The 225,535-nt window shown below is 58.3% G+C and carries 216 protein-coding genes, 2 tRNA genes, 1 pseudogene and 1 riboswitch (1 of these 220 only partly in view); of the genes and pseudogenes, 102 read left to right on the top strand and 117 right to left on the bottom strand.

Annotated features, from left to right (window positions below; translation table 11 throughout):
• Positions 1–27 precede the first annotated feature (27 nt).
• The 4 genes from secDF (at position 28) to ACZ5A6_RS06130 (ending at position 4,472) form a co-directional block, all read left to right on the top strand.
• Positions 28–2,592, top strand: a complete 2,565-nt coding sequence (secDF, locus tag ACZ5A6_RS06145) for a protein translocase subunit SecDF (RefSeq protein WP_174061354.1) — start codon at positions 28–30, stop codon at positions 2,590–2,592.
• Complete coding sequence (locus ACZ5A6_RS06140; RefSeq protein WP_111790252.1) at positions 2,592–2,984, top strand: Mth938-like domain-containing protein; 393 nt, start codon at positions 2,592–2,594, stop codon at positions 2,982–2,984. The genes secDF and ACZ5A6_RS06140 overlap by 1 nt, the downstream gene beginning before the upstream one ends.
• Before the next feature lie 23 nt (positions 2,985–3,007).
• Positions 3,008–3,853: a phytoene/squalene synthase family protein gene (locus ACZ5A6_RS06135; protein WP_174061353.1), complete on the top strand. Its 846-nt coding sequence runs from the start codon at positions 3,008–3,010 to the stop codon at positions 3,851–3,853.
• 160 nt (positions 3,854–4,013) lie between these two features.
• On the top strand, positions 4,014–4,472 hold the full coding sequence (locus tag ACZ5A6_RS06130; protein WP_003515343.1) for a hypothetical protein: 459 nt from the start codon (positions 4,014–4,016) through the stop codon (positions 4,470–4,472).
• Between the two features lie 14 nt (positions 4,473–4,486).
• On the opposite strand, the gene ACZ5A6_RS06125 is transcribed toward ACZ5A6_RS06130, so the two are convergent.
• The 3 genes from ACZ5A6_RS06125 to lipB all read right to left on the bottom strand — a co-directional run bounded on the left by ACZ5A6_RS06125 (position 4,487) and on the right by lipB (position 7,366).
• Positions 4,487–5,422 carry a DMT family transporter gene (locus ACZ5A6_RS06125; protein ID WP_333704220.1) on the bottom strand — a complete coding sequence of 312 codons (936 nt, stop codon included), beginning with the start codon at positions 5,420–5,422 and terminating at the stop codon, positions 4,487–4,489.
• Between the two features lie 75 nt (positions 5,423–5,497).
• Positions 5,498–6,565, bottom strand: a complete 1,068-nt coding sequence (locus ACZ5A6_RS06120; protein WP_003515339.1) for an NAD(P)-dependent alcohol dehydrogenase — start codon at positions 6,563–6,565, stop codon at positions 5,498–5,500.
• Positions 6,566–6,634: 69 nt separating this feature from the next.
• Positions 6,635–7,366, bottom strand: a complete 732-nt coding sequence (lipB, locus tag ACZ5A6_RS06115) for a lipoyl(octanoyl) transferase LipB (RefSeq protein ID WP_038491058.1) — start codon at positions 7,364–7,366, stop codon at positions 6,635–6,637.
• A 189-nt stretch (positions 7,367–7,555) separates the two neighbouring features.
• On the opposite strand from lipB, the gene ACZ5A6_RS06110 reads away from it, so the two are divergent.
• A tRNA-Leu gene (locus ACZ5A6_RS06110) sits at positions 7,556–7,640 on the top strand.
• Between the two features lie 216 nt (positions 7,641–7,856).
• On the opposite strand, the gene ACZ5A6_RS06105 is transcribed toward ACZ5A6_RS06110, so the two are convergent.
• The gene (locus tag ACZ5A6_RS06105; protein ID WP_080580964.1) at positions 7,857–8,045 is read right to left on the bottom strand and encodes a hypothetical protein; all 189 of its coding nucleotides are present in this window, start codon (positions 8,043–8,045) and stop codon (positions 7,857–7,859) included.
• A 196-nt stretch (positions 8,046–8,241) separates the two neighbouring features.
• Here ACZ5A6_RS06105 and ACZ5A6_RS06100 point away from each other — a divergent pair, with 196 nt between their 5' ends.
• Positions 8,242–8,667, top strand: a complete 426-nt coding sequence (locus ACZ5A6_RS06100) for a PAS domain-containing protein (RefSeq protein ID WP_003515332.1) — start codon at positions 8,242–8,244, stop codon at positions 8,665–8,667.
• A 77-nt stretch (positions 8,668–8,744) separates the two neighbouring features.
• On the opposite strand, the gene ACZ5A6_RS06095 is transcribed toward ACZ5A6_RS06100, so the two are convergent.
• Positions 8,745–8,912 (bottom strand): Thivi_2564 family membrane protein, encoded by a 168-nt coding sequence (locus ACZ5A6_RS06095; protein ID WP_003502827.1) that lies wholly within the window; start codon positions 8,910–8,912, stop codon positions 8,745–8,747.
• Positions 8,913–9,033: 121 nt separating this feature from the next.
• Here ACZ5A6_RS06095 and ACZ5A6_RS06090 point away from each other — a divergent pair, with 121 nt between their 5' ends.
• Positions 9,034–9,462, top strand: coding sequence for an OsmC family protein (locus tag ACZ5A6_RS06090; RefSeq protein WP_003515329.1), 429 nt, complete (start codon positions 9,034–9,036; stop codon positions 9,460–9,462).
• Between the two features lie 3 nt (positions 9,463–9,465).
• On the opposite strand, the gene ACZ5A6_RS06085 is transcribed toward ACZ5A6_RS06090, so the two are convergent.
• Genes ACZ5A6_RS06085 through ACZ5A6_RS06075 form a run of 3 tightly spaced genes read right to left on the bottom strand, consistent with a single transcriptional unit; the run spans position 9,466 to position 12,597 of the window.
• Positions 9,466–9,960, bottom strand: coding sequence for a peptide deformylase (locus tag ACZ5A6_RS06085; RefSeq protein ID WP_173992635.1), 495 nt, complete (start codon positions 9,958–9,960; stop codon positions 9,466–9,468).
• Positions 9,961–9,977: 17 nt separating this feature from the next.
• Positions 9,978–10,280: a hypothetical protein gene (locus tag ACZ5A6_RS06080; RefSeq protein WP_174061351.1), complete on the bottom strand. Its 303-nt coding sequence runs from the start codon at positions 10,278–10,280 to the stop codon at positions 9,978–9,980.
• Between the two features lie 13 nt (positions 10,281–10,293).
• On the bottom strand, positions 10,294–12,597 hold the full coding sequence (locus tag ACZ5A6_RS06075) for an FdhF/YdeP family oxidoreductase (RefSeq protein ID WP_174061350.1): 2,304 nt from the start codon (positions 12,595–12,597) through the stop codon (positions 10,294–10,296).
• 370 nt (positions 12,598–12,967) lie between these two features.
• Between ACZ5A6_RS06075 and mgtE the strand changes: the two genes are divergently transcribed.
• Both mgtE and ACZ5A6_RS06065 read left to right on the top strand, forming a co-directional pair.
• The gene (gene mgtE, locus ACZ5A6_RS06070) at positions 12,968–14,395 is read left to right on the top strand and encodes a magnesium transporter (RefSeq protein ID WP_013636179.1); all 1,428 of its coding nucleotides are present in this window, start codon (positions 12,968–12,970) and stop codon (positions 14,393–14,395) included.
• 85 nt (positions 14,396–14,480) lie between these two features.
• Entirely contained in the window at positions 14,481–14,867 is a 387-nt protein-coding gene (locus ACZ5A6_RS06065) for a MerR family transcriptional regulator (RefSeq protein WP_003515319.1), read from the top strand.
• Positions 14,868–15,027: 160 nt separating this feature from the next.
• Here ACZ5A6_RS06065 and ACZ5A6_RS06060 read toward each other — a convergent pair whose 3' ends face one another.
• Together ACZ5A6_RS06060 and ACZ5A6_RS06055 are read right to left on the bottom strand one after the other, a co-directional pair.
• Entirely contained in the window at positions 15,028–15,993 is a 966-nt protein-coding gene (locus ACZ5A6_RS06060; protein ID WP_003515315.1) for a heparan-alpha-glucosaminide N-acetyltransferase, read from the bottom strand.
• Positions 15,994–16,062: 69 nt separating this feature from the next.
• On the bottom strand, positions 16,063–16,755 hold the full coding sequence (locus ACZ5A6_RS06055; protein WP_013636176.1) for a DUF599 domain-containing protein: 693 nt from the start codon (positions 16,753–16,755) through the stop codon (positions 16,063–16,065).
• Between the two features lie 506 nt (positions 16,756–17,261).
• On the opposite strand from ACZ5A6_RS06055, the gene cobU reads away from it, so the two are divergent.
• From cobU to ccoP, 5 genes are all read left to right on the top strand, one after another.
• Complete coding sequence (cobU, locus tag ACZ5A6_RS06050; RefSeq protein WP_065702497.1) at positions 17,262–17,783, top strand: bifunctional adenosylcobinamide kinase/adenosylcobinamide-phosphate guanylyltransferase; 522 nt, start codon at positions 17,262–17,264, stop codon at positions 17,781–17,783.
• A gap of 243 nt (positions 17,784–18,026) precedes the next feature.
• Positions 18,027–19,649 (top strand): cytochrome-c oxidase, cbb3-type subunit I, encoded by a 1,623-nt coding sequence (ccoN, locus tag ACZ5A6_RS06045; RefSeq protein WP_003515308.1) that lies wholly within the window; start codon positions 18,027–18,029, stop codon positions 19,647–19,649.
• A gap of 10 nt (positions 19,650–19,659) precedes the next feature.
• A complete protein-coding gene (gene ccoO / locus ACZ5A6_RS06040; RefSeq protein WP_003515307.1) occupies positions 19,660–20,391 on the top strand; it encodes a cytochrome-c oxidase, cbb3-type subunit II in 732 nt (243 codons plus the stop codon).
• Between the two features lie 12 nt (positions 20,392–20,403).
• Positions 20,404–20,556 carry a CcoQ/FixQ family Cbb3-type cytochrome c oxidase assembly chaperone gene (locus ACZ5A6_RS06035; protein ID WP_003502810.1) on the top strand — a complete coding sequence of 51 codons (153 nt, stop codon included), beginning with the start codon at positions 20,404–20,406 and terminating at the stop codon, positions 20,554–20,556.
• Between the two features lie 3 nt (positions 20,557–20,559).
• Positions 20,560–21,423 carry a cytochrome-c oxidase, cbb3-type subunit III gene (ccoP, locus tag ACZ5A6_RS06030; RefSeq protein ID WP_003515305.1) on the top strand — a complete coding sequence of 288 codons (864 nt, stop codon included), beginning with the start codon at positions 20,560–20,562 and terminating at the stop codon, positions 21,421–21,423.
• A 48-nt stretch (positions 21,424–21,471) separates the two neighbouring features.
• Here the strand turns inward: ccoP and ACZ5A6_RS06025 are convergent, their stop codons facing one another.
• Together ACZ5A6_RS06025 and ACZ5A6_RS06020 are read right to left on the bottom strand one after the other, a co-directional pair.
• Complete coding sequence (locus ACZ5A6_RS06025; protein ID WP_025593478.1) at positions 21,472–21,828, bottom strand: VOC family protein; 357 nt, start codon at positions 21,826–21,828, stop codon at positions 21,472–21,474.
• A gap of 11 nt (positions 21,829–21,839) precedes the next feature.
• Positions 21,840–22,244: an SRPBCC family protein gene (locus tag ACZ5A6_RS06020; RefSeq protein WP_065660931.1), complete on the bottom strand. Its 405-nt coding sequence runs from the start codon at positions 22,242–22,244 to the stop codon at positions 21,840–21,842.
• A 120-nt stretch (positions 22,245–22,364) separates the two neighbouring features.
• On the opposite strand from ACZ5A6_RS06020, the gene ccoG reads away from it, so the two are divergent.
• From ccoG to gndA, 5 genes are all read left to right on the top strand, one after another.
• Positions 22,365–23,948 (top strand): cytochrome c oxidase accessory protein CcoG, encoded by a 1,584-nt coding sequence (gene ccoG / locus ACZ5A6_RS06015; protein ID WP_174061349.1) that lies wholly within the window; start codon positions 22,365–22,367, stop codon positions 23,946–23,948.
• Positions 23,945–24,445: a FixH family protein gene (locus ACZ5A6_RS06010; RefSeq protein ID WP_174061348.1), complete on the top strand. Its 501-nt coding sequence runs from the start codon at positions 23,945–23,947 to the stop codon at positions 24,443–24,445. Before ccoG ends, ACZ5A6_RS06010 begins: the two co-directional genes overlap by 4 nt.
• Positions 24,442–26,733: a cation-translocating P-type ATPase gene (locus tag ACZ5A6_RS06005; RefSeq protein ID WP_111799654.1), complete on the top strand. Its 2,292-nt coding sequence runs from the start codon at positions 24,442–24,444 to the stop codon at positions 26,731–26,733. Before ACZ5A6_RS06010 ends, ACZ5A6_RS06005 begins: the two co-directional genes overlap by 4 nt.
• On the top strand, positions 26,730–26,888 hold the full coding sequence (ccoS, locus tag ACZ5A6_RS06000; protein WP_003515291.1) for a cbb3-type cytochrome oxidase assembly protein CcoS: 159 nt from the start codon (positions 26,730–26,732) through the stop codon (positions 26,886–26,888). The genes ACZ5A6_RS06005 and ccoS overlap by 4 nt, the downstream gene beginning before the upstream one ends.
• Positions 26,889–27,046: 158 nt before the next feature.
• Positions 27,047–28,477, top strand: coding sequence for an NADP-dependent phosphogluconate dehydrogenase (gndA, locus tag ACZ5A6_RS05995; RefSeq protein ID WP_003515289.1), 1,431 nt, complete (start codon positions 27,047–27,049; stop codon positions 28,475–28,477).
• A 68-nt stretch (positions 28,478–28,545) separates the two neighbouring features.
• Here gndA and ACZ5A6_RS05990 read toward each other — a convergent pair whose 3' ends face one another.
• The 3 genes from ACZ5A6_RS05990 to ACZ5A6_RS05980 all read right to left on the bottom strand — a co-directional run bounded on the left by ACZ5A6_RS05990 (position 28,546) and on the right by ACZ5A6_RS05980 (position 32,685).
• Positions 28,546–28,872, bottom strand: a complete 327-nt coding sequence (locus ACZ5A6_RS05990) for an RcnB family protein (RefSeq protein WP_003515287.1) — start codon at positions 28,870–28,872, stop codon at positions 28,546–28,548.
• A gap of 192 nt (positions 28,873–29,064) precedes the next feature.
• On the bottom strand, positions 29,065–30,096 hold the full coding sequence (gene mgrA / locus ACZ5A6_RS05985; protein WP_112959129.1) for an L-glyceraldehyde 3-phosphate reductase: 1,032 nt from the start codon (positions 30,094–30,096) through the stop codon (positions 29,065–29,067).
• Between the two features lie 123 nt (positions 30,097–30,219).
• Positions 30,220–32,685 carry a beta-mannosidase gene (locus ACZ5A6_RS05980; protein WP_121556585.1) on the bottom strand — a complete coding sequence of 822 codons (2,466 nt, stop codon included), beginning with the start codon at positions 32,683–32,685 and terminating at the stop codon, positions 30,220–30,222.
• Between the two features lie 499 nt (positions 32,686–33,184).
• Here ACZ5A6_RS05980 and ACZ5A6_RS05975 point away from each other — a divergent pair, with 499 nt between their 5' ends.
• A complete protein-coding gene (locus ACZ5A6_RS05975) occupies positions 33,185–34,237 on the top strand; it encodes a LacI family transcriptional regulator (protein WP_174061346.1) in 1,053 nt (350 codons plus the stop codon).
• A 21-nt stretch (positions 34,238–34,258) separates the two neighbouring features.
• On the opposite strand, the gene znuA is transcribed toward ACZ5A6_RS05975, so the two are convergent.
• A complete protein-coding gene (znuA, locus tag ACZ5A6_RS05970) occupies positions 34,259–35,245 on the bottom strand; it encodes a zinc ABC transporter substrate-binding protein ZnuA (protein WP_174061345.1) in 987 nt (328 codons plus the stop codon).
• A 104-nt stretch (positions 35,246–35,349) separates the two neighbouring features.
• Here znuA and znuC point away from each other — a divergent pair, with 104 nt between their 5' ends.
• Genes znuC through zur form a run of 3 tightly spaced genes read left to right on the top strand, consistent with a single transcriptional unit; the run spans position 35,350 to position 37,479 of the window.
• A complete protein-coding gene (gene znuC, locus ACZ5A6_RS05965) occupies positions 35,350–36,267 on the top strand; it encodes a zinc ABC transporter ATP-binding protein ZnuC (protein ID WP_174061344.1) in 918 nt (305 codons plus the stop codon).
• On the top strand, positions 36,260–37,078 hold the full coding sequence (gene znuB / locus ACZ5A6_RS05960) for a zinc ABC transporter permease subunit ZnuB (protein WP_013636161.1): 819 nt from the start codon (positions 36,260–36,262) through the stop codon (positions 37,076–37,078). The genes znuC and znuB overlap by 8 nt, the downstream gene beginning before the upstream one ends.
• On the top strand, positions 37,075–37,479 hold the full coding sequence (gene zur, locus ACZ5A6_RS05955) for a zinc uptake transcriptional repressor Zur (RefSeq protein WP_025593459.1): 405 nt from the start codon (positions 37,075–37,077) through the stop codon (positions 37,477–37,479). Before znuB ends, zur begins: the two co-directional genes overlap by 4 nt.
• Before the next feature lie 39 nt (positions 37,480–37,518).
• Here zur and ACZ5A6_RS05950 read toward each other — a convergent pair whose 3' ends face one another.
• The 4 genes from ACZ5A6_RS05950 to ACZ5A6_RS05935 all read right to left on the bottom strand — a co-directional run bounded on the left by ACZ5A6_RS05950 (position 37,519) and on the right by ACZ5A6_RS05935 (position 41,247).
• On the bottom strand, positions 37,519–38,052 hold the full coding sequence (locus ACZ5A6_RS05950; RefSeq protein ID WP_174061343.1) for a gamma carbonic anhydrase family protein: 534 nt from the start codon (positions 38,050–38,052) through the stop codon (positions 37,519–37,521).
• Positions 38,053–38,089: 37 nt separating this feature from the next.
• The gene (locus ACZ5A6_RS05945) at positions 38,090–38,779 is read right to left on the bottom strand and encodes a fumarylacetoacetate hydrolase family protein (protein ID WP_065687361.1); all 690 of its coding nucleotides are present in this window, start codon (positions 38,777–38,779) and stop codon (positions 38,090–38,092) included.
• Positions 38,780–39,125: 346 nt separating this feature from the next.
• Positions 39,126–39,620: a YciE/YciF ferroxidase family protein gene (locus ACZ5A6_RS05940; protein ID WP_003515270.1), complete on the bottom strand. Its 495-nt coding sequence runs from the start codon at positions 39,618–39,620 to the stop codon at positions 39,126–39,128.
• Positions 39,621–39,990: 370 nt separating this feature from the next.
• Positions 39,991–41,247 carry a TylF/MycF/NovP-related O-methyltransferase gene (locus tag ACZ5A6_RS05935; RefSeq protein ID WP_236776057.1) on the bottom strand — a complete coding sequence of 419 codons (1,257 nt, stop codon included), beginning with the start codon at positions 41,245–41,247 and terminating at the stop codon, positions 39,991–39,993.
• 765 nt (positions 41,248–42,012) lie between these two features.
• Here ACZ5A6_RS05935 and ACZ5A6_RS05930 point away from each other — a divergent pair.
• From ACZ5A6_RS05930 to dusA, 3 genes are all read left to right on the top strand, one after another.
• The gene (locus ACZ5A6_RS05930) at positions 42,013–42,531 is read left to right on the top strand and encodes an MltR family transcriptional regulator (RefSeq protein ID WP_003515267.1); all 519 of its coding nucleotides are present in this window, start codon (positions 42,013–42,015) and stop codon (positions 42,529–42,531) included.
• A 43-nt stretch (positions 42,532–42,574) separates the two neighbouring features.
• Positions 42,575–43,192, top strand: coding sequence for a hypothetical protein (locus tag ACZ5A6_RS05925; RefSeq protein WP_174061341.1), 618 nt, complete (start codon positions 42,575–42,577; stop codon positions 43,190–43,192).
• Between the two features lie 283 nt (positions 43,193–43,475).
• A complete protein-coding gene (dusA, locus tag ACZ5A6_RS05920) occupies positions 43,476–44,483 on the top strand; it encodes a tRNA dihydrouridine(20/20a) synthase DusA (RefSeq protein ID WP_174061340.1) in 1,008 nt (335 codons plus the stop codon).
• Positions 44,484–44,488: 5 nt separating this feature from the next.
• On the opposite strand, the gene ACZ5A6_RS05915 is transcribed toward dusA, so the two are convergent.
• Together ACZ5A6_RS05915 and uvrA are read right to left on the bottom strand one after the other, a co-directional pair.
• Complete coding sequence (locus tag ACZ5A6_RS05915; protein ID WP_013636107.1) at positions 44,489–45,289, bottom strand: DUF72 domain-containing protein; 801 nt, start codon at positions 45,287–45,289, stop codon at positions 44,489–44,491.
• Between the two features lie 56 nt (positions 45,290–45,345).
• Positions 45,346–48,267: an excinuclease ABC subunit UvrA gene (gene uvrA, locus ACZ5A6_RS05910; protein WP_174061339.1), complete on the bottom strand. Its 2,922-nt coding sequence runs from the start codon at positions 48,265–48,267 to the stop codon at positions 45,346–45,348.
• A 265-nt stretch (positions 48,268–48,532) separates the two neighbouring features.
• Here uvrA and ACZ5A6_RS05905 point away from each other — a divergent pair, with 265 nt between their 5' ends.
• Positions 48,533–49,108: a single-stranded DNA-binding protein gene (locus ACZ5A6_RS05905; protein WP_003515262.1), complete on the top strand. Its 576-nt coding sequence runs from the start codon at positions 48,533–48,535 to the stop codon at positions 49,106–49,108.
• Positions 49,109–49,174: 66 nt separating this feature from the next.
• Here ACZ5A6_RS05905 and ACZ5A6_RS05900 read toward each other — a convergent pair whose 3' ends face one another.
• Both ACZ5A6_RS05900 and ACZ5A6_RS05895 read right to left on the bottom strand, forming a co-directional pair.
• Positions 49,175–50,323: an HPP family protein gene (locus ACZ5A6_RS05900; RefSeq protein WP_038491010.1), complete on the bottom strand. Its 1,149-nt coding sequence runs from the start codon at positions 50,321–50,323 to the stop codon at positions 49,175–49,177.
• Positions 50,324–50,446: 123 nt separating this feature from the next.
• On the bottom strand, positions 50,447–51,076 hold the full coding sequence (locus tag ACZ5A6_RS05895) for a MarC family protein (RefSeq protein ID WP_003515260.1): 630 nt from the start codon (positions 51,074–51,076) through the stop codon (positions 50,447–50,449).
• A gap of 217 nt (positions 51,077–51,293) precedes the next feature.
• Here ACZ5A6_RS05895 and gyrA point away from each other — a divergent pair, with 217 nt between their 5' ends.
• Positions 51,294–54,086, top strand: coding sequence for a DNA gyrase subunit A (gene gyrA / locus ACZ5A6_RS05890; RefSeq protein WP_003515259.1), 2,793 nt, complete (start codon positions 51,294–51,296; stop codon positions 54,084–54,086).
• Positions 54,087–54,180: 94 nt separating this feature from the next.
• Here the strand turns inward: gyrA and ACZ5A6_RS05885 are convergent, their stop codons facing one another.
• The 3 genes from ACZ5A6_RS05885 to ACZ5A6_RS05875 all read right to left on the bottom strand — a co-directional run bounded on the left by ACZ5A6_RS05885 (position 54,181) and on the right by ACZ5A6_RS05875 (position 56,899).
• Positions 54,181–54,441, bottom strand: a complete 261-nt coding sequence (locus tag ACZ5A6_RS05885) for a hypothetical protein (RefSeq protein WP_003515258.1) — start codon at positions 54,439–54,441, stop codon at positions 54,181–54,183.
• Between the two features lie 84 nt (positions 54,442–54,525).
• Complete coding sequence (locus ACZ5A6_RS05880) at positions 54,526–56,040, bottom strand: SPOR domain-containing protein (protein WP_174061338.1); 1,515 nt, start codon at positions 56,038–56,040, stop codon at positions 54,526–54,528.
• A gap of 148 nt (positions 56,041–56,188) precedes the next feature.
• Entirely contained in the window at positions 56,189–56,899 is a 711-nt protein-coding gene (locus ACZ5A6_RS05875) for a hypothetical protein (RefSeq protein WP_174061337.1), read from the bottom strand.
• 137 nt (positions 56,900–57,036) lie between these two features.
• Between ACZ5A6_RS05875 and ACZ5A6_RS05870 the strand changes: the two genes are divergently transcribed.
• The 3 genes from ACZ5A6_RS05870 to ACZ5A6_RS05860 all read left to right on the top strand — a co-directional run bounded on the left by ACZ5A6_RS05870 (position 57,037) and on the right by ACZ5A6_RS05860 (position 58,217).
• The gene (locus tag ACZ5A6_RS05870; protein WP_003515255.1) at positions 57,037–57,300 is read left to right on the top strand and encodes a hypothetical protein; all 264 of its coding nucleotides are present in this window, start codon (positions 57,037–57,039) and stop codon (positions 57,298–57,300) included.
• A gap of 15 nt (positions 57,301–57,315) precedes the next feature.
• A complete protein-coding gene (locus ACZ5A6_RS05865; protein WP_174061336.1) occupies positions 57,316–57,543 on the top strand; it encodes a hypothetical protein in 228 nt (75 codons plus the stop codon).
• 584 nt (positions 57,544–58,127) lie between these two features.
• Positions 58,128–58,217: transfer RNA gene (locus tag ACZ5A6_RS05860), tRNA-Ser, on the top strand.
• A 211-nt stretch (positions 58,218–58,428) separates the two neighbouring features.
• Here ACZ5A6_RS05860 and ACZ5A6_RS05855 read toward each other — a convergent pair.
• Positions 58,429–59,484, bottom strand: a complete 1,056-nt coding sequence (locus tag ACZ5A6_RS05855) for an acyltransferase family protein (RefSeq protein ID WP_174061335.1) — start codon at positions 59,482–59,484, stop codon at positions 58,429–58,431.
• 284 nt (positions 59,485–59,768) lie between these two features.
• Positions 59,769–60,107: a hypothetical protein gene (locus ACZ5A6_RS05850; protein WP_003515252.1), complete on the bottom strand. Its 339-nt coding sequence runs from the start codon at positions 60,105–60,107 to the stop codon at positions 59,769–59,771.
• 319 nt (positions 60,108–60,426) lie between these two features.
• Between ACZ5A6_RS05850 and ACZ5A6_RS05845 the strand changes: the two genes are divergently transcribed.
• The 9 genes from ACZ5A6_RS05845 to ACZ5A6_RS05805 all read left to right on the top strand — a co-directional run bounded on the left by ACZ5A6_RS05845 (position 60,427) and on the right by ACZ5A6_RS05805 (position 70,630).
• The gene (locus ACZ5A6_RS05845) at positions 60,427–61,515 is read left to right on the top strand and encodes a septal ring lytic transglycosylase RlpA family protein (protein ID WP_025593441.1); all 1,089 of its coding nucleotides are present in this window, start codon (positions 60,427–60,429) and stop codon (positions 61,513–61,515) included.
• A 76-nt stretch (positions 61,516–61,591) separates the two neighbouring features.
• Positions 61,592–62,764 (top strand): D-alanyl-D-alanine carboxypeptidase family protein, encoded by a 1,173-nt coding sequence (locus ACZ5A6_RS05840; RefSeq protein ID WP_174061334.1) that lies wholly within the window; start codon positions 61,592–61,594, stop codon positions 62,762–62,764.
• A 137-nt stretch (positions 62,765–62,901) separates the two neighbouring features.
• Positions 62,902–63,576, top strand: coding sequence for a dTMP kinase (gene tmk, locus ACZ5A6_RS05835; RefSeq protein ID WP_174061333.1), 675 nt, complete (start codon positions 62,902–62,904; stop codon positions 63,574–63,576).
• Positions 63,569–64,594 carry a DNA polymerase III subunit delta' gene (locus ACZ5A6_RS05830; RefSeq protein WP_141193728.1) on the top strand — a complete coding sequence of 342 codons (1,026 nt, stop codon included), beginning with the start codon at positions 63,569–63,571 and terminating at the stop codon, positions 64,592–64,594. Before tmk ends, ACZ5A6_RS05830 begins: the two co-directional genes overlap by 8 nt.
• 104 nt (positions 64,595–64,698) lie before the next feature.
• A complete protein-coding gene (gene metG / locus ACZ5A6_RS05825; protein ID WP_003515246.1) occupies positions 64,699–66,249 on the top strand; it encodes a methionine--tRNA ligase in 1,551 nt (516 codons plus the stop codon).
• A gap of 11 nt (positions 66,250–66,260) precedes the next feature.
• Positions 66,261–67,043: a TatD family hydrolase gene (locus ACZ5A6_RS05820; RefSeq protein ID WP_174061332.1), complete on the top strand. Its 783-nt coding sequence runs from the start codon at positions 66,261–66,263 to the stop codon at positions 67,041–67,043.
• A gap of 2 nt (positions 67,044–67,045) precedes the next feature.
• The gene (locus ACZ5A6_RS05815) at positions 67,046–67,876 is read left to right on the top strand and encodes an MBL fold metallo-hydrolase (protein ID WP_035252107.1); all 831 of its coding nucleotides are present in this window, start codon (positions 67,046–67,048) and stop codon (positions 67,874–67,876) included.
• Positions 67,877–67,897: 21 nt separating this feature from the next.
• On the top strand, positions 67,898–69,679 hold the full coding sequence (locus ACZ5A6_RS05810; protein WP_464111061.1) for a chloride channel protein: 1,782 nt from the start codon (positions 67,898–67,900) through the stop codon (positions 69,677–69,679).
• 177 nt (positions 69,680–69,856) lie between these two features.
• On the top strand, positions 69,857–70,630 hold the full coding sequence (locus tag ACZ5A6_RS05805) for a class I SAM-dependent methyltransferase (protein WP_174061330.1): 774 nt from the start codon (positions 69,857–69,859) through the stop codon (positions 70,628–70,630).
• 64 nt (positions 70,631–70,694) lie between these two features.
• On the opposite strand, the gene ACZ5A6_RS05800 is transcribed toward ACZ5A6_RS05805, so the two are convergent.
• Positions 70,695–71,075, bottom strand: coding sequence for an RDD family protein (locus ACZ5A6_RS05800; RefSeq protein WP_013636091.1), 381 nt, complete (start codon positions 71,073–71,075; stop codon positions 70,695–70,697).
• Between the two features lie 118 nt (positions 71,076–71,193).
• On the opposite strand from ACZ5A6_RS05800, the gene ACZ5A6_RS05795 reads away from it, so the two are divergent.
• The 12 genes from ACZ5A6_RS05795 (at position 71,194) to ACZ5A6_RS05740 (ending at position 83,645) form a co-directional block, all read left to right on the top strand.
• Entirely contained in the window at positions 71,194–71,667 is a 474-nt protein-coding gene (locus ACZ5A6_RS05795) for a ribonuclease H family protein (protein ID WP_174061329.1), read from the top strand.
• Positions 71,668–71,966: 299 nt separating this feature from the next.
• Positions 71,967–72,989 (top strand): substrate-binding domain-containing protein, encoded by a 1,023-nt coding sequence (locus ACZ5A6_RS05790; protein WP_174061328.1) that lies wholly within the window; start codon positions 71,967–71,969, stop codon positions 72,987–72,989.
• Positions 72,990–73,108: 119 nt separating this feature from the next.
• Positions 73,109–74,602, top strand: a complete 1,494-nt coding sequence (locus ACZ5A6_RS05785; RefSeq protein WP_038490979.1) for a sugar ABC transporter ATP-binding protein — start codon at positions 73,109–73,111, stop codon at positions 74,600–74,602.
• Complete coding sequence (locus ACZ5A6_RS05780; protein ID WP_174061327.1) at positions 74,599–75,543, top strand: ABC transporter permease; 945 nt, start codon at positions 74,599–74,601, stop codon at positions 75,541–75,543. The genes ACZ5A6_RS05785 and ACZ5A6_RS05780 overlap by 4 nt, the downstream gene beginning before the upstream one ends.
• 1 nt (position 75,544) lies before the next feature.
• Positions 75,545–76,513 carry an ABC transporter permease gene (locus tag ACZ5A6_RS05775; protein ID WP_174061326.1) on the top strand — a complete coding sequence of 323 codons (969 nt, stop codon included), beginning with the start codon at positions 75,545–75,547 and terminating at the stop codon, positions 76,511–76,513.
• Positions 76,514–76,516: 3 nt separating this feature from the next.
• Positions 76,517–77,539, top strand: coding sequence for a LacI family DNA-binding transcriptional regulator (locus ACZ5A6_RS05770; RefSeq protein ID WP_174061325.1), 1,023 nt, complete (start codon positions 76,517–76,519; stop codon positions 77,537–77,539).
• A 33-nt stretch (positions 77,540–77,572) separates the two neighbouring features.
• Positions 77,573–78,622 carry a sugar phosphate isomerase/epimerase family protein gene (locus ACZ5A6_RS05765; RefSeq protein WP_174061324.1) on the top strand — a complete coding sequence of 350 codons (1,050 nt, stop codon included), beginning with the start codon at positions 77,573–77,575 and terminating at the stop codon, positions 78,620–78,622.
• Between the two features lie 11 nt (positions 78,623–78,633).
• Positions 78,634–79,803, top strand: a complete 1,170-nt coding sequence (locus tag ACZ5A6_RS05760) for a Gfo/Idh/MocA family protein (RefSeq protein ID WP_065702520.1) — start codon at positions 78,634–78,636, stop codon at positions 79,801–79,803.
• 124 nt (positions 79,804–79,927) lie between these two features.
• The gene (locus ACZ5A6_RS05755; RefSeq protein WP_003515232.1) at positions 79,928–80,782 is read left to right on the top strand and encodes a sugar phosphate isomerase/epimerase family protein; all 855 of its coding nucleotides are present in this window, start codon (positions 79,928–79,930) and stop codon (positions 80,780–80,782) included.
• Positions 80,783–80,935: 153 nt separating this feature from the next.
• A complete protein-coding gene (locus tag ACZ5A6_RS05750) occupies positions 80,936–82,621 on the top strand; it encodes a GMC oxidoreductase (RefSeq protein ID WP_003515231.1) in 1,686 nt (561 codons plus the stop codon).
• Entirely contained in the window at positions 82,621–83,181 is a 561-nt protein-coding gene (locus tag ACZ5A6_RS05745) for a gluconate 2-dehydrogenase subunit 3 family protein (RefSeq protein WP_080798554.1), read from the top strand. Before ACZ5A6_RS05750 ends, ACZ5A6_RS05745 begins: the two co-directional genes overlap by 1 nt.
• Positions 83,182–83,249: 68 nt before the next feature.
• Positions 83,250–83,645 carry a c-type cytochrome gene (locus ACZ5A6_RS05740; RefSeq protein ID WP_174061322.1) on the top strand — a complete coding sequence of 132 codons (396 nt, stop codon included), beginning with the start codon at positions 83,250–83,252 and terminating at the stop codon, positions 83,643–83,645.
• 160 nt (positions 83,646–83,805) lie between these two features.
• Here the strand turns inward: ACZ5A6_RS05740 and ACZ5A6_RS05735 are convergent, their stop codons facing one another.
• From ACZ5A6_RS05735 to ACZ5A6_RS05695, 9 genes are all read right to left on the bottom strand, one after another.
• Positions 83,806–84,966: a glucoamylase family protein gene (locus ACZ5A6_RS05735; RefSeq protein WP_174061406.1), complete on the bottom strand. Its 1,161-nt coding sequence runs from the start codon at positions 84,964–84,966 to the stop codon at positions 83,806–83,808.
• A 224-nt stretch (positions 84,967–85,190) separates the two neighbouring features.
• A complete protein-coding gene (locus ACZ5A6_RS05730; protein ID WP_013636078.1) occupies positions 85,191–85,574 on the bottom strand; it encodes a response regulator in 384 nt (127 codons plus the stop codon).
• Positions 85,571–87,889: a GAF domain-containing protein gene (locus tag ACZ5A6_RS05725; protein WP_421406686.1), complete on the bottom strand. Its 2,319-nt coding sequence runs from the start codon at positions 87,887–87,889 to the stop codon at positions 85,571–85,573. Before ACZ5A6_RS05725 ends, ACZ5A6_RS05730 begins: the two co-directional genes overlap by 4 nt.
• A gap of 27 nt (positions 87,890–87,916) precedes the next feature.
• Positions 87,917–88,342 (bottom strand): response regulator, encoded by a 426-nt coding sequence (locus tag ACZ5A6_RS05720; protein ID WP_003515224.1) that lies wholly within the window; start codon positions 88,340–88,342, stop codon positions 87,917–87,919.
• Positions 88,343–88,353: 11 nt separating this feature from the next.
• Complete coding sequence (locus ACZ5A6_RS05715) at positions 88,354–89,463, bottom strand: PAS domain-containing protein (protein WP_464111060.1); 1,110 nt, start codon at positions 89,461–89,463, stop codon at positions 88,354–88,356.
• A gap of 232 nt (positions 89,464–89,695) precedes the next feature.
• Entirely contained in the window at positions 89,696–90,472 is a 777-nt protein-coding gene (locus ACZ5A6_RS05710; RefSeq protein ID WP_003515221.1) for an ABC transporter permease, read from the bottom strand.
• Complete coding sequence (locus ACZ5A6_RS05705) at positions 90,459–91,226, bottom strand: ABC transporter ATP-binding protein (protein ID WP_416333316.1); 768 nt, start codon at positions 91,224–91,226, stop codon at positions 90,459–90,461. Before ACZ5A6_RS05705 ends, ACZ5A6_RS05710 begins: the two co-directional genes overlap by 14 nt.
• Positions 91,227–91,289: 63 nt before the next feature.
• Entirely contained in the window at positions 91,290–92,291 is a 1,002-nt protein-coding gene (locus tag ACZ5A6_RS05700; protein WP_003515219.1) for an ABC transporter substrate-binding protein, read from the bottom strand.
• Between the two features lie 48 nt (positions 92,292–92,339).
• Entirely contained in the window at positions 92,340–93,422 is a 1,083-nt protein-coding gene (locus tag ACZ5A6_RS05695) for a 4-oxalomesaconate tautomerase (RefSeq protein ID WP_019566291.1), read from the bottom strand.
• A gap of 105 nt (positions 93,423–93,527) precedes the next feature.
• Between ACZ5A6_RS05695 and ACZ5A6_RS05690 the strand changes: the two genes are divergently transcribed.
• The 8 genes from ACZ5A6_RS05690 (at position 93,528) to ACZ5A6_RS05655 (ending at position 100,382) form a co-directional block, all read left to right on the top strand.
• The gene (locus ACZ5A6_RS05690) at positions 93,528–94,424 is read left to right on the top strand and encodes a LysR family transcriptional regulator (protein ID WP_003515217.1); all 897 of its coding nucleotides are present in this window, start codon (positions 93,528–93,530) and stop codon (positions 94,422–94,424) included.
• 689 nt (positions 94,425–95,113) lie between these two features.
• On the top strand, positions 95,114–96,541 hold the full coding sequence (locus tag ACZ5A6_RS05685; RefSeq protein ID WP_174061224.1) for an ISNCY family transposase: 1,428 nt from the start codon (positions 95,114–95,116) through the stop codon (positions 96,539–96,541).
• A gap of 63 nt (positions 96,542–96,604) precedes the next feature.
• On the top strand, positions 96,605–96,892 hold the full coding sequence (locus tag ACZ5A6_RS05680; RefSeq protein ID WP_081307256.1) for a hypothetical protein: 288 nt from the start codon (positions 96,605–96,607) through the stop codon (positions 96,890–96,892).
• Between the two features lie 489 nt (positions 96,893–97,381).
• Positions 97,382–97,948, top strand: coding sequence for a YceI family protein (locus ACZ5A6_RS05675; RefSeq protein ID WP_013636071.1), 567 nt, complete (start codon positions 97,382–97,384; stop codon positions 97,946–97,948).
• A 111-nt stretch (positions 97,949–98,059) separates the two neighbouring features.
• A complete protein-coding gene (locus ACZ5A6_RS05670; protein WP_013636070.1) occupies positions 98,060–98,449 on the top strand; it encodes a COG4315 family predicted lipoprotein in 390 nt (129 codons plus the stop codon).
• 5 nt (positions 98,450–98,454) lie between these two features.
• Positions 98,455–98,961 (top strand): sigma-70 family RNA polymerase sigma factor, encoded by a 507-nt coding sequence (locus ACZ5A6_RS05665; protein ID WP_003512998.1) that lies wholly within the window; start codon positions 98,455–98,457, stop codon positions 98,959–98,961.
• Positions 98,958–99,737: an anti-sigma factor family protein gene (locus ACZ5A6_RS05660; protein ID WP_013636068.1), complete on the top strand. Its 780-nt coding sequence runs from the start codon at positions 98,958–98,960 to the stop codon at positions 99,735–99,737. The genes ACZ5A6_RS05665 and ACZ5A6_RS05660 overlap by 4 nt, the downstream gene beginning before the upstream one ends.
• Positions 99,738–99,740: 3 nt before the next feature.
• Complete coding sequence (locus ACZ5A6_RS05655) at positions 99,741–100,382, top strand: cytochrome b (protein ID WP_013636067.1); 642 nt, start codon at positions 99,741–99,743, stop codon at positions 100,380–100,382.
• Here the strand turns inward: ACZ5A6_RS05655 and ACZ5A6_RS05650 are convergent, their stop codons facing one another.
• Complete coding sequence (locus ACZ5A6_RS05650) at positions 100,383–101,033, bottom strand: pyridoxamine 5'-phosphate oxidase family protein (RefSeq protein ID WP_013636066.1); 651 nt, start codon at positions 101,031–101,033, stop codon at positions 100,383–100,385.
• A 298-nt stretch (positions 101,034–101,331) separates the two neighbouring features.
• On the bottom strand, positions 101,332–101,982 hold the full coding sequence (locus tag ACZ5A6_RS05645; RefSeq protein WP_065688284.1) for a glutathione S-transferase family protein: 651 nt from the start codon (positions 101,980–101,982) through the stop codon (positions 101,332–101,334).
• A 268-nt stretch (positions 101,983–102,250) separates the two neighbouring features.
• Between ACZ5A6_RS05645 and ACZ5A6_RS05640 the strand changes: the two genes are divergently transcribed.
• Entirely contained in the window at positions 102,251–102,907 is a 657-nt protein-coding gene (locus ACZ5A6_RS05640) for a peroxiredoxin (RefSeq protein WP_003512980.1), read from the top strand.
• Positions 102,908–102,971: 64 nt separating this feature from the next.
• Here the strand turns inward: ACZ5A6_RS05640 and ACZ5A6_RS05635 are convergent, their stop codons facing one another.
• The gene (locus ACZ5A6_RS05635; protein ID WP_003512978.1) at positions 102,972–103,424 is read right to left on the bottom strand and encodes a DUF5680 domain-containing protein; all 453 of its coding nucleotides are present in this window, start codon (positions 103,422–103,424) and stop codon (positions 102,972–102,974) included.
• A gap of 165 nt (positions 103,425–103,589) precedes the next feature.
• Here ACZ5A6_RS05635 and ACZ5A6_RS05630 point away from each other — a divergent pair, with 165 nt between their 5' ends.
• The 3 genes from ACZ5A6_RS05630 to fghA are packed head-to-tail and all read left to right on the top strand — an operon-like array spanning position 103,590 to position 105,597.
• On the top strand, positions 103,590–104,045 hold the full coding sequence (locus tag ACZ5A6_RS05630; protein ID WP_003512976.1) for a YaiI/YqxD family protein: 456 nt from the start codon (positions 103,590–103,592) through the stop codon (positions 104,043–104,045).
• A 25-nt stretch (positions 104,046–104,070) separates the two neighbouring features.
• Positions 104,071–104,730: a DUF1345 domain-containing protein gene (locus ACZ5A6_RS05625; RefSeq protein ID WP_003512974.1), complete on the top strand. Its 660-nt coding sequence runs from the start codon at positions 104,071–104,073 to the stop codon at positions 104,728–104,730.
• 33 nt (positions 104,731–104,763) lie between these two features.
• Positions 104,764–105,597 carry an S-formylglutathione hydrolase gene (fghA, locus tag ACZ5A6_RS05620; protein ID WP_065688283.1) on the top strand — a complete coding sequence of 278 codons (834 nt, stop codon included), beginning with the start codon at positions 104,764–104,766 and terminating at the stop codon, positions 105,595–105,597.
• A 108-nt stretch (positions 105,598–105,705) separates the two neighbouring features.
• Here the strand turns inward: fghA and ACZ5A6_RS05615 are convergent, their stop codons facing one another.
• Complete coding sequence (locus ACZ5A6_RS05615) at positions 105,706–106,104, bottom strand: RidA family protein (RefSeq protein ID WP_065688282.1); 399 nt, start codon at positions 106,102–106,104, stop codon at positions 105,706–105,708.
• Between the two features lie 165 nt (positions 106,105–106,269).
• Here ACZ5A6_RS05615 and ACZ5A6_RS05610 point away from each other — a divergent pair, with 165 nt between their 5' ends.
• Entirely contained in the window at positions 106,270–106,863 is a 594-nt protein-coding gene (locus tag ACZ5A6_RS05610) for a TetR/AcrR family transcriptional regulator (protein ID WP_112152860.1), read from the top strand.
• A 24-nt stretch (positions 106,864–106,887) separates the two neighbouring features.
• Here the strand turns inward: ACZ5A6_RS05610 and ACZ5A6_RS05605 are convergent, their stop codons facing one another.
• From ACZ5A6_RS05605 to crcB, 5 genes are all read right to left on the bottom strand, one after another.
• The gene (locus ACZ5A6_RS05605; RefSeq protein WP_013636057.1) at positions 106,888–107,376 is read right to left on the bottom strand and encodes a hypothetical protein; all 489 of its coding nucleotides are present in this window, start codon (positions 107,374–107,376) and stop codon (positions 106,888–106,890) included.
• A gap of 60 nt (positions 107,377–107,436) precedes the next feature.
• Positions 107,437–108,231 (bottom strand): ATP12 family chaperone protein, encoded by a 795-nt coding sequence (locus ACZ5A6_RS05600; protein WP_003512964.1) that lies wholly within the window; start codon positions 108,229–108,231, stop codon positions 107,437–107,439.
• A gap of 30 nt (positions 108,232–108,261) precedes the next feature.
• Entirely contained in the window at positions 108,262–108,930 is a 669-nt protein-coding gene (locus tag ACZ5A6_RS05595; RefSeq protein WP_065688280.1) for an HAD family hydrolase, read from the bottom strand.
• Between the two features lie 6 nt (positions 108,931–108,936).
• Complete coding sequence (locus ACZ5A6_RS05590) at positions 108,937–109,926, bottom strand: RluA family pseudouridine synthase (protein WP_003512960.1); 990 nt, start codon at positions 109,924–109,926, stop codon at positions 108,937–108,939.
• Positions 109,927–109,992: 66 nt separating this feature from the next.
• Positions 109,993–110,370, bottom strand: a complete 378-nt coding sequence (gene crcB / locus ACZ5A6_RS05585) for a fluoride efflux transporter CrcB (protein WP_013636055.1) — start codon at positions 110,368–110,370, stop codon at positions 109,993–109,995.
• Between the two features lie 202 nt (positions 110,371–110,572).
• Between crcB and ACZ5A6_RS05580 the strand changes: the two genes are divergently transcribed.
• Together ACZ5A6_RS05580 and ACZ5A6_RS05575 are read left to right on the top strand one after the other, a co-directional pair.
• A complete protein-coding gene (locus ACZ5A6_RS05580) occupies positions 110,573–110,863 on the top strand; it encodes a hypothetical protein (RefSeq protein WP_019565563.1) in 291 nt (96 codons plus the stop codon).
• 119 nt (positions 110,864–110,982) lie between these two features.
• The gene (locus ACZ5A6_RS05575; RefSeq protein ID WP_003512955.1) at positions 110,983–111,411 is read left to right on the top strand and encodes a plastocyanin/azurin family copper-binding protein; all 429 of its coding nucleotides are present in this window, start codon (positions 110,983–110,985) and stop codon (positions 111,409–111,411) included.
• A 62-nt stretch (positions 111,412–111,473) separates the two neighbouring features.
• Here the strand turns inward: ACZ5A6_RS05575 and ACZ5A6_RS05570 are convergent, their stop codons facing one another.
• Together ACZ5A6_RS05570 and ACZ5A6_RS05565 are read right to left on the bottom strand one after the other, a co-directional pair.
• Positions 111,474–112,457 carry a copper chaperone PCu(A)C domain-containing protein gene (locus tag ACZ5A6_RS05570; protein ID WP_333704199.1) on the bottom strand — a complete coding sequence of 328 codons (984 nt, stop codon included), beginning with the start codon at positions 112,455–112,457 and terminating at the stop codon, positions 111,474–111,476.
• Positions 112,458–112,545: 88 nt separating this feature from the next.
• Entirely contained in the window at positions 112,546–112,926 is a 381-nt protein-coding gene (locus ACZ5A6_RS05565; protein ID WP_236776148.1) for a hypothetical protein, read from the bottom strand.
• A 173-nt stretch (positions 112,927–113,099) separates the two neighbouring features.
• Here ACZ5A6_RS05565 and ACZ5A6_RS05560 point away from each other — a divergent pair, with 173 nt between their 5' ends.
• The 5 genes from ACZ5A6_RS05560 (at position 113,100) to ACZ5A6_RS05540 (ending at position 119,009) form a co-directional block, all read left to right on the top strand.
• On the top strand, positions 113,100–113,285 hold the full coding sequence (locus ACZ5A6_RS05560) for a DUF3008 family protein (protein WP_174061415.1): 186 nt from the start codon (positions 113,100–113,102) through the stop codon (positions 113,283–113,285).
• Between the two features lie 124 nt (positions 113,286–113,409).
• Positions 113,410–113,497: riboswitch (glycine riboswitch) on the top strand.
• A gap of 154 nt (positions 113,498–113,651) precedes the next feature.
• Positions 113,652–114,791 carry a glycine cleavage system aminomethyltransferase GcvT gene (gcvT, locus tag ACZ5A6_RS05555; RefSeq protein ID WP_174061416.1) on the top strand — a complete coding sequence of 380 codons (1,140 nt, stop codon included), beginning with the start codon at positions 113,652–113,654 and terminating at the stop codon, positions 114,789–114,791.
• A gap of 28 nt (positions 114,792–114,819) precedes the next feature.
• Positions 114,820–115,182 (top strand): glycine cleavage system protein GcvH, encoded by a 363-nt coding sequence (gene gcvH, locus ACZ5A6_RS05550; protein ID WP_003512948.1) that lies wholly within the window; start codon positions 114,820–114,822, stop codon positions 115,180–115,182.
• Entirely contained in the window at positions 115,182–118,046 is a 2,865-nt protein-coding gene (gene gcvP / locus ACZ5A6_RS05545; protein WP_003512945.1) for an aminomethyl-transferring glycine dehydrogenase, read from the top strand. The genes gcvH and gcvP overlap by 1 nt, the downstream gene beginning before the upstream one ends.
• 159 nt (positions 118,047–118,205) lie before the next feature.
• Entirely contained in the window at positions 118,206–119,009 is an 804-nt protein-coding gene (locus ACZ5A6_RS05540; protein WP_333704198.1) for an endonuclease/exonuclease/phosphatase family protein, read from the top strand.
• A 45-nt stretch (positions 119,010–119,054) separates the two neighbouring features.
• Here ACZ5A6_RS05540 and ACZ5A6_RS05535 read toward each other — a convergent pair whose 3' ends face one another.
• Positions 119,055–119,558, bottom strand: a complete 504-nt coding sequence (locus ACZ5A6_RS05535) for a hypothetical protein (protein ID WP_003512942.1) — start codon at positions 119,556–119,558, stop codon at positions 119,055–119,057.
• Positions 119,559–119,691: 133 nt separating this feature from the next.
• On the opposite strand from ACZ5A6_RS05535, the gene ACZ5A6_RS05530 reads away from it, so the two are divergent.
• Positions 119,692–121,032 (top strand): MFS transporter, encoded by a 1,341-nt coding sequence (locus tag ACZ5A6_RS05530; RefSeq protein WP_174061419.1) that lies wholly within the window; start codon positions 119,692–119,694, stop codon positions 121,030–121,032.
• Between the two features lie 59 nt (positions 121,033–121,091).
• Here the strand turns inward: ACZ5A6_RS05530 and ACZ5A6_RS05525 are convergent, their stop codons facing one another.
• The 5 genes from ACZ5A6_RS05525 to cysG form a co-directional block, all read right to left on the bottom strand.
• Positions 121,092–121,904: a ferredoxin--NADP reductase gene (locus ACZ5A6_RS05525; RefSeq protein WP_003512938.1), complete on the bottom strand. Its 813-nt coding sequence runs from the start codon at positions 121,902–121,904 to the stop codon at positions 121,092–121,094.
• A gap of 146 nt (positions 121,905–122,050) precedes the next feature.
• Positions 122,051–122,557 (bottom strand): DUF934 domain-containing protein, encoded by a 507-nt coding sequence (locus tag ACZ5A6_RS05520; protein ID WP_174061420.1) that lies wholly within the window; start codon positions 122,555–122,557, stop codon positions 122,051–122,053.
• 10 nt (positions 122,558–122,567) lie between these two features.
• On the bottom strand, positions 122,568–124,238 hold the full coding sequence (locus ACZ5A6_RS05515) for a nitrite/sulfite reductase (protein WP_003512935.1): 1,671 nt from the start codon (positions 124,236–124,238) through the stop codon (positions 122,568–122,570).
• Between the two features lie 8 nt (positions 124,239–124,246).
• Positions 124,247–124,561: a DUF2849 domain-containing protein gene (locus ACZ5A6_RS05510; RefSeq protein ID WP_003512933.1), complete on the bottom strand. Its 315-nt coding sequence runs from the start codon at positions 124,559–124,561 to the stop codon at positions 124,247–124,249.
• The gene (gene cysG / locus ACZ5A6_RS05505; RefSeq protein ID WP_174061421.1) at positions 124,554–126,017 is read right to left on the bottom strand and encodes a siroheme synthase CysG; all 1,464 of its coding nucleotides are present in this window, start codon (positions 126,015–126,017) and stop codon (positions 124,554–124,556) included. Before cysG ends, ACZ5A6_RS05510 begins: the two co-directional genes overlap by 8 nt.
• A gap of 261 nt (positions 126,018–126,278) precedes the next feature.
• Here cysG and ACZ5A6_RS05500 point away from each other — a divergent pair, with 261 nt between their 5' ends.
• Both ACZ5A6_RS05500 and mazG read left to right on the top strand, forming a co-directional pair.
• Entirely contained in the window at positions 126,279–126,866 is a 588-nt protein-coding gene (locus ACZ5A6_RS05500; protein WP_019565552.1) for a deaminase, read from the top strand.
• Positions 126,867–126,930: 64 nt separating this feature from the next.
• Positions 126,931–127,776 (top strand): nucleoside triphosphate pyrophosphohydrolase, encoded by an 846-nt coding sequence (gene mazG / locus ACZ5A6_RS05495; RefSeq protein ID WP_038490907.1) that lies wholly within the window; start codon positions 126,931–126,933, stop codon positions 127,774–127,776.
• Positions 127,777–127,977: 201 nt separating this feature from the next.
• Here the strand turns inward: mazG and hflX are convergent, their stop codons facing one another.
• The 8 genes from hflX to dusB form a co-directional block, all read right to left on the bottom strand.
• Positions 127,978–129,402: a GTPase HflX gene (gene hflX, locus ACZ5A6_RS05490; protein WP_019565550.1), complete on the bottom strand. Its 1,425-nt coding sequence runs from the start codon at positions 129,400–129,402 to the stop codon at positions 127,978–127,980.
• Between the two features lie 108 nt (positions 129,403–129,510).
• Positions 129,511–129,753 carry an RNA chaperone Hfq gene (gene hfq, locus ACZ5A6_RS05485; RefSeq protein WP_003496145.1) on the bottom strand — a complete coding sequence of 81 codons (243 nt, stop codon included), beginning with the start codon at positions 129,751–129,753 and terminating at the stop codon, positions 129,511–129,513.
• Positions 129,754–129,937: 184 nt separating this feature from the next.
• Complete coding sequence (gene trkA, locus ACZ5A6_RS05480) at positions 129,938–131,314, bottom strand: Trk system potassium transporter TrkA (RefSeq protein ID WP_003512920.1); 1,377 nt, start codon at positions 131,312–131,314, stop codon at positions 129,938–129,940.
• A gap of 50 nt (positions 131,315–131,364) precedes the next feature.
• Positions 131,365–132,729, bottom strand: a complete 1,365-nt coding sequence (ntrX, locus tag ACZ5A6_RS05475; RefSeq protein WP_003512918.1) for a nitrogen assimilation response regulator NtrX — start codon at positions 132,727–132,729, stop codon at positions 131,365–131,367.
• Complete coding sequence (locus ACZ5A6_RS05470; RefSeq protein WP_003512916.1) at positions 132,719–134,980, bottom strand: sensor histidine kinase NtrY-like; 2,262 nt, start codon at positions 134,978–134,980, stop codon at positions 132,719–132,721. The genes ntrX and ACZ5A6_RS05470 overlap by 11 nt, the downstream gene beginning before the upstream one ends.
• A gap of 149 nt (positions 134,981–135,129) precedes the next feature.
• Entirely contained in the window at positions 135,130–136,581 is a 1,452-nt protein-coding gene (ntrC, locus tag ACZ5A6_RS05465; protein WP_003512914.1) for a nitrogen regulation protein NR(I), read from the bottom strand.
• Positions 136,578–137,726 (bottom strand): two-component system sensor histidine kinase NtrB, encoded by a 1,149-nt coding sequence (locus ACZ5A6_RS05460; protein WP_003512904.1) that lies wholly within the window; start codon positions 137,724–137,726, stop codon positions 136,578–136,580. Before ACZ5A6_RS05460 ends, ntrC begins: the two co-directional genes overlap by 4 nt.
• On the bottom strand, positions 137,723–138,649 hold the full coding sequence (dusB, locus tag ACZ5A6_RS05455) for a tRNA dihydrouridine synthase DusB (protein WP_003512902.1): 927 nt from the start codon (positions 138,647–138,649) through the stop codon (positions 137,723–137,725). Before dusB ends, ACZ5A6_RS05460 begins: the two co-directional genes overlap by 4 nt.
• A 365-nt stretch (positions 138,650–139,014) precedes the next feature.
• Here dusB and ACZ5A6_RS05450 point away from each other — a divergent pair, with 365 nt between their 5' ends.
• On the top strand, positions 139,015–140,202 hold the full coding sequence (locus tag ACZ5A6_RS05450) for a bifunctional 2-C-methyl-D-erythritol 4-phosphate cytidylyltransferase/2-C-methyl-D-erythritol 2,4-cyclodiphosphate synthase (RefSeq protein ID WP_065688271.1): 1,188 nt from the start codon (positions 139,015–139,017) through the stop codon (positions 140,200–140,202).
• Positions 140,199–140,708, top strand: coding sequence for a CinA family protein (locus tag ACZ5A6_RS05445; RefSeq protein WP_019565546.1), 510 nt, complete (start codon positions 140,199–140,201; stop codon positions 140,706–140,708). The genes ACZ5A6_RS05450 and ACZ5A6_RS05445 overlap by 4 nt, the downstream gene beginning before the upstream one ends.
• Here ACZ5A6_RS05445 and ACZ5A6_RS05440 read toward each other — a convergent pair.
• On the bottom strand, positions 140,690–141,145 hold the full coding sequence (locus ACZ5A6_RS05440) for a type II toxin-antitoxin system RatA family toxin (protein WP_003512897.1): 456 nt from the start codon (positions 141,143–141,145) through the stop codon (positions 140,690–140,692). The genes ACZ5A6_RS05445 and ACZ5A6_RS05440 overlap by 19 nt on opposite strands.
• A gap of 9 nt (positions 141,146–141,154) precedes the next feature.
• Positions 141,155–141,724 carry a P-loop NTPase family protein gene (locus tag ACZ5A6_RS05435; protein ID WP_065657942.1) on the bottom strand — a complete coding sequence of 190 codons (570 nt, stop codon included), beginning with the start codon at positions 141,722–141,724 and terminating at the stop codon, positions 141,155–141,157.
• Between the two features lie 248 nt (positions 141,725–141,972).
• Between ACZ5A6_RS05435 and ACZ5A6_RS05430 the strand changes: the two genes are divergently transcribed.
• From ACZ5A6_RS05430 to ACZ5A6_RS05420, 3 genes are all read left to right on the top strand, one after another.
• A complete protein-coding gene (locus ACZ5A6_RS05430; RefSeq protein WP_003512893.1) occupies positions 141,973–142,149 on the top strand; it encodes a hypothetical protein in 177 nt (58 codons plus the stop codon).
• A gap of 114 nt (positions 142,150–142,263) precedes the next feature.
• On the top strand, positions 142,264–142,998 hold the full coding sequence (locus ACZ5A6_RS05425) for a helix-turn-helix transcriptional regulator (RefSeq protein ID WP_003512891.1): 735 nt from the start codon (positions 142,264–142,266) through the stop codon (positions 142,996–142,998).
• Between the two features lie 95 nt (positions 142,999–143,093).
• Entirely contained in the window at positions 143,094–144,023 is a 930-nt protein-coding gene (locus tag ACZ5A6_RS05420) for a DMT family transporter (protein ID WP_003512889.1), read from the top strand.
• A gap of 78 nt (positions 144,024–144,101) precedes the next feature.
• Here ACZ5A6_RS05420 and lipA read toward each other — a convergent pair whose 3' ends face one another.
• From lipA to ACZ5A6_RS05365, 11 genes and pseudogenes are all read right to left on the bottom strand, one after another.
• Complete coding sequence (gene lipA, locus ACZ5A6_RS05415) at positions 144,102–145,073, bottom strand: lipoyl synthase (RefSeq protein ID WP_003512887.1); 972 nt, start codon at positions 145,071–145,073, stop codon at positions 144,102–144,104.
• 104 nt (positions 145,074–145,177) lie between these two features.
• A complete protein-coding gene (locus tag ACZ5A6_RS05410; RefSeq protein WP_003512885.1) occupies positions 145,178–145,426 on the bottom strand; it encodes a GlsB/YeaQ/YmgE family stress response membrane protein in 249 nt (82 codons plus the stop codon).
• 81 nt (positions 145,427–145,507) lie between these two features.
• A complete protein-coding gene (gene lpdA, locus ACZ5A6_RS05405) occupies positions 145,508–146,953 on the bottom strand; it encodes a dihydrolipoyl dehydrogenase (protein WP_013636031.1) in 1,446 nt (481 codons plus the stop codon).
• Positions 146,954–147,011: 58 nt separating this feature from the next.
• Complete coding sequence (locus ACZ5A6_RS05400; protein WP_003512881.1) at positions 147,012–147,656, bottom strand: SGNH/GDSL hydrolase family protein; 645 nt, start codon at positions 147,654–147,656, stop codon at positions 147,012–147,014.
• A gap of 12 nt (positions 147,657–147,668) precedes the next feature.
• Positions 147,669–149,039: a pyruvate dehydrogenase complex dihydrolipoamide acetyltransferase gene (locus ACZ5A6_RS05395; protein WP_111799048.1), complete on the bottom strand. Its 1,371-nt coding sequence runs from the start codon at positions 149,037–149,039 to the stop codon at positions 147,669–147,671.
• A 14-nt stretch (positions 149,040–149,053) separates the two neighbouring features.
• Positions 149,054–150,475 carry a pyruvate dehydrogenase complex E1 component subunit beta gene (locus ACZ5A6_RS05390; protein WP_003512876.1) on the bottom strand — a complete coding sequence of 474 codons (1,422 nt, stop codon included), beginning with the start codon at positions 150,473–150,475 and terminating at the stop codon, positions 149,054–149,056.
• Between the two features lie 17 nt (positions 150,476–150,492).
• Positions 150,493–151,536: a pyruvate dehydrogenase (acetyl-transferring) E1 component subunit alpha gene (gene pdhA / locus ACZ5A6_RS05385; RefSeq protein ID WP_003512874.1), complete on the bottom strand. Its 1,044-nt coding sequence runs from the start codon at positions 151,534–151,536 to the stop codon at positions 150,493–150,495.
• A gap of 153 nt (positions 151,537–151,689) precedes the next feature.
• Entirely contained in the window at positions 151,690–152,007 is a 318-nt protein-coding gene (locus ACZ5A6_RS05380; protein WP_003512872.1) for an FtsB family cell division protein, read from the bottom strand.
• Between the two features lie 336 nt (positions 152,008–152,343).
• Positions 152,344–153,618 (bottom strand): phosphopyruvate hydratase, encoded by a 1,275-nt coding sequence (eno, locus tag ACZ5A6_RS05375; RefSeq protein WP_003512870.1) that lies wholly within the window; start codon positions 153,616–153,618, stop codon positions 152,344–152,346.
• Between the two features lie 147 nt (positions 153,619–153,765).
• Positions 153,766–154,611 carry a 3-deoxy-8-phosphooctulonate synthase gene (gene kdsA, locus ACZ5A6_RS05370; protein WP_113473216.1) on the bottom strand — a complete coding sequence of 282 codons (846 nt, stop codon included), beginning with the start codon at positions 154,609–154,611 and terminating at the stop codon, positions 153,766–153,768.
• Positions 154,611–155,492 (bottom strand): annotated as a pseudogene (locus tag ACZ5A6_RS05365) (VOC family protein). Before ACZ5A6_RS05365 ends, kdsA begins: the two are co-directional and overlap by 1 nt.
• 210 nt (positions 155,493–155,702) lie before the next feature.
• Between ACZ5A6_RS05365 and lexA the strand changes: the two are divergent.
• Together lexA and ACZ5A6_RS05355 are read left to right on the top strand one after the other, a co-directional pair.
• The gene (gene lexA, locus ACZ5A6_RS05360; RefSeq protein WP_003512859.1) at positions 155,703–156,425 is read left to right on the top strand and encodes a transcriptional repressor LexA; all 723 of its coding nucleotides are present in this window, start codon (positions 155,703–155,705) and stop codon (positions 156,423–156,425) included.
• A gap of 439 nt (positions 156,426–156,864) precedes the next feature.
• A complete protein-coding gene (locus tag ACZ5A6_RS05355; protein ID WP_174061423.1) occupies positions 156,865–157,548 on the top strand; it encodes a glutathione S-transferase family protein in 684 nt (227 codons plus the stop codon).
• 16 nt (positions 157,549–157,564) lie between these two features.
• Here the strand turns inward: ACZ5A6_RS05355 and ACZ5A6_RS05350 are convergent, their stop codons facing one another.
• On the bottom strand, positions 157,565–160,000 hold the full coding sequence (locus ACZ5A6_RS05350; RefSeq protein ID WP_174061424.1) for a ComEC/Rec2 family competence protein: 2,436 nt from the start codon (positions 159,998–160,000) through the stop codon (positions 157,565–157,567).
• A gap of 306 nt (positions 160,001–160,306) precedes the next feature.
• Here ACZ5A6_RS05350 and gltA point away from each other — a divergent pair, with 306 nt between their 5' ends.
• Positions 160,307–161,596 (top strand): citrate synthase, encoded by a 1,290-nt coding sequence (gene gltA, locus ACZ5A6_RS05345; protein ID WP_003496202.1) that lies wholly within the window; start codon positions 160,307–160,309, stop codon positions 161,594–161,596.
• A 130-nt stretch (positions 161,597–161,726) separates the two neighbouring features.
• Here the strand turns inward: gltA and lpxB are convergent, their stop codons facing one another.
• The 15 genes from lpxB to ACZ5A6_RS05270 form a co-directional block, all read right to left on the bottom strand.
• Positions 161,727–162,908, bottom strand: coding sequence for a lipid-A-disaccharide synthase (gene lpxB / locus ACZ5A6_RS05340; protein ID WP_174061425.1), 1,182 nt, complete (start codon positions 162,906–162,908; stop codon positions 161,727–161,729).
• A complete protein-coding gene (locus ACZ5A6_RS05335) occupies positions 162,905–163,786 on the bottom strand; it encodes an LpxI family protein (RefSeq protein ID WP_003512855.1) in 882 nt (293 codons plus the stop codon). Before ACZ5A6_RS05335 ends, lpxB begins: the two co-directional genes overlap by 4 nt.
• Positions 163,787–163,789: 3 nt before the next feature.
• On the bottom strand, positions 163,790–164,605 hold the full coding sequence (lpxA, locus tag ACZ5A6_RS05330; protein WP_174061426.1) for an acyl-ACP--UDP-N-acetylglucosamine O-acyltransferase: 816 nt from the start codon (positions 164,603–164,605) through the stop codon (positions 163,790–163,792).
• Positions 164,602–165,069 (bottom strand): 3-hydroxyacyl-ACP dehydratase FabZ, encoded by a 468-nt coding sequence (fabZ, locus tag ACZ5A6_RS05325; RefSeq protein WP_111803668.1) that lies wholly within the window; start codon positions 165,067–165,069, stop codon positions 164,602–164,604. Before fabZ ends, lpxA begins: the two co-directional genes overlap by 4 nt.
• Positions 165,062–166,129, bottom strand: coding sequence for a UDP-3-O-(3-hydroxymyristoyl)glucosamine N-acyltransferase (gene lpxD, locus ACZ5A6_RS05320; RefSeq protein ID WP_003512851.1), 1,068 nt, complete (start codon positions 166,127–166,129; stop codon positions 165,062–165,064). The genes fabZ and lpxD overlap by 8 nt, the downstream gene beginning before the upstream one ends.
• 49 nt (positions 166,130–166,178) lie before the next feature.
• Positions 166,179–168,503, bottom strand: coding sequence for an outer membrane protein assembly factor BamA (gene bamA, locus ACZ5A6_RS05315; RefSeq protein WP_174061427.1), 2,325 nt, complete (start codon positions 168,501–168,503; stop codon positions 166,179–166,181).
• A gap of 199 nt (positions 168,504–168,702) precedes the next feature.
• Positions 168,703–169,824, bottom strand: a complete 1,122-nt coding sequence (gene rseP / locus ACZ5A6_RS05310; protein WP_174061622.1) for an RIP metalloprotease RseP — start codon at positions 169,822–169,824, stop codon at positions 168,703–168,705.
• Between the two features lie 49 nt (positions 169,825–169,873).
• The gene (locus ACZ5A6_RS05305; protein WP_003512845.1) at positions 169,874–170,707 is read right to left on the bottom strand and encodes a phosphatidate cytidylyltransferase; all 834 of its coding nucleotides are present in this window, start codon (positions 170,705–170,707) and stop codon (positions 169,874–169,876) included.
• Complete coding sequence (locus ACZ5A6_RS05300) at positions 170,707–171,450, bottom strand: isoprenyl transferase (protein WP_174061428.1); 744 nt, start codon at positions 171,448–171,450, stop codon at positions 170,707–170,709. Before ACZ5A6_RS05300 ends, ACZ5A6_RS05305 begins: the two co-directional genes overlap by 1 nt.
• A gap of 64 nt (positions 171,451–171,514) precedes the next feature.
• Positions 171,515–172,072, bottom strand: coding sequence for a ribosome recycling factor (gene frr, locus ACZ5A6_RS05295; protein ID WP_003512840.1), 558 nt, complete (start codon positions 172,070–172,072; stop codon positions 171,515–171,517).
• Between the two features lie 66 nt (positions 172,073–172,138).
• A complete protein-coding gene (pyrH, locus tag ACZ5A6_RS05290; protein WP_035218853.1) occupies positions 172,139–172,861 on the bottom strand; it encodes a UMP kinase in 723 nt (240 codons plus the stop codon).
• A 97-nt stretch (positions 172,862–172,958) separates the two neighbouring features.
• Positions 172,959–173,885, bottom strand: a complete 927-nt coding sequence (gene tsf, locus ACZ5A6_RS05285) for a translation elongation factor Ts (RefSeq protein WP_003512838.1) — start codon at positions 173,883–173,885, stop codon at positions 172,959–172,961.
• A gap of 362 nt (positions 173,886–174,247) precedes the next feature.
• Complete coding sequence (gene rpsB, locus ACZ5A6_RS05280; protein ID WP_003512836.1) at positions 174,248–175,015, bottom strand: 30S ribosomal protein S2; 768 nt, start codon at positions 175,013–175,015, stop codon at positions 174,248–174,250.
• A gap of 6 nt (positions 175,016–175,021) precedes the next feature.
• Positions 175,022–175,147: a hypothetical protein gene (locus ACZ5A6_RS05275; protein WP_003512833.1), complete on the bottom strand. Its 126-nt coding sequence runs from the start codon at positions 175,145–175,147 to the stop codon at positions 175,022–175,024.
• 61 nt (positions 175,148–175,208) lie between these two features.
• Positions 175,209–176,051, bottom strand: a complete 843-nt coding sequence (locus ACZ5A6_RS05270) for a cell envelope integrity EipB family protein (protein WP_003512831.1) — start codon at positions 176,049–176,051, stop codon at positions 175,209–175,211.
• 116 nt (positions 176,052–176,167) lie between these two features.
• On the opposite strand from ACZ5A6_RS05270, the gene ACZ5A6_RS05265 reads away from it, so the two are divergent.
• The 4 genes from ACZ5A6_RS05265 to ACZ5A6_RS05250 all read left to right on the top strand — a co-directional run bounded on the left by ACZ5A6_RS05265 (position 176,168) and on the right by ACZ5A6_RS05250 (position 179,129).
• A complete protein-coding gene (locus tag ACZ5A6_RS05265) occupies positions 176,168–176,638 on the top strand; it encodes a RidA family protein (protein ID WP_003512829.1) in 471 nt (156 codons plus the stop codon).
• The gene (locus tag ACZ5A6_RS05260; RefSeq protein WP_097171864.1) at positions 176,635–177,375 is read left to right on the top strand and encodes a glycerophosphodiester phosphodiesterase; all 741 of its coding nucleotides are present in this window, start codon (positions 176,635–176,637) and stop codon (positions 177,373–177,375) included. Before ACZ5A6_RS05265 ends, ACZ5A6_RS05260 begins: the two co-directional genes overlap by 4 nt.
• The gene (locus ACZ5A6_RS05255) at positions 177,372–178,571 is read left to right on the top strand and encodes a GNAT family N-acetyltransferase (RefSeq protein ID WP_174061429.1); all 1,200 of its coding nucleotides are present in this window, start codon (positions 177,372–177,374) and stop codon (positions 178,569–178,571) included. The genes ACZ5A6_RS05260 and ACZ5A6_RS05255 overlap by 4 nt, the downstream gene beginning before the upstream one ends.
• Before the next feature lie 126 nt (positions 178,572–178,697).
• A complete protein-coding gene (locus tag ACZ5A6_RS05250) occupies positions 178,698–179,129 on the top strand; it encodes an HIT family protein (RefSeq protein ID WP_019565530.1) in 432 nt (143 codons plus the stop codon).
• Positions 179,130–179,305: 176 nt separating this feature from the next.
• Here ACZ5A6_RS05250 and ACZ5A6_RS05245 read toward each other — a convergent pair whose 3' ends face one another.
• Positions 179,306–180,157 carry an urea carboxylase-associated family protein gene (locus tag ACZ5A6_RS05245; protein WP_174061430.1) on the bottom strand — a complete coding sequence of 284 codons (852 nt, stop codon included), beginning with the start codon at positions 180,155–180,157 and terminating at the stop codon, positions 179,306–179,308.
• A gap of 110 nt (positions 180,158–180,267) precedes the next feature.
• On the opposite strand from ACZ5A6_RS05245, the gene ACZ5A6_RS05240 reads away from it, so the two are divergent.
• Positions 180,268–181,158 (top strand): LysR family transcriptional regulator, encoded by an 891-nt coding sequence (locus tag ACZ5A6_RS05240; protein WP_174061431.1) that lies wholly within the window; start codon positions 180,268–180,270, stop codon positions 181,156–181,158.
• Here the strand turns inward: ACZ5A6_RS05240 and ACZ5A6_RS05235 are convergent.
• The 8 genes from ACZ5A6_RS05235 to ACZ5A6_RS05200 all read right to left on the bottom strand — a co-directional run bounded on the left by ACZ5A6_RS05235 (position 181,137) and on the right by ACZ5A6_RS05200 (position 190,857).
• Positions 181,137–182,087: a phosphatase PAP2 family protein gene (locus tag ACZ5A6_RS05235; protein ID WP_174061432.1), complete on the bottom strand. Its 951-nt coding sequence runs from the start codon at positions 182,085–182,087 to the stop codon at positions 181,137–181,139. The two genes, ACZ5A6_RS05240 and ACZ5A6_RS05235, sit on opposite strands and share 22 nt — an antisense overlap.
• 277 nt (positions 182,088–182,364) lie before the next feature.
• A complete protein-coding gene (locus tag ACZ5A6_RS05230) occupies positions 182,365–183,315 on the bottom strand; it encodes a phosphatase PAP2 family protein (protein WP_013636012.1) in 951 nt (316 codons plus the stop codon).
• 68 nt (positions 183,316–183,383) lie between these two features.
• Positions 183,384–183,728 (bottom strand): AzlD domain-containing protein, encoded by a 345-nt coding sequence (locus ACZ5A6_RS05225; RefSeq protein ID WP_003512818.1) that lies wholly within the window; start codon positions 183,726–183,728, stop codon positions 183,384–183,386.
• Positions 183,725–184,483, bottom strand: coding sequence for an AzlC family ABC transporter permease (locus ACZ5A6_RS05220; protein WP_013636011.1), 759 nt, complete (start codon positions 184,481–184,483; stop codon positions 183,725–183,727). Before ACZ5A6_RS05220 ends, ACZ5A6_RS05225 begins: the two co-directional genes overlap by 4 nt.
• Positions 184,484–184,641: 158 nt before the next feature.
• Positions 184,642–187,158: an ATP-dependent Clp protease ATP-binding subunit ClpA gene (clpA, locus tag ACZ5A6_RS05215; RefSeq protein ID WP_013636010.1), complete on the bottom strand. Its 2,517-nt coding sequence runs from the start codon at positions 187,156–187,158 to the stop codon at positions 184,642–184,644.
• 10 nt (positions 187,159–187,168) lie between these two features.
• On the bottom strand, positions 187,169–187,522 hold the full coding sequence (clpS, locus tag ACZ5A6_RS05210) for an ATP-dependent Clp protease adapter ClpS (RefSeq protein WP_003512812.1): 354 nt from the start codon (positions 187,520–187,522) through the stop codon (positions 187,169–187,171).
• 293 nt (positions 187,523–187,815) lie between these two features.
• Positions 187,816–190,404 carry a cell cycle histidine kinase CckA gene (gene cckA, locus ACZ5A6_RS05205; RefSeq protein WP_019565521.1) on the bottom strand — a complete coding sequence of 863 codons (2,589 nt, stop codon included), beginning with the start codon at positions 190,402–190,404 and terminating at the stop codon, positions 187,816–187,818.
• Positions 190,405–190,569: 165 nt separating this feature from the next.
• Positions 190,570–190,857 carry a hypothetical protein gene (locus ACZ5A6_RS05200; protein WP_003512806.1) on the bottom strand — a complete coding sequence of 96 codons (288 nt, stop codon included), beginning with the start codon at positions 190,855–190,857 and terminating at the stop codon, positions 190,570–190,572.
• Positions 190,858–191,089: 232 nt separating this feature from the next.
• On the opposite strand from ACZ5A6_RS05200, the gene ACZ5A6_RS05195 reads away from it, so the two are divergent.
• Positions 191,090–192,328, top strand: a complete 1,239-nt coding sequence (locus ACZ5A6_RS05195) for a flagellar biosynthetic protein FliO (RefSeq protein WP_174061433.1) — start codon at positions 191,090–191,092, stop codon at positions 192,326–192,328.
• A 128-nt stretch (positions 192,329–192,456) separates the two neighbouring features.
• Here ACZ5A6_RS05195 and dksA read toward each other — a convergent pair whose 3' ends face one another.
• A complete protein-coding gene (dksA, locus tag ACZ5A6_RS05190) occupies positions 192,457–192,876 on the bottom strand; it encodes an RNA polymerase-binding protein DksA (RefSeq protein ID WP_003512796.1) in 420 nt (139 codons plus the stop codon).
• Positions 192,877–193,177: 301 nt separating this feature from the next.
• On the opposite strand from dksA, the gene ACZ5A6_RS05185 reads away from it, so the two are divergent.
• The 4 genes from ACZ5A6_RS05185 (at position 193,178) to ACZ5A6_RS05170 (ending at position 197,030) form a co-directional block, all read left to right on the top strand.
• Positions 193,178–193,654: a SixA phosphatase family protein gene (locus ACZ5A6_RS05185; protein WP_464111075.1), complete on the top strand. Its 477-nt coding sequence runs from the start codon at positions 193,178–193,180 to the stop codon at positions 193,652–193,654.
• 131 nt (positions 193,655–193,785) lie between these two features.
• Positions 193,786–195,264, top strand: coding sequence for a YcjX family GTP-binding protein (locus ACZ5A6_RS05180; RefSeq protein ID WP_421611354.1), 1,479 nt, complete (start codon positions 193,786–193,788; stop codon positions 195,262–195,264).
• Positions 195,261–196,340: a TIGR01620 family protein gene (locus tag ACZ5A6_RS05175; protein ID WP_464111059.1), complete on the top strand. Its 1,080-nt coding sequence runs from the start codon at positions 195,261–195,263 to the stop codon at positions 196,338–196,340. Before ACZ5A6_RS05180 ends, ACZ5A6_RS05175 begins: the two co-directional genes overlap by 4 nt.
• A gap of 129 nt (positions 196,341–196,469) precedes the next feature.
• The gene (locus tag ACZ5A6_RS05170) at positions 196,470–197,030 is read left to right on the top strand and encodes a hypothetical protein (protein ID WP_003512790.1); all 561 of its coding nucleotides are present in this window, start codon (positions 196,470–196,472) and stop codon (positions 197,028–197,030) included.
• 14 nt (positions 197,031–197,044) lie between these two features.
• Here the strand turns inward: ACZ5A6_RS05170 and folK are convergent, their stop codons facing one another.
• The 3 genes from folK to folP form a co-directional block, all read right to left on the bottom strand.
• Complete coding sequence (folK, locus tag ACZ5A6_RS05165; protein WP_174061623.1) at positions 197,045–197,560, bottom strand: 2-amino-4-hydroxy-6-hydroxymethyldihydropteridine diphosphokinase; 516 nt, start codon at positions 197,558–197,560, stop codon at positions 197,045–197,047.
• A 4-nt stretch (positions 197,561–197,564) separates the two neighbouring features.
• Positions 197,565–197,930, bottom strand: coding sequence for a dihydroneopterin aldolase (gene folB / locus ACZ5A6_RS05160; RefSeq protein WP_013636000.1), 366 nt, complete (start codon positions 197,928–197,930; stop codon positions 197,565–197,567).
• 77 nt (positions 197,931–198,007) lie between these two features.
• Positions 198,008–198,868 carry a dihydropteroate synthase gene (gene folP, locus ACZ5A6_RS05155; protein ID WP_065688251.1) on the bottom strand — a complete coding sequence of 287 codons (861 nt, stop codon included), beginning with the start codon at positions 198,866–198,868 and terminating at the stop codon, positions 198,008–198,010.
• A gap of 104 nt (positions 198,869–198,972) precedes the next feature.
• Between folP and ACZ5A6_RS05150 the strand changes: the two genes are divergently transcribed.
• Positions 198,973–199,599, top strand: a complete 627-nt coding sequence (locus ACZ5A6_RS05150; protein ID WP_003512784.1) for a DUF922 domain-containing Zn-dependent protease — start codon at positions 198,973–198,975, stop codon at positions 199,597–199,599.
• Between the two features lie 308 nt (positions 199,600–199,907).
• On the opposite strand, the gene ACZ5A6_RS05145 is transcribed toward ACZ5A6_RS05150, so the two are convergent.
• Together ACZ5A6_RS05145 and ACZ5A6_RS05140 are read right to left on the bottom strand one after the other, a co-directional pair.
• The gene (locus tag ACZ5A6_RS05145; protein WP_003512782.1) at positions 199,908–200,228 is read right to left on the bottom strand and encodes a 2Fe-2S iron-sulfur cluster-binding protein; all 321 of its coding nucleotides are present in this window, start codon (positions 200,226–200,228) and stop codon (positions 199,908–199,910) included.
• Between the two features lie 127 nt (positions 200,229–200,355).
• Positions 200,356–200,724 (bottom strand): Hpt domain-containing protein, encoded by a 369-nt coding sequence (locus tag ACZ5A6_RS05140; protein ID WP_003512780.1) that lies wholly within the window; start codon positions 200,722–200,724, stop codon positions 200,356–200,358.
• 479 nt (positions 200,725–201,203) lie between these two features.
• Between ACZ5A6_RS05140 and ACZ5A6_RS05135 the strand changes: the two genes are divergently transcribed.
• Complete coding sequence (locus tag ACZ5A6_RS05135; RefSeq protein WP_174061437.1) at positions 201,204–207,755, top strand: apolipoprotein A-IV repeat region-like domain-containing protein; 6,552 nt, start codon at positions 201,204–201,206, stop codon at positions 207,753–207,755.
• A 104-nt stretch (positions 207,756–207,859) separates the two neighbouring features.
• On the opposite strand, the gene ACZ5A6_RS05130 is transcribed toward ACZ5A6_RS05135, so the two are convergent.
• Positions 207,860–208,777 carry a PhzF family phenazine biosynthesis protein gene (locus tag ACZ5A6_RS05130; protein ID WP_035251764.1) on the bottom strand — a complete coding sequence of 306 codons (918 nt, stop codon included), beginning with the start codon at positions 208,775–208,777 and terminating at the stop codon, positions 207,860–207,862.
• A gap of 306 nt (positions 208,778–209,083) precedes the next feature.
• Here ACZ5A6_RS05130 and ACZ5A6_RS05125 point away from each other — a divergent pair, with 306 nt between their 5' ends.
• Both ACZ5A6_RS05125 and ACZ5A6_RS05120 read left to right on the top strand, forming a co-directional pair.
• On the top strand, positions 209,084–209,857 hold the full coding sequence (locus ACZ5A6_RS05125; protein WP_003512774.1) for an NAD kinase: 774 nt from the start codon (positions 209,084–209,086) through the stop codon (positions 209,855–209,857).
• Positions 209,858–209,878: 21 nt separating this feature from the next.
• Positions 209,879–210,379: a hypothetical protein gene (locus tag ACZ5A6_RS05120; RefSeq protein WP_038492797.1), complete on the top strand. Its 501-nt coding sequence runs from the start codon at positions 209,879–209,881 to the stop codon at positions 210,377–210,379.
• 80 nt (positions 210,380–210,459) lie between these two features.
• On the opposite strand, the gene ACZ5A6_RS05115 is transcribed toward ACZ5A6_RS05120, so the two are convergent.
• The 4 genes from ACZ5A6_RS05115 to ACZ5A6_RS05100 all read right to left on the bottom strand — a co-directional run bounded on the left by ACZ5A6_RS05115 (position 210,460) and on the right by ACZ5A6_RS05100 (position 216,276).
• Positions 210,460–210,930 carry a cysteine hydrolase family protein gene (locus ACZ5A6_RS05115; RefSeq protein WP_013635994.1) on the bottom strand — a complete coding sequence of 157 codons (471 nt, stop codon included), beginning with the start codon at positions 210,928–210,930 and terminating at the stop codon, positions 210,460–210,462.
• A gap of 73 nt (positions 210,931–211,003) precedes the next feature.
• Positions 211,004–212,135, bottom strand: a protein-coding gene (gene prfB / locus ACZ5A6_RS05110) for a peptide chain release factor 2 (RefSeq protein ID WP_097102382.1) whose coding sequence is annotated in 2 segments (ribosomal slippage) — positions 211,004–212,065 and positions 212,067–212,135 — 1,131 coding nt in all. Because the reading frame shifts where the segments join, the coding sequence is not laid out codon by codon here.
• 98 nt (positions 212,136–212,233) lie between these two features.
• The gene (locus tag ACZ5A6_RS05105) at positions 212,234–214,678 is read right to left on the bottom strand and encodes a penicillin-binding protein 1A (RefSeq protein WP_003512768.1); all 2,445 of its coding nucleotides are present in this window, start codon (positions 214,676–214,678) and stop codon (positions 212,234–212,236) included.
• A 326-nt stretch (positions 214,679–215,004) separates the two neighbouring features.
• Positions 215,005–216,276, bottom strand: a complete 1,272-nt coding sequence (locus ACZ5A6_RS05100; RefSeq protein ID WP_038490798.1) for an N-acetylmuramoyl-L-alanine amidase — start codon at positions 216,274–216,276, stop codon at positions 215,005–215,007.
• A 645-nt stretch (positions 216,277–216,921) separates the two neighbouring features.
• Here ACZ5A6_RS05100 and ACZ5A6_RS05095 point away from each other — a divergent pair.
• The gene (locus ACZ5A6_RS05095; protein ID WP_174061438.1) at positions 216,922–219,879 is read left to right on the top strand and encodes an Rne/Rng family ribonuclease; all 2,958 of its coding nucleotides are present in this window, start codon (positions 216,922–216,924) and stop codon (positions 219,877–219,879) included.
• Between the two features lie 206 nt (positions 219,880–220,085).
• Here ACZ5A6_RS05095 and ACZ5A6_RS05090 read toward each other — a convergent pair whose 3' ends face one another.
• The 3 genes from ACZ5A6_RS05090 to ACZ5A6_RS05080 form a co-directional block, all read right to left on the bottom strand.
• The gene (locus tag ACZ5A6_RS05090) at positions 220,086–220,790 is read right to left on the bottom strand and encodes an SDR family oxidoreductase (protein WP_065704664.1); all 705 of its coding nucleotides are present in this window, start codon (positions 220,788–220,790) and stop codon (positions 220,086–220,088) included.
• A 147-nt stretch (positions 220,791–220,937) separates the two neighbouring features.
• Entirely contained in the window at positions 220,938–221,303 is a 366-nt protein-coding gene (locus ACZ5A6_RS05085) for an antibiotic biosynthesis monooxygenase family protein (protein WP_174061439.1), read from the bottom strand.
• Entirely contained in the window at positions 221,300–221,626 is a 327-nt protein-coding gene (locus ACZ5A6_RS05080) for an NIPSNAP family protein (RefSeq protein WP_464111058.1), read from the bottom strand. Before ACZ5A6_RS05080 ends, ACZ5A6_RS05085 begins: the two co-directional genes overlap by 4 nt.
• Positions 221,627–221,700: 74 nt before the next feature.
• Here ACZ5A6_RS05080 and ACZ5A6_RS05075 point away from each other — a divergent pair, with 74 nt between their 5' ends.
• Positions 221,701–222,384, top strand: a complete 684-nt coding sequence (locus tag ACZ5A6_RS05075; RefSeq protein WP_174027544.1) for an ArsR/SmtB family transcription factor — start codon at positions 221,701–221,703, stop codon at positions 222,382–222,384.
• A gap of 29 nt (positions 222,385–222,413) precedes the next feature.
• Here the strand turns inward: ACZ5A6_RS05075 and ACZ5A6_RS05070 are convergent, their stop codons facing one another.
• Positions 222,414–223,571 (bottom strand): pyridoxal phosphate-dependent aminotransferase, encoded by a 1,158-nt coding sequence (locus ACZ5A6_RS05070; protein ID WP_025593298.1) that lies wholly within the window; start codon positions 223,569–223,571, stop codon positions 222,414–222,416.
• A 171-nt stretch (positions 223,572–223,742) separates the two neighbouring features.
• Here ACZ5A6_RS05070 and ACZ5A6_RS05065 point away from each other — a divergent pair, with 171 nt between their 5' ends.
• From ACZ5A6_RS05065 to accB, 3 genes are all read left to right on the top strand, one after another.
• The gene (locus ACZ5A6_RS05065) at positions 223,743–224,510 is read left to right on the top strand and encodes a DsbA family protein (RefSeq protein ID WP_174061440.1); all 768 of its coding nucleotides are present in this window, start codon (positions 223,743–223,745) and stop codon (positions 224,508–224,510) included.
• Positions 224,511–224,634: 124 nt separating this feature from the next.
• Positions 224,635–225,072 (top strand): type II 3-dehydroquinate dehydratase, encoded by a 438-nt coding sequence (aroQ, locus tag ACZ5A6_RS05060; RefSeq protein ID WP_019565501.1) that lies wholly within the window; start codon positions 224,635–224,637, stop codon positions 225,070–225,072.
• Positions 225,073–225,097: 25 nt separating this feature from the next.
• Positions 225,098–225,535, top strand: the 5' portion of a protein-coding gene (gene accB, locus ACZ5A6_RS05055) for an acetyl-CoA carboxylase biotin carboxyl carrier protein (RefSeq protein ID WP_003512759.1). The gene runs 48 nt beyond the window's last position; 438 of the gene's 486 nt are visible here — the first part of the coding sequence; it begins with the start codon at positions 225,098–225,100; the stop codon falls past the right edge of the window.

Here is a 225,535-nt window from a genome sequence, read left to right as displayed (position 1 = left end):
GCAACCCCAACCCTGACCGAGATCGAAATGCTTCATTTTTCCCGTTGGAAAACAGTCTTTATCTGGTTGCTTGTGCTGGCAAGCGTCTTCATCGCATCTCCCAACCTGTTTTCGGACAAGCAGCTGGAGGGCATGCCTGCCTGGTACAAGGACAACAAGGTAACGCTCGGTCTCGACCTTCAGGGCGGCTCGCACATCATGCTCAAGATCGAGCGTTCCGACATCGTCAAGGAACGGCTTGAAACGATCGTGGGTGACGTGCGCACGCAGCTTCGCGACGCCAACATCCGCTATTCGGGGCTTACGGGCAACGGCCAGCAGATCCAGGTTCGCATCAGCGATCCCGCTCAATATGAAGCGGCGAAAACCGCGCTTCGCGACCTGACGCAGCCGGTGTCCGCCGGAACGCTGGTCGGCGGTTCCATCACAGAAGTGACGATGACCGACGGCGGCGACAATCTGCTGCGGCTCAACCTGACCGATGAAGGCGTGGATTATCGCCTGTCCTCGGCCGTGTCGCAGTCCATCGAAGTCGTGCGCCGCCGTGTTGACGAAGTCGGCACCACCGAACCTCTCATCCAGCGTCAGGGTTCCGACCGCATTATCGTACAGGTGCCGGGCCTCCAGGATCCGCAGCGCCTGAAATCGCTTCTCAACCAGACGGCAAAGCTGTCCTTCCGCATGGTCGATACCACCATGCCGGTGCAGGAAGCGATGAATGGCCGTCCGCCCGCGACCTCAGAGGTTCTTTATTCGCAGGACGATCCGCCGGTTCCCTATCTGGTGGAACGCCGCGCGCTCGTTTCCGGCGACAACCTCGTCGATGCGCAGGCAAGCTTCAACCAGCAGACCAACGAACCCGTCGTCACCTTCCGTTTCGACAGCCGCGGTGCGCAGCGCTTTGCGCAGGCGACGCAGCAGAATGTCGGCAAGCCTTTCGCCATCGTGCTCGACAATCAGGTCATTTCTGCACCTGTAATCCGTGAGCCGATCATCGGCGGTTCGGGACAGATTTCCGGCAGTTTCTCGGTTCAGGGCGCCAACGACCTTGCAGTCCTGTTGCGTGCGGGCGCACTTCCGGCCACGTTGACCGTGGTTGAGGAACGCACCGTCGGTCCGAGCCTTGGTAACGACTCCATCACCGCCGGCCTCACGGCAAGCGCCATCGGCGCCGTCGGCGTTCTCATCTTCATGTTCGTCTTTTATGGCTTCTTCGGCCTGCTTGCGAACATCGCCCTCATCGTCAACGTGGTCATGCTGATCGCCGTCCTCAGTGTGATCGGATCTACGCTCACCTTGCCCGGTATTGCGGGTATCGTCTTGACGATCGGTATGGCGGTGGACTCCAACGTTCTGATCTACGAGCGAATACGCGAAGAGGTGAAGAGCGGAAAACCGCTGATCCAGTCACTGGATAATGGTTTCACACGCGCCTTTGCGACCATTATCGACGCCAACCTGACGACGCTGATCGTTGCAAGCGTGCTGTTCTACATGGGCACGGGTCCGGTCAAGGGCTTTGCCGTCACGCTTGCGGTCGGTATCATCACCACCGTCTTCACGGCCTATACGCTGACGGCCTGGATGTTTGGCTACTGGGTTCGCCGCAGCCGTCCGAAACATCTGCCGAAGGGTGTACGCACCGCCATGTTCGACGGTCGCGACATTCCGTTCATGCGTTATCGCCGTGTGGTTTTCATGATCACCGGTGTGATCATGCTCGCCTGCGTCGGCGGCTTCGTGGCCAAGGGCCTGAACCTCGGCATCGATTTCCAGGGCGGCTCGGTTATCGAAGTGCGCGCCAAGCAGGGTGAGGCCGATCTCGCAGATATTCGCGAGCGTCTGAACCAGCTGAACCTCGGTGAAATACAGGCACAGAATTTCGGCACGCCGCAGGACGTTCTCATCCGCATTCAGGCGCAGGACGGCGGCGAAAATGCCGAGCAGTCGGCAATCACCCTGGTGCGCGGCGAGTTGCAGGACAAGTATGATTTCCGTCGCGTGGAAGTCGTTGGTCCGGCCGTGTCCGGTGACCTGACCGTGACCTCCACGATCGGCGTTGTGCTCGCCATGGCGGCGATCATGATCTACATCTGGGTTCGCTTCGAGTGGCAGTTTGCACTGGGTGCGGTCATCTCGATGGTGCACGACGTGGTCTTCACCATCGGCCTGTTCGTCTTCCTGGGTATAGAGTTCAACCTGACCAGTATCGCGGCGATCCTGACGATCATCGGTTATTCGCTGAACGATACGGTGGTCATCTACGACCGTGTCCGTGAAAACCTCCGGCGATACAAGAAGATGCCACTTTCGATGATCATCGACGTATCGCTGAACCAGACCCTTTCGCGCACGATCCTTACCGGTCTGACCGTGCTTCTGGCACTGCTGGCACTGTATCTGTTCGGTGGCGAGGTCATCCGTTCCTTCACCTTCGCCATGTTGTTCGGCGTCGGTATCGGCGTTTTCTCCTCGGTCTATATCGCGGCTCCGGTGCTGATCGCCTTCAAGCTGCGTCCCGACAGCAAGGATGCGGAAGATGAGAAGGATGAGAAGTCCGGCAATGCCATCGGCGGCAAGCCTGCCGTCTGATGGCCGGCGGGATTGAAATACGCCCGGCCCATTTTCCCGGCCGGGCGCCCATCGATGCCTATGGCAATGGCGGTTTCCGTTTCGCCGACATGTCGCACCGCGGCTCTCTCCTGTTGTTGCCTTCCGGCATTCACGGCTGGAGCCCGGTTGATGCGAAAGAATTGACGCTTGAGCATTTCGACAAGGTTCTGGCTGATGCGCAGGATATCGAGGTGCTTTTGATCGGCACGGGTGATGGCATGCGGGTCTTGCCGAAGGAATTGCGCGAAGCCTTCAGGCAAGCGGGCATTTCGGTCGATCCGATGAGCACGGGTGCTGCCGTTCGCACCTATAATATCATGCTTTCGGAATCGCGCGCCGTGGCTGCGGCGCTGATTGCCGTCGAAGGCTGACAGGACGTTTCGCGCGGGGAAACATGGCACCCACAGAGAATCTAGACGTCTGCCTCGCGACGCTGCGCGACACCGATCGCGACCGCTATCTCGCGTGCCTTCTGTCTCCGGCCGACAAGCGCGCAGCGCTTGCCGCGCTTTACGCCTTCAATGCCGAAATTGCCCGAATCCGCGATTCCGTGCGCGAGGCGCTGCCTGGCGAAGTTCGTATGCAATGGTGGCGCGATCTCCTTGATGGCAATGCGCATGGGGACAGCCAGTCTCACCCCGTTGCTGCCGCTCTTTCGTTGGCGATCGAGCAACATCGCCTGCCGCGACCGGTTCTTGCCAATATGATCGAGGCGCGCATCTTCGATCTTTATGACGATCTGTTCGTGGATCGTAACGCGCTCGAAGGCTATGCGGGGGAGACCGCCTCGGCACTGATCCAGCTGGCGAGCCTTGTGCTTTCGCCGGAAGACACTCCAGCAAGTGCGGAAGCTGCGGGACATGCGGGGGTTGCGCAGGCCATGGCCGGCATTCTAATGCTGATGCCGCTGCACCGTCGTCGTGGGCAGGTCTACATCCCCGCGGATATGCTCGCGGCTGCCGGGCTTGATCGCGAGACGTTTCTGGAAGGCGACGACAAACAACGCATCGGCATCGCCATCGAGATTTTTGCAACGCACGCGCTTGATCACATCGAGAAGGCGAGACGCGCCAAGATGTCCCGGACTGTCTTTGCGGCCTATCTTCCCGTTGCCTTGTCCGGCCCGGTCATCGCCGCTGCCAGAAAGGCGGGAGCGGGCGTGTTTGAAGGCGAAGTGCAACTGTCGCAGCTTCGCCGGCAATGGCTGCTAGCAAAGGCGTCTTTCCTCAAGCGTTTCTGATCGCTCGAACTGCACATCGCGCAGACAGATCGGAGCAATTTTCGCGTCGAGGCCGAAGAGCCACACTTCACGCAAGCCTCGGTGTTTAAGAGCTTGAGCCGGGTTCGCATCGTTTCGATTCGCGAATCGCGATGTTTCGGTGCTGAGGGAGCCTTCCCGCATGAATATGGCGGTCTGGATAATCGTTTTCGTGCTGCTTGCGGTCTTCGCTGTTTATGCCTGGCGCATGACACGGGCAACGGATGAGGACAATAACCACGATGTGGGGCAGGCGATCATGGATTTTGCCCGCGCGTTTCCCACCGAGGCGATCAGAAGCCTGCATATGACGGTGGATGGCGGCGCAGCCTTCGTGCGGCTGCACGACAACAAGGCCGGCTTCATGCGCAATATGGGATCCCATTATGTGTGCCTGATGATCGATCCCGAGCGGATAAGGGTCGAGAGTCTGGAAAGCGGTGACGGTTTCGTCGTCACGTTTTTCGATACGCCGAAATATAGCGGCTCATACCGCTTCAAATCCGCCGGAGAGGCCGCCGAGGTTTCGCTGTGGCTGCTCGGTAGCCTTGTGGAGGCGCAGGACCATCACGACGAAGGACCGCAGCCCTCGGGCGCCTGAAAGCGTTCTGGGCGTCATTGTCCGTCGAGCGGCGGGTTCGCTTCCGTCTGCACACGCTCGCGCCAGATGATGAAAAGGCCGGATGCGACGATGATGAGGATGCCGAGCCATTTCGATGGCGTCGGAAAATCCGAAAACAGCGCATAACCGAGAACTGTCGCCGAGATGATTTCGAAATACTGGAATGGTGCCAGAAGCGACAGCGGTGCCAGCCTGAAGGCCCTGACGATCAGGAGATGCATATAGCCGGATATCGACCCTAACACGATGAGCAGGGTAAGGGTGAAGCCGGATTGCGGAAGCGAGATCGCGAAATCCTTGTCACCGTAGGCGTCGCCGGCCAGAAGGGCTGCCGCCATGAACACCGTGCCGGCAATGCTGGACATGGTCTGCATGACAAGCGGACTGTCAGCATCGCCGATAGCGCGGTTAAGGAACAGGTAGAGCGTGTAGAGAAATGCGCAGGCGACCGGCAGGAGCGATGTCCAGCCGAAGATCTCAAAACTCGGCTGAATGACGATCAGAGCGCCGCCGAAACCCACCGCAATCGCTGTCCAGCGTTTCCAGCCGACCCTGTCGCCGAGGAAGAGGGCCGACATCATCGTCAGCATAAATGGCTCGACGAAATAGATGGCAAAGACATCGGCGAGTGGCATGTATTTGACGGCGGCGAAGAACATCAGGCTGGCACTGGCATGCAGCACGCCGCGCAGGCAGTTCATCCACGGTCGTCTGGCGCTGAACAGCGCTTTGGGTGAGACCAGCAGCAGCAGGGGCAGGGTGCACAGAAGCTGGAAAAAGAAGCGGTAGAAAGTGACCTGCGCCGGTGACATTCCGCCGCTCACCGCCATGTATTTGGCGATGGCATCCATGACGGGCAGCACGAACATGCAGCCCGCCATGATCATCATGCCCTTGGCGACATCGTTCAAACCGGTCTGGCTGGTCATGGGTAGGGCTGCGCTTTCAACCAAAAGGTCCGACGAGGAAACGGGAGCGCCAGAGGGCGCTCCCCCTCGACGAGGTCAGGCGGCCTTCTGGCGTGGCAGGCTCTTCATATCAATGACGAAGCGATAACGCACATCGCTTTTTATCATGCGTTCATAAGCCTCATTGATCTGATCGATATTGATCATCTCGATTTCGGCGGCGATGCCTTTTTCGGCGCAGAAATCCAGCATTTCCTGGGTTTCGGGAATGCCGCCAATCATCGAGCCGGCGAAGGTCTTGCGGCCGGGGATGAGGCTGAATGCGTGCACCGATAGCGGCTTCTCAGGCGCTCCGACCTGCACCAGTGCGCCATCCCGCTTCAGCAACGCAAGATAGGCGTTGATGTCGTGGTCGGCGGCAACCGCGTCGATGATAAGATCGAGGCTGGAAGCCGCTTTCTTCATCTGGTCGGCATCGCGTGAAACGATCACCTCATGGGCACCGAGCTTTTTCGCGTCTTCTGCCTTGCCGGGGGAGGTGGTGATCATCACGACCGTAGCGCCCATGGCATTGGCGATCTTGACTGCCATATGGCCGAGGCCACCGAGACCGACGACGCCGATGCGCTTGCCGGGACCTGCATTCCAGTGCCGCAGCGGCGAATAGGTGGTTATGCCGGCGCAGAGCAGGGGTGCTGCGGCTGCTGGATCGAGCCCTTCGGGGATCCGCAGCACATAGCGATCATCGACGACCACATGGGCGGAATAGCCACCAAGCGTATGTGCGCCGCCGCCCATGGCCTTGTCAGGCGAGTTGTAGGTGCCGGTCATGCCGTTTTCGCAATATTGCTCCAGCCCTTCGGCGCAGCTTGCGCATTCACGGCAGCTGTCGACGATACAGCCGACGCCGACGCGGTCACCCGCCTTGAATTTCGTGACCTGCGCGCCCACCCGACCGACGCGGCCGATGATTTCGTGACCGGGGACGCAGGGGTAGAGAGAACCCGGCCATTCGCTGCGGGCCGTATGGATATCGGAGTGGCAGACGCCACAGAACTCGATTTCGATTTCGACATCGCGCGGGCCGGGATCGCGGCGCTTGATGGTCGCGAGCTTCATCGGCGAAGAACCGTCATCGCAGGCATAGGCTGACGTTGTGAACATGGTCGTTCCTCCTCTTGTGGTGATCGATATTGCATGCACTTGCAGGCGACAAAAAAGTTGCGGCGGGTTTCAGCCGCCGGAGCCGGCTTCGGGCACTGCCGGGCCAAAGACCTCCTCAAAGGCCTCTCGCAGCAGAACATCGACATCGCCGATCATAACCGGCAATCCAAGATCGACAAGGCTGGTGACGCCATAGGCGCTGATGCCGCAGGGAACGATGCCGGAAAAATGCGCGAGGTCGGGATCGACATTGATCGACAGCCCGTGAAAGCTTACCCATTTGCGCAACCGGATGCCGAGCGCGGCGATCTTGTCCTCGGCCATGCCGCCATCGGGAAGCAGAGGTTTTTCCGGACGCCTGACCCAGACACCGACCCGGTCTTCGCGCCGTTCGCCACGGACATTCATCTTGTCGAGCGTGCGGATGATGACATTCTCCAGCGCGGCAACATAGGCGCGGACATCCTGGCGCCGGCGTTTCAGGTCGAGCATGACGTAAACGACGCGCTGTCCCGGCCCGTGATAGGTATATTCGCCACCGCGACCGGTGGCGAAGACCGGAAAACGCTCCGGCTCGATGAGGTCGGCAACATCGGCGCTGGTGCCTGCCGTGTAGAGTGGCGGGTGCTCCAGAAGCCACACGAGTTCGTCGGCCTCGCCATTGGCTATGGCGGCAACTTCGCGTTCCATCTCTTCTATTGCCAGTTCGTAAGGCACGAGACCTTCCGAGATTCGCCAGCGAACAGGCGGCGAGCCGGGAACGGGCAGCATATTTGTCTCGATATCCGTGCGTGTGAGCATGAAAAAGTCCTTTCCACAGCCTTCTCGCAAAATGATGAGAAGGCTGCAACCCCAGCATTTCCGGGCTTCCTGCATATAGGGTGGGCCGGGCCGATTTTTAATTTCAAAAAACTGTCACGACGCTCTTGTGCACCCAAAATCCTTTTGCTACATGCACCCCCGTCGGCGCAAGTCGACGCCTACCACGATGCGGTCGTGGCGGAATTGGTAGACGCGCAGCGTTGAGGTCGCTGTGGGGCAACCCGTGGAAGTTCGAGTCTTCTCGACCGCACCAAAGAAACCCGCTTCGGCGGGTTTTTTCTTTTTCTGCCAATTGCTTGGCTTTGCATTCTCCCAAAAAATTTGAAATATTTGACGTCGATGAAATCCGTCAATTGCTTTAGATGAGCTGAAGCGCGTCCGGTTTAAACAAACCATTGGACGCGCTCGTGATCTCTGGTTCCACGTATTTTGGCACGTGAAACCGTTATGCAATTTTGCTGGAGCTGCTTCAGCGCCGAATGATATTCGAAGCCGTGCCGTTGTCCTGATGATTACCGTCACCGACCCGGTAAGGATCGCCATCCATGACTTGATCCATCCGCCATCCGCTTCCGCGATAAGGACTTTCCCATGTCTGGCACCCGGCGAGAAAAACAGTTACCGACAGCAATCCAAAAGTAAGAGCGGTTCGCAGCATATGAGCCTCCTTCGAAATTTCATTACTTGCTCATGTAGGTGCAAGCGGTTGGCTTTGCGACGGTTTCCCTGAAATTATCGTGCTTTCAAAACCGGCCCACTGATCATTCGTCAATAAATTTCGGTGGATATCGATACACGTTGTAGTAGCCGGTTAAATACCCCCTCAAAACAAGGGGTGGAATATTAGAGGTCTGATGTTAGCGTTTGTCAGAAAAAAAGGTCTGGAGGTTTTCGTGCAGGGGGACAAAGCGGATTCAGACAATGCGCTCGGCTATTATATGTGGAGCATTTCCGACAACAGGTTGATCATGGACACCGTCACCGCGGAGTGTCATGGCTTTTCCGAAGCGGTGGCATCGCGAGGTGTGTCGATTGAGGATATTCTCGAAAGAATAGATGTGGAAATGCGCGATCAGGTGGCGCGGGCAATTTTCGAAAGCATCACTACCGGCGTGTTTTTCGACCAGCGCTACAAGGTGCATCTGCCTGATGGTTCTATCCGCTGGATCGTGGCGAAGGGCAGGGCGATTTTCGATGCTGAAAATACGCCGTTTCTTGGTCTCGGCAGCGTTCGTGATATCACTCTCAAAAAAACCTACCAGTTCGAGCCGCGCCAATAGCTATCGAGTGTCATGAAAAATGGCGCAAAAAAGAGGCGGCTTTCGCCGCCTTTTTCTGTTCGCACGCTACCGTGATATCAGAAGACCGCGAGATATTTCAGCAGCGAAATAATGCCGATGATGATGACGATGACTTGCGCGATCTGTTTCGCGCCGCCGCCGACGGGCAGTCGTGCGATGAGCCACAAGACGAGCACGATCACCAGGAAGGTGATCAGAATGCTGACGAGCGTAGATGTAACCATAGGTCCCAGCTCCCTGTATAATAAAGGTTCAACGGTCGTTCACCGTTGTGTGAGTAAAAAGCGCCAGACAGGTTTTGGTTCCATGCGATTGGTTGCACGCGATTAAATTAGGAATATTTGAATGATAGATGGTGGAAAGGTGAAGTTGAGGCCGGTTGGCGCCACCGCCAAGGTCGGGCGGCTTGGTCGCCCACTGATTTCGACAGTGACCGGCGGCGCCCTGGAAATTGTTACGGGTGTCTCTGAACCGGGCTTCAATCCGATCGACCTCCTTTATTCGTCGCTTGCGGCATGCCTGGCGCTCAGCGCCCGGATTGCGGCGAGCCGCATGGGGTTGCTGGACGGCTTCGAGAGCGTGCTCGTTGACGTTTCCGGTGAGAAATCCGCGCAGGAGCCCTATCGCATCATTCGTTTCGATATCAGGATGGAGATTGCCGGGAGTTTCGATGAGGCGACGCGCGCCGCAATTGCCCATGCGGCCGAAGATATCTGCACCGTCAGCAACACTTTGAAGGGCGACGCGGACTTTGCTCTTTCGATCGCTAGCTGATCGTCACGGCTTTCGGGATTTTTCCCATTTCTTCACCAGCCGGTCGCGTTTCAGCTTCGACAGGCGCTTCAGCCAGAACACACCATCCAGCTGGTCGATCTCGTGCTGGATGCAGATGGCGTGAAATCCCTTGGCGCTCTCTCGATGTTCCACGCCCACTACGTCCTGAAACCTCACCTCGACCTCAGACGGACGTTCCACCTCTTCGGTGAAGCCCGGCATTGAGACGCTGCCTTCCACATGCCGCATGGTCTGCGCGGAGTGACTGACGATTTCGGGATTGATGTATGTCAGCACGGTTCCCGGCGTCAGCTCAAGCACGAAGACGCGCTGTTTTACACCGATGTGAGCCGCGGTGATGCCGACGCCGGGGGCGGCGCGCATGGTGTCGATCAGGTCCGTGACCAGATTTTGCAGGTGGTCGTCAAAAACAGTGACCGGTGCGCAAATCTCGGAAAGGCCGGCATGGGGGTAGGGTAGGATCGGCCTGATTGCCAAGGAATGCTCCGTTCGTTTCAGGTTTGAGAGGATAGCGCGGCGAGCGCCTGTCCCTCCGCTGTGACCTCCAGCCAACTGCGCTGGGTGCGGGCGTCGCGTTTCGTCACCCGCACAAAGCGCGGTGACAGGGCGGAGATTTCGCGCAGGACGAGGGCATGCGCAAGTCCCAGCCGATTGGCGATGCTGCGGCTGTCGGTGGCGATATCCATATTGATGGCCAGAAGCATCGCCGCGCCCGTGGCCGAAAGCGCCTGCGACGATCCTTGCACGATCTGCTCCACCGCTGCCATGAAAGCCGCTGCAGATTGTTCCTCACCCATCAAGCCATCCTGTTCAAGAAGCGGAACCGGCAAGCAGGCGGAAGGAGACGAGTACCGATTTCGACGTTGGCGTAAAGCTGCCTTCGCCATAGCTTGACAGCGGCACCAGCACGTTCAGTTCGGGATAATATCCGCCGACACTACCGCGCGGAATATTGTAGGGGACCAACCGGAAATTTTGGGCGATCCGCTCCACGCCATCGCCATATTCGCCGATGACATCGACGCGCTGGCGGGAGTGGGCGCCCAGCGCCTCCATATCCGCAGGATTCATGAAGATGACCTGACGTTCGCCATAAACACCGCGATAACGGTCGTCCATGCCGTAAATCGTGGTGTTGTATTGGTCGTGGCTGCGGAATGTCTGCAGCACGAAAAGATTGTCGCCCGTGAGCGCCTGTTGATGCTCGGTCTGTTCGGGAAGCGGGCCGCTATAAAAGACGGCCTTTTTCGTCGGCGTGTTCCATTCCCGTTCGGAGGCCGTGTTGCGCAGACGAAAACCGCGCGGTACGCGGACGCGTTCGTTGAAATTGTCGAAACCGGGGATGACCCGCTCGATCATGTCTCGGATGAGATCGTAATCCTCAGCAAGCGCTTTCCAGTCGACCTGCGCATTGCCAAGGGTCGCTTGCGCAATGCCGGCAACGATTGCGACTTCGGAGCGTAGTTCTTCCGAGGCTGGCGGATTGATGCCGCCGGAACCATGCACCATGCTCATGGAATCCTCGACCGTGACAATCTGCGGCTTGCCGGCAGAATTACGGTCGATTTCCGTTCGGCCAAGGCAGGGCAGCACGAAGGAGATTTCGCCCGGCACCAGATGCGAATGGTTGAGCTTGGTGGCGATATTGACCGTCAGTTTCTGATTTTCAAAAGCCTTGACGATCAGCGGACTGTCGGGCGTTGCCCGCATGAAGTTGCCGCCGAGCGCGATGAAGGTTTGCGCCTTGCCATCCAGCATGGCGGCTACTGCTTCGACGGTGTTGTGGCCGGGTTTGCGCGGCATGGCGACGCCGAGTTCTTTTTCCAGTGCGTCTAGCAGCGCCGGCGGCGCTTTTTCATCGATACCGACGGTGCGGTCACCCTGAACGTTGGAATGGCCGCGTACCGGGCAAAGACCGGCACCGGGGCGGCCGATATTGCCGCGCAGCAACATGAAATTGGTGATTTCGCGAACCATGATGACGGAGTGGCGATGCTGGGTGACGCCCATGGCCCAGGTGGCGATGACGGAGCCGGCATTCATGTAGATGCAGGCGGCTTCTTCGATTTCTGCGCGGGTGAGGCCGGACTGGTCGAGAATGCTTTCCCAGGTCGTCGCCTCGACGGCATCACGATAAGCCTCGAACTCGACCGCATGTTCGGCGATGAAGTCGTAATCGATGATGGCAGATTCTCCGGAAGTCCTTGCGGCGTCGTCGGCTGCAAAGATCGCCTTGCTCATGCCGCGCACCACCGCCATGTCGCCGCCTTGCCGGGGCTGGTAATAATTGGTGGCGATCTTGGTGTTGCCGCCGGTGATCATCTCGATCTTGTCCTGCGGATCGGCGAAGCGCTCCAGCCCCTTTTCCTTGATTGGATTGAGGACGACGATTTTCGCGCCGCGAAGCGCTGCCCGGCGCAGGTCACCCAGCATGCGCGGGTGGTTCGTGCCGGGATTTTGGCCGATTACGAAGATCGCGTCTGCCTGCTCGAAGTCTTCCAGGAGCACCGTGCCCTTGCCGACGCCGATCGAGGCTTTCAGGCCGACACCGCTTGCCTCGTGGCACATGTTGGAGCAGTCGGGAAAATTGTTCGTGCCATAAAGCCGCACCATCAATTGATAGATGAAGGCTGCCTCGTTGGAGGCGCGGCCGGAAGTATAGAATTCCGCTCGGTCCGGGCTGTCGAGGCTATTGAGAACGCCGCCGATTTCGGCAAAGGCGTCGTCCCAGGAGACCGGCAGATATTTGTCGCTCGCCCGGTCGTAACGCATCGGGTGGGTGAGGCGGCCCTGTTTTTCCAGATCGTAGTCAGACCAGCCGCGCAGTTCGGAGACGGTGCGGGTGGCGAAAAAATCCGGCGGCACCCGGGCTTCCGTCGCTTCCCATGCGACCGCCTTGACGCCGTTTTCGCAGAATTCGAAGGAAGAGCCATGCTCCGGATCGCCCCATGCGCAGCCCGGGCAATCGAATCCACCCGGCTGGTTTGCCTTCAGCAGCGCGCGTGCGCCGGAAATCGGCGCGCCGGATTCCATCAGCCGTTTGCCAACGCTTTTAAGCGCGCCCCAGCCACCTGCGGCGGCGGAAGCCTTGCCGATGAAATCTGTCTTGCTCATTGTCGTGATTTTCCTGAAATTTTCCTGGCCGCCCAGGGATACTTACCGTTTGGCAACGGCCAATCATATATAAAAAAGGCTCTTTCAGAATCGTCTATGGGCGACATATGTCAATCTCAATCTTACCGGTTCCGACGGAACGGCAAGGGCTTTCCGGACGTTGTGTGGATTGAGGTGCACTGCCTGCCGCTGCATCATCATGGAGTGCTGCGCTCTTCAATCATGGTCTTGCGAAAGGGCGGTCCATGACATTTTCGTCGCAGTTCCGAAGCCCGTTGTTTTTCACCTATCCGGTTGTTGACAATATACTTTTTAACGCCATTCTGCCTGCAAATTCGTGCACTGCGGCATTTAGAGAAGGGGACGCCAGATGACAGACCGTGACGACGATCTTCTCGCGCCCGAAGAGTTGAAACCGACAGAGGCACCCTCCGATATCTACGCCGAGGACGGCTCTGTCCGCTCCGACTTTCTGGCGATGGTGGGGGCGGCGATTGCCGACCGCGATCTGCTTTTCCTGCGCAAGAATGTCGCGCGGCTGCATGAGTCTGAACTCGGCGACGTGCTGGAGTCGATCATGCCGGAGCAGCGCCACGCGCTCGTGCGGTTGCTGGGTTCCGATTTTGACATGACGGCGCTGACCGAGGTGGATGAAGGCATCCGTCTCGATATCGTCGACCAGATGTCGAATGAGCAGATCGCTGCCGGTATCGGCGAACTGGATTCGGACGACGCCGTCTACATTCTCGAGGATCTCGACGACGAGGACCGCGAGGACATCCTCTCGCAACTTCCGTTCACCGAACGGGTGCGGCTGATGCGGGCGCTGGATTATCCGGAAAGCTCCGCCGGCCGTCGCATGCAGACGGAATTCGTTGCCGTGCCGCCGTTCTGGACCGTGGGACAGACCATTGATTATCTGCGTGAGGAGGAGGAGCTACCGGATTCCTTCACGCAGATCTTCGTCATCGACCCCACGTTCAAGCTTGTCGGCGCTCTCGATCTCGACAAGGTGCTGCGCGCCAAGCGTCAGGTGAAGATCGAAACGATCATGCACGAGACCAACCACTCCATTCCGGCCGAAATGGACCAGGAAGAAGCGGCGCAACTTTTCGAACAATACGACCTTCTATCCGCCGCCGTGGTGGACAATAACGGCCGTCTGGTTGGCGTGCTCACCATCGATGACGTGGTCGACGTCATTCAGGAAGAAGCCGAAGAGGATTTGCTGCGCCTTGGCGGTGTGGGCGACGAAGAACTGTCTGACAGCATCACCAGCACCTCGCGCTCGCGTGTGCCATGGCTTGCGGTTAACCTCCTTACCGCCTTTCTGTCTGCCTCCGTCATCAGCCTTTTCGATGCGACGATCCAGCAGATCATTGCGCTGGCGATTTTGATGCCGACGGTTGCCGGGATGGGCGGCAATGCCGGATCGCAGACCATGACCGTGTCCGTGCGGGCGCTGGCTACCAAAAGCCTAGATATTCACAACGCTGCCCGCATTATCAGGCGTGAAGCGGGCGTTGGCATCCTGAACGGGTTGTTGTTCGGCTGTGCCATCGGCATCGTTGCAGGCGTGTGGTTCCAGGATGTCCATATCGGTGGAATCATTGCTGCCGCCATGTGTCTCAACATGCTGGCGGCGGCGCTGGCAGGCATTCTCATTCCGCTGGTTCTCGACAGGTTCGGGGCAGATCCCGCCGTTTCCTCTGCTGTCTTCGTGACGGCGGTAACGGACATTGTCGGCTTTTTTTCGTTTCTGGGCATCGCTACCTGGTGGTACGGTATTTCGGGATAGGCCAGAACAGGCGAAAGCGGCAGGAAAAATTGACTTTTACGTGAAGGTCAAATAATAATTGTCCGGTTATGAATCGGATAGGCCCTTGGACAAGTATTATAGCATAACCGAACTGACGCGCGAATTCGGTGTTTCCACCCGCACCTTGCGATTTTACGAGGATGAGGGCCTCATTCACCCTGAGCGACGCGGGCGTACGAGGCTTTTCAGGTCTGCGGACCGGCGTCTCATTCAGGAAATCCTGCGCGGCCGCCGTATCGGTTTCACGATCGCAGAAATTCGCGAGATCATTCACGTCTACAAGGAGCCGCCGGGCGAATCAGGCCAGCTTGTGCTTCTGATGAAGAAGGTCGATGAGAAGCGCGCCGATCTCAGGCAAAAGCGCAAGGACATCGAAGAGACGCTGGCCGAGCTCGACAATGTCGAAGAGGCCTGCCTGACGCGCCTTGCCGAAATCGGCGTAGGGACCTGATGCAGGTTTCCCGCCGTCGCGCTTGACGTGATGGCCCTGGATTTCCCGCGGAGAGGAAAAACCTCTCACTTCGTCATGCTTTTGATTTTACGCGACGTGGATAGATCCTCGGGTCAAGCCCGAGAATGACGCCGAGCGTAGATTGGGCGTGTGTCGTCCTTTATTGCGCCTCAACTGTGCACTGTTGCGCCACGTCGCTGACTTTCGTCTGCTGCTCGGCGCTGAGCTTGCCTTCCATCATGATGTCAAACAGGCTTTCCGCTTGCAGCTTTTCAAGCGTGCAACCGCAGAAACGTTGGCACAATTCCTGGCCGTTAGCCTGCTGGACGCAGCTTTTTTCACAGCTCGATTTGTAAAGCTCCACCTGGTCGACAGGGGGAGGCGGTGCCACAAGTGATACCGCGTAGACGAGGCCAATCAGCGCCGGCTGATGAATGAGGTAAAAGGCAAGGCTGTGACGGCCCGCTGTTGCTATCAGATTGCGGGGGGAGCTTGGGTTGCGAAAACGGTCCAGCCAGCTGCGCGGTGTGACGAATTGCGAAACCGCAAGTCCGGCAAGAAAGGGCGCAAGCCACGGCAACAGCGGCACATAATCGTTCGAGCGCGGCGGCATGGTGGAGAAACCGACCCATGCCAGCCATTTGCTGTTGAAAAAATCCGACTGGACGTATTGCGGCAGCGCAAAGGCAAGAGCCGCGAAAAGCAGCGTCACCAGCGGGGGTGCCCGCAGGAACAGCAGCCCGACAAGGCTTGCAGCGGCTATGTTGTGCAGGATTCCGAAAAAGATGAAGCTATCCGGAAAGGCGACATAGGTAGCGATGGTGATGAGCAGCGCCGAGCCCGCCACCATTGCAAAACGCTTGCCGAAGGACGGCCAGTTTATGGCTTTGCCATGGGCGAGAAACAGGCTGAAACCGGCGAGGAACAGGAACGAGCTGGCAATGGCACGCGCATAAAGCTTCCACAGGCCGGTGGTTGCCGTACCCGGCTCCAGATAGCCGAAATACTCCAGATTCCATGTGAAGTGGTAAGACGCCATGGCGATGAGCGCCAGCCCGCGCAGTGTATCGAGACCGCCCATGCGGCCCTTGCGGCGGGTGTCGATTGCAGCTGTTTCTGTTTCCATAATTCCCGCTGTTTCAGCTGTCTGAAGCCGTTGTCTACTCAAGGGCTTGGCCCGTGAAGTAAGGCTATTTCAAGGCCCGGGCCTGTCCATGATGGCGCGGCGGGCCTCGGAGAAGAACTGGCGGCGCAACAGCGCCACTATGATGATGACCGTGCTTGCGATGAAGACATAGGGGCTGATGAACCAGCCGAGATAACCGATCGACAGGAAGATCGTCCGCAGCCCATCATTGAAGTTCTTAGCAGCGATGATGTTCATCTTTATGACGTTTTCAGCGGCACGCTCGGCAGCGTCGCGATCCGCGTTGACATCATGGACCATGGGTATGGCACCGAACAGGATCGTGCAATAATTGAACAGGCGGTAGGACCAGCCGAACTTGAAAAACGAGTAGCCGAAAAGGCAGGTTAGCCCCATGACCTTCAGTTCGAAGGCTGTGCGCCCGGCATATTGCACGAAGGGCAGGTCGCGAAACACGGTTTCGACCCGATCTGTCGCCCCCAGAAGAGCAAAGCAGCCGCCGATGGCAAAGATCGAGGTAGACGCGAAAAAAGCGGTACCATTCTGCAAACCCGCCATGATCTGAGTGTCGATCATTTTCAAGTCGCGTTTGAGAGAATTGTAAATCCAGTCGCGCCGGCGCTCCGCCATCGCCTGATTGAGGCTGGTTCGCGAAAACAGCGTCGTTCCCGTCGTGAGGTGGGTATAGGTGGCCCATAACACGATAAAAACGACGATCGAGATATAGTCCATGACGGTCATCACGGGCAGGTCACCTTGCTGTTTGCGAATCTTCGCGGCCATATTGATTTGAAGGCCATGGCAAGGCAATGGCAGCGGCCTCCATGGGCAAACATTCTCCCGCCGCGTTGCAGCTTCGTCATTTCGTTTTCTGCTAACGTTCCGGTAACCAAGTGGCTTTATCAATCCCGTCGCGGACGGAAAGGTCTGCCGGTTCCGGGTCAAGGTTTTGCGTACCGGTTCCGCTTGATTTTTCGTAGACACCGCTCGCCGATTGACAGAATGACCGTTCGCACCTAGCTTTTTGTCAGGACCGGTGTTTCCGGCATCCGGAGTTGCCAAGGCTGTCATATGTCCCGCATCGTGCGGACAGGTTTTGTCGTCTCCGACCCGGTATCATCGGCAGTCCGGCGTGAATAACCGGGGGACGCCTTTTTCTACGAATCGTTCCCTTCATGTACGGCTGTCTCTGGCTTGCGAAACCGCAATGATGCCGGTCCGTCTTATTCTTTTCTTCCAGGTTCTTCATGACAGATAAAAACCGCTCCGTTTTCATTCTAGGCGGCGCGCGCTCCGGCAAGTCCCGTTTTGCCGAGGACCTTGCGGGCAAAGCCAACGGGCGCCTGCATTATCTGGCCACCGGCCGGGCATGGGATGACGAGATGCGCGATCGCATCGACCATCATCAGGCCCGGCGCGGCGAGGAGTGGACGACACACGAGGCGCCCGTTGATATCGCTGCCGTGCTCGCATGGCTGGATGCGCCGGACAATGTCATCCTGATCGATTGCCTGACATTGTGGCTCACCAATCTGATGATGGAGAACGCCGATATCGAGACGGCGTTCGCCACGCTGGCAGCGGCAATCGCGTCCACCAAGGCGAAACTGATTCTCGTCTCTAACGAGGTCGGCCTTGGCATCGTGCCGGAAAACCGCATGGCGCGCGAATTCCGCGATCACGCCGGAAGGTTACACCAGCGCGTCGCGGCCATCGTCGATGAAGTCTATTTCGTCGCAGCCGGGCTGCCACTGAAAATGAAGGGCTGACGCAAGCCCTATAAAGCGGGTGTCGCGCGTCGGCGTCCGTTCTTTCAGTTTCTATGCACTTCTTATCGCCAAATCCCGGCTCGGTTTTGCCGGTGCTGCGACAGCTTCTCTTTCTTGATCTGGATCAAGGTGGCTTCCCCACGCCGGTGGCAATGCTCCAACCGACGCAAAGGCCCGTTTCCGCTTCGTAAAGCGCGCGCCAAGCCTTTCGTCGGTCTGCTTGCACGTTGGGGGAAACCAACAATGAATTACACGTTAGAAACCGCGATCGTGGCCCTTGGGGCTTTTCTCGCGCTGCTCGGGGCTGCTTTCGCTCACGACAGTCTTTTCGCCGCCCATATGTGGGTGCTGTTCTTTACGCTTCTGGTCAGCACGGTGCTTCTGCTGCGCCGTGTTTCTTTCGCGCCTGTCGATCAGGCCGCGCGCGCCCGGCTGAAATCCGAATATTTCGATGAGGTCGTGAAATACGGCGTCGTCGCTACCGTGTTCTGGGGCGTGGTCGGGTTTCTGGTCGGGGTCGTGGTGGCGCTTCAGCTCGCCTTTCCCGATCTCAACATCGCGCCCTATTTCAATTTCGGCCGGATGCGGCCGCTGCACACCTCCGCGGTGATCTTCGCTTTCGGGGGAAATGCGCTGATTGCCACGTCATTTTACGTGGTGCAGAGAACCTGTCGCGCACGCCTGTTCGGCGGCAATCTCGGCTGGTTCGTGTTCTGGGGCTACAACCTCTTCATCGTCATGGCTGCCACTGGCTATCTGCTTGGTATCACGCAGGGCCGCGAATATGCCGAGCCGGAATGGTATGTCGATATCTGGCTGACGATAGTCTGGGTCGCCTATCTCCTCGCATTTCTCGGCACGATCCTGACGCGCAAGGAGCCGCATATCTATGTGGCAAACTGGTTCTATCTGAGCTTCATCGTGACGATCGCCATGCTGCATATCGTCAACAACCTCGCCATTCCGGTGTCGTTCCTCGGCGTCAAGAGCTACTCCGCTTTCTCGGGCGTGCAGGATGCGCTGACGCAATGGTGGTACGGCCATAACGCCGTCGGCTTTTTCCTCACCGCCGGCTTCCTCGGCATGATGTATTATTTCATTCCCAAGCAGGTGAACCGCCCGGTCTATTCCTACCGTCTGTCGATCATCCACTTCTGGGCTTTGATCTTCATGTATATCTGGGCCGGTCCGCACCATCTGCACTATACGGCGTTGCCGGACTGGGCGCAGACGCTCGGCATGGTGTTCTCGATCATGCTGTGGATGCCGTCGTGGGGCGGCATGATCAACGGCCTGATGACGCTTTCGGGCGCATGGGACAAGATCCGCACCGATCCTATCGTGCGCATGATGGTGATGGCGGTGGCCTTCTACGGCATGGCGACCTTCGAGGGTCCGATGATGTCGATCAAGGCCGTTAACTCGCTCAGCCACTATACCGACTGGACCATCGGCCACGTGCATTCCGGCGCTCTCGGCTGGAACGGCATGATCACCTTCGGTGCCATCTATTATCTGACGCCGAAACTGTGGGGCAGGGACCGTCTCTACAGCCTGCAACTGGTCAACTGGCACTTCTGGCTCGCCACGATCGGCATCGTCATCTACGCCGCCGTGATGTGGGTGGCCGGCATCCAGCAGGCCTTGATGTGGCGCGAATACGATACGCAGGGCTTCCTCGTCTATTCCTTCGCGGAATCGGTCGCAGCGCTGTTCCCCTATTACGTGATGCGTGCGCTGGGTGGCCTGATGTTCCTCAGTGGCGCGCTGATCATGGCCTACAACGTCACCATGACCATCCTCGGTCGTCAACGCGAGGAGGGCGTCCGCAATGACGCCGCACCTTCGCTGCAGCCCGCTGAATAAGGAGAGGCCGATGTCCATACTCGACAAACACGGCGTCATCGAACGCAACGCCACTCTGCTTCTGGTCGGTTCGCTGCTCGTCGTCTCAATCGGCGGTATCGTGGAAATCGCGCCGCTTTTCTATCTCGAAAACACCATCGAGAAGGTGGAGGGCATGCGGCCCTACTCGCCGCTGGAACTGGCCGGGCGCAACATCTACATCCGCGAGGGATGTTATGTCTGCCACAGCCAGATGATCCGGCCGTTCCGCGACGAGGTGGAGCGTTACGGGCATTACAGCCTGGCGGCGGAATCCATGTACGACCACCCGTTCCAGTGGGGTTCCAAGCGCACGGGGCCGGACCTCGCACGCGTAGGCGACCGCTATTCGAATGAATGGCACGTGCAGCATCTGGCCGATCCGCGCTCCGTCGTGCCGGAATCGATCATGCCGTCCTACGCGTTCCTCAAAACCACGCCGTTGAAGATTACGGATATCTCGATGGAGCTGAAGGCTAACCGCGCCGTTGGCGTGCCCTATAGCGACGAGATGATCGAGAAATCAGCGGCTGATCTTCACGCGCAGGCCGATCCGAACGCCGATACGACCGAGCTTCTGGCGCGCTATCCGAAGGCGAAAGTCGGCGATTTCGATGGCGATCCAGCCAAGCTTACCGAAATGGATGCGCTGGTTGCCTATTTGCAGATGCTCGGCACGCTGGTCGATTTCTCGACCTATGACGATGCCGCCGGATATCGGTGAGGAGGCGATACGATGGAAACCTACACGGCCATGCGCCACTTCGCCGATAGCTGGGGCCTGCTTGCCATGACCCTGTTCTTCGCCGGCGTCGTCGTTTTCACCCTTCGTCCCGGATCGAAAAAAGCTGCGGACGACGCCGCCAGCATTCCGCTTAAGGAGGACTAGGATATGTCCGAAAAACACATTGATGACATCAGCGGCGTCGAAACCACCGGCCATGAATGGGACGGTATTCGCGAGCTTAACAATCCGATGCCGCGCTGGTGGGTCTGGACCTTCTACTTCACGATCCTCTGGGCCATCGGCTACACCATCGCCTATCCGGCATGGCCGCTGATCAATGGCGCAACGCAAGGGTTGCTCGGCTGGAGCAGCCGTTCCGAGATCGCCGCCGATATGGCGGACGCCAAACAGGCGCAGAGCGTCTATTCCGACAGAATCGCCAGTTCCTCGCTCGCCGAGATTGAGGCCGATCCGACGCTAAGGCAATTTGCGCTTTCCGGCGGTGCCGCCGCCTTCAAGGTCAATTGCATCCAGTGTCACGGTTCGGGTGCGGAAGGCGGGCAGGGATATCCCAACCTCAACGACGACGATTGGATGTGGGGAGGCAGCGTCGAGGATATCTATACGACGGTAAAGCACGGCATTCGTTTTGCCGACGATCCCGATACGCGCCTGTCGGAAATGCCGGCCTTCGGCGATATCCTCAAGTCCGAGGAAATCCGCGAGGTCGCCGCCTATGTCGTCAGCCTGACAGGAACGCCTTCCAACCCGGCACTCGTAGAACCCGGTAAACAGATTTTCGCCGACAATTGCGCCTCGTGCCACGGTGAGAACGCCAAGGGCAACCGCGAGTTCGGCGCGCCCAACCTGGCCGACGCGATCTGGCTGAAGGCCAGTGGCGAGCAGGGGATCGTTGCGCAGATACGGTCGCCAAAACACGGGGTCATGCCCGCCTGGGGTGAACGGCTTGGTGATACCACGGTCAAGCAGCTTGCGATCTTCGTGCACTCGCTTGGCGGTGGCGAGTGAACGTCACAGCCAACAAATGGAAAGGGCCGCTCGATGCGGCCCTTTTTCTTATCGATCAGACCAGACGGCCAGTTCGTATCCATCCGGGTCGGTGAAATGAAAACGGCGTCCGCCGGGAAAGGTGAATATGGCGACGCTGATCTGCCCACCGGCTGCCTCGACACGCCGGTGCGCATTCTCGATATCGGCGGCGTAAAGAATGACAAGCGGTCCACCCTTGGCTGACACAGGTGCCGTGGTGGTGAACCCGCCGGTCAGCCGGCCGTCGGAAAACTCGCAATATTGCGGGCCGTAATCCTTAAAGGACCAGCCGAAAGCGCCGCCGTAAAATTCCTTGCTGCGCTCGATATCGGCGACGTTGAATTCGACATAGTCGATGCGCAGGTCATTCGTATTCGTGGTCATCGTTTTATCCTTCAATCCGTTTCGAGCAGCGACTTCAGTGTTTCCAGATCGGCCCGGACCATCTCCGCATCCCGTTCGAAATCCTCTTCCGTCATGTCCGGCAGGCGAAGCAGGGTAAAGCTGACTTCGGCACCGCTGCCATTCGGTGTTACCCGCAGCGCGTTATACACCTTCATGCCATCCGGCAATGTTACGACGTGGTCTATCACGCCGAATTCGTTTAAGGGCGCGAAATTGACGCGGACCTCACCCAACGGGCCACCATCGGCGATCCAGTCCTCGCCGTCTGGTTTAAGACCGCCTGCTAGACCGGCGGCCCAGTGCGGCATGTTTTGGGGGTCGGAGGCGAAATCAAAGACATGGCTCCATGGTTTTTCCACCGACAGATGAATGATTTTTGACTGCATGACTGGCATCTCATCCTCCCTGTTTAATGCAGGCCGCAGGCTGCGCCACTTTGTCCGCGCTTGATGTAAGTCAAGGATGTTTCGGCGGTGAGATGGGAGAAAGCAAGGAGATAAAAACGGACTGCAATCATGAACATCTATCCCGTCGGACAGGACCGCCCGCAACAGCCCGTCGAAAGGCTGGAAGCGGAGGCTGTCAATTCCGCAAAAACGCGTAAACCCCTTTATGAAGCGCGCAAGAAAATTTTCCCGAAGCGCGCGGAGGGCCGGTTCCGGCGGTTCAAGTGGCTGGTCATGCTGGTCACGCTCGGCATTTATTATCTGACGCCGTTTCTGCGCTGGGATCGCGGTCCCTATGCGCCCGACCAGGCGGTGCTGATCGATATTGCCAACCGGCGCTTTTATTTCTTCTTCATCGAAATCTGGCCGCAGGAGTTCTTTTTCGTCGCGGGATTGCTGGTCATGGCGGGTCTGGGGTTGTTTCTCATAACCTCCGCCGTGGGACGCGCGTGGTGTGGTTATACCTGTCCGCAGACCGTCTGGGTGGACCTGTTTCTGGTCGTCGAGCGGGCGATCGAGGGCGACAGGAATGCCCGCATGAAGCTCGATGCAGCACCTTTCACGTTCGGCAAGCTGCGCAAGCGGGCGATAAAACATGCAATCTGGCTGGTGATCGGCGTTTTGACCGGCGGGGCATGGATCTTCTATTTTGCCGATGCACCGACGCTGGCGAGGGAGTTCATGACGGGGCAGGCACCGATGATCGCCTATACGACCGTCGCGATACTCACCGCCACGACCTATGTTTTCGGCGGGCTGATGCGGGAGCAGGTCTGTACCTATATGTGTCCCTGGCCGCGCATTCAGGCGGCGATGCTGGATGAGAACTCGCTGGTCGTGACCTATAATGACTGGCGCGGTGAACCTCGCACGAGGCACGCCAAAAAGGCTGCGGCCACAGGGGAGAGCGTCGGCGATTGCGTCGATTGCAATGCTTGTGTCGCAGTCTGTCCCATGGGCATCGACATCAGGGACGGGCAGCAGCTGGAATGTATCACCTGCGCGCTCTGCATCGATGCCTGCGATGGGGTGATGGACAAGATTGGTAAGCCACGCGGGCTGATCGCCTATGCGACGCTGTCCGAATACCAGTCCAACATGGCGCTTGCGACCGGCAACGGCCAGCACGCAATCCGGCCTGCGAATGTGCGCAACGAGGACGGCGGGTTCAAAAACAGCATTCGCCATTTCGACTGGCGCATCGTCTTTCGCCCGCGCACGCTTCTTTACACGGCAATATGGGCTGCAGTCGGCATCGGCTTGCTGTTTGCGCTGGTGACGCGCGAGCGGCTGGCTCTGAATGTGCTGCACGACCGCAACCCGCAATATGTGCTGGAATCGAATGGCTCGATCCGCAACGGCTATACCGTTCGCATCCTCAACATGGTGCCGCAACCGCGCCTAATGAGCCTGACGATAGAGGGCATTCCAAGTGCGGTGATGAAGATAAACGGCGTGCCGGATGCAGCCTCTCGCAGCTTCGAGGTGATGGTGGAACCGGACGAGGCGACAACGCTGAAGGTGTTCGTCACCCTGCCGGGCAGTCACGTCGCGCGTGCTGCTGAAAATTTCGAATTCATCGTCAGCGATACGGGCGGCCATGAGACGGCCCGTTACGACGCCGTCTTCAACGCTCCGGGAGTGAAAAAATGACAACGACCAATCGCCAGACGTCCGGTTTCATTTTCACCGGCTGGCATATGCTGGGTGTTATGGTGATGTTTTTCGGCATCGTCATCACCGTCAACATGGTGATGGCCTGGAACGCTGTCACCAGCTGGAGCGGGCTGGTGGTGGCCAATACCTATGTTGCCAGCCAGCAGTTCAACGCCAAGGCCGAGGCCGCCAAGGCAAGGGCCGCGACCGGCATCAAGGGCAGGCTGGTGGCGGATGAAAAGACCGTGCGCTACGAGGTGTTTCATCCAGATACCGGCCCTGTGGATACGGATACCGTAACGGCGCGTTTTCGCCGGCCGGTCGGCGAGCACCAGAATTTCGACATGGAGTTGACCCCGGTGTCTACCGGGGTCTTCACCGGCCCGCATGACATGCTGCCCGGCCAATGGATCGTCGAGGTCACTGCCGTAAAAGACGGCAGGATCATCGTGCATGAAGGCACGCGGATCGCGGTGATCAGGGGGCGTCAATGAGCTGCTGTGCACCGGGAACGGAAGGGTCGCTTCAACTCGGCGAACCGGTCAACCCACCATCATCAGAGGAGCTGATGCTGGCAAGCCGCGATCTGGGGCAGGGGCTGCGCCAGACAGATCTCAGCGTGCCCGGCGTTTATTGCGGCGCCTGCATCACCACCATCGAAACCGCGCTGCGCCGTCTCCGCCAGGTGGAGCAGGCGCGCGTGAACCTGTCCTCTAAACGGGTGGCGATTGTCTGGAAAGAGTATGTCGATGGCATCAGGACAGATCCCGCAGAACTTGCCCGCGCAATCCTTGCAACAGGATACCGGACGCATCTTTTCGCGAGCGGACAGGATGCTTCGGACGTGTTGCGCTCGCAACTGATCAGGGCGGTGGCGCTCTGCGGCTTTGCTTCCGCCAATATCATGCTTCTATCCGTGTCCGTCTGGTCCGGGGCCGATGCCGCGACGCGTGACATGTTCCACTGGATTTCGGCGATGATTGCCGCGCCGGCGCTGATCTATGGCGGCCGGTTCTTCTATCAGTCGGCCTGGAATGCGCTGAAGCATGGCCGCACCAATATGGATGTGCCGATTGCGCTCGCCATCACGCTATCCTACGCAATCTCGCTATGGGAGACGATTCATCATGGCGGACATGCGTGGTTTGACGCGACCGTGTCGCTGCTGTTCTTCCTGCTGATCGGCCGCACGCTTGACCATATCATGCGTGACAGGGCGCGCTCGGCCATTGCGGGCCTGGCCCGGCTTTCACCACGCGGCGCAACCGTTATCGGTGAGGACGGAACGCGGGAATATCGCCCGCTTGGCGATGTGCTACCCGGTATGACGATTGCGATTGCTGCCGGTGACCGCGTGGCGGTGGATGCGATGGTCATTAGCGGAAGCAGCGATCTCGACATGTCCATTGTCAACGGCGAAAGCGCGCCGCGTCGGGTGGAGGCGGGCGATCTGCTTCAGGCAGGCACGCTCAATCTCACCGGTTCGCTCGCCGCGCGGGTGACCGCATCGGCAAAGGATTCGTTTCTGTCGGAAGTGATCGGGCTGATGGAGGCGGCGGAAGGGGGGCGTGCGCGCTATCGGCGGATTGCCGACCGTGCCGCGAGCTATTATTCGCCCGTCGTACATCTCCTTGCTCTCATGACATTTCTCGGTTGGGGCGTTTTGGGCGGTGACTGGAAGCAGGCGATGCTGATCGCGATTGCGGTTCTCATCATCACCTGCCCCTGTGCGCTTGGCCTTGCTGTTCCGGTGGTGCAGGTTGTGGCGGCAGGCCGGCTCTTTCGTCATGGCATCATGGTCAAGGAAGGCTCGGCGATGGAGCGACTGGCCGAAATCGACACCGTTCTGTTCGACAAGACAGGCACCCTGACGGTCGGGAAGCCGCGACTGGTGGAAACCGGCGATGTGAACCCCGCCACGATGGCGATTGCGGCTGGCCTTGCCGCCCATTCACGCCATCCGCTGTCCAAAGCCCTGCATGCAGCCTATGGCGGAATTTTACCGGTCTACGAAGCGGTGCGTGAAATTCCCGGTTCCGGTGTTGAGGCTCTCACGCCGGCGGGAACCTACCGGCTTGGCAACCGCCGTTTTGCCTGCCCGGATGAATCGAAAATGGAAAACGGCGACGCGCGATCGGAAGTGGTGCTTTCGCTTGACGGCGGGTATCTGGCGAGTTTCGGTTTCGAGGACAATCCGCGTCCTGGCGCCGTACAGGCACTGCGCAGCCTTTCTACGCGAGGACTGGTGCTGGAAATCGTGTCCGGTGACCGGGTCCCGGCCGTGAAGGCCATGGCGCAGCGTCTGGGCATTGCGAAATGGAACGCGGACCTGTCGCCGAAAGACAAGGCGGGGCGCTGTGGGGCACTGGCAGGCGAGGGACGCAAGGTTCTGATGGTGGGCGACGGCATTAATGATGCGCCGGCGCTGGCCGCAGCACATGTTTCCATGGCACCGGCAACCGCCGCCGATATCGGCCGGCAGGCCGCCGACTTCGTGTTCATGCACGAGAATCTGGATGCCGTTCCTGTCGCCATTGAGACATCGCGGCGGGCCGGACGGCTTATCCGGCAGAATTTCGCGCTTGCCATCGGCTACAATGTCATTGCCGTGCCGATTGCGATTGCCGGTTATGCGACGCCGATGATCGCGGCCATCGCCATGTCGACATCGTCGCTCATCGTTGTTGCAAATGCGCTGCGTCTTGCCGGAACGGCTGAAGCCGTGTCTGCGCAACAGAGCGTGCCGACCGGATTTGCGGGCGAGGGGGCGCAACCGGCATGAACATGTTGATCTATCTCATCCCCGTCGCCCTGTTTCTCGGAGCGCTCGGGCTTTTCGCCTTCCTCTGGTCGGTGCGATCAGGGCAATATGAGGATATGGACGGCGCTGCCTGGCGAGCGCTGGACGATGGCGATGACCGGCCACGACCTTCCTAGGGGAGGCGCATTGGTTACGACCTTCCCCCGACCTGTCGCAAATATGCAAAGCTGATTTGCGTCATCAAAATTTAATCGTTTCAGTCGCCCCTAGCCTTGCCGTTTGTTCATTACAGTGCCACAACACGACCACCTAAAAGCAAGATGGAGGCACATCCGTGGAACAGGCAGAAATCGGTTTGATCGGTCTCGGCGTCATGGGCTCGAACCTGGCGTTGAACATCGCGGAAAAGGGCAACAAGATTGCCGTATTCAACCGAACCCCTGAAGCGACGAAAAAATTCTACGCCGAGGCTGGGGACTTGCAGGGGCAGTTGATCCCTTGCGAAACCATCGAGGAATTCGTCGCCGCCATTCGTCCTCCGCGCCCGATCATCATCATGATCAAGGCCGGCGATCCGGTTGACCAGCAGATGGAAATCCTGAAGCCGCATCTCTCGAACGGCGACATCATGATCGACGCCGGCAATGCGAATTTCCGCGATACGATCCGCCGTTTCGACAATCTGAAGGATAGCGGCCTAACCTTTATCGGTATGGGCGTTTCCGGCGGTGAAGAAGGTGCGCGTCACGGACCGTCGATCATGGTCGGCGGTACCGAAGATAGCTGGAAGCGCGTCGAGAAGGTTCTGACCTCCATTTCCGCCAAGTATAATGACGATCCGTGCGTGGCATGGCTCGGCAACGACGGTGCCGGTCATTTCGTCAAGACGATCCATAACGGCATCGAGTATGCCGACATGCAGATGATCGCCGAAATCTACGGCATCCTGCGTGACGGCCTGAAGATGAGTGCGTCTGAAATCGCCGATGTATTCGGTGAATGGAACAAGGGCCGTCTCAACTCCTACCTGATCGAAATCACCGAGAAGGTTTTGCGCGCTGCCGATCCGATCACCGGCAAGCCGATGGTCGATCTGATCCTCGACAAGGCCGGCCAGAAGGGCACAGGCAAGTGGTCGGTTATCGAGGCGCAGAACATGGGCGTCGCCGCAACTGCCATCGAGGCCGCCGTGGCTGCCCGTATCCTGTCGTCGCAGAAGGACGAGCGCGAAGCTGCCGAGAAGATCTTCGGCCTGCCGACCGTTGCAGCTGCACCGGCTGACAAAAAGGCCTTTATCGCCGATCTGGAAAGCGCGCTTCTGGCCGCCAAGGTCGGTGCTTACGCACAGGGCTTTGCCGTCATGTCGGCCGCATCGAAGGAGTTCAACTGGAACCTGCCGATGCCGACGATCGCCCGCATCTGGCGCGCCGGCTGCATCATCCGCTCAGAATTCCTCGATGAGATCACCTCGGCCTTCACCAAGGATCCGCATGTGGCCAACCTCATCGTGACGCCTGCCTTCTCCGGCATCGTCAAGGACACCGACGCCGCCCTGCGCCGTGTCGTTTCCTACGCGGTTCTCTCCGGTCTGCCGGTTTCGGCACTCGCTTCCGCGCTTGGTTATTTCGACGCCTATCGTCGCGCCCGCGGCAGCGCAAACCTTATTCAGGCGCAGCGCGATTTCTTCGGGGCGCATGGCTTCGAACGCACCGACGGTGTCGACAAGCCGCATGGCCCGTGGGGCAGCGGCGCCGACATTTTCTGATCGGCTATAACGATAAACGACAAAAGGCCCGCGCAAGCGGGCCTTTTTCATATCATCCGTCGATTTACTCAGCGTGCCGCAGAAAGGCCAACGATCAGGCCGGTGACGGCGTTGATGAGTAGGAACTGGTTGTCGACGCGTACCCAGCGCTGGTCGCGACGCGGCTCTGCCAGGCGGTAACGGCGATAGTCGCGACGGTCGACGAAATGACGACGCTCTGCTGGCGAGAGGCGCTGACCGCGATCCCAACGGTGCTTCTTGACGATGACCTTTTTGGTGGTCGTGTGACGCTCGACGGTTACACCGCGATGACGATCGTCGTGGCGGCTTTGTGCCTGGGCCATTGGAGCAGCAAGAACAGTTGCAGCCAGAAGAATGGTGACGAACTTTTTCATGAATGTTTCCTCTCGTGTTTCGATAAGGAGAACTTACGAATAAACGAATGAACGGAAACTGAATTTAAAATTACATTTATGTAATGGTTGTTAATGGTTAGACGGGGACGTTAATCTTTCTGTTGGAGATTTCAGTACAGTTTTTGCGTCGATCAGGCTGCCCGTTGGAAACCGGGCAGCCTGTTTCAAGTATTAAACGCGTTCAGCGGATTTTGCCCAGAGGTTGATATCCGCGTCCTTCGCGTAACCGTCGATTTCCGCAAGCTCCTCTGTGGAGAAATCGGCATTGTCGAGTGCCTTCACGCAATCCTCGACCTGTTCGACACGGCTCGCACCGATGAGCGCCGACGTGATGCGACCACCGCGCAGCACCCAGGCGATAGCCATCTGCGCGAGCGTTTGGCCACGCCGCTCGGCAATGCGATTGAGCGCGCGGATGTTTTCGACATTGCGCTCGTTGAGGAAGGCAGGGTTGAGTGACTTGCTCTGCGATGCACGGCTGCCTTCAGGAACGCCACCCAGATATTTCGTCGTCAGCATGCCCTGCGCCAGCGGCGAAAAGACGATGGAGCCAATGCCAAGATCTTCCAGCGTATCGACCAGACCGTCTTCCTCGATCCAGCGATTGATCATGGAGTAGCTCGGCTGGTGGATGATGCAGGGCGTGCCGAGATCTTTCAGGATCGCGGCGGCCTCACGGGTGCGTTTCGAGTTGTAGGACGAGATGCCGACATAGAGCGCCTTGCCCGAGCGCACGATCTGGTCCAGTGCGCCGCAGGTTTCCTCAAGCGGCGTGTTGGGATCGAAACGGTGGGAGTAGAAGATATCAACGTAGTCCAGCCCCATGCGCTTCAGGCTCTGGTCGCAGGACGATATCAGATATTTGCGGCTGCCCCACTCACCGTAGGGACCGGGCCACATGTTGTAGCCCGCCTTGGACGAGATGATCATTTCATCGCGGTAGCCTCTGAAATCCGTCTTCAGGATTTCGCCGAAGGCAGTTTCGGCGCTGCCGGGTGGTGGGCCGTAATTATTGGCCAGATCGAAATGGGTAATGCCGAGGTCGAAGGCGCGACGGCAAATGGCCTGTTTGGTCTGGTGCGGTGTGTCGTTGCCGAAATTGTGCCACAGCCCGAGCGAGATCGCCGGCAGCTTCAGGCCAGTCTTTCCGCAATGATTGTATTTCATGGATGTATATCGGTTTTCGGCCGGTTGCCAAACCATGGGTCTTCCTCCACTTGCTGATGAATGGTTGCCGGAGAAGCCGGCAAACCTTTGAAAGATGAGGGCAGGCGCAACGTTGCCTGCCGTTCCGCTAAGGATGGTTAAGCCTTTCGCCGCGTGGTTTCAATGCGAGGATTGGCAGGTATAAAGATCGAAGATACGGAACCGCGGCTGCCCGCTCCCCGCCTTCGGGGTGAAGATGATCCGGCGTGTTTCGCCCGCTGCGAGATCGAACAGATTGTCGGAATAACGCCCGGGCTGATCGGCCTCCAGCATGACGAAGAGGGCAAGACCTGCTGCGGTGACATCGATTTCGAGCTGGCCGTTTTTCAATGTGGCGGTGGAGAACGTCAGTCCAGCGGGCTGGAGCTCCAGAGACTTGTAGGTGTCGCGCACATGATGGCCTTCGCCTGTCATGCCGTTGGATGCTATGAAGTTCCAGGCAAGAATGGAACCATCAGGCAGGCTGTCCATGTCGATTTCGGTCAGCGTCGCCGCCTTGTCCGTACCGCACGTGCCGTTGGCAGATTTCAGCGGCACGCGGTTACCCTCCATGGTGAGGGCGACAATATTCATGTCGATCTCGACGTCTTCCGCCGTGTCGTTGACCATGGAGAAGCTCACTCGGCGTCCATCCTCGGAGGGAATGGCCGAGACGGTCACCGGTTGGAAGAAACGGCGGGCAGCATAATGCAGCGCCTTCCAGCCGCCGCCGTAATCCAGGCTCGACCATGAGGCAACCGGCCAGGTGTCGTTGAGCTGCCAGTAGAGCGTTCCCATGCAATGGGGTTTCAGCGAGCGCCAGTAGTCGACCGCGGTTCGGATGGCCAGCGCCTGCTGCACTTGGCTCAGATACACGAAATTTTCGAAATCCTTCGGAAAGCGGAAATAGCGGAACATGGTGCCAGCGATGCGCTCATTGCCGCCGACATTCTTTTGGTGCAGTTCGATCACCGGGGAGGCGATGTTCATGTCTTTCTCTTCCGCATAGGTGCGGATGACAGGCATGGAAGTGTAGGACTGAAAACCGAATTCGGAGCAGAAGCGCGGTTTGACCGAGCGGTAATTGTCGAACGATTTGTTTTCGTGCCAGACGGACCAGTAATGCATGTCGCCGGAACCATCCGCATGCCAGGCATCACCATAATCGAGGTAGCCTGAAGCCGGGCTGGAGGGCCACCAGAGTGCTTCGGGGACGGCTTTTTTCAGCGCCTTTTCGATGGTGCGGTTGAGGCGGTCGTAAGCCACGAGATAACGGTCGCGGTTGTTGCGGGGCTCCTCGAACCAGGTGAGGGCACCCACCAATTCGTTGTCGCCGCACCAGAGCGCGATGGACGGATGGGAGGAAAGGCGTTTTACCTGATAGTCGACCTCGTGTTCGACATTGTCGAGAAAGTCTTCGCTGCAGGGGTAAAGATTGCAGGCGAACATGAAATCCTGCCAGACCAGAAGACCGAGACGGTCACAGAGATCGTAGAACCAGTCTTCCTCGTAAAACCCGCCGCCCCAGACGCGGATCATGTTCATATTGGCCTCGACGGCCGAACACAGAAGGTCTTCGGTTTTTTCGCGGCTGGTCAGCGAATAAAGTGCATCGGATGGAATCCAGTTCGCGCCACGGCAGAAGATTTCCCGGCCGTTGATGCGGAAGGCAAATCGGCTACCTGCCTCATCCTTGTCCGTCAGAAGTTCAATGGTCCTGAAGCCGATCCTGCGGGTGACGGTTTCATCCGGTAACTCCACCGCCAACGTGTAGAGCGTCTGTTCGCCGCTGCCCGCCGGCCACCAGAGCGCGGGGTCTTCCACGAAGAAGACGTGGCGCACCACCGTCTCACCCGCACCCACGCCGCAATCAAGCCGCAGCCTTTCATCGTTGAGGGAAAGATAGAGCGGAAGGCTCGCCGGACCTTCGGCAAACAGCGTGATTGCCACATGCAGCTCGACGCCGCCCTCGACATGATGTTGTGAGGTGACGACGTGTTCGACCCGTGCCGTATCGAGGCGCTTCAGCAGGATTTTGCCGTAAAGGCCGAGCGGAGCAATCGCGATATTCCAGTCCCAGCCGAAATGGCACTGTGGCTTGCGCAACATGTTGCCGTTGGCAATCGGCGAGTTGCCCTCATGATAGGGAATGTAAAAAGGTTGCCGCGCCTGCCGTTCCGCCCCGGCTGCGATGTTGGAGTGGAAATGGATACGAATGGTGTTTTCACCGGGCCGCACGGCGCGAGACACATCGGGACGGTAACGTCGGAAGCAATTGTCCGAACTCAAGACCGGGACATCGTTGACGAAGACGATCGCGACGGTGTCGAGATAATCGATATCGAGATACCAGCTGGCATCGGCGTCATCGAGGATGAAGGTCCGCTCTATGATCCAGTCCCGATGCGCGACCCACTGCACCGCATTTTCATTTGCACCGTGATAGGGGTCTGGAATGATGCCCGCGTTTTTGAGTGCGCTGTGAACGTCTCCCGGCACGGTAAGGTCGGTCGTGTAGTCTCCTTCCACCGAGGTCAGGCGCCAGAGCCCGGCCAGATCGATGACGGTTTCGGGCGTGGAGGAAGAAATCATGATGGGACCCTGCATGGACGAATTCAAATAGGATAAGCTGGCCATTATGACGCAGGCTTGTGTCGGAATCTGGGGAAGATGCATGCCCGCCAGCCAGCCGTTATCCAGCTCGCTCAGCTCGGCAATCTCCTCCCTCCGGCAACGTTACCGTAAAACAATCGTTCCGTCATGTCTTCGGAGTGAAACTTCATGCGCGAAAAATGCCCGTTGGTACTATTGGAAAACCACGCGTACGGGTGCCTTGATATTTATTGAATTTTATTTATATATATCAAATAATTATTGTTACTATTTAATCTAGTTTCTTGGCATTGTTTCTCTCTTGAGCAGAGTTTTCGAGAGCGCGTAAGGTCGGTAATCAGGAATACGCCCGTTCGATATTTTCCACGACCTACATCGTTATAGCCAAAGGCCCGAAGACCGGATCGGGTGTGACGGCGACCGGCGACGTTTGCCTTTGCAAGAAACAAAAAGCTATCTATGATTATTGTTCTGCAAAGCGTGGCGAAATGACATGAACGATACTGGTAATTCCGGCAGGGACGAAGCGAAGGCGACAACGGGTGAGCGCCCGACCTTGAAGACCATCGCCTACATGACGGGTCTTGGCATCACCACCGTGTCACGCGCGCTGAAGGATGCGCCTGACATCGGCGCGGAAACCAAGGAGCGCGTGCGGCTGATTGCCCAGCAGATCGGTTACCAGCCGAACCGAGCTGGTGTGCGCCTTCGCACTGGCAAGACCAATGTGATCGCGCTGGTGCTGAGCGTTGACGAGGAATTGATGGGCTTCACCAGCCAGATGGTATTCGGCATCACCGAGGTTCTTGCGACGACGCAATATCACCTCGTCGTTACCCCTCACACCCACGCCAAGGATTCCATGGTGCCGATCCGCTACATTCTCGAAACCGGTTCGGCGGACGGGGTCATTATCTCCAAAATCGAGCCGAACGATCCGCGCGTCCGTTTCATGACGGAGCGCAAAATGCCCTTCGTTACCCATGGGCGGTCCGACATGGGCATTGAGCACGCCTATCACGATTTCGATAACGAGGCTTATGCCTATGAGGCCGTGGAGCGGCTGGCGCAATTTGGGCGAAAGAGGATCGCCATCATCGTGCCGCCATCGCGGTTTGCGTTCCACGACCACGCCCGCAAGGGGTTCACTCGCGGTATCAGGGATTTCGGCGTTTCCGAATTCCCGTTGGATGCCATCACCATCGAGACGCCGCTCGACAAGATCCGCGATTTCGGCAAGCGCCTGATGCAATCAGACGATCGCCCTGACGGCATTGTCTCCATCAGCGGCAGCAGCACGATTGCGCTTGTGGCGGGGTTTGAGGCAGCCGGTGTCAGGATCGGCAAGGATATCGATATCGTGTCGAAACAATCCGCCGAATTCCTGAACTGGATCCAGCCGCAAATCCACACAGTCAACGAGGACATCAAGCTTGCGGGCAGGGAGCTTGCCAAGGCTCTGCTGGCACGCATCAACGGTGCGCCGCCAGAAACGCTGCAAAGCATCAGCCGCCCGGTCTGGTCCTCAATGGCGCCGAAGCCTTGATAGAAGGAACGCCTGTCCGGATCAGGACAGGCAATCCTTCAGCGAGCCGGCGATGCCGCGCATCATCTTGAAGTAGAGATCGGGACCCGGTTCAAGCGTGGCCGCTTCGGGATCGAGCGTCGCAGACTTTGCCGCCGTGCCTTCGGTTATGACGGAGATCAGTTTCGGCTCGAATTGCGGTTCGGCAAAAACGCAGGTCGCGCCAAGTTCGCGAACCTTTTCCTGCATCTCCCTGACGCGATCGGCACCGGGCAGGGTTTCGGGGCTAACGGTGATCGATCCCGCCGTTTTTACGCCGTAGCGATGCTCGAAATATTGATAGGCATCGTGGAAGACGATGAAGGGCTTGTCCTTCACGGGTTTGACCGTTTCGGCAATTTCGCTGTCGAGCGCATCGAGATCGTCGATCAGTTTCTTCGTATTGGCCTGATAGGTTTCCGCATTGCCGGCATCGGCGGCAATCAGCGCGGTTTCTATCGTCTGGGCCATGGCCTTGGCATTGGCCGGATCGAGCCACAGATGAGTGTCGTACGCGCCGTGTTCATGGTCGCCGTCATCGTGCGCATGATCATGAACATGAGCGTCTTCGCTGTCCGAATGGCCGGCATGTTCTCCATGGGCCTCTTCGCCATCGTCATGCGCCTCGAAAGGGCCGCCTTCGCGGAAGGGAAGCTTTTCCAGCCCCTTGGCATCTTCCAGTTCAACCACTGTTGCCTTGCTGGTCAACGCCTCCAGCGGCTTCTGCAGAAATGCCTCCAGTCCAGGCCCGACCCAGAAGACCAGATCGGCCTTTTCCAGCGTGCGGGCATTGGAAGGCCGCAGATTATAGGTATGCGGTGAGGCTGCGCCGTCGACAATGAGTTGCGGTTCGCCCACGCCACGCATGATTGCCGCGACGAGGGAATGGACAGGCTTGATCGAGACCACGACATTTGGGGCGGCGGTGGCGCCGGAGGCGGCCGCCGCTATTGCTACCGATGCCATGAGCGGGATCACGAACGATCTCATGAAATGCACTCCACTTGAAGAAGTATAGTTATGTTATTACATTTATTGCGTAACTCTATAACGTATGCGATAGCGGTAAGCAACATCGCCGATCGGACAATCCTATGCTTCATTCCGCCCATGAGGGCAAAGAGATACTGGTGTCACTTTCCAATGCCGGCGTGCAGCGCAACGGTCGCTGGCTCGTGCGCGGCGTGGAGTTTTCCGTCAGCAAGGGTGAGATCGTCACGTTGATCGGGCCGAACGGTTCGGGCAAATCAACAAGCGCGAAAATGGCGATCGGGGTCTTGAAGCCGAGCGAGGGCGCGGTATCGCGCATTGCCGGTCTGAGGGTCGGGTATGTGCCGCAGAAGCTTTCGGTCGACTGGACCATGCCGCTTTCTGTGCGCCGGTTGATGACGCTGACCGGGCCGCTTCCCGCGCGCGAAATCGACGCCGCGCTGAACGCCACGGGTATCGCGCATCTGGCAAACGCGGAGGTGCAGCATCTTTCTGGCGGAGAGTTCCAGCGGGCACTTCTTGCCCGCGCCATTGCGCGCAAGCCCGATCTGCTGGTTCTCGACGAGCCCGTGCAGGGCGTTGATTTCTCCGGGGAGATCGCGCTTTATGATTTGATAAAAAATATCAGGAATTCAAACAATTGTGGAATTCTGTTAATCTCGCATGACCTGCATGTGGTCATGGCGGAAACCGATACCGTGATATGCCTTAACGGCCATGTCTGCTGCCGGGGAACGCCGCAGGCGGTGAGCCAGAGCCCGGAATATATGCGGCTTTTCGGTGGGTCGGCCGCCAAGGCGCTTGCCGTTTACAGCCACCATCACGACCACACCCATCTGCCCGATGGCCGGGTGCAGCACGCGGATGGTTCGGTGACCGAACATTGCCATCCCGATGATGGCCATCATCATGGGCATGAGCAGCATCACGACCATAATCATGACCACGGGGACTGCGGCTGCGGCCACGAGCATGACGAACACGCCACTTCAAGCCACCAGCAGGGAGAGCGGCATGTTTGACGATTTCTTCGTTCGCGCCATGATCGCCGGCATCGGTGTTGCGCTCACCGCCGGTCCCCTTGGCTGCTTCGTTGTGTGGCGGCGCATGGCCTATTTCGGCGATACGATGGCCCATTCGGCACTGCTTGGCGTTGCGCTGTCGCTGCTGTTGCAGATCAACCTCATCGTCAGCGTCTTTCTTGTAGCCTCGGCGGTTTCGATCCTGCTGATTTTCCTGCAACGACGGCAGGCGCTTTCCGCCGATGCGCTCCTCGGCATACTCTCTCATTCGGCGCTGGCGATCGGTCTCGTCATCGTTGCCTTCATGAGCTGGGTGCGCATCGATCTCGTCTCCTTCCTGTTCGGGGATATTCTGGCCGTTACCCGCAGCGATATCGCGCTGATCTGGGGCGGCGGGCTGGTGGTGCTGGTTTCCATGGTGTTCCTGTGGCGATCTCTGCTGGCCTCCACAGTCAATACCGAGTTGGCCGAGGCCGAGGGGTTGAACCCGGAACGCGCCAAGCTCATCTTCACGCTGTTGATGGCGCTAGTGATTGCCATCGCTATGAAGGTGGTCGGCATCATGTTGATCACATCGCTGCTCATCATACCGGCGGCGACAGCCAGACGTTTTTCTTCCACGCCTGAGGTTATGGCTGTGGTCGCGTCTCTGATCGGAGCGGTTGCCGTCGTTGGCGGCCTGTTCGGATCGCTGAGTTACGACACGCCATCGGGACCGTCCATCGTGGTTGCCGCCGTGATCCTGTTCGTTATAAGCCTGTTGCCGGCACCGGGTTTTTCCCGCTCCGCAGATGAAGGAGGCAAGTCATGAATGCGCAGAACCTTACCAAAAACCAGTCGCTGGTCATGAATGCCCTGTCGAATGCGCATGCGCCGCTCAGCGCCTATGTGATCCTCGACAAGCTGCGCGACGATGGTTTTCGCGCGCCGCTGCAAGTCTACCGGGCGTTGGAAAAGCTGGTGGAATATGGTCTCGTGCACCGGCTTGAAAGCCTCAACGCCTTTGTTGCCTGCACCCATACGCAAGCCGAATGCTGCTCGCATCACCATGGCACCGTCGCCTTTGCCATTTGCGAATCCTGCGGCCAGGTGAATGAGTTCCACGATCACGAGATTGACCATCGCCTCGAGCGCTGGGTCAAGGACAGCAAGTTCAAGGCGGAAAAGACCACTATCGAAATTCGTGGTCTGTGTGCCGCCTGCGCGGGGTAACACCGTTTGGCGACAGCGGGCGTTCTTGCCCGCCATCCGTCATTCTACGATGACTTCCAGATCCTTCGAAAAACGCTTCCAGTTTTCGATGTAATTTTCCGCCGAGCGGCGGATGCTGGCGACGGCCTCGTCATCCAGCGTTCGGACGGCACGCGCCGGCGATCCGACGATCAGGGAATTGTCGGGAAACTCCTTGCCCTCCGTCACCAGCGCATTGGCGCCGACCAGGCAGTTGCGGCCGATCTTTGCGCCGTTGAGGATCGTTGCGCCCATGCCGACGAGCGAATTGTCGCCGATGGTGCAGCCGTGGATGATGGCGTGGTGGCCGATGGTGCACATTTCGCCGATCGTGGCGGCAAAACCGAGATCGCTGTGCACCATCACGCCGTCCTGAATATTGGTGCCGCGACCGATGCTGATTGGATCATTATCGCCGCGCAGCGTCGCGCCGAACCAGATGCCGACATCCTCGGCAAGTATCACCGAGCCAATGACATTCGCATCGGGTGCAACCCAGTAGCGATCCGGGGCAGGGGTCTGCGGCACCCGATCTGCGAGGCGATAAAGCGGCATGGCGGTTCTCTCCCTTTGGATTATGCGCCGATAGCGATCAAGCGACCGTAACGGACAGGGTGCCGACACCGTCTACACCACACTCGATCCGATCGCCGCGCACGATAGGGCCGACGCCTGCGGGCGTGCCGGTCATGATGACATCGCCAGCGGCAAGCGTGAACAGCTTGGAAAGCTCGGCAATTACTTCCGGCACTTTCCAGATCATCTGCGCAAGATCGCCTGTCTGCTTGCGCTCACCATTGACATCGAGCCAGATTGTACCGGTCGACGGATGGCCGATCTTGTCTGCGGGAACGATGGCGGAGACCGGCGCGGAATATTCGAACGCTTTTGCGCCCTCCCACGAGCGTCCCATCTTCTTCAAACCATCCTGAAGGTCGCGGCGTGTCATATCGATGCCAACCGCGTAACCCCAGACGTGGCCCAGCGCATCGCTTGCCAGAATATCCACACCGCCGCTTTTCAACACCACGACGCATTCGACTTCGTAATGCACGTTCGACGACAGCGAAGGGTAGGGGAAATCCTGACCCGCAGGCAGAAGGTTGTCCGGATTTTTCTGGAAATAAAACGGCGGTTCCCTCGAAGGATCGTGGCCCATCTCGATGGCGTGATCGGCATAATTGCGGCCGACACAATAGACCCGCCGCACGGGGAACATCTCGTTTGTGCCCTCTACGGGCAGAAGAACGGGTTCTGGAACTGGAATGACGGTGGCGGCCATGGGATTTCCTGTCGTCTTTTTTAGAACTGCAAGTCTTGTCCCGCGATTCCTGGGTGATTTCCAGTTCAAAATGACCGCAGCCGTAAAGAGGTAGTTCCGGTACAGACAAGCGCTTGCAAACGGCGAAAAAATCTTAGCCTTGGCACCCGATGATCGAATTTGCTCAGTGAAAATAGCAGCTCTTACAGGTCTCTCGATTCGGCGGTTACGAGGTGTGAAATTTAGGCTCGCGTCGAGGCTGCAGTAAGGTGGGCTCAAGATGAGACTTGAAGGAGGGTAAGGCTCGCGTTTTAAGTGTTCAAAAAAGTAAGGTCTCCCAAATTGGGGAGACCTTCGCAAACGCGAGTTACGCAGCTTTCTTGGCGGCGGACGTCTTATTGATGGCCGTCACCGCAAGGTTAGTCAGCTTGTTGTTCGTTGCTTTCTCCTGGTCGAGGATTTCGCTCAGAATTTTGTGGGCTTCATCGTGGCCGAGATCCTTCGCCCATTCGCGGAGCGAACCGTAGCGAGCGATCTCGTAGTGCTCGACTGCCTGGCAGGCCGCCAAGAGGCCAGCGTCGAGCGCAGTTCCTTCTGCCTCCTCCATGAGACCTTCGGCCTCCTTGATCAAGCCCTCAATGGCGTCGCACTTTTCCCCGGAGGCTTTCTTTCCAATGGATTTAAAGACCTGGTCAAGCTTCTTGATCTGATCCCTGGTCTCTGCAAGGTGATCTTCGGCGGCCTTCTTTAGTTCGGCACTTTTGGCTGCCTTCGCGACTTTGGGCAACGCTTTCGTTATGGCGTTCTCCGCATAGTAGACGTCCTGCAATGTGTGCTCGAAAATGTCCGCAAGTGTTTTCATGGGATTCCTCCGGTTTGTTGATTACCATTTAGACAACGCGCAGTTGCGGGCTTAGTTCCCTTCCCGTCACCACCTGGTAGCCGAAACACAAAGACAATCACATATTCGCGCCCGACCTCCTTGTTAGACGAATTCCCGGCTGGCCGACCGAACTTAATCTTCTTTTGCGGCAGGAGCAGGTGGGTACCGCCAGCGACCAGACGATCGTTCAGAGGCCGAGTTCTCCGCCCTGATATATGTGCGAGTTTGCAAGACGATCGCTCGGAAAACTCAATCGTTGATCATTGCTTGCCGGTAGCGTACCCCGTCAGAAAAGCCAGCGGCAAAAAAGACCCGAGACCTTCTCGAAATGGGGCAATGGCCAGTTTCTCTACTCAACCTCTATCTTCAATTTGTGAATCGCAAGTCCAAGTGGACGCGTATCCTCACTTGATGGCTTCAGGGAATGTGGAGATGTAAAAAACTCGGGTCTAAATTCGAAGAAAATTGTCGGGGGAGATTCATCATTCTGGTCCCTTCGCAGCAAGTGTAAAGGAATGATCAATTCCCGATCGCCACGTTTATTTTTGGATGTAAATTTCCACTCGGCAACATTGGTACCATCGACCAGAACGGCAACAGTCTGCTCTATCTGTCTGCCAAGTAATAGAGCATCGACATCAAATATTAGTCTAATGGCCGTTTCCGGTACGAATGGAATTATCAAGGACATCGTATGGCGTTCGCCCAGGCCCCAGACGCCCCAGTCTTCAACTTCCGCCCATCCGTCTTTCAAATAAGTTTTTAAAACTCGGGGGGGAACCCAGGCTCCTACCGACAAATCATGAAGTCGCTTTATTCGCCAATTGTTGAATTTATCGGAAGATGCCCGTGCCTTTCGCACTATCGCACTGCCGCCGCTGTCCGCTAATGGTATCAAGCATTCAGGCTTGTCTGAAAAGAACTCGTCAGCTGCGTTCTCGGCGCCATCCCAGTGCAAGCTCGAATAATCATGGACAACGATAAACCCACCTTCGACCATTCTTGGGTAGAAATAGTTCAGCGCACTCATCATCGGATTGTAAAGGTCGCAATCAAGATGAACGACGGAAAACGTTAGGTTGTCCGGAATTTGCGTAGCCGACTCTGGAAAATACCCTTTTACGTAGACGACATTGTCCTCGCCTACAAATTCCCGCACCTTTTCAAGACTGGTATCGGAAAACTGCAAGGGGATCGATGAATCGATGCCCTGGATATCTTTCGGATCGAAGCCTTCGAAGGTATCAAACAGATACGCCGTACGCCCCAGCGCCCTTGCGAAATTCGCCAATATATAAGATGTGTTTCCCTTATATACTCCAAGTTCAGCGATATCACCCGATATATTTTCTTTTTTAATTTGATCATATATGAGGCAAAACGTGAAGAAGCGGTTCATGTCACGTTTATGATGCTCTTCATTGTGAGTAAAGCCGCTCGACAATGCTTTGGGATCGAGCTGATCCTCTATCTTTTTGTACCTGTGAAGATTTACGGAATAGCGATGTGGAACAGTTGAGTAAAAATCAGTCGGCCATGATTTTTCAAGCTCCGCCTCACGAGAACTTTGAAACAAACTTTTCAAAAATTTCGAACCAAAACTCATCCGCGCCCCACAAAAATTAATATTACGTCGATCCGAGAATACTGGTCAGGCGATTATATAATTTCTCATTTCGGAACCGAACTTCGGTCCGACTCTATGAGCCCGAAAAGTAATCTGCATTAAGAATTGGACGACGCCCGCGCTGCTTGGCGTATTGGTACGTGTTTAGTGCCGTCTCCGACCACTAATGCGCGACCTTGGGAATTGTTCCCAGAACGAGCTGAGGCTCGTCACGAGCGGCAGCATCGCCCACAATTTTTGACCTAGCGGTCGCTCGCATCGGATAGCGATAAGCGATCCGAATTCAACCGTTCAAGCCCACCAGCCTCATCGATTTCGCTCTAGAGAAACCGTGTATTCTTCAGCGTTAGGGTTGTGGTCGAATTTCTTCGCCTTGTTAAAAACTACACGCTCGCCTTTTTTTCAAAGGATCTGCGCGGTATAATCAATCGAGACGTCTATTATCTTCTCGCCGTGATAGTGACCGACAATCATGAACATTGGTGCTGCTCAATGAAAAACTATCACAGAATTTTACCCTAGTAAGCGAGCGTAAATAGTTGAATTTCTATAAAAAAGCGGTGACATCAGGGTCTCGCATCTTTGCCGTGGCCCCGATGATCGACTGGACGGGTGAGAAATAAGACGTTGAAATTGCTGGATTATTTATTTTTGTAATTGCGATGGTGCAGTTCTGGTGCAGCCAACGCAAAGCGGCTGGTGCAAATGCTACCGATGGTGGATCGAAGGAAAGGATGTTGTTGAGTGGCAGATAATCGCAGAACGTTCTCTGAAACCCACCCGCACCTGATCGGCTTCTCCGATTTTCTGGACGACTTCAACAAGGAAACCGAGCGTGGTGCAGCTCTCGCTGCGGCGGCAATGCTCGACGATCAGCTCGGCAAAGTCATCGAAGCGTTCCTCATCCCGAACAAGGGCAGCCAAGCGCTACTCAGCGGGTTCAACGCGCCACTCGGATCGTTCTCTGCCCGGATCGCGGCAGCCTTCGGGCTCGGGCTGATTTCGGAAGCCGAGTATCGGGAGTATGAACTGATCCGAAAGGTGCGTAACGAGTTCGCACACCAGATCAAAGTGTCGTTTGCGACAGAAAAGGTTGTCGGTCTGTGCGCGCAGCTTCAGATGGCGGTGAAGCCCTACGCGGACGTGAAGGTCAACACTCGCGGCCAGTTCACTACCGCAGCGGTTGCGCTGGTGATGAACCTAACAAACCGCCCTCACTATGTCGGGCAAAGGCGGCTTCAGGCTGTTGATTGGAAGATTTAGCCGTGAATAGATTCTTGCCATACGCTCCAATCAGGGATTGTGAATGAAAGACCTACAGGCAGCTACGGATCGCTTGTTTCGTGACTACGGCCGGCACTGCCAAGCGCCGAACGAGGACACGCTGTTCCACTTCCTGAACTCGCTGCATAGCTTTAGCGACAAACTCAAGCGTCACAGAAAAGGCGGTCTGCACGACTCTCCGAACTTCATCGGGCTGAAGGCGCTACGGAATCTTTTCCATCATGAGGCTGAACTGCTGAGCAAGATCAGTGTCGTCACCGATTTCGTGCAACCGGTCGTCGTTGAGTTGAGCCGTGTCTGCCTTGTTGACCGTTCACTTATTGAGCGGGCAGCCGCCGCTGAGGCGGCGCATGCGAAAAAGTATAAGCGCATCCCCGGAGACGTGGTGGGAGCATTCCGGTGGTACGCCCAGATCGTTGACATCGAGCCTGCCATCTTCAACGTTGCAGTCGATGCCTATGAGGCAATCAAAGAGATCGACATCGCACCGTGGTCCGACGCCTTTCAGATGTTCGAGGCGTGTTATGAGGATGAAGAAGAGAGTGGACGTGAGCATCGCGTAGCAGGCACCATCTCCTGTCACGCAGGAAACGTCAGCGAGCTTCTAAAGAAGATGCACGAAAATGCGGCGGCGGCGTGAGAAGTTAAATCCGGAGTCTCTTGGTTATCCCACTCTATGGTGCGGGCCTCTTACGAGGTGGACGGGCGCTTACACCGGTCAGCGTAACCTTTCCACGGATGATAGCATAACGTGACGGTGCATTTGCAAGCACAGATCGCCGCTGTCGTGGTGCAGTTCTTGGTGCAGCTAGGAAATTACGGCCCGTATGCTTTGAGTGGAGTCAAAGGGTTACGTGTGATAAAGAGTGGCCCAAAATGCCGCCGAGCACCTAGCCGGCAAAATGGTGAAGTTCTGGAATATCATGAAAAATCAATACCATAACGGAGAAAAAATCTTCGCAGTCGCCCCGATGATCGACTGGACCGATACGAGGTGCAGATTTCTGCACCGGCAATTGTCGAAGCGTGCGCTGCTTTATACGGAAATGATCGTTGCCGACGCCATCATCCATGGCCAGCGCGACAGGTTGCTCAACTATCACACTCAGGAACATCCAGTTGCATTGCAACTCGGTGGGTCGGATCCGGTAAAGCTTTCGGAGGCGGTGCGGATCGCCAGCGATTATGGCTATGACGAGATCAACCTCAATGTCGGCTGTCCTTCGGACCGGGTGCAATCCGGCACTTTCGGCGCATGTCTGATGCGCGAACCCGAGATTGTCGCGCAATGCGTGACGGCGATGAAGGCCGTTGCGAAGGTGCCGGTCACGGTCAAATGCCGCATTGGCGTGGACGATCAGGAGCCGGAAGCCGTGCTGCCGGATTTTCTTTCGCGGGTTGTGGCGGCGGGCGCGGATGCGGTCTGGATCCATGCGCGCAAGGCTTGGCTGCAAGGGCTTTCGCCGAAGGAAAACCGTGAGGTGCCGCCGCTCGATTATGATCTCGTCTATCGCATGAAGCGGGAAAATCCTGACATCTTCATCGGCATCAACGGCGGTATCTCCGATCTCGATCAGGCAAGCCTCCATCTGCAGCATATGGACGGCGTGATGCTGGGCCGTGCGGCCTATCACAATACGTCCATCCTTGCCGATGTCGACCATCGCATTTATGGCGAAGAGGCCCGGCAAGCTGACTGGATGGGGCTGCGTGATGCGATGATAGCCTACGCCGCCGACTACATCGCCGCCGGCGGGCGCCTCAATCACGTCACCCGCCACATGGTCGGCCTGTTTCAGGGCATGCCTGGCGCGCGCCGTTTCCGGCAGATCCTTTCCAGCGACGCCACACGGCCGGGCGCTGGAACCGAGGTAATCGAGGCGGCGTTCGCGGCAGTCGATTTCAACCCGGCGAAAGAAATGGCTGGCTGAGCCAGTCAGACCAATTTCTGCAATACCTGTGCGCCGTTTGGTGCATTGACCTTGCCGCCGGTGATGAAGAAAGCGAAGACATCGCGAGGGGTCTTCTCGACTTTTCTATCGGGAGCGATCAGCGGCAGGTCATCCGGAACACCGCCCGCCGCATAGGTCTTGACCCGTTTTGCCCAATGGTCAATCTCGGCCTTCGGATAACAGGTCTCGATATCATCTTCGCCCTTTTGCAGGCGGCAATAGACGAAATCGGCAGTTACGTCAGGCAGCATCGGATAATCGTGATGGTCGGCGCAGACGACCGCGACTTTGTGTTTGGCGAGAAGATCGATGAATTCCGGGACCTGAAATGTCGGGTTTCGCACTTCGACCACGTGGCGAAGGCTGATGCCGTCCTGTTTTTCGGGCAGCAATGCCAGAAACGCCCCGAAATCCTCGGCGTCGAATTTTTTAGTCGGCGCGAATTGCCACAGGATCGGACCGAGATGGTGGCCGAGTTCCGTCAATCCTTGCGTCAGGAACTTCGTCATGGATTCACCCGCCTCGGCCAGGACCTTGCGGTTGGTGACGAAGCGGCTTGCCTTCAGGGAGAAAACGAAATCCTCAGGCACGTCCGCCGCCCATTTGGCGAAGGTCTCGGGTTTCTGGCTGCTATAATAGGTGCCGTTCACCTCGATCGCCGTCAATTGCCGGCTGGCATGTTCCAGCTGGCGTTTCTTCGGCAGTTTTTCCGGATAAAACGTGCCTTCCCACGGCTCGAAAGTCCAGCCGCCGATACCGGTGCGGATCGTGCCTGATGTCGACATATACTGTTCCTCCTCGGGCTATCGGCCTTACGTACCCTTGCTGCGAAAGGTGCGGATTACTCCGCAGCCTCGCGTTTTCCGGCTGGCCGCCGTTCCAGAAGTTCCTTCAGGAAATGGCCGGTATAGGATCGCTCGTTCTTGACGATGTCTTCCGGCGTTCCGGTTGCCACCACTTCGCCGCCGCCCGTGCCACCTTCTGGGCCAATATCGATGATCCAGTCGGCCGTCTTGATGACTTCGAGATTGTGCTCGATTACCACGACGGAATTGCCCTGATCCACCAGCGCCTGCAGCATTTCCAGAAGCTTGTTGACGTCGTGGAAATGGAGACCCGTCGTCGGCTCATCGAGAATGTAGAGCGTGCGGCCGGTGGAGCGTTTCGACAGTTCCTTGGCGAGCTTGACGCGCTGCGCCTCGCCGCCGGAGAGCGTATTGGCCTGCTGGCCGACCTTGATGTAACCGAGGCCGACATCGAACAGCGCTTGCAGCTTGTCACGCACGGCCGGAACGGCGGCGAAGAACTCAACGCCTTCTTCCACCGTCATATCCAGCACGTCGGCAATGGACTTGCCCTTGAAGGTCACATCCAGTGTCTCGCGATTATAACGCTTGCCGTGGCAGACGTCGCAGGTGACATAGACATCAGGCAGGAAGTGCATCTCGATCTTGATGACGCCGTCGCCCTGGCAGGCTTCACAGCGGCCGCCCTTGACGTTGAAGGAGAAACGGCCAGGTGCATAACCGCGCGCCTTCGCCTCCGGCAGACCGGCGAACCAGTCACGGATCGGCGTGAATGCGCCGGTGTAGGTGGCGGGGTTTGATCGTGGCGTGCGGCCGATTGGCGACTGGTCGATATCGATCACCTTGTCGATGAATTCGAAACCATCGATGCGGTCATGCTCGGCCGGAATTTCGCGCGCGCCCATCACCCGGCGTGCTGCCGACTTATAGAGCGTCTCGATCAGGAAGGTGGATTTGCCACCACCCGACACGCCGGTAACGGCGGTGAAAACGCCAAGGGGAACGGCCGCAGTCACATTCTTCAGGTTGTTGCCGCGTGCGCCAAAAACCTTGATTTCGCGGCCCTTCTTCGGCTTGCGGCGTTCTGCCGGCACGGCGACGCCGAGTTCGCCGGATAGATATTTTCCGGTCAGCGATTTCGGATTGGCCATAACCTCCTGCGGCGTGCCTTCGGCGATGACCTGACCGCCGTGAATGCCGGCGGCAGGGCCGATATCGACAACGTAATCCGCCGTCAGAATGGCATCCTCGTCGTGTTCGACCACGATCACCGTATTGCCGATATCACGCAGATGTTTCAGCGTATCGAGCAGACGGGCATTGTCGCGCTGGTGCAGGCCGATGGAGGGCTCGTCCAGAACATAGAGAACGCCCGTGAGGCCGGAGCCGATTTGCGAAGCAAGCCGGATGCGCTGGCTTTCTCCGCCGGAAAGCGTGCCGGAGTTGCGTGACAGGCTGAGATAATCCAGCCCGACATCGTTGAGGAATCGCAGACGTTCGCGGATTTCCTTGAGGATGCGAACCGCGATCTCGTTCTGTTTGGCGTTCAGATTTTCCGGCAGCGTCTCGAACCAGTCGCGTGCCATACGGATCGACATCTGGGTGACTTCGCCGATGTGCATTCTGTTGATCTTGACGGCGAGCGCTTCCGGCTTCAGGCGATAGCCGGCGCAGGCCGGGCAGGGGGCCGCCGACATATAACGCTCGATTTCCTCGCGCGCCCAGGCGCTGTCGGTTTCTTTCCAGCGACGCTCCAGATTGGGAACGATGCCTTCGAAATTCTTCACCGTCTTGTAGGAGCGCGCACCGTCCTGATAGTTGAACTCGATCTTGTCGTCAGTGCCCTGGAGAATGGCGTGCTGCGCCTCTTTCGAAAGGTCCGTCCATTTGCTCGACAGCTTGAAACCGAAGGCCTTGCCCAGCGCCTCCAGCGTCTGGTTGTAATAGGGGGAAGACGACTTGGCCCAGGGGGCGATCGCGCCATCCCGCAGGGTGCGTGCAGGTTCTGGCACGATCAGGTTTTCGTCCACCTTCTGCTGCGAGCCGAGACCGTCACAGGTGGGGCAGGCGCCGAAGGGATTGTTGAAGGAGAAAAGCCGGGGCTCGATTTCCGGGATGGTGAAGCCGGAGACCGGGCAGGCGAATTTTTCCGAAAACAGCATACGCTCGTGGGTCTCATTGAGCGATTTGTTTGCGGAGCCGCCAGCCGAGGTTTCTTCCGGCGGCAGGGGCTTGTCGGCAAATTCGGCCACTGCCAACCCGTCGGCGAGCTTGAGGCAGGTCTCGAGACTGTCGGCAAGGCGTGCTGCCATGTCCGGGCGCACGACGGCGCGGTCCACCACCACATCGACATCGTGTTTGTACTTCTTGTCGAGGACGGGAACGTCAGCGATCTCGTAGAACTGGCCATCCACCTTGACGCGCTGGAAGCCCTTCTTCATCAGTTCGGCGAGTTCCTTTTTATATTCGCCTTTGCGGCCGCGCACGATCGGCGCGAGAATATAAAGGCGCGTGCCTTCCTCGAAGGCAAGGATACGGTCGACCATCTGGCTGACCGTCTGGCTCTCGATCGGCAGGCCCGTCGCCGGCGAGTAGGGCACACCGACACGCGCAAACAGCAGGCGCATATAGTCGTAGATTTCCGTGACCGTGCCGACCGTAGAGCGCGGGTTCTTCGAGGTGGTTTTCTGCTCGATGGAAATCGCCGGAGAAAGCCCCTCGATGCGGTCTACATCCGGCTTCTGCATCATTTCGAGGAACTGGCGCGCATAGGCCGAGAGGCTCTCGACATAACGGCGCTGGCCCTCGGCATAGATTGTGTCGAAGGCGAGCGACGACTTGCCCGAGCCGGAGAGCCCGGTCATGACGATCAGCTTGTTGCGCGGTAGATCCAGATCGATACCCTTGAGGTTATGCTCACGGGCACCACGGATGGAAATCGTCTTCAGTTCACTCATGATAAAGCTCGGACAAAATTAACAGGCCTGATGGCGGAGCGTCCTTATGTAGTGACGCAACCGGACGTGTCGAGGTTTATTCCCTATCGATCGATGGCTTTTCGGCTCACTTGACTCGAATTTCGTGATTTAATAGAACAAAAAAGGAACAAATTGCAAGTGCGAATATACTCTCTGAAAAAGTCAGGATTATTCGCTGTGGATTGTTCCCCGTTGCGGTGCCCTTTGCGGGCGGCGATGGTTATTGTGTGCGGGATTTTTTGAAATGCAATTGCCGGTCACGATGGCTGGCGGACAGGATGACGAGATGGCTGGTAGCGTAAACAAGGTAATTCTGATTGGGAACGTTGGCGCCGATCCCGAAATTCGCCGGACGCAGGACGGCCGTCCGATCGCCAATCTGCGTATCGCCACCTCGGAGACCTGGCGGGACCGCAACAGCGGCGAGCGCAAGGAAAAGACTGAATGGCACACGGTCGTCGTTTTCAACGAAGGCCTGTGCAAGGTTGTCGAACAATATGTGAAAAAGGGCGCCAAGCTCTATATTGAAGGCCAGCTGCAGACGCGCAAGTGGCAGGACCAGACCGGTAACGACCGTTACTCCACCGAAGTGGTACTGCAGGGCTTCAACTCCACGCTGACGATGCTCGACGGTCGCGGCGAAGGTGGCGGCGGCAGCCGCAGCGGTGGCGACATCGGCGGTGGAGATTATGGCAGCGGCGGCGGTAACTACGGTGGCGGTTACGACCAGCAGCCGGCGGCCCGCGGCGGTGCCTCTCGTGGCGGCAGCCAGCCTTCCGGCGGCTTCTCCAGTGACATGGACGACGATATCCCGTTCTGATCGGGACCCTGATTGACGGGGCGGGGGCCGGTCGAAAACGGTTGCCCGCTTCAAGGTCGCGACGACCTACGCCGCGGCTTTGTCCGCCAGCATCGCAACCATGACATCGGACTGCGAAAGAATACCCACCATCTTGCCGTTGGCGTCGATCACCGGCAGGTAATGCAGGCCTTCCTCCGCAAAGCGGATGATTGCTTCCTCGATCGCCGTTTCCGGCTGCACGGTTCTAACAGGCGATGTCATGATATCCTTGACGGTATCGTTAGGTGCGCTTTCGCCTGAGAGGATAAGGCGCAGGCGCTGCAGGAAACCGATGGAAGGGCGGCCGTTTCTCCAGCTAGCCTTTTCAAGAAAATCCGTCTGAGTGACGATGCCGACGATTTCGGCCCTGTCGTTGGTCACGGGCAGAGCCTTGAAATGGCGTTTGCGCATCAGTGAATGGGCGTGGCGCAGGCTATCATCCGGGGCGACGCCGACCACATCGCGCGACATGACGCTGGCGCAATCGAGGTGGAGGGCGCGGCGGCGCCAGGAGCGCAATTCCGTCTTGCGCAAAATCATCTCCAGCACATCGCGATCAATATCGAGAACCTCGTCATATTCCTTCAGCACCTCGTCCAGATCGGCTGAGGAAAAGCCGATTTTCTGTATCGGCGTCGGGTCTGCCGTGCCGTGGCTGGCCTTTCCCAACCTCAGGCCGTGCGGATAGGCGCGGCCGGTGGCATTGTTATAAACGAGCGCGAGGATGAGAAGGATGAGCGAGTTTCCGGCGACCGGCCAGAGAATAAAGCCATAGCCGAGACTATGCACGGCGGGACCGCCGAGAACGGCCGTCAGCGCCACCGCGCCGCTTGGCGGGTGCAGGCAGCGCAGCGCCATCATGGCAGCAATGGCAAGGCTTATGGCAAGCGCGCTGGCAAGGAAAATATCCGGAACGAGTAAAGCCACCGTCACACCCACGAAAGCCGACACGATGTTGCCGCAGAGGATCGACCAGGGCTGCGCAAGGGGGCTGGATGGCACGGCGAATAAAAGCACCGCCGAGGCGCCCATCGGCGCGATCATGGCGGGCAGGGCAGGGTCTAAGCGGAAAGCAAGGCTGCCCAGAAGTCCGGTCAGCGAAATGCCGACGAAGGCGCCCGCCGCAGCGCGCAGCCTTTCCCGGTTACTGACGGGAGCGGCATCCGGGATGAGGCGGCGCAGCGTGGATCGCATGGAGAGGGCTTTCTGGTGCGGAAAAAAGATGCGCGTCTTTTAACCGAGGCAGGAGCCGGATTCAAAGGGCGGATTTTTCGCAAATCCGGCCGGTTGCGGCATTTTGTTGCGAACCGATGGTCGTCAGAATGCGAAGGCCGATTTTATGCCGTCCACTACGAACTGCACGGAAAGCGCGGCAAGAAGGACGCCGAGCAGCCTTGTCAGGATCGCGCGGCCGGTATTGCCGAGAAAACGGTCCATGCGTTCCGAGACGATCAGGGTGGCGTAGACGAGGGCCATGGCGAAGGCGAGGATGAGAATAAGCACGACCATTTCGAGCGTCGTTTTCATCGTTCCCGCTAGGAGCACGGTCGCGGAAATGGCGCCAGGCCCGGCGATCAACGGCAAGGCGAGCGGAAAGACCGCCAGATTGTGCAGATGGTCCTTGGTTATGGCAATCTCCGAGGTCTTTTCCTTGCGCTCCTGGCGTTTCTCGAAAATCATCTCGAAGGAAATCCAGAACAGCAGCAGGCCACCGGCGATGCGGAAGGCACCCAGCGAAATGCCGAGAAGGTTGAGGATGGTGAGACCGAACAGGGCGAAGATGGCGAGAATGCCGAAGGCGATGATTGAGCCGCGCAGAGCCACCTGGGCGCGCTGGTCGCGCGTCATTCCAACCGTGAGTGCGAGAAATACGGGCGCGAGACCGGGCGGATCGAGCGTGACCAGAAGTGTTGTAAGCGCGTTGATGAGCGTTTCGCTGCTGGCCATTCTTTCCCCGCCTGTTCTGTTTTTAGGCCGGAGCGTACGCAAGTCGTACACGCTTTGAAAGGGAGCGGCGTCGCTTTTGCCAACCTAAATGGCGAAAAGCGGGGTATGTCTTGCAAATGACGCAAAAGACTGTTCAAAACTCGCGTGGAAATTGGCTTAACGTGGCTGTTTCCGCTATAAAAATCCATCCGATTCTTAACAGAGAATGTGATCCGTTTTGACTGACCAGAGCCCCCCCGGCGGCGGAAAACTTCCGCCAGGCATTGAACCGATTTCCATCATTGAGGAAATGCAGCGGTCCTATCTCGATTACGCCATGAGCGTTATCGTTTCCCGCGCGCTTCCCGATGTCCGTGACGGTCTGAAGCCGGTTCATCGCCGTATTCTTTACGGAATGTCCGAACTCGGCATCGACTGGAACAAGAAATACGTCAAATGCGCCCGCGTCACCGGTGACGTGATGGGTAAATTCCATCCGCACGGCAATGCGGCGATTTACGATGCGCTGGCGCGTATGGCGCAGGACTGGTCTCTTCGCCTGCCGCTGATCGACGGACAGGGCAACTTCGGCTCCATCGACGGCGATCCGCCGGCGGCCGAACGTTACACCGAGTGCCGTCTCGAAAAGGCAGCGCATTCGCTTCTCGACGATCTCGACAAGGAAACGGTGGATTTCCGCGACAACTATGACGGCACCTTGCATGAGCCGGTCGTCATTCCCGCGAAATTCCCGAACCTTCTGGTCAACGGGGCAGGTGGCATCGCCGTCGGCATGGCGACGAATATTCCGCCGCACAATCTTTCCGAAGTCATCGACGGCTGTATCGCCCTCATCGACAATCCGGCGATCGAGCTGCTGGAACTGATGCAGATCATTCCCGGCCCGGACTTTCCGACCGGCGCGCTCATCATGGGCCGTTCCGGCATTCGCTCTGCCTATGAGACGGGTCGCGGATCGGTCATCATGCGCGGCCGTGCGACCATCGAGCCGATGCGCGGCGACCGCGAGCAGATCATCATCACCGAGGTTCCCTATCAGGTGAACAAGGCGACGATGATCGAGAAGATGGCCGAACTGGTCAAGGAAAAGCGCATCGAGGGTATTTCCGATCTGCGCGACGAGTCCGACCGCCAGGGTTATCGCGTCGTCGTCGAGCTGAAGCGCGACGCCAATGCCGAAGTCATCCTGAACCAGATCTATCGCTACACGCCGCTGCAGACCTCCTTCGGCTGCAACATGGTGGCGCTGAACGGCGGCAAGCCTGAACAGATGACGCTGCTGGACATGCTGCGCGCCTTCGTGTCCTTCCGTGAGGATGTCGTCAGCCGCCGCACGAAGTATCTGCTGCGCAAGGCGCGCGACCGCGCGCATGTGTTGGTCGGTCTGGCGATCTCGGTTGCCAATATCGACGAAGTCATCCGCGTCATTCGTCATGCTCCCGATCCGGCTTCGGCCCGTGAGGAGCTGATGACGCGGCGCTGGCCGGCGCAGGATGTGGAAAGCTTGATCCGTCTCATCGACGATCCGCGCCACCGCATCAATGAAGACGGCACCTACAATCTCTCCGAAGAGCAGGCACGCGCCATTCTCGAATTGCGCCTTGCCCGCCTGACGGCGCTTGGCCGCGACGAAATCGGCGACGAGCTGAACAAGATCGGTGCGGAAATCAGCGAATATCTCGAAATCCTGTCTTCACGGCTGCGCATCATGCAGATCGTCAAGGATGAGCTTATTGCCATCCGCGATGAGTTCGGCACGCCACGCCGGTCCGAGATCGTCGAAGGCGGTCCTGACATGGATGATGAAGACCTCATCTCCCGCGAAGATATGGTCGTCACCGTTTCGCATCTCGGCTACATCAAGCGCGTGCCGCTGACCACCTACCGGGCACAGCGTCGCGGCGGCAAGGGCCGTTCCGGCATGGCGACGCGCGACGAAGATTTCGTCAACCGTCTCTTTGTCGCCAATACCCATACGCCGGTGCTGTTCTTCTCCTCGCGCGGCATCGTGTACAAGGAAAAAGTCTGGCGCCTTCCGATCGGTACGCCGCAGTCGAAGGGCAAGGCCCTCATCAACATGCTGCCGCTGGAACCAGGCGAGCGCATCACCACCATCATGCCGTTGCCCGAGGACGAAACGACCTGGGAAACGCTCGATGTGATGTTCTCGACGACGCGCGGCACGGTTCGCCGCAACAAGCTCGGCGATTTCGTGCAGGTCAACCGCAACGGCAAGATCGCCATGAAGCTGGACGAGGAGGGCGATGAAATCCTCTCCGTCGAAACCTGTACCGACCAGGATGACGTATTGCTGACGACGGCACTCGGCCAGTGCATCCGCTTCCCCGTCGACGATGTCCGCGTCTTCGCCGGCCGCAACTCGGTTGGCGTGCGCGGTATCAACATGGCGGATGGCGACCGCATTATCTCCATGACCATTGTGGGCCATGTGGAAGCTGAACCGTGGGAGCGTGCGGCCTACCTCAAGCGTTCGGCCACCGAGCGGCGTGCCGCCGGGGTCGATGAGGAAGATATCGCACTGGTTGGCGAGGAAGTCGCGGAAGAAGGCGAACTCAGCGAAGAGCGTTATCAGGAACTGAAGGCACGCGAAGAATTCGTGCTGACCGTCTCTGAAAAAGGCTACGGCAAGCGTTCTTCGTCTTACGACTTCCGCACATCGGGTCGTGGCGGCAAGGGCATCCGCGCCACCGATACCTCGAAGACGACGGAAATCGGCGAACTCGTTGCGGCCTTCCCGGTGGACGAAGGCGACCAGATCATGCTGGTTTCCGATGGCGGCCAGCTGATCCGTGTGCCGGTAAACGGCATCCGTATCGCAAGCCGCGCCACCAAGGGCGTGACGATCTTCTCCACCGCCAAGGATGAGAAGGTGGTTTCCGTGGAACGTATCAACGAGCCTGAAGGCGACGAAGAGGCGGAAAACGGCAATGGCGAAGATGTGGCAGACACTCTGCCGGATACGCCAGAGGCACCGGAGAGCGAGGCGTAAGCCGCCTCGTTTCTTCATTGTCAATCAACAAAAACCCCGCGGCGCACAGGCTCCGCGGGGTTTTTCTTTGTCTCGTCCGATTATGTTCGGTTTGTCAGCGGATCCGGATATGGACCGGTGCACGCCCGGAGCGGCGGCCGACATGAAGGTGGATATTTGCTTCCGGCTGATTGGCACGCCAGGCGCGGGCGCCGTGCGACAGAAGCAGGCTGACGAGATCACGCGTCTTTGCCTTGGAGCGGTTAAGACCGAGATCGGCAATGCGCATTGCCGCCTCGTGAATGGGATGCAGAACCGACAGACTGCCTTGCCCGTTGCCAGACGCAATGTCCGAATAGTTCTCGTTAACTGCCATCTTGGAAAGCCTCGCTACACATTACACAATTCGAGGAGACAGGCGATGTTTCAACAAATAAGCCACCGCCTGCGCGAACGTCGATTACTGGAGTGACGCCCAGCAGCTGACGCCTTTCTTTTTCAATGCATTGCATGCATTTACCGCGGCGGCCTGGCCGTCGAAGCCGCCGAAGCGGGCGCGGTATACCTGGGAGCCTTCTCTGCTGAAGGCCACCGTGAAGGGTTTTGCGGACCGAAGGGCGGCGCCGCCTTTTTCCTGCGCATTCTGCAACAGGCCACGTGCCGAGTTTTCATCCGGCGATGCGCCAATCTGGATCACCCAGCCGCCCTGCGGAGCTTCAGCCTTTGCCGAAACGGAAGGGGTGGAGGGTACAGATGCCGGCGTGGACGCGGTGACGATATTGTCCACCTTGGTCGAGTTGGTAATCAACTTGCGGTCAGGCGCGACGGCTACCTGAGAAATAGGATCCTTGCCCTTCTGCCAGGTGGCGGCTTCCATGGCCTTTACGGCCGCATTGGACGAGGAGCCTGCAAAGGCAGTAACCGGCGCGTCCTCGTAACGGGTCTGCGGTACGGGGCCGGCATGCGGCAGGCCGGAATCTGTCGCAGCGACAGCTGCGGACGGAGCCGCGACTGCCACAGGTGGAGCAGCAACAGCCACAGCGACTTGCTCTTCGACAGGTGCCGATCTCGTCTGCGCAATCAGGTTGCTGTTGCCGCTGCGGGAGGCCTGCGGCAGGTAGGTCGCAACAAGCTTGCGCATGGTGGCGTCACGGGCAGCGCTCGAGCGGCCGCCAAGAACGACGGCGACGATGGAGCGACCGTCTAGCTGTGCCGATGTTGCAAGATTGCTTCCGGCGGCACGGGTATAACCTGTCTTGATGCCGTCCACGCCGCGCACGGTTCCCACGAGACGATTGTGGTTGCCGATGACCTGCTTGCCGAAATTGAAGGTGCGCGTGGAGAAGTAGCCGTAATATTGCGGGAAATGCTGGCGAAGGGCGATGCCGAGGCGGGCCTGGTCACGCGCCGTCGTCATCTGCGCCGTGTTAGGCAGGCCGTTGGCGTTACGATAGGTCGTGCGCGTCATGCCGAGCGCACGGGCCTTGGCGGTCATCATTCTGGCAAAACGGTCTTCGGAGCCGCCGATATATTCACCGAGTGCGGTGGCCATGTCGTTGGCGGAACGGGTGACGAGCGCAAGGATTGCCTGCTCGACCGTGATGCTGCCACCGGCGCGCACGCCGAGCTTGGAAGGAGGCTCCTTGGCGGCGTTGGCCGAAACCGGCACCTTGGAATCGAGCGAAATGCGCCCGGAATTCAGCGCCTCGAACGTAAGATAAAGCGTCATCATCTTCGTCAGCGAGGCTGGATAGCGCAATCCATCCGGATCTTCGCCATAGAGAACCTTGCCGGTCTTGGCATCAATGACGATGCCCGCATATTTCGGGTCCGCCTGTGCGGTGCCAACGGATGTTGCGGTTATGAACGCCGCAGCAAGGGTCAACGCAACGAACCTCACCAAAGACGTCGCACCCGCTTTGCGCGAATCTGCCCCAAATAGACTTTTCAACACTGCTGAACTCTTCAATCGCATATTTCTGTTCCGCTCGGACGCGCCCCGCCCGAGTGCTCCGGGAAGAAACTTTATCGGGATGGCGTTACCAAGTGGTTTATGAAAGGTATCCACGCTCCATAAAATGCGACTTTTCGGGCGCAATCTGTCTCACGCCTTTTCACGGATTTCAGTCTTTTACGAGGCGCTGCTCGATGTAGCGTTTCACGCCTGCGTCGAGTTCTTTCCATTGTGGCAGCAAGGTTGCGGAGAATCGGTAGAACAGGCTGAGGTCCTGGCCGGCGTGGATGTCCCTCTGGCAGTCGCTGCCCGTCGACTCCTGCTGGGTTTGCGGCAGAAGGCAGCGCACGACATAGTCGCTTTCGCCCACTCGCTGCCCGGTCAATATGACTTCCTTGCCGTAACCTGCGTCGGCACGCAGGCGGTGCAGTGTAAGGCCGTGCTTCAGCGGCACAGGCTCTCCTTCCGTCAACCGGGCATAGATCGGCCCGAAACGGCCGGACATGTCCTCAGACATCGTGCTTTGCGATAGCTGGATGAAAATAAGCCCTGCTGCCTGCGCCGGATCATCGAAAACAGCGCGATTGGAGTCTTCATATCCCTTGAGATCCGGCCAGGTGAGATAAAGATCGGCCCGCTCTCGCTCTCCATCATGGCGGTCGGAAGGTACACGCAGCGTGTTTTTCGCAAGTTTCAGCCGGTCATTGCCGATTGTGATCTCCACCGCGTCGGTTGCTGTCGTGTGGCCCGCCTGAAGGATCCGCTCGCCGTACCATTTAACGCCGATATTAAGGGCAGCAACAAAGCATATAATAATGACGGCAATGATGACGGCGCGCCGTATCAGGGAGGATGAAAGCAGGGGGGCTTCGTTGTGCATGAGCTTCCGACTTGTTCTTACCACTGGACGCGTTTTCCACACTGAAAACAGACGGGCAAAGCTTTAACCTGCGGCGATCGCCATTGAAATGCTGTTTTGCCGCTGCTACCTGATAGGATGCAAGCAAAGGACGGCATATGGCAGCGCGCGACAGATATTCCCGGAAACTCGAATGTTCCAAATGCGGTCATCAGGGTTTTGCCGAGGTGTCGGAATCGGATGAGAAAGACCGCCGTAACCTTGATTTTCGCGTTGATGAAATGCCGCGTGGCTTCCGCACCGAGCGTGCCTCGGTCGATCCAACGGAATTCATGATCCGCTGCGGTCAGTGCGGTAACATATTCCGTTTCCTGCAAAAAACCGCCTATGCGCCGGGAGGCGAACCGCGCGTCAAGGCCTGAACGGAAGGTACCGGGATGACTGTACCGCAACAACCCAATGGGGCGCCGCCTAGGCGCAAGCCAATCTGGCCGTGGATCGTGCTGCTGGTGCTGACGCTTTGCACCATCTATTCCTACAATCGCGCCAACGAGATCATTATGGAGTTTTCCGACACGTTACCGCCGGCGCTGCTGAACCTTTTCGAGGATATTTTCCGGGGCGGTTTTCGGCACGTCGACGGCGGACCGAGCATCGGTGTCTGAACCATAAAGCAGGTAACGCACACCCAGCCTTTATCCGCCGGTCGCAGTTTTTCGGTAGTATAAAAGAAAAAAGCCCCGCAAACGGGCGGGGCAGGTTGATCGCTCGGGGAAAGTTGGGCAATGCCCGGGAGCGATGCGGCTATATAAATGACAATATTACTGACGCGATAGGCCACTTCCGTCCCAAACAGTACGCCGACGCATAAAATTTGCTCAAGCAGGAAGAATTTAGGAATATCAACTGGCCAAATCTGTCAGGCAACTTGACAGGAGGTCGTTTTATTCTTCGATTGCCTCGAATTGCACATATTCGCGCCTAACATAACGGCACATGAGCAGACGCATGGATAAATCCGGAATCTTCTTCGTGGCGCTTTTATTGGTGCTTGTGGCAATCGTGCTGAGTCTGGCGCTATTCCACTCGCCTCAGCAAAGTCCGGCACTTCCTTCGGGCGAGGGGTCTCTGCTGCCGCCTGCAACGACACAAGGACAATGAGGTGCTGACGGATACGAAGAGGCTGTGCGCGCGTGCGCCATCGGGATTGACGGCCTTTTTCAAAACGCTATAAAGCCTCACCACCGATGGATGGGTGTCCGAGTGGTTTAAGGAACCGGTCTTGAAAACCGGCGTGCGTGAGAGCGTACCGTGGGTTCGAATCCCACCCCATCTGCCACTTTTGTTTTTGCATATGTTCTCATTGGCCCTTGCGCGCCTTCCGTCGCAGCAGGTTCCAAACACTGCGACCACGATCCTCTTATCGTCCAGCGCGTGCTTATCACTGAGGGATTGCCGCCGAAGGGACTGCTTGCGGTCTGAGATGGCATGCTCATTTCGCGATATTGTCACAGTTCCACCCGTTGTCGATCGGTATCCCTACGTGTGACCTAAGCGGTGGCACTTATTGTCCGATGCTCCTGTGCCGCCGGCTTGAGACGCTTGGCCAAAGGTCGCTCGACAAATCTCTCAAAGACATAAGCTGCGGCAACGACTATCAGGGGGAAAGTCAGCCAAAGCGTTATGTACGCGCCATCCGTCCTATCTAGACCAGCAATTCTTCTGATGATTGGGAAATAGACGTAGATCATCGGAACGTGCAGCAAATAGATTGCGAAAGATAGACGCCCGAGGGCATGCATGAGCCTCCCACTGCGTAGATCAGAACATAGTAACACTAGCCCCGACGTCAGCAGCAAGATGATAGTGTCTGCTATGGCTCCTGACGATGAATGCGCGACGATTAACGCAAAGATTACCAAGAAAATGGCGCGCGTGCCCCGATTTTTTATGTGCAGCGATCCAATCGCCAGTGAAAAATGGCCTAATATCGCCCCGTAGAAAAAAAGCGGTATGGCGCGAACAAGAGCGAAGTGCTCATGTAAGTGCGCAATCGACTTTCCTAATAAAACAAAAACGACGATCGCCGCTGCAGACAACCAAAAAGTAGCTGCCACCAAGATATGGTGCGGACTGCCAACCTTTGGGAAATAGGGAATGGAAAAGGCATAGATCGCGTAGCAGACTAAGAGTGCAGACAGCGTCCACGTGGGTACGTTCCAAGCCTGATCCGTAAAAATAAAACTATTAGTCAGGAATAGTTGCGACACGAATGCGGAGGGCGCAAAAAATGAAGGGTCGTTAGTTGTAAATCCAGCCGCCTTTGTGAGCAGAAAGTAACATAGAAAAAGCATCATGATTATTGCGTGTGGTGGCCACAAGCGAAGTAATCGACCCCTCATGAAATCACCGGGAGAAAGTTTTTTCGATTGGAGTTTTTCTTTATATGCGATTGCTATGATGAAACCCGACAAGATTATAAAGAAGTCGGTTCCGATCCAGCCTTTGTGGAAAATTGGAGAGACCACCCGCAAATCCCACGGTGAAACCACCAGCATGTGATAGACAACAATATACAATGAAACCAAAAATCTAAGTGCTGACATAATAATTACCTCAAATATAAGTAATATATTAAATCAGCATTTTCTTACGGGTCAACATCTTTCACTAGGCGCTTGATCGCATCGCAATATTCTTCGCATGGACGATTTCAACGCGGTAGGTGCTTAAACGTGACAGACACCCCATCTGCCATAAAATTCCAAACAGACAGTTTGAAATCAACAGAACCGGCAGCGTTAGCGACGCGGTGTACTTTCGCTTGGAAATTTCTTGTATCACCGAAATGAAGAAACCCGCCTGTCGGCGGGTTCCGTTGATTAATGTATTAGAGTTCTGGACAGCCGCGTTCATTCGCGAATGTGATGCGCTCCGGTCCTCGGCGGGTGAAGCCCTGGACGACGACGCGACCGGGGGTGACGCGCACGATTTCGGGGTCGCGCAGGCCCGCCTCGCGGGCGGCGGCGCGGGCTTCGCGTTCGCCGCAGCCACGCATGCGCGGAGGTCCTCGGCGGTCCATGTCGCGGTCGCGATCACGGATAACCGGGCGAACGCCGTCGGGGCCGATCCGCAGCTCCATGTCCTGAGCACTTGCGTGAATAGGCGCGGCAATGGACACCAACGCGATGCCGAGTGCCAGGCCGGCGGTTTTTATTGACTTGATCATGTTCCCTCACTCAGCCGAAAACCGGCGGAAGCTCGTGTGTTTGCGAGGAGAAAACGCGGTCGGGCTTCGTTTGTTCCTTGAGCAGGAGACATCTCAAGACGGCGCGTTTACAGGCGCGTCGGGCTTCACGCTCTGCGGAAAAGACATAAATCATTAACCACGTTCATTACAATTTTATCGAATTTGCAGAAGTCGTTCGCATTTTTGCCACGTTATGCACAAGATTAAGCGACTGTTAGGTGCTTCGATGGCAGGGGCATGCATCGAGGCAAATGAGGGTGCGGTTCTTCGAGCCTGCAAGCAGCGTGGGGCAGACGATTTGAAATCTACGGTCAAGAAACTCGGCATCAACGCCAGATCGGGCGTGAAGTGGCTTGCAATTTCCGTGCTTTGCGCCGCGACAGCCTCGTGTTCCACCACCTCTGAGACCAAACCGAAGCAGAAGCGCAGCAAGGAATATTTCTCCGAATCGGAATATGGCGTCAAAGCCAGCCCGCGCGTGGCCGACGGCCAGAATATTCCCAAGGGCGGCGGGCGCGAGCTTCTCGGCAATGCCTATACCGTCAAGGGCCGACGTTATTTTCCGAAGGAAGAGCCGGGTTACAACAAGACCGGTCTTGCCTCCTGGTATGGTTCCGCCTTCCACGGCCGCCTGACGGCAAATGGCGAGGTGTATGACAAGGAACATCTTTCCGCTGCGCATCCGACATTTCCCCTACCGAGCTATGCGCGCATCACCAATATGGAAAACGGTGCATCGGTTCTGGTGCGCGTCAACGATCGCGGACCCTTCCATGAAGGTCGCCTGATCGACGTTTCCAGCAAGACCGCAGATCTTCTCGACATGAAGGGCACTGGAACGGCGAATGTGCGGGTGCAATATGCAGGCCGCGCGCCGCTTGATGGGCACGACATGCCTTATCTGATGGCGTCCTATGTTCCGAAGGGCTCTCGTTCTCCGGGTGTTGCGCCGGAAGGACAGATCGCGACTGGTGTCATGGTGGCTTCGGCTTCGCCGAATTTCGTGCCGGCCCCGACATCAAACCCGAATTACGGTGCTTCGACGCAGACAGCGCTGGTTGGCACCAAAAAGAATGCAGCGCTCCAGGCCATGCCGCTGGTCAACGGCCCCGCACCGGCCTTCGAACAATTTGCAATCCTGCCGGAAATCGGTCCGTTCCTGGCGGAACGCCCGGAAGGCAATTTCACGCGTGAGCCGGCAGCACCTGGCGGCAACTATCTGCGCGTGCCAACGCCGTCGTCCAAATATGCAGCGGCTTATTCCGAGGAATCCTCTGCGGTTTCGAGAACCTCACGTGCGTTCGACAGCGTGCTCGTTGATCGCGGAGCGCTCAACGAGGATTCCATACTTGCCCATGTGAAGCGTCAGCAGGCGAAGACGCGCTGACGGGTTGAAGAGTTTATGGCTGACTTGCGTTTTCGTCGCGAGCGGCGGGTTGCGGCAGGGAAAGCTGGGCGGTTTCATGCACAAGGCCATTCATCGTTCTTTTCTCCCGGTCGCGGCAGCGCTCGCATTTGCGTTTTTCGGTAACGGTCCGGCGCAAGCGCAAACGCAAACAGCACCTTTCATCGCCAAGGCCGAACAGGCCTATATGATCGATGCCGAAACCGGCACGGTGCTGCTTTCCCAGAATGAAAATCAATCCTTTCCGCCCGCTTCGCTTGCCAAGCTGATGACTGTGGAGGTGATGCTGGATGCGTTGGCCAAAGGGCAGGTAACGCCCGAGACAGCTTATCCGGTTTCTGAATATGCCTGGCGCACGGGTGGTGCGCCGTCGCGGACCTCGACCATGTTTGCAGCGCTGAAATCCTCCGTCAGCGTCAACGATCTTCTGACGGGAATTATTGTGCAGAACGCCAATGATGGCTGCATCATTGTCGCCGAAGGCATGGCAGGGTCCGACTCCGCTTTCGCCAAGCGCATGACGATGAGAGCCGGCGAACTCGGCATGAACCGCAGTGTCTTTGCCAATTCGACGGGTCTCCCCGATCCGGGCAACCAGACGACCGCGAAGGATATGGTGCTTCTCGCCCAGCATCTGCGCGATACCTATCCCGATCGCTATGGGCTTTTCACCAAGCCGGATTTCGAATGGAACCGGATTTTCCAGCGCAACAAGAACTCTCTGCTGGGTAACGGCATAGACGGTCTCGGGCTTGGTTTTGCGGAAGGCAGCGGTTTCGCGGCAGTCGTTTCGGCAGAGCGGGAAGGGCGCCGGGTCTATCTGGCGCTTGGCGGCATTGCGGACGACAAGACGCGGCAGGACGAAGCCCGCCGGGTGGTTGACTGGGGGCTGACGGCCTTCGAAAAACGCCATCTTTTTGCAAAGGACGAAGCCGTCGGTTCGGTCAGCGTCTACGGTGGCGACGTCTCGCATATAGACCTGTCGCCCCGGGAAGATGTCAGCGTGCTGGTACCGGTCAATAATCCCGAGCGTATTTCCGGGCGGATCGTCTATCGCTGGCCGCTCAATGCACCGCTCGACACTGGTGCGAATGTCGGAACACTCAAGGTTTTTTCGGGCGAAAGGCTGTTGCGGGAAGTGCCGCTTTATACGAGAACGGCAGTCGGCAAGGGCACGTTGACCCAGAATGCAGCCGGGGCGCTCAAGGAATTGCTGCTGTTCTGGCTCTGATGCCTATCCCGCAAGCCGCAACTTTCCCTATGCTTTTGTTCAGACACCGGATTTTCTGAAAAGCGCTTCACACTTTTCGGTTCGATGCTGTAAACAGGCATTTCGATATTTCTGAGAATTCCTCACAGGACGTGACATTGGCCGAAAAGACCGGATTGTTCATCAGCTTCGAGGGCGGCGAAGGCGCTGGCAAGTCGACGCAGATTCGCACGCTTGCCGAGGCGCTTCGCGACCGTGGTTTCGATGTGATCGTAACCCGTGAGCCGGGCGGTTCGCCGGGGGCAGAGGCTGTTCGCCATGTTCTGCTGTCGGGTGCTGCCGAATCCTTCGGCGTGCGCATGGAGGCAATCCTGTTTGCGGCAGCGCGCAACGACCATGTCGAGGAGGTCATTCGCCCGGCACTGGAACGTGGCGCAATCGTGCTTTGTGACCGGTTTCTTGATTCCTCCCGTGTCTATCAGGGTACGACCGGCAATCTGGAGCCGGATTTCATCGAGACGCTGCAACGCGTTGCTATTGATGGCGTCGTACCGGAACTGACGTTGATCTTCGATATCGCCGCCGAAAAGGGCATTGCCCGGGCCAGAAAGCGTGCGGATGAGGGTGCCGCACCGGACCGTTTCGAAAAAGAGGAAATCGAGACCCACGAGAAGCGGCGTGAAGCCTATCTGGATATTGCGCTTGCCGAGCCGCGTCGTTGTCGGATCGTCAATGCCGATCAGCCGGAAGAAAAAGTGACGGAAGACGTCATGTCATTTGTCGAGCCTTTGCTCGAGCGGCTGGAGACTGCGGCGGGCACGGCGCATGAGTGAGGTTCAGGGCGTTCTCGACGGCGCAATTGCGCCGCAGCAGAACACGAAGCTTTTCGGCCATGGCGAAGCGGAGGCGTTTCTTGCGCAGTCCTATCGCTCCGGCAAGGGCCACCATGCGATCCTGATCGAAGGCCCTGAAGGCATTGGTAAGGCAACACTCGCTTTCCGTTTCGCCAACCATGTACTTACCCATCCCGATCCAGCCACAGCACCGGATTTCCTGGCCGATCCCGATACGGAATCGCTTGTCAGCCGGCAGATCACCTCCGGTGCGTCGCATAATCTCCTGCATCTGAGCCGCCCGGCGGATGAAAAGACCGGCCGCGTGAAATCCGCCATCACGGTGGATGAGGTGCGGCGGGCAGGGCACTTCTTCTCGCAGACCTCGGGCACCGGCAATTGGCGTATCGTCATCATCGATCCGGCTGACGATCTAAACCGCAATGCTGCAAACGCCATTCTGAAAATACTCGAAGAGCCGCCAAAGCGGGCGATGTTCCTCGTTTTGTCACATGCGCCGGGCAAATTGCTGCCGACAATCCGCTCGCGCTGCATGCCGCTCCGTCTGCTGCCGCTTTCGGATGCGGATATGGTGCAGTCGCTCGATCATCTCGGTATCAGCCCGGCTGGCGAAAAGCGGGATGCGTTGCTTTCCGCCTCCAAGGGCAGCGTCGCGCAGGCGTTAAAACTGATGAATTACGGCGGCTCCGACATTGTGGAGGCGCTCGCCTCCGTCATGACGGCCGAAGGGCCCGGTGCACGCAAGCAGATGCACAAGCTTGCCGAAGTTCTGGCACAGAAGGACGGCGATATTGTTCTCGGCTTCTTCATGGAGCACGTGACGGAGGAGTTGATGGCGCGTGCAAGAGCGGCGGCGATGGCCGGTGATATCGCAGCGGCAGAGAAACATGCGCGCCTTTCGTCGACGCTTTCGGAACGAATTACCGTGGCGCAGGCCTATAATCTCGACAAGAAGCAGATGGTGCTTTCCATTCTGGAAGATGTTCGCGGCGTGTGAGACCCAAGAGATCGTACGGAACGTACGCTTTTGCTTTCGCTGTTGCGAACAATCGTTTAAGAGCGGTCTATCCAAAAAACAGCCTGTAAAGTCGATAGACCGTCATGACAGACAAGACACCCTTCTACATCACCACCGCGATCTCCTATCCTAACGGCAAGCCGCATATCGGCCATGCCTACGAGCTGATTGCGACGGATGCCATGGCACGCTTTCAGCGCCTGGACGGAATGGATGTTTTCTTCCTGACCGGCACCGACGAACACGGCCAGAAGATGCAGCAGACAGCGCGGGCGGAAGGCATTTCGCCGGAAGAGCTGGCGCAGCGCAATTCCGACCAGTTTCGCGAGATGGGCAAGCTCCTTAACGCCTCGAACGACGATTTCATCCGCACCACGGAAGAACGTCATCACGAGACCTCGCGCAATATCTGGAACCTGATGGCCGACAGCGGCGACATCTACAAGGACAGCTACGCCGGCTGGTATTCCGTGCGCGACGAGGCCTATTACGGCGAGGACGAGACGGAAGTGCGCGCCGACGGCGTTCGCTATGGGCCGCAGGGCACGCCCGTCGAATGGGTCGAGGAGGAAAGCTATTTCTTCAAGCTCTCGGAATATCAGGACAAGCTGCTGAAGCTCTACGAGGAGAACCCGGATTTCATCGGTCCCGCTGAGCGTCGAAACGAGATCATCTCCTTCGTCAAATCCGGCCTCAAGGACCTGTCGATTTCCCGCACGACATTCGACTGGGGCATCAAGGTTCCTGATGATCCGAAGCACGTCATGTATGTCTGGGTCGATGCGTTGACCAACTACATTACCGCTACGGGTTACATCGAAGACAAGAACGGTCCGCGCGCAAAATATTGGCCGGCCGACGTGCATATCATCGGCAAGGACATCATTCGCTTCCACGCGGTCTATTGGCCGGCTTTCCTGATGAGCGCCAAGCTGCCGCTGCCCAAGCGGGTTTATGCGCACGGCTTCCTGCTCAACAAGGGCGAGAAGATGTCTAAGTCGCTCGGTAACGTCGTCGATCCGGTCAATCTGGTCAACCATTTCGGTCTCGATCAGGTCCGCTATTTCTTCATGCGCGAAGTCTCCTTCGGCCAGGACGGCAGCTATAGCGAAGAGGGCATCGCCACCCGCATCAACGCAGATCTTGCCAATGGCATCGGCAATCTGGCCAGCCGTTCGCTGTCGATGATCGTCAAGAATTGTGACGGACAGATCCCGACGCCCGGGCCGTTGACCGATGAAGACAAGGCGATGCTCGCCTCCGCCGACGGGCTTCTGGCACTCTGCCGTGAGGAGATGGGCAAGCAGCTCATCCATCGCGCGCTTGCGGCCATCATCGCCGTTGTTTCGGAAACCGACCGCTATTTCGCGTCGCAGGAGCCGTGGGCTTTGAAGAAGACCGACCCAGAACGCATGGGCACCGTGCTTTACGTGACGGCGGAAGTCGTCCGCCAGATCGGCATTCTGTTGCAGCCCTTCATGCCGGGATCCTGCGAGAAGCTGCTCGATCTCGTTGCTGCCCCTGCCGACAAACGGGATTTTGCCGCACTCGGCGAAGCCGGACGTCTGGTTCCGGGAACGCCGCTTGAGGCACCGAAGCCGGTCTTCCCGCGTTACGTCGCACCGGAAGCGTGAAGGCGACGACCATGCTGATCGATACGCATTGCCATCTGGATTTTCCCGATTTCGAGGCTGAGCGCGACGATATCATCGCTCGCGCCCATGCTTCCGGCGTTGCCCAGATGGTGACGATCTCGACCCGGGTGCGCCGTCTGCCCGAGATTCTGAAGATTGCGGAAAAATATCCGTCGGTTTTCTGCTCGGTCGGCACGCACCCGAACAATGCCGACGAAGAACTCGACATTTCGGCCGACGAGCTTGTGCGGCTTGCCGAGAGCCACGACAAGATCGTGGCGATCGGCGAGGCGGGGCTGGATTATTTCTACGACACGCAAAAGCCGGAAGACCAGAAGACCGGCCTCGTTCGCCACATCGAGGCGGCGCGGAGAACCAAGCTTCCGCTCGTCATCCACAGCCGCAGCGCTGATGAGGACATGGCTGCGATTCTGCGTGAAGAAAGCGACAAGGGTGCTTTTCCCTTTATCCTGCACTGCTTTTCCGCAGGTCCCGATCTCGCTAAAACCGGCGTCGAACTTGGCGGTTACGTATCCTTTTCGGGCATTCTGACGTTCCCGAAATCGCAGGATATCCGCGATATTGCAGCCACCGTGCCGCTCAACCGTCTCTTGGTGGAAACGGATGCGCCTTATCTCGCGCCCAAGCGTTGGCGCGGCAAGCGCAATGAGCCTTCTTATGTAGTGAACACGGCGGAAGTGCTGGCCGAGGTACATGGCATCTCGTTCGAGCGCATGGCCGAAATCACCACCGAGAATGCTTTCCGCTGCTTTTCGAAGATGACAAGGGTGTAGGCGTGGCAATCTACCGTCGCCGCTTTACCGTTCTCGGATGTGCGTCGTCTCCCGGCGTACCGCGCATCAACGGCGACTGGGGCGCCTGCGATCCTGAAAACCCCAGAAATCGGCGTACTCGTGCGGCCTTCATGGTGGAGCAGATCGGACCCGATGGCGGTAAGACCACCGTCGTCATCGACACCGGGCCTGATTTTCGCGAGCAGATGATTGCCGCCAAAGTGGAGGCAGTCGATGCGGTTCTATACACTCATGCCCATGCCGACCATTTGCACGGTATTGACGATCTGCGCATCTATTTTGCCATTCAGCAGAGCCGCATTCCCATCTATGCCGATCCAGTCACCATGGCGCGCATCTGGGATGGTTTTGCCTATTGCCTGGAAACGCCTCCGGGCAGCAATTATCCGCCGATCGTCGAGCCGAGGATCATCGCCGACATCGACGCGACCCTGATCATCGACGGGCCAGGCGGGGCGATACCTTTCAACGTGCACATGCAGCAGCATGGTGACGTGCACTCGCTCGGCTTTCGGATTGGCGATGTTGCCTATTGCACCGATGTCAGCGATTTTCCGACCGAAAGCGTGCCCAAGCTTGCCGGTCTCGACGTCCTCGTCATCGATGCGCTGCAGCACCGTTATCACCCCAGCCATCTCTCGCTCGAACAGGCGCTCGGCTGGATCGATAGATTTGCACCAAAAAGGGCGATCTTGACCCATATGCACATTCCGCTCGATTATGACACGGTGATGCGCGAAACGCCTGATCATGTTGAACCGGCTTACGACCAGATGCGTTTCGAAGTCGAACTCGAGATTGAAGCGCCCTAATACCGCCTGAAAAGGAACAGCATGTCGACCCGGCCTTTCCGTGCACCCAGTATGGCGAGCTTCTTCGACAATCTGCGCTCCAGTCGCCTGCGGGCGATGTTCCGGCGCGGCGAGCTGGGGCTGGTGGCTCTCGCCGTCCTCATCGGCATTGCGGCCGGCCTTCTGGTGGCGCTGATCGGCGGATTGAGTACGGCCCTGCATGTGCTGGTCTTCGGTGTCGAGCGGCTGAGCAGCAGTGAACTCTCCGGCTGGATCGTGCTTACCGGGCCGGTCATTGGCGGCATCGTACTCGGCCTGATCCTCTTCATTCTTTCGAAAACCCGCAAAAAGCCGATGGTCGACCCTATCGAGGCGAATGCGCTGCATGGCGGACGCCTTTCTCTGACGGACAGCATCATCGTCTGCGTGCAGAACATCGTCTCAAACGGTTTCGGCGCATCTGTCGGGCTTGAGGCAGGCTATACGCAGATCGCCAGCGGTGTGGCCTCCAAGATCGGCATCAAGCTGAAGCTGAGACGAGGAGACATGCGCATCCTCGTCGGCTGTGGTGCTGCTGGTGCCATTGCCGCTGCCTTCAACGCGCCTCTGACCGGGGCATTCTATGCCATAGAACTCATCATCGGCACCTATACCGTCGTGACACTCGCGCCGCTCATTGTCTCGGCGCTGGTGGCCAGCATCGTGGCAGGGCTTATCGGCGGACATGGTCTGTCCATCGATATCTACGATGCCAGCCGTGTGACGCCTCCGGATTATGTACCGGCCATCTTTCTCGGCGTGGTATGTGCGTTTATCGGCATCGTGCTGATGCAGACGGTCTCCCTTATCGAGGAGACGGCCCGCAAAAGCGCCATTCCCGGCTGGCTGCGTCCAACAATCGGTGGCGTGGCGGTGGGCGCACTTGCGCTGATTTCACCGCAGGTCCTGTCGAGCGGCCACGGTGCGCTCCATCTCAACATCGATGCCGATCTGACGATATACGGGCTGGCCGGGCTTTTCCTGCTGAAGGCTGCGGCGAGCGCTATTTCCATCGGCTCGAATTTCCGCGGCGGTCTGTTTTTTGCCTCGCTGTTCATGGGGTCGCTGGTCGGCAAGATTTTCGCACTCTGCGCACCCTATATCGGCTATGGCTCGACAGCACCCGTGGTCTACGCCGTGGTCGGCATGAGTGCTTTTGCCGCCGCCATTATCGGCGGTCCTCTGACGATGACGTTTCTGGCGCTGGAACTGACCGGAGACTTCCAGATCACGGCTTTGGTGCTGGCGGCCGTCATCACGACATCGCTCGTGGTACGCACCACCTTCGGTTACTCCTTCGCCACCTGGCGTTTTCACCTGCGGGGCGAAAGTATTCGCAGCGCCCACGATATCGGCTGGATCCGCGACCTGACGGTGGGCAAGATGATGCGCGCCGATATTCGCAAGGCTAATGTCAGCATGGGACTTCCGGCCTTCAAGGAGAAGTTTCCGCTAGGCTCGACGCAGCGGGTTATCATGACACATGATGACGGGCGTTATGCCGGCATGGTCCTCGTGCCGGAAATCTACGCCGATCCGATGGATCGCGATCCCTCCAAGATCAGCCTCGAGACCTACCTCAATTACAGGAACGACGTGCTGCTGCCGGCGATGAACGCACGTCAGGCGGCGGCAGCCTTCGACGCTACGGAAAGCGAAGCTCTCGTTGTCGTCAACGACAAGATTGAAAACCGACCCGTTGGCCTGCTGACGGAAAGCCATACGCTGAGGCGGTATAGCGAAGAGCTCGAGCAAAGGCGCCGGGAGGCATCAGGAGAGTTATGAATCACATCAGGAAACTGCGCTTATATGTTGAAATAAATAGTTTTATCGCGGTTTACATCTTGGCAAACAGACTTGTGATTTTCCAGTGATGTCGCATGGGCTAACTTGGCATCACATTGTGAAGCAAGCTGTCATTCGCCGCAGCGGATGCGATTTGAGTAGTCAAAGGAATAGACCATGGATGGCGGCAACTTCGATCTCAAGGAGGAAATCCGCGATTATTGGTCGAAAAGATCAGAGACTTTCGATCTGGCCTTTGGACACAAGATAGCAGCCGGCGCCGAGGCCAATGCATGGCAGAAGCCGATCCGCGACCTGGTGGGACCTGAGCCGAAACATATCCTTGAACTGGCCTGTGGCACCGGCGAGGTGACGCGGCTTATTCATGATCTCGGCCACGAGGTCACGGCACTCGACTTTTCAGAAGCGATGTTATCCGTAGCGCGCGCCAAACATGCGGGAAAACCAAGGCTACGTTTCGTGATGGCGGATGCCGAAAACACCATGGAGCCGGATGCGTCCTATGATGCGATCATTTGCAGGCATCTGGTCTGGACACTGACGCAGCCTGAGGAGACCTTCCGCGAGTGGTTCAGGCTGCTTCGTCCGGGCGGTCGGCTCTTGTTTTTCGATGGTGACTGGGCAACGCAAAAACCGGCAGGGCGTCTCGCCAGCCTTTTGATCCGGCTCATCGATCTTTCGGTGGGGGCCGACAAGAATTACGATGGTGCCCAAAGCAGCCATCATGCCGCAATCATGAAGGCGCTTCCGTTCGGGAAGGGGTTGCGCCCGCAGATGCTGACGCCGCTCCTGATCGCCGCCGGCTTTACCGGCATCGAACTGCACTCACATGCCCCGATTGCGAGAGCGCAGCGGAAAAACACCAACCTGCGCAACAGGCTGCGAACTTTTGTCTACCGTCGTTTCATCCTGACCTGCCGCCGTCCTTGAAACGGGAATGGTAAAGGGAAACGGGAAAGGTGATGGCCGAGTGTGAAATCACACAACCAAGAACTCAGCGGTCTTTTACAATTGCACCACCCGAGAAATGGTCGCGGTACCAGGGCAGAAACCATATTGCGAGCGGGCCGAAGACCATGCGATAGAGCGCTTGCGTAAAGGTCAGTCTTTCGCCGGTGCGCCGGACGACCTTTAATCGCATTAGCAGTTTTCCGGGAGTTGCCATGAAGGCGCTGCTTTCGAAGGCCGGGAAATAGCAAAACAACACGGATGCCAGCCATAAAAGCGTTACGCCCATCAGAGGTGTCGGCGGTTGCCCCGCTGGAGCGTCCATATATTGCGGTAGCCACTCTGCGGCGATGAATGTCGGTGCAAACGCCACACTGATGAGCAAGATGAGATCGACTATTCCTGCGACGATGCGTTTGAAGATCATGTTTCATCCCTGGACGTGAATCTGACTCGAATAAGATGATTGTACAAGCTATCTACAGAAAACACCCGAAAGCGCTGTCATTCTTTCCAAGCGCCTCAGACGCAAGGAAGCGAGCTCCATGACTGCTCCACTCGTCATCTACGCGGATGGTTCATACGACCCTGTTGCATTATCGGGAAGCTGGGCGTTCATCGTGTTTGAAACCGAGCGGCAGATCCATGCTGCGCGAGGAATGGAAATCGGACTTACGAACAATTCGTTTGAAGTCATGGCGGTCATGAATGCACTTTTATGGCTCGATGCACAGGCTCCAGGCCGGCCAGCCAAGCTCTGGACAGACTCCGCTCACGTGATGGAAGGTTGCCATCGCTGGCGCGAAATCTGGCGGAGCAACGGGTGGAAGCGCATCAATCCAGATTCGCGAAAACGCAAACGACAGATACCAGATGGCGGTCTGTGGCAGAATGTGGATCGTTTGCTCCTTTGTAATCCGAACGTCGAGATAGCGTGGTGCAAGGGACATTCCGGTATAGCCGGGAACGATCTCGCGGATACATTGGCCCGTACCAAGATGGTGGATGGGGGCAATTAGTCTCACGCCAACCGGTCTATAGACGCAAGCCAGCAGCTTGTTCTTGTTGAAGTAGCGGAGCTTCAAGCTGTCCGCACACGAACAAAATTGGGGCGTTATCAGCCCTGCAATCCACGCCAATATGATGCCGCTGTTCCTCCTTAAATTGCCACCCAATCTCTCCGCCAAGGCTCGGCAATTCGCTGTGGCAACGGGTGCATAAAAAATCCCAGCTGGGTTGACTCGTTTATGAAAACGGTTACATTCACTGATGTAAACGGTTTCATCGGTTAAAAACCGTGCTTGGAGGAGCAAATTTCATGTTTAAACATTTGATGGCTGCTGCCGCTATGGTGCTGGCGGCGGGCACGTCCGTGCATGCTCAGGAACAGAGCTTAAAGATCGGTCTTTCCAATTCTTTCGTCGGCAGCGAGTGGCGCACGCAGATGATCGAGGAAGCCCAGGCCGCCGCAAAGGCGTGGGGCGAAAAGGGCGTGAAGGTCGAAGTCGTCGTTCAGAGCGGTAATGTCGATGTGCAGGGACAGATCGGCCATATCCGCAATTTCATGAACCAGGGCGTTGATGCGATCCTCATCAATCCCGGCAGCCCGACGGCCTTTGATCCGATCTTCGCTCAGGCGAAGGCGCGCAACATCCTCGTCATCGCAACCGACGCGGAAGTGTCCTCTAAGGACGCGATCTATGTCGGCATCGACCAGAAGGCCTGGGCGGCACAGTCCGCACAGTGGCTTGCGGATTCGCTGAAGGGCAAGGGAAGCGTCGTCGCGATCAACGGTATTGCCGGCAATCCCGCCAACGAAGCCCGCGTCGCCGGTTACCGCGAAGTGTTCAAGAAATATCCTGATATCAAGGTGCTGAACGAAGCCAATGCGAGCTGGGATCAGGCGCAGGGCCAGCAGGCGATGCAGAACCTTCTCGCTACCTATCCCGATATCAGCGGTGTGTGGGTGCAGGACGGCATGGCCGATGGCGCATGGCGCGCAATCGAAGCCGCTGGCAAGACCAAGGACATCGCTGCGACAGGTGAAATCCGCAAGGACTTCATGACGCGCTGGGAGAAGGAAAAGTTCAACTCCGGCGCCTCCGTCAATCCTCCGGGTGTCATGGCCAGCGCGCTCAACGTTGCGGTTCTGAAGCTGCAGGGCAAGGAATTCAAGGACGGCATTTTCGGCGGTACCTACGGCAACGCCATCTATATTCCGATCCCCTTCGTCAGCAACGACAACCTCGCGGACAACATCAAGTCCGCCGAAGGTAAGCCGGGCTATTGGTCCGTCACGGCAACCGTGACGCCGGAACAGGCTGGCGAGTTCTTCAAGTAAGATCAGTCTCGGGCTGGCCGCAAACGCCAGCCCGAAACCTGAAATTCGAATGTGGACCGCGTATTGCGCGCGTCCGCCAGTGACGAAGCACAATGACAAGTAAAATTCGGGGACATGCGATGGCGAACGCTCTGGAAGCGGCCGGCATACAGAAGAATTTTGGCGCCGTGCGTGCGCTTTCCGACGGCAGGCTGACCGTTGGTCGCGGTGAAATTCACGCGCTGCTGGGCGCCAATGGTTGCGGCAAGAGCACGCTCTGCAAGATCGTTGCAGGTGCGGTCGCGCCGACCAGCGGCACCATCCGGTTCAACGGCGAAAACGTGCGCTTCAAAAGCCCGCGTGACGCCGAAAATGCCGGCATTGCGCTGTTTTATCAGGAGCTAAGCCTCATTCCGCAGCTTTCCGTCGCCGACAATATTTTTCTCGGTCGCGAACCGAAGCGCGGCGTTTTTGTCGACAGTAAGGCCCTGAAAGCCGAGGCGCGCAGGCTGATCGCGCTGTTTGACGGGGTTGCCGGGACGGGGCTGGAGCCGGATGCGATCGTCGGCAATCTGCCGCCCGATCAGCGCCAGCTCGTCGAAATCCTGAAAGTTTTCGCCCAGAACGCCAGCCTCATGATCATGGATGAGGCGACGGCGGCACTTGATGGCCGCCAGTCCGAGCGTTTTTTTGAGATACTCAGAGCCAAGAAGGCGGACGGTATCTCCACCATCATGATTTCCCACCGGCTCGATGAGGTTTTTGCTGTCTGCGACCGCATAACCGTCATGCGTAACGGTGCGACCATTTCGGAACTCGACACCGCCGCTACCACCCGCGAGGCCGTGGTGCATGACATGGTCGGCGATGTCCGCGCCGCGCCTGCCCGCCAGCAGGGACGCGCAGGCGCAGCGCCCAGCCTGAAGGTGACGGACGTTGCGGGCGAGGGTGTTCGCGGTGTCAGTCTTGAAGCCTATCCGGGTGAAATCGTCGGTTTGGCGGGATTGCAGGGGCAGGGCCAGTCGGCCTTGCTGAAGGGCCTGTTCGGCGCAAGCCCCTTTGCCGCCGGGCAAATCCAGTTCGAGGGCCGTGATGTCGCCATCGGCAAGCCTTCGCAGGCGGTTCATAACGGTTTTGCCTATGTGTCGGGCGACCGCGGGCGTGATGCCTCGCTTCAGGGCCGGTCGATCTTCGAAAATCTCGTTGCAGCTCTGATGGTGCGCGAAAAGATGAGACTGGTCCGGCCCGCGACGCTGAAGCCGCGTGTGCAGAAGGTCGCGGACGACATGAAGACGAAGTTTGCCGGCATGGATATGCCTATCGGCACGCTTTCAGGCGGCAACCAGCAGAAAATCTTCATTTCCCGCTGGCTTGCCACCGCGCCGAAACTGCTGCTGCTCGATGATCCGACCAAGGGTATCGATCTTGGCGCCAAGGCCGATCTCTTCGCGCTTATGCGCCAGCAGGCTGACGCGGGCGCGACCATTCTTCTCTATTCCTCGGAAGATGCGGAAATCCTCGAATATGCCGACCGCATTCTCGTGTTCAACGGCGGACGCATTTCTGCGGAGCTGACCGGAGCCGACATGACATCCGTCAACATGACCCGCGCCGCCTATGGAGACGCCGCATGAATTCCCTCGGTTTTGTGCGCAAGCAACCCTGGATCATAACTCTTGTGGTTCTGGCCGTTCTCATCGGCGTCAACACGTTTCTGCAGCCGTCTTTCGTGCAGCCGGCCGTATTGCAGTCGAACCTGACGACATTTCTTCCCCTGATCCTGGTCGCCATCGGTCAGACCTATGTCATTCTGGCCGGGGATATAGATCTGTCGGTCGGAAGCATCGTAGCGCTCGCCAATGTCGTTACCGTCAGCGTCATCGCTGCACTTGGCGGAACGGCAGGTGCCGTCGTTGCAGGTATGGGAGCGGGAGTTGCGGTTGGACTGGTCTGTGGGCTGGTCAACGGCCTGTTCATATCCGGCCTGCGTTTCCAGCCCATCGTCACCACATTCGCGACGGGCATCATCTTTGCCGGTCTGGCGATCTGGGTTCTGCCGCAGGCCGGTCTTCCCGTTCCGGAAGCCTATTGGCAGACCTATTCCGGCAGCTTCATCGGTTTGCCTTTCGTGCTGTGGATGCTGTTGGCTGGTATTGCCTTTACGCTCGTTGTGTCGCGCATTCCGTTTCACGTGCATTTGTTGGCCGTGGGCGGCAATCGCACGGGCGCTTTCCAGACGGGCCTGCGCCTCTCCGGCATTCGCATTGGCGCCTACATGATTTCCGGTCTGTTTTCAGCGCTCGCAGCGCTGTGCCTGACGGGCGAGACCGCCTCCGGCGACCCCTTGCTCGGTGCAAGCCTGGCGCTCTCCTCCATTTCGGCGGTCGTTCTTGGCGGCACAGCACTTTCCGGCGGCTTCGGCAGCTCGACAGGATCGATCGCCGGCGCGCTGGTGCTGGGCATGATCGGCAATGTGATTTTCTTTGCGGGCTTGCCCTTCGAGTACCAGACATTGGTGCAGGGGTTGATCGTGCTGACGGCACTTGCCGGCGGCGTTCTGGTGACGAGGCGTTGAGATGACAAATCCCGGTTTGAAAATCAAATCCATCATCTCCGATCCCCTGACCATTGCGATTGGCGCGTCAGTCTTCCTGCTGCTTGTCGGCGAACTGTTGTCGCCCGGCTTCGCACAGGGGTCGCAGATCGTGCGGCTGCTGACGATCGCCGCTATTCTCGGTATCGTCGCGGCGGGCCAAAATCTTGTGATCCTCGGCGGACGCGAAGGCATCGATCTTTCCGTCGGCGCGATGATCTCGCTCGGCGCGGTCCTTGCCGGCAACATGATGAACGGACAGAATGTCGGAATACCGCTCGCCATACTGGTCGCAGGTGGCATTCCCTTCCTGATCGGCCTCATCAATGGCCTCGGCATCACCTTCGTGCGCATTCCGCCGCTGGTCATGACACTGGGCATGACAGCGGTGATCCAGGGCGGGCTTGTGGTCTATTCGCAGGGCGTTCCATCAGGTGCGGCGGCGCCCCTCCTGGCGGGTTTCATCAACCGGCCTCTCGTTTTCGGTATTCCCGGCGTCCTCTTCGTCTGGCTTGGCATTGCCGCGATCATGCTGTTCGTGCTGCGCCGCACGGCCTTCGGCTTCTCCATTTACGCGATCGGCTCCAACGAGCGGGCGGCGACGTTGGTCGGATTGCCCGTGTCTTTGATCCGCACGCTGCTTTACGGCCTGTCCGGCCTGTTTGCCGGTCTGACCGGGGTCTGCGTGATCGGTTATACCGGCACCTCCTTCATTTCTGTCGGCGACCAATATGTCCTCCCATCGATCATCGCTGTTGTCATCGGCGGCACTTCGCTTGCCGGTGGTGCGGGCGGATATATCGGAACCATGGCCGGGGCAGTTGCGCTCACCATTCTGCAAAGCGTACTGATAACGCTCAACCTCGATGTATGGGCCCGGCAGATCATATTCGGTGTCACGTTACTTGCGCTGATGCTGCTTTATGGCCGCCAAAAGCAGTTGCGTGTGTGACAGATGAGCAAAGACCAAGGTTCGAATATCAGGGAAGTTGCAGCTCTCGCGGGCGTTTCGATCGCGACCGTGTCACGGGCGCTGCAACAACCCGACAAAGTCCGCCCGGAAACGAGGAAGAAGGTTTTCGATGCCGTGAGGCAGGCGAACTTTGTTCCCAACGCCCAGGCCGCAAGCTTCAGGCGTCAATCCAACAACACCGTCATTCTTCTTGTTCGCGATATCGGCAACCCGTTTTATCTCGAGATCTACAAGGGCGTGGAGGAAGCGGCGGGGGAGGCGGGCTTCAAAGTGCTCATGGGAGACGCCCGTAACGACGAAAACCGCGTGGCGACACATATCGACATGGTCAGGCAGAAACATGCTGACGGCCTCATCCTGATGACCGGCCAGTTTCCTTCAGAGCTTCTCGGTCACGGTGACGCGCTGCCGCCGATCGTCATCGCTTCGGAAACCGTGCCAGGCATCGCGCTGCCCACCGTCAAGGTCGATAACCGCGCCGCGTCCAAAAACGCCGTGCATCATCTGATCGAAGCAGGGCACACGAAGATCGCGCATCTCGCCGGACCTTTTCCGGAAAGTCTGGCACAGGAGCGTTTCGAGGGCTACCGCGACGCGCTTGAGGAAGCGGGTATCGGTTACGCGGATGAACTCGTCGTGACAGGCGATTACAGCATCGAAGCCGGTAGACAGGCGATTGCCGGACTTCTCGAAAACGGCATTTCCTTCACCGCCATCTTCGCCTCGAGCGACCAGATGGCGATTGGCGCGATCAGCGAGCTGCGCGGGCGCGGGCTGTCCGTGCCGACCGATGTCTCGGTCATTGGCTTCGACGATATAATTTTCGCCAATGCCTTCGAACCACCGCTAACGACAGTTCGCCAGCCCCGGCAGGAAATGGGCCGCAAAGCCATGGCGCTGATGGTCGACCGGCTTAATGGCAAACGCACGGCCGAAACCATCGTGCTGGATACGGAACTGGTGGTGCGCGGCTCGGTCGCGCCCTGCCGTTCGCCGCACCGGTAGCGGCCAGACTGTGAATGCAAGGAGTGTAAGGACATGAAGACGATCAAAGGCCCGGCGATTTTCCTCGCGCAATTTGTCGGGGACAAGGCACCCTTCGACACGCTCGACAATCTCGGCCAATGGGCGGCTTCCCTTGGGTACAAGGGCATTCAGGTGCCGACCGATCCCAAGCTCTTCGATCTTGAGAAAGCTGCCGCTTCCAAGGCTTATTGCGATGATATCAAGGGACGTCTGGCCGAGACAGGCGTCGAGATCACCGAGCTTTCAACCCATATTCAGGGCCAGCTCGTCGCTGTTCATCCTGCCTATGACGAGATGTTCGACGGTTTTGCGCCCGCCGAACTGCGCGGCAAACCGCAGGCGCGTCAGGAATGGGCGGTCAACCAGCTGAAGTGCGCGGCGAAAGCCTCGCAGCATCTGGGCCTCAAGAGCCATGCGAGTTTTTCCGGCGCGCTGGCGTGGCCTTTCGTTTATCCGTGGCCGCAGCGCCCCGCAGGTCTTGTTGAAATGGCCTTTGCTGAACTCGGCAAGCGCTGGACGCCCATTCTCGATACATTCGAGGAGAATGGCGTCGATCTCTGCTACGAGCTGCATCCCGGCGAAGACCTGCATGACGGCATTACCTTCGAGCGTTTTCTCGAAGCCACCGGCAATCATTCGCGCGCCAACATCCTTTATGATCCCTCGCACTTCGTGCTTCAGGCGATGGATTATCTTGATTTCATCGATATCTACCACGAGCGCATCCGGGCCTTTCACGTCAAGGATGCCGAGTTCAATCCGACCGGCCGGTCCGGCGTCTATGGCGGTTATCAAGGCTGGGTCGACCGGCCGGGGCGCTTTCGCTCACTCGGCGACGGGCATGTCGATTTCGGCGCGGTGTTTTCCAAGCTCACCCAATACGACTTCGAAGGGTGGGCCGTGCTGGAATGGGAATGCGCGCTGAAACACCCGGAGGACGGGGCGCGTGAAGGTGCCGGCTTCATCGAAAATCACATCATCCGCGTGACTGAGCGGGCTTTCGACGATTTCGCCAAAAGCGGCGTCGATGATGCCGCCAACCGTCGCCTTCTCGGGCTTTGAAAGGGATAGACATGTCCTCCGCAACAGCAAGATTTAATAGCCGCCGCATTCGTCTCGGCATGGTGGGTGGCGGTCAGGGTGCCTTTATCGGCGCGGTGCATCGTATCGCCGCGCGGCTCGACGACCGTTACGAATTGGTCGCCGGTGCGCTTTCCTCCGACCCGGCACGCGCCAGCGCTTCGGCAACCCTGCTAGGCATTGCGCCCGAGCGGTCCTACGCTTCGTTTGAGGAGATGGCGTCGGCCGAGGCCGGTCGTGAAGACGGTATCGAGGCGGTCGCCATCGTCACCCCCAATCACCTGCATTTCGCCCCGTCCAAGGTCTTCCTCGAATCTGGCATCCACGTCATCTGCGACAAGCCCGTCACAGCGACGCTGGAGGAGGCCAAGGAGCTGGCGAATATCGTGAGGGCATCCGACAGGCTGTTCATCCTCACGCATAATTACACCGGCTATGCCATGTTGCGGCAGATGCGGGAGATGGTGGCCAACGGCGCCATCGGCAAGCTGCGCCATGTCCAGGCCGAATATGCGCAGGACTGGCTGACCGAAGCGGTCGAAAAGACCGGCGCAAAGGGAGCGGAATGGCGCACCGATCCGAGCCGCTCGGGCGCGGGCGGGGCAATCGGCGACATCGGCACCCACGCTTTCAACGCCGCCGCCTTCGTGACCGGTGAAATTCCCGCGAGCCTCTACGCAGATCTCACTTCCTTCGTTCCGGGCAGGCAGCTGGATGACAGCGCCAATATTCTGCTGCGTTACGAAAGCGGCGCGAAGGGCATGCTCTGGGCAAGCCAGATCGCTGTCGGCAATGAAAACGCCCTGTCGCTCAGGGTCTATGGCGATAAGGGCGGCCTTGAATGGCACCACCGCGTGCCGGACGAGCTGTGGTTCACACCTTACGGCGAGCCCAAGCGGCTGATTACGCGCAATGGCGCGGGCGCAGGCGCTGCCGCAAACCGCGTCAGCCGTGTGCCATCAGGGCACCCGGAGGGATATCTCGAGGGTTTTGCGACGATCTACCGTGAAGCCGCAGACGCAATCATCGCAAAAAGGGAGGGAAAAGCAGCCGCCGGGGATGTGATTTATCCCGGCATAGAGGACGGCCTTGCGGGTCTCGCATTCATCGATGCGGCCGTGCGGTCCAGCCTGACCTCGTCCTGGGTAGAGATCGACATATAGATCACTGGATATCGGGGACTGACGACGCAGGGCATCGGAGGTTGTGCCCAGCATTACCTAATTGTTCGGAAGAGCACGGGCAGGCGTGTCGTCATATTGATCAAACGGAAAGGGAGTCACGCGTTTGAAAACGTTCAAGTCAAAATTCGCAAAGATGGCATTCGTCGTCGGACTGGCAGCGGGTATCGCAAATCCGGTTTTTGCCGATGACAGCAAGACGCTGCCGATTGCCGCGCAGATGTACACACTGCGCAACGCCGGAACGCTTGAGGAGCAGCTTGCCATCCTCAACCGCGCGGGCGTTTCCGCCGTGGAAACGGTGGATATGCAGAAGGTCAGCGCCAGCGAGCTGAACGCGCTTCTGGAAAAGCACAAGATCAAGGTCATTTCCTCGCATGTACCGATCGACAAGCTTCGCGGCAATCTCGACGAGGTCATCACCGAGCAGAAGGCTGTCGGCAATCCGGTCGTGACCGTGCCGTTCCTCAAGCCCGAAGACCGCCCCAAGGACGCCGCAGGCTGGACAGCCTTCGGCAAGGAACTTGGCGGATATGCCGACAAGCTTTCCGCGGCTGGCCTCTCCATGGCCTATCACAACCATGATTTTGAAATGGTCAAGTTCGACGGCAAGACGGCGCTTGAACTGCTGCTCGATGCCGCAGGCCCGAAACTGCAGAGCGAACTCGACGTCGCCTGGGTGGCGCGCAGCGGCAATGATCCGGCTGAGTTCCTCGGCACTCTGAACGGTCGGGTTTTTGCAATCCACGCCAAGGACAATGCACCGGCCGGCACGGCCGAAAACGAGCGCGGCTTTGCAACGATTGGCACCGGCGTTCTCGACTGGAAGACGATCCTGCCCGCGGCCAAACATGCCGGCGCACAATGGTTCATTCTTGAACACGACCTTCCGCTCGATGCCGAGGCGGTCGTGACCAAGGGCAACGCGTTCCTGAGCGAACGCCTGCCGACCATTCAGTAAACACTGCCAGTAAAACCAGAACCGCACCTCGGCGGCCGGTTTCGCCGGGGTGCGTAAGGTTCGACAGACGCATGATGAAGTTTCCGCCGCGTTGCGACGGGGAGCGCATTGTCTCGTCGACTTTTTACCCAAGTACCAATCGGAGGAGTTATCATGGCGGACAATCATTATGATGCGATTGTTGTCGGTTCAGGCATAAGTGGAGGCTGGGCTGCAAAGGAACTCACGGAAAAAGGCCTGAAGGTTCTGCTGCTGGAGCGCGGCAGAAACATCGAGCACATTACCGACTATCAGAATGCCGACAAGGAAGCCTGGGACTATCCCCATCGCAACCGCGCCACGCAGGAGATGAAGGCGAAGTATCCGGTTCTCAGCCGCGACTATCTGCTGGAAGAGGCCACGCTTGGTATGTGGGCCGACGAGCAGGAAACGCCCTATGTCGAAGAAAAGCGTTTCGACTGGTTCCGTGGTTATCACGTCGGCGGCCGTTCGCTGCTGTGGGGACGCCAGACCTACCGCTGGTCGCAGACCGATTTCGAGGCCAATGCCAAAGAAGGGATCGCCGTTGACTGGCCGATCCGTTATCAGGACATTGCTCCCTGGTATGATTATGTCGAGCGTTTCGCCGGCATTTCCGGCAGCCGCGAGGGGCTGGACATTCTTCCTGATGGTGAATTCCTGCCGCCTATTCCGCTGAATTGCGTTGAAGAGGATGTGGCACGCCGGTTGAAAACTGCCTTTAAAGGCACGCGACACCTCATCAATTCGCGCTGCGCCAACATCACCCAGGAACTTCCCGATCAGGAGCGCACGCGCTGCCAGTTCCGCAACAAGTGCCGGTTGGGCTGTCCTTTCGGGGGCTATTTCAGCACGCAGTCATCGACCCTGCCGGCGGCAGTCGCCACCGGAAATCTTACGCTCCGGCCTTTCTCCATCGTCAAGGAAATCCTTTACGACAAGGACAAGAAGAAGGCGCGCGGTGTAGAGATCATCGATGCCGAAACGAACCTGACCTATGAATACACCGCCGATGTGATTTTCCTCAACGCTTCGACGCTCAACTCGACCTGGGTTCTGATGAACTCGGCCACAGACGTGTGGGAGGGAGGGCTCGGCAGCAGCTCGGGCGAGCTCGGCCACAATGTGATGGACCACCATTTCCGCATGGGCGCCACCGGCGAAGTGGAAGGTTTCGAAGAGTTTTATTTCAAGGGCCGCCGCCCGGCGGGATTCTATATTCCCCGTTTCCGCAACACCGGCGACGACAAGCGGAACTATCTGCGCGGTTTCGGTTATCAGGGATCCGCCAGCCGTTCGCGCTGGGAGCGGGAAATCGCCGAACTCAACATCGGAGCCGACTACAAGGAAGCGCTGACCCAGCCGGGCGCCTGGACTATCGGCATGACTGCCTTCGGTGAAATGCTGCCTTATCACGAGAACCGCGTGAAGCTGGACCACGACAAGAAGGACAAATGGGGCCTGCCGGTCCTGTCGATGAATGTCGAGATGAAGCAGAACGAACTCGATATGCGCGAAGACATGGTCAATGACGCAGTCGAGATGTTCGAAGCGGTCGGCATCAAGAACGTCAAACCGTCGAGGGGTAGCTATGCGCCGGGCATGGGCATCCATGAAATGGGTACGGCTCGCATGGGGCGCGACCCCAAAACTTCCGTGCTTAATGGCAACAACCAGGTCTGGGATGCGCCGAACGTCTTTGTCACTGACGGTGCCTGCATGACTTCGGCCTCCTGCGTCAACCCATCGCTCACCTACATGGCGCTGACGGCGCGTGCCGCCGAATTTGCCGTTTCCGAACGCAAGAAGGGTAACCTGTGATGAACAGACGTGAACTGCTGAAACTGATAGCCATTGCCTCCGGTCTTCCGTTGATCGGCGCTGACGTGGTCACTGCGGCGGAAAACGCCGCCAAGCCCGCCGGCGACGTCCACGTGTTCAGCCCGGAGGAAATCCGGCTTCTGGACGAGGTGGCTGAAACGATTATCCCTCGCACATCCACCCCGGGTGCGAAGGACGCTGCCGTTGGCGCATTCATGGCAGTTTATGCGGCCGATTGTTACACGGGCGAACAGCGGAAACTCTTCCTCTCCGCTATGGCTGACATCGAAAACCGCAGCCGGACGGAATACAAGAAGGCGTTTCTGGAGTTGACGTCGCAGGAGCGGCAGACGCTGATTTCTGCGCTGGACAAACAGGCCCGGGCGGAACAGACACCGACCGCACCGCATCCCTTCACACTCGTCAAGCAGCTGACGCTGCTCGGTTTCTTCACCTCGAAGATCGGCGCCACCGAGGTTCTCGTTTACGACGAAATCCCCGGCGGCTTTGAGACCTGCGTTCCCTACAAGAAGGGTACGCCCGCCTGGGGCACGACCTGAATTGAGAACAAGCCGCCCGCCTGCATTCGCAGGCGGGCGCGTTCATACGGCAGAACAAGGATGACACGATGCGCAAGAGAATGATCATCACGGCGGTAATGCTGGCAGCAAGCACCATTCCCGCTTTTTCAGAGGGCGATGTTGCCAAGGGGGAGGCGGCCTTCAAGCGCTGTTCCGCCTGTCACGCCATCGGCGAGGGCGCGAAAAACAAGGTCGGCCCGCAGCTGAACGGGATCATCGGCCGGACTGCGGGCGGCGATCCGGACTATAATTACTCGAATGCGATGAAAAAAGCAGGCGGGGAAGGGCTGGCGTGGACACCGGAGGAACTGCGAGACTTTCTCAGCGCTCCCAAGAAGAAAATCCCCGGAAACAAGATGGCCTTGGCGGGCATCAGCAAACCGGAAGAACTGGATAATCTTATCGCCTACATCGAGAGCGCGTCTTCGAAACCAGCCGAATGACGGCACGCCGTTTATCGAACATCAAAACTCCCGCAGTTTTGAGACGATGACCACGACTTTACCCCAGCATATCCTGCGCGCCGAAGGCCTTGCCAAGGAATTGCCAAGGCCTTCCGGCGTTGTCTTCAAGGATGCATTTGCGCTACTCAAACACCGGTTCTCAGGGGTCGGTCCGTCCTTCCTGCAGGCCCGACTTTTCGAAAGACCTGTCCTGATGGAAGCCCAGTTTGGCCAAGCCGTTTTTCACCTCCGGTGCGTTCATGAATAAATCCCAGATCAGGCCGCTGCGATAGTTTTCCATCATCGCAACAACAGGCCCTTGATTGATCGCAAGATGCGTTCCGGACACCCAGCCGGTTGAGGGCTGGAATGAATCCATGAGGCCAAAGCGGCCGATGAGTGCACCATTGTTCCATTGCAGAAAACGCAAAGCCGCCTCGCGTGAGCGATGAGAAAAGAAGGGCATGCTCGAGAGGGCTGCCGTTGTCGCAATGATGCCGTCATCGTCGGTCGGAGAGTTTACGACATAGCCCTTTGGCCCATCACACGCAGACAGACCCCACCCGGCATCACTTGGGTAGCGCGTGCGGCAGTAGCGGTAATTGATCATGCAATGCGCGTGAACCTGCTCCAGATAGTCGTGACAATAAACATCGCCGAGACCGCGCGGATCGAGTGTGCAGAAGGAATAGTGCGACAGGAAAAGCGGCCCTCCATACGGCTGGCCAAGTGGCAGCCGAACACCGAGATACATCGATCCGTTCCGGATTTCGCCATCGCTTGCCCATCCGGAATGATAAGACTCGGCGCTGATTGCATGCGTCGTTGAACCCGCCGCGAGCACATAACAGACGAGGGCCTCGTTCCAGCCCACAATCGGCAAGTTTTTCGCCCAGGCATACCGACGGCTCCAATGCCAGAACAGCGGCCCGGGCTTTCCCCTGGTAAACCAGCCCCACTCCACCGTCTCGACGATTTCATTTATGGACCGGCGTAAATCGATTTCGGAGGATGTCTGCGCGCCAAAAAACTGCCTGACGCAGATCAGCGCCTGAACCAGAAGAGCGGTTTCAACGAGATCTCCGCCGTCGTCGAATTTCGCGAAGGGTATCGTTCTTCCGCTGGACGCATCGATAAAGTGAGGGAAGGCGCCATGAAAACGCTTCACACTTGCCAGCGATCTCAACATCCGGCTCGCCCGCGCGATGGCTTCCTGTTCGGTTATCCAAGAACGGCGGACACCAACGATGAGCGAAAGAAAACCAAACCCGATACCGGAGACCGACGCGATCTCATGGATCGCAACACCATCGGATCGCATACGATCCCGCGGTAGGCCACTCTCCGGGTGGCTCCCGGACCAGAAATATTCAAAGGTATTGCGATGCAAACCATCAAGTTCAGCAGGTAATTTATCCGTCAATTCCAACCTCAGGGACCAGCGGCAATCAGTCGGCAGATCGACTGCCAAGCCTTATCCGACTCTGTCACCATCTCCAAATTTCAAGCGGAGCGGTGAATCCCGGTAGCCGCAAAAATTCTCGGCTACCGCAGCATCTGTCTTATCGTCTCCACGATCTGCTCTTCGCAGTAAGGTTTCGTAAAGAAAGCCGTATCAGCCGCGATCATATGACCGGGATCTTCGAGATGGCCGGAAACCAGGATAACTTTAATAGGGGGCCACCTGTCACGAATAATGGCTGCCAGTTGCAGGCCGTCGACGCCGCGTGGCATATCGATATCAGTGAAGACGATCCGAATGTCTGCGCGTGCCTCAAGGATATTGACCGCCTCCGTAGCATCTGCCGCAGCAAGCGCTGTGTATCCTGCGGTTTCAACCAGATCCACGGCGGCAAGGCGTAGCAACGGCTCATCCTCAACGACGAGTATGGTTGCCACATCGGCAGCATTCGAGGTCACGGTCATCATGACTGTCTCAAATGGGAAACCAGTCCCTGCATCGTTACCCGCAGGCCGTCAGGATCAAAATTGACCTCGACACCGCCTGTACCCATCAGACCAAGCTGGATGAGCTTCGATCCGAAACCTTTACCCGATGGAGCGGTCACCGGCGGGCCGTCCTGCTCCTTCCATTCCAGAACAAGCGCGTTCTCGCCGCCTGCATCTTCTATCGTCCATGAAATAACGACGGTTCCGGCATCAGAAGTCCAGGCTCCATATTTCAAAGCGTTTGTGCCAAGCTCGTGCATCAGGAGAGCCAGCGACAGTGCAGTTCTAGGCCCGATTTCCATGTCGGTGCCCGATATGCGGTATCGCTCGGGAAGAGAAAGTTGGCGAAGCACGGAATCGATCACTGCCACCATGCGCGCCGACGACCAGTCCTGGTTCAGGAGAACCTCATGCGCATTGGAAAGCGCGCGCAATCTGCTCGTGAAGGCTTCGACAGGGGCTCTGTCGGTAACAGGGCGAAGCGTCTGTGTCGCAATTGCCTGAACCATGGCCATCGTGTTCTTGAGCCGGTGGCTGATCTCGTGATTGAGAACCTGTTGTTCCTGCTCGGCCCGAATCCTGGAGATCGCCTCACGCGTGCGGTCCGCTATCGCACGCACAAAATCACGCTCCTCGGACGAGAATTCATGCGGCTTGTCGTAGTGTACGAACATGACCCCCGCGAATGCACCTCTTTCGATGATTGGCACATTCACGAGGACGGAGATGCCTAATGAGTGTAGAAGCTCGGCTGAAGCGGAGGTTCTCGGATCTGTCGCCACATCGGGTATGATGACCGTCTCGCCGCGCTTCAAGTCCTGGATGTAGGATCCGTAATTCCTGAAATGATGGAGCCCCGCGACGGTGAACATTCCCTCCGCACACCAGTCGGGAAGCATCTGCACCGTCTCGGCGATAGGGTCAACGATGCCGTAGCCCGCCCGCGTCGCGCCTCTCAGACTCCGTGCCAAAATCTCGGCGGCGGCAAATGCCACTTCCGCAACAGTATCCAGCTCGCGGATCTTTTCGCCAAGTTCCAGGAATGCAAGCTGCCTGTCCTCCGACAGTTTTTGAGCGGTGGCGTTGCGTGCGACCTTGATATATCCCGGGACCTTGGGCGACGAATGGTTGGACATCGGCCGGATCGTGCCGTCCAGAAAGATGCTGGAGCCATCGGCAGCGAGGTGCCACCGGCGGTCGGGTGCAACCCCTTCGGACGTGGCTCTGCTCACTTCAGCCGCAGGAACGCCGGCTGCCCGGTCCTCCTCAGTAAAAATCGACTCAAACGGCCGTCCGAGCATCTCGGCTTCCGACCAGCCAAATGTCTCCTGCGCTCCACCGAACCAGCTTGTAATACGCTGGTCTTCATCGATCGTCATGATGATGTAGTCTTTGGCGCCTTCGACGATCAGGCGAAGCTTCGTTTCGCTGTCGCGTAAAGCCTCCTGGGCTTGCATACGGTCAGTGACTTCAACGAACATTATGACGAACGTATCTTCACCAGTGGCTTGAACATAGCCGTCAAACCACCGGTCCATCGATCCGATTTTGCGGGTGAAACGCTTGCTTTGTTGGGTCTCGACGGCCTCCACCACATCGGAAACCCACTCATTCTCGAATTCTGGAAAGAGTTCGCGCATGGTTCGACCAGGCACATCATCGCCTGGTAATCCGAGAAGAGTGCTCCATGCGGGATTGACCGTCTCGTACCGCCAATCGACAATCGTTCCGTCTACGTCACGGATCACCGAGCCTACGACGATGCCTTCCTCCAATTGCTGGAAAAGCGCACCCCAGCGTCGCTCGGAAAGGAAGGTCGCAATCTGGTTCGAGGCGACCCTTCCGATCTGGTGCAGTAACTGCAGCTCGCTTTCCGTCCATGTGCGTGGTTCGCCATCGATTGCTGCGAGCGCGCCGATCACCATGCCATCAGGGAGGGTTACAGGCACTCCCATGTAGGAGATCACACCCAGATCGGTTATGGCCAGATTATTTCTAACGAGATCATGAACCGTCGCATCCCCGATGATCAAAGGCTGTCTGTCGCGAACCACATGCTGACAGAATGAATGCGTGAGTGGCGTTTCCGCTGCTTCAGCCCATTTGGGTGGCAACCCGACATGAGCGATGAAAACCTGCCGGTGCTCGTCCAGAATGGAGATCAAAGCCACTGGGCATTTCAGGCCGGTTTTGACGACCTCGATAATATCCTGGAATTCGGGTGGGCTCTGGACATCAAGCAGCCCAGAGTTTCGAACTGCGTCAATGCGTTCCGACGGTGAATTCAAGGTCAATCCTTATCCGCACAGGGGCGGCGTTGGTCAAGCCGACAAGGCGGCAAGCAGTTTGGGCGAAACAACAAGGCTGGGAGGAGGGGTAGCGGAGCGCTCTGCGCCAATAACGATGCCTTCAATGAACTGCAAGGCATTTTGCAAACCGTTCATCGTGTAGGGTTTCTCGATCGCTCCAAGTGCGCCTGCAAAGTCCTCAGGTATTCTCTTCAGGTTACCCGAAACAAAAACATAGGGGATGGAGCTCGAGGAAAGATATCGGCCGACTTCTATGCCCGTTGGACCATCCAGCAATTGAATGTCTACAAATGCGAATTGCGGCAGTGCCTTATTGGCAAGCTCGATAGCTTCCTTGCTGTCGGCAGCGATCCCCACAATCTCGTGTCCGGCATCTTCCACTTCGCTTTCAAGTTCCATCGCCAGCAGAGCTTCGTCCTCTACGATCAAGATTTTCACAGGAGATCCTTTCAGTCTTTTACAGAAAGCGTGACACGAACATCCGAGAGGCAACCTTCAACCGTCCGAACTATCGTAGCACGCAATTGTTTTACGCACGCTTCCAGCATCTTTTTGCTAAATTCTGCTTCTTCCTTTTCCACTTCGCCCGGCGTGACGGTATCGGCAACCCTTACAAGGAAGTGGCCGTTTAGGCGCTTGACCTCCAGGTGCAATTGCCCGCCACGGTCCTTCAATCCTCTGCGAATGGCGTCGCCGATGAGTTCGTTGATGATCAAGGCAAGGGGGGAGGCCTTGGTCGCCGGAACCACAACCTCGCGAAGATCGGTGGTGAGGATGATGTCGGTTCGCTTCAAGGCGCCGATCTTGTCGAGCATCAATGTATTGGCAAAATCTGCGACATCGAAATGCCCTACATCTTCATCGTTCAGAAGCTTGCGCTGGACGGTGCTGAGTGCTTCGACCCTGTTCAGCACAGACATCAATGTCCGCTCCACAACATCGTTATCAGTCATCCGCGCCTGAAGCTTCACGATTGAGGCGATTGTCAGGAGGTTGTTTTTTACGCGATGATCAACTTCGTGGACGAGGGTTGTTTTTGCCCGCAATGCCTCTGTCAAATCCGCCGTTCGCAGCGCCACCTCTCCCTCCGCGATGTGGCGGGCGCGAGCGAGTTCGGCTTCCTTGCTCTTGATATCGGTGAAGTCGAGTTGCGAGGCGAAAAAATAGATGACGGTTCCGGCAGCATCGCGAACAGGACTTACGAAGAGAGCATTCCAAAACTCTGATCCGTCCTTGCGATAATTAAGGATGTCGATCGCCAAATCCTGTTCGGCTGCGATTGCCTCACGCAGCTTCGTAACTGAGCCAGGATCCGTGTCTGGACCTTGGAGCAGACGACAATTTTGACCAACCAGCTCTTCGGCGGAATAGCCCGTCAATCTGCTGAAAGCAGCATTGCAGAAGATGATTGGATTGTCGTTGAGGAGTGGATTTGTGATGATCATGGGCATGCGGGTGGCCTTGAAGGCTGCCGCAAACGGATCTTCAGAAGCGTGGCCAGATACTAGACGCTCTCCAGCGTCTTGAGCATCCTGCCGGAGGAGATCATTATCTTTCATGCAAGGTCCTGAAGGTAACGGTCCCCTAAAATGTTTGAATGGGAATTTGGTTCCAACGACAAAGTGAATTATTCCTGTTTTACAGGGCAGGGGATCCACCATCTTTTTGCATATTGTCCGTGAGCAGGTCTGCCGGCGTCCGATAGCCGAGAAATCGGCCTGATGACGTCAGTAGAACAAAAACGGGGCGACCAACTGGCCGCCCCGCTTGATATGAGACTGGGTCGAAACCTCAGGCAGGCCGTTCTTCGCCCGCGTTCGGCCTCCAGGTGATCAGCTTTCTTTCGGCGACATCGAGAATGAGATCGATGACGAGAACAAAAATGGCGAGAATGATGATACCGGCGAAAACGCCGACCGCGTCGAAGTTACCTTCCGAACGGGCGATCAGGTAACCGAGGCCTGCGGAAGACCCGAGATATTCGCCGATGATCGCGCCAACCACCGCAAATCCGACGGATGTGCGCAGCGACGACAGGATCCAGCTGGCTGCCGCCGGAAAATAAACATGACGCAAGAGATCAGAGCGCTTTGCACCGAGAATGCGCGTGTTGGAAAGCACGACGGGGTTTACTTCGCGAACACCTTGCATGGCGTTGAAGAACGTCACGAAGAAGACGAGGGTGACCGCAAGAGCGACCTTTGACCAGAGGCCAAGCCCCAGCCAAAGGACGAAAATTGGCGCGAGGACCACACGCGGGATGGCATTCACTGCCTTGATGAACGGATCCAACACACGGGCCACAAAGGGACTGAGGCCTAGCCAGACACCGGCGCCGACGCCGAGACCTGTACCGATGAGGTAACCGAGAACCGTTTCACTCAAGGTGATACCGACATGTTTGTAAAAGCCGGCATCGGCAACCCAGGTGATGACCTGCTTGACGATGTCGATGGGTGCCGGGAAGAAGAAGCGGTCGATCGCCCCGGAGCTTACCCCGAGTTGCCACCCACCCAGGAGCACGACCAGAAGCACGATCTGGATGATGCGAACATTAACGGCTTGCATAGCTTTTCTCCACTTCGCCGCGCAAAGACGCCCATATATCGCGATATAGGGTCATGAATTTCGGATCGAGCTTGATTTCGGCCACGTTGCGGGGCCGTTCCAGATCAACCGGGAAGCTCTCGATAACCCGGCTCTTGGGGCCGGCAGCAAGGACGACAACCCGGTCCCCGAGTGCAATCGCCTCTTCGAGATCGTGCGTGATCATGACCACTGCACGGCGGTCCTCTTGCCACAATCTCAGGAGTTCATTCTGCATGAGGTGGCGCGTGTGAATGTCGAGTGCGGAGAAGGGCTCGTCCATCAGGATGACCTTCGGCTCGGCTATAAGCGCCTGCGCCATCTGGACACGTTTGCGCTGTCCGCCTGAAAGTTGATGCGGAAAGCGCTCTTCAAACCCCTTCAGGCCAACTTTTTCCAGCCAGGCCAGAACTTTGGTACGGCGCTCATGTTCGGATACGCCGCGGAACAGCAGGCCAAGCTCGACATTCTGATAGGCCGTTTTCCAGGGAAGCAGCGCATCCTGCTGGAAGAGATATCCAATGTTGTTCTGCACGCCCTGCACGGCTGAACCATCGATGGAGACCTTTCCCTGCGCCGGTTTCAGCAAACCCGCGATGGCATTGAGAATGGTGGACTTGCCGCATCCGGTTGGGCCGACAATCGAGAGAAACTCACCATCTCCAACTTTCAGGTTCACATCCTGGACCGCAACGAACGCGCCAAAGGCCATTGTTACGTTCTCGATTGCTACCATTGGCTGAAGATTGAGTTCTGCCACGGGTTCTAACTTTCTAATTGGCAAAGACATTGAAGACCCTCAGTTTACGCCCTTCGAAGCCGCAGCCTCGACGAACTTGTTGGTGTAGGTCGTGTTGAGATCGATCGTGGCCTTCGCGACTGCGTCGTTGAAGCTTTTCAAAACCGCCAACGGGGTTTCCAGATCGGCCTGGTTGAAGGTTCCATCTTCGGAGAAGATCGCCTTGGCGGCTTCGACCGCCTTGATGTAGGTCTGCTTGTCGCCGGACACGAAATCATCGGGAAGCTTTGCAACGATTTCCTCGGCCGAATGCTCCTTCATCCAATGCAGCGCCTTTACCGTGGCATTGGTAACCTTCTGGATCACCTCGGGATGTGCATCGATGTATTCCTGCGTCGCATACAAGACGGAGGTGGGGTAGATCCCGCCGTAGACGTCCTTGGCTCCCTGATCGCTGCGGGCATCGATCAAAATCTTGCCAAGACCACGCTCAACCACGATCGTCGCAGCCGGATCGTAATTGACCAACAGGTCAATCTTGCCTTGCTGCAGAGCGGCAACAGCAGCAGCGCCAGAGCCAACGCCGATGATGGCGATGTCATTGTCGCTCAGATTGTGCTGCTTCATGTAATAACGAATGAAGAAATCGGACGAAGACCCGGGCGAGGTGATCCCGACCTTTTTGCCCTTGATGGTTTCAGGTTTTGCCGGATCGAAGTCTGTATCGTTCTTTCCTGCGAGAACCAGCCCGGAATTGCGGGCGAGCTGAACGAAGCCAACCACGTGCTTGTTCTGGGACTGCATCTGGATCGTGTGATCGTAGAAACCGACGGCTACATCCGTGGACCCTGCGACGAGCGCCTGCAGGACTTTCGAACCGCCTTGGGCAAAGTTCTCGGTCGTCACCTCAAGGCCCTCGTCCTTGTAGAAGCCGAGGCTGGCCGCCACCGGAAAAGGCAGGTTGTTGAGGTTGTACGAACCAACACTCATTCTGACAGATTCTGCATTTGCCGACGCTGCCAGCGCACAGAGCGCCGCTGTTGCAAGCAAGTATTTACGCATGAGGGTCTCCTCCCAGTTTTGCTATGTTTTGAGCCAGTATGGCTTTGTCTAGGCTGCGTCTTCAATCGCAGCGTTTGGCTTGGCGAAGGCAAAGCCTTCGAAAAGTCTGCGGGCCGTTCTCACAAGCCCGGCTGTTATTGCTCCGTTCCGCATCTCAAGTTGCACGTCCAGCCGACCGGCGGGATGCTCGATGCAGATCTGGGTCGGAACAGATCGATTTCCCGCTTGTTCAAATGCCACGGAGCCTTCCGTGATCGCTGCGGTTGCTATGCCAACGGCGCCGGTCGTTGCCAGGGCAGGGTGGCACTCATTGGGCATGAAGTACCGGACAGACAGAGTGCCTCCCTTGCGGGCCGGCGCTACGATCACGGGTTTTGGTATGACCATATCCGTTACATTCCCCATCCCCATCAATTTGCCTGCCTGAATGCGTATGCGGGTCAATCGTTCGATGAGATCGCTATTGGAAGTCAGGGTCTGCGGATCTTCATATCCCGTGACGCCGAGGTCTCCCGCACGCATGAGGACCATCGGAATTGCGCAGTCTATCGCTGTCACATCTATTCCCTCAACCGTGTCGACAGGGTTTCCGGTGGGCAACAGTTTTCCGGTTTTCGCACCCGCCGCATCCACGAAAGTCAGGGCGATCGGTGCAGCCAGACCCGGAACGCCGTCGATGGATGCGTCTCCGAGATAAATTACTTCGCGACCACGCGTCGGCACCTTTGCCTCGATCAATTTTCCGGTGTTCACGTTGTGGATGCGAACCACGGTATCGCTTCCCCGAGCCTCGACAAGTCCAGCTTCGATCGCAAAGGGACCGACCGCGGCCAGCATATTTCCGCAATTGGGCGAATAGTCGACATACTGCCTGTCGGTACGAACCTGTGCGAACAGATAGTCGATGTCTGCGCCTTCGACGGTGGAAGGACCTATGATCGCCACTTTCGAGGTGACCGGATTGCCGCCTCCTATCCCGTCTATCTGCAGCGGATGACCGGAACCCATGATGGACAAAAGTGCCGCATCCCGTTCCGCTCGATTACGCGGAAGGTCAGACGCCAGGAAGAACGGTCCACGAGATGTTCCGCCGCGCATCAGCACACAGGGTATCTTAAGCAGGTCGTTCATTTATCGCCTCAATCTTGCATTTGGTGGATCAATCCGCCTTGTTGTTGCAATATGAGCAAAAGAATCTAATCTGTTAAATGCAATGTTCGGAGGTATTATTGCGATATGAGCATCAATTGCGAAATTCTGGATCTAAGAGCATTTCAAGCAGTAGTTGAGCTTGAAAGTTTTCATAGGGCTGCCGACGCGTTGCATATTTCGCAACCGGCGCTTACCCGGCGCATCCAGAAACTGGAACAGGCCATTGGCGCGCCACTCCTCGAAAGGACCACACGCCACGTTGCCCCGACAGCGATGGGTCAGGAGGTAATGCCGCTTGTCCGGCGCATGCTGGAAGAGTTCGACGGATCGCTTTTTGCGATGAAAGATGGTGCACATCGGCGCGGCCTCATCACGATGGCCTGCGTTCCAACCGCAGCGTTTTATTTTCTACCCACCGTGATCAAAACATTTAGCAAGCAATATCCGCATATTAGGCTGCGTATCAGAGACCTTACGGCAAACGAGGGGCTGCAGGCGGTTGCGCGGGGCGAGGTGGAGTTCGGGATAAACCTCATGGGTAATTCTGATCCAGACCTGGCATTCGAACCTCTTATCGATGACCCATTTGTGCTGGCGATGCGGAAAGACCACCCTCTGGCGGCTTTCGAAACGATCCAATGGAATCAACTGGAGCCTTACCCGCTGGTTGTCGTCGATCGCTCCAGCGGCAATAGAACGCTTCTGGATGGCGCACTCGCGCGGCACAATCTAAAGCTGAACTGGTTTTATGAGGTGACCCATCTCAATACCTCGCTTGGCCTGGTGGAGGCTGGGTTGGGGATTTCCGTGTTGCCGCGACTGGCTACCCCACAGGATGACCATCCTTTCCTCGTCACGCGGCCGATCGTTAATCCCGTGGTCTCCCGAACCATCGGTATCGTGCAAAGAAGAAGCAGCGCCTTATCTCCCGCCGCGGAGAAATTCGTGGAAATGCTGTTGAAGACCTGGAAAACGCCTTAGGGTTTGCAGCCGTTCATATCACCGTAAAGGGTTGGGTCTGACGCCACTCGGTGTAAGGTCGAGAAACGGGCGAGGGTGACGACGTCTTCTCAGAGATGGTTGCGTCGTCACGCCGCCTTACCGGCTCTTCTAATAGCGGACCGCCTTGGCGTTCTGGGTCATAGATATGGGTTTTACTGTTGCCATTTTCGCTGTTGAAGGAAACGGCGATGTGCACCGCGCCGATTGACGTCAGCAAGCTCAATACTGATCAACCGCACAATGTGGATGTGGTTGAAGATCATAGCCTGCTTATCGACTGACAAGGCATACTCGCAGCAAGAGCGACCTCCATCAGTATCGCTTGAGGCAATAATGTGAGGCGGAAATTGAGTGGTGTTTTGTCTAGAGCGAAAGGATTCGTTACGCTTCGACTCAGCGCGATAACGCGACAACCAGATAAGGTTCAAAACGAGTTCTGAAGGTTGCCTAAAGAGTCATTTGGACTGAAAACGCAAGACATTTAAACCAGAAAAAGTTCCATAATCTATCTTATGCGATTATCGTATGTAGCGGCTATTTAGTAATGCGACAGTTGGGCCAGTTAGAGATGCGACAGTCTCGCCTCTCGATGTTCTGGTCAATGCCAACGTTGGGAGCAAGGATGACGACCTTCAACCTGGTCGAGACCATGTGCGGTCGGAGTCGTCATGTCCTGTTTGATCACCATGTCGCAGAAAGAATTGCATCGCCTCGAAGTTATTCAGAAGATCCGTGATCAGCGCCTGTGCGTCGTCCAGGCCGCTGAACTGCTTGGCCTCAGCCGAAGTCAGGTGCACAGGCTGCTGCAGGCCTATGACCACTCTGGTGCGGCCGGTCTGGTTTCGAAGAAGCGAGCGCGGCCAAGCAATCGGCGCCACAGCGAGGAGTTTCGCAATGCGGCGCTGGATCTGATCCGCGAACGCTATCTGGATTTCGGCCCGACGCTGGCGCGGGAGAAGCTGATCGAATTGCACCGGATCTCTGTCGCCAAGGAGACGCTGCGGCAATGGATGACCGAGGCTGGCATCTGGGTCTCGCGTCGCGAACGCAAGAAACGGGTTTTCCAACCACGCGGCCGGCGCGATTGCTTTGGCGAACTGGTGCAGATCGATGGCTCGCATCACTGGTGGTTCGAGAACCGCGGCCCCAAATGCGCCCTGCTCGTCTACATCGATGACGCCACCGGCAAGCTCTTGCATCTTCGCTTTGCCGGATCGGAGAACACGTTCGACTATCTGCATGCGACGAAGGCTTATCTGCAGCAATGGGGCAAGCCGCTGGCTTTCTACAGCGACAAGCATGGCGTGTTTCGCTCTACGCACGCCTCGCAGAAAGATCGAACCGGTGGCCTGACACAGTTCGGACGCGCGCTTTATGAGCTGAACATCGATATCATCTGCGCCAATACCCCGCAGGCCAAGGGTCGAGTTGAACGTGCGAACCAGACCCTGCAGGATCGATTGGTCAAAGAATTAAGGCTTCGCGGTATCGACACGATAGAAGCTGCTAACCACTACGTTCCGGAATTCATTGCTGATTTCAACGCGCGTTTTGGCAAGCCACCACGAAATCAGAAAGACATGCATCGTCCCCTCGCCGCCCATGAGAACCTTGACGGCGCCATGTGCCGCAAGGAAGTGCGCACGCTGTCGCAGGCACTGACGTTGCGCTACGACAAGGTGTTATTTATCCTCGATCCAACAGAACAGGCCAATGCGCTGGCGGGAAAGAAGGTCGTCGTCTGCGACTATCCGGACGGTCGCCTCGAGATCATGCACGAGAGCTTCACCCTACCCTACAAAACCTTTGATAAGTTGCGATCAGTGCACCGATCCGAAGTGGTCGAGAACAAGCGGCTGGACGACATGCTGTTGATCGTGGCCGAGATGCAGGCCGGGCGGGAACAGCAGCGCAGCAAGAGCGGCCCTCGCCGCACCGGCCAGACGGATCATATGTTCGGCATTCGCGATGGCAGCCAGAGCAACGGTTATCAGAAGCGCGGCCGCAAGCCCGGCCGGCGGACGGACTTCATGAACGACCAGGAGGTGATTGCCAAAAGGCAGAAGGCGCTGGCGCGGATGGAAGCGGCGGAATGAACTGGCGACGTTGAATGCCAGCGGTCTATTGCAGACGTCAGCGGCGCATGCGAGTTTCGCGTTATGAAAGACGAACAACAAACTTCTTCCGATCATACACAAATCCACCTTGCTCCAGACGAAGCTCTGGTTCTTTTTGAGCTTCTTTCTCGTTGGTGCAAAGAGAGCAGCGCTCCCACGCCAAGCGCGTCCTGTTTCGAGAGCCCTGCCGAATGCGCTGTGCTGCACGGACTGCTTGCCGGTCTCGAAAAGCAGCTGGTTGCACCCTTCAGGGCAGACTACCTTGACCTTGTAAAAGAGGCCCGTCGCCGTTTGCAGCCATCGTGGGATTATCCTGCACTTAGGGTTTGATCTCATACCCGGAATGCCTGTTGATTGCCAAGGCAGATTATGCACCCTGCTGAGGAAGCTAAAGCCGAATAGGCATTCCCTCACCCGCCCCCGCTCCTCCCTTGCAACCCGGCCCAGCCGGTCGGATCGGGGGCTGACCGTCGGTGCCTGTGTCGCGTTTCTAAACAGCTGGCGAAGTCGCGCCTCTAACCAGCTTTGACATCGTATGTGGTAAGCTGATGAAGCTTTCTATGGTCCCGAGCGCCTCACCTTCATCAGCGCCGCCTAGACACTCTGTACCTCGCTCGAGCACAATAACGAGCAAAGGATTTAGAGAAAGCACCTAGCCTTGAGTGGGCTTTGAACCCATGAAAGACATTGCTGACGAAATGCCCATGCATTGGCTGATGCGGCAAAGATTTTGATGATCTGTCGGAACTGATAGGGATTAAATAGTAGCCAGCGGTGTTCTCACGGGTACGACCACGTACTCATGAAGGAGCCTGCGCCGTGAAGCACCTCTATTCCATCACACTCGTTATTGCCACATTGGCCTGCACGGCCGTATCTGCAAGCCCGTTTTCGTCGGCCGCCGGACGTTACCGTATCGATCCCGCCTCGCACATCGGATTTTCGATTGCACAGGTTGCCGGTCCGGGCATCAACGGCACTATTCCCGATATATCCGGCCGCTTCGATATCGATCCGGACCAACCGTCCAAGTCCTATGTGGAAATCAGTTTGAACCCTTCCAGCGTGAAGACAGGCCAGGAACGGGTGGAAAATTTCCTGCGGTCCAGCGCGGTTTTCAACATCGCCGCCTATCCGCAGATCGTGTTTCGCTCCAACCGCGTTACGCAGGACGGGCCGCGCAGCGCGGTGGTTGAAGGTGTGCTCACGGCCCGAGGCGTCTCCAGAGCCGAGACGTTTCACGCAACATTCGTTGAGCAGCAAAAGGGTTCCGTCACCTTCCATGTCACCGGAAATATCCCCCGACTGCCCTATGGCATGGGCGTTGGCGTGCCGCTCTATTCGAACACGGTTGCCTTCGACATAGATTTGAAGGGCGTCAGATAAAAACGACGGAACGTCAAAAAAATCGGCGGGACGGGATTAATTGCCGCTGGCCGGTGTTCTGTCTTGTATCGGACATGGTGTCCGCACCGTTACCTCTCAAAGGACGATCTCATGCGTGAACATCATTTCATTCTGGCAGGCGCTCTCGCGCTCGCCTCCACTGCCGCGCTTGCCGAACCATACGCCGGTGGCGCGGTGGTTGAAACGGCGACGGCAAAGGGCACGATCCTGACTGACGCCAAGGGCATGACCCTTTATACGTTCGACAATGATGGCGATGGCTCGTCAGCCTGCTATGACGCCTGCACGAAGAAATGGCCGCCGCTTGCGGCTGCCAAAACCGACAAGGCGGATGGCGACTACAGACCACTCGCCCGTAGGGATGGCACGATGCAGTGGTCGCATGATGGAAAGCCGCTATATCATTGGCAGATGGACAAGAAGCCCGGCGATGTCACAGGTGATGGTGTTGGTGGCATCTGGCACGTTGCCAAGGAATAGCACCGATGCCTGATTTTCTTGACGAGATCACAAGTTGCATACCGGCGCTTCGACGTTACGCGAATGCGCTCACGCACGACCGTGACACGGCTGACGATCTCGTTCAGGACTGCCTGGAAAGAGCCATCCGCAAAAAGGCGCTGTGGCGGCCGCAGGGGCCGTTACGTCCATGGTTGTACCGTGTGCTGGTCAACGTTTACCGCAACAATCTGCGCGGCAGAAACCGCCGGCCCTCGCAAATCCCGATTGATGATGTTGCCGAGCAGATGTTTGTACCGGCGCCGCAGACGGGCCGGATCGCGCTTGCCGAAATGGCCCGTGCCATCGAAAAACTGTCAGGCGAGCACCGTGAGGCCCTCCTCCTCGTCGTCGTCGAAGGCCTGAGCTATGCGGAAGCGGCAAAGGTTCTGGAAATTCCGTTGGGTACTTTGATGTCCCGTCTGGGGCGCGCCCGAACAGCCTTGGCCCGCATGACCCAGGAAGACCAGCCAAATCTCAAGGTGATAAAATGACTGGCAACGAGCCGCAGATAACCGAAGCCGATCTGATATCCTATGTCGACGGGCAGCTCGAAGACGAGCGACGTGATGCCGTTCGCTCCCACCTCGCCTCCAATCCGGCCGATGCGCGCAAGGTCGAGATATGGCAGCGGCAGAATGCGACACTTACGGCTCTCTATCGCCCTGCTGATGTCGATGTTTTACCCGAGCGCCTCGATGTTTATCGGATGGAGCGGCGCTTGCGATCGGAGCGTGCAAATTGGCGCAATCTGGCAGCGGCATCCGTTCTCGTTCTGGCAGTTGGACTGACAGGTGGCTGGTTCGGGCGCGGACTTGTGTCGGAGGTCGAGGCACCTGCCCATTCCATTGTGGCGGATGCGACGCAGGCGCACAAGTTGTTTGCAAGCGAGGTTCTGCACCCTGTCGAAGTTCGGGCTGATGCCGAGAACGGTTCCAGCCTGCCGAAATGGCTGTCAAAACGGCTCGACCGTAAACTCAACGTGCCGGACCTCACCCGCCATGGCTTGTCCCTTGTCGGCGGCCGGGTGCTGCCCAGCTCCGAAGGCGCCGCAGCTCAACTGATGTATGAAGACAAAAGTGGGCAGCGTATCACTCTTTACATCGTGGCTGCGGCTGAGACGAGCGATACCGCCATGCGGCGCTCCAATGTCGACGCGCTGGAAACAGTGTCCTGGGATGACGAAACAATCCGCTGCGCCCTGGTCGGCAGCCTGCCGTCCGACCGCATGGACGCTATTGCCAAAGACACCTATCAACAGCTGAGTTAGCCGATGCAATATCTCAAGGGTCATTCCGATAGAGCGACGAGCGGCGTAAGGAGATGGCGAAACACGCCCGCCTCCTTTGGTTTGGTGGCGATCGTTTTCCATTGGACGATCGCGCTCCTATTCCTCGCGCAGCTTGCGCTGGGATATCTCATGAGCCGCGACATCGATCCGGTGCTTCAGTTCAATCTTTTTCAGTATCACAAGTCGATTGGGTTTCTGGTTCTGGCCCTTGCCGCCCCCCGCTTCATCTGGTCGGTTTTCAGCAGAAAACCGCGGGCTCTGGATGGTGAAGGGATGGCTTCGAGGTTGGCCGCACGGTCGGCTCACGCCGCGCTGCTGTTCCTTACTCTCGCCGTTCCCCTTGCCGGTTGGGCCGTCGCGTCGACGTCTCCTCTGCAGATCCCCAGTTATGTCTTTGATCTTGTCGTCGTGCCGGGACTACCCATGGCGATCTCCGACCAAGCCGAGGCCTTTTGGACTGAGGTTCACGCCACTCTGGCCTATCTTGCCGCAGTTATCGTCGTTCTTCATGTGGCAGCAGCGCTGTGGCACCATTTCGTCCGCAAAGATCCAACGCTTCGGCGCATGATCGCTTTCAGGGCTGCTGCTGATAACATGGGCCGCACCGCCTCCCCTCGAAAATAGCTAATAAAGTGTTCTCTGGTAGTCCTTTTCCAGATCGTCATCCAATTTCCGCATCTCATCCTTGTTGCTGGGCGCCCCCGTCGTTTCGTCAAGGATGATTTTGATGAGCGACGGCATCTCGGAGCGATCCTGAAAATGATCCGGGCTCCACAAATGAGACCGCCGAAACGCCTTGGCGCAATGCATGAAAACCTCACTCACCCTGACGACAATCGCGAGTTTGGGCGCACGATCATTGATGCTCATGCTTCTCAGAAGTTCCGGGTCGGTTGCGAGCTTTGCCTGCCCGTTCACACGCAACGTGTCGTCAAATCCCGGTATGACAAACAGCAGCCCGACGCTTGGATTGGCAATGATATTGGTCAACGTATCCAGACGATTGTTACCCGGTCGATCCGGTATCGCGAGTGTGCGTTCATCAAGAATCTTGACGAACCCCGCAGGGTCGCCGCGAGGGCTTACGTCAGCACTTCCCGCCAAATTCTGCGTTCCTATGCACAGGAACGGAGAGCGTCTGATAAATTCCCGCGCATGCTCGCCAATGGTGTCCTGACACTTCAATATCGCCAGCGCGTGGGTGGCCTCGAACAATCCTCGAAGCGATGGCTCATCTGTTATTGCAAATTCCGGATCAAGTTCAAACGCCGTCATCATACCTCACCCTTGTGACGTTGCCCCGTTGTTCCCATCAGCTTCACCAGACGAAAACGCCTAGATATTGCTGACATATCGATTGTTCTTCTCTGTCCGCATTTGAGCTGCTTCTAAGTTTGAGGTACGTACCTCAATATTAGCACTATCGCAGATTTCAATTTCAATCAAGAAGTAGAACCGGCTGCGATAGAGGCACAACAATCACCGAAGCGGCTGCGGGAGCCTTTGAGGGCGGGCGATCCTGTACAGACAGTGTAGTGGGTTCTTACCTAAGGCCCTCGCTATTCACCGACGTTCAAGCGCTCGAGGCGGCCTTGAAGACGGCAAGCTGGTCGGCAAAGGCGCGTTGATAGGCCGGACGCGCCTCACCGCGAGCCACATAGGCTGAAAGGTTTGGATATTCGTCGAGGATGCCTGAGCTTTTTATCCTTTGCAGCACCGATATCATCAACAGATCTCCAGCGCTGAACGCACCGTCGAGCCAGTCGTCGTCACCGAGGCAGCGGGAGAGTTCGCCGAGCCGTTTGCGGATATTTTTATCGATCATCGCTAAGCGCTCTTCGTACCAGCTCTTGTCGCCCTCCAGAAATCGGGCAATCGAGCGGTCAACGATTGGCGGCTCCACTGTGTTGAGCGCGGCGAACATCCAGGTTATCGCCCGTGCCCGCGCATTCACATCCCGCGGCAACAGGCCGGCATTGCGCTCCGCGATGTGGAAAATGATCGCGCCGGATTCGAACAGTACGAGGTCGCCCTCCTCATAGGTCGGGATCTGTCCGAACGGCTGAAGTGCCAGATGCGCAGGTTCCCGCATCGCCTTGAAGGAGAGAAGGCGAACATCGTAGGACAGTCCCGCTTCCTCCAGCGCCCAGCGGACGCGCATGTCGCGGGCCAGACCCTTGCCGCCATCGGGCGAGCGTTCAAAAGCGGTAATCGTGATCGTCATTGCTGTTCCCCATCGCGTCTGTTTGGAGACTATTGGCTCATTGTGGTCGAGCATCAGCTTTTTGCGCCGGCCGGAAAAGGCAGCGCGTCAGAATAGGCGTTTGCCAGAACGAAAACAATCCTTGTACGTTTCCATGACAGGTCATTAGCGTGCCGTTTGCCGTGGAAAGGGCTGGCCATTTCACGCAAAAACTCTAAGCTCCTGCGCCGGACGCGGATTGCCAAAACCTTCAGGATTTCAATTTAAATCATTAGGGAGAAACCATCAGATGAGCCTGCGTATAAACGACATCGCACCCGATTTCACCGCCGAGACCACACACGGTCCGGTGAGCTTTCACGAATGGATCGGCGACGGCTGGGCGGTCCTGTTTTCACATCCGAAGAATTTCACGCCGGTCTGCACCACGGAACTCGGCGCGATGGGCGGCCTGCAGCCGGAATTCGAAAAGCGCGGCGTCAAGATCATCGGCATTTCGGTCGATCCGGTCGAAAGCCATGAGAAATGGAAAAACGACATCCGCACCGCGACCGGCTTTAATGTCGATTATCCGCTGATCGGCGACAAGGACCTGAAAGTCGCGAAGCTCTATGACATGCTGCCGGCGGGCGCTGGTGACAGTTCCGAAGGCCGCACGCCGGCTGACAACGCCACCGTGCGCTCCGTCTTCGTTGTCGGTCCCGACAAGAAGATCAAGCTGGTCCTCACCTACCCGATGACCACCGGGCGCAACTTCGACGAAATTCTTCGCGCGATCGATTCCATCCAGCTGACTTCTAAACATCAGGTGGCGACACCGGCAAACTGGAAACAGGGCGAAGACGTCATTATCACCGCCGCCGTCTCCAACGAGGATGCGATTGCCCGTTTCGGCTCCTATGACACTGTTCTTCCATACCTACGCAAGACGAAGCAGCCCGGCTGATTTGAAATCGATAAAGGGGGCGATGGATCTCCATCGTCCCTCTTTAATCTTACTCGCGGCGCAGCTACGGCTTTATCACGCCGCCGTGGTAGTCGAGCCGGTACACCTCAACGCTGTCCCGATATATGCGCTCCACGCCGGTAAAGGTCCGGAATTCGCCCTCATTGGTATCGACATAGATCATGTCTTCGACCTCGTGGGTGAAGCCGCCGAGGAAGCGCCCTTCCCTGTATAGCGTGGAAAGCGATCGCTGGATCACCCTGCCCGCCACCGTGCCGTCGATTAGCTCAGGGCGGATGATGCGGCCGTAATAATTCATGGCCCAAAGTGGAATTCCCTGATGCCAGACGACCTCCTGACCGATGAAGTCGGTTCCGCCGAAATAGCTATCGATATAGTTCCAGTCGCCGCTTTGAAAACCTAGGTCGTGTGAGCCGATGCGGGTGGGCGTCGAGGATTTGTTGCCGCCGCCCACATAAGTGGCGGACTTGGCCTGCACGATGAATTCTTCCAGCATCGGGAATACCTCACATCAGGAACATAAAGTGAACATACTGGACTTGTGTGAAGGTCGCAAGCGTATTCCTTACCCTGCCTGTCGCCATATTTTCACAGATGGCGGCTTGGTAATCGCAGCGTTTGCCCTTAAAAGCGATGCATAAATGATCCTCGAAGAGTGCCCATGTCGCAGACCCCGCAAATCTATGTCGATGCCGACGCCTGCCCCGTGAAACCCGAGATTCTCAAGGTGGCGGAACGGCATGGGCTGGAGGTGACATTCGTTGCCAATTCCGGTTTGCGCCCGTCGCGCGATCCGATGGTGAAAAACGTGATCGTATCGGCCGGTTTCGATGCGGCGGATGACTGGATTGCGGAGCGTGCGGGCGAAAACGATATCGTCATTACCGCCGATGTGCCGCTCGCCGGGCGTTGCGTTGCCAGGGGCGCGCTGGTGACAGGACCGACCGGCCGCGTTTTCGACCAAACCAACATCGGCATGGCAACTGCGATGCGCGACCTTGGCGCACACCTGCGCGAGACCGGTGAGAGCAAGGGATATAACGCGGCTTTTTCGCCGCGCGACCGGTCTGCTTTTCTGGAGACGCTTGACCGTTTCTGCCGCCGTGTCAAAAAATGACCGCGTAAACAGGAAGGCGCAGCCCATGACCCCGGCCAATCCGCATAGCAACACCTACAGCCGCCATAAGCCTTTCTTCGTCGCTCTTTTTGTTGGCGCCTTCGGCCTTGGCTTGGCGCTGGCATTCGCACGGCCGCTCGCCATCGAAATTGCAGCCATTCTGTTTTTCCTGACCTATCTCGGGCTGGTGGCCTTTCGGCTTCCGAAATTAACGGCCCAGCACCTGAAAGCGCATGCCGATAGTGATGACCTGCCGGCAATGGCCATCATCGCCATTACGCTGATCGCTGCCACCGTCGCCGTCGTTTCACTTTTCCAGGCACTCAACCATTCCGGCGAAACCGTCTGGACGCTGCTGCTCGCCTTCGGCTCCGTGATTTTCGGGTGGCTGACAATCCACACCATGACCGCCTTGCACTACGCCCATCTTTACTGGCGTCCGGAAACCGTTGATGGCAAGCGCAAGCATCGCGGCGGCATGGATTTCCCGGCAACGAAGGAACCCTGCGGTTACGACTTCCTCTATTTCGCTGTTGTCATCGGCATGACGGCTCAGACCTCGGATGTTGCTGTAACCACGACACCGATGCGCAAGGTCACGCTGTTGCACTCCATCGTCTCCTTCTTCTTCAACACGGTTCTGGTAGCAGCGGCGGTCAATGCTGCGGTCGCGCTTGCGGGCTGAACCGGAAAAAACTCTTCATAAAGGAATCGCTTCATGAATATCATCTCGCAAAATACGGCCTTTGGCGGCATGCAGGGCGTATTTTCGCACCCATCCGAAACCCTGAAATGCGAGATGACATTTGCAGTCTATGTGCCGCCGAAGGCGATCAGCGAGCCGTGCCCGGTTCTGTGGTATCTTTCCGGCCTCACTTGCACCCACGCCAATGTCATGGAAAAAGGCGAATATCGCCGCATGGCGTCCGAACTCGGGCTAATCATCGTTTGCCCGGATACCAGCCCGCGTGGCAACGATGTGCCTGATGAAGTGACCAACTGGCAGATGGGCAAGGGCGCGGGCTTTTATCTCGACGCCACGCAGGAGCCTTGGTCGGAGCACTACCATATGTACAGCTACGTGACGGAAGAGCTGCCAGCCTTCATTGGCCAGCATTTCCGCGCGGATTTGAGCCGTCAGGGCATTTTCGGCCATTCGATGGGCGGCCATGGCGCCATGACGATTGCGCTTAAGAACCCAGACCGCTTCAAGAGCTGCTCCGCCTTCGCCCCAATCGTCGCCCCCTCCTCTGCCGACTGGTCCGAACCGGCGCTGGAAAAATATCTCGGAACGGATCGTGCCGCATGGCGGCAATACGACGCCTGCTCGCTGGTCGAAGACGGCGCCCGTTTTCCGGAATTCCTGATCGACCAGGGCAAGGCCGACAGTTTCCTCGATAAAGGCCTGCGTCCCTGGCTGTTCGAAGAGGCGATCAAAGGAACCGATATCGGCCTGACGCTGCGCATGCACGAGCGTTACGACCACTCCTATTATTTCATCTCCAGCTTCATGGATGACCATCTGAAATGGCATGCCGAGCGACTTGGCTAAGGCTGCGAAAGGGGAAGCTTAACCTGCGCGGTTTGGATTCGTCCGACATCTTGAACAGCGACGTGACGGCGTTTTCAGTACGCCGTCTTCGCCATGGCTTTCGGAGATTTATGCATCCAAAGGAATGCGGGCGATGACCTTGATCTCGAAATCGAAGCCCGCGAGCCAGTTCACGCCTATTGCAGTCCAGTTCGGGTAAGGCTTCGTGCTGAAAATCTGCTCCTTGACGGCCATGATGGTTCCGAACTGTTTTTCGGGGTCCGTATGGAATGTCGTCACGTCGACAATATCATCAAATGTACAACCCGCTGCATGCAGCGTGGCTTTGAGATTTTCGAAAGCCAATTGTACCTGACGTTCAAAATCGGGTTCTGGCGTTCCATCGGAACGGCTGCCCACCTGCCCGGAAACGAACAAAAGGTCCCCGGATCGGATAGCCGCCGAATAGCCGTGCTCCTCGTAAAGAGCATGTCTGTTTGCGGGAAAGATTGCTTCGCGCTTCGCCATTTTTAAATCTCTCTTCTTTGTAATCAAGTGCACTCTCTGGGCGGAACGTTACGCTTCGAGCGCTTCACACAACGCCTTATTTGATATACGGTGCGTATTTGAATTTGGTGGCATACGTTCCGTATGTCAACCCGTATACGTCACGTATGTAAAATTGAGGAGAGTATGGCGAAACGACGCGCGGAAACGATGGAGGAAAATCGCGTAAAACTGATCGCGGCTGCACGAAAGATTTTCGCCGAAAAGGGATACTCTTCCGCATCAATGGACGAGTTGACTGCTCAGGTTGGTCTGACGCGTGGGGCGCTTTATCACAATTTCGGAGATAAGCGTGGGCTGCTGGCGGCGGTGGTCGATCAGATCGATTCTGAAATGGCGTCTCGCGCTCAAGAGATCGGGGCACTGGCCGAGGACGATTGGCAAGGTTTGCTCGCCGAGGGCGCCGCCTATATCGAAATGGCGCTTGATCCGGAAGTACAACGTATCGTTCTGCTCGACGGGCCTGCGGTGTTGGGTGATCCGTCGCAGTGGCCTAGCCAGAGCAGTTGTCTGCAGGCGACCAAGCAAACGGTTCAGAGCCTCATCGAACAGGGGGTCATCAAGTCAGTCGATGCGGAAGCTGCTGCCCGGCTTCTAAGCGGCGCTGCACTTAATGCTGCGCTATGGATCGCCGCCAGTGACGATCCCGTGAAGGTGCTGCCGAAGGCTGTCGAGGCTTTCCAGTCCATGGCCACCGGCCTTCTTGTGAAACCAGTTTAAACTCTATCTGGAAACCATACTTGTTCACGGAAACAACGCCGTCGCGAGCGTTGTCGGTCCGGGTCGGCTCAGCCGGAACTCGCGGATCACGCGCTCCGCGACGCCGTAAGCGAGATCCTGCTCGATCGACTGATTGTCGAAGCTGACGACGGTGGCGGTGAATTTGGCCTCGGCGATCACCTCGCCCGTCGCCACGGCGGCCGCACGAACGATGACACGGGCCGATGCCCGTTCTCCAAACAGGAAGGGGCCGCGGGTGACGGATGCGAGGCGAATGGTCAGCACAACGCGCGGTCTGATTTCGCCGCGTGCCGTCGTTTTGATGGCATTCTGTAGTTGCGCATGAATGGATTGCATCAATGCCGGCGCTACATCCGGCCGTGCCGCTACAAAGGCGCCGCGCACATCATAAAGCAGCCGGTCGGCATTGGTCGCCTCCGGTTCCAGCCTGAAAGACATGAGCGTGAAACACGCCAGCACAACAATGCCAAGGCGTTTCAATCGAGTGTTCATGATCTGCGGCTCCCCTAACGTGAGGTAACCGCATATTCGGTCATCAGGGTTAGAAAAGCGTTAAGGCGCGCTCTTCAACGCCTCCAGAACGTTGAGTGCTGCACGCATGTCGATGAGCCTGGTGGCGCGGCGCTCCAGCGCCTCCTCGTCCTCGCCCCAATGTTCGGCGGTCCAGTCCTCGTCAAGATGGGCCAGCGCCCAGGTTTCCTCCAGCGTCAGCTGCCCTTCCGCCAGTGCCAGCGCCAGAATGGCGGAGCCGGTCAGCGACGTCATGGTGTGCAGGGCGGCAAGCGCGATCGGCGTATCGTATTTTTTGAGCGTCACGGCAAAGGCTGCAACGGCTTCCCGAGGCTGATCGCGATGCATGACGCCTTCGACGAGAATGAAGCGTGCGCCGAGAACATTGGCCGCCCAGTCGATGACCGGATCCCAATGGTCCGCCTGCCGCGCCACAAGCGCTTCCGGTTGACCTGCGCGGTAGCACAGGAGATCGGAAGAGGAAAAGCGCAGTATGTCCTCGAAAACCGCCTGGGTGTCGCTGGCGATACCGTCGATGGCGGTGTTCACATGTCGCGAGACCGGCATGACGACCGGGTTCACCACTTCTTTCTGCGCATCCCATTCATCGCGAAGCAGATCCGCAAGCGCCTTCGATGGCAAGACAAGCGGCTTCTTGGCGGGCGTGCGCAAAGGTTTGCCATCGAGATGGATGGTGAAGCCGCCGTCTTCCACGTCAGCAACGGTAACGTCCTTATAGAAACGTTTCGGCAGGGGCCGCTGCATCTGGATTTGGGCGCGAAGGATCGGATCGGGGTGGCTGAGGCCTTCCGAAAGGTCGTTCAGGAGATCACGCATGGCACGTCCTCATCAGTCGAATAGAAAGGATCATTCAAGAATATCGGCGGGAACATGGGCCGGAATTTCGCTCGGATGGCTGACGACGGCGTCTGCGCCTGCCTTCCAGAGATCATCGACCGAGGCGTAGCCCCAGCCAACGCCGATGGCCTTTGCGCCGGCGGCCTTTGCCATCTGCATGTCATAGATAGCATCGCCGATGACGACAGTGTCGGCCGGAACCATGCCGGTTTCATGGCAACATTCCATCACCATGGCCGGATGCGGCTTGGAAGGGCAATCATCCGCCGTACGCGACACGATGAAATGCTCGGCAAAACCATGCGTTTCGAGAATATGGGTCAACCCGCGACGGCCCTTGCCGGTGACCGCGCCGATCAGCACCTCATCCCGCCTGGCGAGCGTGTCGATCAAGGGCGCGATACCGTCGAACAGCGGCTCGATCATGCCAGGTCGGGCGCGGATCGGGTGATATATTTCCCGATAGCGCTCAGTCATCGCGCGCGCCTCGTCATCCACATGCGCCTTACCGAGCATGCGGGCGATGGCGATGTCGAGCGTCAGGCCGATAATTGCCTTGGTCTGCGCAATATCAGGCCGTGGCTTTCCGAAATCGGCAAAGGTATCGACCATGACGGCATGGATAAGGCCGGCGCTGTCGACCAGCGTGCCGTCACAATCGAAAAGAACGAGTTTCATCTGATATCAGCCTTCCCTGTCGCCATCGGCCACGTCGAGGCCGAGCAGGTTCCAAGTCTGTACCATATGCGGTGGCAAAGGCGCGCTGACGCGAAGCCGGCCGCCATTCGGGTGCGGAATGTCGATATGGCGTGCATGCAGGTGCAGACGCTTTTGTACACCGCCCGGAAAATCCCAGTTCGGATCATCGATGTAATATTTCGGATCGCCGATGATCGGGTGCCCCATATGCAGTGCGTGAACGCGCAGCTGGTGGGTACGGCCGGTATAGGGCTCCATTTCCAGCCAGGCGAGGTTCTGCGCGGCGGTATCGATAACACGGTAATAGGAAATGGCGTGATCTGCCCCCTCCTCGCCGTGCTTGGCAATGCGCATGCGGTCGCCGTCGGGGGTCTGCTCCTTGACCAGCCAGGTGGAAATCTTGTCCTGATGCTTGCGCGGTACGCCGCGAACCAGCGCCCAATAGGTCTTCTTGGTATCGCGCTCGCGGAAAGCGGCCGTCAGCTTCTGTGCAGCACCTCGGGTGCGGGCCACCACCAGCACGCCCGACGTGTCACGGTCCAGACGGTGCACCAGACGCGGCTTTTCGCCCTTCGGGCTGGTCCATGCTTCCAGAAGCCCGTCGATGTGACGGTTGACGCCCGAGCCGCCCTGCACGGCAATGCCGGCCGGCTTATTGAACACCAGAACCTTGTCGTCCTCATGCAGCAGCATGCGCGCCAGAAGTTCGCCGTCTGCCGAATGTTTGAGGTCCCTGGATCCGATTGGTCCGCTTTTGACCTTGAGGTCGGAATCAACAGGCGGCACACGCACCATCTGCCCCGGCTGCACACGTGCGTCCGTCTTCACCCGGCCGCCGTCCACACGCACCTGTCCGGAGCGCAGAAGCTTTTGCAGCTGCCCGAACCCCAGACCCGGATAGTGAATCTTGAACCAGCGATCGAGGCGCATACCGGCCTCGTCGGCCTCGACCTTGATATGCTCGATACCTGCCATGAAATTTCCAGTCTCTCTGTCTTGATCGCGCGCCCTGTTATCCGGCGCACCGTTTGGAGCAAGCCTTTAGAACAAACTGCGGCCCAAGGCCAGCCCGGCGAAAACCGCCGCGATGGAAACCACCAGGCTTGCCGTGATGTAAACCGCTGAAAGGCCGAGCGCGCCGCGTTCGAAAAGCGCTACCGCATCCAGCGAGAAGGACGAAAAGGTGGTGAAGCCACCGAGAACGCCGGTGACCAGAAACAGGCGCATCTCCATGGACGCGTTCAGCCGCCTTGCAACAAGCTCAACCAGGAAACCGATGAGAAAGGATCCGACCACATTCACCGCCAGCGTTCCCCAAGGGAAAGTCATGCCGACAAGGCGCACACTCAACAGACCCACGAGATAGCGGAAAACCGAACCGATTGCGCCGCCTGCTGCGACAAGAGCGATATTCAGCATTTGGGGAATGTCTCCGGAGAAATACCCGACGGGTCTGTTGAAGACGTTTTCTAGAACATAGCCACGGGTGGTGAAACCCCCTCGTCCCGACCTTTTTTCGATTAAAACTCGATTAAATTGCACGTCCGCGATTTAGGCTTCCAACAAGACGCAGCTGCTAATCTGCGGTTTTACGGGTCGGCGAAGGATGGCCGGAGGTTGGATGACACAGGTTCTTTCCGTTTCTGCAAACACTGCGGCCTACGCACTGGAGGCCGTGAAGCCGTCGCAGCGTGTATCGCGCAGAAGCGAGGTTGAGGAAGCCATTCACGAATTGGCGCGCAAGGCCGAACAGGGAGACGATTTCCAGTTGAGAGCCTTGCTCACCGCCATCAAGCCGCCGGCCTTGACCCTCTATTTCCTGACAAGCGCCAGCCATCGGCACGCCCCCCAGACAACACTCGATCAGGCCGTGCAGGCCTACGAAGAAAATCAATCCAATAAAAACTTATAATATCAATTCTATATCCATATTTATTAAATCGATTTATGAGTTTTTTGGTGCGAATTTCGCCCGTTCAGGTTGTTGTCAGATTCAAATTTTAGTCCTTCGGTACCAACTGGAGGAAGATCATGATTTCTATTGCCCGTCACGTCACAGCCACCACGATCGCGCTCCTTGTTTCGGCGCCGGCTTTCGCGGCCACGACCATCAAGGTCACCGAAGGCGGTGAAGGTGGCGGACCAATGACACTCGTTATGGACCAGACGACGGTCAAAGCCGGTGAAGCCGTGTTTCATGTGCATAACGATGCCATGAGCGAGCAGCACGAAATGGTGCTCGTCAAGCTGAAGTCTGCAGACGAAAAAATACCGCTCAATACCGCGAAACACCGTGTCGATGAAAAACAGCTTAAAAGTCTTGGCGAAGTGGCCGACCTGAAGCCCGGCGGCGATGGTCAGCTCAAGGCAAAGCTTACGCCCGGCACATATCTCCTCTTATGCAACATAAAAGGTCACTACGAAGCGGGTATGCAGGCCAAGCTGACTGTTACAAAATAATATTGGTCGAACAAGCTGAGGCTGCCGGATGAGTATTGCGTTCCGGCAGCCTCTTTTTTGCGTCAGTTGTGCTGGTGAGCGTTCTTGTCGTCACCACCCTTGGCCGAGCCTGCGGAAAGCACAATCTCGACCTTGCCAGCCTTTTCAAAGATCAGCGTCACCGGCACCTTGTCGCCTTCGGCGAACGGCTTCTTCACGTTGAAGAACATCATGTGCAGGCCGCCGGGCTTCAGCTCCACTGTCTCGCCGGCGGGAATGACGATGCCGTCATCCAGCTTGCGCATCTTCATGACGTCGTTGACCATGGCCATTTCGTGAATTTCCGCACGGCCGGCGGCGGAGGATTCGACGCCGATCAGCTTGTCGTCGCTGGAACCGGTATTCTTGATCGTCACATAACCGCCGCCCACGGGCTGACCGGGCAGCATGGCCTTTGTCGCGCCAGCCGAAAGCTCGAGACTGCCAGCCTTCACCACGTCCATATCCATGGCCATAGCGGAATGGTCATGCCCGCCGGCATAGGCTTTTGCGGTAACGCGAATGGTCGGCGCCGGGCTTTTCAACGAATGCGGATCGACGCCTGCGGCCGCCACCTCGTCCCAGGAAACCTTGCCTTTGTCGCCGCAAAGCTGCGTTACCTTGAAGGGAAGGTCCTGCCCGGCCTCTATGCCGGAGATTTTTCCCTGAACGGCAAAAGTGTCATAGAATTCATCCGGCAGATTGCCGCCCTTCCAGCGGATTTCGACCGCACCGCTTTTGATGTCCTTCCCGTGGTTCTTGTAGGCTTTCTGATAGTCGCCCTTGATGACCTCAAGGTTCCAACCGGCCTTGGGCTGCGGCTTGGCAGTGATGAAGCCTTCCGGCAGCTTGATCTGCAATTCGGTGGTGGCAAGTCCGCCATCGCAGCCATGCGGCACCTGAAGTGCGGCAACGATTGTGCTTTCCTGTTCGGCCGAACCGTCAACGAAGGTCGTATGGGCGAAGGCCTGCGCCGTCGAGACGGAGGCGACGAACAGGGTGCAGGTGATGATCTTGGTGGTTTTCATTTGTTTGTCCTTGCGACTGCGGCGCCATTGGCCCGGGCAGCTGCTCCGTGCCGCCACCCGGCGGCGATGATCCTGTTAAACGAAGAGATCAGGCGGACAGGGTTGGCGGGCCGCGTGCGGACGGTTTGCGGATCGTCTGGACCGAGTGAAAGCCCCATTCCGCGGTCAGGCGATTGTCGAGCCAGGCGAATTCCGTCCTCAGCCAGCCGGCCGCATCGGGCACCGGCAAGAGAATGGACGAGGCCAGCAGGCAGGCCTCGCAAAACAGGATCGCATCGCTTGAATGGGCGGGGCCGTCATTGGGGTGCGAGGCATTTGCCCCGCCGCTGTGGCCTAGGCAGATTTCGGCAAAGGTGCCGTCCGGCAGCCGGTAACTCTCATCCAGAAGAACGGCAGGTGCCGCGGCGAGCGCGGGCTTGTGGGCAAAACCAAGCGACAACATCAAAAGCGCGCAGAAAATGCGAAGCATTTTCTCCACTCTTGTCAGCGGTCGTTTTCGATTTGCGTCCATCTTCTGGCGATACCCCTCTTTCCTTCCGATTTCAAAGGGGAAATTTGCCGCAGGCCCAACCGCTCAAAGGAACAATCGATACAGGGCGGCATTTCCTTTCCAATACGGATCGTTTCGGAAGGAGTACCGACATGCCAGCCAAATCGAAAGCCCAGCAGAAAGCCGCAGGTGCGGCGCTGGCCGCCAAACGCGGTGAAGTCAAGAAATCCAGTTTACAAGGTGCTTCAAAAAGCATGGAGAAGTCCATGACAGAAAATGAACTTGATGAACTGGCGTCGACAAAGCGCAAGGGTCTGCCGGAGAAAAAATCAGACTGAAGGCACGCTTCGTGCATGGAACTCGCCGTGTATCTAGCCAGCGATGGCGCAGATGGAGCAAAAATCTGTTCAGATGCGTCATTTCGTCCTTGCCAATGACCGGGCTTCGAAGATAATGAGCCTCGCATCATCGTTGGGAGAAACCGCTTCATTGCGGTGCCGAAGGAGCAACCGCCCCGGAAACTCTCAGGCAAAAGGACCACCGGTGACGACGGAACTCTGGAGAGAAGCCACCTTTGATAAGGACGGCTCGCCGAAGGGATAACAATCTCAGGCGACAAGGACAGAGGGGGCTCTTGAACCCGGCGCGTTTTTCGCGTCATGACCTGAGCCCGCGCGATCTTTCGCGCAACCCTGGAGGCGTCCTTGGACGATACCGCCGAGCTTAAAATCACGCCGCTCCATTCCCTGCATGTTTCCCTTGGCGCCCGCATGGTGCCTTTCGCCGGTTACGACATGCCGGTGCAATATCCGGCGGGCGTGCTGAAGGAACATCTTCAGACCCGTACCTCTGCTGGCCTGTTCGACGTGTCCCACATGGGCCAAGTTATCGTAAAGGCGAAGTCGGGCAACAATGCCGACGCTGCAATCGCGCTTGAAAAACTGGTGCCGGTTGACATTCTCGGCCTAAAGGAGGGCCGCCAGCGTTACGGTTTCTTCACCGATGAAAACGGCTGTATCCTCGATGATCTGATGATCACCAATCGCGGCGATCACCTTTTCGTCGTCGTCAACGCGGCGTGCAAGGACGCCGATGTCGCCCATATGAAGGCGCATCTTTCTGACACTTGCGACATTACCCTTCTCGATGATCGGGCGCTGATCGCACTTCAGGGACCACGCGCGGAAGCGGTTCTGGCCGAGCTTTGGGCCGGTGTTTCCGAAATGAAGTTCATGGACGTGCTGGAAGTTCCGCTGCACGACGTTCCCTGCATCGTTTCCCGTTCCGGTTATTCCGGCGAGGATGGTTTTGAAATCTCCGTGCCTGCCGAAAAGGCGGAAGAGATCGCCAAGGCCCTGCTTGAGCACCCTGATTGCGAGCCGATCGGGCTTGGAGCGCGCGACAGCCTGCGTCTTGAAGCTGGCCTTTGTCTCTACGGCAACGATATCGATACAACGACCTCCCCGATCGAAGCCTCGCTTGAATGGGCGATCCAGAAGGCGCGCCGCGCCGGCGGTGATCGCGAAGGCGGTTTCCCTGGGGCAGAGCGTATTCTCGGTGAACTCAAGGACGGCACATCGCGTCGTCGCCTCGGCCTGAAGCCAGAGGGCAAGGCACCGGTGCGCGGTCATTCCAAGCTTTTCGCGGATGCAGAAGGCAAGACGGAAATCGGCGAAGTGACTTCCGGCGGCTTCGGTCCGTCGGTCGAAGGTCCCGTTGCCATGGGTTACGTCCCTGCGGCCTATACTGCTTCCGGCACGGCGATCTTTGCGGAAGTGCGCGGCAAATATCTGCCCGTCACCGTCGCTGCCCTGCCCTTCATCAAGCCCACCTACAAACGATAATCTTCATCCCATCTCCGGAGAGAATACGATGCTGAAATTTACCGCAGAACACGAATGGCTGAAGTTCGAAGGCGATATCGCCACCGTTGGCATTACCAGCCACGCCGCTGAACAGCTTGGCGACCTCGTCTTCGTCGAATTGCCGGAAGTGGGCGCCACCTTCTCCAAGAATGGCGACGCGGCGACCGTTGAATCCGTCAAGGCGGCTTCCGATGTCTATTGTCCGCTGGATGGCGAAGTGGTGGAAATCAACCAGGCCATCGTCGACGATCCCTCGCTGGTCAATTCCGATCCGCAGGGTGCCGGCTGGTTCTTCAAGCTGAAGCTCTCCAACGCCGCGGATGCCGATACGCTGCTCGACGAGGCAGCCTACAAGGAGCTGATCGCGTAATGACGACGCCCACGGAATTCCATTTCACCGACTATCAGCCCTATGATTTCGCCAACCGGCGTCACATCGGGCCGTCGCCGTCGGAAATGGCGGAGATGCTGAAGGTCATCGGCTACAAGAGCCTCGATGCCCTGATCGACGCCACCGTTCCCTCGTCAATCCGCCAGAAGGTGCCGCTGACCTGGGGTGCAGCGCTGACCGAACGCGAGGCGCTCGACCGCCTGCGCGAAACGGCCAACAAGAACCAGGTGCTGACCTCGCTGATCGGCCAGGGCTATTACGGCACAATCACGCCGCCGGTGATCCAGCGCAACATTCTGGAAAACCCGGCTTGGTACACAGCCTATACGCCTTACCAGCCAGAAATCAGCCAGGGCCGTCTTGAGGCGCTGCTGAACTACCAGACGATGGTCTGCGATCTGACCGGCCTCGATGTCGCCAACGCATCGCTGCTCGATGAAGCGACTGCCGCTGCCGAAGCCATGGCGATGTGCCAGCGCGTCGCGAAGTCCAAGGCAACCGCCTTCTTCGTCGATGCCAATTGCCATCCGCAGACCATCGCGCTGATCGAGACACGTGCGGCGCCACTCGGCTGGAAGGTTATCGTTGGCAATCCCTTTACCGATCTCGATCCTGTCGACGTGTTCGGCGCGATCTTCCAGTATCCGGGCACCCACGGTCATGTCAGCGATTTCTCGGGCCTGATTTCCCGCCTGCACCAGACGGGTGCCATCGCTGCCGTTGCCGCCGATCTTCTGGCGCTGACGCTGTTGAAGTCCCCCGGTGAAATGGGTGCGGATATCGCCATCGGCACCTCGCAGCGTTTCGGCGTTCCGGTCGGCTATGGTGGTCCGCATGCGGCTTACATGTCCGTCAAGGATGCACATAAGCGCTCCATGCCTGGCCGTCTGGTTGGCGTCTCAGTCGATGCGCGCGGCAATCGCGCCTATCGTCTGTCGCTGCAGACCCGCGAGCAGCATATCCGCCGCGAGAAGGCTACCTCCAACATCTGCACCGCGCAGGTGCTGCTTGCAGTCATGGCGTCGATGTATGGCGTCTTCCATGGCCCGCAGGGCATCAAGGCGATTGCCCAGCAGACCCACCAGAAAGCCGTTTTGATGGCCAAGGGCCTGGAGAAACTAGGCTACGTCATCGAGCCGGAAACCTTCTTCGACACCATCACCGTCGAAGTCGGCCATATGCAGGGCGTCATCCTGCGCTCGGCCGTTGCGGAAGGTGTGAACCTGCGCAAGGTCGGCGCGACCAAGATCGGCATGAGCCTTGACGAGCGCACGCGTCCCGCGACGCTTGAGGCGGTTTGGCGCGCTTTCGGCGGCAATTTCTCGATCTCGGATTTCGAGTTGGAATATCGCCTGCCGAAGGAACTGCTGCGCACCAGCCAGTACATGACGCATCCGATCTTCCACATGAACCGTGCCGAAAGCGAGATGACCCGTTACATCCGCCGTCTTTCGGACCGTGATCTCGCGCTCGACCGCTCGATGATCCCGCTCGGTTCCTGCACCATGAAACTGAACGCAACTGCGGAAATGCTGCCCATCACGTGGCCGGAATTTTCCGACATCCATCCCTTCGTGCCAGCCAATCAGGCGCTCGGCTACAAGGAGATGATCGATGACCTCTCGGAAAAGCTGTGCTCGGTCACCGGTTACGACGCCTTCTCCATGCAGCCGAATTCCGGCGCGCAAGGGGAATATGCGGGGCTCCTGACCATCCGCAACTACCACATCGCCAATGGCGGCGCACATCGCGACGTTTGCCTCATTCCAACCTCGGCGCATGGCACCAATCCAGCCTCCGCGCAGATGGTCGGCATGAAAGTGGTGCCCGTGAAAGTGCGGGAAAATGGCGATATTGATATCGACGATTTCCGAGCAAAAGCAGAGCAGTATGCGGAAAACCTCTCGTGCTGCATGATCACCTATCCGTCCACCCATGGCGTGTTTGAGGAGACGGTTCGCGAGATTTGCGAGATCACCCATAAACACGGTGGTCAGGTCTATCTCGACGGCGCCAACATGAACGCCATGGTCGGTCTTGCCCGTCCCGGCGATATCGGTTCCGACGTCAGCCACCTCAACCTGCACAAGACCTTCTGCATCCCGCATGGCGGCGGCGGTCCGGGCATGGGGCCGATCGGCGTCAAGGCGCATCTTGCTCCCTATCTTCCCGGCCATCCGACGACGGACGGTCGTGAAGGTGCGGTTTCGGCTGCCCCCTTCGGCTCGCCGTCGATCCTGCCGATTTCCTGGAGCTACTGCCTGATGATGGGCGGCGAAGGGCTGACGCAGGCGACCAAGGTTGCGATCCTCAACGCCAACTACATCGCCGAACGGCTGAAGGGTGCTTACGACGTGCTCTACAAGTCCGAAACGGGACGTGTGGCGCATGAGTGCATCATCGACACCCGCCCGCTGGCAGACAGCTGCGGCGTGACGGTGGACGACGTTGCAAAGCGTCTCGTCGACTGCGGTTTCCATGCGCCGACCATGAGCTGGCCGGTTGCCGGCACGCTGATGATCGAGCCAACGGAATCCGAGACCAAGGCGGAAATAGACCGTTTCTGCGATGCCATGCTGGCGATCCGCGAGGAAGCCCGCGACATCGAGGAAGGCCGTGCAGACAAGACCAACAATCCGCTGAAGAACGCGCCGCACACGGTAGAAGATCTCGTCGGCGAGTGGGATCGTCCCTACAGCCGCGAACAGGGTTGCTTCCCGCCCGGCGCCTTCCGCATCGACAAATACTGGTCGCCGGTCAACCGCATTGACAATGTCTATGGCGACCGCAACCTCATCTGCACCTGCCCGCCGATGGAGGCTTATGCCGAGGCCGCCGAATAAAGGCATCGGTACGAACGAACTTATGAAGGCCCGGAGCGATCCGGGCCTTTTTCGTTCCGGACACAAGCCCCAAGACCGGGCGACCACGTCACATGCGATTGATCGTAACCCGTTCCATGCTAAACCGGATGCTGCAATTTAAGCGGTGATGGAGTTTGAATGCGTTTGATTTGCCTGAATGGTTGGGGCGGAAAGCTCCATGACGAGCTTGTTCCCTATATCTCCGCGTCCGATCCCGACATTCTATGTTTGCAGGAAGTGGTGCACACACCGGCAGCCGAAGAGGACTGGCTGAGCTATCGCGATGGCGGTAGGGATCTGCCGCAAAGGGCGAACTTCCTTCGCGATGTCGAAGAAGCCCTACCCGATCATCTTGCAATCTTTTGCCCGGCGGCACAGGGTGACCTCTGGCACGGGGAGACACGATATCCCTCACAATGGGGGCTGGCGACTTTCGTGCGTAAATCCATCGCGATTGTTGCGCAGGCTCAAGGTTTTGTGCACGGCTGCTTTTCTGCGAATGGATACGGAGATCACCCGCGTTCGCGCACGGGCCATGCTGTCAGGGTTTTCGACTTCACGACCGGCCAGCCAGCCGTCATCGCCCATATGCATGGGCTGCGTGACCCCAACGGTAAACACGATATTCCCGCCCGTCTGATGCAGGCAAAACGCCTCGTGAAACTCGTCAAAGACATCGCGGAGGATGGTGACCGGATCATCGTCTGCGGCGATTTTAACGTTCTGCCTGAGAGCGACACCTTCACGGTATTGAAGGAACTGGATCTCATCGAACTCGTCACAACACATGGTTTCACAGACACGCGCACCTCGCACTATGCCAAACAAAACCGTTTTGCAGATTACATGCTTGTCAACCCGGTTGTGCAGGTCGATCACTTTGATGTGGTGAGACAGCCAGAAGTCTCGGATCATTGCCCTTTGCTGATCGAATTCAGCTAGAGGCTTAAGCCGCATTACCGGTCATTGCCTCACGTCGCGGCTTGGTCAGCGCACGAGCCGGATATCGCTCGTCACCACCGTCTTGCCGGTCCTGCCGTCCTTGTCGGTGGTGCGAAGCCGCAGGCCGTTTTGCCCGACTTTTTCGATTGTCATGGCTGCGACGCGGTCACCGTTGATGTCGCGGTTCCAGCGAACCGTCAGATTGATTGCATTTCCCTGCCGCGTACCGGAAAGGGCAGACGGTCGGCCGGAGGGTCCGGTGTAAGCGCCGCTGTAACGTCCACCTTTCTCCGACAGGTCGGCCGCAATTGCGCGCCTGACCACCAGAAGCCCCCGGCATGTGCCGGACATATTGAGCGACGAGGTCCCCGTTTTGGAATTCAGCGTACAATTGACGTTGATCGGCGGCGTGCCAATGCGGGTGATCACGGTTCCCTTCCCCGCCCATGTGCCCTTCAGCGACGAGAGGAATTCGCGTTCGTCCGCTAATGCCGGCTGCACACCGAGCAGCCCTGCAAAAAATAAACTCGTGATAGCCGTCGTTTTCATGGCGCGTATCCAATTTTTCACGAAGATTAACTCGCTTGCACCGTCAAACGTTCCTCCGGTTTATTTAGCAACTGTCAAAAAATTCGAGAGGCTCATGTTTCTCTCGTGCCGATGCAACCAAATGCAGGCATAGATGTTTCTCGCCAGCGTCGATCAATTTCTGATCACCTACCGCGTATTTTTCGGAGCATATTTCATGACGACGATCGGCGTTTTGGCACCGCGCGGCAGCCTCCCCTCCGGCGGTCTGCCTCGCAGCGGTGGTATGTCAGACCGCACGCTTTTTGCCCTTGCGGCGCTTAATTTCTTTCTGGCCGATGCCCGCGACGGGCTAGGGCCTTTTCTGGATGCATTTTTGGCGACACAGGGCTGGTCTTCGCTTTCGCTGGGGATGATCGCCACGGTCGGCGGCCTCGTCGGTCTGCTTGCCACACCGCTCTGCGGCGCGTTGGTGGACGGCACGACGTGGAAAAGAACGTTGATTGCCATCCCCGTCGTTCTCGTGACCGTCGGAGCGCTGATTACGCTGATTTTTCCCGATGCGTGGATCGTCTGGACCGGCCAGATCATGACTGCGGTTGTCGGCGCCGTCGTGGGACCGGCTCTGGCCGGACTGACGCTTGGTCTGGTCGGTGAACGCCTGTTCTCCCGTCAGATATCGCGAAACGAATTCTGGAACCATGGCGGCAATTTCGCATCGCTCTTCGCCACTTACGTTGCTGTTTCCTTCTTCGGCCTGCATGGCGTCATCGGACTGATGCTTCTGACGGCTGCCGGCGCACTTGTTGCCGCCGCCGCCATCGACCCCGACAGGATCGACCACAAGGTGGCGCGAGGCCTTGGCGAAGACAAGGGCGAACCGGGGCCCTCAGGCATCAACGTGCTGCTTCACGAACGCGGTCTGATATTCCTCGCGATCATTCTTCTCATCTTCCACTTCGGCAACGCGCCGATGGGGCGGCTTATCGCGCAGAATTTTGCCATCGAACTGCAGACACCATTTCGCACGACAGCGATCATTACTGGCGTCGCGCAATTTGCCATGATCTTCGTTGCGGCCCTGGCGCCGTGGCTGATCCGTCGCTTCGGTCTTGCGACGGTGTTCCTGATCGCGCTTGCCGCCCTTCCGATCCGCGGTCTGCTGGCATCCGCCTTCACGGATTTCTGGGTAATCTTTCCGGTACAGCTGCTTGACGGTATCGGTGCCGGCCTTCTGGGCATCGTGACGCCTGTGGCCGCCGAACGCATTCTCAAGGGAACCGGCCGGTTCAATGTCGGCCTTGCAAGCGTCATGATGGTGCAGGGCATTGGTGCGTCCCTCAGCAACGTCGTTGCCGGCTGGCTGGTCACCAAAGGCGGTTACGCCCTTTCGCACTTGGTCGGCGGCGGCATATCGGCCATCGCCATCGCTCTCTTCTTCATCTACCGAAACGAGATCGCCCCGAAGCAGGCCGACGAAGCACTGCCTCAGTAAACCGTACAAATAAAAAGGAGGCCTAACGGCCTCCTTCATCCAACTTGCGCAAGTGTCGGTTATCCGACGAAAGCACGCTCGATGACGAACTCGGCAGGCTTGTTGTTCGCACCTTCGTTAAGGCCGGCCTTTTCAAGAAGCTCCTTCGTGTCCTTCAGCATGGCCGAAGAACCGCAGATCATGCCGCGATCGATAGCGGGATCGAGTGCGGGAACACCCAGATCCGCAAACAGCTTGCCGTTCTCAATCAGCGAGGTGATGCGGCCCTTGAAGGGATAATCCTCGCGCGTGACAGTCGCATAGTGCTTGAGCTTGTCGCCGACGATCTCGTTCAGGAATTCATGGTTCCTGATTTCCTCGACCAGATCGAAACCGTATTTCAGTTCGGCCACATCGCGGCAGGTATGGGTGAGGATGACCTCTTCAAACTTTTCATAGGTCTCGGGATCGCGGATCAGGCTTGCGAAGGGTGCGATGCCGGTGCCGGTCGAGAACATATAGAGCCGTCTGCCTGGTGTCAGCGCATCCAGAACCAGAGTGCCTGTCGGCTTCTTGCGCATAAGCACGGTATCGCCGGGCTTGATCGCCTGAAGATGCGAGGTCAACGGGCCATCCGGAACCTTGATCGAGAAGAATTCAAGTTCCTCGTCCCAGGCAGGGCTGGCGATGGAATAGGCGCGGTAGATCGGCTTTTCGCCGACCATCAGGCCGATCATGGCGAATTCGCCGGAACGGAAACGGAAGCCGGCCGGACGCGTCATGCGGAAACGGAACAGGTGATCCGTATAGTGCTCCACCGACAAAACTGTCTCGGCGTAAACACCATCAGGTATCTTGATCGCGAAATCTTCCGTCTTGGCTGGCGCGTTCATTTCAGGTTCCGTCCATTCATTCGATAAGCGACATTCTTCGACCGGGCAATTATACCATTTTTGCCGCGGTTTGAAGGCATGAGAATATCAATACTGCCATGCGCGCAGAAAATATGCATCTAAAACTCATATTTCCGCGCAACGCGTCATTGGGCCGCACGGCGGCGCCAGCTATAGGTCTCGCCACCGTTGGCCGAAAGGGCCGTCGGCTGGTAATAGACCGGGATTTCCGGCAGGCGATTTTCGGACAGGCGGCGGATCGCCGTCTCGTTCGTGACCGCAAAGCTGGTAAAGCCGGTGCGAAGCATCAGCGGCACCTGGTCGATCAAAACATCGCCAACCGCCCTCACCTCACCCGTAAAGTCAAGACGGCTGCGCAGCAACGAGGCATGGCTGAAACCACGCCCGTCATTGAAGGCCGGGAAGCTGACGGCGACAAGGTTGATGCGGTCGAGATAGGGCTCGAGCCGAGTGACATCGTCGGCAGGTGCAATCAGAACGCCGAGGCCGATATCATTGCTTTCAGCCGCACGGACAAGGAAATCAGCAAGCGACAGCACCGGTTTCTGCTCGGCAGTTGCCTTCACTTCTTCCGTTTCGATCACCCAGGGATCGTTTTCCACGAAGCCGTCGCGGTTCCAGATTTTCGTCATGGCAATCTCCTCAGGCGGCTTCAGCGGCGGAACCGTAGAGCGCATCCTTGAACGGCTGCGGTCCGACGCGGCGATATGCTTCGAGGAAGGTTTCTTCCTTCGAAAGACGCAAGCCCAGATAGGTGTCGACGATGGTTTCCACCGCGTCGGTCACTTTTTCCGGCTCGAAACCGCGGCCAATGATCTCACCAATCGAGGTGTTTTCATCACCCGATCCGCCAAGCGTGATCTGGTAGAGTTCCGCACCCTTCTTCTCAACACCCAGAAGGCCGATATGGCCGACATGGTGGTGGCCGCAGGCATTGATGCAGCCGGAAATCTTGATCTTAAGCTCGCCGATTTCCGCCTGACGTTCCGGCGCGCCAAAACGGGTGGAGATTTCCTGCGCCACCGGAATGGAGCGCGCATTGGCAAGCGCGCAATAGTCCAGCCCGGGACAGGCAATGATATCGGTGATCAACCCGGCATTGGCAGTCGCCAGTCCGGCTCCTACAAGTGCGCGATAGACCGGCTCGAGATCGGCCAGTGCCACATGCGGCAGGATGATGTTCTGCTCGTGGCTGATGCGGATTTCGTCAAACGCGTATTCGGCGGCGATATCGGCGACGAGTTCCATCTGCTCGTCGGTCGCATCGCCGGGAATGCCGCCAATCGGCTTCAGGGAAATCGTCACCATGCCGTAGTCCGGATGCTTATGCGGCTGGACGTTCTGCTCGACAAAACGGGCAAAACCCTCATCCGCCCGCTTCCAGCGCGCCAGGCTCTCCCAGCCTTCAGGACGGTCCTTCAATGCTGGCGGTGCGAAATAGGCGGTGATGGCCGCAATATCGGCATCCGGCAGCTTCAATTCCGTGTTTTTCAGCTCCGCGAATTCAACCTCGACCTGGCGGGCCAGTTCTTCTGCGCCGGTTTCATGCACGAGGATCTTGATACGCGCCTTGTATTTGTTGTCGCGGCGGCCGTGCAGGTTGTAAACGCGCATGACGGCCGTGGTATAGGACAGCAGGTCTTCTTCCGGAAGGAAGTCGCGGATCTTCTTGGCGATCATCGGCGTACGGCCCTGCCCGCCGCCGACATAGACTGCGAAACCGATCTCGCCCTTGTCGTTCTTTTTCAGATGCAGGCCGATATCGTGAACCTGAATCGCGGCGCGGTCGCGCTCGGCGCCCGTTACAGCGATCTTGAACTTGCGCGGCAGGAACGAGAACTCCGGATGCACGGAAGACCATTGACGCAGGATTTCCGCATAAGGACGCGGATCGGCGACCTCGTCTGCGGCAGCGCCCGCAAAATGGTCGGCGGTCACGTTGCGAATGCAGTTACCCGAGGTCTGCAGCGCATGCATTTCCACGCTTGCCAGTTCGGAGAGTATATCGGGCGTGTCGGACAGGCGCGGCCAGTTGTACTGAATGTTCTGGCGGGTGGTGAAGTGGCCGTAACCCCGGTCATATTTGCGGGCGATATGGGCCAGCATCCGCATCTGCTGCGAATTCAGCGTGCCGTAGGGAATGGCGACGCGCAGCATATAGGCATGGAGCTGGAGATAGACACCGTTCATAAGGCGCAGCGGCTTGAACGCGTCCTCGGCAAGCTCGCCGGACAACCGGCGCTCGACCTGATCGCGAAACTGTGCCACGCGGCCTTCAACAAATGCGTGATCGAACTCGTCGTAACGGTACATATTCTTCCTCAGACTGCGATGAATGCTGCATCGGCCGGCTTGAAGCCGTTGGCATAGTGCATGGTCGGGCCAGCGGCGCGAATGCGCTCACGAAGCCGCGTCGGCCAAAGCTTGCCATTCTCCTCCACCACGTCGATGACATTCACGTCAACGACCTTGTTGGCGGAAAAATCCCGCTTGCCGATTTCCTCGAACGAAGCGACGGCCTCCGCGTGGCGGGCGACGATTGCGTCCTGCAGGTTCTCCGTCCATTCGCCATTGGCATCGAGCCATACAGCGATCCCATCGCCCAGGCGGTTGGCGGTCAAAACCTTGTCAGCCATTTGCATACTCCCTTTTAAGGTTCGCTGGCCGCGCAACAAGCGCGAGCGCCTCGGACCTGTCAAAATTGGCGCCCGCCACCGCATCGCCGATGATGACCATGACCGGACCGGTCAGTTCGTCGCGATGTTCGAGGTCGGGCAGATCTTTCAAAGTGCCATGCAGCAGGCGGCGATCCGCGCGGCTGGCATTTTCGATGACGGCTACGGTCGTTTCCACGCCGAGACCCGCCTCTATCAGCCTCGTCGCGACCGACGCGGCAACGCTGCGGCCCATATAGACAGCAATGGTAGCGCCGGAGACGGCAAGCCGCGCCCAGTCCGGCAGGACATCGCCAGTCAGATCGTGGCCGGTGGTGAAAATCAGCGACGAAGCGACACCGCGCAGCGTCAAGGGCAATTCGAAATCCGCAGCAGCGGCGAAGGCGGAGGTAATGCCCGGAACGATCTCGTAACCGATACCGGCATCGCGCAGCGCAGCCATTTCCTCTCCCGCCCGGCCATAGACCAGCGGATCACCGGATTTGAGGCGCACGACGCGCTTGCCGTCTTTACCAAGACGCACCAGCAGGCGGTTGATCTCATCCTGCGACTTGCTGTGGCAGCCCTTGCGTTTGCCGACGGAAAGCCGCTCGGCGTCGCGGCGCCCCATGTCAACGATTGCCTGCGGCACTAGCGCATCGTAGACGATCACATCCGCTTCCATCAGCACGCGCTGCGCGCGCAGCGTCAACAAATCTTCAGCACCGGGACCAGCGCCCACAAGCCAGACGCGGCCTTCGCTGCGCTCGGGCGATTGCAGCAAACGGTCAGCGGCATGGCGGGCGGATGATGTATCGCCGAGAGCGACGGCATCTGCGACAGCACCGGAAAAGAACCGGCGCCAGAAATTGCGCCGCAACGCGCCCTTGGGAACATTCTGCTCGGCGGCGTCACGATATTGCACGGCGAGACGCGCAAGCTTGCCCAGCGACGGAGACAGCATCTGATCGATACGCGCGCGGATCATCTGGGCAAGAACCGGGCCGGCGCCTTCGGTGCCAATGGCTATGGCGACGGGTGCGCGGGTGACGAGTGCCGGCGTGAAGAAATCGCAAAACTCCGGCTGATCCACCGCATTGGCGGGGATTTTCTTGGCGCGCGCAGCCAAAACGATCTCACGGTCCAGTGCCTCGTCTCCAGTGGCGGCAAAAACCAGCGTCGCGCCTTCAATCAGCGGGCTTGCGAAACTCAAGGCCCGATGATCGATGCCGTTTTCGCTGATATAGCGCGCAAAATCCGCTTCCGGCTCGTCGGCATAAGCAATGATATGTGCATTGGTATTGGCAAGCAGCCTTACCTTCGCAAAGGCCTCGTCACCATTGCCGAAAACAGCGACCTGCCGTCCCTCAACCCGGAAGAACGCAGGGAAGGTCGAAAGGCGATCGCCAGAAGCGGAAAAATCATGTTCGTTGTGCATCGGGCATTTATCCCGCATTGCGGCGCAAGATTGAAGAAACAGAAATTCAAGCCTTTCCGACACCTGGATTTTTATTTCTCGAACACCCCTGTTTTTGAGGAAAACTAACCGGCGCACCTTTATCAACCCTGTCGAACGCCTCGAAATCCCATGAGAATCCCTTGACAAACCAGGCCCTCGCGCCGAACAAGAAGGGACTATTTTCGTCGATATCTCCATGCAAAACCGCTTCCCCCTGAGGCGGTACGAAGGATCAGACCCTTGACCAGCTCGACCATCGCCACCCGTCTTCTCGATGTTATCGAACACGATATCCTGCCCCTGACGACGCGCGGCGTCAGCCTCGGCAACAAGGTTTTCGGTGCGGCGATCCTGCGTAAATCCGACCTGTCGCTGGTGATCGCGGAGACGAATAACGAGCTGGAAAACCCGCTCTGGCATGGAGAAGTGCACGCGCTGAAGCGGTTTTACGAGCTGGGTGAGAAACCGAACACCAAGGAATTGATTTTCCTTTCCACCCATGAACCCTGCACCATGTGCATGTCAGCCATCACCTGGGCCGGCTTCGATAATTTCTACTCCTTTTTCAGCCACGAGGATTCGCGCGACGCTTTCGCCATTCCGCACGACCTGAAAATCCTCAAGGAAGTTTTCGGGCTGGAGCCGGGCGGGTATCGCCGCAGCAACGCCTTCTGGAACTCTTTCTTCATTGCGGATCTGGTGGAGAGCGAAGACGATCCGCTGAAGACCGAGCTGAAGGCGCAGACGGCCCGCATCAAGGCTGCCTATGACGAGCTTTCCACCAGCTATCAGTCATCGAAGAGCGGCAACGATATTCCGCTGAACTAGAGCATTTCTAGACGGTTTTCCGCCTGGATATGTATGAAAATAAAGAACGAAGGTTTGAAAGACTATGGAAGCCTCGAAGGATATTTCCCGCCTGATCGAGATCATGGAAGCCCTGCGCCAGCCGGAAACCGGCTGCCCCTGGGATGTCGTCCAGACCTTCGAGACGATCAAGCCTTACACCATCGAAGAGGCTTATGAGGTTGCCGACGCCATCGAGCGCAAGGATATGGACGATCTTTGCGAAGAACTTGGCGACCTGTTGCTGCAGGTGGTTTTCCATGCCCGCATCGCCGAGGAACGGGGCGAATTCGCCTTTGGCGACGTGGTTGAGGCCGTGACGTCAAAAATGATCCGCCGCCATCCGCACGTCTTTGCCGTTTCCGCTGCCAATACGCCTGACAGCGTCAAGCTGCAATGGGACCAGATCAAGGCCGAGGAAAAGCGGGAGCGTGCGGAACGCCGCGCCCGCCGCGGTATCACCGAGGATTTCAAGGCCGGCTTTTTAGGCGGTGTGCAGCGTAGCCAGCCGGCTCTGACCGAGGCTCTCAAGTTGCAGGAACAGGCTGCGCGCGTCGGTTTCGATTGGTCGGATCCAGCCCCCATTCTCGACAAGATCGAGGAGGAAATCGCCGAACTGCGTGAAGCGCTGGCGGAGGGAAAGCCGGAGAAGGTCTCTGATGAACTTGGCGATCTCATCTTCGCGCTGGTCAATATCGGCCGCCATGTAAAAGCCGATCCGGAAGACGCGCTGCGCGGCACCAATACGAAATTCCGCAGGCGTTTCAATCACATCGAGACGTCGCTCACCGAAAATGGCGAAACGCTTCAGGAAGCGAGCCTTGAGAGAATGGAAGACCTGTGGCAGGCGGCAAAACGCATAGAACGCTCGCTGAATATGGTTTCGTCCTGATCATCCGGATATGCCGAAAAATTCAGAGCGCCCGGTGCTTTCGACAGTGGTGACGAAAACCTAAAACCTCTCCTGCGTCATGCTCGGGCCTCTCCCGAGCATCTGCGACATCCTGATTGTATCTCTGTGTCTAGATCCTTGGGACAAGCCCAAGGATGACGTTGAGTATAAGGGAATATACCGCAATCGTTCTCGGAGCGTTTACTGCTCCCAGTCTTCCCGCTCGCGGATGGTTGCCTTTCCAAGCTTCCGTTCCAGCTCGGTGGCCTGCGCTTCCGACAGGCGCACATCAAGGGAAACCGAACCGTCCTCATTGTCTTCGCGGCTATCCACGATGGAGTTGCTGTAGACCCATGAGATCAGCGGCAATTGCTCGACGGAGAGGACGACAGTCGTTTCCGTCAGGACACCTGACAGACGGCCGGAAATCTCGTCCATCAGGGCATCTACGCCCTCGCCCGTGACCGCCGAAACGGCACGTATATCGGAGCGGCCCTCGGCACGTTCAATGATGGCGTCATGCGCTTCGGGTTCGAGACGATCGACCTTGTTCCAGACCTCGATGATGCGCTTTTCGGCTTCCTTCTCGTCAATACCGAGATCGCCAAGAATGCGCAGCACATCGGCCGACTGGGCGGCATTATCCGGATCGGACATGTCGCGCACGTGCAAAATAAGATCGGCTTCCAGCACCTCTTCCAGCGTTGCGCGGAAAGCGGCGACGAGATGCGTCGGCAGATCGGAGATGAAACCGACGGTATCGGACAGGATAACCGTGCGGCCATGCGGCAGCTTCATACGGCGCAAGGTCGGATCGAGCGTTGCGAACAGCATGTCTTCCGCCAGAACGCCAGCACCCGTAATGCGATTGAACAGGGTGGACTTGCCGGCATTGGTATAACCGACCAGCGCCACGATCGGGTGCGGCACCTTGCGGCGCTTGGCGCGGTGAAGCTGGCGGGTGCGCACGACCTGCTCCAGCTCGCGCTCGAGCTTGACGATGCGATCCTGCAGCAGCCGACGGTCGGCCTCGATCTGCGTTTCACCCGGACCGCCCATGAAGCCCGCGCCACCGCGCTGGCGTTCAAGGTGGGTCCAGCTTCTGACGAGGCGGCCCTTCTGATAGTTCAGATGCGCAAGATCGACCTGCAACGTGCCTTCCTTGGTGGAGGCACGGCGGCCGAAGATTTCGAGGATCAGGCCCGTCCTGTCGATGACCTTGGCATTCCACTGCTTTTCAAGATTGCGCTGCTGCACCGGGGTCAAAGGATGATCGACGATCACCAGACCGGAATTGGTTTCATCCAGAAGATGGCCGATTTCCTCGATCTTGCCGGTTCCAAACAAAGTTGCCGGACGCGGCTGGTTGACCGGCACGACAAGACCTTGCGTCACCTCAAGATCAATGGCGAGCGCCAGCCCCTTTGCTTCCTCTAGCTTGGCCTCAACAGACCGTACAGGAGAAACCGGACCCGCCACAGCATCACGGCTTTCGCGCTGCTGCTTGAGGACAGGCACGATGACCACCGCACGCATGTCGTCGCGGTGCTTTTCCTGTTCGGGAATGATCGATTCGTTCGAGGTGTCGCGCGTCGTAATGGGTTCAGCCTTATCAAGAAATGACATTGCAGCCGACCGCATCCGTGCGGACGACTATCTGGATTAACCTGATTGAACCGGAAATGTTCCCGGTTCAGGTCAGCTTATATCGAAGATACCGTTGAGGGAGCCTGATCAGGCTGCGCCTTCTTCGCTCTCGAACATCTGCATCGGCTGGCCGGGCATGATGGTGGAGATCGCATGCTTGTAAACAAGCTGCGAGTGACCGTCACGGCGCAGAAGCACGCAAAAATTATCGAAGGAAGTGACAACGCCCGTCAGCTTGACGCCGTTGATCAGGAAAATCGTGAGCGAAATCTTTTGCTTACGAACGGTATTGAGGAAAAGATCCTGAAGGTTTTGAGAACGTTCCGCCATGGCGCCGCTTCTTTCTTTTTTGCCGGCAGGGATACCGGAAAATAATCAATCAATAATAAGCCGGCCGAGTCTAGTCCCCCGCTTGGCCGACCTGCAACTCTGGTATCAAATCGTGTCCTGTTCCGCAACGGCGAAAACAGCCGAATGAGTACGAGTATTGACCTGCTTTTTCGATTCGAAACAGTCAGAAATATTGTATCGAAACCCGGAAAAGCTGTTCCACGTCGCGTACCGCGTCGGCAGATGCAAACAGCACGACGCGGTCCTTCGCCTTGATCTTCGTGCTGCCGTCCGGGCGGATCACCACACCGTCGCGATAGATCGCGCCGATGCGCACACCATCAGGCATATCGATGTCACGGAAGGACTGGCCGACCAGAGGCGAAGTCTCCAGCGCCTCTGCCTCGATTACCTCCGCCGAGCCGCGCTGAACGGCATAAACCGACCGGATACGGCCCTTGCGCACATGCTGGAGAACGCGCGAAATGGTAACGGCCCTGGGATTGATATAGGCGTCGAGACCGAGTGAATCCGCAACCTCGTGAAAGGACGAGCTGTTCAACAATGCAAGGTTGGATTTGCAGCCAAGCTGCTTGGCCATCACCGCCGCCAGTATATTGGTTTGATCGCTGTTGGTGAGCGTCACGATCAGATCCGCATCCTGAATATCGGCCTGCAGCAAAATCTTCTGGTCCAGCGCCGAACCATGCATGACAATGGTGTTGCTGAGCTGTTCCGATGCGGCAATAGCCCTGTCGCGATCCGCCTCGATGATCTTTACCCGCGTCTTAGGCTGCAATTCCTCGATCTTCTGCGCGACGAAGTGGCCAATATTGCCGGCGCCCGCAATCACGATGCGCTGCGCCTCCTGCTCCTCATGGCCGAAGAGGCCAAGGGTGCGGCGTGCGTGCTGGCGTTGACAGATGACATAAGCGAGGTCGCCGACGCGCAGCTGCTCGGAGGAGTGCGCGACCTTGAGGATGCCGTTCCGGTAGACACCCACCACGGTTGCGATAAGGTCCGGAAAGAGGTTGGAAAGCTGCTGCAGCGGCGTGTTGATGACCGGGCAGTCCTCCATGCACTCGATTGCCAGCATGAAGACCGTGTCGTCGGCGAAACGCACGACATCGGTGGCACCCGGAAAGGCGATGCGCCTGAGTACCATCTTGCCGACTTCGACTTCAGGCGAAATCGTCACGTCGATCGACATGTTTTCGCGGCTGAACAGATCGGCATATTCCGGCTTCAGATAGCTTTGGTCGCGGATGCGGGCGATCTTGGTCGGAACGCTGAACAGCGCATGCGCGACCTCGCAGGCGACGATATTGATCTCGTCATGCAGGGTCACGGCGATGATCATGTCGGCCTGGTCCGCACCCGCCTTCGCCAGCATGTCGGGATGGGCGCCATGGCCGACATAACCGCGCACATCCAGCGTCTCTGTAATGGCGGTAATGAGGGTCGCGGAGGTATCGATGACCGATACCTCATTATCCTCGCGCGACAGTTGTTCGGCGATGCCGTAACCCACCTGCCCTGCGCCGCAAATGATGACTTTCATGCTGTCTCTCTGACGGAATAATCGATTACGACGACTTGGGCCTTCGTCTCTTATACGCCGAGAGATTTCAGTTTGCGATGCAGTGCCGATCTTTCCATGCCGACAAATTCCGCCGTTCGCGAAATATTGCCGCCGAAGCGGTTGATCTGGGCAACAAGATAGTCCCGCTCGAACATTTCACGTGCTTCGCGCAGCGGCAGGGTCATGATGTGCTGATCGCCTTGCGCCGAAATCTTCGGCAGCATGTCGCCAATATCCGCCGGCAACATGTCTGCCGAGATTGGTGCCTCACCGCCTTCGGGGCGTGCCAGAATCATCAGCCGCTCGATATTGTTGCGGAGCTGGCGAATGTTACCCGGCCAGTCATGCGTCTGGAGAACGGCCATGGCGTCATCGCCGATCTTGCGCGGGCGGATGCCGGCCTGTTCGGAAATCTGCCGCATGAACATGTCGACGAGGAAAGGAATATCCTCACGCCGCTCGGACAGCGCCGGCACCTTCACTGGCACCACGGCGAGGCGATGGTATAGATCTTCGCGGAACTGGCCTTCGGCGATCAGGCTTTCGAGGTGATGGGCGGTTGAGGAGATGATGCGCACATCCACTTTTACCCGCTTGCCGCCACCGACACGCTCGAACTGCTGATCGACCAGCACGCGCAGGATCTTGTTCTGGGTTTCGCGCGGCATCTCGCCGACTTCATCGAGATAGAGAACACCGCGATGGGCTTCTTCCAGAGCGCCCACCTTGCGCGGCTGCCCGGGCAGACCTTCGGTACCGAACAAGGCGATTTCCATGCGGTCCGGCGTGATCGTCGCAGCGTTCAGCGCAACGAAAGGTCCTGTGGCACGCGAGGATTTCTTGTGCACCATGCGCGCCACCAGCTCCTTTCCGGAACCGGAGGGGCCGAGAATCATGATGCGGCTGTTGGTGGGCGCCACGCGGTCAATGGTCTGGCGAAGTTGGGAAACCGCAAGCGACGCGCCGACGAGTTCAACCGCGTCGCCAGTGCGCTTCTTGAGTTCCTGCACCTCCCGCTTCAGCTTGGAGTTCTCCAGCGCGCGTTCGGCAATCAGGATCAGGCGGTCTGCCTTGAACGGTTTCTCGATGAAATCGAACGCGCCGCGCTTGATGGCGTTGACGGCGGTTTCGATGTTGCCGTGACCGGAAATCATCACAACAGGGATATCGGGATGGCGGCTCTTGATCTCATCCAGCAGGGCCAGACCGTCGAGCTTCGACCCCTGCATCCAGATGTCGAGAAAGATGAGACGCGGCACGCGTTCGGAAATGGCGGCCAGCGCGCTGTCGCTGTCGAACGCCATACGCGTCTCGTGGCCTTCATCGGAAAGAATACCCGCTACGATTTCGCGAATGTCCGCCTCGTCATCCACGACCAGAATATCAGACGCCATATGCTGCTTCCTTGTTATTTTTGCCGCCGACCGCCTCGATATAGGGCAGCAGCACTCTGATCATGGCACCGTGGCCATGGTCGAACTCCGGCGGGGCATCGTGGAGTTCCAGATACCCGCCATGCTCTTCGATGATTTTCTTGACGATGGCGAGGCCGAGGCCCGTGCCCTTGTCCCGCATCGTCATATAGGGTTCGAGAATGCGGTGACGGTTTTCGACGGGCAGGCCTCTGCCATTGTCGATGATGTCGGCCACGAACCGCGAATTGGCCTCGTCGAAGGATGCGCGCACCAGGATTTTACCTGGCCGCTTTTCGCCTTCCACCGCCTCGATCGCTTCCGTTGCATTCTTGATGAGATTGCCGAACGCCTGTCCCAGCATGCGGGCATCGAACATGCCCTCCAGCGGGACATCGCCAAATTCCGTCGAGAATTTCGTGTCTGCGGCGCTTATTTCGCGCAGGAATGCCGCGTCCTTCAAGATCGAACGGAGGTCCGACTTTTCCTTCGTGGGCTTCGGCATGCGCGCAAAGGCCGAGAATTCATCCACCATCCGGCCGATGTCACCAACCTGCCGGACGATGGTGTCCGTACATTGGTCAAAGATGGCGCGATCGTTCTCGTCGATCTGCTTACCGAAGCGGCGTTTGATGCGCTCAGCGGAAAGCTGGATAGGTGTAAGAGGATTCTTGATCTCATGCGCAATACGCCGCGCGACGTCGGACCAGGCGGTCGAGCGCTGGGCAATGACGAGATCGGTGATATCGTCGAGCGTGATGACGTAGCTGTCGCGGCTGTCGCGTGCATCCTCACGGGTCACCTGCACATTGAGCGTCCGTTCGGTGCCGCGCCGCATGATGTTGATCTGCTTGCGGAAATTGCCGCGCGACCAGGTGTTGGCCTCGGTCACGACCTCTTCGATTTCAGGCGCGATATCAGATAGTTGCGCACCGATCAGCTGGTCGGAGGAAAGCGCCACGAATTCTTCAGCCGAAGGATTGACGATGGTGATCCTGCGATTTTCATCAATGCCGATAACGGCGGCGGTAACGCCCGACAATACGGCCTCGATGAAGCGGCGGCGATCATCGATGTCGTCTTTCGCTTCAATGATCTGTTCCTGTTGGCTGCGCAGTTCCGAGACCATCTTGTTGAAGGTGCGCGACAGGCGGCCAACGTCGCCATCGATGGCGCGAACGGGAACCAGCACATGCATGTTTCCGGTGGCGACACTGTCTGCGGCGCTGATGAGGAGACGGATAGGACGCACGATACGGTCGGCCACCGCAATCGCGGTCCAGATCGCCGCCAGAAGCACGATCAGCGCGAAACCGAGATAAAGGATTGCAAACGCAATCTGCAACGGCGCACGGCCGGCCTCCATCGCCTTGTATTCGGCGCGGTTCTCTTCCATCAGCCGCATCGCGCCCATCACCTTGGGATCGACGGCACGCACGGTATAAAGAAACGTACCGCTGATGCCCTCGAGCTTGATGATGGCGCCGACGAGATTGGTGATGCCAGGCGGAATAAGGGTTGGCTGACCAGCGGCGGCCTTTTCAAGCGCATCGTGCGGAATGGCCGGAAGCGGCTTTTCCGTCTTGATATCGGCTTGCGCAACGGCGTCGCCGTCTTCCTGCACCAGGAATGCGCCGAGAAGACCACGGCCCTTGGCCTGACGGGTCATGAGATCGACGAAGCCGGTGCGGTCGAGATAAAAGAGCGCGCGATTGCGGTCGAGGTCGGTAGCCATCGACAGGGTCTGTCCCTGAAGATAACCGGCATTCTCCATCATATAGGCCTGGGCGATATTGCTGGAGGAATCGACGATCGACTGGGTACGTAGCGCAAACCAGCGGTCGAGACCGACATTCAGCGTCAGACTGGCGAAGATGGCGACGAGAACAGCCGGTGTAATCGCAACGATGGAAAACAGTACGACGATGCGCACATGCAAGCGTGCCGCCGCCCTGCCCTTTTTTCGCGCTTTCAGCAGGCGGTTGATTTCCCGACCGATGAGAAAGATCAGTCCGATCACAAAGACCGAATTGATGACGACCGAGGCGATGACGACATTCGATGTCGGCGCAATCGGTGTTACGCCCAGAAGCACGAAAAGTGTCAGTATGGCGCAAACAAGGGCGACACCGGCAAGCACCAGCCCCGGCAGAGCGAAAGACATCCTGCGATCGGCTACCACCATTCCCGCTGCGTCTTCGGCAACGGCTTTTTCGGCGGCGGGTTTCCGCATGCATTTCTCCCAATCGCTGGCTAGCCAGCACCACATTCATGAAAATGGGCGAATCCGCCTCGTGCCGGCGAATCTCTCTCCATCCTAGTGTTTTCCAAGCAACACAATGTGGCGAAAATGCAACGACAACCGCGACCTTGTCAACATTCTCAGCTGGGGCGGGAGCTGCGATACACGGAAACGCCAAGCTCGCGAATCTTCTTGCGCAGCGTATTGCGGTTGAGGCCAAGAAGATCGGCAGCCTTGATCTGGTTACCGCGCGTCGCCGTCAGGGCGGCAAGAATGAGCGGATATTCCAGTTCGCGCAGAACACGGTCGTAGAGACCCGGCGGCGGCAGGCCTTCGCCGAAACTTGCGAAATAATCCCGCATGTTTTCCTCGACCGCCTGCGAAATGGTCAACGAGCCGGTGCGGACCGCCATCTTGTCGAGCGGGCTGTCTGGAACATCCGACTGCAATTCCTGCTCGATGATCTCGCGGGTGATGACTTCCTGCGGATAAAGCGCCATCAGGCGACGGATCAGGTTTTCGAGTTCGCGCACGTTGCCGGGCCAGGCATAGGCCTTCATGACTTCCAGCGCCTCGGTCTCGAAGCGCTTTCCTTCCAGCCCCTCCTTCTCACCCGTCTGGATGAAATGGCGCACCAGATCGGGAATATCCTCAGCGCGGTCGCGCAGCGGCGGCAGCCGCAGCGGCACGACGTTCAGGCGGTAATAGAGGTCTTCGCGGAAAAGGCCCTGATTGATCGACTGCTTCAGGTCCTTGTTGGTGGCGGCGACGATGCGAACATCGGTCCTGATCGGCGTGCGTCCGCCCACCGTCGTATATTCGCCCTGCTGCAATACGCGCAGCAGCCGCGTCTGGGCGTCCATTGGCATATCGCCGATTTCGTCGAGAAACAGCGTGCCGCCTTCGGCCTGTTCGAAACGGCCGGTCGAGCGGTTCTGCGCGCCGGTGAAGGCGCCCTTCTCATGGCCGAACAGTTCCGATTCGATCAGATCACGCGGAATTGCCGCCATGTTGATGGCGACGAAGGGGCCGTTGCGGCGCTTGCCGTAATCATGCAGCGCGCGCGCCACCAGTTCCTTGCCGGTGCCGGATTCGCCGGTAATCATCAGCGTCAGGTCGGTCTGCATCAGGCGGGCGAGAACCCGGTAGATTTCCTGCATGGCGGCCGAGCGGCCGACGAGCGGCATGCCGTCCTGCATATCGTCGTCCAGTTTGGCGGGCTTGCGCTTCGGCTCCGACAAGGCGCGGCCGATGATGGCAATCAGCTCCGTCAGGTCGAAGGGCTTGGGCAGGTAATCGTAAGCGCCCTTTTCCGAGGCCTTGATCGCGGTCATGAAAGTGTTTTGGGCACTCATCACCAGAACCGGCAGGTCCGGGCGGGCCTTCTTGATGCGCGGAAGCAGATCGAAGGCGTTTTCATCGGGCATCACGACATCGGTAACGACCAGATCGCCCTCGCCGGCAGAAACCCAGCGCCAGAGCGTTGCGGCATTGGACGTGATGCGCACATCGTAACCGGCACGGCTGAGCGCCTGATTAAGCACGGTGCGGATCGCGGCATCATCATCGGCGACGAGGATAGTAGCTGTCATCTGTCATTTCCTGTCGAGTTCGGCAAGATGCGGTCGTCCAGCGCCACTTCAGGCGAGACGGGCATCAATACGCGGAAAGTCGTGCGATGGTTCTGGCTGTCGCATTCGACGATGCCGCCATGGGCGCCGATCAGTTTGGCGACAAGCGCCAGACCCAGGCCCGAACCATTCGTCTTGGTGGTAATGAAAGGGTCGAAGAGATGCGGCAGGAGATCGGCCGGCACTCCCGGCCCATTGTCATGGACGCAAAACTCAAGCGGCAGCGAGATGCGTTCGCGGCTGCCTGCCACGGACATGCGCATGCCGGGACGATATGCCGTCGTCAGCACGATCTCGCCCTCCGACTGATTTCCGACGGCTTCCGCCGCGTTTTTCACCAGATTGAGAAAGACCTGCACCAGCTGGTCGCGGTTGGCATAGACCGCCGGCAGCGATGGATCATAATTCTCGGAAATCTTGATGTTGCGGGCAAAGCCAGCCTTGGCTATAGCCTTCACATGGTCGAGCACCGAATGGATGTTGACCGGCACGCGGTCCACCGGACGCTCGTCGGAAAACACTTCCATGCGGTCAACCAGCGAGACGATACGATCGGTCTCATCGCAGATCAACCGCGTCAGTGCACGGTCCTCATCGGCAACCGATGTCTCGAGAAGCTGCGCGGCACCACGAATGCCCGAAAGCGGGTTCTTGATCTCATGCGCCAGCATCGAGGCAAGGCCGGTGACAGAGCGTGCAGCAGCCCGATGGGTCAATTGCCGGTCGATCTTGTCAGCCATCGACCGTTCCTGGAAGACGACGACAACAGACCCCGGCTCGCTGACAACAGGCGCGACATAGAGATCGACGAGCTTGTCCTGTCCAAGCCGGGGGGAGCTCAGATCGACCCGATATTCATTTACCGGCGCGCGGCGTTCCCGCACCTGATCGATCAGCGCAAGCAGCGGACTGCCGAAGGGAATGAAGGTGGAGACGCGGTAGCGGGCGAGATGGGAGGCGCTGGCCCCGAAAAAAGCTTCTGCTTCCCAATTGGCAAAAGCGATGAAACCTTCGGCATCCACCAGAATAACGGGATTCTGCACCGCGTTCAGAACCGCCATGGCGAGCGGATTCGCATCTGCCGGGCTGTGTTTATCAGCGCTCATGCGGCCTTCCTTGCGGCTTCTTCGCCCGCATTGTCGCAAAGGGCGGAGCGCAGCAGATCAGCCACTTCCCCCGTATCACGCGATGTCATGATTTTAGCCTTGTCGGTGGTGGCGATCTCCGTCGCGAAACGGTCGAGATACCAGCCCAGATGTTTGCGGGCATGCCGAAGACCGGCTTCCCTTCCATAAAATTCGAGCATCATGTCGTAATGTTCGACGGCGATATCGGCAATATCGGCGCGTTGCGGCGCTGCATGTCCGGCCAGTACCGCCGGCAGCCAGGGTTGACCCTGTGCACCGCGACCGACCATAACGGCATCCGCGCCGGAACGGCTGAGGATTTCACGCGCATCTTCAGCGGTCTCGACATCGCCATTGGCGATCAGCGGCACGGAAATCACCTCGCGCACGGCGCGAATGGCATCCCAGTTCGCCCGTCCTTCGTAAAACTGCATGCGGGTGCGGCCGTGAATGGTAATGAGCTGGATGCCAGCGGCTTGAGCGCGGCGAGCAATTTCGGGTGCATTGATGGTGTTTTCATCCCAGCCGAGCCGCATCTTCAGCGTCACGGGCACATCGACCGCGCCGACGGTCGCCTCGATCAATGACAGCGCATGATCAGGATCCCGCATCAAGGCCGAACCGGAGTAACCGCCCGTCACCTTCTTGGCCGGACAACCCATATTTATGTCGATGATGCCAGCGCCATTGTCAGCCGCAATTTTTGCCGCTTCCGCCATAAAATGCGCTTCGCGTCCGGCGAGCTGCACCATATGCGGAACCATCCCGGCATTTTTCAGCCGCGCCCAGGATTCCCCACGATTGGCGACAAGTTCCCGGCTTGCGACCATTTCAGTCACCACAAGGCCCGCGCCGTAACGCCAGGCGAGCTGACGGAAAGGCAAATCTGTCACGCCCGACATAGGCGCCAGCACTGCGCGATTACGGATCGCGACTGAGCCGATGCTGAACGGGACTGACAACTCCGGAAGGGGCAAGTGATGATCTTTCGTGCAGAAGAGTTATATGCATTATTTTTAGACAGTGTTTGCGCAGTTGCCAAGCACTTTTACAGGGTTGCACCTTTTATTTGCGCGTGGCCTGCCTGCCTGTTTTGCTGGCGGCGGCAATTTGTGCAGGTTTGAACAAACGGGATGACCGATCCTGCGGCATGTGGGTGCGGGTGGGCGGCTTATCGGGCTGGCCATTCGGGTTTTGAAACGCTAGAGCAGGACTGTCAACCATTAAGGGTTGCGCACAAAGCATAAGACCAATGCAGGAAAGTACTATGAAACTCGGCATCGTCGTTGTCGCCGCAGGACGCGGAGAAAGAGCCGGCTCCCCCGAGGAAGGGCCGAAACAATATCGCCCGATCGGTGGCAAGGCCGTGATCGAGCATACATTGTCGACCTTTCTTGCCTGGGCAGACACATCCCCTATCGTGGTCGTTATCCATGCCGACGATGCGGCACTCCTGTCACCAATCCTTGAACGGCTGAATGCCGGAAAGCGGATCGTCACCGTCACGGGCGGCGCAACCCGGCAGCAATCGGTGCTCGCTGGTCTGGAAGCGCTGGCCGCGCAAGACCTCACACATGTGATGATCCACGATGCCGTGCGGCCTTTCATCGCCGTTGACATGCTGGAACGCATCGTGGCGCTGCACAAGGCGGGCGCTGTCGGCGTTCTGCCTGCCCTGCCCGTCACTGATACGCTGAAGCGTGGCGCAGGCGATTCTGTCGCGGAGACGGTTTCAAGGCAGGGTCTTTATGCGGCGCAGACACCGCAAAGCTTCAGCTATGACGAAATCCTCGCCGCGCATCGCGCTGCTGCCACATCTGGAAAAACCGACTTTACCGATGACGCCTCGATCGCCGAGTGGGCAAGTCTGCCTGTGACGCTGACCGAAGGCTCGGTCGACAATGTGAAACTCACTCTCAAGCGGGATATCGCCATGGCCGATGAAAAGCTCTCCTACGGACTGCCTGACGTGCGCACCGGCAATGGTTACGACGTGCACCAGCTGGAAGCAGGAGACGGTGTGACACTGTGCGGCGTCTTCATCGAACACGACCAGAAACTCAAAGGCCATTCGGATGCCGATGTGGCGCTGCATGCGCTGACGGATGCCCTGCTCGCCACCTGCGGCGCTGGCGACATAGGCGATCACTTCCCGCCTTCCGATCCGCAATGGAAGGGTGCCGCTTCGCGCATCTTCCTCGAACACGCGGCCAAGGTAGTCCGCGGCAATGGCGGCACGATCATGAATGCCGATGTCTCGCTGATTGCCGAAGCGCCGCGCATCGGACCGCATCGGCAGGCCATGCGTGAGGCGCTTTCCGACATTCTCGGCATCGCGTTGGAGCGCTGCTCGGTCAAGGCTACCACCAACGAGACGATCGGCTTCGTCGGCCGCCGCGAAGGTATTGCTGCGATTGCCACTGCCACTGTGGTCTACAAGGGCAGACCGCTATGAGCCTGTTTCCTGCGGATATAGAAGAACTGGCGCGGCGGATCATTTCTGACTTTACCGCCGGCGGCTTCATGGTCTCGACGGCGGAAAGCTGTACGGGCGGCCTGATTGCTGGTTCGCTGACGGAAATCGCCGGCTCTTCTGCCGTCGTCGATCGCGGCTTCGTCACCTACACGAACCAGGCCAAGATGGACATGCTTGGGGTTGGAACTGAGACGCTGGCGAATTTCGGCGCCGTATCCCGACAGACCGCGCTGCAAATGGCGCATGGCGCGCTATTTCGTTCCCGGGCGGATTTTGCCGTAGCCGTGACCGGCATTGCCGGTCCGGGCGGAGGTTCGGTTGAAAAACCGGTGGGGCTGGTGCATCTGGCCGCCAGGGCGCGCAGCGGTAAAATCCTGCACCATGAAATGCACTACGGAGAGATCGGGCGAACGGAAATCCGTCTTGCGACCGTCAGGACGGCGCTCGAGATGCTGATTACCCTCAATCAGGCCGGGTCCGCGTAGATTTTATCGGCGCGGGTCTCGAAGGCTTCGGCGAACATGCGGAAGGCCCTGTCGAACATCGATCCCATGACCGCACCGAGCAGCCGGTTCTTGAATTCATACTCGATGAAAAAATGAATGGCCGAGCCGCCCTCTGCGGAGGCTTCAAAACGCCAGCGATTGTCGAGATATTTGAACGGGCCGTCGATATATTTCACGTCGATAGCGCGCTCTGCCGGGTTCAGCAGCACCTGCGTGGTAAAGGTCTCGCGAATGGCCTTGTAGCCCACCGTCATATCAGCCACCAGCAGGGTCTTGCCGTCCCGCTCCTTGCGCGAGCGGATGACCAGCGCTTCGCAAAGCGGCAGAAACTGCGGATACTTCTCCACATCGGCGACGAGGTCGTACATGCGGTCGGGTGAATGTTTTACAAGGCGATGCGTTTCGAACTGTGGCATGAGCGGGAGTTAATCCTCGATAACAAGAAGATCAAGAAGGCGGCGAAGTTGTTTTCGGCTTTTAAGCTGGAATACCGGCACGTTGGGACCATAAAGCGCGAAATTCTGCTCGAAGATCGGAGCGTGTCGGCGTTCGAAATTCCAGATATAGCGCAGGAAATCGAGATCCAGTCTTTCGGGGCAGCCTTCAGCCATTTCAGGACGCGCCTTGCCATACCCCTTGGCAATCCGGGTGATGGCGCCCCAAAGGCAAAGCCAACGCGGCATGCGCACCCAAAGGACGATGTCGGATCTCGGCAGACGCATGTCGAAAGACGATGGATTGCTGCCGTCCATCAGCCACCGGTCTTTGGTGACGATGGCGGCGATCCTCTGCCGCTGTTCTTGGCGCGGGCGTGCCTGCCAGCCGGGCAACCAGAAAATATCGCGATCCATGGAAATGTATTCAAATCCAAAGCGTCTTACGAGCTTCCGGGAAAGCGTCGATTTTCCGCCTCCGGAGCAACCAACGACCGAAATACGCTGCGCAGATGCGATAATCGCAGCCGCGTCCTCCACGTTTTCAAGATAGTTCGGCATCGAATAAACCTCGTCTTCGCCACCATGCCATTTTTAAATAGCGCGGCTATTACTCTGCGGCGGCATGGCCGCGGCGTCCGATGTTACGGAAATTTAACTATTGCAACCCCCTCGCAGGGATTGCTATTTATTTGCGACTAATATTACACCCATGGGATGCAACGGCGCTGGAACCTCCCATTTTCACCGCGCTTATTCATCCCTGGGTTCACACCCACATAACCCGCTTTGAGCCACTGAGTGAGCCGATGGACGATTTTTCCAACATCATCAACCTTCTCGAATCCGCCAAGCAACTTGCATCGATGAACGAAATGCCGATGCTTGCCTATCTCATCGACGTTGCGAAATGCGAGGCGAGAGAGAACAAGCCGGTTTTGCGCAAGCGCAAACGCGGCGAATCGACCGCCAAGGAAGAATGTTAGACGCCGGCTCGATAAAGCCGGCTGGCCCAATCTTCAAGACGATGTCATAATCAGGACTGAAACCGGCCGCTTTTCGAGGCGGCCGTTTCTTTGCACGATGGAAATGACAATCTCATGATCGCCGCATCCGCCGATATCAGAACCTATACGCAGGAAAGACCGAAGGAACGGCACGGCTTCGTGCAGATCGTTCTTCCGGTCTCGGGATGTCTGCGGATCGATGTAGCAGGGCTACAGGACGAATTGTCCACCGGGCGCGCGGTCTTCATTCATCCCAACACATCGCACACACAGGAAGCGACGACGATCAACCGGTCGCTGGTGGTCGATATCGACGAAACTGCTGTTCCCGAACGGGTGCTGGAGAGATTTGTCCACAAGCCGTTTCTCGATATCGCACGGGATACACGGCAGCTGATCGCTTACATGCGCGGCGTCATCGGATCGGATGGGCCGCGTGAGGATATTGCCAACCTCTGGGCACCGCTCCTGATCGACAGCCTTGCGACTGAAAAGACCGATATCCGCCACCGCCTGCATGCGCTGGGCGAGATCGTCAGAGCGGAGCCATTTTTCCCCTGGACCATCGAGACGCTCGCATCCTGCGCCGCGATCAGCGATAGCCGCCTGCATGCGCTGTTTCTGGAAGAGTTTAGCCTCCCTCCTCACCGCTGGCTTGCAGAGCTGCGCATGGACAAGGTCTGCGCATTGCTGCGCCACTCCACATTGCCGATTGCGGAAATTGCCTTGCGGGCCGGCTTCTCCGACCAGACGGCACTGACGCGCGCCATGCGCAACGCGATGGGCAAAACGCCTGCCGCTTATCGCCGGGCCTTCGGAATTCACTGAAAGCATAGCACCTCTTCTCTCAGGAGTTTTTGTCAAGACAGCCGTACGTGGCTGTGGCACATCGCGGGCAATCGTGAATGCGGATGTGACATGACATGAACAAGACAAGCCTCGGTGTTATCTACGGCATGATGGCGGGCGCTCTCTGGGGTGCGATCTTTCTCGCCCCGAAACTCGTACCGGATTTTTCCGCCCTGCAACTGTCAACGGCCCGTTACCTGACATACGGGCTGATTTCGCTCATCATCATCGGACCGCGCCTGAAACGGGTATCGGCCCATTTCGGCGCGCGCGAATGGATCGCGCTCGGCTGGCTGAGCATGATCGGCAACATCGCCTATTATGTCTTCATATCAACGGCGGTGAAACTGAGCGGCGTTGCCTTCACGTCCATCATCATCGGATTCCTGCCGGTTGCCGTCACCATCATCGGCACGCGCGATCATGGCGCGGTATCGCTCAAGCGTCTGTGGCCGTCGCTCGCCTTTGGCGCAATCGGCATTATCGGCATATCCTGGCAGTCGCTGACGGAAAGCGATGCGGGGCTGGATGTATCCCGCCTGATCGGGCTGGCCTGTGCGCTTGGCGCGCTCGCCTCATGGACGGCCTTTGCGGTTGGCAATGCCCGCTGGCTGTCACGCCTTCACGATGTCAGCGCCGACGACTGGAACATGATGACGGGTGTGGTGACCGGAGGGCTGGCGCTGGCGCTCGCCATACCGGCCTTTGCTTTCGGCGGGGAAAGCCATAGCTCCGAGGACTGGCTGCATTTTGCGGCCATCGCCGCCGGTCTCGGTTTCACCGCATCCATTCTCGGAAATGCTCTCTGGAACCGCATGAGCCGCCTGCTGCCGCTCACCATGGTTGGACAGATGATCCTGTTCGAGACGCTCTTTGCCTTGCTCTATGGTTTCCTCTGGGAAGGTCGTGGGCCAACAATCGTGGAAGTCCTGGCGATTTGCTCAGTCGTGCTGAGCGTCATCCTGTGCATGCGCGCGCATCGGCCGGAGAAGGTTGTGGCATGACTTCAGGTGAAAGCAGCAACGTCATCCTCGGGACAAGCCCAAGGATGACGCGTGAGAAAAATTGCCCGCCCCGCCCACTTACTCCGCAGCGGCCAGAAGCTTCTTCTCGCGGGCTGCGCGCAGGCGTGCAAAATCGTCGCCCGCATGGTGGGAAGAACGCGTCAGCGGGCTGGAGGAGACCATCAGGAAGCCCTTGGTATAGGCGACCGTCTCATAGGACTTGAATTCCTCCGGCGTGACATACGCCTCAACCTTGTGGTGCTTGCGTGTCGGCTGCAGATACTGGCCAATCGTAAGGAAGTCTACGTCAGCACTGCGCAGATCGTCCATCAGCTGCAGCACTTCGTTGCGCTCTTCGCCAAGGCCGACCATGATGCCTGATTTGGTGAACATGGTGGGGTCCAGTTCCTTGACGCGCTGCAACAGGCGCACGGAATGGAAATAACGCGCACCGGGGCGAACCGTGAGGTAATTGCCGGGAACGGTTTCCATATTGTGGTTGAAAACATCGGGCTTCGCCGCGACGACACGCTCCAGCGCGCCGGGCTTTTTCAGGAAGTCCGGGGTCAGAATTTCGATGGTGGTGTTGGGAGACGCAGCGCGGATCGCCCAGATCACCTTTTCGAAGTGCTCCGCGCCGCCATCGGCAAGATCGTCGCGGTCGACCGAGGTAATGACGACGTGGCTGAGGCCCATCTGCTTGACGGCCTTGGCGACGTTTTCCGGCTCGTCCATGTCAAGCGCATTGGGCTTGCCGGTCGCGACGTTGCAGAAGGCGCAGGCGCGGGTGCAGATCTCACCCATGATCATGAAGGTCGCGTGTTTCTTGTCCCAGCATTCGCCGATATTTGGACAGCCGGCTTCCTCGCACACCGTCACCAGCTTGTGACTGCGCACCAGTTCGCGCGTTTCGTGGTAGCCCTTGGATGTCGGCGCCTTGACGCGGATCCATTCCGGCTTGCGCATGACTTCGGTATCGGGCCGATGGGCCTTCTCCGGGTGGCGGATACGCTTTTCTTCGGACGAAGTCCTGTCGAGAATAGTGACCATAAGAAACCTGTTTCTATCGCTTGCCGCGATCATCACATTTATTGACGCGATGCTTTAGAACAATTCCAGAAAAAGCGTAAGCCCCTTCCGGGCACGAAGCCTAGTCAGCGCCGTACCAGCTTAGCCATGAACAACAACAGGCTGGCGCCGATGAAGGACGTTACGAAATAACCGAGCCTGCTGTCCTGCACGAAAACGTCGAAGGTTCTCAGCACCGCAACGGCAACCACCGAACCGACGATGCCGAGAACGATATTCATGAAGATGCCGAAACGCATATCCATGAGTTTGCCGGCGAGCCAGCCGGCAAGACCGCCGATGATGATTGCCGCAATCCAGCCGATATTTTCCATTCCCGCGCTCCCTTATAGAACCAGCGTTGAGACATATGGGACACCCGGCACGGTTAGACAATGCCGGGCATCACGGGGCACTCATGCGTTCAGCACACGTCCGTAGGCGTCGAGCACGCTTTCCTTCATCGACTCGGAAATGGTCGGATGCGGGAAGATCGTGTGCATCAGTTCCTCTTCGGTGGTCTCGAGGTTCATGGCGACCACGAAGCCCTGAATGAGTTCGGTGACTTCCGCACCAACCATGTGCGCGCCGATCAACTCGCCTGTCTTCTTGTCGAAGATGGTCTTGACCATGCCCTGATCTTCACCGAGTGCCACGGCCTTGCCGTTGGCCGCAAAGGAGAAGCGGCCGACGCGAATATCGCGGCCCAGTTCCTTCGCCTTGGCTTCGGTGAGACCAACAGAGGCGACCTGTGGGTTGCAATAGGTGCAGCCGGGGATCTTGAGCTTGTCCATCGGGTGAACATTCGGCAGACCGGCGATCTTTTCAACGCAGATCACGGCCTCATGCTCGGCCTTGTGGGCGAGCAGCGGCGGGCCGGCGACATCGCCGATGGCGTAGACGCCAGGCACGTTGGTCTTGCCGTAACCGTCGATGACGATGAAGCCGCGATCGGTCTTCACACCGACGGCCTCAAGGCCGATGCCTTCGATGTTGGCGACGACGCCGACAGCCGAAATCATCCGGTCAGCGGTGATCTTCTCGGACGAACCGTCCTTCTTCTCGAGCGTCGCAGTAACCGAATTAGCAGCCTTCTCGACCTTGGCAACCTTGGTTTCCAGATGGAACTTGATGCCCTGCTTCTCCAGCTGCTTCTTGGCGAAGGCAGATATCTCCGCATCTTCGACCGGCATCACCTGGCTCATGATTTCAACGACGGTAACGTCGACACCCATGGTGCGGTAGAAGCTGGCGAATTCGATGCCGATGGCGCCGGAACCCATGACGAGCAGCGACTTCGGCAGTTCTTCCGGCTTCATTGCCTCGAAATAGGTCCAGATCAGCTTGCCATCCGGTTCGATGCCTGGAAGCGCGCGCGGGCGGGCGCCTGTGGCGACGATGATGTGCTTGGCGGTATAGGTGCCCTCGCCCAGCGTGTTCTTCGGAACCGGGCCCATCGGTTCGACGGGCTTCTTCTGGGTCTTGGAAACTACGATTTCACCGGGCTTGGTGATCTTGGCCTCGCCCCAGATGATATCGACCTTGTTCTTCTTGAACAGGAAGCCGACGCCGTTGTTCATGCGGTGCGCGATGCCGCGCGAACGATCAACGATCGCCTTGACATCAGGCTTGATCGAGCCTTCGAGCGTCAGGCCGTAATCCTTGGCGTGCTGAGCCGTATGCAAGACATCGGCAGTACGCAGCAGCGCCTTGGTGGGAATGCAGCCCCAGTTGGAGCAGATGCCTGCAAGGTGCTCGCGCTCGACCACGGCAACCTTCATGCCGAGCTGGGCTGCGCGAATCGCGGCAATATAACCGCCCGGTCCCGAACCGATGATGATGACGTCATAAGATTGAGCCATAGGTATCCTGCCTTGTCCTATCGGGTCACGGCATGCCGTTCCGAAACGAGAATTGTTGTCAAAGTCCGAGCATCATGCGAACGACGGGCTCCAGCCCGCGCCCGATAGCCCGCGTGTTTTCAGCATCGAGATGAACGCCGTCTACGGGCGTCGTGCGGGCAACTGATCCCGCATCGAAAAATCCGCAATCGAGATCGTCGGCCAAATCCCGGTAGACCGGGGCGAGCATCGCCGATTCATCGATCGCATCGCGAAAGATAGCGCCCATCACGGGGTTGGCCGTTTCGCACAGTTGCGGCGGCGCGACGATCAGAACATCCGGCGCTTCCCAGTCCGGCACCTGCCAGACATGGTTGCGCACCAGTTTGACCAGCCGCTCCACACCCTTCATCGCGACGATCGCCGAGCCATGAATCGACGGTTTCAAGTCGTTGGTGCCGAGCATGATGATGACCAGATCAAGCGGCGCGTGGCTGTGCAGAAGCGTCGGCAAGAGCCTTGCGCCGTTGCGATCGCAATCAGCGGTATGATCATCATAGGCGGTGGTTCGTCCACCCAGCCCTTCGTGAATCACCTTCACATCAGGCCCGAGCGCCTTTTGCAAGACGCTCGGCCAAAGATCGTCATGGCTGTGCCGGCCACCCGTTTCCGCATCTGATCCCCATGTCAGGGAATCGCCAAAGCAGAGGACCGACTTCACCATCTCACTCTCCGATCAAACCAGCATGCCCATCGGGTTTTCGATATAGCGCTTGAAGGCGCCGATCAGCTCGGCTCCGAGCGCGCCATCGACGCAACGGTGGTCGGTAGAGAGCGTAACCGTCATGACATTGGCGATCTTGATCTCGCCGTTCTTCACGACAGCACGCTGTTCGCCCGCGCCGACTGCCAGAATGGTGGCATGCGGCGGGTTGATGACGGCGGAGAAGCTCTTGACGCCCATCATGCCCATGTTGGACACGGCCGTCGTGCCGCCCTGATACTCCTCGGGCTTCAGCTTGCGCTCCTTGGCACGCTTGCCGTAGTCCTTCATCTCGTTGGAGATGGTGGAGAGCGACTTCTCTTCCGCCTTGCGGATGATAGGCGTGATCAGGCCACCCGGAATGGAAACGGCAACGCCGACATCCGAATGCTTGTGCTTGACCATGTTGCTTTCCGTCCAGGAGACGTTGGCATCAGGCACATCGCGCAGCGCGAGAGCCAGCGCCTTGATGACCATGTCGTTGACCGAAAGCTTGTAGGCGGGCTTGCCGTCCTTTTCGGGAGCGGCGGCGTTGAGCTGGGCGCGCAGCGCCAGAAGCGTATCCAGTTCGCAATCCACGGAAACGTAGAAATGCGGAACGGTCTGCTTGGATTCGACCAGACGCTTGGCGATGACCTTGCGCATGCCGTCATGCGGCACCAGTTCGTAAGAACCGGGTTCGAACAGCTTGAGAACAGCTTCTTCGGACGGGCCCTTGGCAAGTGCGGCAGCTGGTGCGCCTGCGGATGCTGCGGCGGCAGGAGCAGCCTTCGCACCACCAGAAGCGGCAGCCTTTTCCACGTCAGTCTTGACGATACGGCCATGCGGGCCGGAACCGGACACGGCCGTGAGGTCGAGACCGGCTTCCTTGGCGAGACGACGGGCAAGCGGCGAAGCGAAGATGCGCTCGCCGGATTTTGCAACCGGGGCCGGGGTGGAAGGTGCGGAGGACTGGTCGGCAACTGGCTTTTCAGCCTTGGCTGGCGCAGCTTCTTCCTTTGGCGCTTCGGCCTTCACAGCTTCTTGCTTCGGAGCCTCGGCTTTGGCCTGGGACGCGGCAGGAGCAGCATTGCCGCCCTTTGCTGCCTCAGCCACATCCTCGCCATCGGCGGCGAGGATAGCGATCAGGGCGTTGACCTTGACCGCTTCCGTGCCTGCGGGAACCACGAGCTTGGCGACCGTGCCCTCATCGACGGCTTCCACTTCCATGGTTGCCTTGTCGGTCTCGATCTCGGCGATCACGTCACCGGGTGCGACCTTGTCGCCTTCCTTGACCAGCCACTTGGCCAGATTGCCCTCTTCCATGGTGGGAGAAAGGGCAGGCATGGTGATGTTTATCGGCATCGAAACGCCTCCCCTTACTTGTAGCAGACGGTTTTGACAGCCTGAACGACTTCATCGACGTTCGGCAAAGCCAGCTTTTCGAGGTTTGCCGCGTAAGGCATCGGAACGTCTTTGCCGGCAATCGTCAGGATCGGCGCATCGAGATAGTCGAAAGCGGCACGCATGACCTGATTGGCGATGAAGTCACCAACCGATGACTGCGGGAAGCCTTCCTCGACGGTGACCAGACGACCGGTCTTCTTGACCGATTCGATGACCGTGGGCAGGTCCATCGGACGGATGGTGCGAAGGTCGATCAGTTCGACGTCGATGCCGAGCTTTTCGAGTTCCGCAACAGCCTTGATTGCGTAGGTCATGCCGATGCCGAAGGAAACGATCGTCGCATCCTTGCCCTTGCGGTGAATGCGCGCCTTGCCGATCGGCAGCACGAAATCGTCGAGCTTCGGCACTTCGAAGCTCTGGCCGTAGAGAATTTCGTTCTCAAGGAAGATGACCGGGTTCGGGTCACGGATGGCTGCCTTCAGGAGACCCTTGGCGTCCGCTGCCGTGTAGGGCATGACGACCTTGAGGCCCGGAATATGGCTGTACCATGCGGCGTAACATTGCGAATGCTGAGCGCCAACGCGGGCAGCAGCACCCGAGGGGCCACGGAACACCATCGGCGCACCCATCTGGCCGCCCGACATGTAAAGCGTCTTCGCAGCCGAGTTGACGATCTGGTCGATCGCCTGCATGGCGAAGTTGAAGGTCATGAATTCGACGATGGGCCGCAGGCCCGTCATTGCCGCACCGACGCCGATACCGGCAAAACCGTGCTCGGTGATCGGGGTGTCGATGACGCGGCGCTCGCCGAATTCCTGCAACAAGCCTTGGGTAATCTTGTAAGCGCCCTGATATTCGGCGACTTCCTCACCCATGACGAAGACTTTTTCGTCGGCGCGCATTTCTTCGGCCATGGCGTCGCGCAGCGCTTCACGCACCGTCGTCATCACCATTTCCGTGCCTTCAGGAATATCCGGATCGGCAGCGACTTCGATCTTAGGTGCTGCCGGAACCTTTGCGGCTTCCTTGGCAGCGCTCGGCTCCTCGGATGCTTCGCGGGTCTTGCCGCCTGCGGCATCCGAATCGGAATTTGCAGCTTCAGCCTTCGGCTCTTCCTTCTTGGCAGAAGAAGAAATGTCGGCAGCGCTTTCGCCTTCCTGGATGAGAACGGCGATCGGCGTGTTGACCTTGACGCCTTCGGTGCCGGCGTCGATCAGCAGCTTGCCGATAACACCTTCATCCACAGCTTCCACTTCCATGGTCGCCTTGTCGGTCTCGATCTCGGCAATCACGTCGCCGGATGTGACCTTGTCGCCTTCCTTTTTAAGCCATTTGGAAAGCGTGCCTTCCTCCATGGTCGGGGAAAGGGCGGGCATAAGAATTTCTACTGGCATGGGTTTCCCTTTCCCGATCAGAGCAGAATGTCGGTGTAGAGCTCGGATACATCCGGCTCTGGGTCGTTCTGGGCGAAGTCTGCGCTATCGGCGACAATATCACGGACATCCTTGTCGATGGCCTTCAACTCGTCTTCGCTTGCCCAGCCCTGCTCCAGAAGCCGTGCCTTGACCTGCTCAATCGGGTCATGTTCGGAGCGCATCTTCTGCACTTCGTCTTTCGAACGGTATTTCGCCGGGTCGGACATGGAGTGACCACGGTAACGGTAGGTCAGCATTTCCAGAATGATCGGACCCTTGCCGGAGCGGCAATGTTCCAGCGCCTGATCGGCGGCGGCCTTTACGGCGCGCACATCCATGCCATCCACCTGGATGCCGGGAATGCCGAAGGACTGGCCGCGCAGCGAATAGTTCGACTGGGCGGTGGCGCGGGCGGTCGAGGTGCCCATGGCGTAACGGTTGTTTTCAACGATATAGATGATCGGCAGTTTCCAGAGAGCGGCCATGTTGAAGCTCTCGTAGACCTGACCCTGGTTGGCGGCGCCGTCACCGAAATATGTCACGGAGACATTGTCATTGCCGCGATATTTATTGGCGAAGGCAAGACCGGTTCCGAGCGAAACCTGCGCACCGACGATGCCGTGACCGCCGTAGAAATGCTTCTCCTTGGAGAACATGTGCATCGAGCCGCCCTTGCCTTTCGACAGGCCGCCCTTGCGACCGGTCAATTCGGCCATGACGCCACGCGCGCTCATGCCCAGAGCCAACATATGGCCGTGGTCACGGTAAGCGGTGATGACCTGATCGCCTTCCTTCTGAGACATCTGCATGCCGACAACAACGGCTTCCTGACCGATGTAGAGGTGACAGAAACCACCGATGAAGCCCATGCCGTAAAGCTGGCCGGCCTTTTCCTCGAAGCGACGGATGAGAAGCATCTCACGATAGGCGTGAAGCTCTTCTTCCTTCGAAAAGTCCGGGCTGTTCTTACCGGTGAATTCGCCTGCAGCCTTTGCCGTTGTCTTTCGGCCGGATACGGACGCGGTTTTTCGCGGCGCCATTCATCCCTCCCTGAGTTGCCGTTTGAATGGATAGATTGGCGCGTACCATATGCAAGAAAATGCCATGCAGCAATGCTTTAAACGCATGGCACATATTCACGCTAAAGTGCTGTGAATAAATCACAAATCATTAATTAACTTGATTTCGGTTAATTAGAAGTAGGTATTCATGATGACAATTTCGTCCGTACGGGACATATTCAACTGATAACGGGAAATCTCGTCAATCATGTCACGTTCGAGAGAACCGTCGCTCAATAATTCGACCTGCCGCTCCAGCGCAACGCGCGCCTGCGTCAGCTTGGCAAGCTCTGCCGTTCTGGCAATACGCTGCCGCTCCAGCCGCTCCGTCGCCTGAAGGCCGAAGTCGCCGTGGATGGAATGATACCCGAAATAGGAAAGAAAAGCGATCGTAATGGCCGGAACGATCAAACGGCCGAATCGTCTCTTTTTATGATGTCTGGTCCACATGCCGGAGAGAAGCCTTAAAACGCATAATGTGAGTCTCGAGACTAATGCGGATTGTTTAACTATCCGTTGACCTTAAATTCCGCGTGGCTGATAGACGCAAAAAAGCCCGCCAGAGGCGGGCTAATAATGACGACGATATCAGAGAGAGTTCGTTATGCCGAGCGTGATCCGGCATCAAGCCACAGCGCGTCTTCGCCGTGAAAAGAGTCCTTTCAACCCAGGGACCTGGGCTGACTGAACCCCGGATCAACTCGGGAGTGAGCAGTGCGGATAAACCGCCCATCCCTGATACTGGCCCGCCAGGCGGCGGGCCATCTCGCGAAACCCGAACGCGGATTATCCGCGCAGGATCGAACGGCCGGCGTAAGCAGCCTGCGGGCCCAGCATCTCTTCAATGCGGATAAGCTGGTTGTACTTTGCGAGCCGGTCGGAACGGGCAAGCGAGCCGGTCTTGATCTGACCGCAGTTGGTTGCGACCGCGAGATCGGCGATGGTGGAATCTTCCGTTTCGCCCGAACGGTGCGACATGACGGCGGTGTAACCTGCCTTGTGCGCGGTTTCGACTGCGTCCAGCGTCTCGGAAAGCGAACCGATCTGGTTGACCTTGACGAGGATGGAGTTGGCGACACCCATCTTGATACCGTCGCGAAGGCGGGCGGAGTTGGTGACGAAAAGATCGTCGCCCACCAGCTGGCACTTGTTGCCAATGAGATCGGTCAGCGCCTTCCAGCCATCCCAGTCGTCTTCAGCCATGCCGTCTTCGACGGAGATGATCGGATATTTCGCCACGAGCTCGGCCAGGTATTCGGCCTGCTCGATCGGCGAACGGGTCTTGCCTTCGCCTTCATAAACGTAATTGCCGTTCTTGAAGAATTCGGTCGCCGCACAGTCGAGACCGATGAACATGTCGTCGCCCGGACGGTAGCCAGCCTTTTCGATCGACTTCATGATGAAATCGAGTGCTGCCGGCGCGCTTTCGAGACCCGGTGCAAAACCGCCCTCATCGCCGACATTGGTGTTGTGGCCCTGTGCGGACAGTTCTTTTTTCAGCGTATGGAAGACTTCGGAGCCCATGCGCACGGCTTCGCGAATATTTTCTGCGCCGACCGGCAGGATCATGAATTCCTGGAAGTCGATGGGGTTATCGGCATGCGCGCCGCCGTTGATGATGTTCATCATCGGAACCGGCAGCAGATGCGCGTTCGGGCCGCCGACATAACGGTAAAGCGGCAGGCCGGAGGCTTCAGCGGCAGCCTTCGCAACGGCGAGCGACACGCCGAGGATGGCGTTGGCGCCGATGCGCGACTTGTTCGGCGTGCCGTCGAGCGCGATCATCATCTGGTCGATCTGGATCTGGTTTTCAGCGTCGAAACCGCCAATCGCGTCGAAGATTTCCGTATTGACGGCTTCGACCGCCTTTTCCACGCCCTTGCCGAGATAACGCTTGCCGCCATCGCGCAGCTCAACCGCCTCATGCGCGCCGGTGGAGGCGCCGGAGGGAACGGCGGCACGGCCCATGGAGCCGTCTTCGAGATAAACGTCGACTTCAACGGTCGGATTGCCGCGGCTGTCGAGAATTTCGCGCGCGATGATATCGGTAATGGCAGTCATGGTCTCTCCCTTGGGAATGGAACAGATATTTTCCGTCGCCTGTCTTAGACGATGGCGAAGAAATTACAATGACGGCGGACGGCGGAAACAGCCCGCCCGCCATTAAAATCGATTGGCACAAAAGTGCCCGCTGTAACGGTCAGCCGATCAGGCTTTCGTAATCGCGTCGAAAGCCAGAAGCTTTTCGAGCAGTTTCGGCATGTCCTTCAGGTGGACCATGTTAGGGCCGTCTGACGGCGCATTGTCCGGATCCTCATGGGTCTCGATGAAGAGACCAGCCACGCCAACCGCAACGGCCGCACGCGCCAAAGTCTCGACGAATTCGCGCTGTCCGCCGGTGGAACCGCCCTGCCCGCCCGGTTGCTGCACCGAATGGGTGGCATCGAACACGACAGGTGCGCCGAGCGCTGCCATGATCGGCAACGAGCGCATGTCGGAAACCAGCGTGTTGTAACCGAAGGACGCGCCGCGCTCGCACAACATCACATTAGGATTGCCGCTCTCATTAAGCTTGGCAAGCACGTTCTTCATGTCCCAGGGCGCCAGAAACTGGCCTTTCTTGACGTTGATGACGCGGCCGGTCTTGGCGGCAGCAACGAGAAGATCGGTCTGGCGGCTGAGGAACGCCGGAATCTGCAGCACGTCCACCACCTCGGAAACGACGGCGCATTGCTCTTCCGTGTGGATGTCGGTCAGAACAGGAAAACCGAATTCCTTCTTGAGATCGGCAAAAACCTGCATCGCGTTATCCAGGCCGATGCCGCGTTTTCCGGAAAGCGAAGTGCGGTTCGCCTTGTCGAAAGAGGACTTGTAGACAAGCCCTATTCCCAGCTTGTCGCAAAGCTCCTTCAGGACGCCAGCGATCATGAAGGCATGTTCGCGGCTTTCCATCTGGCACGGACCGGCAATCAGCGAAAACCGCTCGGTATTCGAGAAGGAAACCTTGCTGGCGCCGTCGCCGGCAGTGACTTTAAGATTGTTCGTAACGCTCATCATTTTTCCTCGAAGGCGAAGGCAACGCCCTGACCGGGTGCCGCGGGCACCACCAGACGGCCGTCCGCTTTTGCGCAGGACACGCCATTAGCAGCAAGCACCGCCTCTGTCACGGCAAGATCGTGTGACGAAAAGACGATGCCCGCGCCGCGCAATCCTCCTTCGTTGCCGTCCTGAGCATTCAGGGCCTGCCCGCCGAAAGGCGGTTTTCCGGTCAATCTGATGCTGGCATTGCCGGTCGCAAAAACCATATCACCGCCCGGAGACCTTTTGTCTTCACAGGCAAACACTGTCTCGATCAGGCCCGCCACCTCCATATTGCCGCCGGAAAACAGGACGATTTCACTGAGGCCGGTGACACCATTGGCGTGGCGCTCCAGCATGGTGCGATCGCCCGGAAGGGCTTAAAGCCGTTGACAACTGAACAAAAAGAAATCCGCGGCCGCCCCGCTTGCCGCAAAAGCAAGCCGGAACGCCGCCTCGCCTTGCGAGCCATCCGGCATCCGAACAGGCCGCGAAAACTCGAAAACATCGCCCGCCGAAAGGCCGGCTGCCCGAAACCGCTCATGGTCAACCAAGGCGTCTTCAGTCCTGGCGACAAGAGCCGAAAAACCCTCCTGCCCGTCCCGTTGCCGGAAGGCCACATCCCTGCCGGTGAACACATCACCCCTCTCTATTGAGGCATTATATTTAGCCGGATCAGCAATTGCGAGCGGCTCCAGATAGGTGCCATCGGCGAAAAATACGCAGGCATTTTGGGTGCCGAAAGGATGCAGAGCCTCCGGCGCAACCGTAAAGCCAAGACTGACGAGGCGCTTCACGGAGACGCCTATGACTTCCACGGGCAAAACGAGATGGTCAACGCTATAGGGTTTCGTCATGACATGTATCCTGCTGGCCTTCCGCCCGGAGCATGCCGGGACGGTTTCGACCGCACAAAAGCACAATTGCGTGCTATGAGGCAAATCATCACAGCAACAGATGGCACCTTCACGAAATTTTAGGGGATTGCAGAACACATATGGAACATATAGTGTTCGTTCTGTATTTGTTTCGCGACTTCCACTACGATTCTAAAGGGTGTTTTCCTCATGCTCACGCGCAAACAGCAGGAATTGCTTCTCTTCATTCATGAACGAATGAAAGAGTCCGGCGTGCCGCCCTCCTTCGATGAAATGAAGGACGCACTCGATCTTGCTTCGAAATCCGGCATCCACCGCCTGATAACCGCTCTCGAAGAGCGCGGGTTCATTCGTCGGCTACCGAATAGAGCTCGGGCGCTGGAAGTCATCAAGCTGCCCGAGGCTTATACGCCGGGTGCAAGGCCGCAGCGCGGCTTTTCGCCAAGCGTTATCGAAGGCAGCCTTGGCAAGCCCAAGACGCCGGAACCGGCCCCTGCCCCCAAGACGCCGGCCAATGATCTGGGCGGGGCTGTCACCGTGCCGGTCATGGGCCGCATCGCTGCGGGCGTGCCGATTTCCGCCATACAGAACAACACCCATGATGTGGCAGTGCCAGTAGACATGCTTGGCACGGGCGAACATTACGCGCTTGAGGTCAAGGGTGATTCGATGATCGAGGCCGGCATTTTCGACGGCGACACAGTCATCATCCGCAACGGCAACACTGCCAATCCCGGGGATATCGTTGTGGCTCTGGTGGATGACGAAGAAGCCACGCTGAAGCGCTTCCGCCGCAAGGGAGCCTCCATTGCGCTCGAGGCGGCAAACCCAGCCTATGAGACCCGTATCTTCGGGCCCGACCGGGTGAAAATTCAGGGCAAGCTGGTTGGGCTGATCCGCCGCTACCATTGATCTTATCGAACCGAACGTATTCGCTTTACGATAGGCGTCATCGTGAAGATGGCGCCTATATCGGGTTTGGCTGTTTCCAAACGTGGCGTGCTTTTGCGGGTGCACGAACATATGCGCCATTCAGCCTATGCGCGTTGCCCTTTCTAAACTGAGTTCCTGCTCCATAAAGATGCTTCGGTTTCGCTACAGGCGTGGTAGCGAATGGGCTGCTCGCTGTAATTGTCGAAGCGATCACATCCGCTGTTTTTTAGCGACGTTGTTCTGTCGTGTTGCGCAGTCAGTTTTAGTCGTCACCAAAGGGTGACTTATCGCAAGGCGCGCTCTCGGCGACCCCACATCACCATTCATCAACGGCGTTTATGGGAGCCATGGATAATTTTCGATATTCCGTGAACGCTTGGCAGGTGTAGAAATACGCGTCATATCCGGGAGATACGCCATGTACGATCTTTATATAGCCAACAAGAACTATTCTTCATGGTCGCTACGGCCGTGGGTATTGATGCGCACGCTCGGTATCGCCTTTGATGAAAAGCTCATTCCGTTCGGCGAAGGCGTCTCCTTCTCCTCCTTTTCGCCGACGGGCAAGGTGCCCTGCCTGGTCGATGAGGGTATGACGGTTTGGGAAACGCTTTCGATCGTCGAATATCTTGCTGAAAGACACCAGGGTGTCTGGGCAAGCGACAAGCATGCCAGGGCCTGGTCGCGTTCGGCCGCAAGTGAGATGCATGCCGGCTTTTCCTCGCTGCGCAATCTCTATCCCATGTCGGTGGGCATTCGGGTCAAACCCAGGGGCGGCGATGCCGGGCTTAAAGCCGATATAAAGCGGATCGATGCGTTGTGGAGCGAGGGTCTCACAAAATTCGGCGGGCCATATCTTGCCGGTCAAAAGTTCACGGCGGTCGATGCTTTCTTCTGCCCGGTTGCATTCCGTTTCCAGACCTATGGCAGTGCGGATCTTTCGCCAGCAGCGAAAGCCTATTGCGACCGGCTGCTCACCCTGCCTGCCATGCAAGAATGGTACGAGGCCGGTTTGAAGGAGAGCTGGCGCGACGCTGGTCATGAAGAGGAAGTTGGCGAGATCGGCGAATTGACTGAAGATTTGCGCGCCAAGACCCGTTGATCCATGCTGGCGGCAGTCATTGCGACGCCGCCAGCAGCCGGATGATGGGCTGCGGCAGATCACGGTCGAAACGTCCGCTTTTCCAGTCGTAATAACGGTGCTGGCTCCAGGGCCTGTCCGTTCCGGCGATTGCGGCGCGCAGCCCGCTCGCCACACCCTCCTCCCTCTTGTCAGCAAAATCTATTTCCACAGAACCGAGACGCCGCAAGATGTCACGGCTGAGCAGGAGTGCACCCGAGCGGCACTGCGAAAAAGAGGTTCTGCGGGAAACAACGACGATATCGGCAATATCGCAGGCTTTTCCGGCGAAGCGGCCATCTTCCAGAACGACGATCCATTCTCCGCTCGCGGCGCTCGCTACGCACCATATGTCTTTCCTGCAGGTGAAGACGCCAGCTTTGGCGTCTTTGAGCGCCGCCGTCATCTCGCGTACCACCACAGCCATGTCTTTGGGCGACAGTTTCGATCTCGAGTCAGAACCAGCAGTATTTGCCGTGCTCTCGCCATTTATAAAACCCGGCGGCACGGTTTTTTCCGGCAGCAGCAGCGCCCTTTGCCACTGGCCGTAAACGAAGCTCTGCGGACGGGCTTTTGTGGTTGAGACCTTGCCGTCCTCCAGGAGTGCCACCAATTCGCCGTCCTCGTGAATCAATAGATCCGGCAGATCACGATAGGCCGTAACTGCCGACACGCCGAAGGCCAAGAGCAGAAACGGGATGCCAAGAAGCGCAAGCCGGCTGCGCAGCAATGTCAGCAGCAGGAAACCCACCGAAGCCAAACCGATAAACCAGCCATGCGGACGCCCAGTCGCTGCGCTGCCGCCCCAGGAGGCCACCTCGTTTGCAACCTCGATGACGAGTGCCATGCCATAACCCATGATCTTCAGGAACGGCGCGTCGAGCCCGAAGGGCATCAGCAGCATGGCGAGAAGAGCGAATGGCATGACGATCAGCGACATGAGCGGCATTGCAGCCAGATTGGCGAACAGTCCATAGGTGGTGACACGGTGAAAATGTTCGGCCGAATAGATCGCCGTAGAAAGGCCCCCGATCAGCGACGTCGTGATAACGCCGCCAATGACCGCGCCCATCATTTCCGCCACCTTCAGCCATGCGGGCTTGCGCCCGATGAACAGCCGTTCGCGGTCCGTGCGCCAACGGCTCCAGAAGGCATAGGCGGAAACAAGCGCTATGGTGGCCGCAAATGACATCTGAAAACTCGGACCCATGATTTCCGAGGGCGAGAAAGCCAGAATGATCAGGGCGGAAATGGCTACGTTTCTGAGGCTGAGTGATGGTTGATCGAAAAGGACCGCGATCAGCATCACAGACATCATCAGCCAGGCACGCTCGGCGGAAACGGCAAAACCGGAAATCAGATAATAGGCAAGCGTCATCAGCAGTGCCGCGAAAGCCGCGATCTTCTTGACCGGCCAGCGCTGCGCAAAGGCGGGAAACAGGCTGAAGGCCAGTCTCAGGCCAACAAAGAATATGCCGGAGGCCAGTGCCATGTTGAGCCCGGATATGGCAACGATATGGGCAAGGCCGGAGAGCCGCAACGCCTCCATCGTCTCCGCCGATATGGCCTGTCTCTCATCGGTGATGATGGAGGCGGCGAAGGCTCCGGCATCACCGCCGATGGTGGTGCGGATGCGTTCGGCAATTGCGCTGCGAAGGCCGTAAAGCCGCATATCGGCCCATTCCAACCAACCCTTTTCAGGCCTTGCGTCACCAACGGGTGATACAAGCGCATCCGGTGATTTATAAAAGAAACCGGTCGCGCCTATGCCTTTGAAATAGGACGTGAAGGCGAAGTCGTTCAGTCCCGGCAAGGCCGGGCCGGACGGCGGCGAGAGGCGGACCTTGCCGCGAAGGGTTGCGCCGAGTGCGATCGGCTCGCCTCCGCCACGCGAAAGCACTGATATCCTCTGCGGCGGACGCGACAATGTCGGGTCCGCTGTTGCGGTCAGATCGACGACATATCGCCAGTAGCCGCGTGCATCGACCTCCCGGCGCGCCACGGTGCCGGTGATGGTGGTGGTCACGGGGGTATCCAGCACCACGGTCCCTACCCGTCGGGTTTCGAAATCTGCCAGAAGCATGCCGAGCAATAGAAAAGCGAAGGGGCCGCAAACCGCCGCCGCAATGCCAGCCTTGTATCTCACAAAGAGCGCCAGAACGGCGACAAAAAGAAATGTGGCAATCAAAACGACCGGGGAAGGCGTGGCATCTAGAGAAAACCAGAGTACCGCGCCGCAGCCGATGGAAACGGGAATGAAAAGAAAATCGTGGCCGAATGCGCGCTCCTCGGCCAGGCACGTGGCGATTTTTTCGGCCAAGGTAGTGTTGCGGTTAATCTCGGGAATAATGGCGGGAGTGTCATATGTTGCCGCATCACTGCTTCGGCGGAGAGGAAACAGAATTTCCCGCGTGCCGGGCAAGTCTCCCTGCATCGTTTTAGCATATTCGAAATGCTGTTTTTCCCCTTGACCGAGCAATCCCCACCGCCCCTTGCCGCACCAAAAACAGGTTTGCAGACCAGCGCTGGGGATTGCAATCCTTTACTTTAACGATGCGTTGACCGAGATTGAATTGCTGCTGCCGGGAAAGCCTGAAGCAACGCGATTGCGTTTGCCGCAATGCACAATTTGACCTTTGGATAGCTTGGCATCCGCGCAAGGATCATATAGCTAATCGGTAGACGCTTAACCGCGGGGCGTATCTCAACGCCCCCACCCGCATGTTTTCGGAGGATCAGTATGACGGAAAAAAGCGCTACAGTGACACTTGGCGAAAAACAGGTCGAACTCCCGGTCAGGGAAGGCACGATTGGACCAAGCGTCGTCGATATCGCCACGCTGTACAAGCACACGGGCTCCTTCACCTACGACCCCGGCTTCACCTCGACAGCCTCCTGCGAATCCAAGATCACCTATATCGATGGTGACGAAGGCGTTCTTCTGCACCGCGGCTTCCCCATTGAGCAGCTTGCCGAACAGGGCGACTTCCTGGAAACCTGCTATCTGCTGCTTTACGGCGAATTGCCGACGGCTGCGCAGAAGAAGGACTTCGACACCCGCGTAACGCGCCACACCATGGTGCACGAGCAGATGAGCCGCTTCTTCACCGGCTACCGTCGCGACGCACATCCGATGGCTGTCATGTGCGGCACGGTCGGCGCGCTCTCGGCCTTCTATCACGACTCGACCGACATTACGGATCCGCACCAGCGCATGGTCGCTTCGCTGCGGATGATCGCGAAAATGCCGACGATCGCCGCCATGGCCTACAAGTACCATATCGGCCAGCCCTTCGTTTACCCGAAGAACGACCTCGATTACGCTTCCAACTTCCTGCACATGTGCTTTGCCGTGCCTTGCGAAGAGTACAAGGTCGATCCGGTTCTGGCCCGTGCCATGGACCGCATCTTCATCCTGCATGCGGATCACGAGCAGAACGCTTCCACCTCCACGGTGCGTCTTGCCGGTTCGTCGGGTGCAAACCCGTTCGCCTGTATTGCAGCGGGCATCGCCTGCCTCTGGGGTCCGGCACATGGCGGCGCCAACGAAGCGGCGCTCAACATGCTCAACGAAATCGGCACGGTTGACCGCATTCCGGAATATATTGCCCGCGCCAAGGACAAGAACGATCCGTTCCGCCTGATGGGCTTTGGCCACCGCGTGTACAAGAACTACGACCCGCGCGCCAAGATCATGCAGAAGACGATGTACGAAGTGCTGGAAGCCACCGGCAACTCCGACGATCCGATCATGCAGGTCGCGCTCGAACTCGAAAAGATCGCTCTTTCCGATCCTTATTTCGTCGAGAAGAAGCTGTACCCGAACGTCGACTTCTATTCGGGTATCACGCTGAAGGCGCTTGGCTTCCCCACGACCATGTTTACCGTGCTGTTCGCACTGGCCCGCACCGTCGGCTGGATCGCGCAGTGGAACGAAATGATCGAGGATCCGCAGCAGCGCATCGGCCGTCCGCGCCAGCTCTACACGGGCGCCGGCAAGCGTGACTACGTTCCGGTTTCCAAGCGTTAAGCCGGGAAACCAACCAACATAAAAAAGCCGGCGGGTTTTATCCGCCGGCTTTTTTGTTGGATATGATCATCGAGAAGAATAGCGAAACCTGCCCTGCCGACCCCAGGAAGCAGACAGGATCGCTACCGGTTCAGCCTTGCCGCTTGCGGCTGTTCAGCACATCGAGAAGTATAAGGGCGCCGGTTTCGCCAGGAGGCACTTCTGTGTGCAAACGCTCCTGCACAAGAGCATAGCCTTCCAGCATCGCCCGCCGTTCGGTGGTGTCGGATGAGAGCCGTTCGGCCCAGCGCAACATCGACCCTGCCCGTACCACCTCGTTGAAATATTCCGGCACCACGACATAGTCGGCAATCAGGTTCGGAAGCGCACCTGTCCAGGTTTTCACCCGCTTGCTCAGCATCGTGAAAATCCAGTCGGTCTTGTAGACCGATATGGTTGGTACGCCGACGAGCGCGAGTTCGAGAATAACGGTGCCGGACGCGGCAATCGCCGCATCGGCGCGCGCAAATGCATTCCACTTGAAGGCGGGATCGATGCCGATTTCAGGCCTGATATCCTGCGGCCATGTTGCTGCCAGTTCGCGGATGCGGTTTTCCTGGCGCGGCACTGTCGGCAGCAGAAACTTCGTCGGGCCGTTGCGCTCGACATATGCTTTTGCCGCTTCCTGAAACGGCTCCATCAACCGGGTCGTTTCGGTGGAACGTGACCCCGGCAGGAGCAGAATGGTTTTCGGTTCGCCGTTGGCAGGCAGGAGCCGCTCAGCCCGCCTCTGCCGCACGGAGAGCACGTCTTGATCGACGCTGAGGCGATGGCCGACAAAGGTTGTCGGCGGGCCGCCGAGACGCCGCATCGCCTCCGGCTCGAATGGAAGCAGGGCCAGAACGTGATCGACATAGGACAACATCGCGGTGGCGCGATATTCCTTCCACGCCCAGACGCTGGGGCAGACATAATTGACAACCGGCAGATGCGGCAATTGTTTGCGTACTTTTTTCGCAACACGATGGGTGAAATCCGGGCTGTCGATGATCAGCAGAATATCCGGCTTGGCGACAATGATTGCCTGCGCGGTCTGGTTGATCCGCGAAATCAGCTTCGGCAGCTTCTTCAGAACCTGCGTGAAGCCCATGATGGAGAGTTCGGAATAATCGAACAGCGAAACCAGCCCCTGCGCCTCCAGAGCCTCACCGCCGACGCCCATCAGCTCGACAGGACCCGAGTAATGGCCTTTCAGGGACCGGATGAGATCGGCGCCCAGAAGATCGCCGGATACCTCGCCGGCTATAACCGCCACCTTCAACGTTGCCGTCATCCCACCATGTCTCCGCCCATCATGTCTTCACCGAGTGACGTATCTATACCGCAGACGAATATGCCGGCCTGATCTGCTGCCTTCAACATCTCATCGCGATCAAGTACCAGCGCGCGCCCGGCTTCAACGGCGATCCCCGCCAGCCCGGCCTTATGCGCGTTCTCAACCGTTTCCACGCCGATGGTCGGCAAGTCAGCGCGGATATCCTGCTGCGGCTTGCAGAGCTTCACCAGAACACCCTTGCGACGGGTCGAGATGCGGCCCTCAGCGCGTAATGCCGCGACACGCGCCAGCATCGCGTCTGTGCCCTCGACGCCCTCCAGTGCAACGATACGGCCGCCAACGGCGACTGCACCCTGCCCGACATCAAGCGTGCCGAGTGCCAGTGCGGCTTGCGCGGCCTTGCGTATGTCGCGCAGATCGTCTTCAGCAGGTTTATGCGCACCGAAAGGGCCGGTCGTCGCAAGCAGACCGGGTGCGATCTCGTGGGCGCCAATGACTTTTGCCCCAAGCGTGCCGATGACCTTGATGACCATCTGTAAAACGGCGTCATCGCCGCTCGACAGCAGGGTGCGGACGATGGATGGCAGTTTCAGCAATATGCCGATCGTGGGGCGGATTTCCCGCCATTCAGGGCGCCGCGCCACGGCTCCGGAAAGCACGACGCGGTCCACCTGGTTTTCGCGCAGCAGACGACCAAGCCCGGCGACATCGCCGACGCTAATCACCGCATTGTCGAAACCGCTCCAGTCAAACTGGGAATCATCGCGTAGCTGTACAATGAAGGGGTTCTCCCCCATCTCGCGCGCAGCCGCCGCGACATGCAGCGGCAGCTGACCGCTGCCGGCCACGATGGCGAGACGCCCGCCGCCTGTCACGGCTCACTTGCCCCGGTTTGGCGAAGAAAGCGCGCGGTCGCTGTCCGCACCGATGAAATCGAGGATTTCGATGACCTGGGGGCAATCGAGATATTCTGCGCGGTCAATCGCAGCCGCATTGCTGCGGATGGCGCCTTCGCCTTCGAAGATCTGCTTGAAGACGCGCCTGACCTTGTGAATATCCGCGCGGTCGATACCGGAACGCGTCATGCCAACGACATTCAGCCCGCCGAGAATGCCGGGATTACCGTTCAGCATGCCATAGGGAATGACGTCATAATTGACCGCCGACAACCCGCCGATAAAGGCCTGACGACCGATTCGAGTGAACTGGTGCACGGCACAGCCGCCGCCCAGGATAGCGCGGTCCTCAATGGTGACATGTCCCGCCAGCATCACATTGTTCGACAGGATGATATGGCTGCCGAGGCGACAATCATGCGCCACATGCGAATTGGCGAGGAACAGGTTGTCATCGCCGACAATCGTCTTGCCGCTGCCGTCGGAGCTGCCCGCATTCATCGTTACGCCTTCGCGCATGATGCAGCGGGCACCGATCTCGAGCGTCGTTTCCGAGCCATCGTGGCGAATTGCCTGCGGTGTACCGCCAATAACTGCCATTGGATGGATGACCGAACCACGGCCAATGACGGTGAGACCGGAGACGACGGCATGATTGTGCAGCGTGACATCGTCTTGCAGCGTAACTTTCGCGCCGACATAGCTCAGGGCACCGATGACGACATTTTCACCGATAACCGCGCCGTCTTCGACAACGGCGGTCGGGTGAATTTTTGCCGAAGCCGCGATAGTGCTCATTGCTGGTCCTCGGGGATCATCATCGCACCGACGTCAGCTTCCGCCACCAGCGCGCCTTCGACCTTGGCCTCGCAATGAAATTTGAAGACATTGCCCCGCTGGCGCTGCTTGACCACGTGAATTTCCAGACGATCGCCGGGAACGACGGGTCTGCGGAAGCGCGCGTTGTCGATTGTCATGAAATAGACGAGATAACCGCCCTCACCCTGGCTGCGGGCGCAGATCGCACCTGCCGTCTGGGCCATGGCCTCGACGATCAAAACGCCCGGCATTATCGGGCGATCCGGGAAATGACCGGTGAAATGCGGTTCGTTGACCGTCACGTTCTTGATGCCAATCGCCGAATTATTACCATCGATCTCGATGATCTTGTCGATGAGCAAGAACGGGTAACGATGCGGCAAAAGCTTCATGACTTCCAGAATGTCAGCCGCGGCGAGCGTCGTCTTGGTTTCTTCAGCCATCGTTTTTTTCTCCTGTTTTTTTATCACGCCCTTCAGCGCGCGCCAGAATATCGGCCATGTCGCGCAGGAAATACTTCATCGGACGCGCTGGCGTCCCACCATAACGGGCGCCGGCCGGAACGTCGGCTACAACACCGCTCATCGCCGCAATCTGCACGCCGTCACCAATAGTGATATGGCCGTTGATACCCGCCGCGCCGCCGATCATCACACCATCGCCGATGCGGGTGCTGCCCGCAATGCCGACCTTGCTGACGATGCCGCAATGGCGGCCGATGCGGACGTTGTGGCCGATCTGAACCTGATTGTCGATCTTGGTACCTTCGCCGATGACCGTGTCGTCCATCGTGCCACGGTCGATCGTCGTATTAGCGCCGATCTCAACATTATCCTGAATGATAACCCGGCCGATCTGCACGATCTTCAGCATGCCGCGCGGACCGGGCGCATAACCGAACCCGTCCTGACCGATGCGCGCTCCGTTGTGAATAATCACATTGTTGCCGATGAGAGCGGCAAGAATGCTCGCGCCGCCGGCAATCGTGCAATCACGCCCCACCTGAACATCCGCGCCGATGATGACACCAGGCCCGATCCGCGTACCGGCGCCGATATGGGCACCAGCGCCAATCACGGCGAGCGGCTCGACAATCACGCCAGCTTCCAGCTTTGCAGACGGATCGACATGCGCGGTATGGGAAACTTCAGCTTCCATCACCACAATCGTACCGGGACGCATCGCGGCGGGATGCAACAAGGCACCTACCTGCGCAAAAAGCGTGTGCGGGTTTTTCGATATCAGCGCCGGGATGTGAGACGGCAGCATATCCGCAAGTGCGGCGTCACAAATGACGGCGCCAGCCTCACAGGTCGGCAACTCATCGCGGTTTTTGCGAGAAAGAATATAGCAGAGCTGGTCGGGTTTTGCCCGGTAGACCGGCGCAACGGACCTGATGATCCGTTCTCCCGCCGCCTCATCAGACAGTTCCGCCCCAAAACGGTCTGCGATGTCTTTCAATCGCAGTCCCTCGTGGGGCGGAAAAAACGCGTTGTATTCCATTAGCCGGACACTCCAGAACGTTCAAAGTTGCAGTTCTGGACTGCCGATATCAGAAAGTGTTGGACATGCCAAACCGGAAACGCTGTTCCTCGTCGTAGTCTTCCTTGGCGATCGGAACCGCATAGTCGACGCGGATCGGGCCGAAGGGCGATGCCCACATCACGCCGATACCGGCGGATGCGCGGATGGAGTTGTCATCCTTCACGCCTGCGCTGTTGGCAACCTTGTTGCCGTACAGCGTACCGGCATCGACGAAACCGGCGAGACGAAGGCCGAAATCTTCCGGAACACCTGGCATCGGAGCCGTGACTTCAGCAGAAGCCGCGAAGTAGGTCGTGCCGCCGATGGAGTCGGAACCGATACGCGGGCCAATACCATCGTTCTTGAAGCCGCGAACCTGACGACCACCGAACTTGAACTGATCGAACACCAGCAGATTGTCGCCCGTCGGAACCACGTGACCCGCCTGACCGGTGAGCGAGCCGATAACGTCGTACTCATCCGAAAGCGTGTAGTAGAAGCGCGCCTTGGCGTAGATCTTGTAATATTCGGAATCGCCGCCGAGGCCTGCAAATTCGTTCGTCAAGGCAGCCTGCCAGCCTTCGCGCGGCATGTTGCGGTCGTCGAGCGTATTGTAGTTCAGCGTGTTGGAGATGATGGACTGTGTCCAGTCACCGCCACGGATCAGAGCCTTATAGGGCTCGGCAAGATTGCTGCCGGTTTCCCAATCGCCCTCACCGTCGTAGTTGAGCTGCTTGTAGGTGTACTTGAACGTCGTCGAGAGGTTCTCGGTGATCGGAGCCGTCACGCGCAGTGCGAAGCCCTGCTCGTCGTAATCGTAATAGTCTTCGCTGCGGCTCTGGCTCTTGAACAGGTCGAAACCTGCGGCCAGACGGTAACCAAGGAAATACGGCTCGGTGAAGGACAGCGTGTAGCTGCGTGCATCGTCTTCACCCGCACCGGCGGCGAGACGAATGTACTGGCCACGACCGAGGAAGTTCTTCTCTTCGATCGATGCTTCAAGCAGCACACCGTCGTTCTGCGAGTAACCCGCACCGATACCGAACGAACCAGTCGACTGATCTTCCACGTCGACAACGATGACGACGCGATCAGGCGCGCTGCCGCCGGCAGTCGAGACATTGACCTTCGAGAAATAACCGAGCGCTTCAAGACGGCGCTTGGCAGCCGTGATGACCGTCTGGTTGAAAGCATCGCCTTCGGAAATATCGAACTCGCGGCGAATGACGTAGTCACGCGTACGCGTGTTGCCACGGATTTCGATACGCTCGACATAGGCGCGCTCGCCCTGATCGACGATATAGGTCACACCGATAGTGTTACCGGACATATCGCGGTCGCCGCGCGGCGTTACACGGGCGAAAGGATACCCCTCACCGGCAACGCGCTTGGAAATCGCTTCCATGCTCTGCTGGACTTCCTTGGCGCTGTAGCTAGCGCCCTGGCGGGTTTCCACGAGACCCTGAAGCTCGGAGCTGTCAATACCCGGAACAGTCGATTCGACTGCGACGTTGCCGAAGTCGTACTTCTTGCCTTCGTCGACCGTGATGGAGATGGTGTATTCGTTCTTGGACTCATCAAGCACCGCGTCGGACGACACGACCCGGAAGTCGGCATAACCACGGTTGTAGTAGAACTGGCGCAGCGCCTCTTCGTCGGCGCGCAGCTTGTCCTCGTTATAGACGTCCTTGCGTGTCAGGAACGACAGCATGTTGGACTTCTTGGTATTGATGACAGCGGCCAGACGACCGTCGCTATAGGAATTGTTGCCGACAAAATCGATGCGGCCGATCTTCGTGCGCTCGCCTTCGTTAATGACGAAAGCGATGTTCACACGGCCCTGACCAACGGAAACGGTCTGGGTGGTGATTTCGACGTCGCTGCGGCCGATCGCGGAATAGGCTTCCTTGATGCGCGCGATATCGGCAGTAACGATTGCCTGATTGAACGGGCCGAGCGGCTGGGTCTGCACGACGCCAGCGAGCTTGTCGTCCTTGATCTTGCGGTTACCGTTGAAAACCACCTGATTGACGAGCTGGTTTTCGTTGACCGTTACAACCAGCGTGCTGCCGGAAACGCGCATGGAGACATTCGAGAAGTAACCGGTGGCGTAAAGACGCTTCACCGATTCATCGATGTCCGAATTGGAAAAGTTCTTACCCGGCGCAATGGTAATGTTGGAGCGTACGGAGTCCGCACCGGATCTCTCAGCGCCACGAACATCAATCTTGCTGATGACGGCTGCATTCGCAACACCAGCAGAGGCAAGCACGCCGAGGCCCGCAACCGAAGAAACACCAGCAGACAGCGCAACCGCCGACACCGCGTTCAAAAATCTTGAACCAGCCTTCATTTCAATTCTTACCTTTTTACGTTGTCCCTCAGCGGGCGGAACCCGACTCCGGCCATGTGCGTCGTTTTACCTGCTTTTCCCCTACAAGCAAGTCAGAACGTTAAATTCTGTTTACTTCGTGATCCAGAGTGGCGCATTCGCCACTTCGGGATAAAAACAGGGTAAACAATCGACTAACAAAACCGTTAAAACACTATCCTCAGCCAATCAAGCTGCTGATATCATTCCATGTTGCAAAAACCATAAGACCCAAAATCATTGCCATGCCGATACGGAACGCAACCTCCTGCGCACCGGCACCAAGCGGTCTGCCGCGGATGGCCTCGATTGCATAAAACACCAGATGTCCGCCGTCCAGAACCGGCACAGGCATCAGGTTCAAAAGACCGATCGATACGGAAAGAACCGCTGCAAGCTGGATGACGGCCGAAATACCGAGCGTCGCCATCTGGCCCGAAGCCTGTGCGACGCGGACGGGACCGCCCAGTTGATCGGCGTTCATGCGCCCGGTCACGAGGTTACCGATGTAGTTGATAGTACCGGTGATGACGTGGCCCGTTTCACGCACGCCCTCAAGCAGCGCCTCAGACGGCGAATACTCGATGTGGCGGAAATTGCCGCTATTCTGGTCGGTGACAATGCCGATGATGCCCATTTCCAGCTTGTTGCCGAACTGGTCCGTGGTTTCGGTGCGGGTCGGAACCATCGGCAGCTTCAGCTCCTCGCCTGCCCTTTCGACGGTCACGGTGATCGGCGTACCCGGACGGATGCCCACATAACGGCGTACGTCCTCGAACGTCTTGACCTTTTCACCGTCGATCGCAACGAGGCGGTCACCGGGGTGCACGCCGGCGGCCGCAGCCGCGCTGTTTTCACGCACTTCCGCCACGACCGGATCGGCGATCATACGGCCATAGACACCGAACAGGACCGCGAAGATGAGAATGGCGAGAATGAAATTGGCAATAGGTCCGGCGGCAACCGTCGCCGCCCTTTTCCACAGCTTAGCGCCGGAAAGCGTCTGCGCCCTCTCCTCAAGCGACATGTGCGACAGGCCGGAACTATCCGGCTTGCTGGACGCATCCTCGTCGCCGAAGAATTTTACATAGCCGCCGAGCGGTATGGCGGAAATCTTCCAGCGCGTGCCGTGCCTGTCGGTAAAGCCGATCAGCTCCGGGCCAAAACCGATGGAAAAGGCGGTGGAGCGAATGCCGCTCCAGCGGCCGACAAGGTAGTGGCCCATTTCATGGACGAAAACGAGCAGGGAAAGTACGAGGACGAAGGGCACGATATAGCCGGTCAGAAAACCGGTCGCCGCCATTATTGTGTTCATGACAATCTGCCCTTTATTTCATGACCTTGCGCGCCGATTAAAAGCCCGGCAACAGGCCGCCGCCCGATCCGGGCACGTCGCCGGTTGCCGCCGCATGCACGAAAGCAATGAGGAATACCGTAAAGCAGGCGAAAACAAGACCGTCAACCCGGTCCATGAAGCCGCCATGGCCGGGAATGAGATGGCTCGAATCCTTGACCTGAAAACGCCGTTTCACGAAGGATTCGAAGAGATCGCCTATCTGGCTGAACACCGAAAGAATGAGAGCGAGCCCAAGCAGCAGCAGGCTGATCCTGCCGTGATAGGCAAGAGACACCGCGCCGCCGCCGATCAATGCGGCCACCGCTCCGCCGATAGCGCCTGACCAAGTCTTGCCCGGTGAGATCGACGGCGCAAGCTTTGGCCCGCCGATGGCGCGCCCGACGAAATAAGCGAGAATATCCGTTGACCAGACGACCGCGAAAATGAACAGGATGGCGACGAAACCGGTCAGCTCATCGCCGCGAATGGCGGCCAGCGATATGCCGCTCAGACCCGCATAAACGATGCCGCCCACCAGCCACCAGTTTCTGCCACGCAGCACGGGAAAAAGTGCCGCCGTCAGCGTGAAGCCAGAGAGCAGAGGCAGGTCGAGCGAAGGTTCGCCGAAAATCGTGTTGCCGGCGATGACGGCAACCGCAAACCAGCCCCAGGCATTGCCGGTGGAATTGGTTTCCGACATGCGGGTGATTGTCGCCCATTCATAATAGATGAGGATCGCCAGCAGACCGGCCACGATGCGGAACAGAATACCGCCATACCAGGTCGCAGCCAAAATGACCGCCGCCATGACGATTGCGGATATGATCCGCAGTCTGAGTTCACGGCTCATCAGGCGCCTGCCACGGCAACATGCTCGGCCAGAGCGCCAAAACGGCGATCACGCGTTGCATATTGCTCGATTGCGGAAAAAAACCGCTGCCGGTCGAAGTCGGGCCAATATTCGGGAACGAACAGGAACTCGGAATAGGCAGCCTGCCAGAGCAGGAAGTTCGACAGCCGTTCCTCGCCGCTGGTGCGGATGATCAGATCAGGATCCGGTATTCCTGATGTATCGAGTCTGGCCGAAATAATCTCCGGCGTGATCGATTCTGCATCCAGCCGGCCTTCGGCGACATCGCGGGCAATAGCCATTGTCGCGCGGGCAATCTCGTCGCGGCTGCCGTAATTGAAGGCAATCACCAGCGTCAGCCTGGTGTTGTCAGCCGTCATGTGTTCCGCTTCTTCGAGAAGACTGCGGATATCGTTTTTCAGCCCCTGCCTATCGCCGATGATGCGTACACGCACGTTTTCGCGGTGCAGTTCCGCAAGGTCGCGCCTAATGAAAGCCTTCAAGAGCCCCATCAGGTCGCTGACCTCGGATTCGGGCCTGCGCCAGTTTTCCGACGAGAACGCGAAAAGTGTGAGGTAGCGGACACCGCAGTCGCCGGCCGCACGCACCGTTTCGCGCACAGCCTCGACCCCGCGGCGATGCCCCATCACGCGCGGAAGACCGCGCTGTTTTGCCCATCGCCCATTTCCATCCATGATGATGGCGACGTGCTCGGGTATTGAGGAACGTGTCGTCGTCGGCATATCGATCCAGTAACAGGCAGCGCGGAATTAAAACGAATAAAATACAGGTCTATCGCAAGCGATACTAGACCTGCATGATTTCCTTTTCCTTCTCGCCAAGCAAGCGCTCAATTTCCGAAATCGTGTCGTCGGTGATTTTCTGCACTTTTTCCGACTGTCCGCGGCTTTCGTCCTGACCGATATCACCGTCTTTTTCGGCTTTTTTCAGACCATCCATGCCATCGCGACGCACGTGACGAATCGCCACCTTGGACTTCTCGGCGTAGTCATGAGCTACCTTGACGAGCGATTTGCGGCGCTCCTCGTTGAGTTCTGGCAGCGGGATACGCAGGTTCTGACCATCAACGATCGGGTTGAGGCCGAGATTGGATTCGCGGATGGCACGGTCGACGGCGTTCACCATCGACTTGTCCCAGATGTTGACGCCGAGCATGCGCGGCTCCGGAACCGTGATGTTTGCGACCTGGTTTAGCGGAACGCGCGAGCCATAGGCCTCGATGGTCACCGGATCGAGAATGTTGGCCGAAGCGCGGCCGGTGCGCAGCGATGCGATATCGCTTTTGAATGCATTGATGGCACCATCCATGCGGCGCTTGATATCGTTGAGGTCAATACCACTCATCTTGATACTCCATCTCTATCGGCCGTGGCGGCCGGAATACGCCACAGGGGCGACATCGTTTTTTGATTATTTGTCGTGCACGATGGTCTTGCGGCCGCCGCCGGTCAATATCTGCGCGAAACCGCCCTTCTCGTGGATCGAGAAAACAATGATCGGGATGTGATTCTCGCGGGCAAGCGCGACAGCTGCAATATCCATGACTGCCAGTCCCTTGCCTAGCACTTCGCTGTGGGTCAGCTCGTCGAAACGGGTGGCTGCCGGGTCCTTTTTCGGATCGGCGGAATAGATGCCGTCCACCTGGGTGCCCTTGAAGATTGCTTCCGCACCCATTTCCGCGGCGCGCAGCGCTGCAGCGGAATCGGTTGTAAAGAAGGGGTTGCCCGTGCCGCCGGCAAAAATCACCACGCGGCCCTGCGCCAGATGGTGGAGCGCTGCACGCTGCGAGAAGCTCTCACAGATTTCCGGCATCGCGATTGCGGACAGAACGACGGTGTCAATGCTGAGCTTGCGCAGGGAGGTTGCGAGCGCCAGCGCGTTGATGACGGTGGCCAGCATGCCCATATGGTCGCCGGTAACGCGATCACCGCCCTTGGACGCCACGGCAACGCCGCGGAAAATATTGCCACCGCCGACGACAACGCCGACTTCAACGCCCATCGCCCTCGCCTCGGCAATATCGGAGGCGATACGGTCTGCAACCGCCACATCGATACCGAAACCCTGATCGCCCATAAGGGCTTCGCCGGAAGCCTTGAGAAGAACACGTTTGTAGATCGGCTTGGAAGACATCATGACTCCTCGGAAAGGTAACCGAAACGCGGATACACGAAGGGCACCGCGTTGTCACGCGATGCCCTCCCGTTTTCCCAAGATTGGGTAAATATAATCAGCCCTTGGCGACTGCAGCGACTTCTGCTGCGAAATCGCTTTCTTCCTTTTCGACGCCTTCGCCGAGCAGCAGGCGAACCATGCCCGTCACTTCGATGGCAGCACCGGCTTCCTTTTCAGCTTCCTTGACGGCAGCGCCGACAGTGATGTCGGGGTTGATGACGAAAGCCTGCGACAGAAGAGCGACTTCTTCGAAGAACTTGCGCATACGGCCATCAACCATCTTTTCGATGATGGCTTCCGGCTTGCCGGATTCACGGGCCTGCTCGATGAAGACGTTGCGTTCGCGCTCGGCCACGGCTGCGTCAACTTCCTCGGCGCGGATGGCGAGCGGGTTGGTTGCAGCAATGTGCATGGCGACCTGGCGGCCGATGGAGCTCAGAACGGCCTTGTCGCCAACCGACTTCAGGGCAACGAGAACGCCAAGCTTGCCGATGCCTTCGCCGGCAGCATTGTGGATGTAGGTCGCGACAACGCCGTGCTCGACTTCGAGTGCTGCCGAACGGCGCAGCGTCATGTTCTCGCCGATGGTGGCGATCGCGTCCTTGATGCTGTCGGAAACGGACTTGCCGGTTGCCGGATAGGTGGCGGCGCTGACGGCTTCAACGGTGCCGTCGGTGGAGAGCGCTACCTGGGCAATGCCGCGAATGAGATCCTGGAACGCGTCGTTGCGGGCAACGAAGTCGGTTTCGGAGTTGAGTTCGACAACAACAGCCTTGTGACCCATGGTGGCGACGCCGATCAGACCTTCGGCAGCCGTACGGCCAGACTTCTTGTCGGCCTTTGCGATGCCCTTGGCGCGCAGCCAGTCGATCGCCGCTTCCATGTCGCCATTGGTTTCAGCAAGAGCCTTCTTGCAGTCCATCATGCCTGCGCCGGATTTCTCGCGCAGTTCCTTCACCATTGCGGCTGTGATTTCGGTCATTGTTTGCCTCTTATCGGTTCGATCGGTCAGCCGGCTGAATTCGCCGTGCCGAAGTTCTGGGTGATGAGTGTACCCGGCCGCACACCCTTTGAAACCGGGACGATTTCAGGAAAGGGGCATGCGCATTCCCAAGTGCTGCGGCGTCTCCATACATCGAAACGATGGGTGCCGCTCAAGTGTGACAGCGTTATGAAGGCTGCCACCGGATTTCATCCGCATCAAAACGCCAGAGACTTCACCGAAGCCCCGACGGAGCGGTTTGAAACGAACAAGGCCGTCAACCCATTTAAGGTCTTTGACGGCCTTGTCATATCCTGGTCGAGGAGACGGCGACACGAAATCGCCGCCAGACAGGGCCTATATCAGGCGCCAGCCTCGTCTTCGAGCGCGGGCTCGATCGGAGCTTCTTCCGAAGCGCCGATGTCGCGGCCGGACGAACCCTGCTGACGCAGGATGCCGTCGATGGCGGCGCGGGCGATCAGGTCGCAATAGAGCGAGATGGCGCGCGATGCGTCGTCGTTACCCGGGATCGGGTAGTCGATGTGATCCGGATCGCAGTTGGAGTCGATGATCGCAACGACCGGAATGCCAAGACGCTTGGCTTCTTCGATCGCGATCTTTTCCTTGTTGGTGTCGATGATGAACATCAGGTCCGGAACGCCGCCCATATCGCGGATACCGCCGAGAGCCTTTTCAAGCTTTTCGCGTTCGCGTTCGAGGGTCAGACGCTCTTTCTTGGAATAGCCGGTGCCTTCCGAGTTCAGAATCTCGTCAACCTTGCGCAGACGCTGGATCGAGTTGGAGATCGTCTTCCAGTTGGTCATCATGCCGCCGAGCCAGCGGGAGTTGACGTAATACTGGGCCGAACGCTTTGCGCTGTCGGCGATGATTTCAGACGCCTGACGCTTGGTGCCGACGAACAGAACGCGGCCGCCACGAGCAACGGTGTCGGACACGACCTGAAGGGCGCGCGACAGCATCGGAACGGTCTGAGCCAGGTCGATGATGTGGATGTTGTTACGGTCGCCGAAGATGTACGGCTTCATCTTCGGGTTCCAGCGATGCGTCTGGTGACCAAAGTGAACACCAGCTTCCAGAAGCTGACGCATAGAAAAATCGGGCAATGCCATGCCTAGTTACTCCTTTTCCGGTTTAACCCCCGCGAAGCGAACAGCGCCGATTTTCATCGACACCACCGGGCGGAACGGACCGGATTTCTCCCGGAACATCCCAAGCTTCGCGTGTGGAATGGTGAGGCGCATACAGTCGCCTCAGATAAAAAGCAAGCATTTCTGCGAAAAAACCACGCAAACGGTCCGTCTTTTAGCGAACCGGCTTGTTTTCGCAGGTTTCCGGCTTGAGGATATCAAGCTTCGCGAGCTTGCCGGTCAGAACGAAATCGCCGTAATCCATCGTCAGATCGCGGGTGATTCCGTTATCGTAAAGCTTGAACGACATGCGGTAGATCGGCAGGGCGTCGGTGCCGGTCTTGTCGTTGTAATAAGCGATCGTCACCGGCCAGAACGCGGCTTTGCCGAATTCGCCCGCCTTGCCAGCCTCGGCATCGCCGTCCTTCGGCATCTGCGCCTTGCCGACCAGCGTGGAAGTGATCAGGCTTTCATCGCCGTCATCCGAGCCGTCGAAAATACGGGATTCGAAGATGCGCTTTCCCTGCTTGGCGTTTTCAATGACCTGAAACATGTGCTCGGTCGGAAATTCGCTGGCCACGAGATCGATCTGACGGGGGTCCGGGCGGGTCAGATCAACCTTCACACCCTCTTTGTTGTCGATTGCAGCGCCCTGCACTTCCTTGTCCAGCTTGTCGTCGGTGTAGGACTTGGTCTCGAAGGTGAACTTCTTGGCCGCCAGGTCCTCGAAGGTCGTCGTCTGCTGGTCGGTCATGCGGACCGCGTCGCCGGTGTTGATCTGTGTCACGAAACGGAAATCCGTCTTGTAACCCTGACAGGCAGAGCCGGTGAATTCATAGACCATGCGGCCCGTCATGCCCTCGATACCGGAACGATCCGTCGCGTCCTTGAGTTCGAGATCGTAGACGGCGCGATGGGCGATGAGGTCCGGAACCGTGACGGGCAAGGCATTGGCACCGTTCGACAGGCCGGTCATGAGCCCTGTGGCGGCAACGAAACCAAGCGTCCTGACAAACATTCAATATCTCCTGTTGGACTCGCTGCTCATATTGTACAAGCAACCGCCCGGCTTTTGGATCAACATCTTCTGAATGCCGGATTCTTGAAGGATTTACAACAAAACCGGAGACGAAAATGTCTGATGTCATCGAAGGCCGCCTCAAGGAACTGGGCTTTACTCTTCCCGTGGCGGCAGCACCTGCCGCAAACTACGTTCCGTTCACCATCAGCGGCAATCTTCTTTATGTATCGGGTCAACTGCCGATGGAATCAGGCAAGATTGCGGTGACGGGCCTCGTTGGCCGCGATGTTGATGTTGCAACCGCCCAGCGCGCCGCCGAATTGTGCGCCGTCAACATTCTCGCACAGGTCAAGGCTGCCTTGAACGGCGACCTCTCGAAAATCCGTCGTATCCTCAAGCTGAACGGCTTCGTTGCCTCGGTTCCGGAGTTCGTTGAACAGCATCTCGTCATTAACGGCGCCTCCAATCTCCTCGCCAACGTTCTGGGTGATGCCGGCAAGCACGCCCGCGCCGCCGTCGGCATGGCCTGCCTGCCCTTCAATGCCGCCGTCGAGATCGACGCGATCGTGGAAATCGACGTATGACCCTTAAACTTTCCTGGCTTACCGCCCAGCCCGTCGCCCATCGCGGTTATCATGACCTGAACAAGGTGGTCTGGGAAAACACGCTATCCGCATTTTCGCGCGCCATCGACGCTGGTTTTGCCATCGAATGCGACGTGCAGCTGGCCGCCGATAGCGTGCCGGTGATTTTTCACGACGACGACATGGCCCGGCTGACGGGTATCAAGGGCGACGTGCGCGAACATACCGCCAGTGAATTATCTCTGCTTTCGGTCGGTCAGACCAAGGACCGCATACCGACGCTGAAACAGCTTCTGACGCTATGCGCCGGCAAGGTGCCGCTGGTGATCGAACTGAAAGGACGTCAGGGCGAAGGCGTCGATGACGGGTTTGCCGAAGCGGTGCTGGAAGATCTTGAGGGCTACAAGGGCCAGGTGGCTCTGATGAGCTTCGACCATCACCTCCTCAGAGACCTGAAGGCTGCAGGTTCGCCCTGGCCGCTCGGCCTTACCGCCGAAGGCGCCAAGCCGGAAGACTTCTTCAAACACGACGAGGCGATGCAGATCGGTGTTGATTTCATCTCCTATCATTGGGGTCATTTGCCCAATAGTTTCATCGAGGCGCAAAGAAAACTTGGGCTTCCCGTGATTACCTGGACTGTCAGGGATGAAAATGCGCGCGAGACTACCTATAAGTATGCGGACCAGATGACATTCGAAGGTTTCGACCCGAGAGAGAACCCCTCCGCCACGGCATGACAGAAGACTATTCCATACGCGTTGCGCAATCCCTGAGGGATATCGATCCGGACAGCTGGAAACGGCTTTCCGGAACATCACGCAATGTGTCAGGAAAACCGTACAATCCTTTCATTTCCCACGCATTTCTATCCTCGATGGAAGATTCCGGATCGGCCACTGCCAAGACCGGATGGCTTGGGCACCATCTGCTTCTCGAAAACGGGTCGGGCGAACTTGTCGGAGCCGTTCCGGCCTATCTGAAGAACCACAGCAAGGGCGAATATGTCTTCGACCATGGCTGGGCGGATGCCTTTGAGCGAGCCGGCGGCCATTATTATCCGAAGCTGCAATGTTCGGTGCCGTTTACGCCGGCGAGCGGGCCGCGGCTGCTGGTATCCGAAACCGAAGACGAGACGCGCTTCAAACCGCTTCTGGCATCCGGCCTTGTCCAGGTGACGGAAAAGATCGGCGTTTCTTCCGCTCATGTCACGTTTCTGGAAGACGCCGACCTATCCGCGCTTCTGCCCCGGGACTTCCTGCACAGGACCGATCAGCAGTTCCACTTCATCAATGACGGCTATCGCGATCACAACGATTTTCTTGATGCCCTTTCATCGCGCAAGCGCAAGGGGCTGAAAAAAGAACGTCGGGCAGCGCTGGAAAACGGCATCGAGATCGACTGGTTGACCGGAAGCGACCTGACAGAGGAGATCTGGGACCAGTTCTTCGCCTTCTACATGGATACCGGCAGCCGCAAATGGGGACGGCCCTATCTGACGCGGGAATTCTATTCGCTGATCGGCGAGCGCATGCCTGATGACGTTCTGCTGGTCATGGCCAGACGCGAGGGACGCTATATCGCCGGTGCAATCAATTTCATTGGCTCGGATGCGCTTTACGGCCGACACTGGGGCTGTATCGAGGACCATCCCTTCCTGCATTTCGAGGTCTGTTACCATCAGGCGATCGATTTCGCGCTGTCGAAGGGTTTGAAGCGGGTGGAGGCGGGTGCGCAGGGCGAGCACAAGCTGGCGCGCGGTTATGTGCCGGTCACCACCCATTCAGCGCATTTCATCGTCCATCCGGGTCTGCGCCGCGCGATTGCCGATTATCTTCAGCGCGAGCGTGAAGAGGTCGAACATATTGGCGACTATCTGGAAGACCACACGCCCTTCCGCAAGGGTGAGCGACAGGAACACGAGCCGGATGCATAAAGCTGTCGCGATCTTTCAGATTCGCTGCCTACGCTTTATGCCTTTGTTTCGTTGCATGTCGTTATCGCAAAACCGCTACACGCTTTTACGCGACATGCTTTAGTCCGTTACGAGGAGAGATCACCGATGACCGCCAGCGCCTATGATGACAACAATATCTTCGCGAAAATCCTGCGCGGCGAAATTCCGAGCCACAAGCTCTATGAAGACGAGCATACGCTGGCTTTCATGGATGTGATGCCGCAGGCACCCGGCCATCTTCTGGTCGTTCCGAAAACCGGCTCGCGCAATCTGCTCGATGCCGACCCGCAAGTACTGGCAAAGACCATTGCCGTAGTGCAGAAACTGGCAGTCGCAGCAAAGGAAGCCTTCGACGCTGATGGCGTCTTTATCGCCCAGTTCAACGAACCGGCAGCCGGCCAGACCGTGTTCCACCTGCATTTCCACGTTATTCCGCGCAAGGAGGGCGAACCGCTGAAGCCACATTCCGGCGCTATGGCCGATGGCGAAGTGCTGAAGGCCCATGCGGAAAAGATAAAGGCAGCGCTTGCCTCGTGATGTTTGCCAAGACGCCCACGCGTTTGGCAGAATGGCGGCATCCGCACACCGTCACCCCGGAGCTTATCCGGGGTGCGGCGCGATCCAGTCCTTGATCGCGCGATATTCCTCTCGGCGCAGACGCGCCTTGGCTGGTTGCCGGATCTGGTCCGGCATGACGACCGTGGTGTTTATCATCATTCCACGGGACGATAGGCATTCCTCTCCGGCCAGGGCCAGCCTTCAAGCACCGCCATATCAGGCCGGAATATCTCCACCTTCAGGGGATAGCACGGGACCGCGTCGCTCGAATGGCTGGCACCACAATCGCCGCCGGGGCAAGCGGAGAGCGCGCCGATGAGATCGATTTCCGCGAAGAGTTCCAGATAGTCGCCCGGCCGCACCGGGCTTGCCTTCATGAAATACTGATGCGTATCGCGGGTGAAACCCGTGCACATGAAGACGTTCAGAACATCGTGTACATGCGGTTCCGCCTCGCCGAATGACAGGCCTTTGGCCGTGGCGAGCGCATTGGTGAGGTTCGAATGGCAGCAATGGTGATAGTCGCCGCCGCTCAACAGCTTGTTGGTGTAGGGATCGCACCGGGTGCCGATCACATCATGCACGCCACCGCCATCTTCATCCCAGCCATACCATGACAGAGTATCATGGGTGATGGTCGCCATCGGCCGCAGGGACGGCAGATTGCTCCACAGGCGGTTGCCTACGGAAACATGGGTCGCATGCAGGGCGCGGGTTTTGCCGCTGAAAAAGCGCTCCGTCAGATCATGGGCATTCCAGAGGTTCAAATCCCCCACCTGTGGGCCTTCGGTGCTGACGATGCGGAAAAAGTGTCCCTTCGGAACATTGAAAGTGCCGCCCTCTCGCGGTGGCACGATGACTTCGTCTATCTTCACCATGGCTTTTTTAGCCTGTTCAAGACGCGCCAAATCCGGTGTCTGAAGTGTGCCGTTCGGATAAACGACGACGGGACGGACGGCGCGGCGCGCGGCGGCATCAATGGGTTCGGCGGCGGACACGGGGGTCATGAAATCCTCGGATGGATGAAAATGCGACGCGAAATTGCGGCATGAATGGCGTGATGACAAGACGGGTTTTTCTTGCGCTCAGACCAAGTCTGACTTAGCCTCGCAGCATCATGAAACTGCCACCGCTCGCCACCCTCCGCGCGTTTGAAGCTGCGGCCAGAAGGACAAGTTTTTCCCTGGCCGCGCAGGAACTCGGCATGACGGCGACGGCCGTAAGCCAGCATGTGCGCAATCTGGAAACATGGCTCGGCGCGCCGCTTTTCGAGCGCCATGCGAGAGGCGTGAGACTGACGCCAGCGGGTCAGGAATTCGGCATGACGGTTTCGTCCGGCTTGGGGCAGATCGCTTCCGGTGCGGAACGGATCAGCCGGGGCCGCGACCGCATCACCGTTCGTCTGGCCAGCCTGCCTTCGGTGGTGGCGCATTTTCTGACACCCCGCCTGCCCCGTTTCCGCGCGCTCTATCCAGACATACAGGTGTCAATCAGCTATTCCGGCAGGAATGAGACCACGCAGCCCGATCTCAGCATCACCCACGGCCCACGCCCTGCGCAAAAAGCTGTAGCACTTTTCAGCGCGGAAACACGCCCGACATGTGCGCCCGCTTACGCCAGCCAGTCCGGCCCCTTCGACGATGTCTCAAGCCTGCGGCGGGCTGAATTGCTGCATGACGCCACCGAGACGGCATGGCGGGACTGGCTGGCGACTGCTGGCCTATCCCTGTTCCAGGGCACTGGCCCAATCTTTGCCGACTTCAATCTGCTCGTGACCGCTCTCAAGGCGGGACACGGCATCGGCCTTTGCCCGACAGCGCTTCTTCGCGACGAAATCGCCGACGGTCAGTTGACCGTGCTTTTCGATCGGGCGGCCGATGCGGACAAATATTACTGGTTGATTGAAGCAGAAGAGATGACCGCGTCAGCCCGGCTCCTATCTGATTGGCTGGTTGCTGAGGCCCGCGAGAGCGGAAACCGAAGCAATTACTCTGCTGCGACAACTTGAGTCGAAGCGCGAGCCTTCTCTCCGTTTCTTTCCCTTACCGAAAGCCACTTGAGCAGCCAGGCTGAAGCTGCACAGACGATCGCAAACGCGACGAGACCGCCGAAAATATCAGACAGATGATGACCGCCTTGAACGAGAACAGCGGGCAACATCAAGATATTGATCGGCAAGATCACCGCCATCACCAACCAGTGACGTGGAACGAACCAGACGGACATCGCCGCCATTAAGATATGAAACGAAGGGAAACCGATTAGCCCCAGCACGTTTTTGGGCGAAAGGTGAACAACCCCTTCCGTTATCAGGCGGTTCAACTCCTGCCCGTACGCATTATCAACAGCCAAGGGGATGGTCTGAGAAACCCATTGCGGCAGTTGCACATAGGCGGATGGTCCAAATGACGGGAAAAATATCCAGAAGATTATACTTGCAAAAGCGCCCAGCACTCCCGTCACAAGGAAGTGGTGCAACATCCGCTCCTTGCCTGTAAAACCAAGCGTAATAACGATCACCAGAAGCTGCGGCAACGACGTCGCATAAACGAAAAACAGGATCGTTCCGATCCACGGATGTGTCGCCGCCCAAGTGACGATGCCCATCCAACTATAACCGAAGGCTGCATCCACACGGAAAAGCACATGATCGATTGCTGGGAACGCGACAGGCAGGAACATGTAGTTAAAGACGGACGCGACAAGCGTAAAAAGAATGAACAGTCCGCCTGCGATTAGCGCGGCAGCTATGCGAAGATCACGCCCGCTTTTGCGATAGAACTGACCGAGAATAAAAACGCCGGCGCCCATCGATCCGCATAATAAATATCCGGCGTAGTCAACCCCGATGCCTTTGACAGCGATCAGTACCGTATCGATAACGAATAAGATGGTGATAAAGCCAAGTACAAAACGCTCTGCCGCAAAGAGTCGCATGGAATAGCCGCCCCGGTTCCAATCGACGGGACAGTAGGGCATTTAGCTTAATATTCATATAAGGAAAGTATTATAAACAACCCACCGGCCGGGAGCCATATCGGCGCGGCCACGCCGGCGATAAAGCGATTGCCGGTCGCCAGGAATGCGATGAAACCGAATCTCGCCGCTCCGATGTGCAGCCACAGTAGCGATGCCTCCACGAGATGACCACATCGCCCCGGCTTCTGTCGGACCGGCTTGTTGCGGAGGCGCGCGAGTACGAAAACCGGGGCGATTATTCCGCCGCGAAGACTTGGGCAGGAACTGCTGCCGCCTTGCCGGCCCGTTCCTTTGCCGACAGCCAGTTGAGCAGACGGCTCGAGGCTGCGCAAACGATAACAAAAGCGAAGAGGCCGCCAAAAATATCCGAGAGATGATGTCCGCCCTGAACGAGAACGGCAGGCAGCATCAAAAGATTTAGCGGCAAAATCACCGCCATCACCAGCCAGTGACGCGGAACGAACCAGACGGACATCGCCGCCATGAAGATGTGAAACGACGGGAAACCGATCAATCCCAACACGTTTTTAGGGGTGAGATAGCTTACGCCTTCCTGCCCCAATCGCATCAGTTCCTGTCCATAGGCAGGATCGACCGCCATTGGAATTGTCTCGGTGACCCATTGCGGCAGATCCAGATAGGCTTTAGCGCCGTAAGTTGGAAAAAATATCCAAAAAACGATGCTGGCGAGAGCGCCAAGCACCCCCGTTACCAGAAAATGGTGCAGCATCCGATCCTTGCCGGTAAAACCCAGCATGATGACGATCAACAGCAGTTGCGGCAGCGACGTCGCATAGACAAAAAACAAGGTTTTGCCGATCCACGGTTGGGTAGCAGCCCAGATGACAACATCCCGCCAGTTATAGCCGAGCGCGGCATCCACGCTCAACAACAGGGGATCGATCGCCGGAAACTGAACCGGCAGGAACATGTAGTTAAACACAGAGCCCGCCAGCGAAAAAAGGATGAACAGCCCAGCGGAAACAAGTGCAGCCGCTATGCGAAGATCACGCTCGCTTATCCGGTAGAACTGGCCAAGAAGAAAAACCCCGGTACCCGCCACCAGGCACAGAGAATATCCGGTATAGTCAACCTCAATGCCCTTCGTCATAATCAATGCAACATCGACAATAAATAAGATAAAAATTACATTCAGTACAAAACGTTCTGCTATAAATAACTTCATAGAATTTACCCCAGACCCCTTCAGCAGAAAGCTAGGTCATTGGCCTTAATATTCGGATAAGACGAGTACTAAAAGCCAAGCACAAATAACCCGGCTGCCAAAAGTGCGATAGGCACGGCTACGCCGACAATGACGCGTTGGCCGGCGGCCAGGAACGCTGTGAAACCGAGTGCTGCCGCGCCGATGCGTAGCCATAGCGGTGAAGCTTCAAGCGTTCCGGTTGGAAAGACGATCAGCTTGGCGGTGACGGCCATCACGAGCGCGGTGGCGACTGCCCTCACCCAGTATAGCGCCTCGGAATCCTCCTTCAGCCGGTTGCCGGCGAGCACGCCGAGCCAGCGCCAGAGATCGGTCGCCAGCCAGCCGGCAATGGCGATGAAGAGGTAGGGCGCCCACCACTGTTCGGTCATCATGGTTCGCTCTCCGGTGAGACGGGAATGATCTTTCGACGAAAGACAAAACGGTCGATCAGATAAGCCACCGTGCCGCCACCGATCCCGGCATAGAGAATGTCGAATTCCGGCGCGATTACCGCAAAGACCGGCCCCGCGATCACACCGATAATGAAGGCGACCTTGACGACGGAATGGCGGGCGGTCGCCCAGATCGACGCTATGAAATAGACAGGCGTCAGAAAAAACAGCACGCCTGCGACAAGCGGTGGAAAAGCCGCGACGACGCCGTAACAAAGGCCGACAATGATAGCGTTGACGACGGTAAGGGTAATGCCGAAACCGGCAAACCACGCAGCCCGTGCTTCGCGCGGTATTTTGGAAAGGTTTTGCGTGGCGAAGACCCAGGCGGTGATCGCCACGAAGTGGGAGAGGAACAACAAAATCCATGTCGGCGTTTTTGCGCCACGCATCTCCGGAACGATGGAGGCAACCATGGGCATCATTCGCACCGATGACAGCGTCACCGCCAGAAAACACGCGGCAAGATTGGCGCCGCCGACCATCGAGCCGATCAGGATCATCTTGGCCGGCAAAGCCCAGATAACCAGCGTCATAAACACCGCTTCGCCACGTTGAACGCCCGACTCCAGCGCGAAGGCGCTGAAACCGACGAAGGATGTCATGAGAATAAGCGAGGGCAGCGAGAATATGCCCCGCATTCCCCTGAAAAACCAGCCGCGCAGGGGGATGGTATCGCTGTCTGCTGATTGCATTGCTGGTCCACTAATGCATGTCGTCCGAAAGTGCGCAGCGGTTTCGGAATGATGAGAAAAATAAAGCGCGCTTCACGAATCCGGTAAAATGCGACGCGCTTCAGGCATGAAAATGCCGGGCTTTCGCCCGGCACCGTTTGTCGGTCGGAAGACCGTTATCATTTCTTCTTCGGCACCTTCGGCACCGTATTCGCCTTGCGGCGCGGCTTGCTCTCCTCGTCGGGCTTGCTCGCCTCGGCAACCAGAACATCCGCTTCCTCATTGGCAATCGCTGCCTTCGAGGCGGGCTTCGCCTTGGCCTTAGACGCCTTGCCCGGAGACTTGGCAGCATTGAGCTCTGCTTCCGGCTTCGGCTTTACCGGCGCTGTTTCCGGCAGAACCTCGAGCTTGAGGCCGTCGGAACCATCGTCCTTCTTGCCGACGGTGACGCTGACGACACCGCCCTTCTTGAGCTTGCCAAAGAGGATTTCGTTGGCGAGCGGCTTCTTGATGTGTTCCTGGATCACGCGCGACAGCGGGCGAGCGCCCATCTTTTCGTCGTAACCCTTTTCTGCCAGCCAGGAGATCGCGTCTTCGTGCAGATCGAAGGTGACATTCCGCTCGGAGAGCTGGGTCTCGAGCTGCATGACGAACTTCTGTACCACCTTGTGGATAACGGCAGTCGGCAGCGGCGAGAACGGAATGATCGCATCCAGACGGTTGCGGAATTCCGGTGTGAACAGGCGGTTGATCGCCTCTTCATCCTCGCCCGTACGTCGCGAAGAACCGAAACCGATGGCCGATTTCGCCATTTCGGAAGCACCCGCATTGGTCGTCATGATGAGAATGACGTTGCGGAAGTCGATCTTCTTGCCGTTATGGTCGGTCAGCGAGCCATGGTCCATTACCTGCAACAGGATGTTGTAGATGTCCGGATGGGCCTTCTCGATCTCGTCCAGCAACACCACGGAATGCGGATGCTGATCGACGCCATCGGTCAAGAGACCGCCCTGATCGAAGCCGACATAACCGGGAGGTGCACCGAGCAGACGCGAAACGGTATGGCGCTCCATATATTCCGACATGTCGAACCGCAGCATCTCGACACCGAGTGAGGCGGCGAGCTGCTTGGCCACTTCGGTCTTGCCCACGCCGGTCGGGCCGGAGAAGACATATGAGCCGATCGGCTTGTTCGGTTCGCGCAAACCGGCGCGTGCCAGCTTGATGGCGGTGGCCAGCGCCTCGATGGCGATGTCCTGACCATAAACGACCGAGCGCAGTTCCTTTTCGAGGTTGGCGAGAACCATCTCGTCATCCTTGGAAACGGTCTTCGGGGGAATGCGGGCCATTGTCGCGATGGTTGCTTCGATTTCCCGTTCCGTGATCAGCTTGCGACGCTTGGACGCCGGCAGCAACATCTGCGCCGCACCGGTTTCGTCGATTACGTCGATCGCCTTGTCCGGCAGCTTGCGGTCGGAAATGTAGCGGGCCGACAATTCGACCGCAGCCTTGATCGCTTCGTTGGAATATCTGAGGTGATGATAATCCTCGAAGTAAGGCTTCAGGCCTTTCATGATCGCGATAGCATCATCGATCGACGGCTCGTTGACGTCGATCTTCTGGAAGCGACGCACCAGCGCGCGGTCCTTTTCGAAGAACTGGCGATATTCCTTGTAGGTGGTCGAACCGATGCAGCGGATCGCGCCTGACGAGAGCGCCGGCTTCAATAGGTTCGATGCATCCATTGCGCCGCCAGACGTTGCACCCGCACCGATGACGGTGTGGATTTCGTCGATAAACAGGACTGCGCCGGGATATTCCTCGAGCTCCTTGACGACCTGCTTCAGGCGTTCCTCAAAATCACCACGATAGCGGGTTCCGGCCAGAAGCGTGCCCATGTCGAGCGAGAAGATCGTATCATTAGCCAGCGCTTCAGGCACCTTGCCTTCAACGATACGCTTGGCCAAACCTTCGGCGATCGCCGTCTTGCCCACGCCCGGATCGCCCACATACAGCGGGTTGTTCTTGGAGCGGCGGCAGAGGATCTGGATGGTGCGGTTGACTTCCTCATGACGGCCGATCAACGGGTCGATCTTGCCGTTTTTCGCCTTTTCATTGAGGTTGACGCAATAGGCCTTCAGCGCATCCTGCTGTTTCTTGGCGGATGAGCCTTCTTCCTCGGGATTGCTGCGTGCAGCCTTGGGGTCGGCCTCCGGCTCGTCTGCGCCACGCGGAGCGCGGGTCTGCGACGTGCCCGGACGCTTGCCGATTCCGTGGGAGATATAATTGACCGCATCGTAACGGGTCATTTCCTGCTCCTGCAGGAAATAGGCAGCGTGGCTTTCGCGCTCGGCGAAAATGGCCACAAGCACGTTTGCTCCTGTCACTTCCTCGCGGCCGGACGACTGAACATGAATGACAGCCCGCTGGATAACCCGCTGGAAGCCAGATGTGGGCTTGGAATCCTCGTCATAACCGGTCACTAGGTTGGTCAGTTCGTTGTCGACATAATCGCTGACAGTCTTGCGCAGCGCATCGAGATCGACATTACAGGCGCCCATCACGGCAGCGGCATCCGCGTCGTCGATCAGCGCCAGAAGGAGATGTTCCAGCGTCGCATATTCGTGGTGACGCTCATTTGCAAAGGTCAGTGCCTGGTGCAGCGCCTTCTCGAGACTTGGGGAAAAAGTTGGCACGTTGCGATCCTCATTTCTTTTCCATGACGCATTGCAGCGGATGCTGGTGCTGTCGGGCGAAATCCATGACCTGGCTTACTTTCGTCTCTGCGACCTCATATGTAAACACCCCACATTCTCCTACGCCGTGCTGGTGCACGTGCAGCATGATGCGGGTCGCCGCTTCGCGATCCTTCTGGAAAAAACGCTCCAGAATATGAATGACGAACTCCATTGGAGTGTAATCGTCATTCAGTAAAAGAACACGGTACAAATTCGGTCTTTTCGTCTTTGGCTTGACGCGGGTTATAACGGACGTTCCGCGGTTCGTGCCGCCGTCTTCCCCGTCGCCCTCGCCCTGCATGTAGATCGGCTCAGCGATCATCTTTCATCATTCTCCAAACCGTTCTCAAACCGGCAGTCATCACCAGGAGGGAGAACTTCGCCTCTACATATCTAGGTCGTTAAGATCGGATTTTAAGCCCCCTGTGAAACGGTGCAATCACTATTGCGTTTGCGAAGAGGCAAACCTTGGGAAAAACAGGGGGCTTGCCATAGCACTGCGGGAAAGCGCGGTGCTATCCGCCTTTCCTGACCTGGTTTCAGCCTTGACGCCAAGCGCCTGCAAGGGAATCGCGAGCAACAGCGGACCTAATCTCACGCCCGCGCCATCCACCGTCATTCCTTGTTGTCGAGCATTTCGCGAACGGCGATCGCCAGCTGTTTCAGCGAGAAGGGTTTTGGCAGGAAGCCGAACTTGGCATCCGCCGGAAGGTTTTTCGCAAACGCGTCCTCGGCATAACCAGAAACGAAGATGAATTTCAGGTCGGGATAGGATTTGCGCAATTCCCTCAGGAGTGAAGGTCCGTCCATCTCCGGCATGACGACGTCCGACACGACGATATCGACCTTGCCTTCCAGCTCGTCCATCACTTCCAGCGCCTCGACACCCGAACCCGCCTCATGAACGGTGTAACCACGGGTTTCCAGCATGCGCTTGCCGCCGCGCCGCACTGCCTCCTCGTCCTCCACCAGAAGGACGACGGCGGAGTTGCCGGTCAGATCCAGCGGCTCTTCCTTCACCGGTTCGGGCAGAGCCACAGGGGCGAGTGCCGCTTCACCGGGCTGCTGGCCCGGAACGTGCACCACTTCCACCACGTGACGCGGCAAATAGATGCGGAACGCAGTGCCTTTGCCCACTTCCGATTCGGGATAGATGTAACCGCCGGACTGCTTCACGATGCCATAGACCATCGACAGGCCGAGACCGGTGCCCTTGCCGACATCCTTGGTGGTGAAGAACGGCTCGAAGATTTTGTCCATGATCTCCGGCGGAATGCCGGTTCCGTTATCGGCGACTTCCACCATGACCATGTCTTCCGCCGGGACTTCCGGCCGACCGAGCGCTGCGGCTTCATCCGCATCCACATTGCGCGTGCGGATGGTGATCTTGCCGCCATCGGGCATGGCATCGCGCGCGTTGACGCAAAGATTGATCAGCACCTGCTCAAATTGCGACAGGTCGGTCTTCACCGGCCAGAGATCGCGGCCGTAATCCACTTCCAACTTGACATTGGTGCCGGAAATCAACCGGTCTACCAGCATGCGCAGGTCGCCGATAACGTCGGTCAGGTTGAGGATCGCCGGGCGCATCGTCTGTTTGCGCGAGAAAGCGAGAAGCTGTCGCACCAGCACCGCCGCGCGGTTGGCGTTGCGCTTGATCTCCATCAGGTCGGCGAAGCTCGGGTCTGCGGGCCGGGCCTGCAACAGCAGATGGTCTGATGACAACAGGATCGCAGTTAGCACATTGTTGAAATCGTGGGCAATGCCGCCTGCCAGCGTGCCGACGGCGTTCATCTTCTGCGTCTGCGCCATCTGGGTTTCGAGCGCCTTCTGCTCCGTCACCTCGATCGCATAAACGATTGCCACCTCTTCGGGCGCCTCGTCGTCCTGATCGATGACGGCATTGACGTAGAAACGGAAATGGCGGCCCTCGTCGCTCGGATGGCGGGAATCGAACGGGGCGATATCGCCCTGCCGGTCCTTCGCCTCGGCCAGCGCCTGCTCAAGCCTGGGTTTCTCATTGTCGTGGATGATGGCTTCGAGGGCAACACCGCGATCAATATCGTCACGCCCGACGACGCCGGAGAATAGCTTGAGGAATGGCGCGTTGATACGAAGAATGCGGCCTTCGCCGTCGAGCGAGGCAATCGCCATCGGCGTGTTGTTGAAGAAACGCGTGAAGCGCATGGCGGACGAGGATTCCGTATCCTCCTGCCCTTTCGGACGCATCAGAACAATCGTCCGGCTTTCGCCGGGCGCGCCGTCCTTCGAGGTAACCTGATGCACGAGGCGGGCCGGCATGCTCTGGCCGTTGACCCGGCGCATGTCGAGATCGAGAATCTCGGTGCGCTTGGCTGAACCCTGGGGATGGACGGATTCGATCAGCGCCATACCCTCGCCGGCGACGATGTCCGACACAGTCATTGAACCGGGCGAAAATTGCGCAAGATCGATGCCGAGCCATTCGGACAGGGTGGCGTTCAGATAAACAATCTCACCCTTGCGACCTGCGGAAAAGAAACCGGCCGGCGCGTGGTCGAGATAATCGATGGCGTTCTGCAATTCGCGGAAGAAGCGTTCCTGATCTTCCCGCTCAGGCGTGATATCGGCAATCTGGAAGACGTGCAGCGCCTCGCCGCCCGCATCCTTCAGCACCCGACCTTTCAGTCGGTACCAGTGCGGCCCGCCGGAAGTGGCCTCCCCGAGCGGCTTGAGCAGACGGAACTCCTCGTAACCGTCACGCCCCTCCCGCAAAACATTGATGAGGCGATAGAGCGCCTCGGTCGATTCCCGGCTGCGCGAGAGCAGCGTCTCCAGGCTCTGGATATCGCTCGCCTTCGTGGTGCCGCTCATCCGGCAATAGGTGGCGTTGGCGTAGACCATATGCCCCTTGGCATCGGTAATCAGTGTGCCGTCCGGGTGTGCCGACAGGAAACGGCGGGCCAGCCCGTCCGATTGCGACTGCGGCATGACCTCGATGAAACCGATGATCGACGACACCAGAAAAAAGATACCCATCATCGCTAGCACGCCGAGAATGCCGAGCACGATTTCGTTTTCCAGCGAATCCTTGAAATAGACGAAAGCAGCAGCGGCAGCGATGAGCACCAGCGCCAGCAGCAGAATCCGCAAAACCGTGCCGGAACGGGCACGCCTGTCCACCAGCGGAAGGTCGTTGTCGCTTGTCTCGCGCACCCGTGTCATCTTGGCCTCGCAGTCCTGCAGGTCGTCATTCGGTCAGCCCTATTTCCTCGACGGAATCGGGCAGTAGAATTTCTTGTAGCAACTCGCTTGACCGTCAAAAAGCTCCGCTGCACCACAAAGGCTTAAAATCGCACAGAGAAACGGCCCTAAAGAGGCGCAAATGCCTCAGAAGCCTATTTTGCGGCTGCAGGTCAGCGCTTTAACCTGGCATTGAATGCGCGGCGCGGAGCATACGATATTGCCATCCGCTAGCGTGCAAACCGAGCATCCATCCGTGAAATCGATACAGGATGGATTGTCTCTTACGAACTCAATCATGTTCGCAGGATTTTCGGACGCCTTGTCATCCGCCGTCGCGGCCTGAGCGGGAAAAACAAATCCCGGCAATCCAAATAAAACAACAAAAATAAAAACTCTTACCGGAAACCCGTCAACGAGCAATTTCGCAAGCATTTACAATCGCTCCTTCGAAGAGAGAATTGCAACCTTCATTGCTCCCCGGCATTGAAGGGAAAGATATGACGCTTGGGTGGCGCCCGGCCGGCTGATGAGACGATCCTATGAAGTGATCCTGGGGACGAAATGAATAAACCTTGTATCACGCTTAAAAAAATCGTCTTTTCCTGCTTGGCGTTCACATTATAAGAACCACGGCAATATTAATTGCACGAAAAAATCTGAAGGGATGATCTCCATGATGGAAGATTTTATCGGCACCTATGGAAACAATCTCATCGTCGCCGTCGTCGGTGTCGGTCTCGCCCTGCTTGTTCTGGCAATTGTTCTCTGGATACTGCGCAGGCGCGGCGGGGCGGCCCCGTTTATCCGTGGCGGTCGCAACCGGCAGCCGCGCTTACAGGTTCTCGATGCGACGGCGGTTGACGCCCGGCGCCGTCTGGTGCTGGTGCGCCGCGACAATGTCGAGCATCTTGTCATGATTGGCGGTCCAACCGATATCGTCATCGAGAGTGGTATCGGCGCGATCCCAATCGTCAGGGAAGTACGCGAACCGCAGGAAGCGGAACTCAAGGCGCTGCCGCGTCAGGACAGCGAACCTAAAAGGGCTGAACCGCCGATCCCTCGCGAAAGCCGCCAAGCTTTGCCACAGCAGCCAATCGCAGCGGCATCTCCAGCCTCCTTGCCGGAAGAACCCGTAAAGCAGCCGCAGCGGCCGGAACCGCCCGCCCCGGCTGCTCGTGCAGCACTCACCCCTGCACCGGCCGCATCTCTGCCACCACGTCCGTCTACGCCGCCGCAACCGGTATCCACGCCCATGACGGCACGCGAGCCCGTTGCACCGATAAGACCTGCCGCCCCGGAAAGGGATGCTACCCGTCCTGCGCCACCACCGGCATCGGTCATTGCGGCACCGGCCGCCGCTGTTCTACCTCTCGCCGCCGCATCGCTCGACATGCCCGCCGAGCGACCGGAACAGCGTCGCCCTGATCCCTTCGCGCCGGCTCCTCTACCCTCGGCGCCGCCCGCACCGCCTGTCCAGGCAACGGTTCCTGAAGAACGGCCGACGGTTGTTGCCCCGCCGGTTTTTGCCGCGCGCGAACCGGTCATCGACCAAACGAATGCCGCAGATTTTCTGGATGCCGCGCGCGAGCGCGTTCTACCCGGCCTGAAACCGGGGCAAGATGCGCCAGCGCCCTTTGCGCCAAAGCCTGAAAATCCGCCCGTCGTCTCCGCTAACGCCGAGCCGAAATTCTCCGATGACCTTGCCAGCGATTTCGAAAGCTTTCTTGAGGCGGAGATCGCCAAGAGCAAGGATGCGGATAGCGAACAGGCAGTCTCCGCTGCTGCGGAAAAGCCAAAAACCGAACCCGTCTCGCCGCCTGTTACCGGTGCAACGCCGGATGGCGACATGCAGAAGGAAATGGCGCGTATTTTCGGCGAACTTTCCGTTACCCGCGACCGCTGACAGGTTCACATCTGTCGGCGGACAGACATTCAAAACAAAAAAAGGGCGCGGAAACAAATCCGTGCCCTTTGTCATTTTGGTTCTGTTCATTGGCCGGCTCGCCGAAGCGCCCGGAGCAACGCTGCGCCTTATTCGTCGCGGTAGACTTTTTCACGACGCTCGTGACGTTCCTGCGCCTCGATGGACAGGGTCGCTATCGGTCGTGCGTCGAGGCGCTTGAGGCCAATAGGCTCACCCGTTTCTTCACAGTAACCGTAAGTGCCGTCATCAATCCGCTGAAGGGCAGAGTCGATCTTGGAGATCAACTTGCGCTGGCGGTCACGGGCGCGAAGTTCGATCGCCCGGTCAGTTTCCGAAGATGCCCGATCGGCTAGGTCGGGATGGTTGGCGCTTTCTTCGGCGAGATGTCCGAGGGTCTCGCGCGCTTCTCTCAGGATGTCGTTTCTCCAGGCCACCAGCTTCGCGCGGAAGTAGGCACGCTGGTTTGCATTCATGAACTCGTCGTCTTCCGAGAGCACATATTTGCTAAGATCGATCTTCTCACTCAACGCGATTCTCCTCGAAGAACATCTCAATGCGGCGGTGTATACTCCAATGATATAGGCTGATTCAAGTCTACAGATCAGTTTTCAGGCATTTTTAAAACTGACACAAAAATCATCTAAATGACTAATTTTTATCCTTTATTCGTATTCAAGCGATCTCTTCTTAAATCACTTAAACGCGACTTACCAACAGGAAAGAGGACTTGCGGTCATGCAACCCTATCCTGTAGCATTCCTCCATTGCCTCCCAATCGAACGTCGGTCCCCGCCCTTGACAGCATCTTCTCCGAGCCGAGTGTATCTTTTGCGCCACGCCAAGGCCGCCTGGGCGGCACCGGGAGAACGCGATTTCGACCGGGGATTGAACGAGGCCGGTTTTGCCGAGGCGGAGATCATCGCCGACCTTGCCGCAGACCGGCGCTACCGCCCGGACGTGCTCTTGTCTTCCACGGCCACGCGCTGCCGGCAGACCACGCAGGCCTGGCAGCGGGCCTTCAACGAGGGCATCGACATCGTCTATATCGACGAAATGTACAATGCGCGCAGCGAAACCTATCTTTCTCTCATCGCCGCGCAAACGGACGCACAGTCCGTGATGCTGGTCGGGCACAACCCCACAATGGAGGCGACGCTGGAGGCGATGATTGGCGAGGACCTGCTGCATGCCGCCCTGCCCTCCGGTTTTCCGACATCCGGTCTTGCGGTTCTCGATCACGACGACAGTGCCGGGAATGGTAAAAATCGCTGGCGGCTGATCGATTTTCTCTCGCCCGGCAAATAGCCGCAGCAGCGTGCGACCAATGCGTTGCCGAAGCCGGACCCGTTGAAAATCCATTGGCGCGCTTCTTTTTTGGGCAACCGCCCCTTCCTATATTGCAGCTGTAACCGTGAAAAATAGCTGGGAAACTGCCATTGCCGCCTTCTCTTACGTCCCTGACAGACAGTGCGCTCATCGCATTCGACAATCTGGCCGACCGTGCGAGCACCCTTACAAATCCGACATTGCGGCTTGGCGTCACCGGTCTTTCGCGGGCGGGCAAGACGGTTTTCATCTCCTCGCTCGTCCACAATCTTCTGAATGGCGGTCGTCTGCCGCTGTTTGAGGCCATGCGTTCCGGGCGCGTCTCGAATGTGCGTCTGGAGCCGCAACCGGACGATGCCATTCCCCGGTTTCAGTATGAGGACCATATTCAGGCTCTGGTACGCGACAGGCTCTGGCCGGATTCGACACGGGCAATCTCTGAACTGCGGATCACGCTCGACTACCAGAGCGCCAGCGGTTGGGGCCGTTGGTTTTCCGCAGGTAAGCTCTCCATCGATATCGTCGATTATCCCGGCGAATGGCTGCTCGACCTGCCGCTGCTTTCGCGGGACTACAAGAGCTTCAGCGACAGCACCGTCGCGCTGGCGCAAAATGGCATCCGCGCCGAACTCGCGCAGGAATGGTTGGCAATAGCCTCCTCGCTCGACATCAATGCGCCCGCCGACGAGATGACGGCGCGACGCCTCGCGGAAAGCTTCGCCGCCTATCTGAAGGCCTGCAAATCCGACGAGCGGTCGCTCTCCACCTTGCCGCCGGGCCGTCTGCTGATGCCGGGGGATCTCGAAGGATCACCGGCGCTGACCTTTGCGCCCCTGCCGGGCCTGACAGACGACAAGGCACCTAAGGGGTCGCTGCGCGCCATGATGGAGCGGCGCTACGACGCCTACAAGGCAATCGTGGTGAAACCCTTCTTCCGCGAACATTTCGCCCGCCTCGACCGGCAGATCGTGCTGATCGACACTCTTCAGGCGGTCAATCGCGGCCCGGAGGCGGTGCAGGATCTGGAACGGGCGCTGGGCGATGTTCTCGCCTGTTTCCGCCCTGGCACCAACAGTCTTTTGTCATCACTGCTGGGCCGGCGTATCGACAAGGTGTTGATTGCCGCTACAAAGGCCGACCACCTGCATCATGAAAGCCACGACCGGCTGGAACGGCTAACCCGCCGTCTGGTGGACCGCGCCATCACCACCATCGGTATGAATGGTGCCGGCATCGAGGTCATGGCACTGGCTTCCGTGCGCGCTACGCGGGAAGCAAGCGTGAGACAGGACGGTCACGAGCTTCCGGTCATCGTCGGCACGCCGATGGCGGGTGAAACCATCAACGGCGAGATATTTGACGGCAACCGTAAGACGGCGATCTTTCCCGGCGACCTGCCCGAAGATCCGGAGCCGCTTTTCCGCAGCATCGACAGGGATGGCGACAAGGCGACGTTGCCGGACGTCAATGTCGTGCGGTTCCGCCCGCCCAATATCGATGAACCGGGCAGCGGCGGCATCCGGCTTTCCGTTCCCCACATAAGGCTCGACCGCGCCATGCAGTTCCTGTTTGGAGACAAGCTCGCATGAAGGCTCCCACACCAAACGATCCGCAGGCACGCCGCCCGGCGGCGTTCACGCTCGAAACCGAAGAAAAGGCAAGCGCAACCGTCGCGCAAAAACGCGCACCGCGCAGCTTCGACACCGAGATTTCCCTGACGCCCGATGAGGATGATCCATTTTTAGCACCTGAAGAGACGAATGCCGCCGCATTGCCGGTGGCCGTGCCGAAGAAAAGCCGCTTCTCCTTCGGCAAGCTCGCGCTTGGTGCACTCGGCGTGCTGTTCTCGCTGGCCTTCGGGCTCTGGGCGGATCAGCTTATCCGCAATCTCTTTTCCCGCTCCGACTGGCTGGGTTACACGGCGAGCATTGCGCTCCTTGTTGCGCTTTTTGCCGTCCTCGTTCTGGTCGGGCGAGAAGTGTTCGGCATCATGAGGCTCAACGCCGTTCAATCGCTGAAAGCCGATGCGGAGACGGCCAGCCTCGACAAGAGCCCGAAACCCGCCCGCGCCATCGTTACCCGCCTCAATGCAGTTCTCTCCCACCGCGCCGAAACGGCCAAGGGGCGCGCCGCACTCAAGGACACCGAAGACGACGTGATCGACGGGCCGCATCTGATTGAGCTTGCCGAACGCGAATTGCTGGTGCCGCTCGACCGGCAGGCCCGCGCGCTGATCCTCAACTCCTCCAAACGCGTCTCCGTCGTTACCGCCGTCAGCCCACGCGCCGTGGTCGATCTCGCTTATGTGCTGTTCGAGGTGACAAGGCTGGTGCGCGCCATGGCGGAACTTTACGGCGGCCGACCGGGCACGCTCGGCATGCTCAGGCTTTTGCGTGACGTCGTCGCCCATCTCGCGGTCACAGGTTCGATCGCCGTCGGTGATGGGCTTGCCCAGCAGGTTCTCGGTCACGGGCTTGCCTCAAAACTCTCCGCACGCCTGGGTGAAGGTGTCATCAACGGTCTGATGACGGCGCGAATCGGCATTGCGGCGATGGATCTGTGCCGCCCGCTACCCTTCAAGGCGGTAAAGCGACCCGGCATAGGTGATTTCATGTCTGACCTCACGCCCGATCTTGGTGGCGGAAAAACCGGTCAAAAAGCCTGATCAGCCGGACTTGTACGGCTCAAAAGGTTACGGACGAAGCTGTAAATAAAGCCGAAATAAACCAAGCATTAACCATTCCGCCGGTAGATTGCCGCTTATCGAACAGGCTTCTTCGCCGGGGAAAGTATCATGTATTCGCGCTTCTTTTCGCTTGTGGGCGGACTTGCCGCCATATTGTCCGTCAGCGGCAGCTTCGGCCTGTCTGACGTCCATGCCGCATCGCGCGATCGCGACGACGTGTTTTTCCGTTCCGTTGCCGGAAGCTGGAAAGGTCCGGGCGAAATCGTCGCCGGCAAGTACAAGGGCACCAAGTTCACCTGCGACCTGACGGGCGAGCCACTCGACGACAAGCAGACGGGCATCAAGCTCGCCGGCACCTGCCGCGTCGGCGTCTTCAGCCAGCCCATGTCCGCGGTCATCAGCCAAAAGGGCGGCTCTTACGAGGGCAAGTTCCTCGACGGCGCCGAAGGCAAGGGACTGGACATCATTTCCGGGCAGGTCAGCGGCGACAAGGTCGTTGTGGGCATCAATCGCGCCAAGCTCAACGGTGCCATGGTCGCCCGCGTCTCGAACGACAATTCGATGAACATCACCATTTCCGTCAAGGTCGCCGACCAGATGATCCCGGTTATCGGCGTCACACTCGCGCGCGACATCGACCAGATCGCAGTCGGTTCGATCAAGCCGTAAAACCCGCGACCTTTTCAGCCATCGCCAAGCGGGAGTGTCCACCACTCCCGTTTTTCGTTTGCGCTGATGATGCCGGTTGTATCCGCCTGCCGCAGCCATTCCCGCACGGGCTTGCCCCGGACTTCGAGATCGGGTGCGATATCGGCTAGCGGCATCAGCACGAAGGCACGCTCCGTCATGCGCGGATGCGGCACTTCAATGCTTTCCGTAACGACAACATCATTACCATAGGTCAGCACGTCGATATCGATGGTGCGTGGCCCCCAGCGCTCCGTTCTGACCCGTTTCATGCCCTTTTCGATATCGAGGCACAATTGCAGCAGTGCGGGTGCTGAAAGCGAGGTTTCGACCAGCGCACAGCAATTGAAAAAATCCGCCTGGTCCGTCTTACCCCAGGGCGGCGTGCGATAAAGCCCGGAGACAGACAGCACCCGGCAATCGCCGTGTGCATCCAGTTCGCGCAAGGCTCTGGCCATTGCAGCGGCGGGGTCACCGATATTCCCGCCAAGGCCTAGTGCGGCAACTGTCATCCTGTCAGGCACGGTGTTCAACACTCACCTGCGCATAGTCGAGAATGCCGGGAACCGGCGCAGAGGGCTTGCGAACCGTGATACGCAGCCAGACAATCTGCGGATAACGCGCGCGCAGGGCCTTGGCGATATCGTTCGCGAGGGCCTCGATCAGGTAACGGCGCTGGCCGACGACGATCTTTTCGATAACGGCGAAGGCGACGCCATAATCGACGGTATTTTCGATATCGTCGGTCTCGAGCGCGTTACCCGCTTCAACCTCCATCTCGGCATCGACGAAAAAGCGCTGGCCCAGCACCTCCTCCTGCTCGAGAAGGCCATGACGGGCGAAAAAGGAACAGTTTTTCAGAATAATGGTGTAGCGGCTCATCGCATCGCCTCCATGGCGGGGTTATACCGGAATAGCCGGCCTCTTTTAAGGCATGCGGCACTCCGGCATCTATTGATCTATGCATCGGGCCTTGCCGACGCTTTGGCAAGAACCGCGTCGGCAATTGCCAGCGCATCGCGTGTTACGGCGACATTGTGCACGCGAAAAATCGCGGCACCCGCCAGCCTGAGGATCACTGTCGTCGCTGCTGTTCCGATATCGCGTTCGTGGGCCGCATCCCTGCCCGTCAGCGACCCGATGAACCGCTTGCGCGACGTCCCGGCCAGAACAGGCAGGTCAAACGCGGCAAGTTCGCCAAAGCGCGCCATCAGCTCGACATTTTCACGCTCGTCCTTGGCAAAACCGAAACCGGGATCGAGCACGATGGCGTCGCGGGCGATTCCCGCAGCTTCCGCCATCTCAAGCGAACGATTGAGGAATTCGAACTGATCCTCGATAACATCGGCGCGCTTCTGCCTGTCGCGCCCGGTATGCATGATGCAGACGCCCGCGCGCGCGGCGGCAACCACGCCCGCCATGTTCCCGTCCTTCTGCAGGCCGAAAACATCGTTGACGATATGGGCACCCGCCTCGATCGCCAGCCTTGCAGTGGATGCGCGGTAGGTGTCGACGGAAATCAGAACATCCGTCTCGCGACGGAGCCGTTCGATAACCGGCAGCACGCGATCCTGTTCCTCACCCTCGGTCACCTCGGCCGCGCCCGGGCGGGTGGATTCGCCGCCGATATCAATGATATCCGCCCCCTCCTCAACACAGGTCAGGGCATGGGAAAAAGCCGCATCAACGGCAAGATAACGGCCGCCATCCGAAAAGGAATCGGGCGTCGCATTGACGATGGCCATAATACGGCCACGTCCATCAAGTTTCAGGGAGCGACCATGGGCCGCTTGCCACACATTGCTGCCGGCTGTTATCACGTAACACGCGCCTTTCGGGAATAACGGAGTGTTATGCCAATTCTTATAAGTTCCGCTCCGCCTATGCAGCAAACGTTTTTCAAGTTCAACCGGAAGGCCGGGTTATGACCATATCTTCACGTGCTCTTTGCGCCGTTTTCGCTGGCGCATTAGCCCTTTCCATGCCCGGATCGGCCTTTTCCGAAACCATCGTCAGCAAGACCTATTCCTATTTTTCGATCAGCGGTAAAACCGCCGCTGACCTCGACAAGCAGCTTTCCAAGCATGGCCCGCTGACGCGCAACACCGGCGCACGCCATCCCGGTGCCACCGAGATCAAATTCGGCGGCGAACTCACCTATGTCGAGAAAAACGGCATGTGCAGCGTTGGAAGCACCAAGGTGTTGCTGAACACCCGTATTCTCCTGCCGCAATGGAAAAACCGCCGCCGCACCACGGCGGAACTGGCCTTCATCTGGGATACGTTGCTTGCAGATATCAAGCGCCACGAGGAACGGCACGCGGAAATCGCCCGCACCCATGCCCGCTCGCTCGAAAGGCAACTGACGGCGCTTCGTCCGCAAAAAGACTGTGAAACGCTACAGGCAATGGTCGGCAAGATCACCCAGACCGTCATGGACGAGCACGACAAGGATCAGTTGCGGTTCGATATCGTGGAATCCAAAAACTTCGACGCGCGCATGACCCGGCTTTTGAAGAACCGGATCGAACAGGGCCAGAACCGGCGCTGAGCCGCCTTTCCGCCCATACTCCCCTGGACGCGAAACGCAACGCTAACATGACGTTACGTCATGTTCGATATCACCCGTGACTTCTCGTCATGGTGCGGTCAACGAGACTCATTGTAGCTTGTTCACATGGTTTTTAACGGTGGTGATCCGCAGGGGTCCGGCGTTCGAAACCACCTCCGGTTCTCCCGGTGCGCACTTGAGGCTCGCAGGTGTTTCCTCCCTCGCTTGCATGCTGCGTACCCGCCTCGCCCCGCTCCCCGCTAACAGGTGAGCGGGGCTTTTTCTGTGGCGTATAATGCGGCTTGCCGTCAGCCCTGACGTTCGGGAACGTGAACGACAAGGCCGTCAAGCTCGTCCTTCATCTTGATCTGACAGGAAAGACGCGAGGTCGGGCGTACTTCGAATGCGAAGTCCAGCATGTCCTCTTCCATCGGCTCGGGTCCGCCGACACGTTCCGCCCATGCGTCATCCACATAGACATGACAGGTCGCACAGGCACAGGCGCCGCCGCATTCCGCATCGATGCCGGGTATGGAGTTGCGCACGGCATTCTCCATGACGGTGGAACCGTTGCTTACGTCGAGTTCATGGGGCGTGCCGTCAAAGGCAACAATGGTCAGTTTTGTCATGCCGGAGATCCAAAATGGTGTCTAAGAACTGTTCTAAACAAACACATAGAAAGGCCGGTTCGCCTTGGCAACCCGCTTCTCGCAGGCGCCAAGCGCAACCGGCCCTGTAAAACAGACTGGATTCGCCTTAGCGGCAGAGCTTGAGGATGAAATTTTCCGCTTCGACAATCGCTGCCGCAAGTCTGGCTACGGCCGCGCTATCGTTGCCCTTGTCCTCCACTGCCGCCGCCGCCGTGGAAACGGTGGAGGCACCAACCGCCTGCGCGGCCCCCTTCAGACGATGAGCAGTTGCCTTGACGGTCTTGTCGTCAGCGCCGGCCATTTCATGCAGAGCAGCACGGGCGTTACGGCTGAAGAGTTGCAGCACCTCGATTTCAAGTTCCTTGTCGCCCATCGTCTGGCGGGCGAGATGTTCGAAATCGATTGGTCTTGTCGCGGCGGCCGGCGCACCACCAAAATTATCCGGAGCTTCGAAAGCAATACTGACGGCTGCCATATCTGAAATTCCTTTGTCTCGCCGTTTCCTGTTTCGTGTCACATCTGTGTCGTATTTACGCATTGAAGCCGGTGCTATCAGCTTAAATTACGGCGTGACGCGGGCGAAAATCTTCTGCTATGGTTAATTTATGTTAAACTTATGCGAAACAAGGCGTTCAGCGTGAAACTCAGGTTTAAAAACTGTTAAAAAGCCGACACTTCGCTGCTGCGGCAAACCCGCATTAATTGTTTCGAACACCTAAATGTGTCACTACGGTACTGCCGTTCCGACGAGGCTTATGCTCAAGCTTTGTTATTCCGGCACAGTGATGTAATTTCGCCCGAAAGCTGGACCACCAGCAATTCGGGATTGGTAATGGCGGAATTGTTCTCTTTAACGGGATAATGTTCCGCTGGCATGATGGCGGCAGTCCATTTGCGGGTCGCAGATGGTCAAACGGCATGAAGCCGGGCGTATGTGTAACGAGGCGTAACCGCATGGCGAATAACAAGATCAGCGACTCTGTCGACGAGACTGCATTTCAGGCGTTGGAAGACGCCCTGCAGCTTGGTGCTTTCGAAGACAAGCCGGAATCGCGGAAGACGACAGCGCCAAAGCAGCCGGAGGCCAGATTGAAGGAAGCAAGCAGACAGACCCCTGCTCCCGAGGCCGCGCGCGCGCCTGCCGAACAGGCGCCCAGATCCCCCAATCTGGAAGCTGCCAACGACGGCTCCAAGCGCAGCCCGGCCATGATCCTGAAATCGCTCGAAGGCGGCTCCATCGGCGGCGCGCTCAGAAACGCGACGATCATGTCGGTGATCTGGGCGCTCGGCGGCCTCGGCATCGCGCATCTTATCTACGGCAGTGCACTCTGGAACATCGGCTCGGTTGCCGATCTCGCCGCAATACCTGGGCTGATGGCGATCGTCGTCGGCATCGTCGTTCCGATCATGCTGTTCTTTGCCTTCGCGATCATGATGGCGCGTGCCCGCGATCTGCGCAACGCTGCCCGGTCGATGGCAGAAGTCGCCCTTCGTCTTGCTGAACCCGAAACTGTCGCCTCCGACCGGATCATGTCCGTCGGCCAGGCGGTTCGCCGAGAAGTCTCGGCCATGAACGACGGCATCGAGCGCACCATTGCCCGCGCGACGGAACTCGAAACGCTCGTCCATTCTGAAGTCAACGCGCTTGAGCGCAGCTATGCAGACAATGAACTGCGCGTGCGCAGCCTCGTGCAGGAACTGAGCGCCGAGCGTGACGCCATCGTCAACCATGCGGAGCGCATCCGCTCCTCCATTGTCGGCGCGCAGGAACAGATCAAGGAAGAGCTTTCAATCGTCGGCGAAGAGCTTTCGATGCGGCTTTCCACCACCGGCGAGGCCTTCGCCTCGATGATCGACACACGCTCGGCCGCGCTGCTCGAAAAATCGCGCGCCTCGACCGAGGCGATGGGCAGCCTGATTGCCGCCAAGACCGAAAACCTGCTTCAGGCACTGAATTCCTCGGGCGCAACGCTATCGAGCGAATTCGACATGCGTCTGCACAACCTCACCTCGACGCTGGACGAGCGCGGCGAAGTGCTGCTGGAACGCTTCGCGATCCACGCCTCGACGCTGGACAGCGGCGCGGAGAGCCTCAACAGCGCACTCGAGGAACGCACCCGCCAGCTTAACGAGACCCTTTCCACCCGCACGCTCGAACTCAACCGCAATATCGATCGCGGCCAGCAGATCATCGGCGGTTCGCTGGATAACGTGCTCGACAAGCTGTCCACGACGCTTGAAGAAAAAGGCCTGTCCTTCCGCCAGAGCCTGCAAAGCACGGCTGATGACGCGATCATGGATCTCGATCTTCGCTCCGGCCTCTATGAAGAACGCCTGCAGGCGACGGTCGGCCAGGTCAACTCCGCCTTCGACGAACATGTGGCGGATTTCGCCAGTGCCTTCGACCAGCGCGCCGGCAGCCTGGACAGCAAGCTGATGGAGAGCCTCGCCCGGATCAACGAAACCGTTGCCGGCGGCTCCGAAGCCCTCGACACCATGCTGACCAGCGGACTTGAGCGCATCGGCAACACCATGACCGATCAGTCGCTTGCACTTGCAACCGCACTGGGCACCGGCCAGGAAATGCTCGAAAGCGCGCTTGAGACCCGTACCCGCGCGTTCAGCGACGCAATCGGCCAGCGCACCGCTGAAATCACCGATGCCTTCACCAATTCGCACGAGAAGATCGACGGCGTGCTGGCGGAGCGCAGCAATGCCCTGTTTGGCGCGCTTTCGGCAAGCCAGGACCGTTTCGACGAGGCGCTTGCAAGCCGTTCGCTGGCAATTACCGGCTCGGTCTCCGGCACGGCGGAACGTCTAGCCGCGATGCTTGAGGAGCGTGCAGCCGCAATCAACAGCGTCGTTGCCGATGTCGAGCGCCGTCTTTCGGAAACGCTCGAAACCCGCGCCGCCGCCATCACCGGCGCCGTTTCCGGCATAGAGGACCGCATTTCCGATACGCTGGAAAGCCGCACGGCTGCCCTGCACGACGTCGTATCCGGTGCGGAAAACCGTATTTCCGAGACGCTGGATGGCCGCACGGCCGCTCTTTCCAGCGCCATTTCCGGCGTCGAGGAACGCATCGCCGACACGATGGACAGCCGCACGCTGTCGCTCGACATGACCTTCGCCAATGTCGAGGAGAGGCTGTCGGAAACGCTCGACAACCGTACCTCCGCTCTGTCCGGCATTGTGGCAAGTGCCGAAGAGAGGATTGCGGGCGCACTCGACAGCCGCACGTCCACCTTCGGCGACGTGGTTGCCGGTGCCGAGAGCCGTATCGCGGAAACGCTTGATGGTCGCACGGCAGCACTCAACGCCGTCGTTTCGGGGGCTGAAGAACGCATTGCGGATGCACTCGACAGCCGCACCATGGCGCTCGACATGGCGTTTTCCGGCGCCGAGGAAAAAATTACCGAAGCACTCGATACCCGCACCGCCGTCCTTGGCGAATTGGTGGCCGGTGCCGAGACCCGTATCGCGGAAACGCTCGATGGCCGCACGGCAGCGCTTAACGCCGTCGTCTCCGGCGTTGAAGAACGCATTGCGGATGCACTCGACAGCCGCACCATGGCATTTGACATGGCGTTTTCCGGCGCAGAGGAAAAAATTACCGAAGCGCTCGATACCCGCACCGCCGTTCTTGGCGAATTGGTGGCCGGTGCCGAGACCCGCATTGCCAGCGCACTTGACAGCCGCACGGCTTCGCTCAAAAATGTCGTATCCGGCGCGGAAGAGCGGATCACGGACGTGCTCGACAGCCGCACCATGGCGCTCGACCTGAGCTTCTCCGGTGTCGAGGAAAAGATCGCCGACATCCTCGACGGACGCACTGCTGCGCTTCACTCGGCGGTTTCCGGGGTCGAAGATCGTATTGCCGATGCCCTGGACAGCCGCACTGCCGCCCTTTCCGGCATTGTCTCCAGTGCGGAAGAACGCATCGCGGACGCGATCGACAGCCGCACCATGGCGCTCGACATGACGATTTCCGGCGTTGAGGAGCGTATCTCCGAGGCGATGGATGCCAGAACCGCATCACTGTCGCTCGCGGCCGCAGGCGTCGGCCAGCGACTGGAATCGACGGCTTTCACGCTTGAAAACGCACTCGCCAGCGGCCACGAGCGGCTGGAGACCATGCTCGGTTCGCAGGCCGAACGCATTGCCGGCTCGCTTGAGCGCAATAGCGGCCTGATCGAGCAGAGCGTCTCCGGCGCGGCCAGCCGCATCGAAAGCGTCGTGGAAGACGGCAGCAGCCGTTTTGCGCAGACGGTGGAAGAAGGCGTCTCCCGCCTCGAAAACAACCTCTCGCAATCGCATGAAGACATCCGTACCGCGCTCGAGCAGCGCCAGGCGGATATCGCCGCGACGTTGAGCTCAGCCACGACCCAGATGGGCGACATGCTCTCCGACCAGGCGATGATGATCGGCACCACCGTTGCATCCAGCGCCAGCATGCTCGAACTCTCGCTCGAAACCCAGCAGGAGACGTTGCAGAAGGCCATAGACGGCAGTGCAGCCACGCTGGAACAGCGTCTTCGCAACAGCGCCGGCGATATTGCCGTCAAGATCGGTGAGGCCGCCCGCGAAATTGGCGGTGCGACCGATGCTCTCTCCTCGCGGATCGAAACCTCGATCGGAAGCGTCACGGGCAGGCTCGACGAGACCGGCACCCGCATCGAGACTTCGCTCGGAGCGCTGCAGGAGCGTGTGTCGAGCGATCTCGGCAACGTCAACACGTCGATCGAGGATGCCGGACGTCGCTTTGCCGACGCGCTGGAAGACAAGACAGCCGCCTTCGCCCGCACCAGCGACGATGCTGCTCAACGTATCACCGGCATTCTGGACGAGCAGACGATACGGGTTGCCGACACCTTCGAAAGCCGCACCAGCCGTCTGGCAGAAACCTTCGATGCCGGTTCGGCCCGCATCGATGAACGCCTCGGCACCATGGACCGCGCGCTGACGATCGGCCTCGAAAACGTCAACCGCACCATCGAAGGCAAGGCGAGCGAACTCGCGGTCGGCCTGCGTGGGGCGGTCATTTCCGCCACCCAGAGCATCGACGAAGAAGCCGTTCGTTCCACTGCCCTGCTTGCGAAAACCGGCTCGGAATTCGCCGAACAGGTGCAGGCGCAGAATGACGCCTTCACCAAGGCGATCGAAGAACGCTCCGGCGAGATCGTCAACCGCATCTCGGATGCACAGACGCGCCTGTCCGGCCAGGCGGCAGCCGTCGCCCAGACCTTCTCCGAGGCGGGCAACATCATCGTCAACAAGGTTGCCGAGGCCGAAGCGGTCGTGCGCTCGCAGGTGGGCGTCATTTCCGAGACCCTGACCGGTGTCGAATCCGCTCTCGATGCGCGCGGCGAATCCATCCGCTCGGCGCTGGACAACCGCACTCGCGAACTCAACTCGATGCTGGCCAGCCGTTCTGCTGAACTGTCGCGCCTGATCGAAGAGAAGGCAAAGCCTGTCGTCGACGAATACGCCACCATCGGTCGCGAAGCCGCAGAAAAGATCGTCTCCGCCGCCCAGCAGAGCGCCGAACTTCTGTCGCAGAGCAACAGCGGCATGGTCGGCATGGTTGAACAGGCGATCAGCGATTATGCCAATGCCGGAAGCGAGGCAGCAAGCAAGCTTGTCGCGGCAACCCGCCAGAGCACGGACATGCTGTCGCAGACGCATACGGCCATGGCCGACGCCGTCGAAGAAGGTATCGACAAATACACCCGCACGGGAAGCGATGTGGCAAACAAGCTTGTCGCCGCCACGCGCCAGAGCACGGATATGCTGTCGCAGACCCATAACAGCATGGCCGAAATCGTCGAAAAGTCGGCAAACAACTTCAACTCTGCGGTTGAGCGCGCCGCGCAGGAATTCGGCACGGCCGACGAAGCGTTGAACGCATCGGCCACCCGCTTCTCCGAATCCGCCTCGCAGGCCGCCGACATGGTGTCCAGCTCCAGCCGTCTGCTCGAAGGAAAGATCGATCGTCTGTCGAATATTTCCGGCCAGACACTGGCGCAGGTTGCCGGCATCGTCGGACGTTTCGAGGAACATTCGAAGGTTCTGAGCCAGGCGTCCGAACTGCTCAATGCCGCGCAGTCGAGCCTTGTCGGTACGCTGGAAGAGCGTCAGGATGCACTTCGCAGCCTGTCTGTCGGACTAGTCAAGCGTTCCGAGGAAATCGAAACCGCCATGCGCGGCGTCGTCAGCGTGGTGGAAACCACGCTCAACGAGGCCGAGGAGCGTTCGCAGAACGTCGCCGGCAACCTGCGTGACAATCTGCAGGCATCCTTCTCCGATATCGGCCGTTCGCTCGACGAGACGGAACAGCGCGCCCGCTCGGCAGCACAGACCATGCGGGGCGCCCTGCTCGCCGCTGGTCAGGATGCCAGCCGTTCGATCGAGAGCACGCTTTCCGACGCGCAGAAATATTCCGACGAGCTGGTCAACCGCCTGCGTGGCGGTGTCGAATCCTCGCTTTCGGAAGTCGACAACCTGCTCGGCAGTGCCTCGGAAAAATCCAATGCCGCCGCCGCCAACCTCAAGGAAACGCTGCGTCAGGCAGTTGAGGAAGCTGTCAGCCGTTTTGCCGGCGCGACGGACGAAATCCGCCGCTCCAGCCACGATATCCGCCGCGAGCTGGATGCTACCCGTGCCGAACTGAAGCGCGGCGCGTTCGACCTGCCGGAAGAGGCCAAGGAAAGCGCCGCAGCGATGCGCCGCGCCGTTTCCGAGCAGATCAAGGCCCTGCAGGATATTTCCCAGCTTGTCGGTCGCTCGACCCAACAAATGGAAGTTTCCGAACCCGTCGCCCGCGCCATTGCAGCGACCCAGCCTGCCGCTGAACGCCGTGTCGAAGCGCGTCCGCAGCCGGCAGCAGCCACGCCGGCACAGCCACCACGCCCGGCTCAGCCGCAGCCGGCAGCCGCACCCGCCTTGCGTGGCACCCTGCCGCTTGAGAACCGCCAGGTCGAAAACCGTCAGGCGCCTGCCCCGTCCCAGGCGGCTGCGGCGCCTGCCGCACGCCGCGAAGAAGGCGGTGGCTGGATCAGCGATCTTCTGCGCGGTGCCTCGCAGGAATCGGCCGCCGCTTCCGCACCCCGCGCAAGCGGCGATCAGCAGCCGACCCGTGCTGCCGATACCCGCAATCCGCGTCACATGGTGGAATCGCTGAACTCGCTGTCCGTCGACATCGCCCGCGCGATCGACCACGATGCGTCGGTGGAACTGTGGCGCCGGTACCAGCGCGGCGAACGTGACGTCTTCACCCGTCGCCTCTATACGCTTAAGGGCCAGACGACGTTTGACGAGATCAAGCGCAAATACGAGCGGGAGGCCGAATTCCGCACCGCCGTGGACCGCTACATCACCGATTTCGAAAAGCTGCTCGCTGATGTCGCCCGCACGGACCGTGACCGGACAGTCACCCAGTCCTACCTCACCTCCGATACCGGCAAGGTCTACACGATGCTTGCCCATGCGGCGGGTCGGTTCAACTGATCTCTGGTTAAGACCAGAAACAATAAAACCCCGGTCATGGCCGGGGTTTTTCGTTTTGGTCGGCAGGTAGCTTTTCGACTGTAGTTCAGTCGCTCACGTTGAAATCAGATCTCGAACGTACCCGATGCTACACGGACCGCGTGGCCACCGATGCGGGCGCGGGCGATTTCGTTGTCCTTGATGTCCATGCGCAGATGGATGTGGGAAGGACGTTCCATCTCCACGCCCTGCTCTATCAAGAGCGGATAGTGACCGTCTGTCAGGCCGTCGAAATGATGGATTGCGCCAGAAAGGGCGGCGGCGGCGGAACCGGTGGCGGGGTCTTCCGAAATCCCCATTTCCGGGGAAAACATGCGGGCATGGAACTTTGCTGCGTGATTGACGCCGCCGCGACAGTAGATATAGGCCGCCGTCAGGCGCCCCTCCACCAGCGGTGCGGTGCGCAGCCAGAGATTGGCGTCGAAATCCATTTCGCTGATAGCGGCAATATTGTGCAGCGGCACGAGCAGGAACGGCACACCGGCCGTCCAGATCGACGGTACGTGGTTCTCAAAGCCTAGATGGCCTTCGCTCACGCCCAGCGCATCGGCAAGTGCGGTATGATCGAGCGGCAGGGTGACGCGGGACGATTTGCGCGGGAGGTCGAATTCGGCGAAGCTGACCGCACCGGCGCGCATTTTCACCGCACAGCGGACCGGCCCCACCTTTTCCTCCAGCACACAGACCATATCGATATCGTCGTCACCTTCATTGCGATTGCGCTCGGCTATCGCGATCGCCGCGCCAACAGTCGGGTGGCCCGCGAAAGGCAACTCGCCCGAAGGCGTGAAGATACGCAGCGAAGCCGCGTGGGCCGGATTGCCCGAGCGGTTGACGAAAACGGTCTCGGAGAGGTTCATTTCTCTGGCTATCGCCTGCATCGTCACTTGGTCGAGGCCATCCGCGTCATACATGACCGCCAGCGGATTTCCCGCCATTTTGGTCTCGGTAAAGACATCGTAGATATTGTAATTCAGCACCACGCCCGTCTCCTGCCACTCGCCGTTCCGCTTGTTTCGCGCAAGTTGCCTCACGTCGCGCCGCATCGCAACCCTTGTCGAAGGCCGGAAACCAAGAAGCTGTGGACCGCACGCGGGCAAACCCGCCTGCTGCGAACGCCTGTCCGCCGGAAAGGCCTTGTCGCCTGCTGCCGTCTTCATGTACCAAGGATGCGTCTTGTGGCTTGCGATCGACCGTTTTATCGACGTTTGGAGATTGTGAGCTGCTTCAACAGGTTACAGCATCGTCCGCATATCGATTCCGGTATGCGTCGTTGCCGAGGGAAGCGAATGTCGCATTCTAACTGTTCACTATCCTTCGTGGCCTCCGCAACCGAGGAGGCGCAGAGGGCGCTGGAGGAGCTGAAAGGCGCTTACGGCAACACGCCCTTCGACGAGGCGGAAGTGATCGTGGCGCTCGGCGGCGATGGCTTCATGCTGCAAATTCTCAACGAAACGATGAATTCCGGCAAGCGGGTCTATGGCATGAACCGGGGATCGGTTGGCTTTCTGATGAACGACTACCGGGTAGACGGCCTGGTCGAGCGTATTGCGGTTGCGACCGGCAATGATTTTCATCCGCTGCGCATGACGACGACGGATTCCGACGGCGATGAATTTACGGCACTTGCCATGAACGAGGTCAGCCTGTTCCGGCAATCGCATCAGGCCGCCAAGCTACGTGTCGAGGTGGACGGCAAGACGCGGCTTGAAGAGTTGATTTGCGACGGCATGATGGTTGCGACACCGGCAGGATCGACAGCTTATAACTTCTCAGCCCATGGACCGATCCTGCCGTTGGAATCACCGCTGCTGGCGCTCACACCCGTCAGCGCCTTCCGGCCAAGGCGTTGGCGCGGCGCACTTTTGCCCAACAAAGTGACGGTCGATATTCACGTTCTGGAGCGCGACAAGCGTCCGGTGAACGCGGTCGCCGACCATACGGAGGTGAAATCCGTACGGCATGTGCGGATTGCGCAATCGCAGGACAGGACGGCCAGAATTCTCTCGGACCCGGACCGTTCATGGTCAGACCGCGTACTCGCCGAACAATTCAACAATTGACGCCAACCACTGATGATGGCCATGCCCCTGAAAAAACCTCTTCTCGCCGCCCTGATTTTCGCCGCCACAGCGCTTCCCGTGCGGGCGCAAACGGAGGCCATAGACAACTTGCCGGTATCGGCGATCTTCGTTGTCAGCAGCGGCATGTGGGAAGAGCATAATCTTGAGCCGGTGAAAGGTCCTGACGGCCAATTGCGTCCGCCGCCAGCGACACCCACACGCGGTTATTACAAGGTGGTTGCAATCCGCCAGGGCGATGGCACCGCTAAAGTCTATCTGCAGCGCATCGCCACTACCGCAAACGGACCGAACCTTCTCGAAAACATCGAGCTGGAAGAGTTCAGCCAGATGAAGTCCTACGTCACGGATATTCGGCCCGAAAGCTCAAACGGTGCGTCGGCCTCGCCCGGCCTGTTCGTGACCGTCTATCTGAAAACCGATCCGCAGATCAGGGAAGCGGAAAGCTGGACGATCCTGATCGACGAACTCGGCGAGATGAAGATCGAAAAGGCCTCGAACTGAGGGCAAGAGAACGTCGGTTTGAACGGAACCGTTGGAGGTTCTCTACCTCCTGGATTATACGCAGTTTTACTGGAAACTCTCTACGCGTTAAGCTCATGCGGCCCGGCCAGAACCGCACCGAAATGATGTTTCCATAGTCTTGCGCCGAGTTCGCCGCTGCGATCGAGGCTGGAGCCCACCGTCAGCCATGGCAGAAGCGTGGGATGAAGCCCCGCATCGAACAGGGCAAAACCCGCAGCCAGCACGCAGGTATCGGCCTGAATGCCGCAGACCAGCACCCTGTCGAGCTTTAGAGACAGGAGGTGGTCGATAGCCGCCCTTGGCGGAGCGTAGCCATGCTTTATGAAAATCCAGTCCGCCGCAACCAGCGAGCAGTCGTCCCTGCCCGGCTTCCAGCCGAGTTGCCGCTCGAAAGGCGTGACGCTTTCATCATGGCGCTCGACGCTGGCAACGCTTGGCATGGTGGCGGCCAGGGCGGATATTTCCGCCACAAGCGCAGCCGGCGGATTGAAGCTCGGCTGAACGTCGACGATGTAAAGCGCCTGTTTCATGCATCTCCTCCAACGAAAAACCCCTCGCAATGGGTTTGCGAGGGGTGATTTTTTCAAGCGACGCTGTGGCGCGTCAGTCGATATCAGCCACTTCCACGTCTGCGCCACCGCTGATGCGGTGCGCGAGGGCCGCTTCCATGAACTGGTTCAGATCGCCATCCAGCACGTTGCCGGGTGCGGTGCTTTCCACGCCGGTGCGCAGGTCCTTGATCAACTGGTAGGGCTGCAGAACGTAGGAACGGATCTGATGGCCCCAGCCGATATCCGTCTTGGATGCGGCCTGAGCGTTTGCCGCATCTTCCCGCTTTTGCAGTTCCACCTCGTAAAGGCGGGCGCGCAGCATGTCCCACGCCTTGGCGCGGTTCTTGTGCTGGGAACGCTCCTGCTGGCAGGCCACGGCAATACCGGTCGGTATGTGGGTAATACGCACGGCCGAATCGGTGGTGTTGACGTGCTGGCCGCCTGCACCGGACGAACGATAGGTATCGATGCGGCAATCGCTCTCGTTGATGTCGATCTGGATCGAATCATCGACCACTGGGTAAACCCAAACGGAGGAGAACGATGTGTGGCGACGCGCATTGCTGTCATAGGGCGAGATGCGGACGAGGCGGTGTACGCCCGATTCCGTCTTCAGCCAGCCGAAGGCATTGTGGCCCTTGACGAGGATCGTCGCGGACTTGATGCCGGCCTCTTCGCCGTCATGAACTTCCAGCACTTCAACCTTGAAGCCTTCGCGGTCGGCCCAGCGGGTATACATGCGCAGCAGCATGTTGGCCCAGTCCTGGCTTTCCGTACCGCCAGCGCCGGAATGAACTTCGAGATATGTATCGTTGCTATCAGCTTCACCGGAAAGCATGGCTTCCACCTGACGGCGGTTCGCCTCGCTCCTCAGCGCCTTCAGCGCATCTTCGGCGTCCTTGACGATCTCGTCGTCGCCTTCCATCTCGCCGAGTTCGATCAGCTCGACATTGTCCTTGAGCTGCTGCTCAAGCGCCTTCACGCCATTGATGCTGTCATCCAGCTGCTGGCGCTCGCGCATCAATTTCTGCGCTTCGGTGGCATCGTTCCAGAGGGTCGGGTCCTCTGCCTTGTTATTCAACCAGTCCAGTCGTCTTATCGCCTGGTCCCAGTCAAAGATGCCTCCTCAGCAGGCTTATGGCCTGCTTGATTTCGTCGACTACGTTCACAATTTCATTGCGCATTTCGCTGGTTCTTCGCCTTCATTTAAACTGGTAGCTCAAATAAATGCGGGGGGCGCGGATGTAAAGACCCGCGCCCCCCGCCAAACATAAGACTGGTATCAATAAAGACCGCCGCCACCGCCGGTGATGGCCTGCTGGGCCTGTGGCGAGGTCTTCAGAATATCCTCCTGCGACATGCCTTCCGCGCCGATCACCGAGAAGGTATCGGCCGGGCCGGTGCCCGGCTTGAAGGCTTCCATGATCGTATCAGGTTCGCCTTCCGAAGCGGCCATGCCGGTCTTGCGGTTGACGGCGATGAACTTCATCCCTTCAGGCACGATGAACTTGCTCGGTTCCAGGTGCTTGGCCGCATCGGCGATGAACTCGCCGAAGATCGGTGCCGACAGCGAACCACCGGTGCCGCCGCGCCCAAGCGGTGCGGGCGAATCGAAGCCGATATAAAGACCGGCAACCATGTCCGGCGTGTAACCGACGAACCAGGCGTCCTTTTCATCGTTGGTGGTGCCCGTCTTGCCAGCAACCGGCAGATCGACCTTGATCTTGCCCGCCGCCGTGCCGCGTTGGACGACACCTTCAAGCATGGAGGTCGTCTGGTAAGCGGTCATCGGGTCGAGAACCTGCTCGCGGTTATCAACGATGACCGGCTCATCCTGATTTTGCCAGCTGGTGGCGTTGCAGCCCTCGCAGGCACGCTCCTCATGCCGGAAGATCGTCTTGCCGTAACGGTCCTGGATGCGGTCTATCAGCGTCGGCTTGATCTGCTTGCCGCCATTGGCGATCACAGAATAGGCCGAGACCATGCGCATGATGGTTGTTTCGCCCGAACCGAGCGACATTGCCAGAAGCGGCGGCATCTTGTCGTAGATGCCGAAGCGTTCGGCATATTCAGCGACCAGATTCATGCCCATGTCCTGCGCCAGACGCACTGTCATGAGGTTACGGGATTTTTCGATGCCTAGACGCAGGGTCGAAGGACCGGCGGAACCCCCGCCGTAATTCTGCGGCTTCCAGACCTGGCCGCCCGAAACAACCTCGATTGGCGCGTCGAGAATGACCGAGGCCGGGGTATAGCCGTTGTCGAGTGCAGCCGCATAGATGAACGGCTTGAAGGAGGAGCCGGGCTGGCGCATCGCCTGCGTGGCGCGGTTGAATTCCGATTGCGCATAGGAGAAGCCGCCAACCATGGCCAGAACGCGGCCAGTGTGTGGATCCATCACCATCATGCCGCCCTGCACCTTCGGGGGCTGGCGCAGACGATATTCGTTGCCGGAACCGGACAGCGGCTGTGCGTAAACGACGTCACCAACAGCCAGAACGCCAACCGGCGACTTAGCCGTCGGTTTCTTGCCTGTGGCATCGCGATAGGCCCAACGCATGTTTTCAGCGGAGATATGGCCGCGTGTGCGCTTGTCGCCATCCTCGGCATCGGGGTCGACCTGCACGCCAATATCGATGCCATCTGCAGCAACGGCGAGGACAACTGCGATCTTCCATTCGGGAACGTCGCGAAGGCCCTTTACCTTGGCGAGCGCCGCAGTCCAGTCACCGGTTGTCTCGATCTTTTCGACGGGTCCGCGGAAACCGCGACGCTCGTCATATTGCACCAGACCGTCCTGAAGCGCCTTGCGCGCCTCCATCTGGATCTGCGGATCGAAAGAGGTGCGAACCGAAAGGCCGCCTTCAAGAAGCGCCTGCTCGCCGTATTTCTCGACGATCTGGCGGCGGACTTCCTCGGCGAAATAGTCAGACGCGAAGATATGCGCGCCGCCACGGCGCAGATTGACGCCAAGCGGCTGCTTCTTTGCGTCCTCGGCATCGCCGACCGTGATGTAGCCGTTCTCGGCCATGCGGTCGATCACCCAGTTGCGGCGTTCCAGCGCCGCCTTCTCGCGGCGGATCGGATGGTAGTTGGCCGGGCCCTTCGGCAGCGATGCAAGATAGGCGGTTTCCGCGATCGTCAGTTCCGTGACCGATTTGTTGAAATAGGTGAGTGCCGCACCGGCGATACCGTAGGAATTCAGGCCGAAAAAGATCTCGTTGAGATAAAGCTCGAGGATCTTGTCCTTGGAATAGGTCTGCTCGATGCGGAAGGACAGAAGCGCTTCCTTGAGCTTGCGGTCGAAGGTCTGGTCGTTGGTGAGCAGGAAGTTCTTCGCCACCTGCTGAGTGATTGTGGACGCGCCGACCGGACGACGGCCGGAGCCGATATTCTGGAGGTTGACGAGAACGGCACGGCCGAGACCCCAGATGTCCACACCCGGATGGTTGTAGAAATTCTTGTCTTCCGCCGAAAGGAAAGCTGCCTTCACACGGTCCGGGATAGCCTGGATCGGCAGGAACAGGCGCTTTTCATGGGCGTATTCCGCCATGAGCGCGCCGTTGCCGGCGTGCACGCGGGTCGTCACCGGCGGCTCATAAGTGCTCAGAACTGCGTAATCCGGCAGGTCCTTCGTCACGCCGTGCAAATAAATTGCACCGGCGGCGGCGGCGCACAGGAAGAGCACGCTGGCCAAGCCGAAAAAATATCCAATCAGTCTGATCATACCAAGCTACCGATAATTCGAATCGTAACCATCAACGCCCGATGATACGGGCGCATCCTTGCATATCGCGTGCCGTTTTGCACACCATACCTTCGATGACAAGCCGGAACGACAGCATTCGCTGATATGTTACCGGGCCGACTGCCGCAATTGCGGTTCCAGCCGCAATGGCGGATCACCACAGAATCCGCTTCCGCAATAACGCGGCGAATGTGAGTAAAATAGGGCTTCGCCAACGTAATCGTCCGCAAGGCCCAAGAATTGAACAGCTTTTCGGCAGCAAGGGGCACGGCGACAACGGGGGCGCCGCTCGCTCGCCCGGCCCTTCAGCCGCCGTTCGCCATGGCCTTGGTGCGGTATCGTCCGACCGCAGTTGCAAGCGTATCGGCGACCTTCTTGCGCCATTCCGCATCAAGAAGGAGTTTTTCATCTTCCGGATTGGAGAGAAAGCCGAGTTCCAGCAACACCGATGGCACGTCATGGGCGCGCAGCACCATGAAACCGGCATAACGATGCGGATTGTTGATGAGGCCGACCTGTCCCTCGAAGGACGATACGATATTTTCTGCCAGCGTCACCGAAAAGGCCTGCGTTTCGCGCCGGGTGAAATCGAGAAGGATATCGGCCACCTCAGGCGGCTCGCTGGAGGCTGCCACACCGGCAATCTGGTCGGACTTGTTTTCGCGCTCGGCCAGTTCCTGCGCCCTGCGGTCTGAGGCGCGGTCTGACAATGTATAGACGGTCGCGCCCCGGATGCCCTTCTGCTTCAGTGTATCGGCGTGCAATGAAATGAACAGGTTGGCATTATTCTGCCGGGCGATCGTCACCCGTTCCGACAGAGCGAGAAACGTGTCGGAATCACGCGTCAGGAACGCCTTGATGCCGGGCTCCCGGTTCATCCGCTCCACAAGTTCCTTGGCAAAGGTCAGCGTGATGACCTTTTCCTCCGTGCCGGTTACGCCGCCGGAAGCGCCGGCATCGATGCCGCCATGGCCGGCATCAACAGCGATGACGAAATCCGTCTGCCGCGATGTCTTGTCGTCAGGCGTGATCGCCGCTGTCGAGACCGGCGCCGGCGCGCGCCATTGCTGCTCTTTCACCAGTTCGGCGAATTTGGCCTTGGTGGTGATCTCCGCATCCAGGACGAAACGGAACGATGTGCCGTCCTCGCCCTTCTTGGTTTCGGCAACCGCCACCTGAACCGGTTTTTTTGCCGTCAGCACGATGCGGGCGCTGTCTTGCCCCATGCTACCGAAGCGAATGTCCGAGAAAAGGCCGGTTGGCGCCAGAGCCGATGCGGGGAACGCAAAATTCACCGCCGGAAAGTCCACGACGATGCGGGCGGGCGAATCGAGATAGTGAATGTCGAATTCCGGCTCCTCGGCAAAATCGAGAACGATGCGCGTGCGCGCCTCGTCGCCGATGATGCGTGCCTGATTGGCGATGAGCGGCTCCACGGCCAAGGCCTGTGGAACGCAGGAGACGAATGCGGCGACCGAAAAGACAACCGGCAAAACAAGGGCACCCGCAAGCCGCGCGATTCGCGCGCCAAGCGGCCCTGCCCCATCGAATATCGCTGCGCTGCGCGTGAAATTCATGGTCTTCAAGAAATTCCGTATTTCAGTCATTTTTCATAAATGGTGCGGCAAAGTGCCGGGAACGTCGTAATTTCGGCCACGCCGGACACGTGTTTGTGCGTTTGCGCCCCACAATCGCAGGCGTTGGTGAACCAATTGTTAACCCGGAAATTCCACCAACAATATGGCATATTTAGCCAGCCTATTGCTATTATGACAGAGAAAACATACAACAAGGATGAGGGTTAAAAGTGTTGACGGGATAGATGCCCGCCGGCTGCCAATCGAAAAAGACGCTGGCGCTGCAAAACGGGCAATCATCTGCCGTCGTTACATTTATCCTGAAACTGGATCAATTCCGGCCGTGGCCGGAGACCTACCCGGTGGCAATGCCACCGCTGCTCTGAGGAGAGCAAATTCATCGGACCCCAAGGGGTCTATATATTATTGTCGTTCCGCCTGGCCAATGATGTCGCAGCAGTTTTCATATGAACCGGATACCAGGAGCAGGCCAAGCGCCTCGCCGTCGGTCCGGATGCTGCCAGTTTACAGAGGCCCGGCTGGAGACTTCATTTCCGGCACATCCTTGCACTCATATGAAAGGCTCGTCCGTGTGGCGGGCCTGTTCTCGTATAAAACAAGGCTGCGCCGAGGAGCACAGCTTACATGGCAGACAAAATGCTTATCGACGCCTCCCACGAAGAGGAGACACGCGTAGTCGTTGTCCGTGGGAACCGGATCGAGGAATTCGACTTCGAATCGGAGCACAAGAAACAGATCCGCGGCAATATCTACCTTGCCAAGGTCACGAGGGTTGAGCCCTCCCTTCAGGCGGCATTCGTCGACTACGGTGGAAATCGCCACGGGTTTCTCGCTTTCGCGGAAATCCACCCTGACTATTACCAGATCCCGCTCGCCGACCGTCAGGCGCTCCTCAAGGCGGAAGCCGAGGATCATCGCCGCAGCGATGACTTCGAATCGGCTGACGCCCCCGAGCCCGGCGCACCGGCTGTCGATCTGTCGCAGGCGGACCAGCCGGATGTCGGCATCGTTGCCGTCAGCGAAACGACGGACGCCGTGGTCGTGGACGAAACCGTTGCCGCTGCCGCTGCCGAAGAGGTATCCGAAGATGTGACTGCTGTGGCCGTCGAGGCCGTTGCGGAAGAAGCACCGAAGAAGCGTACCCGCCGCCCCCGCGCCAAGAAGAAGGTAGCGGAAGAAGAAGCCGTTTCCGACACCACTGTTGAGGCCTCTTCCGAAGAAGACGGCAGCGCGGGCGGCGAAATGGCTGCCATGGTCGATACAGATACGATTTCCGAGGAAGTCGAGGGTCTTCGCCGTGGCAATGACGATGATGACGACGACGATGATGACGATCATCACGAAAAGGAAGTGATCGAATCCGTCGGCGCCGAAGACGCCATGGAAGAGGTTCCCGATCGCGTTGCCCGCAAGCCGCGCAAGCAGTACCGCATTCAGGAAGTCATCAAGCGCCGCCAGATCCTTCTCGTGCAGGTTGCCAAGGAAGAACGCGGCAACAAGGGTGCCGCACTCACCACCTATCTGTCGCTTGCCGGCCGTTATTCCGTGCTGATGCCGAATACCGCACGTGGCGGTGGCATTTCCCGCAAGATCACCCAGCCGACCGACCGCAAGCGCCTGAAGGAAATCGCGCGCGATCTGGAAGTTCCGCAGGGCATGGGCGTCATTCTGCGTACCGCAGGCGCCAACCGCACCCGCGTCGAGATCAAGCGCGACTTCGAATATCTGATGCGCCTGTGGGAAAACGTCCGCACGCTGACGCTGAACTCCACGGCCCCCTGCCTCGTTTACGAGGAAGGCTCGCTCATCAAGCGTTCGATCCGCGATCTCTATAACAAGGATATCAGCGAGATCATCGTTTCGGGCGAAGAAGGCTACCGTGAAGCAAAAGACTTCATGAAGATGCTGATGCCGAGCCATGCCAAGGTGGTTCAGCCTTACCGCGACATCCACCCGATCTTCTCGCGCTCGGGCATCGAAGCCCAGCTCGACCGCATGCTGCAGCCGCAGGTTACGCTGAAATCGGGCGGTTACCTCATCATCAACCAGACGGAAGCTCTGGTTGCCATCGACGTGAACTCCGGTCGTTCGACCCGCGAGCATTCCATCGAAGAAACGGCGCTGACGACCAATCTGGAAGCGGCGGAAGAAGTGGCTCGCCAGCTGCGTCTTCGCGACCTTGCCGGTCTTGTTGTCATCGACTTCATCGACATGGAAGAAAAGCGCAACAACCGCTCCGTCGAGAAGAAGCTCAAGGACTGCCTGAAAAACGACCGGGCGCGCATCCAGGTCGGCCGTATCTCGCATTTCGGTCTTCTGGAAATGTCGCGCCAGCGCATCCGCGCTTCGGTGCTGGAATCGACCACGCAGGTCTGCCAGCATTGCGGCGGCACGGGTCACGTTCGCTCGGAATCCTCCATCGCTCTGCACGTGCTGCGCGGCGTTGAGGAATATCTGCTGCGCAACACGACCCACAATATCACCGTGCGCTGCACGCCGGAAACGGCTCTCTATCTGCTCAACCACAAGCGCGGCACGATTGTCGATTATGAAGGCCGCTTCGGTGTGGCGATCATCATTGCGGCCGATGCCGGCGTCGGCGCGCAGCATTTTGCCATCGATCGCGGTGAGGCCGTTGAAAATCCGGTGAAGATCGAAAGCCTTATCCAGATGCTCCCGAGCTTCGTGGAAGAGGAAGACGATTTCGTTGTTGAGGTGGAAGAGGACGAAGAAGAGGAAGAAATCGTCAAGGCGCAGGCCAGCGAGCCGCGCCAGCAACAGCAGCAGGGCGACAATGGTGAAGACGGCAAGCGCAAGCGCAAGCGTCGTCGTCGCCGTCGTGGCAAGGGCGGACAGAACGACCAGAACGGTGCAGTTGATGCGCAGGCTGGCGATGACACCGGCGCTGATGATGCGGACGACGAAGATGGCGTCGAAACCGATGAAGCCGCAGACGACGCTGATGAAAACGGTGTGAACGAAGCTGCAAGCTCTGATGAAGAGGGCAAGCGCAAGCGTCGTCGTCGTGGCAAGCGTGGCGGCCGTCGCAACCGTGCTGAAGACGAGGCTCTCGATGCCGCAGGCACTGAGTCCGACGAAGAAGGCGAAACGGAAGGCGAAAGCGAAGAGGTTTCCGCCGCAGCATCCGTAACCGAAGAGCCTACCGCTGCCGAAGTGGTGGAAGGTGTGGTTGCCGACGTTGTGGAAGCGGAAGCCCCGAAGAAACCGCGCCGCACCCGCAAGGCGAAGGCGAAGACCGAAGACGTACCGCCGGCTGAAGCGGCACCGCAGGCTGAAGTCACAGCCAAAACCGTTGAAACGGTCGAGCCGGTGATCGTCGAGCCCGCAGTCGTTGTGGAAACCGTCGTCGATGTCGCCCTCGACGAAGTGGGTGAAGCCTCGGCCGATCTGGGTTCGGAAGCCGTAGCACCGGCGGCGGAAGAAAAGGTTCGCGCGAACCGGGGCAGCAATGTCTCGAATTCGGAGCCGGTCGTGACCTCGTCGGGCACGCCCGCCAACCCTGATGGCGACGAGCCGAAGCCGCGCAAGGGCGGCTGGTGGCAGCGCAAAGGCTTCTTTTGATAGAAGACACTGAAACGAAAAACGCCCGCAACCATGTTGCGGGCGTTTTGCTTTGTTAGCGGATGTTAGGTTTATCTCACGCCGTAATCGATCCGGCATCCAGCCACGGCGCGTCTGCGCCGTGAAAGAAATCTCTCCCGATCAACGACTTGACCGCGTTGGCAAAGGACCAAGTCCGGGGTGACGGAAGCCCGATATGCCAATCGTCAAACAGACCGTGTCAGACCACCATCGACGCGGATGTTCTGGCCGGTGATGTAACCCGCACCTTCCGAGGCGAGGAAGGCAACGGTTGCGGCTATCTCCTCGCTCGTTCCGTAACGCTGCATCGGCACACCCTGGCGGCGCTCTTCCGTGGCTGGCAGGCTATCGATCCAACCGGGCAGAACATTGTTCATGCGCACATTGTCGGCCGCATAGGTATCGGAAAAAATCTTGGTGTAGGAAGCAAGGCCGGCGCGGAACACTGCAGAAGTCGGGAACATGCTGCTCGGCTCGAAAGCCCAGGCAGTCGAGATGTTGATGATCGACCCGGCTTTCTGTTTCACCATGAATGGAGCCACAATCCGTGTCGGGCGGATGACGTTCATCAGGTAGACATCGAGACCCGTGTGCCATTGCTCATCGGTGATATCGAGGATGGAGGCGCGCGGGCCATGGCCTGCACTGTTCACGAGAACGTCGATACGGCCGAATTTTTCGAGCGTCAGCTCCACCAGTCGATTGAGATCGTCGTTGGACTGGTTGGAGCCGGTAACGCCGATGCCGCCCAGTTCCTTCGCCAGCGCCTCTCCCTTGCCGGAGGACGACAGGATCGCGAGCTTGTAACCATCAGCGCTTAGACGTTTCGCCACGGCCGCGCCCATGCCGCTGCCGCCTGCCGTCACAATCGCCACTTTTTCTGCCGACATCGTTCTTTTCTCCATGTCCAATCGGGCGGACCGCCGCGTGGCAGCCCTTCTCCATCCATAACCCGCTCCATCTATAGCGGGTTTTGGCAGCGAGTTCGAACCAGAAAGCCTTGGACCGGCTTGAAGAAAAACTGATCTGAAGGCCCGTCAACGCCGCACTTGATCATCCGCCGCATGGACCTGCCTGCTGTCCGTCGGGGCCTCCTCCCTCTCCTTCAAACCATAGTCCCGCATCACGGTGGCGATACGCAGGCGGTAATTGCAAAAGACGCCGGACCGTCCCAGCGACTGTGCTGCGCGATGCGACGCGGTGTTGCGCCATGCCTTCACCGCCTCCTCATCCCTGAAGAATGACAGCGAAAGCATCTTGTCGGGATTGCTGATGCTCTGAAAGCGTTCGACGGACAGGAATCCGTCGATGGTTTCGAGCTCGGCGCGCAGGCTGGCGGCAATATCGAGATAATGCTGTTTTTCGCCCTCAGCCGGCCAAACCTCGAAGATGACGGCGATCATCGTCCGCCCCCGCCATGCGGCGCAGATGCCAGCCTCAGGAACAGCCTGTCCTCACGGCGGATGAATTGCTCGCGCCGGGCGAATTCATAGTTTTCCCGCCCTGCCGGGTCGGCGGCAAGTCGCGCCCGGTAGGCTTCGTACGCGGCAAGGCTTTCGATGTTATAGACGCCGTAGGCAATAGTGCTCGATCCCTCTTTCGGTGCGTAATAGCCGATCAGATCGGCGCCGCAGCGCGGTATCGCTTCACGCCAGTTGCGGGCATATTGATCGAAAGCATCGACCTTGAAGGGGTTGATCTCGTAACGGATGAAACAGGTCAGCATCGTCGGTCTCCTCGTGTTCTGCCTTCCCTGTCTACGCCATTGCCTCACATCAATGCTTCGGCTATCATCGAATTATGAAAGACGGACCCTTGATCGCAAATGTCGCCGCCCTGATCGGCGACCCCGCCCGCGCCAACATATTGACGGCGCTGATGGACGGACGCGCGCTGACGGCAAGCGAGCTTGCCGAAGCCGCCGGCGTGACACTGCAGACCGCTAGCGGGCATCTGTCAAAACTCTCCGACGCCCAATTGCTCAAAGCGGAAAAACAGGGGCGACATCGCTATTTCCGGCTTTCCGACGCGGATGTGGCGCAGGTTCTTGAAGCGCTGATGGGACTTGCGCAGCGCACAGGGGCCGTGCGCGTGCGTACCGGACCAAAGGACACCGCGCTTCGCGAGGCGCGCATCTGTTACGATCATCTGGCCGGAGAAAGCGGCGTGGCACTGCTTTCGACCATCACCGCAAAAGGTCTCGTGACATCAGGCGACGATCCCGCACTTACGGATAGCGGGCGGGGTTTCTTCTCGAGCTTCGGCATTGATATTTCGCCGCTGGAAAAGGCAAGGCGCCCGGTTTGCCTGCATTGCCTGGACTGGAGCGAACGTCGTCACCACCTCGGCGGCGGGCTCGGCGCATCGCTTCTGAAAGCCATGCAGCAGCGCGACTGGCTGCGGCAAGGAAACGGGCGCGTGCTGACCTTCACCACAAAGGGTGAAAAGGCCTTTGCCAGCACCTTCGGTTATTCGCCCGCCTGATCCCCGCCAAGGGGAGAAGAACCGAGGGCTTATTTCAGCCAACCAGCAATGCGCCCAACGGCCTCGGCAATATCCGACACCGAACCCGCATAGGAAATGCGCAGCGCCCTGTGGCCCTCCTCTGGATCGAAATCCATGCCGGGCGTCGCCGCCACGTCGATTTCCGCCAGCATGCGTTTGGCGAAATCCATGCTGTCATTGGAAAAGCGGCTGGTATCGACATAGGCGTAAAATGCGCCATCCATGGGAGACGCCAGCGGCAGGCCGATTTCCGGAAGGCGCGTCATCAGGAAATCGCGGTTGGTGCGGTAGCTTTCCCGGTAGACGTCCAGTTCCTCCGCCGCCGAAAAGGCTGCGGTTGCCGCCAGCTGGGATAGTTCCGGCGGTGAAATATACAGGCTCTGAGCAAGACATTCGACCGGACGGACGAGATTTTCCGGCAGGACCATCCAGCCGATGCGCCAGCCGGTCATGCAATAATATTTCGAGAAGGAATTGATGACGACGGCATTGTCGGTGAGTTCGAGCGCGCTCGTTTCCTCGCCGACGAAAGTCAGGCCGTGGTAGATCTCGTCGGAAATGAAGGCGATATCCCGGCTTTCACAATAGTTTGCCAGCCGTTTCAGCGCTTCGCGGCCGGTGACCGTGCCGGTTGGGTTGGCCGGGCTTGCCAGGAGCACGCCCTTTAACTTGCAGCCCGCCCTCGTCTCCGCCCGCTCGAGGCTGGCAGGCGTCAGCGTATAGCCGGTTTCCGCCGTTACCGGCACTTCCACGACATTGAGGCCAAGCGCTTTCAAGATATTGCGATAGGCGGGATAACCGGGCCTTGCGATCGCGACATGATCACCGGCATCGAAAAGGCTGAGGAAGGCGAGGTTGAAAGCGGCAGAAGACCCGGTGGTAACGGCAATGCGCGCCGGATCGACTATAACCTGGTGGCGCAGCCGGTAGTGGCCGGCTATCGCTTCGCGCAATTCACGCAGGCCCAGCGCATCGGTATAGCCGATCCGCCCATGCTTCAGCGCCTCCTGCGCGGCCGCCAGAGAGGCTTTCGGTGCGGGATGGGAAGGCTGGCCGACCGCCATGGAAATGACGGGGCGTCCCGCCTGCCGTCGCCGGTTCGCCTCCGCCAGAATATCCATGGCGTGAAAGGGTTCTACTGCGCTCCGCTTCGACATCGTTATCAAGGGCATGCTCTTTCCTGAACCGTATTTCAGAGACTTGCCCCAGAATCACACGCTTCACAATCGTGCGACCATAATGCGGACAACTATTTTTGGCGTATGGCATTTGGCTTAAAGTAAGGTAATTGCATCATAACATTCATGAGGCATTGGCCGCACAGTATGAGGACCGATATGGCGCATCTTCTCCGTTCAACCCTTCTCGCCAGCGTAACGGCCCTTTCCATGGCTTTCGCTTCTCTGCCCGCCTATGCCCTCGATGACAAGCAGAAGAAGGAAATGGGCGAGTTCATCAAGCAATATCTGATCGAGAACCCCGAGATCATGCTTGAAGTTCAGGACGCGCTTGAACGCAAGCAATATGCGACCCGCAACGCCAAGGCGGCGGAAGCCGTGGCCGACAACCAGAAGACCATCTTCGAATCGAAATATGATCTGGCGCTCGGCAATCCGGACGGCGACGTCACGCTGGTCGAGTTCTTCGATTACAATTGCGGTTATTGCAAACGCGCCATGGGCGACATGGACAATATTCTGAAGACGGACAAGAAAGTACGCGTCGTGCTCAAGGAATTCCCGATCCTCGGGCCGGAATCGGTCGCCGCGCATCGGGTCTCCAACGCCGTCAAGCTGCTCGCACCTGCCAAATATCCCGAATTCCAGCGCGCCTTGCTGGGCGGCCGCGGACGGGCGAATGAAGACAGCGCCATGGAAGTCGCGACGTCGCTCGGTCTCAAGGAGGCCGACATCCGCAAATCGATGGCAGAAAACCCCAACGACGCGCAGGTGCAGGAAACCTACAAGCTCGCCAACAGCCTCGGCATAACAGGAACACCGTCCTATATCGTCGGCAACGAGGCTGTTTTCGGCGCTGTTGGTGCGGACCCTTTGAAGGAAAAAATCGCCAATATGCGCAGCTGCGGAAAAGCCACCTGCTCCTGATTCCGCAAAAAGCCGCTGCATTCCCTGTGGATGCCGGGCCTGCCGGCTGTTTACGGCTTTCGGGGGCTTTTCCTTGAAGGCTGCGCAGTCTATAGGTGTCGCTGATTTTCTTATGGAAACACGAATGGGCAACATCATCATCGTCATCAACGGCCCCAATCTCAACATGCTGGGAAAAAGGGAACCGGGTATCTATGGTGGCAAGACGCTGAAAGACATCGAGAATGATTGTCTTGCTGCTGGTGCAGATCTCGGGTTCGCTGTGGAATTCCGCCAGTCCAACCACGAAGGCGTGCTCGTGGATTGGTTGCATGAGGCGGGAGAGAGAGCGGCAGGTGTCGTCATCAATCCCGGCGCCTACAGCCACACCTCGATCGCGCTGCATGACGCCATTCGTGCGATTTCCACGCCCGTCGTGGAAGTGCATATTTCCAACATCCACGCGCGGGAAGAATTCCGTCACAAATCGATGGTATCGCCCGCCGCGAAGGGCATGGTCTGCGGTTTCGGACCATATGGCTACATCATGGCGCTTCACGCGCTGAAGAACATCACGGCATAAAAAGAAACAAAGAATAGGGTTTGTCATGTCTGAAAAGAAACAGGGTATCGACAAGGAACTGATCCGCGAGCTCGCGAATATCCTCAACGATACCGACCTTTCGGAAATCGAAGTGGAGCAGGAAGACCTGCGCATCCGCGTTTCCCGCGCCGCTCCGCCCACCACGGTATATGCCGCAGCGCCCACCGGTTACGCAGCACCGGCGCCAGCCCCTGCAGCGGCGGCAGTTGCCGCTCCGGCAGCACCTGCGGTCGCCGCAGCACCTGCCCGCAACCCGGCCAATACCGTTACCTCGCCAATGGTCGGCACGGTTTACCTGTCGCCTGCTCCGGGCGCACGTCCGTTCGTCGAAGTGGGCGCGACCGTCAAGGAAGGCCAGACCATCCTCATCGTCGAAGCCATGAAGACCATGAACCAGATTCCGGCTCCGAAGTCCGGCAAGGTCGTGGAAATCGTCGTCAAC

The organism is Agrobacterium sp. 6Ca8 (assembly GCF_055382765.1).
This window is presented reverse-complemented; position numbering and strand designations above follow the sequence as displayed.

Excerpts from the sequence above, each read along its gene's own strand:
- ACZ5A6_RS05425 (WP_003512891.1), top strand. The coding sequence starts at position 142,264 with ATGATCGCCGCATCCGCCGATATCAGAACCTATACGCAGGAAAGACCG.
- ACZ5A6_RS05120 (WP_038492797.1), top strand. The coding sequence starts at position 209,879 with ATGCCCCTGAAAAAACCTCTTCTCGCCGCCCTGATTTTCGCCGCCACA.
- ACZ5A6_RS05105 (WP_003512768.1), bottom strand. The coding sequence starts at position 214,678 with ATGATCAGACTGATTGGATATTTTTTCGGCTTGGCCAGCGTGCTCTTC.
- dusA (WP_174061340.1), top strand. The coding sequence starts at position 43,476 with ATGAAAAATCAATACCATAACGGAGAAAAAATCTTCGCAGTCGCCCCG.
- ACZ5A6_RS05615 (WP_065688282.1), bottom strand. The coding sequence starts at position 106,104 with ATGGCGAAGCGCGAAGCAATCTTTCCCGCAAACAGACATGCTCTTTAC.
- ACZ5A6_RS05690 (WP_003515217.1), top strand. The coding sequence starts at position 93,528 with ATGAGCATCAATTGCGAAATTCTGGATCTAAGAGCATTTCAAGCAGTA.
- ACZ5A6_RS05760 (WP_065702520.1), top strand. The coding sequence starts at position 78,634 with ATGTCCTCCGCAACAGCAAGATTTAATAGCCGCCGCATTCGTCTCGGC.
- ACZ5A6_RS05260 (WP_097171864.1), top strand. The coding sequence starts at position 176,635 with ATGACCCTTAAACTTTCCTGGCTTACCGCCCAGCCCGTCGCCCATCGC.
- ACZ5A6_RS06075 (WP_174061350.1), bottom strand. The coding sequence starts at position 12,597 with ATGAGCAAGACAGATTTCATCGGCAAGGCTTCCGCCGCCGCAGGTGGC.
- ACZ5A6_RS05410 (WP_003512885.1), bottom strand. The coding sequence starts at position 145,426 with ATGGAAAATATCGGCTGGATTGCGGCAATCATCATCGGCGGTCTTGCC.
- ACZ5A6_RS05140 (WP_003512780.1), bottom strand. The coding sequence starts at position 200,724 with ATGGCAGCCGTCAGTATTGCTTTCGAAGCTCCGGATAATTTTGGTGGT.
- ACZ5A6_RS05795 (WP_174061329.1), top strand. The coding sequence starts at position 71,194 with ATGACTGCTCCACTCGTCATCTACGCGGATGGTTCATACGACCCTGTT.
- ACZ5A6_RS05510 (WP_003512933.1), bottom strand. The coding sequence starts at position 124,561 with ATGGCTGACAAGGTTTTGACCGCCAACCGCCTGGGCGATGGGATCGCT.
- ACZ5A6_RS06035 (WP_003502810.1), top strand. The coding sequence starts at position 20,404 with ATGGAAACCTACACGGCCATGCGCCACTTCGCCGATAGCTGGGGCCTG.
- ACZ5A6_RS05195 (WP_174061433.1), top strand. The coding sequence starts at position 191,090 with ATGATCTCCATGATGGAAGATTTTATCGGCACCTATGGAAACAATCTC.
- ACZ5A6_RS05975 (WP_174061346.1), top strand. The coding sequence starts at position 33,185 with ATGAACGATACTGGTAATTCCGGCAGGGACGAAGCGAAGGCGACAACG.
- ACZ5A6_RS05540 (WP_333704198.1), top strand. The coding sequence starts at position 118,206 with ATGCGTTTGATTTGCCTGAATGGTTGGGGCGGAAAGCTCCATGACGAG.
- ACZ5A6_RS05520 (WP_174061420.1), bottom strand. The coding sequence starts at position 122,557 with ATGACGAAAATCTGGAACCGCGACGGCTTCGTGGAAAACGATCCCTGG.
- ntrX (WP_003512918.1), bottom strand. The coding sequence starts at position 132,729 with ATGGCGTCTGATATTCTGGTCGTGGATGACGAGGCGGACATTCGCGAA.
- metG (WP_003515246.1), top strand. The coding sequence starts at position 64,699 with ATGACAGACAAGACACCCTTCTACATCACCACCGCGATCTCCTATCCT.
- lpdA (WP_013636031.1), bottom strand. The coding sequence starts at position 146,953 with ATGGCTCAATCTTATGACGTCATCATCATCGGTTCGGGACCGGGCGGT.
- ACZ5A6_RS05765 (WP_174061324.1), top strand. The coding sequence starts at position 77,573 with ATGAAGACGATCAAAGGCCCGGCGATTTTCCTCGCGCAATTTGTCGGG.
- ACZ5A6_RS05250 (WP_019565530.1), top strand. The coding sequence starts at position 178,698 with ATGACCGCCAGCGCCTATGATGACAACAATATCTTCGCGAAAATCCTG.
- ACZ5A6_RS05660 (WP_013636068.1), top strand. The coding sequence starts at position 98,958 with ATGACTGGCAACGAGCCGCAGATAACCGAAGCCGATCTGATATCCTAT.
- ACZ5A6_RS06005 (WP_111799654.1), top strand. The coding sequence starts at position 24,442 with ATGAGCTGCTGTGCACCGGGAACGGAAGGGTCGCTTCAACTCGGCGAA.
- zur (WP_025593459.1), top strand. The coding sequence starts at position 37,075 with ATGAATGCGCAGAACCTTACCAAAAACCAGTCGCTGGTCATGAATGCC.
- rseP (WP_174061622.1), bottom strand. The coding sequence starts at position 169,824 with ATGGCGGCGACCGGTTTTCTGACCGGCTATATCGTGCCCTTCGTCCTC.
- pyrH (WP_035218853.1), bottom strand. The coding sequence starts at position 172,861 with ATGTCTTCCAAGCCGATCTACAAACGTGTTCTTCTCAAGGCTTCCGGC.
- ACZ5A6_RS05780 (WP_174061327.1), top strand. The coding sequence starts at position 74,599 with ATGAATTCCCTCGGTTTTGTGCGCAAGCAACCCTGGATCATAACTCTT.
- ACZ5A6_RS05850 (WP_003515252.1), bottom strand. The coding sequence starts at position 60,107 with ATGATCAAGTCAATAAAAACCGCCGGCCTGGCACTCGGCATCGCGTTG.
- ACZ5A6_RS05085 (WP_174061439.1), bottom strand. The coding sequence starts at position 221,303 with ATGATCGCCGTCATCTTCGAGGTTTGGCCGGCTGAGGGCGAAAAACAG.
- ACZ5A6_RS05770 (WP_174061325.1), top strand. The coding sequence starts at position 76,517 with ATGAGCAAAGACCAAGGTTCGAATATCAGGGAAGTTGCAGCTCTCGCG.
- ACZ5A6_RS05170 (WP_003512790.1), top strand. The coding sequence starts at position 196,470 with ATGTATTCGCGCTTCTTTTCGCTTGTGGGCGGACTTGCCGCCATATTG.
- ACZ5A6_RS05175 (WP_464111059.1), top strand. The coding sequence starts at position 195,261 with ATGAAGGCTCCCACACCAAACGATCCGCAGGCACGCCGCCCGGCGGCG.
- pdhA (WP_003512874.1), bottom strand. The coding sequence starts at position 151,536 with ATGGCGCCGCGAAAAACCGCGTCCGTATCCGGCCGAAAGACAACGGCA.
- ACZ5A6_RS05450 (WP_065688271.1), top strand. The coding sequence starts at position 139,015 with ATGAAACTCGGCATCGTCGTTGTCGCCGCAGGACGCGGAGAAAGAGCC.
- ACZ5A6_RS05880 (WP_174061338.1), bottom strand. The coding sequence starts at position 56,040 with ATGCGATTGAAGAGTTCAGCAGTGTTGAAAAGTCTATTTGGGGCAGAT.
- ACZ5A6_RS06140 (WP_111790252.1), top strand. The coding sequence starts at position 2,592 with ATGGCCGGCGGGATTGAAATACGCCCGGCCCATTTTCCCGGCCGGGCG.
- ACZ5A6_RS06095 (WP_003502827.1), bottom strand. The coding sequence starts at position 8,912 with ATGGTTACATCTACGCTCGTCAGCATTCTGATCACCTTCCTGGTGATC.
- ACZ5A6_RS05730 (WP_013636078.1), bottom strand. The coding sequence starts at position 85,574 with ATGATGACCGTGACCTCGAATGCTGCCGATGTGGCAACCATACTCGTC.
- ACZ5A6_RS06135 (WP_174061353.1), top strand. The coding sequence starts at position 3,008 with ATGGCACCCACAGAGAATCTAGACGTCTGCCTCGCGACGCTGCGCGAC.
- ACZ5A6_RS05820 (WP_174061332.1), top strand. The coding sequence starts at position 66,261 with ATGCTGATCGATACGCATTGCCATCTGGATTTTCCCGATTTCGAGGCT.
- ACZ5A6_RS05080 (WP_464111058.1), bottom strand. The coding sequence starts at position 221,626 with ATGCTGACCTGTTTCATCCGTTACGAGATCAACCCCTTCAAGGTCGAT.
- ACZ5A6_RS05570 (WP_333704199.1), bottom strand. The coding sequence starts at position 112,457 with ATGAAAACCACCAAGATCATCACCTGCACCCTGTTCGTCGCCTCCGTC.
- cysG (WP_174061421.1), bottom strand. The coding sequence starts at position 126,017 with ATGCACAACGAACATGATTTTTCCGCTTCTGGCGATCGCCTTTCGACC.
- ACZ5A6_RS05525 (WP_003512938.1), bottom strand. The coding sequence starts at position 121,904 with ATGAACGCGCCAGCCAAGACGGAAGATTTCGCGATCAAGATACCTGAT.
- ACZ5A6_RS05145 (WP_003512782.1), bottom strand. The coding sequence starts at position 200,228 with ATGACAAAACTGACCATTGTTGCCTTTGACGGCACGCCCCATGAACTC.
- ACZ5A6_RS05745 (WP_080798554.1), top strand. The coding sequence starts at position 82,621 with ATGAACAGACGTGAACTGCTGAAACTGATAGCCATTGCCTCCGGTCTT.
- ACZ5A6_RS05090 (WP_065704664.1), bottom strand. The coding sequence starts at position 220,790 with ATGTCGGCAGAAAAAGTGGCGATTGTGACGGCAGGCGGCAGCGGCATG.
- ACZ5A6_RS06105 (WP_080580964.1), bottom strand. The coding sequence starts at position 8,045 with ATGCTGCGAACCGCTCTTACTTTTGGATTGCTGTCGGTAACTGTTTTT.
- ACZ5A6_RS06060 (WP_003515315.1), bottom strand. The coding sequence starts at position 15,993 with ATGGAAACAGAAACAGCTGCAATCGACACCCGCCGCAAGGGCCGCATG.
- ACZ5A6_RS05095 (WP_174061438.1), top strand. The coding sequence starts at position 216,922 with ATGGCAGACAAAATGCTTATCGACGCCTCCCACGAAGAGGAGACACGC.
- ACZ5A6_RS06090 (WP_003515329.1), top strand. The coding sequence starts at position 9,034 with ATGATAGATGGTGGAAAGGTGAAGTTGAGGCCGGTTGGCGCCACCGCC.
- ACZ5A6_RS05775 (WP_174061326.1), top strand. The coding sequence starts at position 75,545 with ATGACAAATCCCGGTTTGAAAATCAAATCCATCATCTCCGATCCCCTG.
- ACZ5A6_RS05595 (WP_065688280.1), bottom strand. The coding sequence starts at position 108,930 with ATGAAACTCGTTCTTTTCGATTGTGACGGCACGCTGGTCGACAGCGCC.
- ACZ5A6_RS05560 (WP_174061415.1), top strand. The coding sequence starts at position 113,100 with ATGCCAGCCAAATCGAAAGCCCAGCAGAAAGCCGCAGGTGCGGCGCTG.
- ACZ5A6_RS05470 (WP_003512916.1), bottom strand. The coding sequence starts at position 134,980 with ATGCGGAAACCCGCCGCCGAAAAAGCCGTTGCCGAAGACGCAGCGGGA.
- ccoS (WP_003515291.1), top strand. The coding sequence starts at position 26,730 with ATGAACATGTTGATCTATCTCATCCCCGTCGCCCTGTTTCTCGGAGCG.
- ACZ5A6_RS05150 (WP_003512784.1), top strand. The coding sequence starts at position 198,973 with ATGACCATATCTTCACGTGCTCTTTGCGCCGTTTTCGCTGGCGCATTA.
- ACZ5A6_RS05535 (WP_003512942.1), bottom strand. The coding sequence starts at position 119,558 with ATGAAAACGACGGCTATCACGAGTTTATTTTTTGCAGGGCTGCTCGGT.
- ccoO (WP_003515307.1), top strand. The coding sequence starts at position 19,660 with ATGTCCATACTCGACAAACACGGCGTCATCGAACGCAACGCCACTCTG.
- ACZ5A6_RS05575 (WP_003512955.1), top strand. The coding sequence starts at position 110,983 with ATGATTTCTATTGCCCGTCACGTCACAGCCACCACGATCGCGCTCCTT.
- ACZ5A6_RS05300 (WP_174061428.1), bottom strand. The coding sequence starts at position 171,450 with ATGCCGACGACGACACGTTCCTCAATACCCGAGCACGTCGCCATCATC.
- ACZ5A6_RS05445 (WP_019565546.1), top strand. The coding sequence starts at position 140,199 with ATGAGCCTGTTTCCTGCGGATATAGAAGAACTGGCGCGGCGGATCATT.
- ACZ5A6_RS05665 (WP_003512998.1), top strand. The coding sequence starts at position 98,455 with ATGCCTGATTTTCTTGACGAGATCACAAGTTGCATACCGGCGCTTCGA.
- ACZ5A6_RS05650 (WP_013636066.1), bottom strand. The coding sequence starts at position 101,033 with ATGACGGCGTTTGAACTTGATCCGGAATTTGCAATAACAGATGAGCCA.
- ACZ5A6_RS05220 (WP_013636011.1), bottom strand. The coding sequence starts at position 184,483 with ATGCAATCAGCAGACAGCGATACCATCCCCCTGCGCGGCTGGTTTTTC.
- ACZ5A6_RS05635 (WP_003512978.1), bottom strand. The coding sequence starts at position 103,424 with ATGCTGGAAGAATTCATCGTGCAGGCCAAGTCCGCCACTTATGTGGGC.
- ACZ5A6_RS05895 (WP_003515260.1), bottom strand. The coding sequence starts at position 51,076 with ATGGCCAGCAGCGAAACGCTCATCAACGCGCTTACAACACTTCTGGTC.
- lipB (WP_038491058.1), bottom strand. The coding sequence starts at position 7,366 with ATGCTCACACGCACGGATATCGAGACAAATATGCTGCCCGTTCCCGGC.
- ACZ5A6_RS05605 (WP_013636057.1), bottom strand. The coding sequence starts at position 107,376 with ATGAACACTCGATTGAAACGCCTTGGCATTGTTGTGCTGGCGTGTTTC.
- ACZ5A6_RS05640 (WP_003512980.1), top strand. The coding sequence starts at position 102,251 with ATGAGCCTGCGTATAAACGACATCGCACCCGATTTCACCGCCGAGACC.
- fghA (WP_065688283.1), top strand. The coding sequence starts at position 104,764 with ATGAATATCATCTCGCAAAATACGGCCTTTGGCGGCATGCAGGGCGTA.
- ACZ5A6_RS05600 (WP_003512964.1), bottom strand. The coding sequence starts at position 108,231 with ATGCGTGATCTCCTGAACGACCTTTCGGAAGGCCTCAGCCACCCCGAT.
- hflX (WP_019565550.1), bottom strand. The coding sequence starts at position 129,402 with ATGTCATTTCTTGATAAGGCTGAACCCATTACGACGCGCGACACCTCG.
- ACZ5A6_RS05125 (WP_003512774.1), top strand. The coding sequence starts at position 209,084 with ATGTCGCATTCTAACTGTTCACTATCCTTCGTGGCCTCCGCAACCGAG.
- ACZ5A6_RS05590 (WP_003512960.1), bottom strand. The coding sequence starts at position 109,926 with ATGGCAGGTATCGAGCATATCAAGGTCGAGGCCGACGAGGCCGGTATG.
- ACZ5A6_RS05245 (WP_174061430.1), bottom strand. The coding sequence starts at position 180,157 with ATGACCCCCGTGTCCGCCGCCGAACCCATTGATGCCGCCGCGCGCCGC.
- fabZ (WP_111803668.1), bottom strand. The coding sequence starts at position 165,069 with ATGGCTGAAGAAACCAAGACGACGCTCGCCGCGGCTGACATTCTGGAA.
- ACZ5A6_RS05705 (WP_416333316.1), bottom strand. The coding sequence starts at position 91,226 with ATGGTAGCAATCGAGAACGTAACAATGGCCTTTGGCGCGTTCGTTGCG.
- ACZ5A6_RS05235 (WP_174061432.1), bottom strand. The coding sequence starts at position 182,087 with ATGCGACTCTTTGCGGCAGAGCGTTTTGTACTTGGCTTTATCACCATC.
- ACZ5A6_RS05680 (WP_081307256.1), top strand. The coding sequence starts at position 96,605 with ATGAAAGACGAACAACAAACTTCTTCCGATCATACACAAATCCACCTT.
- hfq (WP_003496145.1), bottom strand. The coding sequence starts at position 129,753 with ATGGCGGAACGTTCTCAAAACCTTCAGGATCTTTTCCTCAATACCGTT.
- ACZ5A6_RS05515 (WP_003512935.1), bottom strand. The coding sequence starts at position 124,238 with ATGTACCGTTACGACGAGTTCGATCACGCATTTGTTGAAGGCCGCGTG.
- ACZ5A6_RS05135 (WP_174061437.1), top strand. The coding sequence starts at position 201,204 with ATGGCGAATAACAAGATCAGCGACTCTGTCGACGAGACTGCATTTCAG.
- lpxD (WP_003512851.1), bottom strand. The coding sequence starts at position 166,129 with ATGGAATACAACGCGTTTTTTCCGCCCCACGAGGGACTGCGATTGAAA.
- ACZ5A6_RS05945 (WP_065687361.1), bottom strand. The coding sequence starts at position 38,779 with ATGGCCGCCACCGTCATTCCAGTTCCAGAACCCGTTCTTCTGCCCGTA.
- frr (WP_003512840.1), bottom strand. The coding sequence starts at position 172,072 with ATGAGTGGTATTGACCTCAACGATATCAAGCGCCGCATGGATGGTGCC.
- ACZ5A6_RS05915 (WP_013636107.1), bottom strand. The coding sequence starts at position 45,289 with ATGTCGACATCAGGCACGATCCGCACCGGTATCGGCGGCTGGACTTTC.
- ACZ5A6_RS05840 (WP_174061334.1), top strand. The coding sequence starts at position 61,592 with ATGCACAAGGCCATTCATCGTTCTTTTCTCCCGGTCGCGGCAGCGCTC.
- ACZ5A6_RS05075 (WP_174027544.1), top strand. The coding sequence starts at position 221,701 with ATGAAAGACGGACCCTTGATCGCAAATGTCGCCGCCCTGATCGGCGAC.
- ACZ5A6_RS05740 (WP_174061322.1), top strand. The coding sequence starts at position 83,250 with ATGCGCAAGAGAATGATCATCACGGCGGTAATGCTGGCAGCAAGCACC.
- ACZ5A6_RS05655 (WP_013636067.1), top strand. The coding sequence starts at position 99,741 with ATGCAATATCTCAAGGGTCATTCCGATAGAGCGACGAGCGGCGTAAGG.
- rpsB (WP_003512836.1), bottom strand. The coding sequence starts at position 175,015 with ATGGCATTGCCCGATTTTTCTATGCGTCAGCTTCTGGAAGCTGGTGTT.
- znuA (WP_174061345.1), bottom strand. The coding sequence starts at position 35,245 with ATGAGATCGTTCGTGATCCCGCTCATGGCATCGGTAGCAATAGCGGCG.
- lipA (WP_003512887.1), bottom strand. The coding sequence starts at position 145,073 with ATGGTCACTATTCTCGACAGGACTTCGTCCGAAGAAAAGCGTATCCGC.
- cckA (WP_019565521.1), bottom strand. The coding sequence starts at position 190,404 with ATGACACGGGTGCGCGAGACAAGCGACAACGACCTTCCGCTGGTGGAC.
- ACZ5A6_RS05885 (WP_003515258.1), bottom strand. The coding sequence starts at position 54,441 with ATGGCAGTTAACGAGAACTATTCGGACATTGCGTCTGGCAACGGGCAA.
- ACZ5A6_RS05805 (WP_174061330.1), top strand. The coding sequence starts at position 69,857 with ATGGATGGCGGCAACTTCGATCTCAAGGAGGAAATCCGCGATTATTGG.
- ACZ5A6_RS06130 (WP_003515343.1), top strand. The coding sequence starts at position 4,014 with ATGAATATGGCGGTCTGGATAATCGTTTTCGTGCTGCTTGCGGTCTTC.
- ACZ5A6_RS05225 (WP_003512818.1), bottom strand. The coding sequence starts at position 183,728 with ATGATGACCGAACAGTGGTGGGCGCCCTACCTCTTCATCGCCATTGCC.
- ACZ5A6_RS05990 (WP_003515287.1), bottom strand. The coding sequence starts at position 28,872 with ATGAAAAAGTTCGTCACCATTCTTCTGGCTGCAACTGTTCTTGCTGCT.
- ACZ5A6_RS05645 (WP_065688284.1), bottom strand. The coding sequence starts at position 101,982 with ATGACGATCACGATTACCGCTTTTGAACGCTCGCCCGATGGCGGCAAG.
- ACZ5A6_RS05200 (WP_003512806.1), bottom strand. The coding sequence starts at position 190,857 with ATGCTTGCGAAATTGCTCGTTGACGGGTTTCCGGTAAGAGTTTTTATT.
- ACZ5A6_RS06010 (WP_174061348.1), top strand. The coding sequence starts at position 23,945 with ATGACAACGACCAATCGCCAGACGTCCGGTTTCATTTTCACCGGCTGG.
- ACZ5A6_RS05440 (WP_003512897.1), bottom strand. The coding sequence starts at position 141,145 with ATGCCACAGTTCGAAACGCATCGCCTTGTAAAACATTCACCCGACCGC.
- ACZ5A6_RS06100 (WP_003515332.1), top strand. The coding sequence starts at position 8,242 with ATGTTAGCGTTTGTCAGAAAAAAAGGTCTGGAGGTTTTCGTGCAGGGG.
- ccoP (WP_003515305.1), top strand. The coding sequence starts at position 20,560 with ATGTCCGAAAAACACATTGATGACATCAGCGGCGTCGAAACCACCGGC.
- kdsA (WP_113473216.1), bottom strand. The coding sequence starts at position 154,611 with ATGAGCGTTACGAACAATCTTAAAGTCACTGCCGGCGACGGCGCCAGC.
- ACZ5A6_RS05810 (WP_464111061.1), top strand. The coding sequence starts at position 67,898 with ATGTCGACCCGGCCTTTCCGTGCACCCAGTATGGCGAGCTTCTTCGAC.
- bamA (WP_174061427.1), bottom strand. The coding sequence starts at position 168,503 with ATGAAGGCTGGTTCAAGATTTTTGAACGCGGTGTCGGCGGTTGCGCTG.
- secDF (WP_174061354.1), top strand. The coding sequence starts at position 28 with ATGCTTCATTTTTCCCGTTGGAAAACAGTCTTTATCTGGTTGCTTGTG.
- gcvP (WP_003512945.1), top strand. The coding sequence starts at position 115,182 with ATGACGACGCCCACGGAATTCCATTTCACCGACTATCAGCCCTATGAT.
- uvrA (WP_174061339.1), bottom strand. The coding sequence starts at position 48,267 with ATGAGTGAACTGAAGACGATTTCCATCCGTGGTGCCCGTGAGCATAAC.
- cobU (WP_065702497.1), top strand. The coding sequence starts at position 17,262 with ATGACAGATAAAAACCGCTCCGTTTTCATTCTAGGCGGCGCGCGCTCC.
- ccoG (WP_174061349.1), top strand. The coding sequence starts at position 22,365 with ATGAACATCTATCCCGTCGGACAGGACCGCCCGCAACAGCCCGTCGAA.
- ACZ5A6_RS05695 (WP_019566291.1), bottom strand. The coding sequence starts at position 93,422 with ATGAACGACCTGCTTAAGATACCCTGTGTGCTGATGCGCGGCGGAACA.
- ACZ5A6_RS05670 (WP_013636070.1), top strand. The coding sequence starts at position 98,060 with ATGCGTGAACATCATTTCATTCTGGCAGGCGCTCTCGCGCTCGCCTCC.
- ACZ5A6_RS05905 (WP_003515262.1), top strand. The coding sequence starts at position 48,533 with ATGCAATTGCCGGTCACGATGGCTGGCGGACAGGATGACGAGATGGCT.
- ACZ5A6_RS06120 (WP_003515339.1), bottom strand. The coding sequence starts at position 6,565 with ATGTTCACAACGTCAGCCTATGCCTGCGATGACGGTTCTTCGCCGATG.
- mgrA (WP_112959129.1), bottom strand. The coding sequence starts at position 30,096 with ATGGTTTGGCAACCGGCCGAAAACCGATATACATCCATGAAATACAAT.
- ccoN (WP_003515308.1), top strand. The coding sequence starts at position 18,027 with ATGAATTACACGTTAGAAACCGCGATCGTGGCCCTTGGGGCTTTTCTC.
- crcB (WP_013636055.1), bottom strand. The coding sequence starts at position 110,370 with ATGCTGAATATCGCTCTTGTCGCAGCAGGCGGCGCAATCGGTTCGGTT.
- trkA (WP_003512920.1), bottom strand. The coding sequence starts at position 131,314 with ATGAAAGTCATCATTTGCGGCGCAGGGCAGGTGGGTTACGGCATCGCC.
- ACZ5A6_RS05855 (WP_174061335.1), bottom strand. The coding sequence starts at position 59,484 with ATGTCAGCACTTAGATTTTTGGTTTCATTGTATATTGTTGTCTATCAC.
- ACZ5A6_RS05700 (WP_003515219.1), bottom strand. The coding sequence starts at position 92,291 with ATGCGTAAATACTTGCTTGCAACAGCGGCGCTCTGTGCGCTGGCAGCG.
- ACZ5A6_RS05430 (WP_003512893.1), top strand. The coding sequence starts at position 141,973 with ATGGACGATTTTTCCAACATCATCAACCTTCTCGAATCCGCCAAGCAA.
- ACZ5A6_RS05685 (WP_174061224.1), top strand. The coding sequence starts at position 95,114 with ATGTCCTGTTTGATCACCATGTCGCAGAAAGAATTGCATCGCCTCGAA.
- ACZ5A6_RS05950 (WP_174061343.1), bottom strand. The coding sequence starts at position 38,052 with ATGCCGCTTTATCGCCTCGCAGATCGGGTGCCGCAGACCCCTGCCCCG.
- ACZ5A6_RS05870 (WP_003515255.1), top strand. The coding sequence starts at position 57,037 with ATGGCAGCGCGCGACAGATATTCCCGGAAACTCGAATGTTCCAAATGC.
- ACZ5A6_RS05395 (WP_111799048.1), bottom strand. The coding sequence starts at position 149,039 with ATGCCGATAAACATCACCATGCCTGCCCTTTCTCCCACCATGGAAGAG.
- ACZ5A6_RS05865 (WP_174061336.1), top strand. The coding sequence starts at position 57,316 with ATGACTGTACCGCAACAACCCAATGGGGCGCCGCCTAGGCGCAAGCCA.
- folB (WP_013636000.1), bottom strand. The coding sequence starts at position 197,930 with ATGAGCCGCTACACCATTATTCTGAAAAACTGTTCCTTTTTCGCCCGT.
- lexA (WP_003512859.1), top strand. The coding sequence starts at position 155,703 with ATGCTCACGCGCAAACAGCAGGAATTGCTTCTCTTCATTCATGAACGA.
- ACZ5A6_RS05350 (WP_174061424.1), bottom strand. The coding sequence starts at position 160,000 with ATGCAGGGAGACTTGCCCGGCACGCGGGAAATTCTGTTTCCTCTCCGC.
- znuC (WP_174061344.1), top strand. The coding sequence starts at position 35,350 with ATGCTTCATTCCGCCCATGAGGGCAAAGAGATACTGGTGTCACTTTCC.
- ACZ5A6_RS05900 (WP_038491010.1), bottom strand. The coding sequence starts at position 50,323 with ATGCGATCCACGCTGCGCCGCCTCATCCCGGATGCCGCTCCCGTCAGT.
- ACZ5A6_RS05800 (WP_013636091.1), bottom strand. The coding sequence starts at position 71,075 with ATGATCTTCAAACGCATCGTCGCAGGAATAGTCGATCTCATCTTGCTC.
- ACZ5A6_RS05610 (WP_112152860.1), top strand. The coding sequence starts at position 106,270 with ATGGCGAAACGACGCGCGGAAACGATGGAGGAAAATCGCGTAAAACTG.
- ACZ5A6_RS05785 (WP_038490979.1), top strand. The coding sequence starts at position 73,109 with ATGGCGAACGCTCTGGAAGCGGCCGGCATACAGAAGAATTTTGGCGCC.
- ACZ5A6_RS05735 (WP_174061406.1), bottom strand. The coding sequence starts at position 84,966 with ATGCGATCCGATGGTGTTGCGATCCATGAGATCGCGTCGGTCTCCGGT.
- eno (WP_003512870.1), bottom strand. The coding sequence starts at position 153,618 with ATGACTGCCATTACCGATATCATCGCGCGCGAAATTCTCGACAGCCGC.
- ACZ5A6_RS06125 (WP_333704220.1), bottom strand. The coding sequence starts at position 5,422 with ATGACCAGCCAGACCGGTTTGAACGATGTCGCCAAGGGCATGATGATC.
- ACZ5A6_RS05580 (WP_019565563.1), top strand. The coding sequence starts at position 110,573 with ATGACACAGGTTCTTTCCGTTTCTGCAAACACTGCGGCCTACGCACTG.
- ACZ5A6_RS05925 (WP_174061341.1), top strand. The coding sequence starts at position 42,575 with ATGAAAGACCTACAGGCAGCTACGGATCGCTTGTTTCGTGACTACGGC.
- tsf (WP_003512838.1), bottom strand. The coding sequence starts at position 173,885 with ATGACCGAAATCACAGCCGCAATGGTGAAGGAACTGCGCGAGAAATCC.
- ACZ5A6_RS05875 (WP_174061337.1), bottom strand. The coding sequence starts at position 56,899 with ATGCACAACGAAGCCCCCCTGCTTTCATCCTCCCTGATACGGCGCGCC.
- ACZ5A6_RS06055 (WP_013636176.1), bottom strand. The coding sequence starts at position 16,755 with ATGACCGTCATGGACTATATCTCGATCGTCGTTTTTATCGTGTTATGG.
- ACZ5A6_RS05750 (WP_003515231.1), top strand. The coding sequence starts at position 80,936 with ATGGCGGACAATCATTATGATGCGATTGTTGTCGGTTCAGGCATAAGT.
- ACZ5A6_RS05530 (WP_174061419.1), top strand. The coding sequence starts at position 119,692 with ATGTTTCTCGCCAGCGTCGATCAATTTCTGATCACCTACCGCGTATTT.
- ACZ5A6_RS05270 (WP_003512831.1), bottom strand. The coding sequence starts at position 176,051 with ATGTTTGTCAGGACGCTTGGTTTCGTTGCCGCCACAGGGCTCATGACC.
- gltA (WP_003496202.1), top strand. The coding sequence starts at position 160,307 with ATGACGGAAAAAAGCGCTACAGTGACACTTGGCGAAAAACAGGTCGAA.
- ACZ5A6_RS05715 (WP_464111060.1), bottom strand. The coding sequence starts at position 89,463 with ATGAAAGATAATGATCTCCTCCGGCAGGATGCTCAAGACGCTGGAGAG.
- ACZ5A6_RS05790 (WP_174061328.1), top strand. The coding sequence starts at position 71,967 with ATGTTTAAACATTTGATGGCTGCTGCCGCTATGGTGCTGGCGGCGGGC.
- ACZ5A6_RS05115 (WP_013635994.1), bottom strand. The coding sequence starts at position 210,930 with ATGAAACAGGCGCTTTACATCGTCGACGTTCAGCCGAGCTTCAATCCG.
- ACZ5A6_RS05435 (WP_065657942.1), bottom strand. The coding sequence starts at position 141,724 with ATGCCGAACTATCTTGAAAACGTGGAGGACGCGGCTGCGATTATCGCA.
- ACZ5A6_RS05390 (WP_003512876.1), bottom strand. The coding sequence starts at position 150,475 with ATGCCAGTAGAAATTCTTATGCCCGCCCTTTCCCCGACCATGGAGGAA.
- ACZ5A6_RS05830 (WP_141193728.1), top strand. The coding sequence starts at position 63,569 with ATGAGTGAGGTTCAGGGCGTTCTCGACGGCGCAATTGCGCCGCAGCAG.
- gcvH (WP_003512948.1), top strand. The coding sequence starts at position 114,820 with ATGCTGAAATTTACCGCAGAACACGAATGGCTGAAGTTCGAAGGCGAT.
- ACZ5A6_RS05355 (WP_174061423.1), top strand. The coding sequence starts at position 156,865 with ATGTACGATCTTTATATAGCCAACAAGAACTATTCTTCATGGTCGCTA.
- ACZ5A6_RS05630 (WP_003512976.1), top strand. The coding sequence starts at position 103,590 with ATGTCGCAGACCCCGCAAATCTATGTCGATGCCGACGCCTGCCCCGTG.
- clpS (WP_003512812.1), bottom strand. The coding sequence starts at position 187,522 with ATGATCGCTGAGCCGATCTACATGCAGGGCGAGGGCGACGGGGAAGAC.
- ACZ5A6_RS05565 (WP_236776148.1), bottom strand. The coding sequence starts at position 112,926 with ATGCTTCGCATTTTCTGCGCGCTTTTGATGTTGTCGCTTGGTTTTGCC.
- ACZ5A6_RS05065 (WP_174061440.1), top strand. The coding sequence starts at position 223,743 with ATGGCGCATCTTCTCCGTTCAACCCTTCTCGCCAGCGTAACGGCCCTT.
- ACZ5A6_RS05400 (WP_003512881.1), bottom strand. The coding sequence starts at position 147,656 with ATGGTGAAGTCGGTCCTCTGCTTTGGCGATTCCCTGACATGGGGATCA.
- ACZ5A6_RS05935 (WP_236776057.1), bottom strand. The coding sequence starts at position 41,247 with ATGAGTTTTGGTTCGAAATTTTTGAAAAGTTTGTTTCAAAGTTCTCGT.
- ACZ5A6_RS05255 (WP_174061429.1), top strand. The coding sequence starts at position 177,372 with ATGACAGAAGACTATTCCATACGCGTTGCGCAATCCCTGAGGGATATC.
- ACZ5A6_RS06080 (WP_174061351.1), bottom strand. The coding sequence starts at position 10,280 with ATGGGTGAGGAACAATCTGCAGCGGCTTTCATGGCAGCGGTGGAGCAG.
- ACZ5A6_RS06025 (WP_025593478.1), bottom strand. The coding sequence starts at position 21,828 with ATGACCACGAATACGAATGACCTGCGCATCGACTATGTCGAATTCAAC.
- ACZ5A6_RS05980 (WP_121556585.1), bottom strand. The coding sequence starts at position 32,685 with ATGCAGGGTCCCATCATGATTTCTTCCTCCACGCCCGAAACCGTCATC.
- ACZ5A6_RS05460 (WP_003512904.1), bottom strand. The coding sequence starts at position 137,726 with ATGAGCGCTGATAAACACAGCCCGGCAGATGCGAATCCGCTCGCCATG.
- ACZ5A6_RS05240 (WP_174061431.1), top strand. The coding sequence starts at position 180,268 with ATGAAACTGCCACCGCTCGCCACCCTCCGCGCGTTTGAAGCTGCGGCC.
- lpxB (WP_174061425.1), bottom strand. The coding sequence starts at position 162,908 with ATGACGGCAACGTTGAAGGTGGCGGTTATAGCCGGCGAGGTATCCGGC.
- mazG (WP_038490907.1), top strand. The coding sequence starts at position 126,931 with ATGGAAGCCTCGAAGGATATTTCCCGCCTGATCGAGATCATGGAAGCC.
- ACZ5A6_RS05305 (WP_003512845.1), bottom strand. The coding sequence starts at position 170,707 with ATGAGCCGTGAACTCAGACTGCGGATCATATCCGCAATCGTCATGGCG.
- ACZ5A6_RS05625 (WP_003512974.1), top strand. The coding sequence starts at position 104,071 with ATGACCCCGGCCAATCCGCATAGCAACACCTACAGCCGCCATAAGCCT.
- lpxA (WP_174061426.1), bottom strand. The coding sequence starts at position 164,605 with ATGAGCACTATCGCGGCTTCGGCAAAAATTCACCCGACCGCCGTTGTC.
- dusB (WP_003512902.1), bottom strand. The coding sequence starts at position 138,649 with ATGTCGGGCGTGACAGATTTGCCTTTCCGTCAGCTCGCCTGGCGTTAC.
- ACZ5A6_RS05275 (WP_003512833.1), bottom strand. The coding sequence starts at position 175,147 with ATGCGCCTCACCATTCCACACGCGAAGCTTGGGATGTTCCGGGAGAAA.
- ACZ5A6_RS05710 (WP_003515221.1), bottom strand. The coding sequence starts at position 90,472 with ATGCAAGCCGTTAATGTTCGCATCATCCAGATCGTGCTTCTGGTCGTG.
- ACZ5A6_RS05940 (WP_003515270.1), bottom strand. The coding sequence starts at position 39,620 with ATGAAAACACTTGCGGACATTTTCGAGCACACATTGCAGGACGTCTAC.
- ACZ5A6_RS05420 (WP_003512889.1), top strand. The coding sequence starts at position 143,094 with ATGAACAAGACAAGCCTCGGTGTTATCTACGGCATGATGGCGGGCGCT.
- folK (WP_174061623.1), bottom strand. The coding sequence starts at position 197,560 with ATGACAGTTGCCGCACTAGGCCTTGGCGGGAATATCGGTGACCCCGCC.
- ACZ5A6_RS05230 (WP_013636012.1), bottom strand. The coding sequence starts at position 183,315 with ATGAAGTTATTTATAGCAGAACGTTTTGTACTGAATGTAATTTTTATC.
- ACZ5A6_RS05265 (WP_003512829.1), top strand. The coding sequence starts at position 176,168 with ATGTCTGATGTCATCGAAGGCCGCCTCAAGGAACTGGGCTTTACTCTT.
- ntrC (WP_003512914.1), bottom strand. The coding sequence starts at position 136,581 with ATGACAGCTACTATCCTCGTCGCCGATGATGATGCCGCGATCCGCACC.
- ACZ5A6_RS06020 (WP_065660931.1), bottom strand. The coding sequence starts at position 22,244 with ATGCCAGTCATGCAGTCAAAAATCATTCATCTGTCGGTGGAAAAACCA.
- aroQ (WP_019565501.1), top strand. The coding sequence starts at position 224,635 with ATGGGCAACATCATCATCGTCATCAACGGCCCCAATCTCAACATGCTG.
- znuB (WP_013636161.1), top strand. The coding sequence starts at position 36,260 with ATGTTTGACGATTTCTTCGTTCGCGCCATGATCGCCGGCATCGGTGTT.
- mgtE (WP_013636179.1), top strand. The coding sequence starts at position 12,968 with ATGACAGACCGTGACGACGATCTTCTCGCGCCCGAAGAGTTGAAACCG.
- ACZ5A6_RS05380 (WP_003512872.1), bottom strand. The coding sequence starts at position 152,007 with ATGTGGACCAGACATCATAAAAAGAGACGATTCGGCCGTTTGATCGTT.
- ACZ5A6_RS05100 (WP_038490798.1), bottom strand. The coding sequence starts at position 216,276 with ATGAATTTCACGCGCAGCGCAGCGATATTCGATGGGGCAGGGCCGCTT.